Origin of the sequence: Paraburkholderia sp. BCC1885 (assembly GCF_900996235.1) — a bacterium.
In the GTDB taxonomy this organism is placed as follows: Bacteria; Pseudomonadota; Gammaproteobacteria; order Burkholderiales; family Burkholderiaceae; genus Paraburkholderia.
Genome location: NZ_CAAJGM010000011.1, coordinates 1 through 225,568, shown reverse-complemented (window position 1 = coordinate 225,568; position 225,568 = coordinate 1). Strand labels below are relative to the sequence as shown.

The following is a 225,568-nucleotide window of genomic DNA, read 5'->3' as shown; positions in this document are numbered from 1 at the left end:
CAAGGCTCTCGATCTGCCGGGCGCTTTGCGGCCGCGCTGCTTTCCACTGTTTCCCGAGGAACAGCAGGTCATCAATCGCAAAGGACGTGTAGTGGGTGATCTCGATCGGTTTGTCCATGTCCGGCTTTCCACGGCTGCCGCATATGTCTGACGATATGATAGTTCTGAACCGGGAGTCGTGCGCAGGCGGGCGTTTGCCGTTACCCGGATGCCGAACTTGCAGCCTGATCATGGATCGTCAGAATGTCGGTTGGGTTCGGTGCGAACGTCAGCCAATGAGTTCACAAGCAGCCCTTGCGGTATCGGGACGGGGACTCGGGACGAATAGCCGACGGATGTGAAGCGAGGCTCGGTGAGGTTCTGTCGGCGATCATTTGTTGCTACAGTACCGATTTCTGGCGCGTGTCGGCTTGCCGGCCCGAACGGCCAGCCACGGTGTGACCGTGACGGGCCAGCCGACATGTCTGTTCGGCCGGCTCCTGCCGCGGGAATACCGCCCAGTTCTTGCTGCCCTGAATTCATGGTTCGTACGCACCGCCTCGCCACAAAAGCACGCAGAAAGCCGCTCACAAAGGACATGCTGTTACCCCTGCCGGTGGCCAGGGTCCGGGCAATGGCGCTTGAGAATCATCTCGCCCTGGCTACCCTGCGTAGTGGCCACGGCGGTGCCCAGCAGATGCTCTGCCTGTTGAAGGTGGTGTATCTCGCATATTTTCTCCGTGGTAGGGGATCACAGGGCGGCGAGATCGAGCTGTTCCGTGCAGCCGAAACAGCGCTACAGCAGAGCATCAGCTGTGCGGAGAACGGCAGGGAGTGGGCACTGCCCGATGTTGGCCAGAAGGCGCTGGAGTCGATCCTTGCGATCCATGACCAGCAACTCGGGACGGTGGCGGCATATGTGTATGAGGCGGCCTGGGAGCGGCTTCAGCGCTTCGTGCAGAGCGACGCGAGATCGCCGATACAGGCTGCCGCGACCGGTCAGCCTGCATCGGGAGAAATCGGATAGCGCGGTCCCCGGTCGATGTTCCTGGCCTATGCGGCATCGGATGAATTGCGCGTTCTGTGCATCCGCTGGGCATTGGCGTGTACCGCTTGAAGAGGCGGACGAGTTCCTTTATAACGACGGTTGTAGTCTGGACGTGGTCGTGAAGTGCAACAACGAATGAAGGAGAACAGTGATGAACAAGCAGGAATTGATTGAGGCGGTAGCTACCTCGACGGGCGCGAGCAAGTCCAAGGCTGGCGAGACGATTGACGCATTGATCGACACGATTAGCGGCGCGGTCGCAGACGGCGCGGATGTGCAACTGATCGGGTTTGGCTCATTTACGCAAGGCAAACGTGCCGCACGCGTCGGACGTAACCCGCGAACGGGGGAGGAGATTCGTATCCCAGCCGCGAAGACGGTGAAGTTTACGGCCGGTAAAGCATTCAAGGACGCGGTGAACGGTCACCGGAAGTGACGACAATAAAGGGGCGCCGCGGGTTAAACGAACTTCGAACATATTTCACAGATACGTGCGCCTGCGGACAGAAGCCAGGATGTGCGATTGGCGCTTGGGCCATGCATCAGCCTCTGATCCTCGGAATGACCGGGCGACGCGAGTGCCGCAAGTGTCAATCCGTTCTTTGAGCGACCGACCTTTGGGCGACAGCAGGGATAATTCCACACGCATCAAGACCTGGATCCCTGCTATGCGCCTCTATCACCTGACCGCCCAGAAATGGGCCGAAAAGATACGACGCGAACGCAGTTTTAACCTGTCGACGCTCGACGAGCTGATCGACCCGTTCGAGCTTTTCGGCGCGCCCATCGGAGAGAGGCGAGCCGGGCAACTCTTCAAGATCGCCCATGAACACTGGACCAGGACGTACCCCGGACGTGTAATTGCGTCACTGGCTATTGTGCATCCTATATCCGTGCGGGACGACTGGTGCCGGTTCTACTGCAGCATATGAGTTCGCAAATCGGTTTGCACCTTTACTACGGAAACAGGACAGATCAGCCCAAGCGGGTGCGAGCATTTCTGGATCTAGCCTTGGCTCGCCTGCATGACTGCAACGACTATGTCCTCGCTGACAAAGAGCTCGCGCGGTTTAAGTCACGACCCAAGCGGTCCAGCCGCGCGGGATAGTGGACTGAGCCCGCTCAAGCATATCGCACCCATTAACCGTGCGACCGAACCAGGTCGCGAAGCGGGTATTCGCCTGGCATCGTACGCTCACGCTTCGGCCGGAATCTGATCGGCGGTGCTGGCATCGTCAAGTGACTTTGCTTTCTTGTCGACGTCCGCCGACGAAGTCGGCCCACGCCTGCATCATCGGCCGGCGCAGGTTGAGGTCAGTGCGATGGTAGGCGGCCTCGGTATCGTCCTCAACCGCATGCGCCAGCGCACGCTCAGCGAGGTCACGTGAGTAGCCATACTCGCTCGCCCAGTCGCGGAAAGAGGAACGGAAGCCATGCGCCGTTGCGACCCGCCCAGGTGCATCGCTGACCGCCTTGGCCCGGCGCAAAAGAGCCGTCAGCGTCATGTCACTGAGCATCTTCGTGCGGGGCGAAGGGAAAACAAGGTCGGCGTGTCGCCGGTTCTCATGTTGCTGCTTCACGATGGCTGCCGCGATCGGACAACTGTTGGAGTCGGGTTGCCTTCCTATGCGTTTGGAGAAGTGAAGCATAGCGACACAAGCGACTTGCTGCGAACAATTAACCGCTCACGCCCTGAAGATAGTCGCCCCAATCCTGCATCATTTTCCGTCGTTCAGGAAATAACTCAGCTTTGTTATAAGCTCGGCTCGTCCGGTTCTTCTCGACGTGGGCTAACTGACGTTCAACCGCCAATGGAGCAAACCCCTGTTCGTGCGCCCATGTGCTAAACGTACCGCGTGTGCCATGCGCCCTAAATAGCCGTTCGTTGTTAAATCCGGCACGAATGAGCGCCGCATTGATTGTGGTCGCCGCCATCGGACGAGATCGGTCTCTCATGTTCGGGAAAAGATAGTCGTCTGCGGCTTTGGTACCTCTTATTTTTTGAATTCGTTCCAGAACCTGAACTGCCTGAGTGCTCAGTGGCACGATATGCGGACGCCCCATTTTCATGCGCTCAATTGGAATGACCCATGTCGCAGTTTGGAGGTCAATTTCCTTCCACGTCGCGCCTCGCAGCTCTGCAGTCCGCACCGAAGTTAGCAAGAGTAGGCGCATGGCCAGTTGTGTGAGTGGTGTCCCCACGACGGTAAAGGCATCCAGCACGCGTTTCAGTTCGTCGGTCTCCAGCGCACGATTGTGACGCGTAGCTGGAAGCGTCAGCACATCCGAGACCTTCAGAGCCGCAACCGGATTATTATCGGCCCGCCCGCTGATAATTGCCCGTCTGAAAATTGCATCAAGGTGCTGACGCAGACGTACTGCAATGTGCGGTGCACCCCCGGCCTTGCGTTCGCCACCTGAAAGGGTTTTGCGCTTGGCAATCGATTGCAGAAGATCGTAGACGTGGGCCACCTTGATCTCGCGTGCGGGCATCTTCCCGAGTGGCGAATCTTTCACGTAGCGTGAGAGAAAGCGTATGGCCTGCCCGCAGTAGTACTCGCTCCACCTGTCGCGGTTGTCTTCGATCCAGTCCTCGCAGACGGACCAAAAGGTGTTCTTGTTGTGTGCGATCGTCTGCAGTTGCAACTGCTGCTCATAGGCCTTGGGGTGGATACCGGACGCCACCAGCTTGGCCGCTTCGTTGCGACGTTGGCGGGCGTCGTTTATCGACAGATCTGGGAATCGCCCGAGTGTATAGCTGCAATCCTTGCCATCCAGCCGGTAGTCAAATTTCCATGCCTTCGAACCCGAGACCGACACCCGCAGGTACATGGAATCGCGGTCACGGAGCTTATAGGGCTTGGCCTGCGGTTTGGCGTTCAGCAGTAGTAGGTAAGTCAGCTTCATGGAGTTCTCCTGGACGGATAACTACCATGAATTTTACCCGCAATTTACCCGCAAAGAGGCGGGAAGCAGTGGGACCGCTCGGGATCAAGCGGGATAGATCCCCATAAACTGGGCTTGCAACCGGAGCGAACGCGTAGAGCCTCAGCCATTCGCTGTAACCCTTTACCAGAAAGCCTCCGGAGCGTTCAATATATTGCTGACGGGAGCTCTGATAGACGTCCCGCAGTGCAAACCAGGGAACATGAGGCAAGTCATGGTGGACCAAATGGTAGTTGTTGTTCAGAAACAGCAGACGCCAGAACCACGCCGCTTCATTCAGCACAGTGCGATGCTCGACGGTCTCGGCCACCCGATGCTCCTGAAACGACCGCACCGAACTCAACGACAGCGCGCCATAGCCCACGCCCAGCACGAACAGCCACGCCGGAATCCCGCAAGCCGACTGCAGCCACCACGCGAGCGCGGCCACCGATGCCACATGCGCGAGCCACAGCGGCACGTGACGCCATTCGCCGCGCCCCACCTTGCGGGCGGCCTCGATGCCGGTGGCGGCAATCGCGAAAGCAGGACCGACCAGCAGGCGTCCCGCGAAGGTATTGCGCAGCGTCAGCAACCCACGCGTGGCCGCGCCGGCACGATGCCATGTATTTAGGGTAACGAAGTAACTTTCGGGATCATGTTCGGGACGGGTCAGATGGACGTCCTCGTGATGCCGCAAATGCGAATCGCGGTAGATGCCGTAGGGGAACCATACGGCGAGCGGCGCGAAGCCCAGCAGGCCGTTGATGAGACGCGAACGGGTCGGATGCCCATGCAGCAGTTCATGCTGCAAGGACATGTACCACGCGCCCAGCAAGGCGAGCAGCGCGGTGGAGAGCGGTAGTCCGAGACTGCGCGCATGCATGGCGACGCCGAACCATCCGCCGTAGATCGTGACGATCAGTATCCATGTCGGCCACTCCGTGCGCCAGGTCCAGCTCGCGGCGAGGCGGGCCAGGGCTTTGCGTTGCGTGTCGTCGAGATAGATCGCCATCGGCAGTACGGGTGGTGCCCAAGGATACGGAAAGCGTCAGACGACGCGTTAAAACCGATCCTACTGGCCACCTTGCCCGCGACGAACCATTTTGTTGCGCAAAGCATCTGTGAAAAAGCGCTTAGGGCCTGCCGGCGGGCGAAGGCGGCGCGAGCGCTGCGCAATAGCCGCTACGGTTGCGGTGCGGCCGCCAGCCTGCATTTGTGATCCAGCAGGCCTTCCGCGGTGCCGCTCCCTTTGTCGATGTCGAGGCCGCTGTTGAGCACGAGCCAGCCGTCTTCGTCGGTGGGGCCGGCGCCGGTCACGAGGATGGTCTGCGTCGCCATGGCTTGCGAATCCGGATGGTCGCGGGCGACGATCCGGAACGGATCGTTGTCCTGCGTGAGGCTGGTGACGCGCATGACCCGGTAACGCGAACCGTCGAGCGTCTGCCAGCGCCATTGACCCGGCTCATCGTGACGATCGGCGGCGAGCGCGTCGATGATGTCCGTGCGCATGCAGTCCATATGAATATGCAACTGCTGCTGGGAGCGGCGAAATTCCGAATTGATTTCCAGTCCGAACTGATTGGCGGCGAGCGGCTGTTTGATCGGCGCTTCGACCACCTTGCGCGAATTCCAGCCGTCCTGCCAGTAGTCCGGCGCGCTGGCGTCAAGGATGATCGGGCTTTCGATGCCGGTGATGCGCTCGGTTGGAATCAGCAGATGCTGCGTGCGTCCGAAGATGTCTTTGAGGATCGCATAGTGGCCGTTCAGATCGACGCTGACGCATTGACCGGGCCGGCCGCTGGCTTGCGCCTCGGGCACGCATTGCCCGCCGACGATTTTCCATAGCGCGTCCGGATCGGCGGCGGCGATTTGCGCGCAGCTGCTGGTGAGCAGCGCGACGGCGACGAAGGTTGCAATGCGTCCCACGGTGAAGTCCTTAAAACGCCGCAACGCATGGCCGGCCTGAGCGGGCGCAACCGCGGGTGCCGCTTTCTGCGCGCGCATTAAAGCGTGGGTGCCGGCAACGCGCCGAGCACCTTCTCAAATGCCACGCCAATGGCGAGCAGACGGCGGTCGCTGCCGAGCGGGCCGTCGAGTTCGAGTCCTACCGGCAAGCCCTCGGCCGTCAGGCCGGCCGGCAGAGAGAGGCCCGGAATGCCGGCGTTGCTGGCTGGGTCGGTGTTGTGTAGATAGGCGTCCATTTCATCGATAGGTGCGCCGCCGTTGATCGACACCGCCGAGGAACCGGCCAGGTCGTCGATCGGCACGGCCGCGAGACGGGTGGTGGGGAACAGCAGCGCGTCGAGCTGCTGCGCGGCGAAGGTTTGCGCATATAACTGCTGCAGCTGCGGCCGCCATACGGTCAGCGCGCTTTGATACTGCTGGGCAAGCGGGTCCTCGATGATCGCATCGAAGATCCGGCGCACGTCTGGGCTGGCGATGCGCGCGGCAATCTCCGCCAGCGTCTTGACCGGTGCATCGTTGGCCACCAGCCATGCCGGTATGTCCTCATATGCCTCGTGGATCGCCACGGCCGAGGCCACCTTGCGGTTCAGGTCGAGCAACTCGTCCATCTCGACCTGTACGAAGGTCACGCCGGCGGCTTCCAGTTGCGTCAATGCCGCGCGCACGACGTCTTCCAGCGCGTCGTCGAGGCCTTCCCATAGCTGAGCGGGCAGGCCGATGCGCAAGCTATTCAGCGTTACTGCGGTCAATGGTCCGGCGCCTGTCACGACGCCGTCGAGCAGGGCAATATCGGTGACATTGCGCGCTATTGGACCGACGGTGTCGCGCGTATGGCTGATCGGCACCACGGCGTGCGGATCGTGGTAGCGCCGTTCGGCGCCGCCATCGCCCACTGACGGTCGAAAGCCCGTCGTGCCCGTCAGGGCGGCCGGAATGCGGGCGGAGCCGCCGGTGTCGGTGCCGAGCCCGGCCGGCACGATGCGCGCGGCAACCGCGACCGCCGTGCCGCCCGACGAGCCGCCCGGAATCAGCCCGGGGTCGTAGGGATTACGCACCGGTCCGGCGTGTGCCGCGAGGTTGGTGCTGGTGATGCCGAAGGCCAGTTCGTGCATGTTGGCCTTGCCGAGCACGATGGCGCCGGCGTCCAGCAGGCGCTGCACCGTGGGCGCGTTTTCGCGCGGCACGAAGCCCTCCAGCGCGGGCGTGCCCGCCGAAGTCATGAGTCCCTGCGTATTGATGTTGTCTTTGACGACGATCGGCAGGCCGGCCAGCGGCAATGCCGCGCGCTCGGCGGGCGTCAAGGCGTCGAGCCGTTGCGCGGCGGCGAGCGCGCCTTCCATGTTGAGCACGGTGAGCGCGTTGAGCGTCGATAGCGCGGCGGCGCGGGCGAGCAGGGTGGCGATGTACTCCGTGGCTGTCAGCCGGCCGCTCTGGATGGCAACCACGGCTTCGGTTGCGGTGAGGGCCAACTGTTCGTCGACGGTCCATGTCATGCGTAAGATCTCCTCGTGGGCCCGCTCGGGGTTGCGCGTCCAGACAAAACCGCAAGCATACCGCTGCCTGGGCTTCCCAGAACCGCTCTTCACGTATGAGATCGTCGCAGATGCGTGTGACAGATACGAACGGCAAATGCGTATGACACGCGCGTAACGGGCGCATGCAGTAGACGCATGTAAGCCGCGCGTGACAGGGCGGAACGTGCCGCCTATTCTGTCACAGCCGCTTAAAGCGCGTCGTCAGCTCCGCAGCATGCCTTTATTGGTGACTGTCGACCCACATGCGTCCCCAGCGGAACGCGTACGCCACCGCGTGTTCTTCGTCGAAGAAGTAGTCGAGCGCGTCGAATGAGTAGGCACGCCCGTGGTCCGCCGTGGTTTTCCCGATGGTCAGATTCGCGGCGAACAGCCCGTTGGGCAATTGCTGCGCGTCGGGGGCAACCTCGTAACCTTTGTATTGGATAGCTTGTCGATCATATTCATGGCGATGGTTCTGCCCGCATGCGTTGCAAAGGAATCTTTACGCATAGTGCCGACCGGATGGTGGGCGGGCAGGAACTAGCGTAGGCCGGGCGGCCTCACGCGTGAACCAATCATTCGTCGCAAGCAAATCACGCCGGACCTGGAACGGTCTTCGTGAATTCGACTGAGGCGGCCCCGGATGCGTTGCTATCACTATCCGGCGTGCCGTTCAGTCTGTCTGTGGGGTGGGCCACGCACAGCGCCGCTGCAGGTCCGTAAGCGGCGTCGTGCGTTTAACGGGGCGCGTAAGTGAGCCGGTAAGTGAGCCGCTTAATTGGCCACTTATATGGCCAATTAACTGGCCAATTAGCTGGCGAGCGTCAGGACCTTGGCCTTGCGGGTTTCGGCGGCCGTGCCGGGATGCGCCGGCGCGTGCTGCGCGCTGAACGCGAGGGCGAACTGGGCGGCCTGCTGGCCGACAGTGGCGAGCTGATCGACCACTTTCGGGTCGGAGCAGCTATCGACGGTCTCGAAGCGAGTTTCGAGAGTGTTGATGCCGGCGCCGAACGGCGTGGGCCAGCCGCGCAATGCGTGGACGATCGAGCGCAGTGAAGTGAGCACCGAACCGGCGGCCTGCCAGCCATAAGCCGTGACGATGCAGCCGACCGCGCGGCCATCGAGGTAAGGACGCTCGTCGGCACGCAGTTCTTCCAGTGTATCGAGGGCGTTTTTCACCAGACCCGACACGCCGCCGTGATAACCGGGCGTGGCGATGATCAGCGCGTCGGCCTGGCGCACGGCTTCGATCAGCTCCAACTGCGCGTCGGTGCGTTGCGGATCTTCAGGTGCGTAATGCGGCAGGCTATGCAGAAAGGTGCCGCCGAACAGACGGGTGCGGGCGCCGGCCGCTTCCGCGCCGCGCAAGGCAAAACCGAGCGCGCGCTCGGTCGACGACGCCGCGCGTGTCGTGCCGCCAATGCCGATAACGAGCGGGCGGCGATTTTGATCGAAACTGGTCAACGAAATGCTCCTTCGGTAGCGGCAGTCGCGGCTTCGCACGGGCTGCGCGCAAGCCTGCCAACTAAACTTGACGTAAACCGCCATCTTAGTGACCGATGGTAGCAGCGCGAAGCGACTTTTCGTTCTAACGATATACGTCGAGAGGGTTATCCATCCATGCTCAGCATGAAATGCACCTGAAGCGGGCATGGATAAGCAAAGCGCAAAGAGTTGGTTGGAGACGTCGATGGTCGGCGGCTATGATCGGCTCGTCTCCTCCATGACTACTCCTTGACATGGGACTCGGCCCCGCTATCGCAAGATGACGGGGCTTTTTTTTCGGGCTTGCTGGAGTCCGGGCTTGGGGACCGTGTTTGTGGGTGTTTGTGCTTGCGTGCCACCTGCGGGGATTCACGCGCTTATGGCTTGTCGAACCTCGGCCATGGCGTCGGCCGGTCGCTTTGCGCGAAGCGTGCGAGACGCTTGTGCACCTCGCGCATTGCGCTGACGGGAGCCAGCCGTAACTGGTCGTCGTGCAACGTCAGGAGTTGTTCCAGCACGGGCACGTCGGTGTCGTCCAGCCGCCAGACGTCCTCGGCGCTCGCGCGGGCTGCGCTGCACTCGAGCGCCTGTTCGGCCTGCGCAAAGAGTGCTGCGTCGGCCGCGCCGAAACCCGCTTCCCGCAGATACCAGGCCACGTACAGAATATGAATCAGCTCGCTTAGCAGATGGCCGTTTCCCGAACCCGCGCGCAACGCCTCCAGGGCAAGATGACCGCGCAGCGAGCGGGCGCGGATCGATTCGGCCGCAAGCGGCAGCAGCATGGCTCGCGCTGCCGATTTTGCGCCCGAACTTCGCCTCGCCGGATGTTTCCTCGTATTCATTTTGGGTGAAACTCGTCAAGCCTGCCGGATTTTGAGCCGCGATTTTATCCGCACGCACCCTTTAGACGATTTGATTTTTCTATTTTTAAAACAAACAGGCTAATAATCCCAGGTTTCAGGGATATTAAAGCCGGAAAGATGCGTAATGGATGGATGTGCCGGTGTCGGTTTGTCGATGCGCGGCGAACAGCGTGTGACTCCAGGCGGAGCGGGCGTTTGAGACCATGCCGGTTAATCGCGCTACGTGCATCGAATTTTTGGAGGCCGGATTTTGTGAATTTTTTTCGGATTTGCATTTTTTAATGCGAAATATGTTCCGTTGGGCTATCCCGCCGAAATATCTGTCACGCAATTTGCATTGAAATTAAACGGTACGAAGATTCAGTTAAACGCCATTACCCTGCATTCAGGCGGGTGCGCGGCCCCTCGCTGCAAGTCCGGATTTCTCCATCCGCTTCGACGCGTTGTCACATCCATCTGCTACATGGAAGGGGACAACCCGTGTAGGAGAGCCATGTGAGCACCCGAGTCCCCGATCTGCGCCCCGCGTTTGCAGCGAAGCATCTGTTCGAGAGTTGTTTCGTGGACCTCGGCAGCCACTCTGCCGACAAGGCGCTCATCGCATTGACGGACGCCGTGCATGCCGAGCAGCGCGATATGAACGCTTACGACTGGATCACTCAGGCGCTGCCCGGCGCCACGCTCAAGCCGGCGCTGGCCTTCGGTACTGTCGGCGAGTTGTACCGCTCTTATACGCGACCCGCCGAATTGGGCCGGCTCAAGGAGATCTGGCGGTCCTGAGAAGCGGGTGCCGCGGCCGCGGCGCGGCGCCGGGTCAGCGGCTCGATTTCGACAGCCGGTGGCCGAGCCCGAGATTAGTGGCGATCTGCCACGTGTAGACGCGTGAGTATTGGACGCCGAAGCGCGAGCCGATCAATTCGCGCAAGCGCGCATTGGTCCATGCGTCGCTGGGAAAGCCGTGCGCCTGGGCGGAGCCGCGCAAGGCGGCGGCGATCCATTCGAGCGCGGCGGCGTCGAGCGCCGATGAACGGCCGCCGACGCTCATTTTCTTCAGCGCGTCGAGGCCGCCTTCGTCGAGGACGGCCTTGTAGCGTTTCACCGTGGCCGTGGACAGGTGCAGCGCCTTGGCGACCGCGCCCACCGATGAGCCGGCCAGCAGCATTTGCGCCGCGTTCATGCGCCGCGTGACAGTCGGAAGCTCTTCGGTTCGGGAGCGCATGAGATTGACCGTCCATTCAAGTCCGGGGCCGACGGCGCGAACGCCGCTCGCATCTGCAATCATTCCTCTCCGGGACGCGGATCCCGCACTTCAAGTCTCTTCTGTGCCGGACCTGTTCCGGGCGTCACCCTGCCGGGGCCGTAGAACCGGGCGGGGCCACCCTGACATCATTAGTAATAAATGATTTTTTATTGGCTGTGTGCGATAGGACAAAAATAAAAGCGTTTTCGATTTTTTTCGTTTTATATGACGTGAAGCACCTCGCGTTATACCAGCTATCCGATTGAAACAATCTGCCGCATCGTTACGGATTTTGACGTCCCGGTATTGTTGCTTGATGTTCCTTAAAACGTTTGCTAGCATCCAGTTACAACTTTACCGTCTGAAGATTTTTCCGGAGATTTGCTTCGCACACTGGCCCGGTGCGCCAGTTGAGGCTCTCCGAGGACTTCGTATGGCCGATCCACAGCGAGCTTTTCTCGTTTAGTGCTTAAATGGCATCGCGCTATTCAACCCGTTTTTCTGTTTCCTGTTTTGCAGCATTCTGCCGGTGTTTATCCCCTGAGTAAAATGGGGTTGTTTTCCGCATAAATCTATTCTTACTGATGGGAAGCCGGCTGGATACAAAATCCGTCGATTTTTGAAACGATAAAGCCGTTAATGACAGTTGGTGCAACGTTTCAGTGATTTAGGAGAGCATAGTGAACCTGTTCAATTCACGTCGGGACGGTCGGGACGGCGCCAGCGCCTTGCGGGTCAGGCGCCTCGTCCTGCTGGGCTCCGCGCTGACCGCCATGGCCGGCGTGCCAGTTGCCCTGGCTCAGGCGCCGGCGTCGGGGAGCGATGAAGCGGCGCAGCCGCAAGGCGAGATGCAACCCCAGGCCGTCGACGCCCTGAACAAGGTCGGCGCCTATCTGCGCAGCCTGAAGAGTTTCCGGATCGTGGCGGACAGCGTCACGGACGCCGTGCTCACCACGGGGCAGAACGTCGGCTTTCTGCATCGCACGGAAATGTCGGTGCAGCGGCCGGACAAGGTGCGGGTCGTGATCACGGGTAGCCGCGCGCCGAAGGGTCTCGTCTACGACGGTCACACGTTCGTGCTGTTCAACGACACCGCTCACTACTACAGCAAGGTGCCGGCGCCGCCCACCATCCGCCAGCTGGTGGCGGACGCCGACGAGAAATACGGGGTTCAGTTTCCGCTCGTCGACCTGTTTTATTGGGGCGAGCAGTCGGACGACGAAAAGGCGCTGACCAGCGCGCTGTTTATCGGGCTCGACAAGGTCGGCGGCAAGTGGTGCAACCACTATGCGTATCAGCAGCCGGGGCTCGACTGGGAACTGTGGGTCCAGACCGGCTCGCGGCCGTTGCCGTGCCGGTTCGTCGTCACGGACACAACCCAGCCATCGCGGCCGCAACACGCTGTCAACTATGAGTGGACGCTGAATCCGACCTTCGAGGCCGGCACCTTTACGTTCCATCCAGGCCCGGGCGCGCGGCAGATTCCGCTGCGTCCGGCCGCGGCTACGGCGGACGACGATCAACAGGGAGACGCGCAATGAAACCACTGACGCGACTGACCGCTATTGCGCTCGCCCTGACGTTTTCGGCGACATCGGCTACCAGCTTTGCCTTTGGGATTCGTGGCGGGGCCCGCACGAGTATCCACGGCGGCGGTGGGGGATTCCACGGCGGAGGAGGCGGAGGCTTCCAGGGCGGGGGCGGGGGCGGAGGCGGCTTCCACGGTGGCGGAGGTGGCGGCGGCGGGTTTCAGGGAGGCGGAGGCGGGGGGCATGGCGGCGGCAATGTCGGCGGGGCACCCGGCGGCGGTCAGTCCCACGGCGGTGGTGGACAGTCCTCGCACGGCGGCGGCCAGCCGTCTAACGGAGGCGGTGGAGGCGGCGGGTCGAACTCGCACGGCGGCAGTAACGGCGGCGGCCAGAATTCACACGGCGGCGGCAACAATGTCGGCAGCAGCGAACACCACGATAACGGTGGCAGCAGCGAACACCACGATAACGGTGGCGGCAGCGACCATCACGACAGCGGTGGCAGCGACCATCACGACAGCGGCGGCAGTGATCACCACGACGATGGCCATCACGACGACGGTCACGATCATCACGACGACGATCATCATCACGATGATGACCACCATCACCACGATGACGGCTGGTATGTCGATCCTGTCGCGGTCGGCGTGGCGGTGGGCGTGACGACGGCAGTCGTGGTGGGGACAACCGTCGCAGCCCTGCCGCCGAGCTGCACGAGCGTCATGGTTGCCGGTGTGGTGTACCAGCAGTGCGGCCCGAACTGGTATCAGCCGCAATACGTGGGGGCGACGGTGCAATATGTGGTCGTCAGTCCTCCAAGGTAATTGATGACTTGGAACCGGCGTGCGATGCCGCAAGAGGTTTCCCACGCCGGTCTCCTGTGCTGGTCTTTCAAGCCGGCAGAGGGACGTGGCATAGCAAAGCTGGTAAGCGTTAGACAGGTGCAGGAAAGCAGCGCGTCCAGTCGGTCCTGGGGGCGCGCGGTAGCGGCGTCTGCCCGCACTCGCAGTTATGCAAGGACTGACATGGACATTGAACTCGAGGCGCGGATTGCCCAGTTGCTTCTGCGGGCAGCGCGGCGCAGGAAGCTCGTCACGTATGGCAGCTTCCACACGATCTTTCCACCGGATATGCCTTTGAACCGGCGCTATCTGGCGTTGGAAAAGGCGACGTCCTCCATTTGCGACCTGCGGCTCGCGGATTACGGCGCCCTCCTGTGTACCGACTCCGGTTTGCCCGGACCGGATTTCTACGTGCGCTTCAGGCGCGTGCATGCCGAGCGCTACTACGCGGTGTTGGGCGCAGACCGTACCCGCAAGCTCAAGCTCGTAGAAAAGCAGCGTTTTGCTCGCGAGGCGCGTGAAGAGGTGTACCGGCACGCGCGCGCCGCTACGGCAGAGGCATCCGCGGCCGCGTCGCCGGATACGTCTTCAGATGCGTCCAGGCCGGCGGAAACGGTCGCGGGACGGATGCCGGCGCAGCCGGTTTGCAATGTCCTGCTGCTGGGTGCGGCGCTGGTCGCCGGCGAGTTGCTCGGTGCGCCGGCCGCCGAGGCCCAGGAATTCTCGCTATTCGGCGGCGCCGCCAGGGCGAGCAATACTGACACCTATACATGGGCCTTCAATTACCAGGAAGGCCTCGGACAGTATTTCGCAGCGAGCTTCTCGTGGCTGAACGAAGGCCATGTGCCCGACCATCATCGCGACGGCCAGCTGCTTCAGCTATGGGGCCGCGTTCCGCTTGGCAATCCTAAGTTTATTCTGCAGGCGGGTATCGGCCCTTACCGCTATTTCGACACCACCACTGCCGATCAGGGCGGTAGCTATTCGGATACGCACGGTTGGGGCGTCGTCTATAGCGTGCGTGCCGCGTATTACGCGTCGAGCCGCTGGATCGCGCAGTTGCAGCTCAATCGTGTGCACGTGCAGCGCGGCCCGGATGCGACCAGCGTCATGTTCGGCGTGGGCTATCAGCTCGACGCGCCGGACAGCCCCGGTCCGCGTGACTGGGCGTCCAGCAGCACGGCCAACGTGACGAACAACGAAGTGGCCGCGTATCTGGGCAAGACCATCGTCAATTCGACCAGCTCGCCGTCGGCATTGGGCGGCGCCCTTGAATACCGGCGCGGGCTGGCCCGCTATCTCGACGTCACGCTCGGTTATCTGCATGAAGGCAGCAGCAAACTGGCGCGCCGCGACGGCATCACCAGCCAGTTGTGGGCCACCCGCGCGTTCCTGAACGACAAGGTCACGCTTGCCGTGGGCGCGGGTCTGTACTACGCGATCAACGAAAACGAGAATAGCGAGTCGCCGGGACCGGGGGCGGGCAAGGTCTCCGGTCTCGTGACGATTGCGGGCTCGTACCGTCTTACCCAGCACTGGGATGCGCGGCTCGAATGGAACCGCGTGGTGACGCGTTATGACCGCGATACCGACGTGATATTCGCCGGCGCGGGCTACCGGTTCTGACGCAACGCGACGGAGCGGGCAGAGTCTCGCAGGCGCGGCGAAGGTCTTGCGCAAGGAGGTCGACGATGGGCATGACAGCTTCGGTTCGCCCGGCCGGTCACGGCATCGCCGGACTGTGCCTTGCGGCATGCTGTGCCTGTTGTGCATGCATGGCGCAGGCCTACCAGGATCCCGGCGCGCTCGCTGACCGGATTCAGTCGGCCGGCCGGGGCGCGCATCTCGGGCGCGAACTGTGCGGCTTTAAGCCCGCCACGGTCGCCGATTATAAGGAGCGGCTCAGGCGCTCCCTGTCAGCCCCGCCAGAATTCGACACGCAATGGGACTATGGCTGGAAACGCGCGGAGCCGATCCTGCTGCAGTATCAGTCGTTGCGGGCAGGCGATCCGCAGGACTACGAATCACGCGTGCGGCTCGTCTGCGCAACGCTGCACGGTCTCGCCAGACGTTTGCCCAAGCCCGCTACCAGGGACGCTCAACCGTCGCAATAGGTGCAGCGGCGGATGTGTCGCCGGACAGTGCATCCAGTGCCTCGATATCCACCGTGATACGCAGCGCGAGACGCCGCGCGTCCTGCTGACGGGCGCGCTGCAAGGCATCGTCGAGAAGCGGCCGGACTGCGTGCGCCGGTTCGCCATTGGCGAGTTGCACCATCGCGGACAGGCGCAGCAGTTCCGGCACATACCAGAGTTCGCCGGTGCGTTCGCTGCGCCGCACCGCGCCGAGCAGCGTCGCCGCCAATGATGCAGTCAGTTCCAGTTCGTCGCGCAGCGCGATGCGCGGCAACAGCGTGGCGATGAATGCGACGTCCAGCAGATAGATGTCGTCGCGGGCGATGCGTCTAAGCGCGCTGCCGACCACGCGCTTCGCGGCCTGCTGATCGCCGCGGCGCGCGTCGAGCCACAGGCGGAAATCGAGCCCGGCGCGCAGCCAGCGCCGCACGCCCGCCACCCGCGCTCGCGTGACCAATGCCGCCGCGCACGATTCGGCCAGCACGATATCGTCATCGAGCGTCGCCAACGCACAGGCGAGGCCGAGCGCGATACAGCAGGCGACAGGCTCGCTTTCGTCAATGGGGTCACGAAACGCGCTGCGCAGCGGCGCCGCCACGTTGGGCTCGCCGGCCAGCCACTGGGTGACGGCCAGCACCGCGCGCGCGACCAGATGCAAAGACAGGCCGTAACCCGTTGCCATTGCGTTGGCTTCGTGGCAGGCGTCCTCGTCGAACGGCTCGGCGGCTGCGTCGCCGGCCAGTCCGACCACCGGCGCAAGGAGGCGGATCGCCGCGTCGTACTCGCCCGCATAGGCCCGCATGACCCCTTCGATACGCCGTGCGTTAACGCTGACCGCCGGCCATTGCGTGGCCGTGGCGATTTCACTGAAGGCCTGGCTCAGTTCGCGGCAGCGCGCCACCTCGCCGGCTTCCAGCGCGCCCATCGCGAGACTGAACAGCGCGCGCAAGCGGTAGGGCGTGTCGGCGCAGATATTCGCCAGTTCATACGTGCGCTGCCAGCTTGCGACGATCTCTTCCGCCTCGCCATGGCGCATCGTCAGGGCACGCGCGAGCACTGCGCGCAGACGCATCTCGTCGCGGATGCGCCGCATCGACGCGGTATCCACGCGCTCCAGCGCGGCACGGGCCCAGCCCACGTATTCGTCGACGAGCGAAAGCGTGACCCACACGGGCGCGGTATTGTCGAGCAGGTCCGCGCACAGTTCGACCTTGTCGGCGAAGACCGCCCATTCGAGTGCGGCGCGCAAGGCATCGATGTCGTGGCGGCTGTGCAACGCGCCGCCCGTCAGACCTGCACCGAAGCGCCGCTCCATGTCGCGCGCCACGAAATGCGCGTGATGGGCCGCTGCGTCGGTGCTCTCGCGGGTTCGTTCGAGCGCGTCCAGCGCGAAGCGGCGCACGGCTTGCGGCAGACGCAGGCGCAAGGCCCCGTCGCAATCCACCTCGTTGATGAGGCCGGCATCCACCAGTGCGCGCAACTGGTTTTCGAGCGCATCCGCCTCGCGCGGACCTGATTCGTAGTCCGTATCAAATGCACCTAGCACGGCGAGTGCGGCCTGCTGGGTAAACGCGTTGGCGAATACGCCGAGGCGGCGCAAGGTGATGCGCGTGGCGCTGTCGAGCGCTGCATACGAAAGCTCGATCATGGCTTGCACCATTACCGCACGCGGCAGCACGATGCGGCGTGCGCCGGTGCGGCGCGTCATCACGGCGTCGAGTTCCGCGGCGAAGGCAGCCAGCGCCGTTTCAACCGGCGCTCCGGCGCGCACTTGTGCGGCGACCGTCGCGGCGGCGAGTTCTACTGCGTAGGGCACCCCGTCGATGCGCCGGCACAGCAGCGACGCGGCCGCGAGCGTCGCTGGTGCGAAGTCTTGCGGGTCGAGTGCGGCCGTGCCGCAGCCGCCGGTTTTCAGACCATGACCGAGCCGCGTGAGCAGCAGATGCAGCGCGTCGTAATCGAGCATCGACTCCGCTTGCGGCGCGCCGTGGAGCGGCTCGGGCGGCACGCGCAAGGGCGCCACGGCGACGGTCGATTCGCCCGCAATGAAGAGCGGGGTCTCACAGGTGGCGACCACGTGCAGGCCGCGTGTCGCGGCAACGAGGGCTTCGATGGTCGCGCCCGCGGCTTCGCTCAGGTGGTCGCAATGATCGACGATCAGCAGCATGCGCCGTGCGCCGATCAGCGCGGCGAGGCGGGCCGGCTCCGCGAGTCCTTCGGCCTCGGCGGGACGCGCGTTCGGTTCCTGACCGACCGCGGCGGCGATGGCGTTGACGACCCGGTCGGGCTGCGCCAGCGACGCCAGCGCGGCGCATACCGCGCCGTCCGGGAAGTGCGAGGCGAGGCGCGTGGCGGCCTCGGTGGCGAGCCGCGTCTTACCGATGCCAGAGGCGCCGGTCAGCGTGACGATGCGGCGGGTCGGCACCAGCGCGAGCAGTTCGGACAGTTCCGCATGACGCCCGACGAACGGCGATGGGTCGATCGAATGCGAGCGCAGCGACGCCACGGCGCTGGTGGGTACGGGGGCGGGCGGCGGCGACGGCGCGAGTTCGGCGCCGGGCCGCGCCCCGCGCAAAAAGGTGGAGCGCACCGTGCCGAACGGCGGCGGCGACGCCACGCCGATTGCGGGGCCAAACGCGGCGGCTGCAGGTAACGCGACCGTGGCGCCGCTCGAAGCGCCTGCTGGCAGGAACGATGTGGCGAGCGACGCCGCAATGCTGCTGGCGCCGGCCGTACCCGCATCGAGCCCTGTATCGGGCGATTCGACGAGGCGAATCTCGCCCGCGAAGCGGTAGCCGCGTCCCGGCACGGTGACGATGAGGTCGCGCTCGTCGCTCAATGCCCGACGAATCGCCGAGATTTGCGCCTGCACCGTGTTGGCATCGATATTCGCGCCGGGCCAGACAATCTCGCGCAACTCCGCCGTCGACAGCACGCGGCCGCGCGCGTCGAGCAGAGCGGCCAGCACGGCAAAAGGGCGCGTGGCCAGTTCGATGACGGCGCCGTCGGCGATCAGAAGGCCGACCTCGCGCGCGAGCCAGAAGCGCGAGAAAGCGATCATCTGTCCCGTTAGCCGCGGTAACGACATCGAGGCATCTCCGGCGTAGTTGTTGTGTGGTCGGTCATCCGGCGGGGATCGCTGCCGGGGAAGCATCGTGACGCGCCGGGCTGCGGCTTTCGTCAGACCTATGCATTATCGCCTGAGAGCTGAACAATTGCTTGAGTCTGGAACACTTCTTCATCCATCGGGATTGCAGGGCGTTTGCTGCGCTGCGGCGTTTATGCGTCTTCGAGGCTCCATTCCAGCGTGCCGCGCAACCACGCTACTCCTTCATTGGGCGGCTCCGGCAAAGCGGGGACAGGACGCGTGCGTGCGTACAGGTAGCTGTTATCGGCAATCAGGTTGCGGTTGGGACGCGGTTCGTGATTCCTCAGGAGTGCTTCCTGAACGAAACCGAGCCGCTCCATGCTGCTGTGCGCGGCGCCGTCGACCGCGCAGCACGCGAACAGCCGGTACACGCCCGGCTGTTCGATTAGCCAGTCGAGCAGATCCTGCAGCGCCAGAATGCCCGCGCGCCGCCGCCGTGCTCCGCCGAGTCTGCTGATAATGACGCCCACTTCGATGCGTGGCAGCGCCGGTTTCAGTTCGATCAGCGCGGTGAGGCGGCCGGTCTGCCTGCATTCGAGCGCGTAGCGGATCAACGTGCCGTCCTGCCAGCCGCGCAGCGCTTCGTCGATGAACAGGGCAGTCTGCTCGACGCTGCGATGGCGCGGCACCGGCAAGTCGCGCATCGTGCCGGCGTCGCCGAGCATCTGGTCGAACAGGGCGGGCGCATCGGCTGGCGTGAGTGGGCGCAGCAGCAGAGACGGCGTTTCCATTGTTTCGAGCGGGACGAAGCGCATGATCGGATCCGGTGAATGAGGCTGCTCCGTAGTGTGCCGGCAAGCCGCGTCGGGCAGACGGCGCGGTGCGAAACGGCGAGCGCGGGGGCGAAGCGCGCGTGCGGGCCTGTCCCTTCGAGGGCGGCTTCGCGTCGGGTGACGCGGTTTCGCGCCGGGCGGCGTGTGCATGCGGACGCAGCAGTATGGTCGGAGAGGATGCGAGTCATATTGTTCCTGCGCCCGCGCTGCTTTCATCGCGACTGGGCGCGGTGCAACCCGTAGTTTCAACCCGCAGTTCCATCAGGAGCCAGCACCATGACGAAAACTCCGTCGATCGGCGGTCACAGCAGCCTCGCGCCACTTGCGGATGCCGTCACGCCGTCTTCTACGCCGGTGGGCGGCGGCAAGGCTGCTGAAACCGGTGCACAGGCCGGTCCGCAAGGGGGCGCCGTGCTGAACGGCCTGAATGCGCTGAAAACTGGCGGCAAGTCTTCGGGTGGCGGTGCGCGTGCGTCGTTCGCGGCAAAACCTTCCACCACCGAACGCGGCGGCACGCCATACGTGCCCGGTGGGCCTGGCTCGAAGACCAGCGTGAGCGGGCGCGTCAGCAACCTGCTGCACGATGCATCGGCGCGGCTCGGGAATATGGGCGGCGGACGACTTGGCGGGCTGCTGCAGAATGCTTCGGCGGTGTCGAGTAATGTCGGGGGGCTCGCGCAGGCGGGGGCTGGGCTCGTCTCGGCGGGGATGAGCGTGGTCGGTTCGATCATGCAGATCGAGCAAGCGGAGGCCAGTGAGATCGCCAAGATTGCCGAAACGGGCGCACAGAATGTAGAAAACGCCGCGAAGGGCTGATGGGAAGCCAGGGGCTTTAAGCCGTTTCGGAAGCCCTTTTAGCGATTTAGGCCCTTGCCTGGCCGCTCAATCCTGCCTGGGCCCATTTAACCGTTCAAGCCCGCAACCAGAAGAACTCGCCCGAGGCGACGCCTTCGAACATTTCGTCGTTCGATTCCACGATGTTTTGCCGCCAGTAGCGGCCATGTTCGGCGTAGTGCGCGAGCAGATCGGCAAGCGCCTCGCCGTTCAGGTCGTCGGAGAACGGCAGACGCAGCACTAGAACGACGCCGCCCGAGTCGGTGTCGAGTCCCAGTTGCGCCTGGTCTTGTGCATAGATCAGCAGATTGGCTTCGAGCATCAGCCGAAATACCGCGAGCGTGCGCCCGGCTGTCACCGTGCCGAAGTGGAAATTGGCGTACATCGCGTCGATGTCGCGCTCGAAGTAATCGAGCCGCACGTCGAAGCCTTCGACTTCGATCGAGCGCGTGCGCAGGACGTGGTCGGCGTCGCCGAGACCGACGGTCGCGCACAGATCGGCGATCAGCTGGGTATAGCGCTCACTGCTCATGCCTGAACCTCGATAACGCAGCGAAAGACGGCCGATGCACGCACGGGACATGCACCGGCCGCGTCGACGGCGCACCGCCCCACGCGCAAACGCGCAGCGATGCGCCTGCCGGGCTAAGGCCGCTTAGCTGCCTTGCGCGGCGCTCTTGACGTTGCTGGCACCGCTCTTGGCGATATCGGAGACCGATGCGTACATGCTCTGCTCGACCTGCATCTGAGCAGACATTTCGGTCATCTGGTCCATCTCGCTGGTGAGACCTTGCATCATCGAGCCTGCGCTTCCTACGGACATGAGAACCTCCAGTGGGTGTGGAACGAAAAGTGGCCTACATCGAGACCTGCTGCCGTGCCGGCCGTTGTGGCCGCATACCGGCACAGCTAGCGCGTTGACCGGGCGCGGCCGCCATCATGACCGCCGCGCGCCGGCAGGGGGCTCCCGTCAAGCGAGTGCGGCGCCCTGTTTTTCCTGAAGCCGCGCCAGCACGCGCGACGCAGCCAGAAAGCCGCGATACAGCTTCGCCAGATTGTTGCGATCGAGGTCGCTCGCGCCTTGCGTCTCGCTGATCTGCTGGGCGGTCTTGTCGAGCGCGTGACGGATGGCTTCGATGCGCGGCGCGCCGGCCGGGTCGGCGAGCCTCTTCGGCAAGTCGTTGAAGTCGCTGCTATAGGGTTCGAGTTGCTCGTACATATCGATCTCCTGGGTTTCCTGAGTGAGAATCAGCCTGCCGGGCCGTGTTGCCTCGCGGACGACGGCGCGGCGGCTGCCGGCAGGGTGGCGGGGTCGGGCAGCGGCACGCCTGCGTCGGCGCTGCGGCTGACGGTGTCGTTGTCGGTGCTGGAGGTGGCGTTCACGTTGGCTGCCGTGGCCGTGCTGGCGGCGCTGGCGGCATTTGCAGCGTTTGCCGCAGCCGCGTCGCTATCCGAGGCGCCTGCGGGTGGATCGACCGCGTAGATGTGCTTGACGCCGTCGGGCGTTTCGGCATATTTGACGTCGTCCGATGAAATCATTTCGGAGTACGACGCTTCGGCGGGAGCATCCACGGCGCCGGCGGTTTCGGACGCCTGCACCACGATGCCCCGGACATTGGCGTCCAGGTCCGCGCGCACCCGCGCGAGCGCGGCATCGAGACTGGCGCGGCTGCTGACCTTGCCGGTCACCGCGAAGGTGCCGCCGCCCTGATATTCCACGTGTGCGCCCGCAATCCCCAGCGAATCCTCGATGCTGCGCGCATCGTTTTGCGCGACATCGTAATTGCGCGAGATGCCGTTCTCCGCAATGCGTTCGAGCAGGGTGCGCACGGCCTCGTCGTCGGCGGCGGTGGCCACCATGCCGGTTACCACCACGGTGCTACCTAGCGCATGCGCATGCAGGCCGCTCACGTGCGCGGCGGCGAGCGCTTCGCTGACACGCTCCGCGCGCTCGTCGGCGTTGTGCGGCAGCGCTGCGCGGCTCATCTGCGTGGTGGTCAGCAGCGATACGGCGACGATCACGATCCCAAGCGCGAAGCAGGCCACCACGGCGCCGACATAGCGGTGTCGCTTTTTGCGCTCGGCCGCGAAGCGCGCTTCGGCGGGGCGTGTAAGCAGCGTGGAAAGCAGATCGAGATCCGAGGGCCATGCTGCATCGTCGGCGCCGATGCACAGGATGGTGTCGTCGAACTGCATGGGCACGAAATCGACCAGCAGGATGACTTCTTCCTGCGTGACGGGAAGATTCGGCGAGCTGTTGGCCAGCGCGGCGTCGGTGTTTGCCGCTTGCGGCGCGCTTGCGTGATCGGGCGCGAGGCGCTGCGCACTCACCACGCCGCTGGCGTCGACGTGCAGCAGCGTATCCGCGCCACGCCAGTCGGCGAGGCGGATGTCGGCATCGTCGTCCGCGCCGATGCGATGCGTCCCCGGCGTGAGCTGCAGTTGCGCTCCCGCGTGGACGCCCGTCAGTATCCGCAGCAGTTTCATCGTGCTCGCACAGGGTCGGTGAGAAGGGATCCGGTGGCGGCGCCGCACGGCGCTCCAGCCTTGCCGGCTCGATCGACCCTAATGTAGGCGTTTGAAAGCGGATGTTCGCGCGGGGATGCGAAGGCGGCGCGTCGGATGCGAAGCGCTGGGGGAGGCGGCGGCTTGTGCCTCGATGCCGCGTGACGTCTCGATGGCCCGGCACGATGACGCTATGAATTAGCGTATCGATTTCGCGTATCCGCTTCTTTATCCATCCAGTCCCGACGCTTCAAAAATCTCGCGCAGCCATTGCGCGAATACTCTGACCCGCGACGAAAGCTGACGGTTTTGCGGATACAGCACGGATACGGGCATCGGCGGCGGTGGCAGATCGGCGAGCACGATCTTCAGCGTGCCCGCCGACAACTCGCCCGCCACCCGATAACGCGGCACCTGCACCATGCCGAGCCCGGCCACGGCAGCGCCCGTGTAAAGATCCGCGCCGCTCACCGACACCACCGATGGAAGCTGCATCTCGACCACTTCGCCATCGACCGTGAATTCCAGCGGCAATGCCCGTCCCGAGGCGCTGGAGATGTAGTTCACCGCCTGATGGCCTTCGAGTGCCTGCAGCGTCGCCGGTTCACCGAAGCGCGCGAGGTAAGTGGGACTCGCCACGGTCACCTGGGCCATGGTCGCGACGCGCCGCCCCACCATCGACGAATCCTGCAGCGTCCCCGCCCGCAACACGCAATCGACGCCCTCGCGCACGAGGTCGACCAGACGGTCGTCCTCGCCGATATGCAACTCGATGCCGGGATATTGCGCGACGAACTCGGGCAAGGCGGGCACGACAAAGTTTTTCGCCAGCGTCCCCTGCACGTTCGCGCGCAGCAATCCCTTCGGCGCGACGTCGCGGAACGAGCCCTCCGCTTCTTCCAGATCGGCCACGAGGCGCACGCAACGTCGATAAAACGCCTCGCCGTCATGCGTCAGACGCACCGTGCGCGTGGTGCGTTCGAGCAGGCGCGTGCCGAGCCGCTCCTCCATGCGCTGCATCAGGTTGGTGACGGTGGCGCGCGGAATCTGCAGGTCGTCGGAGGCGCGCGTAAAGCTGCCGCGCTCGGCGATCCGGATAAACACCTGCATTTCCTGAAATCGGTCCATACGGGGCTCGTGCGGTCTATTGTTAATGTGAATGGAATGATGATACCAGCCGGCTCGTAATTATCTTTGCAATCGAATGGTCGAAGATACGTTTATCCATTCAGTAACTTGAATCACTCACGGCAAGGAGCACATCATGACCATTACCCAAAACAGCCAGGTTGCCATCGTGACGGGCGCATCGCGCGGGATTGGCGCTGAAGTGGCGCGCCGGCTCGCCCGCGGTGGATTCGCGGTTGCCATCAATTACGCGTCGAGTTCGAAGGAAGCCGACGCGCTGGCCGTCGAACTCTCGGCGCAAGGGACCAAGGCGATTGCCGTCAAGGCCAACGTGGCCGACGCCGGCGAAGTCCGCGCGATGTTCGGGACCGTCGAACAGCAACTCGGCAAGATCGACGTGCTGGTGAACAATGCCGGCGTGCTGAAAGCGCTGCCGCTCGCCGAAACCTCCGACGCGCTGTACGACCAGACTTTCGACATCAACGTGCGCGGCACTTTCAACACACTGCGCGAAGCCGCGGCGCGCATGAACGAGGGCGGGCGCATCGTCAATTTTTCGAGCACGACGCTCGCGCTGAATATGCCGGGCTACGCGATCTACAACGCGACCAAGGCGGCGGTCGAAGCCTTCACCCGCGTCTTCGCGAAAGAATTGCGCGGCCGCCGCATCACAGTGAACGCGGTTGCGCCCGGCCCGGTCGCGACCTCGCTGTTCCTCGACGGCAAAACTGAAGAGCAGATCAAGACCTTCGCGAATATGCCGCCGTTGCAACGCCTGGGCGAGCCCGAGGACATTGCCGCCGTGGTCTCGTTCCTCGCTGGAACCGACGCCGGCTGGGTCAACGGCCAGATTCTGCGTGCGAATGGCGGCCTCGCCTGAGGCTAGAGGTGCGCGGGCGGCACGCGTTGCGTCGCGGTCTATTTGTCGGGACTCGCGGATCGCAGTGGAAAAATGCACATGGCGGCGATCAGGCCGATCGCGCCGCCGAGCAGCGTCTCCCACGCGCGCGCCGCCAGCAGGGGGATCGAATGCACGCCGCTTGCCGCCAGCGTGACGATCAGCGTGAAAGCGAACGCGCCGCAGGCGATGTCGTAGCGCTCCGGCAACGCCATTGCGTAGATGACCATGGCGATGGCGGCCGCCGCCCAAATCAGCAGCGGCGCATGTTCAGCGACGGGCAGGCAGGCCAGGCCGAGCGGAACGCCGATCAAGGTGCCGATAATCCGGCGCCGCACGCGCTGTATCGTGCCGGTTGCCGAACCGGCGACGACATACGTGCACGCGGTAATCGCCCATGCGGATTCTTCGAGGCTGATCAGCCTGTTTAGCAGACAGATCGCCAACGCGCCGATGGCCGCCTGCAAGCCCATGAAGAACTGCGGCGAGCATCCGCCCGGCAAGGGATTCGGTAAAGGCGCGAGCGCCGCCGCGATGACGGGCCGCTCCGCAGGCCCGCTCAGCATGCGCGGCACGACCGACGCCAGTGCGGCGATCAAGGTGGCGACGGCAATCGCCCATAGATCGGTGGCGGTTAAATGCGTGCCGTATGCGAGTAACTCGCCGATGTAGATTTGCGATCCGACGCCGGCGCCAAGCACACCGAAACGTTTGAGGTAGCCCACCAGAAATGCGCCGATCACCAGCGCCAGTTCGGAGGCGCCTCGACCCATGAGTTGCAACGGATTCGATAGCAGTACGAACAGAATCGCGCCTAAAGCGGCAGCGCCGCTCAGCAGGATCAGATCGCGGCTCGATTCGGCGCGGGTTGTTTTGCCTTCGGAGACGCTGGCCCATAACGCGAAGCTGCCGGCGAGGTAGCCCAGCGAGACGCTGCCAGGCACGCTGTGGGCGATGTCCTGCAGCGTCCCAAGGGCGGCTGCGATGCCGTAAGCGGTGACGAGCCGCAGGCCTTTGATGCGACGGTGGGTACCAGGGTCGACACGATCGAGCCAGCCGCTGGCGGCAGCGGCCGGCTGCAACAGGCCGTGCGGCGGCGTTGTGCCTGGATCGGCGGGACGTTGTGGGCGGCTGTCCATGGTGGCGTCCATGAAGGGTTCCGGGGAACACGTGAACGGCAATGCCAATGGAAATGGCAATGCGGGAATTATCCACGCAGTCTGCGGGCGACGAGACGATTCTATGGGAGGAGGCCAATGACAATCGTAACCGCCATCCGCGCCCCATGCCGACAGGTTAATCGAAAGCGGCGGATTAGATCCCGCATTGCCGCTTCAAACTTCGTCGCGCTCATACGTCGCCACAAGATAATCCATCAGCACTCTCACTCGCTTCGGCACCCGCCGGCCGGCCGGATAAACCAGGTGAATCGGCACTCGTGCGGGCTGCAGTTCCGGCAACAGCACCTGTACCTCGCCCGAGCGGATCTCTGCCGCGAGCAGCCAGAACGGCGCCTGCGCGATACCGAGCCCGCACAACACCGCTGCACGCACGTGCTCCGCGTCACCCGTCATCAGCGAGCCGTGCGGAACATAGGAAACCGTCTCCCGCCCGGTTCTAAGCGACCACGGATAACGCTCGCGGCCTTTCGCAAACACGATGCAGCTATGCCGGTCCAGATCGGCAAGGCGCTGCGGCGCGCCTTTTGTGGCGAGATATTCAGGACTCGCCACCAGCACGAAATCCGTCTCGGACAACTTCTTCGCCGTAAGCGACGAATCGACCAGCCGTCCGTGCCGGATCGCCAGATCGACGCCGTCGCCCACCAGGTCGACCTGCCGCTCCGAGACCGACAACTCGATCGCGACCTCGGGATACTGTCGAAAGAACTCGGGCAGTAGCGGCGTAATGCAAAGCCGGCCGTGCGCGGGCGCGGTATTGATCCTGACCACGCCGCGTGGCGACTGCTGGCGCGCTCCCACGGAAGATTCGAGGGCGTCGACGTCGTCCACGAGCTGCTTGGCCGACTCGTAAAAGGTTTGTCCCGCCTCGGTGATCACCACCTGCCGCGAGGTGCGCAAAACGAGTTGCGCGCCGAGATGCCTCTCCAGCGCGCCGATCTGCTTGCTGACGGCGGGCTGCCCGATGCCTTCCTCGCGTCCCACCGCAGAAAAGCTGCCGCATTCGACGAGGCGTACAAACAGGCGAATCGCATCCAGTCGGTCCATATCACGTACCTGCATCAATTCCGAAGTGGAATGGATGGTATGTCGTAAAGCAGCGTTTCGACAATAGATGAATTTGCTTATGTTATGGGCTGTGCCATCCACTACACCCTGGAAAAAGGATCTGAGCGATGAAAGCGATTTGCGTCACACCCTCCCGCGAACTGGAAGTGCGCGATATTCCCATGCCGGCCGAAGCCGCGCCGGGCCATGTGCTGATCGACATGGAGGCCTCGGCGATCAACCATGGCGACAAGACGTTCCTGAGAATGCCGAACGCAGCCGGCAATCCGTTTGCCCTTGGCCAGCATGACGTGTGGGGCGCGTCGGGCGCGGGACGGGTGGTGGCGGTGGGCGCGGGTGTCTCGGCGCACTATGCGGGTAAGCAGGTGGCGGTCTACCGTTCCTTGAGCAGAAGCCCGCAGAGTATCGGGCTGTGGTGCGAGCGGGCTCAGGTGCCTTATACGGCATGCCTGATATTGCCGGACCAGGTGCATGCTAAGGACTACTGCGGTTCACTAGTCAACGTCATGACGGCCTATGCTTTTCTTGAAGAGATCGGCGAAGCCGGCCACCGGGGCGTGATCATCACGGCAGGGAATTCGGCGACCGGATATGCAATGGCCGCGCTCGCGCGCAGCCGTAAGCTGCCGGCGATTTTTATCGTGCGCACCGATGCCGCGCGCGAGTCGCTCATCAGATCAGGGGCGCAGTACGTGCTCGTATCGACCCGCGAAGGCTTTACCGACGCGCTCGGCAAGTTGTCCGCGGAGCTGGGTACGACTGCGGTCTTCGACGGCGTCGGCGGCGATCTGGCCGGGAAAATAGCCCCTTGCCTGCCGATGAATTCGACGCTCTACTTCTACGGTTTTCTCGACGGCGCCACGCCGGTCGCCATTCCGACCGTGCTCTTCATGATGAAGAATCTGATCATGCGGCGTTTCAGCAATTTCGAAAGCAGGACGGTGAAGGAGCCCGCGAAGCTCGTCGCGGCGTTGACCGCGCTCGAAAGTCTGATCGACGATCCGCTGTTCACGACGAAAATCGGCAAGACGTTCAGTTACGATCAGATCGACCAGGCCATGGCTTATGAGTCGCGCGAGGGAGCCAAGGCAGTCCTGGTTGCGTAGGGAATGGCATGCGGCGTCTTCCGCCACCGCCTTCGCTTCTTGATAGACTTGCGACCTTGGAAAAATCGCGGGGAAACGGGTGAGCCTCGAGGAATACTACAGGCGGCTGGACCTGCCGGAAACGGCATCGCAAGCGGACGTCAAACGTGCTTACCGGCGTCTGCGGGCGAAATACCATCCGGACCGCAACAAGGGCCGTGAGGTTAGCGTCGAACCGGTTTTCAAGCGCATTCAGGAAGCCTTCGAAATCCTGACCGGCAAGCGCAAAGCGCCGCTGGTCACGGCGTCCGCTTCAACTGCGGGCAGCGAGCGCTATCCGGACACCGCCGCGCGCGAGCCGCGCAGCGGTCCGCCGATGCGCGGCGCCAACTGCCTCGTCGAACTTTTCGTGCCGCTCGAAGCCGCCATTCACGGCGGGGAGGTCGAGGTGAGTTACGCGGTGAACGGGCCGTGCCGGCAATGCCAGCAGCGCGGTTCGGAGTGCGCGCCATGCTACGGGAGCGGCCAGTCGGTGTCGGGCAGGCGTTGCAGCGCCTGTGGCGGAACCGGCCGGCCGCCGGCCACGGATCAATGCTCCATGTGTCGCGGCAGCGGAATCGGCACGTATCGTAAGTCGGAAGCCGTCAAGGTGCCAGCAGGGGCATGGGACGGGCAGCGGCTGGTTGTCGAAGGCGGCGGCCATCCCGGTGCGAATGGCGGCCCCTGGGGCGACGCGATTTTTTCAGTGGTGATTGTGTGCGGCGCGGACTTTCATCGCGACGGGTTGAATCTCGCCTGCGAGATTCAAGTCGATTTCGTGACGGCGACGCTCGGCGGCAGTATCGAAGTGCCGATTTTGGGGCAGCCGTTGCAGATCGCGATTGCGCCGAACGCCCACGCGGGCAGCACGATCCGTCTTCCCAAGCGCGGTCTCGCGGATCGCAACGGCATGCGCGGCGACCTCACATTGCAACTGGTGCTGACGATGCCGGCGGCGGCCTCCTATCTGAGCGACGACGAACGGCAACGCCTGCGCGAGATGTTTGCCGACGCCGAGCGTCGCGCCATGCACGTTGCCGCACCACGTTAGCGCGACAGCGCCGCGCGCTTTACGTCCTGCGACCCGCTTTCTTTTTCTGGTCGTAAATCAGTGCGCCGGTTTCGACCGGAATGAACGGCGCCTGAAAATGGTTGATCAGAAAGTCGATAAAGGCCCGCGCGCGGGCGGTCTGGTTGCGCTGGCTGGGGTAGTAGACGAACAGATCCGCCGACGGCAGCACGATATTCGGCAAAACCAGTTTGAGCCGGCCGCTTTGCACGTATTTCGCCAGATCCCACTCCGAGCGGATCAGGATGCCGTGGCCATCGAGCGCCCAGCGCAGCACGATGTCGCCATCGTTGCTGGACAGCGCGCCTTTCACCTTCAGCGCTTCGGCGTGATCGCCTTGCATATAACGCCACACGCCATAGGCATCGTCGTTTTGACGGTGGATGATGCAGCGGTGCCGCACCAGATCTTCCACGCGCTCCGGCGTGCCGAAGCGTTCCAGATACTTCGGCGAGGCGCACAGAAAGCGCCGGTTGCTCATGATGCGTCGCGCGCTCAGCCGGCTGTCGGGCAGCGTGCCGAAGCGGATCGCCATGTCGAAGGCTTCTTCGACCAGATCGATGGGACGGTCGGTCACTTCGAACTGGATCTCCACGTTGGGAAAGCGCTTGGCGAATTCGGATACGAGCGGCGCGATGGTCGTGCGCCCAAAGCCGAGGGTCGCGTTGACGCGCAGCAGGCCGTGCGGATCGGAGCGGGCGCCGGAGATTTCGTCTTCCATTTGCCGCACCTGGCCGACGATCTGCGTCGCATAGCGCAGATAGGTCTCGCCTTCCGGCGTCAGACTGACACTGCGGGTAGTGCGATTGACGAGGCGCGCCCCCAGTTTTTGTTCGATCAACCCGAGCCGCCGGGTAGTGGCCGGCGGCGTGAGATCGAGCGCGCGCGCCGCGCCGGACAGGCTTTTGAGCCGGGCGAGCAGGATGAAGAATTCGAAGTCCGAGGTCGAGTCGCTGGACACTTCAGTTATTCACTAAAAGTAAAAGATGAAATGAATATAAGTGAATTCTAACCGCCCGGTTCGCCGATAAGCTAGTTTCCTTTGCAGCCGGACGCCGGCATGCACGCACGGCGTGCTCCATGCGCCCCGCGTGCCGTGCGTGCATTATCAGGTACTCAATAGTCAGGAGACGCCGTCATGAGAATCGTTGAAATCCGCGAACAGACCGTTCCGATCAGCTCGCCCATCCGCAATGCCTATATCGACTTCAGCAAGATGACGCTGAGTCTCGTCGCCGTGGTGACGGACGTGATTCGCGACGGCAAGCCGGTGGTCGGTTATGGCTTCAATTCGAACGGCCGTTATGGCCAGGGCAAGCTGATGCGCGAGCGCTTCATTCCGCGCATTCTCGAAGCTGACCCCGCCACCCTCGTCAACGGTGCAGGCGACAACCTCGATCCGCACAAGATCTGGGCCACCATGTTCACCAACGAAAAGCCGGGCGGCCACGGCGAGCGGTCGGTGGCGATCGGCACCATCGACATGGCGATCTGGGACGCCGTGGCGAAGATCGAAGGCAAGCCGCTGTTCCAGTTGCTGGCCGACCGTTACGGCAATGGCCAGCCGGACCGCAAGATTTTCGTCTATGCGGCGGGCGGTTATTACTATCCGGGCCAGGACCACGGCAAGCTGAAAGACGAAATGCGCAGCTATATCGACCGCGGTTATACGGTCGTGAAGAAGAAGATTGGCGGCGCTTCGCTCGACGAAGATCTGCGCCGCATCGATTCGATTCTGAGCGTGCTGGGCGACGGACAGAAGCTCGCTGTCGACGCCAACGGCCGCTTCGATCTCGACACCGCTATTCAATACGCCAAGGCTTTGTCGCAATACGATCTGTTCTGGTATGAAGAGCCGGGCGACCCGCTCGACTTCGAATTGCAGGCCACCCTGCGCAACTATTACGACAAGCCGATGGCGACCGGCGAAGACCTGTTCTCGATGCAGGACGCGCGCAACCTGATCCGTTACGGCGGCATGCGTGCGGACCGCGACTGGTTGCAGTTCGATTGCGCCTTAAGCTATGGCCTTGTCGAATATCTGCGCACGCTCGAGATGCTGCATCAGCATGGCTGGTCGGCAAGCCGCTGCATTCCGCATGGCGGCCACCAGATGTCGCTGAATATCGCGGCAGGGTTGGGTCTCGGCGGCAACGAGTCCTATCCGGACCTGTTCCAGCCGTATGGCGGCTTCCCGGATGGCGTGAAGGTGGAAAACGGTTTCATCACGATGCCCGATCTGCCCGGCATCGGCTTTGAAGGTAAGGCCGACCTTTACGCCGAGATGAAAAAGCTCTCGGCGTAAGCGGTGAAAGCGCGCAGGTGCTTTCAAACGCCACGGCGAACTGACATAAGCCAGGCGTAGTGTTCATAACAATAGATGAAAGCAATGCAGGCGAAACAGGAACGGGCTCGCCACGGCGGCCCGGCCTGATTTTCATTAGAAGATGCCACGCATAGGAGACAGTCATGCGGGTTTCAAGGATCGGAAAAACACTTTCCAGGCTTTATGTCCAGGTGTTGATCGGCATTGTGGCCGGTGTGTTCGTCGGGCATTTTTATCCTGACGTCGGCTCCCAACTCAAGCCGCTCGGCGACCTGTTCATCAAACTGATCCGGATGCTGCTGGCGCCGATCATCTTCGCCTCCGTCGTGGTGGGCATCGCCCGCATGAGCGATCTGCATGAGGCGGGGCGGGTGGGCGTCAAGGCAATCGTTTACTTCGAAATTGCTTCGTCGATTGCGCTCGCGGTAGGCCTCGTCATCGTCGACGTAATCCGGCCGGGCAGCGGCATGAACATCGACGCCGCGCATATCGACAGTTCAGGCATCGCCTCGTACACGCACGCGGCGCAGCAGCACGGCATGCTCGATTTCTTTATGAGCATCGTGCCCAACAGCATTGTCGGCGCGTTCGCGAATGGCGACATGCTGCCCATCATCTTCTTTTCGGTGCTGCTCGCGGTGGCGTTTGCCAAGCTGGGGCCGCGCACCGCGCCGTTCGTCGATATGCTGGACATGCTGCTGCAAGGCATGTTCGGCGTCGTGCGAATCGTCATGTATGTCGCGCCCATCGGCGCGTTCGGCGGCATGGCCTTCACCATCGCAAGGTACGGCATCGGCACGCTGGCATCGTTCGGACAACTGATGTTGTGTCTTTACCTGACGTCGGTGTTCTTCGTGGTGGTGGTGCTGGGTCTCGTGATGCGCATGAGCGGGCTGTCGCTGTGGAAGTATCTCCGCTATATCAAGGACGAAATCTTCATTACGCTCGGTACGGCGTCGACCGAAGCCGTGCTGCCGCAGATGCTGATCAAGATGGAAAAGCTCGGCTGCTCGCGGCCGGTGGTGGGGATGGTGCTGCCTACGGGCTATACCTTCAACGCCGACGGCACCGCGATCTATCTGACCATGGCTTCGATGTTCGTGGCGCAGGCGCTGAATATCCCGCTGACGATCTGGGATCAGCTGCTGCTGCTCGGCGTGATGCTGCTGACCTCCAAAGGGTCGGCGGGCGTGGCGGGAGCGGGATTTGTGGCGCTGGCCGCGACCTTGTCTTCCATGCACAAGATTCCCGTGTCCGGCCTCGTGCTACTGCTGGGCGTGGACCGCTTTCTCAACGAGGCGCGTGCCGTGACGAACCTGATTGGCAATGGCGTGGCGACCATCGTGGTGGCGCGTTGGGAAGGCGCGCTCGATATGAATCAGGCCCGCGCGATGCTCGACCGCAACTCCGATACGAGCCTCGATACGTTGCAAGCCATCGACGACACGCCAACCGGGCGGACCGCCGCAACCGATACACTGGCGACACCGCATACGCATTGATCAGCATGCCTGACGGTGTAACAAAACGGACATGACACACATCATGTCCGTTTTTTTCGGGCTCGCCTGGTTTCTTAGTTCGAATTCGAGCCCAGCAGGATCATGCTGTGGAGCCTGGAAAGCGCCTGCTGCCAGCCGCCGCTGTTTTGCTCGGCTTCGTCATCGGCCAGGAAAGGTTTCAGCAAGCTAAGCAGATCTTGCGAGCTGGACGTATTGTCCGGCGTGGTGGTATTCGACATCAGCACACCCCGCACGTATTCGGAAACCGTGGTGGTTTTGCTCGACGACTGGCTGAGCGACGCGCTCAGCAGTTTGCCTTCTTCCGTGGCGAGGCTGACCGTGCTGCTTTCTGCATCGTCGACCTGGTCGTAGTCGTAGGTCTGCGACGACGTCGCCGGGGTGAGATCCACCGGGCCGCCCGAGAGCGACGTGTGGAACGAGGCCTTCAGTAGCGATTGCTGGGTTTGCGTGATCGAGCCTGCCTCCGCATCGCCCTGCAGTTGCGTGCTTTGCGAAACCTGGTAGGAGAAGCTGTCCGTTTGATCCGGCAGTAACGGATTGGACGACACGGTGGTGTCGGTAATCGAGGCGGTGAAATCGGGCAGGCCCGTCAGCATGGACTGGTCTGCCTGGGCGAGCCACGGCGCGTATGCCGTACCCGGAAGCTGTTGGGTCGACGCACCATCGGTGCTGTTCAGTTGCGTGAACGCGTCCTTGAACAGCGACATCAATGCGGTGTTGCCGTGGCCCTCGGCGTCGGCGCTATCGAACTGCTTCAGATAGCTGGCGACGGCCTGATTCTGTTGCGCGGTCGAACCGAGGATGGCGGAATCGCTGCCCGTATCCAGCGAGAGGTTGATCGTGCCGGCCGAGTCCGTCAGGTTCACGCTTTTCGTCTTGCTGTTGAGCGCGACGTTAGCCGAGATATTGTTCGATCCTTCGCCCGTCACACTGACCTGCAGATTCACCGACGACAACACCGACGGATCGTACTGCATCAAACCGCTCAGATTGAGCGACGGCGGCGTGCCGCTCAGACCGTCGATAGCCTGCTGGAAGCCGGTGGCGAGCTTGGCGAGCGCGCTGCGTTCGGTGCCGCTCAGGCTGCCGCTGCTGTTCACGCTCACCGACAGCGTGCCGTCTTCGCTGTCCAGCTCGATATCCACGCTCTTGCCGCTCGCCGTCTGCACGGTCAGCTTGATTTCGCCTTGCGCCCCTTGCGCGCCGAGTCCGTTTGCGGGCATGCCGCCAGGCGTCGTGGCCGATACCGACTGCGAGAAATTGCTGCCGGTGGTGTTAAAGCGATCGAGCAGGGCGCTTCCGAGACCGTAGAACTGCCCGGACATGGTGCCGGACATATAGTCGCCCGCCATCACCTGAGAGACCGCGTCGGTGTTACTGCCGGCCCAGCTGATGACAGGCGCCGCGCCCGCTAATGTGCCTTCCGGCGTGTAGACGAGCGGCGCTTCGCCGAGCGGCGACGGAATCGTGACAATGGTCGAGCCGATGACGGCATCGGCCGAGGTGGCGGCGCTCGCAGCCAGGCTGTTCGCCGTGCTCGCCGAAGGCGTCAGCGCTGAAAGAAGACCTGCGTTCAATGACGATATGGTGGTCATGGTGCGGTGCGTTTATTTTTTCGGTGGTCGATGCGGTCGTCTGGCGGACGGGCGGCCTATCAGCCGGTATATCGTCAGGAAACTGAAAATCTTTAGGCTTGAAGCGATCTTTGCCGGGACACGCCAGGCGGAGCAGACGCGGGGCCGCTATTTAGGCCGCGGAATGTGGGACGTGGATGCAACGGGAGGCGGTAAGGTAAAGTAGCCGGATAAAACCAGCAGAGCCAATAAACCGGGGGCATCGTGTTGCCAGACTTTTGCAGAAAAGCGCTTCTTTATGCGTGTGTCCTGTTCGCAGGCTGTGCCTCGCCTTTAAGCGCGGTCCATGCGCAATCCGCCACGCAATTCCATAACGAGCAGGAGGCGCGGCAGCATTGCCCGAAAGACACCGTCGTATGGGTCAATACCAAAACCGGCGTGTATCACTTCAAAGGCCAGCGTTGGTATGCCAATACGAACGAGGGCGCCTATGAATGCCGTAAAGAGGCAGATGGCGAAGGGGATCGCGCGACACGCAATGGGCAATAGGCGTATAAGCTACGCGCCGTTGCGCATGCCGCGAAGACGCGGGTTATGCCCGTAGACTGCTCACGACAAGACGAAAACATTCAAAATGCATGACTTCCCCGACAATCTGGGTCTCACGACGGATCTATTGCTGCACATGGAAACGGGCGTGGTCGAATCGCGCGATGACTATATCGTCGTTCGCACGCCCGACGCCCCCGACTACTTTTTCGGTAATGTGCTCGTGCTGCAACAGCGCCCCGCGCAAAGCGATCTGAAGCGGCTTGAGCGCGATTTTGCGCGGCTAATCGGCACGCCGCCGCGAATCGCGCATCGGACCTTTACCTGGCCGGAAGCGGCGGACAGCGTAATTGACCTCGACGCTTTCGTCGAACGAGGCTATGGCGCAACGGTGTACCGTGTGCTGACGGCTCACCCCGACGAGATATCGGCGGTTGCGACCAACCCCCTGGTCGAAGTGCGTCCCTTTTCCACGCAGCAGGATTGGGACACCTGGTCCCAGATGCAACTCGCGGATATGTCAAATCCGCAGGACCCCACCTCGCAGCGCTACATGGCCTATCAGCAAACGGCTCACCGTCAGTTGATCGACCGTGGCCTGGGAAACTGGTGGGGCGCTTTCATCGGCGGCGAACAGGTGGGAAGTCTTGGCCTGTTCTTTCTTGATGGCATTGGGCGCTTTCAGTCGGTGGTGACTGCGCAGACGCATCGAAACCAGAAGGTCTGCAGGACTCTGGTGAGCGAAGTGATCAAACTGAACGCGCGGCGTTCGGACCGGCTCGTCATGGTGGCAGATGAAACCTATCACGCCGGTGCGATATACGAGGCGTTAGGATTCCGGCGGCAAGGACGCTTTGCGAGCTTATGTTATGAGCCGCGCACCTCAGCGGCGAGCTGATTGCGGTCCGAGCGATTTTTGCCAGGTATCGCGGACGAACGGCGTGCGCGGTGAGCATCATGAAATTCCGCAACGGCAAGGTGGTGCGCGAGACGCAGTATTTTGCGGATCCCTTTGAGGCGCCGGACTGGCGCGGCGAGTGGGTGCAAATGATCGCGTGACCGCAACGCCTGCTACTTCCCCGCAGCCAGCTTGTCTTGCGTGCGTGTCTCGAAGTCGGCCGCATCATGCCGTTCATGCAATTGATCCGACAGTTCGCCAAAGACGCGGTTCACCTTGCGGCCACGCTTCACCGCCGGCCGTTCGCCGATCAGATTGGCCCAGCGCTGCACGTGCTGATACTCCTGAACGGACAAAAATTCCGCCGACTCGTACAGCCAGCCCTTGACGAGGCCGCCGTACCACGGCCAGATGGCCATATCGGCAATCGTGTATTCGCTGCCGGCAATGTATTCGTTGGCGGCGAGCTGCTTGTCGAGGACGTCGAGCTGGCGTTTGACTTCCATCGCAAAGCGGTTGATCGCATATTCGATTTTGCTCGGCGCATACGCATAAAAATGGCCGAAGCCGCCGCCGAGATAGGGGGCGCTGCCCATCTGCCAGAACAGCCATGAGAGGCATTCGGCGCGCGCGCTCGCCTCGGTAGGCAAAAAGGCGCCGAATTTCTCGGCAAGGTATTGCAGAATCGCGCCGGACTCGAACACGCGGATCGGCTTGGGTCCGCTGCGGTCGAGCAAAGCGGGAATCTTGGAGTTCGGATTCACGCCCACGAAGCCGCTGCCGAACTGCTCGCCATCGCCGATCCGGATCAGCCACGCGTCGTATTCCGCGCCGCTGTGGCCGAGCGCCAGCAATTCTTCGAGCATCACCGTGACTTTTACGCCGTTGGGCGTGGCGAGCGAATAGAGTTGCAGTGGATGCGCGCCGACCGGCAATTCCTTGTCGTGCGTCGCGCCAGAAATGGGGCGGTTGATGTTGGCGAACCGGCCGCCGCTCTCCTTGTCCCAGGTCCAGACCTTCGGCGGCAGGTAATCGTCAGTGCTCATGCTTCACGCTCCTTGCGTCCTTGCATCGTGAGAATAGGTGGTTCGATGCGAGAGTAACAAATTGACGAAGAACGTGCAGGGCAGAGGTCTGGGCGAGCCGTTAGCCGAGGTGAGGCTCGAAGCCATAAAGCCGCTCCGGATTGGCCACGAAGATGGCCTGTCGCAGCGCCTCGTCGTCGACCCATGTGTCGAACTGGTCGACGAGGTCGGTGTCGTCGGGCATCGGCACGGCAATCGAGGGATGCGGCCAGTCGGTCCCCCACACGAGCTGGTGCGGATTTGCTTCGATCAGGGCATCGATGAACGGCCGCGTGTCTTCGTAAGGCGTGTGTGCAAGAGCAGTGCTGCGATAGGTGCCGGACAGCTTCACCCACGCGAGGCCTTCGCGCACCAGCGCGAGCAGATTCTGAAAGCCCGCATCGGCCGGTCCTTTTTGTGCCGGCACATGACCGAGGTGGTCGAATACCACCGGCACGCGCAAACGTTCGACGAGGCGCGGCAGGGCGTCGATGGTCGAGACGTCCGCGAGAAACTGCAAATGCCAGCCGAATTCGCGGATGCGCTGCGCGAGCGCGTCGGCGGTTTCCATTGCGAGCCCGGCGCCGAACAGCAGATTCAGGCGCACGCCGCGCGCACCGAGACGATGGTATTCGGCGAGTTCGGCCGCGGTGACGGTGGGTTCGACCACCAGCACCGCGCGCATCGGCAGACGGCTATCGGCGACGGCCTGCAGGCTGCGGCGATTATCCATGCCGTAGGGGCTCGGCTGAATGATGACCGCGCGGCCAATGCCGAAGGTCTCGGCAAGCTGTTCATAGTCGGCCAGCGTGGCGTCAGGCGGCGTATAGCTGCGGCCCGGCGCATACGGCCATTCGCTGGCCGGTCCGAACACATGAAAATGACAATCGACCGCACCGGCCGGCAGGAGGCGCCTGGGCGTGCGTGAGAGCGGCCGCGCCGGGTCGCACACGGGGATGGTCACCGGGGTGGTCACGATCGAAACCTCCATTCCATTGCGCCGGGAAAAACCGGCATTGGTGATGCGCCGCCGCCAGCACGGCGCCCATTCAATCATCTGCCGGAGCGCTTACGGATTTGCCGTTACCGATACCTTCGTCAGCTTGAATAGATCCGCCGGTGCCTGGCAGTGCTGACAGTTAACACCCGGCACATCGGGCGCTTCCTTGACGACATTGGCCGGCAGCGGCTGGATGGTCGCGCCCGGCGTCGGCGTGCCATGCAGCGCCGAATTCAGCGACAACTCAGGCGTCAGAACCGGATCGAACACTTCGGTATTGAACGAATCGGGCACCTTGGTCGACGGGAAGGCGTTGCAGCCGTTCACAAAGGTATCGCCGGTACACACCTTGACCTTGGCGGCCGGAACCCACGGCAACGGATACTCGATGTTGTGCACGGTCACCTTGCGTTTGCCGGTCAGCTCTTCCATCATCAGCTTGAACGCGTAGCCGGACACATTGATCGGGTCTCCTGAAGAAATTCCATCGAGCCCGCGCTGCCGCAGATCCGCGTTGGCGAGCGCGAGGCGAAAGCCGTTGGTGTTCTCGCCCGTCACCGGAACGAGTTTCTTCTGGCCGCTCGCGAGCATCGCCGCGACGATGCCGTCCTCGCCGTTTTCGCCGAAGATCGCATCGACGTCCGGGTGAGCGGCGAGCGCCTTGGCGGTTTCCTGCTGCGTGGTCTGGCTGTTCCACATGCCATAGTACTCGGCGACGATCTTGATGTTCGGATACTTCTTGAACACGCTCATCGCGCCATCGTAGTTCATCTTGTCGACGGAATTGCCCGCCACGCCACGGTCGATGAACACGTTGCCTTTGCCATTCAGCTTGTTGGCGATCCATTGCGCGGTGTTCGGCGCGAAACCCGCCGTGATGTAGCTGACCGTGCGCGCACAAGGCTCGGTTACCGTGCCGCTATACGTGTAGACCAGCACGTGCTTTTCGCACGCCTCGTGAATCGCGCGATTCAGGCCGGTGGCGGAGATCGGAAACGTGATGATCGCGTCGGCGCCCGCCGAGACCATGCTCTGATACGCCGCCGCCTGCGCCTGCACGTCGGTGCCGGAGATGACCGTTTTCAGATCGACGAGCCTGTCATACGGCGGCGTGGCGGCGAGCGCCTTGATCAGATTCGAGGTTTCGGTCTGGTAGCCGTTGCCGCTGTAACTCATGCTCAGATAGACCTTGAATTTCTTCGGCGGCGTCTGGGCCTGGGCCGGCACGGTCGAGCCGGCCAGCATGGCAAGGGTGGCGAGCGCATAGGCGCAGCGCTGGAAGGTTTTGCGGAACATCGTGTTTCCTCCGTATGGCGTCCGGGTGGTCCGGTCTCTAAGGTTGTTTTCTGCTGCTGGAACTACTGCGCCTGATGAGAAGCGCGAGGTCGTCGCGCAACAGCACCAGGGCCACAAAAATCACGGCGCCGCAAATGATCGTGCGCCAGCCTTCCGCGATGCCGAGCGAGGAGACGATGGTCGACAGCGTGGTCAGCAAAATGGCGCCGGCCGCCGCGCCGAGATAAATGCCGCGGCCGCCGACGATCGAAGTGCCGCCGATCACCACCGCCGCCACCGACGGCAACAGGTAGCTCTGCCCCAGCGTCAGCGTCACGCCACGCACATATCCGAGCATGAGGATGCCGGCGAGGCCCGCGCTCGCGCCGCTGATCGCATAGGTGGCAATCGTCAGGCGATGCACGGGGAGACCCGCCACGAAGGCCGCGGTCGGATTGGTGCCGAGCGCATAGACCTTGCGGCCGAAGCTCGTGCGCATCTGCAGGAAACAGCAGGCGGCGGTGCCCAGCGCCATCAGATACAAAACCGGCACGCCGAGCGGTGTGCCGGCGAACAGCGCGGAGAGCGCCGCGGAGGGCTGGCCGGAGGGCGTACCCTGGGTAAAGCCGAGCGTGACGCCATACAGGATCACGCCCATCGCCAGCGTCATGATGAACGGCGGAATCTTGACGAGGCTCACGCCGATGCCGCTGCATGCGCCGAGCGCGGCCGTTATCGCGAGAATCGCCGGCACGCCCCACACGACGTTCGAATCCGGGCCGCCGATCCACTTGAAGGCGAGCACGCCGCCGAGCGTCATCATCGACGCGACGCTCAGGTCGAGGCCGCCGAGCAGAATCACCATCTGCTGGCCGAAGGCGACCACCATCAGGAAGCTGGAGATCACGAGGATCGCCTTCATCTGCGCGAGGCTGCCGAAGTTGGGACCGAGCACGCGCGAGGCGGCGATCAGCGCGAACGAAATTACAAACAGGGCAATCGCGGTGCGGATGTCGCGGTCGAGCCGGGCAAACAGGCCGTGTGCGGCGTCGCCGCTACGCGTATCGGCGGGGCGGCCGTTGGTCAAGGGTGCCTGAGTCATGCGTGGGCCTCCCCGCGGTTGCTGATGCGGGCGAAGAACACCGCGACGACGACCGCCGCGATCATGACGACGCCCTGAAAAATGCCGGTGTAAAACGACGACACGCCGGTGGAAAACAACACCTTTTGCAGCAGCGTCAGCGTCAGTGCGCCGAGCATCGATCCGGCCACGCCGCCACGGCCGCCCGCAAACGAGGTTCCGCCGAGCGCGATCGCCGCGAACACCAGCAGCAGGTAGGGCTCGCCCGCGTTGGGCGTGCCGGTCGAAGTGAGGGCGGTCAGCATGAAGCCGGCGAGGCCGTAGCAGACCCCGGCCAGAATGTAGGCCAGCAGCTTCACGCGTTGCACCGGCACGCCGGCCAGCACGGCGGCGGTTTCATCGGCGCCGGTGGCGTAGACGCCCACGCCCCAGTCGGTGCGCCGCAGCGCGCGCCACAGCGCATACACGCAGCCGGCAATCACCAGCGCAACCGGCACGAGCTTGCCGATGCGATCGGTCATCGTATAGGTCATGAAATCGGAGACGTTGCCGCCGGGCGCGTCGAGAATCAGCAGCGTGACGCCCGAGCAGACGATCATGGTGGCGAGCGTGAGGGCGATCGACTGCAGCTTCCAGTACGCGACCAGATAGCCGTTGATGGCGCCGACCAGCGCACCGGCGGCCACCGCGATCGCCGCGCCTTCGAGGGCACCCCACGGACCGTCGCCGCCATGCACGGCAACCAGCACATTGGTCAGCGAGACGACGCCTGCCACCGAGAGGTCGAAGCCGCGCGTCAGCACGACCAGCGTGCCGCCGGCCGCGGCCAGCGCGAGCGGCAGACTGTTGTTGAGAATGTCGGTGATGACGCCGGCACTGAGCGCGTCGGCCTGGGTCGCGGCGAAGATCACCGTGAGCACGACGAGGATCGCCACGATGATGGTAGTGCCGTCACCGAGCACGCGCCGATACCACGCGTCGGGGCGTAGCGGGGTGGCAGGGGTGGTGGATTCGGAAGTGGGAACGATCGTGTTCATGAATGCTCAGGCTCCATGTCCTGCGGCGAGGGCGACGAGTCGCGGCTCGGAGAGATCCGGGCCGGACGCTTCGCCCGCCACGAGTCCCTGATAGATCACCACGCAGCGGTCCACCAGATGAATCAGTTCGGCGAGTTCGGTGGAATAGACCAGCGCCGCGCCGCCTTGCGCGACGAAATCGCGGATCACGTCGTAGATCACCGCTTTGGTGCCGACATCGACGCCGCGCGTGGGATCGAACAGCACGAGGTGCCGTGCGCCCGACATCAGCACGCGGCCGATCAGGGCCTTTTGCTGGTTGCCGCCGGACAGCGCGCCGATTTTCAGCTTCAGATAACGGCTTGCAAGGTCGACCCGGCCGGCTTGCTGATCGACCGCCGCTTTCTCGCGCGCTCCGTTGACGACACCGAAGCGGCCCAGCCGGTTGAGGATGGGCAGCGTCATGTTGCTATCGGTACGCAGGCCGAGAAATACGCCTTCGGTCTTGCGCTCTTCGGGAACGAAGCCGATGCCGGCTCGCGCGGCATCAGCCGGGTTCGAGAGCTTGACGGTCTTGCCGTCGATGCGGATTTGCCCGCCGCGCGCCGGCGTGATTCCCGCCAGCATGCGGAACAGGTCGCGCTGGCCCTGGCCTTCGAGCGCGGCGACACCGACGATTTCGCCCTTGCCGACGCTCAGCGTGATATCGGCCACGGTGCCGCCCGACAGGCTGGTCACACCGAACGCTTCGGCCCGCACCTGTTTCGGTGTACTACGCGATGTCTGGGTATCGCGCGCGGCCGAGCCGACCATCATCTTGAAGATGCCCGCATCGGCGATGCCGGCAAGCGACACCGTCTCGATGCTTTCGCCGTTGCGCAGCACCGTGCCGCGGCGGCACAGGCGGCGCACTTCCGAGAGCCGGTGCGAGATATACAGCACGCCGGTGCCGGCGGCGGTGATGCGTTCGAGAATATCGAATAGCCAGGTGGGATCGGAGAGCGCAGCGGTCGGTTCGTCCAGCACCAGCAGGCGCGGATGCCGTGCGACGGCGCGCATGATTTCGATGCGCTGCTTTTCCGCCAGCGACAGCGAACGCACGTACACACCCGGATGAATATGCCCGAGGCCGTATTCCGCGAGCATGGCGGCGGCGCGCGCTTCGCTTTGCGCCACGGATACGAGCCCGGCTTTGCCCTTCGCCTGACGCGGCAACATCAGGTTTTCGGCGACGCTGAGGTTGGGCAGCAGGCTCAGTTCCTGAAACGCGGTCGACACACCGGCGGCGCGCGCGGCCATCGGATCGGCCGGCGCATAGGCGCGGCCATCGAGCGTGAGGGTGCCGGTGTCGGGCGAGACGATGCCCGAGAGCACCTTGACGATGGTCGATTTGCCCGCGCCGTTCTCGCCGAGCAGCGCGTGGATCTCGCCGGGTTCGATATCGAACGAGACGCGCCGCACCGCGACCGTCGCGCCATACGATTTGGCGATGCCCTGGATGTCGAGGATTTTCGGCGCGCCCGCGCGGGACGCCGCCGCAGACGTGGCGAGGGCGTCAGCCATTGTAGACACCGCCATCGATGCCGAACGACTGCGCGGTCACGTAGGCCGATTCGTCGGAGGCGAGATAGACGAATAGCGGCGCGATTTCGACGGCGCTTGCCTGGCGGCCGAGCGGCACGAGCGCGGCAATCTTTTGCTGCTGGGCGTCGGCGCCGCCCATGAAGTCGATGGCGGGCTGGTTGAAGGCGGTGTCCACCCAGCCGGGGCAGATCGCATTCACTCGGATATTGTCCGGCGCGAGTTCGAGCGCGAGCGCAGTGGTGAAAGCGACGACCGCGCCCTTGGACGCCGAATACGCCACCAGACCCGGACCACCGCGCTTGCCCGCCAGCGACGACATATTGATGATCGACCCTTTGCCCGAGCGCTTCAGATGCGGGATAGCGTGCTTCGCCCCGAAGAAATGAGCGCGCGCGTTGACCGCGAACAGCGCGTCCCAGCTTGCCTGATCGAATTCGCTGATGGCGCCGGAGCGCTGCAAGCCGGCATTCTGCGCGAGGGCGTCGAGGCCGCCCAACCATTCGGAGCCCTGAGCAATCAGGTTGGCGACGCTCGCTTCGCTGGTCACGTCCACCTGCACGAAATGCGCCGCATCGCCGAGTTCGGCGGCCACCGCGCGCCCCGCGTCCTCGGCGATGTCGCCGATCACGACGCGTGCGCCTTGCGCGACGAAGCTGCGCGCCGCTTCCTTGCCGATATTGCCGATAGCGCCTGTAATGATGATGCGTTTTCCGGAGAGACGGCCTGCCATGAGGGACTCCTGAATAAATGAGGTTACTGGTCGCGCGAACACGCGAGCAGGAAGCGTTCGAGCGCGGGATTGCAGATGTCGGGCCGCTCCATGGTGGGCATGTGCGCCGCGTCGGATACCGTCAGCAATTCTGCGCCGGGAATCGAGTGGGCGATGTGTTCGAGCATGGGCAGCGGCGTCGAGGTATCCGCCGCGCCGGCGACCACCAGCGTCGGAACCTTGATCTGACTGAGCACCGGCGCCAGTTCCATGTCGCGGATCGCGGCGGCGCTGCCGGCATAACCGTCGAGCGAGGTGCCGAGCACCATGGCGCGCATTTGCGCCATCAGTGCCGGTTGCTCGCGTTTGAAATCGGGGGTGACCCAGCGGTCGACGGTTGCTTCGACGAGCGGCGCGACGCCGCGCGCGCGGGCTTCGTTGACGCGCGCATCCCACGAGGCTTTCGGCGCCGTGCTGGTAGTCGCGCACAGGGTGAGGCTGGCGAGCCGCTCGCCGTGCCAGGCGCCCAGTTGCTGGCCGATCATGCCGCCGAGCGACAGACCGACGTAATGCGCGCGGTCGATGCCGAGGCTATCCATGAGCGCGAGAACGTCGTGTGCCAGCAGCGCGAGCGAGTAGTCGCCGGGAGTAGCGCTGCTGCAGCCATGGCCGCGAATGTCGTAGCACAGCACGTTAAAGGAGCGCGCCAGCACGTCGAGCTGCGGCGCCCACATCGACAGGTCGGCGGCGAGCCCATGGCTCAGGATCACCGTCGGCGCGCCGGGGTTGCCGGTCAGCGTGTAGCGGGTCTGGATGCCGTTGATGTCGGCCCGTCGATTCATGTCTCCACATTCCTTTTTTGTGTTCTTCAGATCGTTTTCCGGCGATCCGGAGCCGATGGAGACCGAGTTTCGATTTTGGCGACAATTTTGTCAACCATATTGGCGTCAAGGTAAACGCCAATACTGTGGCCACTTTCGGCCGGTAAAATGCGTCACATACGATGGGGCGTCCGGCCGGTTTTTGCGCGCGTCCAGGCCGCTCGCGTGGAGCGGTCAGCCGTTCCAGAAAAACTTATAGGGAAACAGGTTTGGTCACGAAAACCGACGCTCAGGCGGCGCAACTGATCGACAGCATCAAGTCGGACATCATCATTGGCCGGTTGCGGCCGCATCAGCGGCTTGTCGAAGAGGAAATCAGCGGCCAATTCGGCGTGTCCCGCCATGTGTCGCGGGCGGCGCTCGTGCATCTGGAGCGGATGGGGCTCGTCACGCGGCGGCCCAATCGCGGTGTGATCGTGCGGGATTTTTCGCTGCAGCAGGTCGAGCAGATCTACGAGGTGAGGATGATCCTGCAGCGCGAGGCGGCAAGCCGCGTGCCGATGCCGGCCAAACCTGCCGATCTGGCGCAGATCGAGGCGATCCATGCGGAGTATTGCCGCGAGCTCGACGCCGGCAACCTGTTGCAGGTGAACGTGCTGAACGACGCTTTCCATCGGCGCATCTGGGCGATGTGTCCGAATCAGTATCTGGCCGAGACGATCGAAAAGCTGTGGGTCGAAACCACCGGCATCCGCTGGTACGGAGTGGGCGATCCGCATTTGCTGTCGCATTCGCGTGAGCATCACGCCACCATGATCGAGCAGTTGAGAGAGGGCGACCGCGCCGGCTTCGTCGCGCTCGCCGTCGACCATATCCTGCCGCCGCTGGATGCATTCCGGCGCGCGCATCGCGCCAGCACCCACTTCGGCATGGCGCCATCAGCGGAGCGCGAAGCCTCATGAAGCCGACCTACGAGATCCTGGTTCAAGGCAACAATCTGCGCCTGAAACACGATTTTCTCGGTATCGCCAACGTCACGCTGATTCGCGGCCAGGACGGCCTGATGCTGTTCGACACCGGTGGCTACATCTCGCGGCTCGGTTTGCTGAAGGCGCTGCGCGATCGCGGCATCGCCCCGGCCGACATCAAGACGGTGTTTCTGTCGCATCTGCATTTCGACCACGCGCATAACGTCGATCTGTTCGCGCATGCGCGCTTCGTGGTGAGCGAGCGCGAGTGGGAATACGCGGCGCATCCGCATCCTGACGATCTGCTGCTGCCGTGGGGCATTCGCGAGCAACTGTCGAAGTCGCAAATCGAATTCATCAGCGGCGAAGGGCAGCTCGATCATGGCGTTCACTTTTTCCCGGCGCCTGGCCATACGCCGGGCTGTTATGGGCTCGAACTGGAAACGGCGGACCGTGGCCGCGTGATCATTGCGGGCGATGCGATCAAGTACGCCAAGGAAGCCATCCTGAAGCGCTGCGACATGGCGTTCGACGAAGTCGATACCGGCACGCGCACCATTCGGCGCATCCTCGAGCGGGCTGACCGCATCGTGCCGGGGCATTTCCCGGAACTGATCAGGCAGCCGGACGGCAGCTTTGTCTGGGAAGACGCCGCGCCGTTCGAGTTGCTGATCCGATAATGCTTCGTAGTGCTATGTGGTTGCGCGCCGTGGGTCGTCTGCGTGCAGCCGGATAAGCAGTGAGTTAGAATCCGCCATGTTTTCCTCTGGAGTGGTGGGGCTCGTGAGCGGACAGCGGGATCAACGCCCCGTCTGCTGCGGATAGTGGTTTCGTTCACGAGGTGAGGCAAATCGGTCGGACCAATTTGTGGAAGTACCGGCATGGGATTTCACAGTCTTTCGTCTGGCGTGCTCGATAGAACCATTCGGCAGCTCGAAGAGAAGGTACTCGAGGGCAGTTGGGGACAATCGGCGCGCCTTCCCGCGGAGCGCACGCTCGCTGAAACGCTGGGCGTGTCGCGTTCCACTGTGCGCGAGGCGATTCAGCGCCTCGTCAGCAAGGGCATGCTCGAAACCAAGCGCGGCAGTGGGGTCTACGTCGTGCAGAAACAGACGGCGCGGCTGAGCGCACCATGGCTGCAACTGGTCGCGGAAAATCCGCCGCTCAGGCTGGAAACGCTGGAATTCCGCCTGGTTTTCGAATGCGCGGCTGCGCGCTTTGCCGCACAGCGTGCCGCGCCGGAAGAATTGCACCGGCTTGAATCGATTCTTGTGAAGATGCGCGACGCGGTCGCCGCGCATGACGTCGACGCGGAAGCCATCGTGGACGGCGAGTTTCACACGGCGCTGACCGCTGCGTCGCATAACCGCATGCTCGATCAGTTCTACGCCAGCGTGATTACGATGCTGCGCGAGCATATCGCCGCAAATACCTTCGATGCGACGCTCAACAATTCAAACGCCGCCATTCAGTCGATCATGCGTTTGAATCAGCACGAGTCGATCTTTTTTGCCGTGCGGGACCGCAACCCGGATGCCGCGCAGCAGGCCATGCACGCGCATATCGCGTTTGTCGGCAAGCAGTTCGAGCCGGGTTTTCATCAATAACGTATTGCGGTTGACGACGCACGCCACGGTTGCTCGTAATGAGCCGCGCGCTTTCATGGCGTCATGGGCCGCAGCAGGGTTTTCTCGAAGTCGAGCGCTTCCTGCATCAGCCACGCTTCGAACGCGATCAGTTGCGGCGAGCTGGAGCTGACCTGCGAACACGCCAGGTAGTACGCGCCGGGCGTCGGCACCTGCAGATCGAACGGCGCCACCAGCCGCCCGCTGCATAAGTCGTCTTCGATCAATGCCCGCACACCCATTACGACGCCGAGATTGTCGATGGCCCCCTGATAGGCCAGCGCGGCATTATCGAAATTGATGCTGGCCGCGCCTTCCAGTTCGGTGATGCCGGCTTCGATCAGCCAGCGCGACCAATCCATCGGCCGATGGCGCGACGCCAGAAGCGTGTAATTCACGAGATCCTGCGGCGTATGCAAAGGCGCACTCTGTCTAAGGAGCGCCGGACTGCACACGGGCATCAGCACTTCGCCGAGCAGACGGCGTTGCGCGGTATCGTCAGGCGGAAACGGGTGCGAGTGAACCGAGAGGTCGATGTCTTCCTGGCGAAAGTTGGCCGGTTCGTGCGAGGTGAAAATCTGTATTTCAATCTTCGGATGAAGCGCCTGGAAGCGCGTCAAACGCGGCACTAGCCAGCGCATCGCAAAGGTGGGCGGCAGCTTGAGACGCAGCACCGAGCCGTCCGCTTCATTGCGTGCTTCGCGCGTCGCGTAATCGATCTGGTCGAATACGCTGCTCAGCGCCCGCACATACGCCTCGCCTTTACGCGTCAACTCAATGCCGCGATGCGTGCGCAGAAACAGTTTGACGCCCAGCCAGTCCTCCAGCAACGACACGTGACGGCTGACAGCGCCTTGGGTCACGAGCAGTTCTTTCGCGGCGCCCGTGAAGCTCAGATAGCGCGCGGACGCTTCGAAGGCGCGCAAGGCGTTTAGCGGAGGAAGTTTTCGTCGCATGGATTTTCATGAGATTTTCTCATGCCCCCCATGATATATCGATCATTGAAAAGGCCCTAGAACTGCCTATCATCGATTCACTCGACATCGAGAACTCGCGCCGCGACAGACGGCGCTGACCGACGGAGACATCGAAGTGAACCCATCGAACCGGGCACCCCGAACACTGCTCGATAAAATCTGGCAGACCCATCACGTTCTCACACGCGAAGACGGTCAAAGCCTGCTTTACGTGGACAGTCACTTTCTGCAGGACGGCTCCGCGCCCGCTTTCGAAATGCTGCGCCAGCGCGGCCTGAAGGCCCATGCGCCGCAACGCGGTTTTGCCACGCCGGACCACTACGTGCCCACTGCCAATCGCGATCTCGCCAGCATCGCCGATCCGGAAAAGCGCGCCATGGCCGACGCCCTGCGCGAAGACAGCAAGAGCCTCGGCATCACTTTCTTTGGTCTCGACGATGTGCGCCAGGGCATCGTCCATGTGGTCGGTCCTGAACAGGGCATGAGTCGGCCGGGCATGCTGATCGTATGTGGCGACAGCCATACATCGACGCATGGCGCGCTAGGCGCGCTAGCGTTCGGCATCGGCGCCACCGAAGTCGCGCACGTGCTGGCGACGCAAACCCTCTGGCAGCGCAAGCCCAAGGCCTTGCGCATCGTGCTCGAAGGCCGCTTGCCGGCCGGCGTGAGCGCGAAAGACGTGATTCTCGCCATCATCGCCCGCATCGGCGCGGGCGGCGCGACGGGACATGTGATCGAATACAGCGGACCGGGGATCGCCAGCCTGTCGATGGAAGGACGTCTGACGGTCTGCAACATGTCTATCGAAGCGGGCGGACGCGCCGGCATGATCGCGCCTGACGACACCACCTTCAACTATCTCGCGGGCAGGCCGTTCGCGCCGGCCGGCGCAGAATGGGACCGTGAGGTGACGCGCTGGCGCTCGCTGGCCTCGGACCCGGGCGCGTCGTTCGACAAGGAAGTCTCGCTCGACGTCGGCAGTCTCCGGCCGATGGTCACCTGGGGCAACAGCCCCGAGGATGCGCTGCCCATCGACGCGCGCGTGCCGGACCCTGCTGCGGCGCCGAACGGCGAACGGCGCGTCGCGATGCAGCGCAGCATGGATTACATGGGGCTGACGCCGGGCATGCCGCTCGACGGTCTGAAGATCGACCGGGCGTTTATCGGTTCCTGCACCAATGGCCGTATCGAGGACCTCAAGGCGGCCGCTGCGGTGGTCAAGGGCCGCAAGGTCGCGCAATCGGTCGAGGCGTGGGTGGTGCCGGGCTCCGGGCTCGTCAAACAGGAAGCGGAGGCGCTGGGCCTCGATCGCATCTTCAGGGACGCAGGTTTTCAGTGGCGCGAAGCGGGCTGCTCGATGTGCCTCGGCACCAACGGCGATACGGTGGCGCCGGGGCAGCGCAGCGCGTCCACGACCAATCGCAACTTTGTGGGCCGCCAGGGCCCCGGCTCGCGGACCCATCTGATGAGCCCCGTCATGGTCGCGGCCGCCGCGCTGAGCGGACACCTCGTCGACGTCCGGCCCATGCTCGCGGAGGGCATCTGATGGAACCATTCGTTCATCTGGACGCAGTGGCGCTGCCGATTTCGCAGGCCAACTTCGACACGGATCAGATTCTGCCCGCACGCTATCTGCAGAAGCCCCGTTCCGATAATTTCGGCAATTATCTGTTTCGCGATTTACGGTATCGCGCGGACGGTTCGCTCAACGAATCATTTGCACTGAACGCAGCGGCGTATCGTGATGCGCGCATCGTGGTGGCGAAAGAGAACTTCGCTTGCGGTTCGTCGCGCGAGCATGCGGTGTGGGCGCTGTACGACTACGGCGTTCGCGTCGTGATCGCGCCGAGTGTTGGCGATATCTTTGCGTCGAACGCGGCGAAGAACGGCTTGCTGGTGGTATTGCTGCCGGCCAGCCACGTCACGGAAATGATCGGCAAGATCGAGGCGCAACCAGGCTTGCACGTCAGTGTCGAACTCGCCGCGCAGACGGTTGCCACGCCTGATGGCGTCAAGCACGGGTTCGATATCGACACCTACCAGAAGCGCTGCCTGATGGAGGGTCTCGACGAACTCGGCTACACCTTGACTCAACTGGACCGGATCGAAGCATTCGAGCGCAGTTACGCGTATTGAAAGCCGGTGCGATATTCATCCCTTATAAAGGACAGGAAATGAAAGTTGCCGTGCTCGCTGGCGATGGAATTGGCAAGGAAGTCACCGCCGAAGCGCTCAAGGTGTTGCAGGCAGTCGTGCCTAAGAGTGCCGAACTGGAAGTCAGTCACGCGCCGATCGGCGGAGCGGGCGTGGCCGCCGCAGGCGACCCGCTGCCGGCGGCGACGCTCGAACTGGCGCGCAAGTCCGACGCGATTCTGTTCGGCGCGGCGGGCGAGCCGGGCGACGAGAAGATCCCCTTCGACATGCGTCCCGGTGCGAGCCTGCTGCGTCTGCGCAAGGCGCTGGGCCTGTTTGCGAATTTCCGCCCGGCGTTCCTGTTTCCCGAACTGGCCGATGCGTCGAGCCTGAAGCGCGAAATCGTCGACGGACTGGACATCGTGATTCTGCGCGAATTGACCGGCGACCTGTATTTCGGCGAGCCGCGCGGCATTACGATCGAGGGCGGCGAGCGCGTCGGCATCAACACGATGCGCTACACGGAAAGCGAAGTGCGGCGCATCGCCCATGCGGCGTTTCGCGCCGCACGGCAGCGCAATCGCAAGGTGTGTTCGGTCGACAAGGCCAACGTGCTCGAAACCATGCAACTGTGGCGCGAAGTCGTGACCGAAGTCGGCACGGCGTACCCGGACGTCGAACTGACCCACGCATTCGTCGACGCTGCCGCGATGATGCTGATGCGCAACCCGCGCCAGTTCGACGTGATCGTGACGGGCAACGTGTTCGGCGACATCCTGTCCGACGCGGCGGCCATGTTGACCGGCTCGATCGGCATGCTGCCGTCGGCGTCGCTCGGCAGCGACCGTTTGGGGCTGTACGAGCCCGTGCACGGCACCGCGCCCGATATCGCCGGCAAAGACATCGCCAATCCGCTGGCGGCGATCCTGTCGGTTGAAATGATGATGCGCCTGTCGTTCGATCTGCCGGAGGCGGCCACGCGGATTCGTCGCGCGGTCAGCAAGGTGCTGGCCGAGGGCTACCGTACCGCGGACATCTATCAGCCGGGTACGAAGAAAGTCGGCACGCGTGAAATGGGTGAGGCCGTGCTTGCCGCACTCGGCTAAGCGGCGAAGGTTGGCGATAAGCAGTGAGTGTGAGTGATAGTAAGCGGCGCCGCACGCCCGGTTCGCGCCGGGCATCAAACGGGCCGAAAAAATAATCACGGTGGCGATGGCATGCCGCACGGAGACGACGATGACTGAAATCTACGCGGATACGACCTTCGTCGTGGCCGACTCGTATGCAGGGCAAGTCGCGGCGCGCCTCGACAGGTTGCCGTTTACGCGCACCCTGTGGCGGCTGGTGTTCCTGATCTCGCTGGGCGGCGTGTTCGAACTGTACGACCTGTTCATGACGGCGTATATCGCGCCGGGGCTCGTGCGCAGCGGGCTGTTCTCCAATAATTCGGTGGGCTTCTTCGGTATCAGCGGTGTAGGGTTCTTCGTCTTCTGCACGTTCGCGGGCATGTGGCTGGGCTGCATGGTGTTCGGCTCGATTGCGGACCGCCTCGGACGCCGCTCCATGTTCACCTTTTCGCTGATCTGGTATTCGCTCGCCACGGCCATCATGGCGTGCCAGACGAGTGCGGCGGGGGTCGACCTGTGCCGCTTCATCGCGGCAATCGGCGTGGGGCTCGAACAGGTCACCATCGATACCTTTCTCACTGAACTCGTGCCGCCGCAAGGCCGCGGCAAGGCGTTCGCGTTTTATCAGTTCATCGAATTCCTGATCGTGCCGGTAGTGGCCCTGCTTGGCTGGCTGCTGGTGCCGGCGAGCCCTTTCGGTATCGACGGCTGGCGCTGGGTGGCGATGATCGCCGCAGTCGGCGCGGTAGCGGCGTGGTGCTTGCGGCTGGGGTTGCCCGAGAGTCCACGCTGGCTTTCGCTGCACGGCAAGGAAGGCGAGGCCGAGCGGATCATGCGCGATCTCGAAGCTAAAATTGCGCGCGACGTGGGCGTTGCCGCGCTGCCGCCAGCGGCGCCTGCGGAAGCGGTGATCGGAGATGGCAAGTTCTCCGAACTGTTCAGGGCGCCGTATGGAAAGCGCACGCTAGTTCTGTCCGTTTTTAATCTGACCCAGACGATCGCCTTCTACGGTTTCGGCGCATGGGTGCCGACGCTGCTGATTTCGAAGGGCATCCACGTCACCACCAGCCTTCAGTACGCTTTTATCATCGCGCTGGCGAATCCGGTCGGACCGCTGCTCGGCATCTGGATTGCGGACAAGATGGAGCGCAAATGGCAGATCGTCTCGGCGGGAGTGGGCATCGGCATCTTCATGATGTTTTTTGCCCGACAGACGAGTCCAGCGCTCATTATCTTCTTCGGTGTGCTGGTCACGCTGTTCAATAACTGGATTTCGTTTGTCTTCCACGGTTTTCAGGCGGAACAGTATCCCACCCGGATTCGCGCGCGGGCGATCGGCTTTGTCTATTCGTGGAGCCGCGTGAGCGCCGCGCTCGCGGGTCTCCTGATCGGCTTCTTTCTGCATGAGGGCGGCACGGCTGGGGTGGCGCTGTTTATCGGCGCGGCCATGCTCGTGATGATCGTGGCGGTGGGCGTGTTCAGTCCGCGCACGCTTAACCGCAGCCTGGAAGAGCTTTCGCAGTGAGCTTCACCACGCGGCCCGAAGGAGGCAGCACCATGACGGCAGCATTACGCAGCGTCGATGCCGAACGCAAGCCGCTCAACGCGCGGGAGGCGCTGCGTTTCGAGGGCGTCACCTGTACGTTCGCCAGCAACGAAGGACGAGGGCGCACCTATACCGCGGTGAGCGAAGTGAACCTCGGGGTGCGCGACGGCGAATTCCTCTCCGTGGTCGGACCCACCGGCTGCGGAAAGTCGACGCTACTCAATGTGGCGGCGGGTTTGATCCGACCTTCGTCGGGCGTACTAAGCGTATTCGGTGAGCCGCTCAGGCAAGGTCTCAACAAGGACGCGGCTTATCTGTTTCAGGTGGACGCGCTCATGCCCTGGAAAAGCGCCGAAGACAACATCGCGGCGGGACTGCTGTTCCACGGCCAGCCGAAGGCCGACGCCATTGCCACCGCGCGCGAGTGGCTGCACCGCGTGGGCCTCGACGGACACGGCGACAAATATCCCCACCAGATGTCGGGCGGCATGCGCAAGCGCGCCGGCCTTGCGCAGGCGCTGGCGCTCGATCCACGCATCCTCCTGATGGATGAGCCGTTTAGCGCGCTCGACATCCAGACGCGCCATCTGATGGAAGACGAATTGCTGCGGCTGTGGTCGACGGACCGCAAGTCCGTCGTATTCGTCACCCACGATCTCGAAGAGGCGATTTCGTTGTCGGACCGCGTGGTGGTGATGTCAGCGGGACCGGCCACCAGACCGGTTGCCGAATTCGACATAGATCTGCAGCGTCCGCGCGAGGTCGCCGAAATCCGCATGACACAACGATTCCTGCAGCTTCACGCGCAGATCTGGCAGGTACTCAGGGCGGAGGTTTCGAAAAGCTATGCACGCAACCCTTCTTGATCCACGTAACAGGCTGGTGGTGCTGGTCACGCGTCTGCTGTTGCTCGGTGGCTTTGTGTTCGTCTGGTGGCTGCTGACGAGCCGCGGCTGGATTTCGCCGTTTTTCTTCGGTGACCCGGCTGGCGTGGCGCGCAAGCTGATTAGCTGGTTCGTCACCGGCTCGATCTATGCGCATCTTTATACGACGCTTATCGAAACCATTCTGGCCTTTTTGATCGGTACGGTGCTAGGGCTCGCCTGCGGTCTGTGGCTCGCGCTAAGCCCGTTTCTCGCAATCGTCACCGATCCGTTCATCAAGGCTTTGAATTCGATGCCGAGGTTGATCTTCGCGCCGATCTTCGCCTTGTGGTTTGGGCTTGGCATCTGGTCGAAGGTGGCGCTCGGCGTCACGCTGGTTTTCTTCGTGGTGTTTTTCAACGTCTTTCAGGGCGTGCGTGAAGTCAGCCCAGCCGTGCTGGCCAACACGCGCATGCTTGGCGCGAATTCACGGCAGTTGATGCGGCACGTCTATCTGCCATCGGCAATGAGCTGGGTCTTTTCGAGCTTGCATAACGCCGTCGGCATTGCGTTCGTGGGCAGCGTGGTGGGCGAATACCTCGGCTCCGAGAAGGGCGTGGGTTACCTGATTCTGCTGGCTGAAGGCGTGTTCGATATCGACTCGGTCATCGCCGGCATTCTTTTGCTCACGGTGTTCGCGCTAGTGCTCGATACGACCGTGTCGCTGTTCGAAGCGCATTTCATGCGCTGGCAACCGTCCGCAGGGCAGACGGTTAGCGGGCACGCTTGAGCGGATCGCGCGTTTTTCCATCCATTCACAGGAATCAATCATTGTGCAAACGAATGCTATCGAGTTGACGGGCCGGGTTGCGATCGTGACGGGCGGCGCGCAAGGAATCGGCCTGACGGTGGGGCATCGCCTGCTCGCGTCGGGTGCGAAGCTGGTGGTCTGGGACATCAACGAAGCTCAACTCGCCAAGGCAAGCGCCGAACTAGGCGCCGGCGGCAAGCGCGCCGTGCACACGGAGAAAGTGGATATCGCCGACTACGGCAGCGTCGTAGCGGCGCTCGAGGGCACGCTTCGGGCGCTCGGCCGCATCGATATCCTGATCAACAATGCGGCGATCGTGGGACCCAATGCGACGCTCGCCAATTACCCGCTCGATGACTGGCACCAGGTGATCGACGTCGACGTGAACGGCACCTTTCATTGCTGCCGCGCGGTGATTCCGGTAATGATGGGGCAAAACTACGGCCGCATCGTCAACGTGGCGTCGATTGCCGGCAAGGAGGGCAATCCGAATGCCGCCGCTTATAGCGCCGCGAAAGCGGCCGTGATCGCCATGACGAAATCGCTCGGCAAGGAAGTAGCAGGGCATGACATTGCCGTCAACTGCGTCACGCCTGCGGTCGCGCGCACGCCGGGCGCGATGGAGCAGTCGCCGGAACACATCAGTTACATGCTGGGCAAGATTCCGCGCGGCCGCTTCCTGGAACTCGACGAAGCCGCCGCCATGATTGCGTGGCTCGTCAGCGAGGAAAATTCGTTTACCACTGGCGCCGTGTTCGATCTTTCCGGGGGACGGGCGACGTATTGAGCAAGGCTGAGCGTGCGCCTGTTAACGACGTCCGCTCAAATGGAGCAATACCGCAATACGAGCCACATATCTCGCTTTGAGGAGCCGTATTCATGAAGCGTTTTCGCATAGCCTCGCTCATGTTGACGATGTCCATGATGTTCACTGCTGCCGCGAATGCGCAGAGCACGCCCGAGCAGCCGAAGCTTCATCTGGCCGCTGCGGGCGTGGGCTTTCCGTATCTACCGTTTGTGATCGCCAGCAGCCGGGGCTATTTCAAACAGCAAGGACTCGACGTGGATATCGGCGTGTACAGCGGTGGCGCGAAGGCATTGCAGGCATTGCTCGGCGGCAGTGCGGACATCGTGGTGGGCGCTTATTCGAACACCATCACGATGGCCGCGCGTGGTCAAAAGATCGTCTCCTTCGTTACGCAGGCAGTTTGCCCCGGTTTTGTCTTTGGCGTGACGAAAGCGAGCCACGACAAGATCAAGACCTATGCCGACCTGAAGGGCAAGCGGATCGGCGTGAGTTCGCCGGGCTCCAGTTTTCATATGGGCGTCAACTATCTGCTGAGCCGTGCGGGTCTCAAGCCGGATGACGTCTCGATCATCGGTGTGGGTTCGTCGTCCGGTGCGATCGCGGCGGCACGCAGCGGCCAGGTGGACGCCTTGATGACGAACGACCCGGTTGCGACCGTGCTGCAGGATAGCGGTGATTTGTTCCCGCTTGCACAGATGCGCAATGTCAAGGACACCCAGACAACGCTCGGCGGAAACTATCCCGAAGCCAGTATCTACGCGACCCGGGCATTCGTCGACAAGAACCCGAAAACGGTTCAGGCGATTGCCAACGCCATGGTAGCGGCGGAAAAGTGGATGGCGCAGGCGTCTCCGCAGCAGATCGCCGATGCCGTGCCGCCGCAATACGCGGTGGCCGACAAGGCCGTTTTTGTGAAGGCCTATTCGAACATGCATCAATGTTTATCGCAGGATGGATTGATGGCCGACGACGCGCCGAAAACCGTGCGCAACGTGCTGGCCGCTTTCGATCCCTCGGTTGCCGCGGCGAATATCGATCTGCGCGCCACCTATGACAACAGCTATGTCGAACGCGCCGACAAGCACTGATATCCGGCCGCGGCAACGGAACGGGCGAGGAAATGCGATGGAAAATTTCAATGTAATGGCGAGCGGTCTGCTGTTTCCGGAAGGGCCCGTTGCGTTAGCAGACGGCTCGGTGGCGCTGGTGGAAATACAGCGAGAAACCGTCAGCCGGGTCGCGCCCGATGGCGCGGTGTCGGTGATCGCGCAGGTCGGCGGCGGTCCGAATGGCCTCGCAATGGGACCGGACGGCGCCTTTTACATCTGCAATAACGGCGGCTTTCTGTTCCAGACCATCGCCGGCTTCAACCGCACCCGCGCGGGCATTCATCCGCATTACACCAGCGGGCGCATCGAGCGGCTCGATCCGGTCAGCGGCGAACTGAAGACGCTATACGACCGATGCGGCGATTTCCCGCTGTGCGGCCCCAACGATCTGGTCTTCGATCACACCGGCGGCTTTTATTTCACGGACTTCGGCAAGAATCGCGCACGCGACCGCGACCACGCGGGTCTTTACTACGCGCGTGCCGACGGCTCGATGATCAGGGAAGTCGCTTATCCGCTCACCACGGCGAATGGTGTGGGCCTGTCGCCGGACGATTCGGTAGTCTATGTATCGGAGACGGAAACGGGCCGCCTGTGGGCGTTCGACCTGGAAGAGCCGGGCCGCGCCAGGAAGCATCCGCATCCGTCGCCGCACGGCGGGCGGTTGGTCTGCGGCCTGCCGGGATATCAACGTTTCGACAGCCTTGCCGTGGACGCCTATGGAAATATTTGCGTCGCCACGCTCGTGACGGGATGTATTACCGTCATCACGCCGGGCGGCGACGTCCTGCGCCAGGTGGTGTTTCCCGATCCCATGGTGACCAATATCTGCTTCGGCGGCGCCGACCTTAAAACGGCGTACATCACCCTCTCAGGAACAGGACAACTCGTTTCAATGGATTGGCCGGAGGCGGGGCTGCGCTTGCCGTACACCTGAACCGGTTGCTCCCTCCCTGCGTCTGTTGATCCGGCTCATTTCGGTTGCGCTGCACAATTCGTATTCTTGACGGATTGTATGACAGGAGTATAAACTGATTCGTGAGTGTGTTGCCTCTGATGCGCCATGCGCAGATGCAGGCAAGCTCGCGGACACAAGACCGAACAGACGGAGACACCATCATGCCGGGCTATGCAAGCGTAGGAGCACGTCTGGACGGCCTGCCGCTATCGGGCTTCCATTGGCGGATGCTGGGCCTGATTGCCGCCGGCATGTACTTCGATTCGTTCGACATTTACATTGCCGGCGCGGTGCTGGCCGCCATGATCCACAGTGGCGAATCCACTCTCAGCCTCAACGCAGCCTTCGTCTCCGTCACCTTCATCGGCATGATGACGGGCGCATGGCTCTCAGGTGTCCTCGGCGACAGATTCGGGCGCCGCTTCTGTTATCAATTCAACCTCGGCATCTACGGCTTTGCTTCGATTGCCGCCGCATTTGCGCCGTCGATGCCGTGGCTCATCGTCTTCCGGCTCATCATGGGCATTGGCATGGGCGCGGAAATCGTGGTTGGCTACGGCACGCTCAGCGAGTTCATTCCCGCCGTTTGGCGTGGCCGCTTCGGCACGATCCTTAATCTCATCATCAATACGTCGCTGTTTCTTTCGACGTTTCTCGGCTGGCTAATCGTTCCGCAATACGGATGGCGCTGGATGTTCGCCATTGCCGGATGCGGAGCGCTGGTGGTCTGGTTCCTGCGCAAGTCGATGCCGGAATCGCCGCGCTGGCTGGAATCGCGTGGCCGCGGCGACGAAGCCGCGGGCATCGTGTCGCGTATCGAAGCCGCCTGCGGCGTGGACGCCGCCACCGTCAACGCAAACGAAGCGGCGCCGCGCCGCCTCGAAGCGAGCGAGCAGGACCATGGCCGTCTGAGCGAACTGTTCTCCCGCCAACTGCTGAGCCGCACCATTACGGGCATCACGGTATTGGTCGCGCTTTTCACCGTCAATTACGCGTTTGTGAGCTGGATACCCACGTTCCTCGTCAAGCAAGGGCATAGCGTATCGAGTTCGCTCGGTCTGACGGCCGTGATGTTCGCGGGAGGGCCGGTCGGTTCGCTGATCGCTTTTGTGCTTGCCGAGCGAATTGGGCGTAAATGGGGCATCGTTCTGTTTTCGCTAATCTGCGCGGCATTCGGCGTGGCCTATCCGTTCGCGCAATCGGCCGTGGCAATTACCGCATTGGGCTTTGCGATTACCTGCTGCATTTACGTGCTGTCGTCGTTCAGCGTGGCGACCTATGTTCCCGAGTTGTTTCCCACCCGCTTGCGGCTGCGCGGCGCGGGTCTGTCGAATACGGTCGGGCGCGCGGTCAGCATCGCGATTCCTTATGCGGTCGCCGCATCGTTCATGAAGTTTGGCATCGCGGGCGTGTTGACGCTGATCGTCGGGACGCTGCTTGCCCAGGCATTGATCGTCGGCGTCATTGGTCCGGAGACGAAACGGCGCTCGCTCGAAGCCATCGAACAGGAGACGGGCAGCGCGACGCCTCAGGAGGCGATGAAGGGCGGCACAGCCGAAGCGCTCAGATAACAGCGGACAACCGAAGCTGGCCGCAACCGTCACTGCATATTCAGTCAATACGAGGACACCCGAGACATGTCATCGCAGATCGAGAATTACCGGATTTATGCCGTCAAGTACGCACATTTCGAGCGTCGTTCAGGCGACAACTTCATTGGTGGCGATTCGCATGACGTCGCCATGCCGCTCGATTATTTCGTGTGGGCGGTAGTCGGCAAGACGCGCACGTTCATCGTCGACACGGGTTTTGACCAGACGATGGCCGACAAGCGCGGCCGCACCATCACCAATACGGTGGAACACGGTTTGCAGAAAATCGGCATCTCCGCAGCGTCTGTCAATGACGTGATCATCACCCACATGCACTACGATCACGCGGGTAACAGCACGCTCTTTCCGCGCGCTCACTATCATCTGCAGGATCGTGAGATGGCCTATTGCACCGGCCGTTGCATGTGTCATCACGCGCTGAGTCATCCGTTCGAGCCGGAAGACGTGAAGTCGATGGTAGGCCGGCTTTTCGACGGACGCGTGCGGTTTCACGAAGGTGCGTCCGAAGTCGCGCCAGGACTGAGCGTGCATTGGGTGGGCGGCCATACCAATGGCCTGCAGATCGTGCGTGTGCATACGGAGCGTGGCTGGGTCGTGCTGGCTTCGGATGCATCGCACTTCTACGCAAATATGCAGGAGCATCGGCCGTTTCCGGTGGTGTACAACGTCGGCGACATGCTGGAAGGGTACGAGACCGCGCATCGTCTTGCCGACTCGCCGAATCATGTGATCCCCGGCCACGACCCGGCGGTGCTGGCGCGCTATCCCGCGCATGATCGTGAGACCGAGGGCTGGATCGTGCGTCTCGATGCCGAGCCGCGCTAAAGGAAAATCACATGGCGCTAAAGGGAAAAAATGTGCTCGTGACCGGTTCGTCGAACGGACTGGGTCTTGCCATGGCAAAAGCACTCGCGGCTAGTGGCAGTCATATCGTGCTACATGGCCTCGAAACGGCGCAGAGCATGGAGCAAACCTGCGCCGAGCTATCCGCTTCGCACGACGTCGACGTGAATTACGTGCGCGCCGATCTGTCCACGGTGGACGGCGTCGACCGGCTCATCGACGCGGCACACGAGCGCTTGGGCGCGATCGACGTGCTGGTCAATAACGCGGTGGTGCGCCACTTTGCGGGTATCGAATCGTTTTCAATCGAGCATTGGAACAGCGCGCTCGCTGTGAATCTGACGGCAGCGTTTCGCGCGATTCAGTTGACGCTGCCCGGCATGCGCAAGCGTGGCTGGGGCCGCATCTTCAACATGACGTCGGTGTACGGCACGCGTGCGACGGCCAACCGGGTGGATTACGTCACGACCAAGACGGCTTTGCTCGGGCTCACGCGCTCGGTGGCGATCGAAACGCTCAATCAAGGCATAACCTGTAACGCGATCTGTCCGGGGTCGGTGCTGACGCCGAACATCGACGGCCGCATCAACGATCTGATGGATGCGCGTGGCCTGAGCCGCGATGACGCGGTTCATGAGTTCCTGCAGGGCAAACAGCCTACCGGCGAGCTGATAGACGCCGCACATGTCGGCGACCTGATTGTGTTCCTGTGTTCGCCCTCGGCGAGCCAGATTACCGGCGCGTTGATGCCGATCGAAGGGGGCTGGCTTGCAGGCTGACTCTTTAGCGACGCCATCCGTGCAGAGCGGCGCGATCACGCGTGAACTCGCGCGATTCGTCGCCGTGACTGAATGGTCGGATCTACCCGTTGCCGTGCGGCACGAAGCAAAGCGCGCACTGGTCAACTACTTCGCCGTGGCACTGGCGGGCTGCAACGATCCGGTGCTCGACAAAGCGGTGGCGGTGTATGGGCGCTTCAGCGCGGCGCACGATGCCGGCGTGATCGGGCGTAGCGAGCGCACGGATATGCTGAACGCGGCCGCGCTCAACGCGATGAGTGCAAACGTGTTCGACTTCGACGACACGCATATGCCCACCATCATTCATCCGACCGCGCCCGTTGCGGCTGCGCTGTTTGCATTGGCGGAAACGCAGCGGGACTCGAAAGCGATCAGCGGTGAGGCGTTATTGCTGGCCTTCGTGCTCGGCGTGGAAGTGGAGTGCCGGATCGGCAATGCGGTTTCGCCCGGACACTATCAACGCGGCTGGCATATTACGTCGACGTGTGGCGTATTTGGCGCGGCCGTGGCGGTTGCGAAGGCTTGCGGTCTGAATGAACAGCAGATTGTTTGGGCCTTGGGCAATGCATCGGCGCAAGCGGGCGGACTGGTCGAAACGCTCGGCACGATGTCGAAAAGCGTTAGCGTGGGCAATGCGGCGCGCAACGGGCTGCTGTCCGCCCTGCTTGCGAAGGACGGCTTCTCCGGTCCCGATGCGCCGCTAGAAGGCGCGCGTGGGTTTCTCAACGTGACCGCCAATGAGCCGAAGCTAAACGCGCTGACAGATGGTTTGGGCCGCGATTGGGCGCTGTTGTCGAACACGTATAAGCCTTATCCGTGCGGTGTCGTGCTTAATCCGGTTATCGACGCCTGTCTCGATCTGCGACGCGACGCTCGCTGGACGCTAGACGATATCGAACGCGTCGAACTGACCGGACATCCGTTGCTGCGCGAGCGTACTGATCGTCCAGGGGTGCGTTCGGGACGCGAATCGCAGGTGAGCGCGCAGCACGCCGTTGCGGTGACGCTGGCGCGCGGCAAGGCGGGTCTCGCGGAATTCAGCGATGCGGCGGTGGCGGAGCCGGCGCTGCGGGCATTCGCGGGCCGCCTGCATTTTATCGACGAGGCGTCGTGGCCCGTCGAATCGGCACAGGTCACGGTGGTGTTGCGTTCCGGCGAGGTCGTGTCGCGGCGCATCGAGGCCGCCCGGGGCAGCCTGGCCGCACCGTTAAAGGATGAGGAACTGGCGGCGAAATTACGCGAATTGGCGGCATACGGGGGCTCCGGCGTGGCGCCGCAACCGCTGGCCGACCGCTTAGGGCGTCTCGATAGCGAGGCGGACGCCGCCGCACCGATGTACATGGCACGCGCGTCATAAGCAGGGACGCGCGGTGCTGACGCAAACTTTCATGGGCGAGGGAAATCATGTCGAGCAGTGAGCAAAAGAATCAAACCGGATTTGTCGGTGTGGGCGTGATGGGACGTCCGATGGCGCGGCGTCTGATCGAAGCCGGCCATTCGTTGATCGTCTATGACCGCGATGAGAAGGCGGTTGCCGAGCTCGTGGCGCTGGGCGCGCACGCGGCGAAATCCGTTCGCGACGTGGCCGACCACGCACGCATCGTCTTTACGAGCCTGCCGACGCCGGCCGTATTCAGGCAGGTTGCGATAGGCGAGGGCGGTCTGATAGAAGGCAGCGCCCTGAAGATTCTGATCGACCTGTCGACCGTCGGGTCGCGCACCGAGAAGGAAGTCGCCGACGGCCTGCTGGCGAAAGGCATCGACACGGTCGATGCACCGGTGAGCGGCGGAGCAGCGGGCGCCAGCAAGGGCACGCTCGCGATCATGGCGGCAGGCAAGCCCGCAGCACTCAATGAAGTGCGCGGATTGTTCGAAGTCCTTGGCAAAGTGTTCGTCGTCGGCGAGGAGCCGGGGCAAGGGCAGTTGCTGAAGCTGCTGAACAACATGCTCTCGTCCACGGCCTTTGCGATTACATCCGAGGCCTTCGTGGCCGGCATGCGCGGCGGTCTCGACCCCGAGGTGATGATGTCGGTGATCAACGCGGGGAGCGGCAAAAACGGCGCGACGCTCGACAAGTTTCCGAAGCAGGTGCTGCCGCGCACGTTCGATTTCGGCTTTCCGATCGGCAGTGTCTGCAAGGACATCGGTCTGGCCGTCGAGGAATGCCAGGCGCTCGGTGTGCCGATGTGGGTCGGCAGCGTGGCGCGTCAAGTCTGGAATTACGCAGCAATGCAGGACGGCGCGAAGCGCGACATGACCGAGCTCGTCAAATACGTCGAACACTGGTCGTCGGGCGAAGGCCTTGCGGACTGATTCGAACGCGCCACACGAACGTTATATAAACCTGATCGGAGTACACCATGATTGTCGAAATGCGGATTTACCATTGCGCCCCCACCCGGCTGCCGGCATTGCTCGATCGCTTCACCACCACCACGCTCGGCTTCTTCGAGAAATACGGCATTCAGCAGATCGGCTTCTGGACCACGTTGATCGGCCCGAGCAATCACACGCTCACGTATATGGTGAAGTGGGAGAGTCTCGCGGAGCGCGAACAGAAGTGGAATGCGTTTCAAGCCGACGCGGAATGGATCGCCAAGCGCGCCGCAACCGAGGCGGAACGGCCGATTGTCGAACGCATCGAAAATCACTTTTTGACGCCGACGACTTTTTCGGCCCTGCAGTAAGGAATATTTGCCATGACACAACCGAAACGCATCGGCTTTATCGGACTCGGCATGATGGGCGCGCCGATGGCGCAGTGTCTCGCGACCGCCGGATTCGAACTGTATCTCGATGACGCGGATGCCGCGCGTGCCGACACGCTGGCCACGCAGATCGGCGCCCAGCGCCTGAAACCGGACCACGCTGCAACGCTCGACGTCTTGATCACCATGCTGCCCAATTCGGCGATCGTGGAAGAAGTTCTGCTCGGCGGTGGCGCGGGCGGCTGGGTAAGCCATCTGGCAAAAGGCGCGGTCGTCATCGATATGAGTTCGTCGGAGCCGGAACGTTCGCGCAAACTCGGCGAGACGCTCGCGGAGCGCGGCTACGCTTATCTGGATGCGCCGGTGTCGGGCGGGGTCAAGAAAGCACGCGAGGGCTCGCTGGCGATTCTGGTCGGCGGCGCGCAGGAGGTGCTTGAGCGTTGCAAGCCGTTGCTCGACGCCATGGGCAAGAGCGTGCTGCATATCGGCAGCGCGGGCGCGGGCCATGCTGCGAAAGCGCTAAACAACTATGTCTCGGCTGCCGGCCTCGCGGCGACCGTCGAGGCGCTGCATGTCGCCGAGCGCTTTGGGATTGAACCGGGTGTCATGACCGACGTGCTGAATGCGTCGTCGGGCCGCACCAATACGTCTGAAAACAAGGTCAAGCAATTCATGCTGAGCGGCACGTTTGCATCAGGTTTCGCGCTGCAACTGATGAACAAGGATCTGAAGATCGCGCGTGCTCTCGCGCAGGCCGTCGACTATCCGATGACGCTCGGCGTGACCTGCACCGCGATGTGGAACGACGCGGCGTCACGTTCGACAGCGGCGACGGACCACACGGAGCTGTATCGTCTGCTGCCCGGCGACGCCTCCTGAGACAAATTGATCGGAGTCCTCTATGTCACATACAGCGCAGTTCTATATTGATGGAAAATGGGTCGAACCGGCGTCCGCCAGCGGCTTCGACGTGATCGACCCGGCGACCGAAACGCCAATCGGGCGGATTGCACTCGGCGATGCGCAGGACGTGGATCGGGCCGTGGCTGCGGCGCGTCGGGCTTTTGCGACATGGTCGGTCAGCGATGCGACCGACCGCGTGGCCCTGCTCAAACGCGTGCTGCAGATTTATGAGCGCCGCTACGACGAGTTTGCCGAACTGATCCGCCGCGAAATGGGCGCGCCCATCACCTTCGCACGCAACGGCCAGGCCGCACGCGGGCCGGCGCACCTCAATGCACTGATCGACGTGCTCGAACGTTTCGATTTCGAAGAGCAGCGCGGCAGCACCCGCGTCGTGCTGGAACCGGTGGGCGTATGCGGCCTGATCACACCGTGGAACTGGCCGATCAACCAGATTGTGGTGAAGATTGCCCCGGCGCTGGCGGCCGGTTGCACGATGGTTCTCAAACCGAGCGAATACTCACCGTTGAGCGCATTGCTGTTCGCCGAGGTGCTCGACGAGGCGCAAGTGCCGCCAGGTGTATTCAACCTCGTCAACGGCGACGGCCCTGGCGTGGGCGCGGCCATCGCTTCTCATCCGGACATCGACATGGTGTCGTTTACCGGTTCGACGCGGGCCGGCGTGCTGGTTGCCGAGGCGGCGGCGCAAACGGTCAAGCGTGTCGCGCAGGAACTGGGCGGCAAGTCGGCAAACATCCTGCTCGACGACGTCGACCTGGAAGAAGCGGTGACGCGCGGCCTCGCCGCGTGCTTCACGAATAGCGGTCAGTCGTGCTCGATTCCGACTCGCATGCTGGTACCGCGTCATTTGATGAACGACGCGGCGCAAATCGCGAAGCGCGCCGCCGAAGCCTACCGTACCGGCCCGACCGACGATCCGTCGACGCAACTGGGTCCGCTCGTCAACCGCAATCAGTTCGAGCGTGTGCAGACGCTGATCCAGAAGGGCATCGACGAAGGCGCGCGGCTCGTCACAGGTGGCACGGGTCTGCCTGCAGGTGTCGAGCGCGGCTACTACGTGCGCCCCACGGTATTCGCCGACGTCACGCCGGATATGACGATCGCGCGCGAAGAAATTTTCGGACCGGTGCTATCGATCATGGCATACGACTCGGAAGAGAATGCTATCGACATCGCGAACGGCACCGAATACGGTCTCGCGGCCTATGTCCAGTCGGGCGACCTTCAGCGGGCGCGCAAAGTGGGACGCGCCCTGCGTGCCGGTGGCGTGCACCTGAATTACCCGCCGGCTGATTTTGGCGCGCCGTTCGGTGGCTATAAGCGCTCGGGCAATGGACGCGAATGGGGCGAAGCTGGCTTGCGCGAGTATCTGGAAACCAAGTCGATGGTCGGCTATGGCGCACCGTGAGGCGCGTGGTCGCCGGCCCGAGTGAGTAAAAAATTTGCGCTTTTTCATTGTCGGACAATCGGTGTGTCCGGCATTAAGATGATTTGAACCTGAAACGCAACGAACCGTAGAGGATTTCACAATGGACAACAACGAACGCTTCGACAAAGGCTTTGAGAACCGTAAGGAGGTGCTCGGCTCGGCGCACGTGGAGAAGTCGTGGGCCAACGCAGACGACTTCAACCGGCCGATGCAGAAATTTGTCACCGAATACTGCTGGGGCGATGTCTGGGGCGACCAGACGCTGTCGTTCAAGACGCGCAGCATGCTGAATCTCGGCATGTTGACGGCGATGAGCCAGCATCACGAATTGGCAGTGCATATCAAAGGCGCGCTGCGCAACGGCGTAACACGCGAAGAGATTCGCGCGGTGTTGATGCAGGCGGCAGTCTATTGCGGCGCGCCGCTGGCGCTGGCGGCATTCCGCGTGGCCACGGAGGCGATCAAGGCTTACGAGGCGGAGAACCCGGCGGCCTAAAGCGCAGGAAAAGCCTCGATCCACGAGCGTTTTGCGTGAGACCGGAATGCGTGCCAAAACACGCATTCCGGTCGACAGGAGACAAAGATGAAAACCATAACCGCTAACGACGTCATTCAGTCGGAAGCTGAGCAGTCCATAGAAACGAGAAGGCGCAACGCCATCAAAGGCGCGTTCTTCTCCGAGTTTATCGACATGTTCGATATCTACCTTCCGGTCGTCGTGTTGTCGCCGGTGCTGGGGTTCTTTCAGCCGCCGCATCTTTCGGCCGGTACGGAGACGATTCTCGCGTCGCTGGTGTTCATTACGACGCTGTTGGGGCGGCCGGTTGGCGCATTGCTGTTCGGCATGATCGCGGACCGCATCGGCCGGCGCAAGGCCTCCATCTGGTCGGTGTCGGGCTTCGGTGTGGTCACGCTGCTGATCGCGCTATTGCCGGGTTATCAAAGCATCGGCCTGACGTCGTATGTGCTGCTGGTGTTGTTGCGTTTCGTCGACGGCATCTTTCTGGGTGGCGGCTATACCGGCGCCATGCCGCTCGCCATCGAGTATTCGAAGAAGGAACAACGCGGCTTCGTCGGCGGTTTCATCATTGCGGGTTTTCCGGCGGCGTATGTGACGATCAACCTCGTCGCCATGGCCATGTTCGCGCTTTTTCCGCTCAATGGTATGAATTCGCCCTATGCCCAGTGGGGCTGGCGCGTGCCGTTCGTGCTGGGCGCCGTGCTGGCGGGCGTGCTCGCGACATATTACGTGCGCAAGGTGGCGGAGTCGGAAATCTGGAAGAGCGAAGCCGCCGACAAGGCCGCCCAGGCCGAAAAGCTGCCGCTGACCGATCTGATTCGCGGCAAAAGCGGCCGCAATCTGCTGCAGGTTCTGCTGATGATGACGGGCTTCTGGCTTACGCAGAACATCGTGACGATCTTTCTGCCTACCGGCCTGCTGGTGAAAACGCTCCATCTGTCGGGTTTCCAGATGGCGTCCACGCTGATGATCACGTATTTCGTGCTGTTTTTCAGCTATATCGGTTCGGGACTGATTGCTCAACGTATCGGACGGCGTCGTTTCTTCGCGATCGTCGGCCCGCTGATCGCGACGGTCGGTTCGGCGCTGTTGTACGTGCTGGCCAATGGTGAAGGCCTGTCCTTGACGGTCATCATCGTGCTCGTCTGCGTGCTCGCGGTATTGGTGACCTCGCCATGGGGCGTGATCATCACGTATATCAACGAGCGCTTCGTCACGGATGTACGCGCAACCGGTTTCGGCGTGGGCTTCAGTCTTTCCGTGATCATTCCGTCGTTTTACGCGTTCTATATGAACTGGCTTGGCGCCTTCATGCCGCTGCGTCTGACGGCGGTCGCGCTGCTGTGCGTGGGCGGCCTGATTGGCATGGTTGGCGCGCTGATGGGCCCGGAAACGAAAGACGTCGATTTCTAGGCTAACTGTTTGACTTGAGGAGGATGCAATTCATGAATCAGGAGCGAATCGGTTTCATCGGCCTGGGCAACATGGGTGGCCGCATGACGAGACGACTGGTCGATGCTGGCATTGCCGTGCTTGGCTTCGACACGGTGGCGGAACGAATTGCCGCGACCGGTGCGGAGCGTGCCGGTAGCGTGCGCGACGCGGTGGCGTTTGCCGACGTCGTGATGATGTCGCTGCCGGATAGCAAGGTGGTGGAGGCGGTGGTCGAAGGCGAAGATGGCGTGCTGGCCCATTGCCGCGCGGGGCAGATTGTGGTCGATCTGAGCACGGCCGCGGCCAGTTCGACTATCCGCTTGGCGAAGCGTTTTGCCGAACGCGGCGTCCATTACGTCGATGCAGGCATTTCAGGGGGCGCCGCAGCGGCCGAGAAGGGCACGCTGACGCTCATGGTAGGTGGTGAGGCCGGCGCGGTGGCTGCACTGCAATGGGCATTCAAACCGATCAGCGCCAAGGTCGCTCACATGGGCGCAAGCGGAGCAGGCCACACCACCAAACTGCTGAACAACTTCCTCAATGCGGTCAGCCTCGCGGCAAGCGCTGAGGTGATGGTCGCGGGCAAAAAAGCGGGGCTCGATCTGCACCTGTTGCTCGACGTGCTGAACAGCAGCAGCGGGGTCAACTTCGCCACGCTGAACCGCTTTCCGAAGATCGTCGACGGCGATTATCTGGAAGGCGGTCTCACGGGCAAGTTGATGACCAAGGACGTGGTGCTGTACGTGGACCGCTTGCGCGAGCTCGGTGTGACTTCGTTGAACGCGGCGGGTCCGCTTGCGAGCTTCGGTCTCGGCACGGCGTTGGGTTATGGCGATGTGATCAGCAATCGGGTCGTGGATGCGATCGGCGATGTATCGGGCGGCGTGCGGCTGTTTGATAACGTCAAGGACAACTGAAAAAGGAGAAGCAGGCATGAAGGTATTTCACGGCAGGGCGGAGGGCGCGCAGTCGGAACTGAGGGGCGAGACGTTTTCCGGCACCGTATGGGCCGATCCGGTGATGCCGGCCACCAACGGCGTCACGATCAACACCGTGTTTTTTGCTCCGCGTGGCCGGACCTACTGGCATACACACGAGCAGGGCCAGGTACTGACGGTCACGGCCGGCAAGGGCTGGATCTGCAAGGAAGGTGAAGCGCCGCAACCGATCCGCCAGGGCGACATCGTGTTTATCGGACCGAACGAGCGCCATTGGCACGGCGCGAGCGACGGCAGCTATATGGTGCATATCGCAACCTCGATCGGCAAGGCGACGTGGCAGGAAGAAGTCGCCGAGGCGGACTATCCGGCCGGTGCGTAGCGGCAGGATCAGTGGGATGGTGCGCCGTCGGGACGACCGGCGCACATACGAGTGTTTCCGTCTTCGAGAGGAAGGATGTAATGAGTTCGAGTCAGTCAGACAATACATCGCCTCAGTCGCATGACGCGCAGGCCATCAGGGACGAGTTCATACGCGTCCACGGCGCGTGGCCTCCTGCATGGGAGAGCATGCTGCGTCTCGATGCGGGCTTCGTGGCGGCCTATCTGCGGTTTTCCAGTGTGCCGCAGCGGCACAACCATCTTGGCGACAAGGTGCGCACGTTCATCGCGCTGGCTGCCGACGCCTGTGCCACGCAACTGTATGCGCCGGGTGTTGCGCATCATTTGCAGCGGGCATTGTCGTTCGGCGCGACGCGTGACGAGTTGATGGAAGTGCTTGAACTGGTCAGCACGATCGGCATTCATACAAGCAACGTGGGCGTGCCGGTGTTGCTGGAAGTTCTGGAAGAAGAGGGTTTGCGTGCAGGACCGGTGCCGCTCGACGAACGAAGGCTCGCCCTGAAGGCCGCGTTCGAGAAGAACCGCGGTTACTGGCATCCGACGTGGGAGGGTTTGCTCGAACTCGATCCCGATCTGTTCGAAGCGTATGTCGAATTTTCGTCGGTGCCGTGGAAGACCGGCGTATTGAGTCCGAAGGTTAAGGAATTCATGTACTGCGCCTTCGATGCCTCGGCCACGCATCTATACGTTCCCGGCCTGAAGCTGCATATGCGCAACGCACTGCGTTACGGGGCAACGGTAGGCGAGATTATGGAGTTGCTAGAAATAGTCAGCACCACGGGTATCCATGGCGCGGAACTCGGCGCGCCGTTGCTCGAAGCGGCCTTGCAAGACATGACGGCAAACGGGGCCGCCCAGCATGAACAGAACGTGGAGATCGGCCAGCGCTGAAGTATCATACAGTCGGACACTTTGTGTGACGGGAAGACAATCATGTCAACGGATATGGGTCTGATCAGACCGGAAACGCTACGCCACCAGGTCGAAAATGTATTGCGGCAAGCGATCATGAGCGGACGTTTTGCGCCGGGCGCCCGGCTGATCGAGCGCGAGCTATGCGAAACGCTTGGCGTGAGCCGCACGTCGGTACGCGAGGCCTTGCGCAAACTCGAAGCGGAAAAGCTGGTGCGCAGTGTGCCGCATAAAGGTCCGATTGTCGCGGTCATCTCGAAGCAGGAGGCAAGCGAGCTATACGCGCTGCGCGGCTTGCTGGAAGGCTTTGCCGCCCACGAATTCGCGCGGCTCGCGAGCGACGCCGCACTGGCGCGTTTTGGCGAGGCCGCCACGGAATTGCGCGTCGAAGCCGAGGCGCAAAACCAGGAAGGCGTACTGAAGGCCAAAACGGCGCTTTACGACGTGCTACTCGACAATTGCGGCAATGGGCTGATCAAGGAGGTGCTGACCAGCCTGTACTCGCGCGTGAATCTGCTGCGCGCCACCTCGCTGATGCATCCGGATCGTCTGCCGAGCAGCCTGGGCGAAATCGACAAGCTATGCAAAGCCTTGAAGGCGCGCGACGCGCAATCCGCCCAGCAGCTCGCGCAGCTCCATGTCGCCAACGCCGAAAAAGCCGCAATGCGCATGCTGGAAGAATCGGCGGCGGAACTTGGCCAAGCTGAGGATAGCTAACGAGTTTCGCACCCGTCACCTGATCGTATCAATACCGTCCCATACCGCCGCCCAATACTGCCCAATACTGTCGAAGCAAGGAGATTTAACGCATGCCCAGTTCAGCCGCCGTGAATATTGCCGTCCTCGACGACTATCAACGCGTCGCCTCGTCGCTCGCAGACTGGCAAAGTTTGCAGCCGCACGCCAACACGGTATTTTTTCACGACCATGCCGCTGACGTCGACGCGCTCGCGGCCCGCCTCGCGCACTACGAGGTCGTGGTGTTGATGCGCGAGCGGACCCGCTTCGACGCGAACCTGCTGGCGCGACTGCCGCGCCTGAAGCTGATTCTCACGGTGGGTATGTGGAATGCCGCCATCGATCTGCAGGCCGCGAAAGCGCGCGGCATCGTCGTATCGGGCACCACAGGCGGCGATCCTGCCGCCACGCCGGCGCTGACGTGGACACTCATACTCGGCATCACGCGCAATCTATACGGCGAGGCCGCGTCGCTGCGGAGCGGTAACTGGCAAACCGGCCTCGGCATGGACGTCAACGGTAAAACGCTGGGCGTGCTGGGGCTTGGGCGCATTGGCGAAGCGGTTGCACGTATCGGCGTCGCGTTTGGCATGCAGGTGATCGCGTGGAGTCAGAACCTGACCGAAGAGCGCGCCAACGAAGTGGGCGTGCGGCGAGTCGAGAAAGACGAACTGTTTCGCGAGGCCGATGTGCTCACGGTTCATCTGAAGCTCGGCGAGCGCACGACCGGGCTCGTCGGCGCGAGGGAGCTTGGGCTGATGAAGCCGACCGCATATCTTGTCAACACATCGCGCGGACCTATCGTCGCGGAAGATGCGCTGATCGCCGCATTGCAGGAGCGCCGTATCGGCGGCGCTGCACTGGATGTCTTCGACGTGGAGCCGCTGCCCGCGGCCCATCCGTTTCGCTTTCTGCCGAACGTGCTGGCTACGCCGCATATCGGCTACGTCACCGAAAATACCTACCGCACGGCTTATCCGCAGATCGTCGAAGATATTCACGCCTGGATGAAGGACGCGCCTATTCGTCTGCTTTAAGGAAATGGCTGCAGTGACGGCGCGCCGGGTTTATGCCCACGATACTTCGCGAATCGGGGATCGTGATATGCGTCCGTCCCCGTTGCGGATCAGGCCGCTGCGGCCGCTTCCTTGACGGTTTGCAGCCGTTCCACGGCATCGCCGTTTTCGCGGAACAGATGAACGTGACGCAGCGCGAAACCGGCATCGACCGCCTGGCCATCGGTGGTGGTCGATTCTCCCGAGCCTTTCACCTGGATCAACACGCCGCCGTCGAGGCTCACATGCAGCAGGGTCTCGCCGCCGAGATGCTCGACCACGGAGACGACGCCCGACAGCTTGCCCGGCGCATCGCTCACAGCGGTTTCCGATAGATGTTCTGGGCGAATGCCGAGCGTCAGCGCATCGCCCGCTTTCACACCATCCGCGCTGAACGGCAGCGTCAGTGGCGCGCCACCCGGCAAGCCGATCGTCAAGCCGCCCGAATCGGCACGCTGCACCGTCACTGGCAGAAAATTCATCTTCGGCGAGCCGATGAATCCCGCGACGAAGCGGTTCTTTGGTGTCCGATAGAGTTCGAGAGGCGAGCCGATCTGCTCCACCTTGCCGTTATTCAACACGACGATACGATCCGCCATGGTCATGGCCTCGGTCTGGTCGTGCGTGACATAAATCATCGTGGCATTGAGCTGCTTATGCAGTTTGATCAGTTCGAGCCGCATCTGCACGCGCAGCGCCGCGTCGAGATTGGACAAAGGTTCGTCGAACAGAAACACCTTGGGTTCGCGCACGATCGAGCGTCCGATTGCGACCCGCTGCCGCTGCCCACCGGATAACGCACGCGGTTTTCTCTCGAGCAGCTGTTCGATCTGCAGAATCTGGGCGGCGCGCTGCACGCGTTCCTTGATCTGCGCTTCCGGCAGTTTGATCATTCGCAGTCCGAATGCAATATTCTCGTAGACCGACATGTGCGGATACAGCGCATACGACTGGAACACCATCGCCACGCCACGTTGCGAGGGTTCGAGTTCAGTGACGTCTTCGTCGCCGATCAGCACCTGCCCTGAATCGCTGCGTTCGAGGCCGGCAATGGTGCGCAGCAGCGTGGATTTGCCGCAACCGGAAGGGCCGACGAAGACCATGAATTCACGATCGGTCACGGCGATGTCGATGCTCTTCAACACTTCCGTGCCGGCAAACGTCTTGCGGATCTGCTGCAATTGAACTGCGCTCATGCCTGTCTCCTACTGATGCCCGTGCCGCTACGGCATTGAGCAAAGTAACGGGTTTTTGCGCGCATTTTTGCCTTGCAATGCAGCATGTACCCTTTAACGAATTTGTTCTTGACAACCGGTTCGGGTCCAAATATACAATTGTAATTACAGAATTACAAGTGAAACGGAGTGGGTTGTTACGAGTGAATCACGAGGAGACAAACATGAAGAAGCACTACGCGCAGGCGGCGGCGTTCGCGCTGCTGGGCGTTACCGCATCGTTCTTTTCGGTGTCCAATGCGTCCGCCTGGACGTTGAAAGAGGCCGCCGCGCCGTATTCGGGTACGACCATCAACGCTATTTTTCTGGACCGGCCGGGCTATAAGGCTGCGTCGGCGTTGATTCCGCAGTTCGAGAAAGAGACCGGCATCAAGGTGCACACTGAGGTTGTCCCTTACGAGAACACCCGCGAGAAGGAGGTGCTCAATTTCGTAGGCGGCGGCGCGCAGGACATCGTGCTGGTCGACGTGGTGTGGATCGGCGAGTTCGCCAGCAACAAGTGGCTCGTTCCCATCAAGACCTTTACCGACAACCCCAAGCTGGCCGACCCCAATCTCAACCTCGGCGACTTTTTCCCGATCCTGCTCGATTCGTTCGGCACATGGGACAAAACCACTTACGGGCTGCCATTCGATAACTATTCGGGCCTGATGTTCTACAACAAATGCATGTTGAAGGACGCGGGTTTCGATCAGCCGCCGAAGACCTGGGACGAGTTGCTCAACGTCTACGCGCCCAAGCTCACCAAGCCCGACAAGAACCAGTTCGCCTTCGCGCTGCAATCGCGCCGTGGCGAAACGCAATCGGCGGATAGCTTCATGCGCATGCTGTGGCCGAACGGCGGCTCGTTGCTCGACGCCAAATTCAAGTCGAATCTGCTGTCGCCGCAATCGCAGGCCGGCCTCGAATACCGGCAAAAGCTGATGAAGTACATGCCGCCGGGAATCGTCGACTATGACCACGCAGAATCGGTGAATGCGCTCGCGCAGGGGCAGGTGGCGATGATCACCGAGTGGTCCGCGTTCTATCCGACGCTGACCGATCCGAGCAAGTCGAAGATCGGCAACTGCCTCGCCATCTCCACCGAACCTGCCGGTCCTGCCGGACTGAAGCCCGCGCTGGGTGGTTTCTCGCTGGCGGTGAATGCCAAGTCGAATGCGAAGAAACAGGCCGCGGCGTGGCTCTTCATTCAGTGGATCACTTCGCAGGCCATGGCGAAGCCATATCTGGACGCGGGCGGTGTGAGCGGGCGCATGTCGGTCTACAAGGACCCGGCCGTCCAGAGCAAGTATCCGTTTGTGAAGCCGATGGTGGAATCGTGGCAAGGCGGCGTGCCTGACTATCGGCCGCGTTTCCCGGAATGGCCGGCGGTATCTGAAGTGATCGGCGAATGGGGCAGCAAGATCATGCTCGGCCAGGTGTCGGTGAAAGACGGTGCGCAGACCATTGGCACCAAGACCGAAGAGATCCTGCGGAAAGCGGGCTATTACGACGGCAAGAAGCCCTTGCTGAAGTAACAGCGGCGCGGGCGAGGCTGCTTAGGCTGTCTCGCTCGCTGAATAGAGCATCGCGCGGAGAGATTCATGCAGAAGACCACGATAGCACCCGCCAGCGGCACAATGCGGCCGCGCCGGCCTGTGCGCTTTCGTTTCATGCCGCGTTCGCCGGCGTTCTGGTTTCTGCTGCCCGCCGTCGCGGCGCTGGCGATCATCGGCATCTACCCGTTGTTGCTGGCGCTGTATAACTCGTTTCACCTGTACAAGCTCGCGGATGTCGACGCCGGCACGCCGTTTGTGGGTTTCGACAACTACGTCGCCACGCTTTCCGATCCGTCTTTTTGGGGCGCGCTCGGCCGCACGGTCTTGTTCCTTTGCCTGACCTTGCCGATTGAAGTGGCATTGGGGCTATTCGCTGCCTTGATGTTGCATCGCACGGCGTTGCCGTGGCTGCGGGTGGCCGCGCGCGTCGGTCTCGTGATTCCAATGGCGACCACGTATGCGGTAGTCGGTTTGATAGGACGACTAATATTTAATCGTCAGTTCGGCGTGGTCAATTATCTGCTGGGCTTCTTCGGCATCGCGCCGCTCGACTGGCTGGCCGATCCCACGCTTGCCGTCGTTTCCGTGATGATCATGGATATCTGGCAATGGACGCCGTTTTGCGCGCTGATCCTGCTTGCGGGCCTCGCCATGGTGCCAAAGGAGGCGGAAGAGGCTGCCCGGCTCGAAACGCCGAAATGGAGCAAGATTCTCTGGCATCTGCAGCGTCCTTATCTGTTGCCGGGGCTCACTGCGATTCTGATTCTGCGTTCGGCGGACATGCTCAAGATGTTCGACGCCGTCTTTACCATGACGCGCGGCGGTCCCGGCACGGCGACTGAGTTCATCAGCATCTACATCCAGCGCATTGCGTTTCGCCTCTTCGATCAAGGCATGGCGTCGGCCCAAGCCGTGTTGCTACTGATCCTGACGATCGTGCTGTCGCGGCTCTATATTCGTTTTGTTTACCGGGAGGCCGTGTGAGCACCTCAATCGACACCTCCAGCCAACCGCTGCCGCTTTCGCCGCGAGCACGTCGGGCGAAGAACGCACGCCGCCGCGCCACGGTGTGGCACGCCGTCGGCCTGTTGGTCGTATTCCTGAGTTCGGTGTTTCCGTTTTACTGGATGGTGACCACCAGCCTCAAGAGCCAGGCGGACGCGCTGGCCATGCCGCCAGTCTGGCTGTTCAAGCCAACGCTTGCGCACTATATCGACGCGCTGTTCGAGCATGACGTCGCGACGAGCCTGCTGAATTCGCTGATCGTCGCCAGCAGCACGACGTTTCTCGCGATCCTGCTCGGCGCGCCCGCGGCGTATGCGCTCGCGCGTTTCGAATTTCGCGGCAAGGAAGACTTGTGGTTCTGGTTCATCTCGAACCGCATGGTGAGTCCCGTGGTGCTCGCGGTGCCGTTCTTCCTGATTGCCACCAAACTCGACCTGGTGGATACGCATATCGTGCTGATCCTGCTGTATCTGACGTTCTCGTTGCCTATCGTCGTATGGATCTGCACGGATCAGTTTCGCAACATTCCAGTCGAACTCGACGAGGCCGCGCGTCTGGATGGCGCCTCCGCCTGGCGCGTATTCTGGCGGATCAATCTGCCGCTGGCGATGCCCGGCATCGTAGTGTCGGCGATCTTCGCTTTCATTTTTTCGTGGAATGACCTGCTGTACGCGCTGGTGCTCACGCGCACGGATGCCATTACGTCTCCGGTTGCCGCAACCAGTTATATGAGCGGCTACGAGTTGCCTTGGGGAGAAATCATGGCCACAGGTACGCTGATTGTGTTGCCGATGGTGGTGTTTGCGCTGGCGGTATCGGGCCGGCTGGTCCAGGGGCTGACGATGGGCGCGGTGAAATGAAAGGTGGGGCCTGGAGCGGTGATTTACTATCCGGGTGTGCCAACCGATACCCCTCATGCTTATGAATAAAACCATGCCATCCGCCGTGACGTCGCTGCCTGAGCCCTCTGTCGACACCGAAGAGGAGTTGCAGGCGCGTGTCGCATGGCATTACTACGTCGGCAATCTGACGCAACAGGAAATTGCCCAGCTTATCGGCAGCAACCGGGTTCGCGTGAACCGCCTGCTCGCCGCCAGCCGCGAATCGGGCATGGTGCAGATCACTATCAATAGCCGTCTCACGCCGTGCGTCGCGCTGGAAGAAGCGCTGGTGCGGCGTTTCGGACTCGAGGCCGCAGTCGTGGTGCCTGCGGGCGCGGATACCGAGTCGAACATGGCGGCAATCGGCATTGGCGGCGCCAATTACCTCGCCGGGCAACTCGCCACGGGACAGACCATCGGGCTGGGTTGGGGCCGTACCATCCGCGCCGTGTTGCGTGCCTTGCCGCAACGCAGTTATGGCTCGCTCTCGGCGGTGTCGTTGCAAGGAGGCCTGTCGCATTGTCCGAGCATCAACACGTTCGATATCGTGTCCGACTTCGCGGACCAGTGTCAGGCCGACGGTTTTCTGTTCCCCGCGCCGATCTATGTGAGCAGCCAGGCGGTGCGCGACGTCCTGCTCATGGAAGATGCCGTGCGCGAAACGTATGAGCGGGCTCGCCAGTCGGATCTGGTTTTGCTGACCTGCGGGGACCTGACCGAGTCATTGGTCGTGACGTATGGCATCAACGATCCCGAGCAGGTGAAGGCATTGGAGAAGGCGGGCGCGGTGGGCGACATGCTCGGTCACTTCATGGATGCGGACGGCGAGGCGCTCGACCATCCGTTAAATCGCCGCACGGTAGCCATTTCGCTCGAAGACCTGCGCAAGATTCAGCGCGTGATTCTGGTGAGCGGCGGCGCGAAAAAATTTGCCGTGACGCGCGCGGCTTTGCGCGGACGCTATCCGTCGGTGCTGGTGACGGATGAAGAGACCGCGCGCCGTCTTTGCGAAGAACCCTGAAAATAACCATGACCGGGAGTGGAATCGCAACGACTCAACCTGATTAACGGCGCAAGCCGCACCATAGACGGCCGTTTTCAGGCCGCCCGATTTCATTCCGTTCATTCCCTGGCAGAGGGCATCAATCATGGAAGCACTGGTTCTCGAAGAAGCGCGCCGCATCAGCTTGCGCCCGTTCACGTTGCCGCAGGTCGTCGGCGCGCGCGATGTGCGCATTCGGATCAATACGGTGGGCATTTGCGGCAGCGACATTCATTACTATCAGCATGGCCGTATCGGGCCGTTTGTAGTCAATGAGCCGATGGTGCTCGGTCACGAAGCGGCAGGTACCGTCATTCAGGTCGGCGACGAAGTCACGCATCTGAAGGTGGGTGACCGTGTCTGCATGGAGCCGGGCGTACCGGACATGGAGTCGCGGGCCGCGCGTGAGGGTATGTATAACCTCGATCCGAGCGTGCGCTTTTGGGCGACGCCGCCGGTGCACGGTTGCCTTACGCCGTTCGTGGTGCATCCCGCGGCATTTACTTTCAAACTGCCCGACAACGTCAGTTTCGCGGAAGGAGCGATTGTCGAACCGTTGGCGATCGGCATGCAGGCCGCCACCAAGGCGAAGATAAAGCCGGGGGACGTAGCGGTTATTCTGGGCGCGGGAACCATTGGCATGATGTGCGCGCTGGCGGCGCTCGCGGGCGGTTGCAGCCGCGCCATCGTGTGCGACATGGTGCCGGAGAAACTCGAACTGATCGGCAACGTGCAGGGCGTGACGGCAGTGAATATCCGTGACCGGAAACCGAAGGACGTCGTTGCGGAATTGACCGACGGCTGGGGCGCGAATGTCGTATTCGAAGCCAGCGGCAACGAGAAGGCATTCGAGGGTATCGTAGATCTGTTGTGTCCCGGTGGCTGCCTCGTGCTGGTGGGGATGCCGCAAAACCCGGTGCCTATCGACATCGTCGCGGTGCAGATCAAGGAGGTGCGGTTCGAATCGGTGTTCCGCTACGCCAATATGTTTCCGCGCGCGATCCAGTTGATCGCCTCAGGCCGGCTCGATATCAAGCCGTTCATTTCCCGCACGTTCCCGTTTGCGGACGGCATTCAGGCCTTTGAGGAAGCAGCGAGCGGAAAACCGACCGACGTGAAGGTGCAGATCGTGCTGGAATAGTTCGTGGTGCGAAGGGGCGGCGGAGTGGTTATCTACGACGCCTTTTTCACCCGCTTCGGCTTTGCCGCTGCCGCCGAGGTGTTCAAGGCGATTGCCGCATGAATCAGCGCCTTGAACTTGTCTGCGTCGATTTCTTCGCCTTCGTGGATGTCGATAGCGCGCCTTACGTTCCCGTCGAGGCTCGAATTAAAGAGCTTCGATGGGTCTTTCAATGACGCGCCTTTCGCGAAGGTCAGCTTCACCACCGCCTTGTACGACTCGCCGGTGCAGATGATGCCGTCGTGTTCCCACACGGGCGTGCCGCGCCATTTCCACGTCTCGACCACTTGCGGGTCCGCCTCCTTGATCAGCTCGCGCATCCGGCTCAAGGTGGCCCCGCGCCAGTCCGCGAGGTCGGCAATGCGCTGATCGATCAGTTCGGACGCCGGCTGGGCCTCGTTCGAAGCGGACTCTTTCATGTGCTGCTCCTGAATTTCGTGCTTGCTCAGATGCCGAACTGTTTCGCGTATTCGGCGTTCAGACGCGGCCAACCGAATTTCATGGCTTCGCCGCCCACGATCCACCCGACAGGATCATTCGCCACGAACCGTTCCAGCACGTCGAGGCAGATGTGCCAGCCGGCCGCGCCCATCGCGATGAAGCCGCGATCGATGTTGTGCCACAGCGTAAGTCGCGTGCCGTCACCGAGTGGTTCGAGTTGCCAGCGCATGTCGTTCTCCCCCCAGCGGTATTCGAGCAGATACGGCGGCTCGACGCGGGTTACCTGGGTATCCGAAACTTGTGGCGTGGGTGTGCCGACTGTCGCAAGCGTGACGGGGCCGACCGCCGCGAGGCTGCGGTCGGCGTCGAACGGCGCCCACTCGCGCAGGCTCGCCGGATCGGTCAGTGCTTGCCACACTTTCTCCGGCGCATGACGCAGTTCGCGGACGATCACCAGCGTCCACTTTGCGCCGTCTTTGCGAACTTCGGCCCCGGCGGCGGCGCCTGCCATGTATTCGTCGCGCTTGCTCATCGTTTCTTGCCCTTTTTACGTGGTGCAGGATCCATCTGATCGAGATGGCGTTCGAGTGCGTCGAGGTGGACGGACCAGAACCGGCGGAACGGTTCGAGCCATGCGTCGATTTCCATGAGCGGCTCGGGTCTGATGCGGTACAGACGCCGCTGCGCATCGACGCGTGACTCCACGAAGCCGGCGTCCCGCAGAACCCGCAGATGTTTGGAAACCGACGGTTGTGACAGGCTCAACTGTTCCTCGAGATCGCCCACGGACTGCTCGGCGCAGGCCAGCAGACTCAGGATGGCACGGCGGTTCGGTTCGGCGATGATGGCAAATGTCGATTCCATGGTGTTTATATACTTCATGAGGCATATACGTGTCAAGCCGCATCCATGGCCGCAGCGCGGTACGATGCAACAGTGCCGTCGCGCGTGCTGTTGTTTGACGCATCGCCTGTTGGATGGGGCTGACCGGGAGAGTCTGGATGCGGGGCCGCATCCAGAAGCAGAAGCGGCTTTAATGCCTGGGGACGTTTTAACGGCGTCCGCTGGGAAACGCCTGGCGCGGGGTGAGACCGGCCTGAGGTGTGCTTCCTGTCGCCGCGTTCGGCGGAGCCGCCGACCCATGCGACGGAGACAGGCTTGGGCTAGCCGCGCCATCCACTGCTTGCGTGCCCGCTTCGGCAGCCAGCGCGCGGCCCACTACGCCGCAGCGCAGCGAACCTAGCGTGTCGAGTGCGCGGGCGCGCTGCCCACCGGTGTACGGCATATCCGCATGCAGCCACAGCAAGGGAAACAGCAGATTGAAGCGCTGTACGCGCTCCGGCGGCGGCAGACGCGTTACGCCTGTGCTGGCGGCGCTGGAACTACGGTCGCGCAACGATGCGAGTCCCAGCGCCGGCAAGCGGCCAAAGCGCTGTTGTGCGCCGAGCAGATCCATGGAATGCTCAAGCACGGTCGCGGAGAAATGCATGTGTGGATTGGCGGCCAACTGGTCGCGCAGACCCAGCATCGCGCCGCACCATGCATCGCGCAACGCCGTGTTGCGCGCGTCTTCCTGACCCGGCTGCGCGTATTGCGCCGCGATCGCGTCGAGATGGCCGGCGGGCAGCGGCACGACGGCGTGGTCGCGGCGCACCTTCATGGCAGGTACGGCGGATGACTCCTGTTCGTCCGCGTGATCGTCGTGCTGCTGGCCGCCACCGCCCCGTCCGCGGCCATCGCGGTTGACGCTGTGGTTGTCGGTGTGATGCACGTCGGCGTCGTCCGGGCCGTCGTCGTCGGAACCCACGCCGCCGCCACGCTGTTTCTTCGCAGCACGACGTTTGCGTGCAAGCTGGTCGGCCATTTTCCTGGCGCGCACCGAACTGATCGACGGACCGCGTTGCGCGTCCTGGCCATAGGTGAAGTTGGTCTGGCCGCGATACAGCGCGGCAAACTGCGCGCCGTTACGCGCGCCCTGGGCATTGGCGCTTTTTTGCTGGGCCTGGGCCGTATGTTGCGCGTTGGCAGCGGCCGTTTCGTTGCTGTTCGAGTGAGAGACGCGGTTCATGACAAGGACCTCGCAAGCTGCCGGCGACTCATAGGGCGAATCATAGGGCGATTCATAGGACGCTTCACAACGGCACCGCTGCCTGCAGGATTTCGTTGGCGAAATGCAGGACTGCTGCGCATGACAGCGGCGCGGCGATGACGATGGCAACCGTCACCGCAATCAGCTTCACTGCGTGCGAGAGCGTCTGATCCTGCATCGACGTGATGGCTTGCAGGAACGACACTCCCAGACCCACCACGGCCGCGACGATCACGGGCGGCAGCGAAACGGTCAGGCAGAGCAGCATGCCTTCGGTGGTGTAGCGGATCAGCGAATCGATATCCATGATGCGTTCTCGCTACTTGTAGGTCATGACGAGGCCGTGGATCAGCGTCGACCAGCCGTCCATCACCACGAACAGCAGCAGCTTGAACGGAATCGCCACGTTGGTGGGCGTAACCTGGTTCAGGCCCATCGCGAGCAGCACATTAGCGATGATCAGATCCACCACGATAAACGCGATATACAGCAGAAAGCCGATCTTGAACGCATCCGTCATCTCGGTCAGCGTGAAGGCCGGCGCGAGCACGATCAGATCATCTTCCTTCAGTTCGGCGGCTTGTTCCTTCGGCCACACCACACTGGCCGAGCGCAAAAAGAAGCGTTTTTCGCGCTCCTGCGTGTGCTTGACGAGAAAGGCGCGGAACGGCTCGCGCGCGGCGCCGAAGGCCTGGATCAACGCCTGCGACGGTTGCGAAGCGAGTTGCTGGCCTTCGAGCGATTTCGCTGCGAGCATGCCGATCGGCGCCATGACGTACACCGAAACCAGAATCGCGATGCCGTTGAGCACCATGTTCGGCGGCACCTGCTGCACGCCGAGTGCATTACGCAGCAGGCCGAGCACGACCACGATCTTGGCGTAAGAGGTCACCACCATGGCGACGAAGGGCAGCAGGCTGATGGCTACGACGACGAGCAGCAGCCCGGTAATATCACTGAACTGGACCATGCCTGTGCGCCATGCGAATGATGCGGATGCCAAGGTGCTCGCCGACTGTCACAAGCTCGCCGTAGCCGATAGTTTGTCCGTGCGCGACCAGACGTAATTGCGCGTCCGCCGCGGCCACCGGGAGTTCGACCACGTAGCCCGGCCCCAGCGCCGACAACTGCGCGAGCGGCAATGCGACCGTGTCGATTTCGAACTGCACGGGCAGTTCGAGCTCGCCGATACGGATCGGATCCTCGGGTTGATCGATGGCGAGCCCGGCGTCGGCGTTCGCCGGGTCCAGCTCTTCTGACATGTTCGGCTCCTTGACGATGACGAGCGACTGCCCGTCGAGTTCCACAGCGGCGCACAGACGCGTGAGCCCAGGGGTGCCCCACGCGGCGACGGCGCGTGGCCGTGACCGGGCGGGTGCGTCGTTCGCCGCGAACAGCGTCGCGTCGAACGACGGAAAGAGGGCGCGCAGCAACACGTCGCCGGTATCGAGTGCGTTTAGCGTTTCCACCGGCAGCGGCTTGACGCCGATGATCAGGCGGCCGGGAATGGCGAGATCGGCGTGCGGCTGCGGCGCGGCTGGGGCGTCCTGTGCGTTTGCGTCTGATTGCAGCAGCGAGTCGAGCAGGTCGTAACAGCGCGGATCGGCGCTGACGGCGAGATCGAAGCGCCGCGCCTCGTGCACGAAAGACAGCGCCACGGCAGATGCCTGGGTGTACGAATCAGAATGCAAACGATGCGCCGATTCGTCGCGCGGCTCACGCGGCACGCGGCGAGGCGCATCCTGCAGACGCCGGCGCCGCACCGACACCACGCGCGAATCCGTGAAGCCGAAGCGGGTGAGCTGCGTAAGCAGCGGTTCGAGCACGACGCCGGCTACGGCGTTGCGAAGCGCAATATCCGCGGACGTGTTCGCCACCAGCGGCGCTGCAATGGTGCCAATGGTTTGCGGGCCGCTTTGCTGCGCATCCCGATCGGGCCACGCCGCGATGGCGAGGGCCGGATAGGCCTGCAAATCGAGCGCCACGCGCAATGCGGCGCTGCCTGCGCCGCTCGGCAATGCGACCGCCAGTTCGATGACTGCTGGGTCGGCATAGGCTGCGTCGACGGCCTGCGCGTCGGTGACCTCAGCGCACAACTGCGTGAGTCCGCACAGCGCCTCTGCCCGCATTGCAAGCCGTGCGTCGCAGACGGTCCGCGTGACGCGCGCAGCCGCGCGGCTGATGACGGGTAATCGCAGCGGCGCGATGCCTGCCGGCTCGTGCGCAACCCGCTCCTGCGCATCGTTGCGCGCGGCGTCTACGGTCCTCGGTTCGGTTAGCGGATGGGCCATGCGTCAGGAATCAGTCACCAGACAGTGAGTTCGATTTCGCGGGCTTCGCCCCACGCGCGCAGCATCGTGTCGAGTTCTCTCTCAAGCAGGCTGCTATGGTCCAAGAGTAATTGGCGCGCTGCCTGATCCGGGGCGTCGAACCGAAGCTGGAGCCTGAAACGCGAAAGCGACAGATACAAGGTGGTCTGCGGCAACAACTTTTTATCGAGCGGCAACTGCACTTCCCAGTTGCCGGCGTCGGCGATTGCGCGGTCACTGCAGAACGCGCCTATTTCGCGGGCGAGCGAGCCGAGCAACTGGAGGCAGCGTTGCTGCTGCTGATAGACGGCGGAAACCACCGGCATGGCCGCGCCGGCGACGCGGGCGCGCAGTGCCAGGCGTTCGACGGAGTCGGGGGCGTCGTCAACTGTGAGGGCTGTTGCGATACTGCCTGCCTGCGGCGCCTCGCTATCCGAAGCTGGCTCGCGCTCGAATGGGCGGGGCGCTCGCGGCGCCGCAGCGTCTGCTTCGTCTTCCTGCGCATCGTCGCTATCTGCGTTCCCATGCGTGTCGGCATGGGTGTTGGTATTGCCACTCAGACGATGCAAGGCGCGCCGCCTTCCCAATAGCGACGCATAGTCGAATGCGCGGCCACGGCTGTTGCTCGCGGGTTCTGCTTCAGCGGAGGGATCGTCATAAGCATCGCCGCGACCGGGGATGATGCGGAGGTGGCGTGCATCGATATGCGTCATCGTCAACTCGCTTTCAGATCGACACGCGGCCGAGCGGTCTCAGCTCGACATGCTCGCCGAGTTCCTGATACGAATAGACCGCGAGCCAGCCGAGCCGCGCTTCGATCATGCGCCGCACATAGCGGCGAATGTCCATCGAGGTCACCAGCGCCACGCCGTCGCGCGGCGCCATGCCCACAAACGACTGGATCTTGTCGATCAGCAGTGTCGCTTCGTCCGGCGGCAGCGCGAGAAAATTGCCGGTAGGCGTCTGCTTGATCGCCTGGCGAATATGTTGTTCGACCGGCATGTCGAACAGCACGGCCGAAAGCGTGCGCTCGCCACGCGCCGCGCGATGCGCGAGAAAGCGCGAGAGGTCGCCGCGTACATACTCGGTAAGCATCAGCATGTCCTTTTCCTTAGGACCCCACGCGATCAGACTTTCCATGATGGTGCGCACATTGCGGATGGAGATCTGTTCTTCGAGCAGACGCCGCAGCACGTCCGCGATCCGCTGCGGCGGCAGCACCTTTTGGACCTCGGCGACGAGGCCGGGATAGTCGCTCGCGAGCTGGTCGAGAATCCACTGCACTTCCTGAATGCCGAGAAACAGCGGTGCGTGCCGCCGCATCAGCGCAACCGAAGCATGGGCGATCACCTGTTCCGCGCGCCATACCGGGGTTTTCGCGGGCACGGAGCGCTCTTCGAGCCAATGCGTCGGCGCGCCGCTGGCGTCGATCGGGGAGCGTTCCTCGCTCTGGGCCAGTAGAGCCGCGAGCGCATTGTTGTCCTCGCCGGAGACGCTGGCAGCCGCGGCGCCCGATTGTCCCAGCCGCGCGGCCTCCGGCAGCATGACCTTGCCGCTGGGCAGTTCAATGGCGAGCTGGGGTACGTCGTGCACGAGGATTTCGCAGGTCGCGGCCGGCAGCGCGGCGTAGCTCCACATCGTGATGCCCGGAAACGGCAGGCCGAGTTCCTCCTGCAGACGAGCCCGTTCGGTTTCAAACGACTTGTCGAGTGCGGGCATGGTAAGCCGCGCCACGAGGTCAGGCGCGATCCGCACGCCGAGCGGACAGGTGAACTGCGGCGCGCGCGCGAGGATGGCAGGCACGTCGATCTTCGAGCCCGAACGCTGCATGGCGTGCAGCGATTCGCGCTCATGATCCTGCTGCTGCGGCTTTTTGGCGTTCAGCCGATAGGCGGTAAAGGCGAGGGTGCCGGACAGCAGCACGAACAGCGCGGCCGGAAAGCCGGGTACGGCGGCGAAGCCCAGCAGCAATACCGCCGCAAAATAGAGTGCGCGCGAACTGGAGCCGAGCTGACGGCCAATCTCATCGCCGAGCGAGCTGTGTTTCGCCTGGCGCTCGTCGGCCACACGCGTGATCATGACGCCGGCCGCCACCGAGAGCAGCAGCGAGGGAATCTGCGAGACCATCGCATCGCCGACGGAGAGAATCGAAAAGCGGTTCGCCGCGTCTCCCGCGCTCATGCCGTGATAGGCAACACCCACCGCGATGCCCGCCACGATATTGATCATGGTGATGATGAGGCCCGCAACCGCGTCGCCCTTGACGAACTTCATTGCCCCGTCCATGCCGCCGTGCAACTGGCTTTCGACCGCGAGCGTCGCGCGTTTGCGGCGCGCTTCTTCGGCGGTCAACAGATTGGCGCGCAGATCGGCGTCGATACTCATCTGTTTGCCGGGCAACGCGTCGAGCGTAAAGCGCGCGCCGACTTCGGCCACCCGCTCCGAACCCTTGGCGATCACAATGAACTGCACCGTGGTGATGATCACGAATACCACGAGACCGACCACCAGATTGCCGCCCACCACCAGTTCACCGAAACTTTCGATGATATGGCCGGCCTCGGCATGCAGCAGAATCGACTTGGTCGACGCGATGTTCAGCGACAGGCGATACAGTGTGGTGAACAGCAGCAGCGAAGGGAAGGCCGAAAGCGAGACCACGTCCGGCACATACATGGTCACCATCAGCAGCGTCACGCTGATGGTGATGTTCACGCCGAGCAGAATGTCGATCAGCGCGGGCGGCAACGGCAGGATCATCAGTGAGATGATCGCGACGATCAGCGCCACGATCCCGACTTCACCGCCTGCGGGAAGTTTCAGCGTTTTGAGCATGGAGGGTATCTCACGTCGGATTACCTGGTTATACGAATCAATGAAGCAGGGGCGGCGTATCGGGCGATTGATCGAGACTGTCCTCGCGGCGCACCCCAATCGCCTCTACCCAGCGCAGGATGGCAGCAACCGTTTCGAACAGTTCCTCGGGAATCGGCTGGTCGACACCTACCTTGTACAAAGCCCGCGCCACCGGCGGATTGCCGATGATCGGCACACCGGCGTCGCGAGCGGCATGCCGCAACTGCGCGGCTTGTTCGTCCATGCCTTTGGCGATCACGCGTGGCAGGGGATGCTCGTCGGGGGCGTAGCGCACGGCGACGGCATAATGAGTGGGGTTCACCACCATCATGTTCGCCATGCCCACCTTCGACTGCGGCGGCGCCGTGGCGAGTTCGCGCGCAAGCCGGCGGCGCTCGCCCTTGATGTGCGGGTCGCCCTCCTGGTTTTTGTGTTCGCGCTTCACCTCGTCCTTGCTCATCTTCATCTTCTTGAGAAACATGAAGCTCTGGAGCTTGACGTCGGCCGCGCCGACCAGCACGAACACCGCTGCCGCCACCATGAACAGTTTGAGCAGGATCTCCCAGAACATCCGCACGAGGCCCGGTAACGGTTGGTAGAGCGAACCAACGATCAGCGGGAAGAGCCATTTGATCGACTCCCACATCACGCAAAAAATAACGGCTGCCTTGACGACCATCTTGGCGCACTCGATCAGCGTGTGCACCGAGAAAATCTTCTTGAGGCCCGCTGCCGGACTGACGGCTTTCGGGTCGGGCGTGATCGGCTTGGTGGTGATCTGGATGCCTACCTGGCCGAGCGACCCTGCGATCGCGGCCAGCGCCGCCACGCAAACGCAGGGCAAGATGGCCGAAAGTGCGACACCGCCGAGCTTGTAGAGCAGCGTATTCATGTTGGTGAGCGAATGGTCGCTGTCGATGAAAGCCATCGCCGTGTTCACCACGGCGCGCATCGCATCGCTAAAGCGGCTTGCACCGCCTATCAGCAGGACCACCACGGCCATCATCGAGATCGAGTCGGTCAGGTCGCTGCTGCGCGAAACCTGGCCTTCCTTGCGGGCATCCTTGAGCTTTTTGTCGGTGGGTTCTTCGGTCTTTTCGTCGCTCATGCGTCGGCTCGGCTGGAAAGGGCGGCAAGGGGCGTGGAAAACTGCTCGCCCGACGATAGCGCTCGCGCCCTTGACGCATCGGCCCTGAAGCGAAGCTGTCGCACGCCTCGCGAAGCCCGCGCGGCCTGTGCGGCCTATGCGACCCGAGCGGCTCGTGCGCGACCAGAAGCGGCGTTGTTGCGCGCGCGCCATGCCACGCCTGGTACGCGCCGCTCCGGCTTCGCTTGCGGCGCGTTCGCTTCGCATCGCGGCGCTTGTGCCGCCGCGGCAGTTGCTATGTTTGACGCATTCCTCATGACCGGCCGCGCATGGCGTGGCCGCTTTCAACGTCTCTGCCAGGAGTGAGTCGCCATGACCGCCAGCACGCCGGAATACATGAATTGCAGCCCCAATGTGATCGGCGGGCTGATCGAAACTGTTTCGACCGCCTTGCTCAGCAATTTTCCGAAAGTCTCCGCCGACCCTTACGACATCGAACTGGTGCTCGACGCGTTGCGTGTGCTGCGTCCCCGCGTGACCGAGATCGACACGCTCGACGGCATTCTGCATATGGTGCGCGGCCATTGGGACGACGCCATTCACGTGCTGCGTCAGGTGGGCGAGAACGCGCCGCGCTTCGGCTATGCGAAGGCGCTGCTGGCGTTCTGCCTGTCCGCGAAGGGCCATCCGGACTGGAAGCAGTGCGCGACCGAAGCCATGGAGATCAACCCGAGCCGCGATACCCAGGCGCTGGTGCGGGCACTCGAAGCACGCGAGGATCTGCTCAAGGCGATGCGTGTGAAGCGCAACGGCGGCCAGTTCGTGACGCCGGCCTCGTGCGAAGCGCTCGCCGAATTCAATGCGGAAAGCGAAAGCGCCGAAGCGGCTCCCGCAGTGGCGCACGCGCCGGCACCGGTGGCCGCGGCTATTCCGCACGCGTCGTTTCTGCGCGCCTGAGGCGCTGCAGGTCTTTTCACCCGCCACGGAGCCGCATATGACTGTCAACGTCAACGCGTCGGCATTACAGGCCTCGCTCGATCAGCTCTCGCAGGGCGCCGCCGCGCCTGGTGCGCAAACGTCCACGCAGTTGGCCGACAAATTCCAGTCGCTGATGCAAAAGGCGCCGATGAGCGCGCCCGCTGCGCCGCAGGATGACGGCACGGCGGTCGCCTCGAAGCTGGTTGCTTCGCAGGACGCGGAATTGCAGCAGACCGTCAACGATGCGCTCGATCTCGCGCAGCGCGCGCCGACGCTGACCATGAACGAAATGAGCGCCGGCACGATCCGCATGACGCTCGAACTCGCCAGCACGCAGCTCGATCTGGAAGCGAAGATGGGCGTGGTCGATTCGTCGAAGTCGGCCATCGAAACACTGATGAAAAACCAGTAAGGTTACCTAACGACTGTCGTAACAGGCATCTTATGGATGTCTGTCATGTGGGGAATCACGAGGCTTAACCATGTCAGACCGAACGCCGAATCGCCGCCGCAGCGCGCCTTTGCTGTGCGTGCTCGCGCTATGCGTGCTGCTCGCCGGCTGCAAGAAAGAGCTATACGGCAACCTCTCCGAGCAGGATGTGAACGAGATGGTGGTGGCATTGCTGGAACGCGGCGTCGACGCTTCGAAGGACACGTCGGACGCCGGCAAAACCTGGTCTCTCGACGTGGACGACGGGCAATTGGTGCGCGCGATGGAAGTGCTGCGCGCGCGCGGCCTGCCTAAAAACAAGTTCGACGACCTGGGCGATCTGTTCAAGAAGGACGGCCTCGTCTCGACACCGACCGAAGAACGCGTGCGGTTCATCTACGGCATGTCGCAGGAGCTTTCGTCGACGTTGTCGAAGATCGACGGGGTTTTGGTGGCGCGCGTACAGATCGTACTGCCGAATAACGATCCGCTGGCTCAGACCATCAAACCCTCATCCGCTGCGGTTTTTATCAAGTATCGTCCGGATTCGGATATCGGCGCGCTCGTGCCGCAGATCAAAACGCTGGTCATGCATAGCGTGGAAGGGCTCACCTACGACGAGGTGAGCGTAACCGCGGTCGCCGCTGACCCAGTCGAGTTGTCGCAATTGCCGCAGTCGAATGGTTTGCCCGGCTGGCTGATTGGTGTGTTGGCCGGCGCGACGGTGCTGGTCGCAACCGCGCTACTCGTGCTGGCGAAACGTGGCGTGCTGGCTGGCCAGGCACAAAGTGGCGCGGCAGGCCCAGCAAGTGGCGATACAGGAACCGGCCGGCTCGGCGGGCTGCTCGCGCGCCTGCGTCGTTTGCGGCCGGCTGGCTGATCTCGTATGCACTGCCGATGAACGCCCCCGTCGATTTGCCATTTATGCGAGCTGCCGCGGCGCTTGAGGCTTATCGCAGCAACCTGGCGCAAGCCGCACTGTGGTCCGATTCTTCGTGGAGCGCAGTTCTGCTTGGAGCCGACGACACCCAGCTTGTGAGTTGGCATACGGCGCTGCAACAGGCGAGTGCGGCCGCGCTGGAAAACTGCTCGCGAGCGCTGGCTCATGCCGCCGGGGTGCGCACGCCGGGGCTTGATACCTTGACGCAAGCCGCCCTGTGCGGTGCTCCGGCGGCAACCGGGTCATCCATGGCAAGCACTGCGGCCCCGGCTGCACTGCAACCCAACGCCGCGCTGCTCGACGTATTACCTGCGCGGATTGGCCTGCGTGTGCTGCGTATGCGCGCGCTATCGTTCCGGCGCGCCGAGGTGCGGCATCTGATCGACCGGCGCAGCCGCGCGCAGTTGTCCGAATGGGCGGGCGTCGGCATCGACCGTCTGACTCAGGATGCGCACCTCGCCGATGCTCCCGACACAACCCGCCTTGCCGCGCGCGCCGCGATGCCGCCGCTTGCCACATTGGATGCCGCCGCGCTCGCCATCGAAGGCTGCACGCTATTGCTGCGCGACCTCGCAACCGCTGGACACAGCGGTTCGCGCATACCGTTTCCGCTGCTCAGGCTTGCCTTGCCGCGGGTACTGCCAACGCCACCGTGGCTCGCTGCCGTACCGGCGCAGATCGACGCGCTGGGCACGGCGCGGCTTTTCGTGCGCCTGTCTGAATTGCTACCGGAGTGGGCATGGCTATTTGGTTGAAAAGCGCCCGTTCGGCGCCAGGCGAGATTGACGCCAATGGACTCGTGGCGCGCGTCGGCGCGGCGAGCGATGTGATTCCACGCGAGACCTTCGGCACGCTGGTTTCTATCGACGCGGCTTATAAGGAACTCGCGGCGGAACGCGATTGGTTGCTGGCGTCCGCGCGCGAGGAAGCAGCAGAGATCGTCGCTGCGGGCCATGCACAGGCGGGACAGATTATCGAAGAGGCCCAGCGCGAATACGATACCGCTGCGGAACAGGGCTATCGCGATGGCTGTGACCGCGCGCTGGCCGACTGGATGGAGCGCCTCGCCGACGTCGCGGACGCGCAGAGCCAGTTGCAGATCCGCATGCGTGAGCGGCTGGCGGGGATCGTCGCGTCGGCGGTCGAACAGATCGTGCGGGTCGAGTCGCATGAGGCTTTGTTCGAACGGGCGCTGGCGACGGTGGACCGCATCGTCGATGGCGCAACGTATCTGCGGGTAGCCGTCCACCCCGCCGATTACGATGAGGCCAAGGCCACCTTCGACCGGCTCGCGGCACGCTGGCACGAACTGGGACGGCCCATCCCGCTTTCGGTGGTGGCCGACAAGCGCCTCGGCCCAGGAAGCTGCGTGTGCGAGTCGGATTTCGGCACGGTGGACGCGAGCCTCGATACGCAGCTTCGCGCAATGAGCAGTGCCGTGTCGCGCGCATTGAAACGGTCGGTGGAAGAAGCGGAGGCCGAGGAAGCGATGCGCGCCGAGGACGAAGCCGATGACAACGAGACCGCTGCCGGCGACGAAGGTGACGCATCGCATACCGGCCACTCTCAATCCGCCACCGAAGGGGCCGCATGAGCACACCCTGGCTGACCCGCACGATCGATTTCGAGCGCCTGACCGACGCAATCGAACGCGAGATTCTTGCCGTGCCTGGCGTGGCGCGTACCGGCAAGGTCCTCGAAGTGATCGGCACGCTGATCAAGGTGGCGGGCCTCGACGTGTCGCTTGGCGAACTATGCGAACTGCGCGCGCCGAACGGCACGCTTCTTCAGCATGCCGAAGTAATCGGCTTTACCCGCGACGTGGCGCTACTTTCGCCGTTTTCGCGGCTGGAGAACATTTCGCGCTCCACCCAGGTGATCGGTCTGGGCCGGCCGCTTTCGGTCAAGGTGGGCGACATGCTGCTCGGCCGCGTGATCGACAGTCTTGGCGAACCGGTGGATGGCGGCCCGCCCATCGAGTCCGACACGCTGCGGCCCATCTTCGCCTCGCCGCCGGATCCAATGAGCCGCCGCATGATCGACGCACCGTTCGCCACCGGCGTCCGTGTGGTGGACGCCATGATGACGCTCGCAGAAGGGCAGCGGATGGGCATTTTCGCCCCTGCGGGCGTCGGCAAGAGTACCTTGCTCGGCATGTTCGCGCGCGGCGCATCGTGCGACGTCAACGTGATTGCGCTGATTGGCGAGCGTGGCCGTGAAGTGCGCGAATTCGTCGAACTGATTCTTGGCCCCGAGGGGATGGCGCGTTCGGTGGTGGTGTGCGCAACCTCGGACCGCTCATCCACGGAGCGCGCCAAGGCCGCCTATGTGGCGACCGCGATTGCCGAGTACTTCCGCGACCGCGGCCAGCGCGTGCTGCTGATGATGGACTCGTTGACGCGTTTCGCGCGGGCCGGCCGTGAGATCGGGCTGGCAGCGGGCGAGCCGCCGGCGCGGCGCGGCTTTCCGCCGTCCATCTTTGCCGAGTTGCCGCGTCTGCTCGAACGCGCCGGCATGGGGGCGACCGGTTCGATCACCGCGTTATACACGGTGCTGGCGGAAGACGACAGCGGCAGCGACCCGATTGCCGAGGAAGTGCGCGGGATTCTGGATGGCCACATGATCCTTTCGCGTGAAATAGCGGCTAAAAACCAGTATCCCGCCATCGATGTGCTGGGGAGTCTGTCGCGCGTCATGTCGCAAGTGGTGCCGCAACAATATGTCCAGGCCGCCGCGCGGATTCGCGAACTGATGGCGAAGCATCGCGAGGTGGAAATGCTGCTGCAGATCGGCGAGTATCAGCCCGGCACCAACGCGCTCGCCGATGAAGCCATCGCCAAGCTCGATTCGATCAAGGCGTTTCTCTCGCAGCGCACCACGGATTACGCGGCCCCGGCCGACACTGAAGCGCAGTTGTACGCATTGAGCGGGCTCGGCGGATGACGGCCAGGGGAGCAAGCGGCTCGCGTGACCGCCGGATCATCGCGCTCGACCGCTCGTGCACGCGGCGCCGCCGTCTCGACGAGACATTGCGCGCGACGCTCAATGCACAGCGCAACACGCATGCGTCGCTTGAAGCCGCTCACGACGCCAAGGCCGCCCAACTCGAACACGAGGCGGGCATCGTGCGCTTTTATCAGCATCGTATGGACGCGATGATGACCGGGAGCGAGGCCTTCTCGCTCGAAGAGCTGAACGGCTGCCGGCGCTATCTGGAGATCGTCGCCGAACGCCTGCGCGCACTCGAAGGCGAACTGGCGCACGCCGAAGCCGCGGTGCAGAACAGCTCGGCAATGCTCGTGAAAATCCAGCGCGATATCGCGCTGAACCAGGGGCGTATCGATCTGTGCGGCGAGCGTATCCAGCAGATCCGCCGCAAGTGCGACGAAGCCGCGGAAAACACCAGCGACGAAGAGGCCGAAGAAACCGCGCTGGCACGCCGCTTCCAGCAGCAGAGGGCACGCGCGTGAACGATATCTTTTCGGCGCTGCCGCAGCTTGGCCAGTTGCTGGTCGGCTATATCACGTTGATCGGGGTCTGCTCGCTGCGTCTCTTTATCGTGATGTTCATTTTCCCGCCTACCGCCGACGGTTTGCTGCAAGGCGTGGTGCGCAATGCGATCGTGCTGCTGTTTAGTTCCTATGTGGCGTATGGACAACCGGCTTCGTTTATCGAATCGCTGCATGGCGTCGCGCTGCTTGAAATCGGCCTGCGCGAAGGGATGATCGGTCTCGTGATCGGTTTTGCCGCTTCCATCGTGTTCTGGGTGGCCGAAAGCGCCGGCACCTATATCGACGATCTGACCGGCTATAACAACGTGCAGATCACCAACCCGACCCGTCAGGAGCAATCCACGCCCACCGCGACGCTGCTTGGCCAGGTCGCCACCGTCGCGTTCTGGGCGCTGGGCGGCATGACGTTTCTGCTCGGCACGCTCTACGAATCGTATAGCTGGTGGCCGATCACCTCGGCGGGGCCGAACGTGACGAACATGATCGAGTCGTTCGTGCTGCAGCAGACCGATACGCTGATGCAGACCGTCGCCAAGATCGCGGCACCGATGATGCTGATTCTGTTGCTGATCGATTTTGCCTTCGGCTTCGCGTCGAAGTCGGCTTCGAAACTCGATCTGATGACCTTGAGCCAGCCGGTCAAAGGCGCGGTGACCGTGCTGATGCTGGCGCTCTTCGTGGGTATCTTCGTGGACCAGGTCCGCGAACAGGTGACCGTCGCCGGTCTGGCCGCGCAATTTCGCACACTCACGCATGCCGCGACCAAACCTTGAGTTTTGCTTGAGAAAGTGAGGCCTCAAGCCACGCGCAAGGGCTGTGGAGGCCGAACACTCAACACTTCTCAAATGCGCGGAAAATGTCAGATTTATTGAAAGTTTGCGCCTCGCGTTTGACTACATTTGACTCCATCCGATGACGTGCGCTTCCAGTGCACGACGCGGTCCGCAATCAGAGGAGTCGAATCATGTTCTCGATGCTGTACTTCCCCGTTGTCGCCGCTCTCGCTACACCCACACCTAACGCCGGGCCGGCGCTTTCCAGCCGCTATCTGGATGCATTGCTCAACGGCAAGCTCAATGCCGCGCGCCAGCAGATCAGCCGCTGGGCCGAAGAGGCCGGCCACGCCGAGCACGCACCCTATGGCCTGCAATTGCACGCCGACATGCAGTTGATGCTCGGCATCGAAGTGGAAGCTGAAGAAAACTATCGACGTTCGCAAAAGCTGATTCGTTCGTCGAAGCACGCCATTCGTATTGCCTCGTGCCGCAACGCTGCGTGGCAGGCCTTTTTCCGTCATCGGCTCGGCACTGCGCTAGCGTGTTTCTCGCGCGTCGCCGATGAGCCGGAGATCGAACCGGCGCGGGCGGCGGAAGCGCACTTCGGCATGGTCTGCGTGTTGCAGGAACTCGGCCGCACCGGCGAGGCGAACGACGCGCTCGAAAGTCTGGCTGAACTGGTGGAGCGTGATATCGAAGACCATCAGGATCATTGGCACGATGTGCTGGCTACTTTGCGCTTCGATCTCGCCGTGCAGAGCGAAGTACGCAGCGCCAGCGCGTTGGGCGATCATGTGTATTGGCAGTCGGCCTTGTCGAGCGACCGCGTGTTGCGCGCGCCGCATGCCGTCGGCACGACGGTCGACAGCCTGCGCGAAGCCGTGCTTGGTGTGCGTACACCGCTGCTGCGCGGCCGTATCGATTATCTGAAGCGGCTGCGTCTCGCGGCCTGTGCGGACCGCGATGCGATCGGCGGCCTGCATGATTATCTGAATTGGGCGCGCGAACAGGGCCTGCTCGACTATCAGCGCACGCTGCGTCTGGAGATCGCGCTCGCCACGCTGGCAGGCGCCGCGCCGCATCTCGCGCATGCGGTGCTCGAACCGCTGCATCAGGTGGGCCGTAACGGCACCACCGGCCACCGCCATCTCGAGTATCTGTACTGCACGGCCAAGACGCGCCAGGCGCAGGGCCGCGCGCAGGAATCGCTGCAACTGTATAGCCGCTATGCATTGGTGGCCATGCAGTGCCTGCGCGAGGACTCGCACGCGCGTGCGCCGTCGCTCAATCGCGCGGGCAAACCATCGCCGCAACTCGACGATGTCAGCGCCCGGCTGCCCGCCAAGTATCGCCGCGCCTATGGCTATGTGCTCGACAATCTCGACCGGCGCGATCTCTCGGTGCGCGAAGTGGCGGCGGAAATCGGTGTGACGGAGCGGGCGCTGCAAAGCGCGTTTAAAAACTTCCTCGGACTTTCGCCCACCGAACTGATTCGCCGGCAGCGCATGGAACGGATTCGCGCGGAGCTGACCGAAAACTCCTATGCCAGCGAGCGCGGCGTGCTGAGCGCAGCGAGCAAGTGGGGCGTGCAAAACCGCTCGACGCTGGTAAACGGCTACCGCAAGCAGTTTCATGAAGCGCCCTCCGAGACGCTCGAACGATAAGACCTCGCAGCATGGCGGCGTGCTACGCGCCGCCATGCGCGCGCCGCCATTTTATTCACCTCTACCCACACGACTCCATGAAATCGAAGAGGCTATTTTGCGCCGCGTGGCTCGCGGCGTCGCTCGCACTCGCCGCAGCCGCACCGGCTCACGCGGCGCCGGTGCGCTGGCGCAGTTCGACGGTGCATATCGCCGTCGAGGGTAAAGATCTGAAGGACGTGTTGCGCGATTTCACGGCGAGCCAGGGTGTGGCCGCTTCGATCGCGGGCAACGTGCAGGGCTCGGTGACGGGGCATTTCGATACCTCGCCGCAGCGTTTTCTCGACACGTTGGCGGCGACTTTCGGCTTCGTCTGGTTTTATGACGGCAGTGTGCTGACCATCACCAGCGCGAACGACATCACCCATCAGGTGATCAAGCTCGATCATGCTTCGCCTGCGGATCTGCGCGCCGCGCTGCAAACCATGAGCATCGACGATACGCGTTTTCCGATTTCCTATGACGAGGCGGCCGGCACGGCGCTCGTCAACGGACCGCCGCAGTATGTGCAACTCGTGATGGAAGTGGCGCAACGGCTGGACGATCACGCCAACCGGCGCGGTGGCTCGATCATTCGCGTTTTCAAGCTGAAAAATGCGTGGGCGGCGGATCATAAGGTGCGCATCGACGACAATACGATCACGGTGCCGGGTGTTGCCACGGTGCTGTCGAATATGTATCACGCGAAGCAGGAGCAGGGTGGCGGGGGTGGCAGCGGCGACAGCAGCTATGCGCAGAACTCCGTCGCGCCCAACATGCAGCGCCTGCAGCCGATGAACGACGTCAACGGCAATAGCTCGGGCGGTGGCTTGCAGACCTTGTTGCCGCCGCTGCCGGCCAACATGCCGCAGGGTCAAGGGCAGGATACGTCGCTGGGCGGGCTGGTGGGCAACTCGGCCGCGCCGAACTTCGGCAGCGGCGGCAACGTGGGTTACGGCAGCGTGCCGGGCCGTTCGCAGGGCAGCGTGGGTGCAAGCGGTGGCGGCGATCTGAGCTTGCCGATCATGCAGGCCGACCCGACCACCAACTCGGTGCTGATCCGCGACACACCCGAGCGAATTGATCAGTATGCCTCATTGATCGACAAACTCGATACCCGGCCGAAGCTGATCGAGATCGAGGCGCATATCATCGAGATCGACGATGACCTGCTGTCGCAGATCGGTGTCGACTGGCGTGCGCACAACAGTCATATCGATGCGCAAACCGGCGACGGCACCACGGCGCAGAACAGTTTTGCGAACGGCCAGGTCAACCCGTCGTTCGGCACCACGACGCTGGCGGACGGCACGACGGTGGTGGAATCGACACCGGTGGGTGGCTCGCTGACCGCGGTGCTCGGTGGCGCCGGGCGTTATCTGATGGCGCGCATCAACGCGTCGCAGAGCAACACGAAGGCGAAGATCGACGCCTCGCCGAAAGTCGCGACACTCGATAACGTCGAAGCGGTCATGGACAACAAGACGAAATTCTTCGTGCGCGTATCAGGCTACACGTCAGCGGATCTGTATAGCGTATCGACCGGCGTTTCGCTGCGCGTCCTGCCGATGGTGGTGTCCGATAACGGCCAGACCCGCATCAAGCTCAACGTGCATATCGAAGACGGCGAGATGACGGGGCAGCAGGTGGACAGCATTCCGGTTATCACAACCAGCGAAATCAATACTCAGGCTTTTGTCGGCGAAGGCGAGAGTCTGCTGATTGCCGGCTATAGCAAGGACAGCAATTCGAATGGCGTGACCAGCGTGCCCCTGCTGTCGAAGATTCCGCTGCTCGGTGCGCTGTTTCGCGACAATAACGATAGCCACTCGCATACGGAGACTATCTTTCTGTTGACGCCGCGCGTGCTGAGTTTGTAACGAGCGTGTGACGGGTTGGTGATGAAAGGTCAGGGCGCCTCGCGGGGCGCTCTATCTGCGTTGCGGGAGGCAGGCGCAGGCAAGCGCATCGGAGATGGAGTAAAGCGGCAGCGCCGCACCTGACCAGGACGAAGCAATCGCCCATGGCGTGCTGGCGCGAACTGACCGCGTCCTGTCTGCCACCTCGTTCGAAGCAAGCGGCGCGTCTGCGTTGCCGGCCGGTTGCGTTTGCGCGTTGACGTCCGCATCGCCATCCGTGCTATCGCCGGACAGTTCGATACGATAGCCATGCGCATAGCGCGTGCGTAGATGCACACCGGCCGCGCCGTTCAGATCCAGCTTCTTGCGTAGCTTGTAGATATGCTGTTCGAGCGTGCGGCCGACGATATCTTCAGTGCTCCCCCAGATTGCCGCAGCCATCTGTTTGCGGCTCACGTATTCGCCGGCGCGCGAAAAAAGCAGCCAGGCAATCGCAAACTCGCGCACGGTCATGCGCACGCTGCGCTCGTTGATCTGCACGACACTAGCGCGCCGGTCGAGGCGATAGCCGCCGAAGCGCAGAATATCGTCCGCATGCGCCGGCGTGACTGACTGGATGCGGCGCAATGCAAGGCGGGTCCGCGCGGCCAGTTCGCCGGGATTGAGTGGCGCCAGCACGATATCGTCAGCGCCTGCATTGAACGCGCGTTCGATGCTGTCGCGATCCGCGAACTCGCCGACAAAGATCAGCGCGGCGCGCCGGTCGTCGTAACAGGCGCGATGCGCGAGCACGGCACGAGTCGATTCGATGCCATTCGATGCATCGATAAAAATCGCGTCGTAATCGTCGCGGGAAATCGCCCGCGATAATGCGGTGTCATCGCGAAAGCGCCGATATTCAATAGCGTCGTCGCTGAATGCGCTGAGATTATCGAGGTCGTTAAAGCACTGGCAAATCCGATTGAACAGATTGCCGTTGGTGGTCAACACGGCGAATTTCAATTTGTTCTCCGGAGGCGATGCTAAAGGCGCCCTACGCCGCGGGCAGTACAGGTGGGCGTAGGGGCCGCTTGCTGCAACGGGCCGGCAGATCGGCCGGTTGCAGGGCGCAGGAGGAGAGCGGTGATGCGTTACTTGACCTGTTCGACCTGGCCGCGAATTTCGCCGCCGGGATTCTTCGCGGTATGCACGTTGAAATACCAGTTGCCGGCGAGCAGGTCGCTTTCCTGTGCGGCGGTGAGCGTGGCCTGACCTTCGATCGGGCTCGCCAGTTTGTCCATCGGAATCGGAATTACGACGCCTGCGTTCTTGCCGACGGGCGCGGGACCATGAAAATGCGCCATGCTGGCCGGGCCGGTGAGGTCCGCATAGGTGACCTTCCACTGCAGCACTTTCGACGACGTGTCGTAGGTGCCGCTCAGTTGGCCGTGGCCATTGCTGGCTTTCGGCGGGACTTCGGAGGACGCGAGCAGGTCGGCTTTCAGGTTGAGCGTGTCGGCAATCGCGAGCGCGGGCGCCGCGAGGCTCAGCGACAGCACCATAGCCGTGAGCATTCGATTCATTTTCATAGACGTCTCGTGGAATGGAGAGAGGATAACCGGCGCCGCCCGCGATGCCCGCGATACCTTGAGCGATGCGTGACGGTGCTGGTTACTCTATTGAACGCCTGCTGTTGGCGGCTTATTCCCTGACGTGACGGTCTTTTTTGGGGCGTGCGCGGTGGCTAGCGACGCTGTCGCGAACCATTGCGCAGCAAGGCGGCGGGGATGGAGAGCGACGCGTAGGCGCTGTTATCGCTGCCGGAGTAGAGGGTCGTGTCGGTCGCGGTGACGTTTGCCACGAGGTTCGCGGAACCCGGCGCTCCAAGGCTCCAGAATGCCGCGTATTGCCCCCACGGCTGCGCGGTGCGGGCCGCTTCGCTGTCGTGGGGATGGACGTCGAGGGCGCGGCAGGCGCGGGCCGCGAGCGGCTCGTCTGCGTGGGCGGCTTCGCTGAGCGCCGCCTCGACCGCCTGCAAGGCTGCGACGGCCAGCGGTTCGGCGCGCTGCGTCGCCGGATCGCGCAAGGTACGGGCGTCGAGCGCGAGCTCCGTTTCGCTTTCCACTGTCGAATCGCACAGCTCCACGCGGTAGCCGTGCGCATACATGGTGCGCAGTTGCACGCCGGAACTGCCGTTCAGGCCCAGCTTCTTGCGCAGCTTGTAGATATGCTGTTCGAGGGTGCGGCCGACGATATCCTCGGTGCTGCTCCAGATCGCACCGGCAATCTGGCGGCGGCTCACATATTCGCCGGCGCGCGAGAACAGCAGCCACGCAATCGCAAACTCGCGCACCGTTAGGCGCACGATGCGCTCGTTGACCAGCACGACGCCGGCGCGTCGATCGAGCTTATAAGGTCCAAGCGCGGCGGAGTCTTCGGTAGGCGCTGCCGGGGTCGACTGGAAGCGCCGCAACGCCAGCAGTGTGCGCACGGCCAGTTCGCTACGGTCGACCGGCGACAGCACGACATCGTCGGCGCCGGCCTCGAAAGCCCGCTCGATGCTGTCGCGATCGGCAAACGAGCCCACCACGATCAGGGGCGCGCGCCGGTCGCCATAGCAGGCGCGGCGGGCGAATACGGCGCGGGTCGAATCGATGCCGGTGGCTGCATCGACCAGAATCGCGTGATAGTCCTCGCGATAAATGGCTCGCGAGAGCGCCACGTCGTCATGAAAACGGCAGCACTCGATGGTGTCGTCGCCAAAGCTCTGGCATATCAGATTGAACAGATTGCTGTTGGTGGTCATCACGGCGAATTTCAACATGCCCTCCAGGACGGATACCAACGGTTGTGCTCCGAATGCCGAACTGCAAATGCCGAACTGCACGACCCGAAAATTAAGACCCATAAAATATCAGGGCTGTAACGAATTGTTTCCCCTGGACGGATCACGGTTTACAGGTAAACATTTTCGATGAGCATTGATTGATTTGTTACGACGAATAACCGCGCAGATGCCGGGAAGATGCCGTAAGTTACGACGTCAAGCGGCGATCCGGTATCAATTGCCTGATTACGTCAGGGGTGCGGTAAAAGTGGCGGATATGCCCGCCAACGTCAGGCGATGTATAGGTTCGCGCCACCTTTCAATGCCGCAAGGCAGATTCAGCTTTGTTGAGAATCCACTAAACAGAATGCGGGGCATGGCTTCGCATCTGCATGAGCTTTGTTGAATCTATGCGCGAGAGGCGTCTTTAAACTCGGATACGAACTAACCGCCTGATTTATTGCAGGCGAATTACTCGCGATTAATTTTTTTTCGCGTCCGACGATCCTGTTTCGAGCTGCCCATGTCCTTCCTGTTGAATGCGTGGTATGTCGCCGCTTTTGCGCACGAGGTGCGCGTCGATGCGCCGTTAGCGCGCACGCTGCTTGGGCGGCCTGTGGTGTTGTATCGCGATGCGTCGCAGCGCGCGATCGTACTCGATGACCGCTGTGCGCATCGCTTTGCGCCGCTGTCGAAAGGCCGTATTGTCGATGGCGCGCTCGAATGTCCCTATCATGGCCTGCGTTTTGGCGAGTCCGGGCAGTGCGTACACAATCCGCATGGCGACGGCCGTGTGCCGAGCGGCGCGAAGGTGCGTACCTACCCGGCTATCGAACGCCATGGCGCAGTGTGGTTCTGGGCGGGCGATCCGCAACGCGCCGATGCGTCGTTATTGCCGTCGTTTCCGTTTGTGGATCCCGCAACTACTTATATGCATGACGGGTATCTGCTCACGCGCGCCCACTATCAGTTGAGCGCGGACAATCTGCTCGATCTGAGCCATTTCCAGTTTCTGCATCCCGATACGCTCGGCAGCGAAGCGATTGCACGTGGCGAAGTGCAGTCGGGCAGTCTCGGCGATACGGTATGGGTGCGGCGGGTTGCACACGACGAAGTTTTGCCGCCGTTCGTCGCCGACGGTTTCGGCATTCCGCCCGGCATGCGGGTGGATCGCTGGATGGATGTGCGCTGGACGCCGCCCGGCTTGCTGTCGATCATGGTCGGCGTCACCCCGGCGGGCATGCCGCGCGAGGCGGGTTTGATCGCGCCGTCGGCGCATTGGCTTACCCCGGAAACAGACAGGACTACGCACTATTTTTTCGCCTTCGGCTTGCCCAGGGAGATGGGGGAGAGAGGCCGCGAACTCGTGCGCTATGCGGTCGACGGACTGATGAAGCCGTTCGAGCAGGAAGATCTGCCGATGCTCGAAGCGCAGCAGCGCAACCTGGGCGATAGCGACTTTTGGGCGCTGCAACCTGCATTATTGCCGCTCGATGCCGGGGCGATTCGCGCGCGCCGGGTGATGGAACGGTTGATTGCCGAGGAGCGTGCAGCTAACGCGGCGCAGGAACCGGTTGGTGATAGTTCAGCGCGTGGGGAGGCGGTGACCGGGACGGTGTCGGTCGATTCGCTGCGCCGTTCTTCTTGCGAGGCGGCATAGTGGCAGCCGTTCTGGAGGAACCGGTCGCGGCAAGCTCGCTAAACGCGGTGTGGGTGGAGTGCATCGCCGGTGCGCTGAGCGCAGCAGGTGTGCGCCATGCCGTGCTGTGTCCTGGCGGACGCGCGAGCGCCATGTGCATTGCTTTCGATGCCCATGCGCAGATCTCCGTCGAACTGGTCAGCACCGACGAGCGCAGCGGCGCCTTCGCGGCACTCGGCATGGCGAAAGCGACAGGCACGCCGGTGGCGATTGTCACGACTTCCGGCTCGGCCGTGGCGAACGTGCTGCCTGCCTTGATCGAAGCCGATGCATGCGACATTCCGCTGCTCGTCTTGACCTGCGACCGTCCTCGTTCGCTGCGCGGCGCGGGCTTCGGACAGATGGCCGATCACCTCGGCGCGACGCGGGCCTTCGTGAGGGCTCAGGCGGATCTTCAGGACCCCTTCGATTCGACGGCGGCGTTCGAGGCGGCGCATGAGGCGTTAAACAACGCTTTAGCGGCGATGCGCGGTGAGTGTTCTGAAGATGCGATCTACGCGTCGCGCATTGACGAGCATCCCTCGCCGATGCGAGCCGCGCCAGGGCCCGTGCATGTGAATGTGCCGCTTGCGGGTGTTTACGACGCCACGGAAACTCATCCGGTTTCTGGGGATACGGTGCTGGCGGCGCGTGAACTGCGCCGTGTCGTGACGCCTATGGCGGCGGCAGCGAGGCGCGAAAGCGAGGCGACGCCGACAGCGATGGTCAAGCGCGTCGTGGCGCGTGTGCGCAGCCGGCGCTCAATCGACGCGGGACTGGACGGGCTTATCGTCATCGGGCCGGAGCCTGGCGTGTCGCGTCAGGCGATATTCGCTTTCGCGGCGGCAACAGGGTTCCCTGTGCTGGCGGATGCAGGCAGCGGCCTGCGCGCCGGACCCGCGGCGCTTGAGCCGGCACAGGCCGCGCGAGGCGCGCCGGGCGCGCTGATCATCAATGCGTTCGACGTGCTCGGCGGCGGCGCGCGCATGGCCGATGCGCGACCGGACCTGATCGTGCGGTTTGGCCTCGCGCCAGTGCTGCCCCTGCTGCACACGTATCTGGAAGCGTTGGCGGACGTGCCTGCAATCAAGGTTGCGCCGCATCACGTGGCGCATGATTATCTACATCAGGCGCTCGACCCGCGCGACGTGCTGGTTGCGCCGTCGGCGCTCGAACTGGACGAGATGGCGCATGCGTTGAAGGCTGCCGTGTCCGCGCAGAATGCGCCGCGTGAGGCGGTTTCGTTTGCATGGCGCGATCGCTGGGCTAGTGTCGCCAGCTATGGCGCACGCGAACGGCGCGCTTGCGTGACGCGGCTCGGCTGGGGCGAGGTGGCGGCGGCGCATCAGATATTTGCAGCGACGGGCTTTGGATTCGTGCATATCGGCAATTCCATGTCGATGCGGCACGCGGATATCGGCTATGACGTGCGCAGCGAAGCGCAGGATGTCTATGTCAATCGCGGCGTGAGCGGTATCGACGGCACGCTTTCTACCTTTATCGGCGAGGCGCTCATGCGGCGCGATGCCGGATTGCTGGTGCTCGGCGATCAGGCATGGATTCACGATCTGTCCGCGCTGGCGAGTGCGCAGCGTGTGACGACGCCCGCTTGCGTATGCGTAATCGACAACGGCGGCGGGGCGATTTTCGACTTCTTGCCAATTGCTCAGGAGCCCTCGTATGTACGGACAATTCGTAATCCTTACCGTATCGAAGTGGGTGCGCTGGCGCAAGGTTTCGGATTGACGCATCGGCGTGTCGAAAGCCGTGAGGCATTGAAAGCGGCGCTTGAAGCGGCACGCGTTCATGCCGGCGTGACGATCGTCGAAATCGCGGTCGACGCTTTTTCTGGCGCGCAGCAGATGCAGTGGCTCACGCAAGCATTGGGAGCCCGCTGATGTGGGATCTGGCCGAAGATCACGACCCGCTGCGCCGTTCGCTCGCTGCCTTGCAACGCTACGCCAGCGCGCCAGCGCCGGATGAAGTCTTTCTCGACGACATGCAGCAGCGCATCGATGCCGCGCGGCGAGCGAAAGCGAGGGGAGCGACTGTCGCTCCAACCTCATCGCGTCCGCGCATTCTCCTGCTTGGTTATAGCGGCGCGGGCAACACCGGCGCCGATCTGCGCACCATCGAAACCATTGCGCAACTCAAGCGCCTGCTCGCGCCGCACGAACCCGAGATCACCTTGTTCGCACTGGGCGATTGTTTCGATCATCCTGTGCTGGCGAGCACACCCAGGCTCGAGCCCGCGTTGCCCTACCTGCCGGATGCACTCGACGCCGCGATTCGCGATGCCGATCTCGTCCTCAACGTGGAAGGCTCGACCTATACGTCGAAGTTTTCCGATTCGCTCGCGGGTATCCTGATCGGCGGTATCGCGCTGGCCGACGCGCATGGACGGCCCGCCATCGCATATGGTGTCGATAGCGGGGCGATGAGCCCGGCGCTGACGCGCTTCGTCACGCGTAACGCGGCGCGCGGCCAGGTGATCTGCCGCAACGAGGCCGCTCGAGCGCAGCTCGCGCCCTTGGGCGTGCAGACCCAGCCTGGCGCGGACACTGCATGGACCTGGCGTGCGCCGCGCAGCGCCCGCGCGGCAGCACGCGACGCACGCGGTGAACGTGTGGCCGCACTGTGTCCTAACAATCCGTTCTGGTGGCCGGTCGTGGCGGATGCAGCGCACGCGCGCCTGCTCGACGCGCAGCGTGAGGCGTCGCCGCTGCGTTATGGTCCGTTGCATTTTCACAGTTGGGATACCGCGAGAGCCGCGGCCTACGAGGCTTATCTGGCGCGTTTCGCAGAGATTGCCACAGGGCTGCGGCAAAAGGGCTATACGCCGGTGCTAGTGGGCATGGAGCAGCTCGACCGCGCCGCGTGTGACGATCTGGCCGCGCGTCTGCCGTTCGAGGTCGACATCGTGGCGCGAGGCGCGGCGAGCCTTGACGAGGTAGCGGCCACCGTCGCGCTGGCGTCGTGTGTGGTGACGACGCGTTATCACGCGGTGGTGCTGGCGATGTCGCATGGCGTGCCGGTGTTCGGTCTGTCGATGGACCCGCGAATCGATCGCCTGCTGGTCGAGGTGGGATGCGCGCAATGGAGTGCTGCCTGCGATGCAGCGGATGGCTCGCAAGTGGCGCTGCAACGACTCCACACGCTGGACGAGCCACGCGTTCGTAATGAGCTTAGGATAGCTTACGAGCGCTATGCGGAGGCTCAGCGCTCGCGTTTCGAGGACATGGGCCGTCGGGTATTGGCGGCGTTAGGGCGCTGAGCCTGCGCTCACCACGCCAACGTCGCTTCCTGCTGTTTTGCGCGATGGCGCGCGTGCGACACAGCGTCGTCGGCAAACACCGGCATGACCTTCTCTGCAAACCTGCGCATCGACGTCATGACCTGATCGTGCGGCAGCGCGCCGAACCAGAAGCTGGCGCTAAAGTAGTCGCAGCCTAGCCCGCTTTGGATGCGTCGCAACTGATGGATGCACTCGTCGACCGTGCCGACCACCAGAAAGTCTTCCCGCAGCGCCTGTTGCGATGGCTCGTCAGGAAACGGCTGGGCCGGCACCACGCCATCGACGACATCGCCCATATCGTGCCGCAGGCGCAGCGTCGCGCGACCGTTCCAGCGCGCCTGTTCGACCGCCTCACTCGCCTCGGCCTCGCTTTGCGCGACATATACCGGACGCTGCGTGCCGATTCGCACGCGGGCAAGCGTCTGCGCCAGATCCGGATACTGATGCCGCACGTTGGTCAGTCTGGAAATCGGTTCGAGCACGCCGGTGAAAAGATTTGCGCCGCGCTGCACCGCTTTTTCGACCGATGCACGGCGGCTCGAATTGACCACTAGCCAAAGCGGCATCGCGGCCTGATGCGGCTGTGGTACCAGCGCCGTGCGTGGAATCCTGAAGTGCTCGCCGCTGTATGAAAACACCGGTTCGCGCAGTGCATGCATGAGCACGTCGATGGCTTCATCGTCGCGAGCGGGTGTCTCGCCTTTGACGAGTTGAAACCGTTCGTATTGATATGCCTGGTAGCCGCTGCCGAGGCCAATTTCCACTCGCCCGCCGCTCAGTACATCGAGTGTGGCAAGTTCTTCGGCCACCACCAGGGGATGATGCAGCGGCACCGGGATGATCGCAGGCCCCAGCCGCAGATGCCGCGTGCGCGCCGCAATGTGCGACAACAGCATGAGCGGCCGCGATGAATGCGAGTAGTTGGTGAAGTGATGTTCCGCGAGCCACAGATGGCTGTAGCCGAGCCGGTCGGCGGTTTCGGCCATGTCGAGCGCGCGGCGGTATGACTCGGCGGCGGGCCGCGGCTCGGGCGCGGGCATGGTCAGGAACAGGCCGAATTGCATCGGTGGCATCGTCGTCTCCTGTGGGGCGGTCAGTTGAGGCCTGAGCTGGGCTTGCTCAGAGCCGTCGATGAGGCAATGGGCGCCACGCCCTTGGCGCGATAGAACATATAGGTGGCGCCATACGGCACTAACAGCCGCGAACCTTCGAGTTCGCAGCCCGCTTGCGGCGGCAAGCCGCCCGAGGTGTCGATGCGCTGAATCGAACTGACGTTCGAGAAGCGTCCCGTACCCGGGCGCGGCCCGGCGTCGTAGCTGGCCGTATAGCGCGCCCATGTCAGCACATTGGCGCCGACCTGGCTTTCGGCGGTCGTCGTGGCCTTCACGTAGCTGCCGTCATACGAGAGGAAATAGTGTCCGGGCGCGACCGTGCCGACGCTTTCGCCGCTGGCATCCACGAGCGTCGCTTCGGAGCCGAAGGGCGCCCATAGCAACTGGGTAGGATCGCTACGCAGACCTGACGATGTGGGACTGGCTACGGCTCGCGCGACGCTGGGCGCGCCGGGTGCACCGGGCGCGAGCGGTGTTCTGCGGCAGATATAGGTTTCGTCGCCGTGTGTGGTCATGACTTCCTGCAACACCTCGTCCTGGCTCGCACGCAGCGGCACAGGCAGCGCCTCGTTGGCGGTCGGCGGTGGCTTGGGCGGCGTGGCGCAACCGCCCAGTGTCAACAGGCCGGCGATACCCAGCAGGGCGGCGAACTCGCAAAGCAATCGGGCGGAAGGTGGCGGTAGACCTTTCATCGGGGTATCGGGAGTCGTGAAAACAGCCACGGGAAATGGACGATGTTGCAATCACACCCGATCTGCGGCGAACCATATAGGCCCAACACGAAAGGCTGCATGAGAAAACGCACGGACAGCCTGCGGTTCGCTTGCGCATGCCTTGGTTCGCGGATCGGTCAGCGGGTTTAGTTTTGCAGTCGATACTGGGCATAGCCGCATCGGCGGCATGGCACAGCTCGATACGACTCGATACGACTCGATACGACGCAGCGTGCCACTCCCTCACAATGGCCTCGCGGCTCGGCAATCGGCGATGGAATCGAACCAGACCTATTCTGCACCCCTAATCGAAGACGAGCGGCGCGATCCAGCCATAAAATTGGGCGGCGCCGATCTCTCTTCGATGTGGCTCGCCTTGATCCGCCAATACATTCGCGGCGAACCGGACGGCGGCTTATCCGCTTGCAGCCAGACGGCGGGCGCCGCGCTCATCACCGCCGAAGACTGTGCGGCCCGTCTGGCCGATGCGGACCGCGTGTTCGCCGAATGGCTGACGCCGTCGGGACGCAGCGCCGCGCAAGTCGCGGGTGTCGGGCCTGCACGCATTGCTGCGGCGCTCAATCATATGCACCACGAGTCGCGCTGTCTGACGATGTGCGACGACGTGTTGCTCGACAACGTCGTGGCTTTGGCGCGCGAGGTGATCGAGCGACGTGTGCCGGGCGACTTCATCGAAGCAGGTGCGTGGCGCGGCGGCATGACCATTCTCATGCGCGCCGCCTTGACGGCCTTCGGCGATATGAATCGCACGGTGTGGGTCGCCGATTCGTTTGCCGGCTTGCCCGCGCCGAATCCGGCCAGCGACTTGCGCGATGCTATCTGGCATCACCTGATGCGCGCGGTGGGGCTGCTGCAAAGCGATCTCGATGCCGTGCGGAGCGCCTTTGCGCGGGCGGGTTTACTCGACCGCCGCGTGCGTTTCCTGGCGGGCTGGTTTGCGGATACGCTGCCGGATGCGCCGATCGAACGGCTCGCGTTGATGCGTCTCGACGGCGATTGGTACGACTCGACGCGCGATGCGCTGCACGCGCTGTATCCGCGCCTGTCGCCGGGCGGTTTCGTGATCGTCGACGATTATGGTTTGCCGACGGGATGCGCGCGGGCCGTTGACGAATACCGTGTGCAACACGGCATCGACGCGCCGCTCGTGTGGGTCAACCAGCAGGCCGTGTACTGGCGGAAACCGTCGTGAGCGAGGCTGCATGGGATCTGCTGGCCGCGCGGCTAGCCGAGCATTACGTGGCGCCGCCGCGAACTGCCGCGCTCGACCTGATCGTCAGCGACGCTGCTGGGGCGTGCCGTCGCTTCACGCTAGGGCGCACGCTCGAAATGAGCGCGCTGCCGCCGGTGGCCGGACAGGCCGCGGCTCGTATCACGCTCAGCACCGCCGTGTTAGCCGCCATGCTCGCCGATCCATCCGGCTTCGATATCCGCAGCGCCGCGATGCTGGCGATGGGCGGCGTGCGAATCGAAGGTGCAACGCAACTCGCCGCGTATTGGCTGCAATTGCTCAAGCGTCCGTCCAGCGAGGGGCGCGCAGCGCTCTATCGGGCGCGCAAACGCGCACCGGGTGCCTTGAGCACGGTGCCGGAGCTAGACGCGCAACGGCATGACGCACATTCGCTGGACGCCTTCGTTGCCGCCGCGCTCGATAGCAGCGTGCCGTTGCATCTGCGCGGCGTTTTGAGTTGGCCCGAGACCGCATGGACGCTCGCCGACTGGCGCGAGCGCGAGGCTGCCACCGTGTTGCGCATGAATTCCGCCGACGGCCATCCGCAGTACACCGGCGAATTTATCCTCGCCCTGGAACGGGCCGAAGCCGCCGAAGCCGCCGAAGCCACCGCGTCTGCCTATACCGAAGGCTGCCTGCTGCCCGCCAGTTGGGAAGCGCGCTTCACGATGCCGGTCTTGCCGGCCGCGATGTTCGGCGCGGCGCAACTCTGGTTCGGCCGCCGCCGCGAGCACGCGCTGGTGACGCGGCTGCATTGCGATCTGGCGAATTCGTTTCTGGCCCAGGTGCATGGCCGCAAACGCGTCCGTCTCTTCAGCCCGTCGCAGGATGAAGCCGTCTATGCACTCGACGCCTTCAATACCTTCCGACCCTGCCGCGTCGATGCCGACGCGCCGGATCTCGCGCGCTTTCCGCGTTTCGCCGAAGCGCGCGGCGTGGATGTCGTACTGGAGCCAGGCGATCTGCTGGTGATCCCCACCGGCTGGTTCCATTGCGTATGGGCGCTCGATCACGTGCTGTCGATCAGCCGCTTTGTCAGCGACGAAAATGCTGCGGCGCTTGCTGCGCATTCAGGCCCGGAGCTTCGGCGGGCTGGCCTTCAGTTAATGAATCCGGTTAAGCTCACGACTGTCTCGATCGACGCCCCGAGCTGCGTGACCGAAAGGTGACGGCCGCAGTTCGCGTCGACGATACAACAGGGCGGCCGACCGCCTGGCTGAGACGGCGTGCTGCAATGACACGCGCGGGGTCGAGTCCAGTCTATCTTCATGCAAAGGATTGAATGAACGAGTCACGCACCCGCGGCGCTTTGGCGCGCCGGTTAATCTTTCGCCCGGCGGCCGCGCTGGCTGTTCTGACTTCGCTGACCGGCATAACGTGCTCTGCGACGGCCTACGCCCAGGCACCCGCATCGATGGCGACTATCTGCGCCTCGCGCGCAAATAACGCCAGGCTGATCGCGCAAGACCGCGACGCCGGGATCAGCAAAGAACAGGAGAGGCGTAAAACGCAGGCGGTGGTCGCGGCGCTCTCGCCCGAGCGCCAGGCCTACGCGCTGGCGGAGACGTCGTCGTTTATCGACGGGTTGTATGGCCGTTATGCGAAGCTGCCGCCCCAACAGGTGTACACGAAGTATCTGGCGTATTGCGAAGGGCAGGCTTCGGGCGGCGGCGCGGCGAGAACGCCTTAAGCGGGCAGGGCGATCCGGTTCGAGCCGATCGCTTTGAGCCGATCGATTCGCGGAAAGAAAGGAAGCGGCCGTGCGTGCGGTATCACTCAGGCACACGCGCGGCTTGTCGTCTTAGATCAAACGCCGGATCAGTCAGCCGCGAGCATCGCCATATTCGCGACACCCGCATCGCCGTACAGCGCCTGCACGTTGTTGTCCGAGATATGTTTGGCGAGCGCGGATAGATCGGTTCCTTCCGGCTTGCCGATCAGCGCGTAGCTCAGATCGGCATGCCGCCATGTCACGACGTTCATGCTGTCGATACGCTGTTCGGCCAGCGCGGCGTCCGGCTTCGCTTCTTTCATCACGCACAGCGCAATCGGGCCGCCTTGCTGCGGCAAATAGACGATCTGCACCAGCGGCTGGTCGTTAAAGCGCAGGCGTTGCACGCGCTTGAAGGTCAGCCCCGACGCGCTCAGATCGGGAATGCGCAGATTCAGGCCGTCCTGATGCTGGATGGCGTCGACGGTCTGCGTCGTGACGTCGGCATTGACGGGTACCTGCGCCACGGTTTCGCGCGAATAAAGCTGCTGATAGCCCGCCGCGGCCGCGACCCAGCTTGCGGCGTCGGGGTTCGCCGCCGCGAGGGTGGCGGGCGTGGCGGGTACGGTATTGGTGCCTGCTACGCCCGGCAAAAAGCGCGTGCCGACGCCGTAGCAGAACACCCCGGCCACGAACGCCACCGCGAGCCATTGCGGCGCGATGCGCAAGCGGGAGCGGACCGGAGCCGACGGCGGCGTGAAGGCGGTGCGCTCGATACTGGCGTCGTTGGCGCCCGGCTCGGCCGTGCGCTGCGCGTGGGCGCGCGTCATCGCCGCGACGGCTTGAGTCAGGCTGTCGGGCACGGGCGGCAATTTTTGCTGCGCGAAGGCTTCCGCGTAGGGCAAGCGCGCCGTTTGCAACTGGGCGACGAATTCGGCGGCATCGGGCGACACGGCGATCTCCTTTTCGACCTCCTGGCATTCCTCGGTGGACAACTCACCATCCACGTATGCCATCAGCAGAATAGTGTCCATTTTCATGAGACCGGGTCCTTACTGGCAACTGCTACTTTTGTTCTTTGACCGTCGTGCACGCCGAACAGCGCGCCGATGGTCTGACGGGCGCGCGACAGGCGGCTCATGACGGTGCCGATCGGCACGTCCAGCACTTCGGCGGCTTCGACATAGCTAAGCCCTTCGACGGCCACCAGCAGCATCACCATGCGCTGCCCTTCCGGCAGACGGCCGACGGCGCTGACGATCTGATTGTTGATGGCGTTTTCCTCGGGCGTGCGCATGGCCGGATCGGGCACGGTTTCAAGCATATCGTCGTCCCAGTCCGCGCTCGTGCGGTTGCGCCGGGTGCGGGCGCGCAACTCGTTGATCCACGTGGAATGCACGATGGCAAACATCCAGCTCAATGCCGACGTGCCGGGCTGCAACTGATGCTCGCGTTCGAGCGCGCGCAGGCAGGCGCGTTGCACCAGATCTTCGGCGTCGTGCCGGTCGCCCGAAATGCGCAAGGCGAACGCCCACAATCGCGGCAGCATGGCCGGGAGCAGGCTGGGTAAATCCGAACCGGTCATCGACATGGTTCCTTGCTGGGTGTCCGGTATCTCGGGGGCGTCACCCGCAGCGCGGCTGGCAACGAAGCGCGCGGCCCGCTGGGCGGTGACCCGGGTGTCTGGGCCGGTCATGGCCGGCCCGGAAGTTGCGCCGCATTGCTGCATGCGCGCGCCAAAGCGATTGGCAGGATTTTAACGGCAAACCGCCGCTCGCGCTCAGGCTTGCTTCGCGGACCAATGGCCGGCGCGGCGGCAACCCGCGAAAACCCCGACGCATGCGGATGTCCCGCAGCACGGCGAAGCGGTTAAAGTCGAAGCGGCGTGCCGCATCCCGAGGTGCAGCGGGTTGCCGGCCGGCAGTGTCTGACGACCGCATCGCTTGATGATGAACCTGCCGCGTCGTCAGAAAGGCCTGCCATGCAGTTGGCTCCCGATGACGATTGCGTGATTCACGAGGAGGGGGACGGGTGACGCATCGAGTTCTTTCCCTGCGGCGGCGCTGGCGCAAAGCCTGGCGCAAGTGCGGGGCGGCGGTGACGCAGGCAGTCGGCGGCCATCCGTTTCTCGCCGGTATTGCCGGGACCGCAGTGGCGGTGGCCATGGCGAGCCTGACCTTTCTGACCCTCTACGACGGCCGGGCCGACGCGCTGCAGCACGCGCACGAGACTTCGGAGAACCTGGTGTCGCTGATCTCCAGCGACCTCGAACGCAACGTCGAGATCTATGACCTGTCGCTGCAGTCGATGGTCGACGGCGCGCAAAACCCGGCCACCTGGCACCTGCCTGCCGGCTTGCGGCAAGCCGTTCTGTTCGACCGTGCGACAAGCGCGGCCTTCCTCGGCGGCGCCTATGTGCTGGACAGCGCCGGCCGGGTGCGGGCGTCGCAGAACGGCGAACTCAATCCCGCGGTGCAGCTCGACGACCGCGATTACTTCCTCGCGCAACAGCGCTGCCCCGCGGTCGGCCTATACGTATCGCATCCGTTTCGTTCGCGGCTGCGCGGCGGCAATCTCTCGATTGGCCTGACCCGGCGCATCAATACGCCGGACGGCGCGTTCGCGGGCGTCGCGCTGCTCGCGATCCGCATCGAATATTTTCAGCGGCTGCTCGACAAGATCAGCGTCGGCAAGGCGGGCTCGGTCTTTATCGTGCTGGACGACGGCACCTTGCTGGCCCGCAAGCCGTTCTCGCAGAGCGCGATCGGCACCACCATCGCGAGGTCGCCGACCTTCATGGCGATGGCGGCGCACGACGAGGGGTCGTATGTGGCGAAGTCGGCCGTCGACGGCGTGCCGCGCATCTTCACCTATGCACACGTGCCGTCCACGCCGTGGATCGCGGTGGTGGCGCCGGCCGTCAGCGACGTGTTCGCCGAATGGCGCCGCCGCAGCCTGATTGCGGGCGGTCTGACGCTGGCTCTGGGCGCGGTGTTCGTGGTGGTGGCGTGGCTGCTGGCCTTCACGTTGCAGGACAAGGTGGCGGCCCAGGCGGAACTGGTGCGGCTGGCGGCGACCGACCCGCTCACGGGCCTGAGCAACCGGCGCGTTCTGGACAGCCGGCTCGACGAGGAGTGGCTGCGCGCGCGGCGCAATGGCAGCCCGCTGTCGGTGCTGTTCGTCGACGTCGATCACTTCAAGGGTTTCAACGATACCTATGGCCACGCCGCCGGCGACGAAGTGCTGACCGCGGTGGCCGAGTGCATCGACTCGGTGGTCAGGCGGGCGGTGGATCTGGTCGCGCGCTACGGCGGCGAGGAGTTTGCCGTGGTATTGCCCGAGACGCCGGCGGAAGGGGCGGCGGCGGTGGCCGAGAAAATCCGCCGCAAGGTGCAGGGCATGAAGCTGTCCTTTGGGGCGAGCGAGCATGGCACGGTGACGGTGAGCGTCGGCTGCGCGACCTGTCTGCCGGCGCAGGGCGGCAGCGCCTCGGGCTTGATGGCGGCGGCGGATGCCCAGCTTTATGCGGCGAAGTCAGCGGGCCGGAATCGGGTGAAGTCGGCCGCGTCGGTGTATTGAGCTTATTGAGGCGGTTGAGCCTGTCGAATGTGCGCTTATGCGTCGCTCGATCCACTTTTGTTATCGCACCTTCCAATACTCGAATTGTTCAGGTATCAGCCGCGCCGTATATTGGCTGGCACCAACACAACCATTACCGGGACGCGGCGCCAAGCCCAGTCACGGAAGCGAGACAGGCAATGAACCGAATCGATCTGGAGGGACGTACCGTCGCCATTACTGGCGGGGCGCGCGGAATTGGTTACGCAGTGGCGCAACGCGCCCTGAACTCGGGCGCTTCGGTCGCCCTCTGGGATGTCGACGCGGCGCGCCTCGAGCGCAGCCAGAGAGAGTTGGCCGAGCTGGGCAAGGTGTCGTCGGTGGCGGTCGAACTGACCGATGAAGGCTCGGTGGCCAACGCCGTCACGCAGACCCTCGCCGCCCACGGCAGCATCGACGTGCTGATCAACTGCGCCGGCATCACCGGCGGCAACGGCACGACGTGGGAACTGGAGCCGGACGTGTGGCGCCGCGTGATCGACGTCAATCTGATCGGCCCTTACCTGACTTGCCGCGCTGTCGTGCCGCAGATGCTCAAGCAGGGCTACGGACGGATCGTCAATATCGCCTCGGTGGCCGGTAAGGAAGGCAACCCGAACGCATCGCACTACAGCGCGTCGAAGGCCGGCCTGATCGGTCTCACCAAATCGCTCGGCAAAGAACTCGCCACCAAAAACATTCTCGTCAACGCCGTGACGCCCGCGGCGGCCAAGACCGAAATCTTCGATTCGATGTCGCAGCAGCATATCGACTACATGCTTTCGAAGATCCCCATGAACCGCTTCCTGTTGCCCGAAGAGGCGGCCTCGCTGATCCTGTGGCTGTCGTCGGAAGATTGCGCGTTCAGCACGGCTTCCGTGTTCGACCTGTCCGGCGGGCGCGCCACGTATTGACGCCGCCGCGTCGCTGTACGAAAGGCCGCCGGCAGGCACGCCGACGGCCGACCGAGCCCGCTGAGACGGGCCGGTGAACCGGTCGCGCGTTGGACGATGGACGCAATGCACGCCAGCGTCATGCCCGCGCAAGCCGGAACCGGCCACAGGCCGTGGGACCCGGGTCGATGCTCAAGCAACGGCCCGGGTCGATCCAGGAGACACCATGAATCCAGATGCGCCCGCTTCCATCGAGGCGATCAACAGCAAGGTGATGCGGCGGCTCTTGCCGTTCCTGTTGCTGATGTACGTGCTGGCCTTTCTCGATCGCGCCAATATCGGCTTTGCGCAAAAGGCGCTGCAGCACGATACCGGTTTGTCGAACGCCGCGTTTGCCTTCGGCGCGGGCGTGTTTTTCATCGGCTATGCATTGTTCGAAGTGCCAAGCAATCTGCTGCTGCATCGGGTCGGCGCGCGGCTGTGGATGTGCCGCATCATGGTGACGTGGGGGCTGGTGTCGGCGTGCATGTGTTTTGCTCACACGCCCACGGCGTTTTACGCGTTGCGCTTTCTGCTCGGCGTCGCGGAAGCGGGGTTCTTTCCGGGCGTGATCTATTACCTCACTCACTGGTTTGCGCAATCGGCGCGCGCGCGTGCGGTCGGCGTGTTCTATTTCGGCGCGCCGCTCGCGTTTATCTTCGGCAGCCCGCTCTCGGGGCTGTTGCTCGAGTTGCATGGCGCCGCTGGGCTCGCCGGCTGGCAGTGGCTGTTCCTGATCGAAGGCGGCATGGCGGCGGCGGTCGGCGTGTGGGCGTTCTGGTATCTGGACAACCGTCCCGAAGACGCCCGCTGGCTCGACGCGGCGCAACGCGCCACCCTGCGCGCGGCACTCGACGCCAACGAGCGCGACGCCTCCGCGCACGGTCCGCGCAATGTCCTCGCGGCCCTGCTCGATCGCCGCGTGCTGGCGTTATCGGGCATCTATCTGCTGATCCAGATGAGCGTGTACGGCGTGATCTTTTATTTGCCGCAACAGGTGGCCGCTTTGCTGGGCGCGGCCGTGGGCTTGCGCGTCGGACTCGTGGCCGCGCTGCCGTGGCTGTGCGCGCTCGTCGTCACGTGGATCGTGCCGCGCCGCGCGGACCTGACCGGCGGACACCGCCGGTGGGCGGTCGCGCTGCTGGTGCTCGCGGGTCTTGGGATTGGCGTTTCCGGCCTGTCGCATAGTCCGTTGCTCGGGCTCGCGGCGCTGTGTTGCGCGGCAAGCGGTTTTATCGCCGCACAGCCGTTGTTCTGGACGTTTCCCACTCGCTATCTGACGGGCGCGGCGGCGGCGGGCGGCATTGCGCTGATCAACTCGCTCGGCGGCCTGGGTGGTTTTATTGCACCGTCGCTGCGCACCGCGGCGGAACACACTTTCGCTTCGACCTCGGCCGGCCTGCTGGTGCTCGGCGCGGCGAGCCTGCTGGCCGCCTTGCTGATCGGCACGCTGTTTCGTCACGAGCGCGGCGTCGCCACCGAATCTCTTTCTCCAGTCGTTCACCACTGATTGACCGCGCCCGCTGAGCATCGACGGCCGCGCTTTACTGCACCAGAAACGGAGCCTTCCTTATGGCCATGCCTACCATCAAGCACGTGCGTGCCTTTATTGTCCGTGGCGGCGGCGCGGATTATCACGACCAGCCGGACGGTCACTGGATCGACGATCACATTTCCACGCCGATGGCGCGCTACCCCGAATACCGGCAAAGCCGCCAGTCGTTCGGCATCAACGTGCTGGGCACGCTGGTGGTCGAGATCGAAGCGAGCGACGGCACGGTCGGCTTCGCGGTGACGACCGGCGGCGAGATCGGGGCGTTTATCGTCGAGAAGCATCTGGCGCGTTTTCTCGAAGGCCAGCTTGTCACCGACATCGAGAAAATGTGGGATCAGATGTACTTTTCCACGCTTTACTATGGCCGCAAGGGCGTGGTGCTGAATACGATTTCAGGCGTCGATCTCGCCCTATGGGATCTGCTCGGCAAAATTCGCGAGGAGCCGGTGTATCAACTGCTGGGCGGCCCGGTGCGCGACGAACTGGTGTTCTACGCCACCGGCGCGCGCCCCGATCTCGCCAAACAGATGGGTTTCATCGGCGGCAAGCTGCCTTTGCAACACGGGCCGGCTGAAGGCGAAGAGGGGCTCAAGAAAAACATCGAGCGTCTCGCGGATATGCGCAGCCGCGTCGGCGACGACTTCTGGCTGATGTACGACTGCTGGATGAGCCTCGCCGTGCCGTATGCGACCCGACTCGCGCAAGCCGCGCACGAGTACGGCCTGAAATGGATCGAGGAAGCCCTGCCGCCGGACGACTACTGGGGTTACGCCGAACTGCGCCGCAACGTGCCGCGCGGCATGATGGTCTCTACGGGCGAACACGAGGCGACGCGCTGGGGCTTTCGCATGCTGCTGGAGATGAACTGCTGCGATCTGATCCAGCCGGACGTGGGCTGGTGCGGCGGCATCACCGAGCTGATCAAGATTTCCGCGCTGGCCGATGCGCATAACGTGATGGTGGTGCCGCACGGTTCGTCGGTGTACAGCTATCACTTTGTCGTCACGCGTCACAACTCGCCGTTCGCCGAGTTTCTGATGATGGCGCCGAAGGCCGACGAAGTGGTGCCGATGTTCACGCCGCTGCTGCTCGACGAACCGGTGCCCGTCAACGGCCGCATGAAGGTGCCGGACACGCCGGGTTTCGGTGTGCGGTTGAATCCGGAATGCGCGCTGGTGCGGCCGTATCCGCGGTGAACCGCATGCACTGAATTGCATTGAAGGGTGTGGCGTCTCAATCGATCAAGGAGAAACAAGTGCTGCTCAAGGACAAGGTCGTGATCGTGACAGGCGGATCGCGTGGCATCGGCCGCGCCATCGCGGTGGCCTGCGCGCGCGATGGCGCCGATGTGGCGATCAACTACTGGGGCGATAACGACGCATCGTATGGACGCCGTTCCGCCGTCGACGAAGTGCTGGCGGAAATCGAAGGCCTCGGCCGGCGTGCGATTGCCGTGGAAGGCAACGTCGCGGCGCGCGAGACCGGCGCCGAGCTGGTCAGGCGCACCGTCGAGGCGTTCGGCAAGGTGGATGTGCTGGCGAGCAACGCGGGCATCTGTCCGTTCCACGCGTTTCTCGACATGCCGCCCGAGGTGCTGGAAACGACCGTGGCGGTGAACCTGAACGGCGCGTTTTTCGTGACTCAGGCCGCGGCGCAGCAGATGAAAGCGCAGGGCACAGGCGGGGCGATCGTCGCCACCAGTTCGATTAGCGCGCTGGTGGGCGGCGGCATGCAAACGCATTACACGCCCACCAAGGCGGGCGTGCATTCGCTGATGCAGTCGTGCGCGGTGGCGCTGGGGCCATATGGAATCCGTTGCAATTCGGTGATGCCCGGCACCATCGCGACGGATCTGAACGCCGAAGACCTTGCCGACGAAGCCAAGAAAGCCTACTTCGAAAAGCGCATTCCGCTCGGACGGCTGGGGCGTCCCGAAGATGTCGCGGATTGCGTGGTGTTTCTCGCTTCCGACCGGGCCCGCTATGTGACGGGCGCGGCCTTGCTGGTGGACGGCGGTTTGTTCGTCAACCTGCAGTGAACGCGCGCGGCCCGGTGAGCGGCTTCGCGAAAAGCTCAGTGAGCGGGCAGCGGCACGGCGTCGCCGCTGGTGGCGGCATGCGGCTGCTGGGCCGTGGCGTCGCGCGCGAGCTGCAGCGAGACGCTGCGCAGCAGGTCGATGAAATGCAGCGCCGGCTCGGCAAGCGGCTCTTCCTTGCGGGTGAGAATGCCGAAGCCCGCAAGGCTCTTGCCAATTTCGACGGGCAGCGCCACCAGCAGCTTGCCGCGCACATGGTCGCGCACCACGGATTCGGGCAGCATCGCCACGGCATCGTAGTTTTCGAGCAGTTGCAGGGTCGCGAAAATCGACGCGCATTCGGTCAGGTTGACCGGCGTAGCCAGTCCCGCACGGGCCAGTTCTTCTTCGAACAGCACGCGCGCCGGACTGGTGAGCGGTTGCGCCACCCACGGCCAGTCGATCAGTTCGCGCAACGTGATGGCCGCGCGCGGCGCCAGCGGGTGCGCCGCGCGCACCACCAGCAGCAAGGTCTCGCGCGCGAGCGGTTCGAAGCTGAAATCGTTGTGTTGCAGCGGATTGGTGAGCCGGCCCAGTGCAAGATCCACTTCGCGGCGGTGCAGCAACTGGACCACCTGGTCGCTGGTTTCGCCGAGAATGCGCACGTTCAGGAGCGGCCGCTCGGTCTTCAGCGTGGCGACCGCCATGGCCAGCAAATCGGGCGCGGCGCCCATGATGGCGCCCACCGTCAACTGGCCGTGGCCGCCTTTGCGTTTGACGTCGAGGTCCTCGGCGAAACGGGTCAGTTCCGCCAGCGCGCGCCGCGCATAGGCGAGGGTGACGACGCCAAGCGGCGTGGGCGTCATGCCGCGCGCATTGCGCTCGAACAGCAGGAAGCCGAAGGCCTCTTCGATATCTCCCAGCATGCGGGACGCGCTCGGTTGCGCGACGTTGACGGCGTCGGCGGCCTGATGGAGATTGCGGGCGTCGTCGAGCGCGACCAGCAGCGCCAGATGCTTGAATTTGAGCCGGTTGACGAGTGCGACGGTAGCGGCGTTCGGGCTCATGGGACAGAGGGAGTGGGCGATGCGGGTTGGCGATGGGTGCAGATGCAGCAGGGGCTGTGCGATCCGGTTTCTGGATCGACCAATCCCAACAACGGATTGAGAGGCTATCGATCGAGGAATTATAGTCCGATCAGACGCTTCGCCCAGAAAGCGCCCCGACATATGAATCATCAGGATTGGAGACAGGCCGCAATGGAGACAATCGCTTTCCGGATGGTGCTCAACCCCGGCATGCGCGACGAATACGAGCGCCGGCATCGGCAGATCTGGCCCGAGCTGGTTGATGCCCTGCATCAAGCCGGCGTGCGCGATTACCGCATCTTCTTCGATGCCGGCTCCGATCATCTCTTTGCCATCCTGACGCGAACTCGCGACCATCAAATGGATCTTCTGCCCGAACTCGACATCATGCGCAAATGGTGGGATCACATGGCCGACATCATGCAGACCGAGCCGGATCACACGCCCTTGCAGCAGGAACTGGAACCGGTGTTTCATTTGCAGGCGCCGCAGCCGGATTAAGCGGCGCGCAAGATCGCCCGGCTTGTTTGTGGTTGACTGTGATCGATTGAGGCTGAAGCAAGGAGACACGCCCCATGCAAGTTATCGACCCGCACATTCATCTGTGGGATCTGAAGACACATCACTACCCGTGGCTCGCGAATCCGGGCGTGTCGTTCGTCGGTGACGCGCGCGATCTGAAGCACGACTATCTGATTGGCGATCTGCTGCGCGAAGCCGGCCCAATCGAAGTGCTGAAAGTGGTGCACGTGGAGGCGAATCACGATCCGGCCGATCCGGTCGAGGAAACCCGCTGGCTGCAGCAGGTGGCGGGCGAGGCGGATTCGCGCGGCATGCCGAACGGTATCGTCGCGGCGGCTGATCTGTCCGCCGCCAACGCGCCGCAGGTGCTCGAAGCCCATGCGGCGTTTGCGAACATGCGGGGCATTCGCCAGATTTTGAATGTGCATGAGAACAGGCTGTACGACTACATCGGGCGCCATCTGATGCATGAGCCCGTGTGGCGCGAGCATTTCGCGCTGCTGCGCCGCTATGACTTCTCGTTCGATCTGCAACTGTATCCGTCGCAGATGGAAGATGCCGTGGCGCTGGCCCGCGCCCATGCCGATACGCAGTTCATCGTCAATCATGCAGGCATGTTCGTGGACCGCAATAGCGTGGCGGGTTATCGCGCGTGGCGTGACGGCATGCGGCAACTGGCGGTTTGCGCGAACGTGGCGGTGAAACTCAGCGGTTTCGCGATGTTCGATCATAAATGGACGGTCGAAAGTCTGCGTCCGTATGTGCTGGAAACGATCGATGCCTTCGGCGTCGAGCGCGCGATGTTTGCCTCGAATTTTCCGGTGGATCGTCAATTCGGGTCCTACGAAGATCTTTGGCAGGCCTATGCTTCGATTGTCGCGGATGCGAGCCACGCTGAGAAAGACGCGCTGTTTCGCCGCAACGCGGAGCGCATCTACCGCATCTGAAGCACGAAACATAGCGGGACAGCATCCCCGATGAAACGCGGCGCGCACGCGACGCCGCATGATGGAGGAGACAGGTAGTGCAGGAACAGACAACCGCTGCGCCCCGGCTTGAACTGCGGCATGCGAGCAAATCGTTCGGCCGGGTCCGCGCGTTATCCGATGGCGATCTCACGCTGTTTCCCGGCGAAGTGCATGCTTTGCTCGGCGAGAATGGCGCGGGCAAATCGACGCTGGTGAAGATTCTCGCCGGCGTGCATCAGCCCGATACCGGCGAGATTCTGGTCGACGGCGCGGCGCGTCGCTTTACGACGCCCGCCGAGGCACGCGACGCCGGCCTTGCGGTGATCTACCAGGAACCCACGCTGTTCTTCGATCTCTCGATTGCCGAGAACATTTTCATGGGACGGCAGCCGGTGGATCGCGTCGGGCGCATTCAGTACGACGCGATGCGCCGCGAAGTGGATGGCCTGCTGGCGTCGCTGGGCGTCGACCTGAAAGCGGATCAACTCGTGCGTGGTCTCTCCATTGCCGACCAGCAGGTGATCGAAATTGCCAAGGCGCTTTCGTTGAATGCGAATGTGCTGATCATGGACGAGCCGACTGCCGCGCTTTCGTTGGCCGAAGTGGAACGGCTCTTTGCCATCGTGCGCAAACTGCGCGAGCGCGACGTGGCCATTCTGTTTATTACCCACCGCCTCGACGAAGTATTTGCGCTGACGCAGCACGTCACCATCATGCGCGACGGCGCGAAGGTATTCGATGCACCCACCGCGGATCTCACCACGGCGGCGATTGTGGCGAAGATGGTCGGGCGCGATCTGGAGAGCTTCTATCCGAAGGCGGATGTGACGCCGGGCGAGGTGCGTCTCTCGGTGCGTGGACTGACCCGGCTTGGCGTCTTCAAGGACATTTCGTTCGACGTGCGCGCGGGCGAGATCGTCGCGCTCGCGGGTCTGGTGGGCGCCGGACGCAGCGAAGTGGCGCGGGCTATCTTCGGCATCGATCCGCTCGATGCGGGCGAAGTGCGGATTGCCGGCAAGCCGCTCGCCACCGGACGTCCAGCGGCGGCGGTGCGGGCGGGCCTCGCGCTGGTGCCGGAAGACCGCCGCCAGCAGGGCCTGGCGCTTGAACTGAGCATCGCACGCAATGCCTCGATGACGGTGCTTGGGCGTCTCGTCAAACACGGCCTCATCTCCAGCCGCAGCGAAACGCAACTCGCGGCGCAATGGGGCACGCGGCTGCGTCTGAAAGCGGGCGACGCCAACGCGCCGGTCGGCACACTGTCGGGCGGCAATCAGCAGAAAGTGGTGCTCGGCAAATGGCTCGCCACCGACCCGAAAGTGCTGATCATCGACGAACCCACGCGCGGTATCGACGTCGGCGCCAAGGCCGAGGTGTATGGCGCGCTGGCGGAACTGGTCACGAACGGCATGGCCGTGCTGATGATTTCGAGCGAGCTGCCGGAAGTGCTCGGCATGGCCGACCGCGTGCTGGTGATGCACGAAGGACGTATCAGCGCCGAGATTTCGCGCGCCGACGCGAACGAAGAACGGATCATGGGCGCCGCGCTCGGCCAGCCCGTGAACCCATTAGGGCATGCCGCATGATGCGCCAATCACATACTCATCCCCATCCGGCGCCGGTGCGGCCGCCCGCATCTGGAAGCGCCCACGTGAAATCCGGCGGCCTCGTCACGACCCTTGCGAAGAGCCGCGAGACCACGCTGTTTATTGTGCTGATCCTGTTGATCGTCGGTACGGGTCTGGCGAAACCTCAATTCCTGAACTTGCAGAATCTGCGTGACGTGCTGCTGAATGTGTCGATCATCAGCTTGCTGACCGCCGGCATGACGGTGGTGATCCTGATGCGGCATATCGACCTGTCGGTGGGCTCGACGGTGGGCATTAGCGCGTATGCGGTGGGCAGTCTGTACGTGGCGTTTCCGCATATGCCGGTCATCGTGGCGCTGCTGGCGGGGCTGGCGATCGGCCTGGTGGCGGGTGGCATCAACGCGCTGCTGGTGGCGGTGGGACGGGTGCCTTCGCTGGTCGCCACCTTGTCGACGCTGTATATTTTTCGCGGTGCGGACTATGCCTGGGTGCATGGCGGACAGATCAACGCCACCAGCCTGCCGGATGCCTATTCGCGGCTGGCGACGGGCGTGTTTCTCGGCGTGCCGACGCTCGCGCTGATTGCGATTGCGGTGCTGATCGGCTTGTCGGTGTATCTGAAGCAGTTTCGCGCGGGACGTGAGCACTATGCAATCGGCTCGAATCCGGAGGCCGCGCGCCTTGCGGGCGTGAATGTCGAGCGCCGCGTGATGTCGGGCTTTCTGTTGTCCGGCGCAATTGCGGGCTTTGCGGGCGCGCTGTGGCTGGCGCGCTTCGGCACCGTCGATGCGAGCACGGCGAAGGGCATCGAACTGCAGGTGGTGGCCGCGGCGGTGGTCGGCAGTGTGGCGATTACCGGCGGCGTGGGCACGATTCTCGGCGCGACGCTGGGCGCGCTGGTGCTTGCCGTGATCAGTATCGCGCTGGTCGTGCTGCGCGTGTCGCCGTTCTGGGAGCAGGCCATTCAGGGTGCGCTGATCGTTGCTGCGATTGCCGCCGATACCTTGCTGGCCCGTTCCGTCGCCAAACGCATGATGAGGAAACGCGATCATGGCTAAACCCGATTCCGCGCTGTTGACCCGCAAACGCGAGACGCCGCTGCGCTGGGAAATTCTGCTGGTGCTTGTGCTGGTGTTGTCGCTGACGCTGGGCCGCGTGCTCTCGCCGGTGTTTCTGACCGGCGCGAATATCAGCAACGTCCTTGCCGATCTGACCGAGATCGCGCTGATGGCCTTGCCGATGACGCTGATTATCGTCGCCGCTGAAATCGATCTGTCGGTGGCGTCGGTGCTCGGGGCGTCGAGCGCCTTGATGGGCGTGCTCTGGCATATGGGTTTGCCGATGCCTGTCGTGATCGTGCTGGTGCTGATTGTCGGCGCGTTGGCCGGGTTGCTGAACGGCCTCGTGATCGTCAAGCTGAATCTGCCTTCGCTCGCGGTGACCATCGGCACGCTGGCGCTGTTTCGCGGCCTCGCGTATGTGCTGCTCGGCGATCAGGCCGTGGCGGATTTTCCGGCGGCCTATACGGCCTTTGGCATGAACAATCTCGGCCCGAGCTTCATTCCGCTGCCGTTTGTGATCGTGATTGTCGGCGCCGTGGTGTTTACGGTGCTGCTGCAGGCCACCGCGTTTGGCCGCAGCCTCTATGCGATCGGCGCCAACCCGACGGCGGCCACCTTCTCAGGTATCGAAGTGGCGAAGATCCGTCTGCGTCTGTTTGTCTTGTCGGGCGTGATGAGCGCGCTGGCTGGGGTGGTCTACACGCTGCGCTTTACCAGCGCGCGCGGCGACAACGGCGAAGGTTTCGAACTTTCGGTGATCGCGGCGGTGCTGTTCGGTGGCGTGAGTATTTTCGGTGGACGTGGCTCGATGGTCGGCGTGTTGCTGTCGCTGCTGATCATCGGCGTGCTGAAAAATGCGCTGACACTCGATGACGTGTCGAGCGAAACGCTGACCATCGTCACCGGCGTGCTGCTGCTCGCGTCCGTGCTGATTCCGAATCTGGTGGCCCGCTGGCGCGCCATGCGCGACCGGCGGTTCATTGCCAGGTCTGCTGCTTCGTAAGCCCGTAACCGCAGCCATGCTCGTAGCCGTGCGGAGTCCGTGCGGTGTGCCGTTCCTGATATCAACAACCCGGACGCATCAACGTCCGACTATTCAGCCAGGAGACACTTCATGTTCAAACCCCTACGTCAGGCCGGCGCGGTCGCGCTCTGCGCGGCCCTTTTAGGCATCAGCTGCGCGGCAGGTGCAGCCGATATCAAAAGCGGCCTGAAAATCGCCTTCATCCCCAAGCAGATCAACAACCCGTATGAGGTGATTGCCGATAACGGCGGCATGTCCGCGATCAAGGAATTTGGCGGCGTCGGCAAGGTGGTAGGCCCGTCGGATGCGGGCGCGTCGTCGCAGGTGCAATACATCAACACGTTGATCACGCAGCGTCAGGACGCCATTGTGATTGCCGCTAACGACGCGAACGCGGTGGTGCCGTACCTGAAAAAAGCCATGTCGCAGGGCATCAAGGTGGTGACTTTCGACTCGGACACGGCGCCCGACGGACGGCAACTGTTCGTCAACCAGGCCAACGCGGAAGGCATTGGCCGCGGCCAGGTGCAACTGGTTGCGAAGCTGATGGGCGGCGAGGGCGAGTTTGCGATTCTTTCGGCCACGCCGAACGCCACCAACCAGAACACCTGGATCAAGTGGATGCAGGAGGAACTGAAGAAGCCGGAATACTCGAAGATCAAGCTGGTGAAGATCGCCTACGGTAACGACGACGACCAGAAGTCGTTTGTCGAAACCCAGGGTTTGTTGCAGGCGTATCCGAATCTGAAGGCGATCGTCGCGCCGACCACGGTGGGTATTGCCGCCGCCGCGCGCTATATCTCGACCTCGTCGAGCAAAGGCAAGGTGGACGTGACGGGTCTCGGCACACCGAACCAGATGCGCGCGTTCGTCAAGAACGGCACGGTTAAGGCGTTCCAGTTGTGGGATCCGAACCAGCTCGGCTATCTGGCCGCTTATGCTGCGGCGGCCCTGTCGTCGGGTACGATCACCGGCAAGGAAGGCGAGTCGTTCGACGCGGGTAAGCTCGGCAAGCGCACCATCGGACCGCAGGGGGAAATTATTCTTGGACCGCCGACCACGTTCGATTCGAGCAATATCGACAACTTCAATTTCTAGGCGCAAACGCTTTCAGTCGCGCAGGAAAATAGACGCCGCGCAGAGACGCCCTTCGGGGCGTTTTTGTTTTTTAGCGTGCGCCGGGTGTTCTATGCGCGCCCGCTGTTTTCGGCGCTTTTTCTTGTGCTTTTTCCCGTCCGGGAACCGGTTTCAGCGGTGCGGAATGCAGGCAAGTTGTATGGCAAAAGTCTGTTACGGGTAAACGCCTAACCGTCAGTTGGTGAGCGCATAATCAATAAAAATACGTCTATTAAAGCTAAAGTCTAACAACGCCGCGTTATGCGATTCGCGTTGCGGATCCGTCAATTCAATGTTGCTTGACAACTATTCGCCCGCTTGATTATCTTGGCGTCCATGGTGCGATCCTGCATGAACGTCCGTCTGCGGACCCGATTCATCAAGGCAATCAAAGGCGACTCTCGCTCTGGCAACGATCCACGCCGGGCACACGCCGCGCATCATAAGACATGGCACGCCAGCACACGGCGGCACACTGGAGGAGCAAATGGGCAAGGTAAGAGGCATGCGTTGGTGGATGATCGGACTCGTGACGTCGGGGCTGATCGTCAACTACATAGCGCGCAATTCGCTGGCGGTCGCCGCTCCGGAAATGAACCGGCTGCTGAGCATTTCGACCGCGCAGTACTCGTATATCGTTGCGTCCTTCCAGGCCGCTTACATGGTGATGCAGCCGATTGCCGGCTACATCCTCGACGTGGCCGGCACCAAGATCGGCTTCGCGCTGTTCGCGATCGCATGGTCGGGCGCCTGCATGCTGCACGGCACGGCCAATGGCTGGATTTCGCTGGCGGTCTTTCGCGGCATGCTGGGCATCACCGAAGCCGCGGGCATTCCCTCGGGCCTGAAGGCCACCTCCGAATGGTTTCCCGCTAAGGAGCGTTCGATTGCAACTGGCTGGTTCAATATCGGCTCGTCGATCGGCGCCGTGATCGCGCCGCCGCTGGTGGTCTGGTGGGTGCTGCACGGCAACTGGCGCATGGCCTTCGTGTCGATTGGCGTGCTCGGATTGGTGTGGAGCATGCTGTGGCTGCTGCTCTATCGCGCGCCGAAAGATCAGCCGCGTCTCTCCGATAGCGAGCGCGACTACATCCTCGCCGGCCAGGAAGCGCAATACAAGACGGATACCACGGCACGGCCGTCGTGGCGCGCCATCATCAAGCGCCGTGCTTTCTGGGGCATTGCGATTCCGCGTTTTCTGGCCGAACCGGCGTGGCAGACCTTCAATTTCTGGATTCCGCTCTATATGGTGAGCGTGCGCCATATGAACCTGAAGGAAATCGCCATGTTCGCGTGGCTACCGTTCCTCGCAGCGGATATTGGCTGCGTGCTCGGCGGTTATCTCGCGCCGTGGTATCAGAAGCACTTCAAAACTTCGCTGATCACGTCGCGCAAGCTGGTGGTGGTCACCGGTTCGCTGTGCATGATCGGACCGGCCTGTATCGGCCTCGCCACCAGCCCGTATATGGCGATTGCGCTGTTCTGCATCGGCGGCTTTGCGCACCAGACGTTATCGGGCGCGCTCTATACTCTGGCTTCGGACGTGTTCGGCAAGAACGATGTCGCTACCGCAACCGGCCTTACCGGCATGGCGGGTTATGCCGGCGCGACGCTGTTTTCGCTGGCAGTGGGCGTGGTGGTGGCGCTGGTCGGTTACGATCCGTTATTTGTGGCGCTGGCCTGTTTCGATCTGGTAGGCGCGCTGGTGGTGTGGTTCGTGTTGAAGGAACCGGGTGAACCGCAGCAGCGCGCCGCCGACGCCGTCCCGCACGTCGCCGACGCGGCGCGGGCCTGAAGCGGGGCAGTCGCCGCCTTGAAGACAGTGTCGGTAACAGGAATGGAGACGCAGCAAGGATGAGTACACAGCAGGAATCGAAAGCCAAGCCGTTTCGCCGGCTTTTGCTGACCGGCGCGGCCGGCAATCTGGGCCGGCAGTTGCGCGGCGCGCTGGCGCAATGGGCCGACGTGGTGCGTCTGTCGGATATCACGCCGCTGGGCGAAGCGGCGGCGCATGAAGAGCACGTGGTGCTGGATCTCGCGGACCGCGCGGGCGTGGATGCGCTGCTCGAAGGCGTCGATGCCGTGGTTCACCTGGGCGGCATTTCCGTCGATGCACCGTTCGACGATCTGCTCGAAGCGAATATTCGTGGTGTCTACAACCTGTACGCAGCGGCGCAGAAGCACGGTGTGAAGCGCGTGCTGTTTGCGAGTTCCAATCACGCAATCGGCTTTCATCCGACCACCACCGTGATCGATGCCGACGCGCCTTTGCGTCCCGACAGTCTGTACGGCGTGACCAAATGTTTCGGCGAATCGTTGTCGCGCTATTACTTTGACCGCTTCGGTCTGGAGACGGTCTGCATGCGGATCGGCTCTTCGTTCGAAGTGCCAAAGAATCCGCGCATGCTGGTGACGTATCTGAGCTATCGCGACTTTATCGAGCTGGTGCGCTGCTCGCTGTTCACCAACCGCGTGGGGCATGCCATCGTGTATGGCGTGTCGAACAATCGGGTGGCCTGGTGGGACAACACCAAGGCGGCGTTTCTCGGCTATCGCCCGCAGGACAGTTCGGCGCAGTTCGACGATCTGTTCCCGGTCCAGGCGCCGACCGACGAGTTCGACGATCCGGCGCAGCGCTTTCAGGGCGGCGCGTTCGTAGTGGCGTTGCCGCAGTCCTGAAGCACGGCGGGTGAGAGCGGATGGCTGCCTGTTATAAGCAAGCCACCATCCGCCTTCATGCACGTGAGTCGTTCAGGCGACCAGCGCTTCCTCGCTGTAAAACGGGTAATCCGTGTAGCCGATTTCGGTGCCGCCAAAGAAGGTCGGCCGGTCGTAGGGGTTCAGCGGCAGCCTGTTACGCAGACGTTCCGGCAAATCCGGATTGGCGATAAAGTCGCGGCCAAAGGCGACAAGGTCCGCATCGCCGGCTTCGATGATGGCTTCTGCCGTCTCGCCCTTGAAACCGCCCGCCGCGATAATCGTCCCCTTGTAGTGCTTGCGGATCAGTTGCGCGGCGAGCGGATTCTGGTCCTTGCTCTCGTCGTCGACATTACCCAGCACGCGCGGCTCGATCAGATGCAGGTAAGCGAGATCGAGCTTCCCCAGTTCCTCGGCCACGTAGGTGAAGAGGCCGACCGGATCGCTGTCCGACATATCGCCCCACGAACCGCTCGGGCCAAGACGCACGGCCACTTTGTCGCTGCCCCACACGGAGATCACCGCGCGCGTCGTTTCCAGCAGGAAACGGGCACGGTTTTCAAACGAGCCGCCATAGATATCCGTGCGCGTGTTGCTGCCGTCCTGCAGGAACTGATCAAACAGATAACCGTTGGCCGCGTGCAGTTCCACGCCATCGAAGCCGGCGGCCACGCCGCGTTCGGCGGCGCGCCGGAAGCTCTCCACGAGCCCGGCAATCTCTTCGATTTCCAGGGCGCGATTCGGGGTGTTGGGTACCCAGCCTGACTTCGTATAAGCGACGCCACCGTGCGGAATCGCCGACGGGCCGACCGGTTGACTGCCCGCCGGTTGCACTTCCGAATTCGATTGACGGCCGGCGTGATAAAGCTGCAAAAAGATCTTGCCGCCCTTGGCGTGCACGGCGTCCGTCACGAGACACCAGCCGGCAATCTGGCTGTCGTCGAACAGACCCGGCGCGCCGAGGTAGCCGTTGCCGTTGGCGGCGGCGATCGTCGCTTCGCCGATCAGCAGCGCGCCCTGAGAAGTTCGTTGTGCATAATATTCGGCCATCAACGGGCCGGGCTTCGCGCCATCTTCGGCGCGCATGCGCGTGAGCGGCGCAAGCACGACGCGGTGGGCAAATTCATAAGGACCGACTTTGACGCTGGTAAAGAGCCTGGACATGATTTCCTCTGCTTCGAGATTGACTTGAGATTCGGGCTGGCGCGTGGACCTTCCGCCAGGCTGCACGTTTGGGCTGTGCCTGATAGCGCGGAAAGTCCGTTGCCTTGACGATCACTCTATAGCGGTCTCGCAGAGGGAAAAACAGGCTCACGTTCCGAACATTGCGGACATGGGCGTCACAAATGCAGCGGCTCCGCGCCGCGCGAAGCGCGCCGGATGACCTGCGGCGTTTGTCCGAAGGCGCGCAGGAAGGCGCGCCGCATGCGTTCGCGGTCACCGAAACCGGTGTCACGCGCCACGATTTCAATTGGATGCGGCCCCGATTCAAGCATCAGGCGCGCCGCCTCGATGCGCAGATGCTCAATCGCCTTCGCAGGCGATTGCCCGGTCTCGGCCCGGAACGCACGGCTGAATTGCCGCGGACTCAAATGCACCGCGCCGGCGAGCTGCACGACCGAGAGGTCGGTATGAAGATTCTGCTTCGCATAGGCGAGCGCCATCTGGATGCGGTCGGAGCGCGGCTCCGGTTCGAGCAGCGCGGAAAACTGCGTCTGACCGCCCGCGCGCCGGTGATAGACGACCAGCTTGCGCGCCACCAGCCGCGCGATTTCCGCGCCGGCATCTTTTTCGACCAGCGCGAGCGCAAGATCGATGCAGGCCGTCATTCCCGCTGAAGTCCAGACCGCGCCGTCGATGATAAAGATGCGGTCCTCCTCCAGTTTCACCGCCGGAAATTCGCGACGCAGACGCGCGGCGAAATACCAGTGGGTCGTGGCGCGCCGGCCGTCGAGCAGGCCCGCCTGGGCGAGATTGAAGGCGCCGGTGCAGGTGGAGCCGATGCGCCGCGAGGTCCGCGCCGCGCGCTGCAGAAAGGCGATCAGGCCGGCACTGGGCTCGACCACATCGTTATCGCCGACTACCAGCACGGTGTCGAAATGGCTGTCGTCGAAAGCCTGGGTTTCGACCGAAAAGCCGGCCGAGGTCTGCACCGGGCCGCCATGCTCGGAGAGCAGGACGAACTCGTAAAGGGGCTGGCCGGCCGCCATGTTGGTGAATTCAAAGACGGACGTAATGCCCAGGTTGATCACCTGAAAGCCCCGGTACAGCACGATTCCGATTCGTAACATGGTGATGTCCTCGCGGTTCCTTGACGGCGGTTTTGGGGGGCGCCGCAGCGGATGTCCCAAAAAGTAGTTTATATGGCATTTGAGACATCGCATTATGAGCTTAATCTCCGTTTCATGCAGACCGGCTGAGGTCGGCAAACCATGAAACCCAGGAGAAATTCAATGAACGATACGACACACAAGGGCACGGCCCTCATCACCGGTGCTTCCTCCGGAATCGGCGCGGTTTATGCGGATCGGCTGGCCCGTCGCGGCTATGACCTGATTCTGGTGGCGCGCAACCGCGAACGCCTCGACCAGCTGGCCAATCGTCTGACGACGGCGACCGGCCGCTCGATCGAAGTGGTCGCGGCGGATCTGGGCAACAAGGCCGACGTGCGGCGCATCGAAGAGATTCTGCGCACCGATTCGAGCATCACGATGCTGGTGAACAATGCGGGCGTCGGCGGTGCGGGTCCGCTGCTGGTCTCCAACGTGGACGCCATGGAAGCGATGATCGAGCTGAACGTCACCGCGCTCACGCGGCTGACCTATGCGATTGCCCCGGCGTTCGTCCAGCGTGGAGCCGGCACGATCATCAATATCGCGTCGATCGTCGCGGTGGCGCCGGAGATCCTCAATGGCGTGTACGGCGGCACGAAGGCTTTCGTGCTGGCGCTCAGCCAGTCGCTCAAGCATGAACTGGCGGACAAGGGCGTGCGCGTGCACGCGGTGCTGCCCGGCGCGATCCGTACCGAGTTCTGGGACATCGCCGGGATGCCGGTCGAAAACCTGCCGCAGGGCATGGTGATGGGCGTCGACGATCTGGTCGATGCGGCACTCGCCGGCCTGGATCAGGGCGAGTTCGCGACGGTGCCTTCGCTGCCGGAGGCGGATGACTGGAACACGTTTGAGTCGGCGCGCCTCGCGTTGCAGCCGAATCTGTCGCGCAGCGAGCCGGCCGCACGTTACGGAGTGCGTAGCGTCGCCTGAGATGAGTGACGCACCGGCTGGCTGCGCGCCTGGCTACTTACCGCAATGCTTCCAGTTGCGCGAACTCCTGGTCGCTCAGGCTGATTTCCGCGGCGGCGACGTTTTCGCGTAGATGGATGCGTTTGGACGTGCCCGGGATCGGCAAGATCACCGGGCTGCGCTTGAGCAGCCACGCGAGGGCGATCTGTCCCGCGCTGACGCCACGGTCAGCGGCGATCTTTTGCAGCGGCGAGCCTTGCTGCGTCAGACTGCCGGCCGCGAGCGGATACCACGGAATGAAGCCGATGCCATGCTTTTCGCAATACTCCAGCACGTCTTCGCTGCCGCGATCGGTCAGGTTGTAGCGGTTCTGCACCGTCGCCACCTTGAAGTATTTCGAGGCGGCTTCGATGTCGTCGACCGAAACTTCGCTTAGGCCCGCAAAGCGAATCAGGCCTTCGTTTTGCATCGAACGGACCGCGTCGAACTGTTCGTCGCGCGGCACGTTCGGATCCACGCGATGCAGTTGCCACAGCGCAATCTGCTCGACGCCGAGGTTTTGCAGGCTCTTTTGCAGCCGCTGCCGTAGATAATCCGGATTGCCGTCCGGATTCCAGCGGTCGGGTCCGGGACGGCGCAGCCCCGCTTTTGTCGCGATCAGCAGGTCCTTGTAGGGATGCAGGGCCTCGCGGATCAACTGCTCGGACACATCCGGACCATAAGAGTCCGCCGTGTCGATGAAATTCACGCCGAGTTCGGGCAGGCTCTGCAAGGTGCGCAGCGCCTCGGACGGATCGTCCGGCGGCCCCCAGATGCCAGGGCCGGTAATACGCATCGCGCCATAGCCCAGCCGATGAATCTCGACTTCGCCGCCGAGTTTGAAGGTGCCCGACGCTTTCGCCGACGGATTCGCCAGATCGCTCATTTGTCGCCTCCTTGTGATGGATGGTGTGAGTCTAGGTGATTTCCGGGCAACGCATGTAGCGGGGTGGCCTGAAGACAGTTGTCGCGCTCGCTGAACAATGCGGCTGCGGCGACTGACAAGCTCTCGCGGACACCGCCGTGTGCGCCCCGGGACGGTGGCGCGCCCCGGCTCGACTCAACTCAACTCAGCGCGCCGCACCGTCTCGCGGCGCAGCGCCGGAAGCGGGAAACAAATGCTGACCCATAAAGTCGACGAAGACGCGAATCCTCGGCGACAGATGCCGTCCCGACGGCCAGAGCGCGCGGAACACGCCCGGATTGCCCGGCAACTGCGGCAGCACATGCACGAGAACGCCGCGCCGCAATTGTTCGCGCACGGTGAAGTCGGGCACGCAGGCAAGGCCTAAGCCCTGTTCCGCCATCGAAATCAGCGGTTCGATATTGCTGACCACCGCCGCGTGCGAGAGATCGATATTCAGCGTCTCGCCATTGCGTTCGAGCGGCCAGGGGCGCAGCTTGCCGGTCGACGGGAAACGGTGCTGCAGGCAGGCGTGGTTCGCCAGATCTTCTGGCGTGTCCGGCATGCCGCGCTCGGCGAGGTAAGCCGGCGCGGCGACGATGATGTGCGTGAAATGGCCCAGCGCGCGGGTGATCAGTTGCGAATCGCCGACTTCGCCGGTACGCATGGCGACGTCGAAGCCTTCTTCGATGACATCCACGAGACGGTCGCTGAAGTCGAGATCCAGTGTGATCTCCGGGTAGGCTTTCATGAATGCGCCCAGTACCGGCATCAGCAGCATCCCGACCAGCGGCAGGCTGACCCGCAGGCGCCCGCGCGGCGTGGAAGTCGCCAGCGCGAGCTCGGTTTCGGCCGCTTCGATTTCTTCGATGATGCGCGAGCAGCGCTTGAGGAATTGCGCGCCTTCCGGCGTGAGCGTGATGCTGCGGGTGCTGCGATGGAACAGGCGCACGCCCAGGCGCGTTTCCAGCCGGGAAATGGCCTTGCCGACCGCCGAGGCGGAGATGCCCATTTGCCGGCCGGCGGCAGTGAAGCTGCGGGTTTCAGCGGAGCGGACAAACACGTTCAGCGAGCCTACTCGGTCCATCGCCGAGGCGCCGCTCGCGCCGTCGTCGCGGTCATGGCTGGCGGCGCGTTCGCCACGTTCGGCGCGCGCGGCGCGCTCGGGGCCGGAGGCGGGCGCACCGGCCGTGGCCGCAGGCTTTTGACGATCGCTCATGGCGCTCGCATGGCCGGCACCTAGCGGAGGATCTTCGTGAACAGCAAATGCTTGAAGCGCACCACCGGTTGCTGGCTGCGCTGCGCCTTGGCAAGCAGGATCGAGCCCTGCAGGGAGGCGACGATAAAGCCCGCCACGTCGTTGCAATCGAAATCGGCCGGCAGTTCGCCCGCTTTGACCGCCGCCGCGAGGCAGTATTCGAAGCTCTGTTGCAGCTCCGCGAAAATCGCCACCAGACGCTCGCGGATCAACTCGCTATGGTCGCTGGCTTCGAGCGCGAAGTTGCCGAGCAGGCACCCGTTGCGTGACTGATTCTGACAGATGCGCGAAATGCTCCAGTCGACGTAGTCGCCAAGCCGTTTGAGCGGCGCGAGCGCGTCGTTGCGCAGCGTGTTGCGCACCACCTCCTGGCTATTGGCGAAATAGATCTCGAGAATCTCGAGGCCAAATGCTTCCTTCGACGCAAAGTGGTTGGTGAACGAGCCTTGCGGCACCCCCGCCGCGTGAACGATGTCGCGCACGCTGGCACCCGCAAAGCCGCGTTCGTGGACGACTTTGAGGCCTTCGGTGAGGATTTTTCCGCGGTGAGAGGGTCTAGGCATAGTGAGTAAATTGTACGGTCGTCCATATTGGCGAGTCAACGCGGGCAATCCCGCCATGGGCGTGCGTTTGGCCGTCTGGCATGGAAATCAGCGGCTTGACGATACTATGGAAATCCTTGACATCATAGCTTGATTACATTTTAATACGGACAGTCGTATTGGTTTGCGTAAAAAATACGCATTTCAACCATGCAGGCCAGCTTCGATGCCGGTCTTGCGCACGCCGCCGGTGTCGTCGGGCGGGGCAAATCTGAAAAGCTCAAAGGGATCGGGATATGGACCGTCTGCAAGCAATGAAAGTATTCACGCGTGTGGTGGACACCAACAGCTTTTCGCGCGCCGCGGACACGCTCGATCTGCCGCGCGCGTCGGTGACGACGATCATCCAGAATCTCGAGGCGCATCTGAAGGTGCGGCTGCTGCAGCGCACGACACGGCGTCTGAGTCTGACAGCGGATGGCGCTGCTTACTACGAGCGCTGCGTGCGCATTCTGGCGGACATCGAAGAGACCGAAAGCTCCTTGTCCCACGCGCAGCGCGCGCCACGCGGCAAGTTGCGGGTCGACATGCCGAGCGCGCTAGGCAAGCTGGTGCTGATGCCGAAGATCGACGAGTTTCACGAGCGTTACCCGGACATCGAACTGATGGTCGGCTTCGGCGACAAGCCCGTCGACCTGATCCAGGAGGGCGTGGATTGCGTGATCCGGATCGGCACCTTGCAGGATTCGAGTCTGGTGGCGCGCCGCATTGGCGTGTTCCAGCGCGTGACGGTGGCGAGCCCCGTGTATCTGGAGCAGCACGGCACGCCCGAGACAATCGACGATCTGCAGAACCACGTCGCGGTCAACTATTTCCTCGGCCGCACCGGGCGCGTGATGGATCTGACCTTTGGCGTCGGCGACGAGACCGTCGAGGTCAAGATGCGCGGCAATATCGCCGTCAACGATGCCGAAGCCTACGTCGCTAGCGGCCTGAAAGGTGTGGGTCTGATGCAGGCGCCGCGTTTCATGGCGTTGCCGCATCTGCGCTCCGGCGAGCTGGTCGAAGTGCTGTCGCAATGGAAGCCATCGCCGCTGCCGATTTCCGCTGTGTATCCGCATAACCGCCATCTGTCGCCCACGGTGCGGGTGTTCGTCGATTGGGTGGCTGAGCTGTTCGGCCGCTGCCCGCTGTTCTCCGGTCAGGAAGACGCCGAACTGCGCTGCCTGCCGACCACCGTGCCGGAGCAGGCCGCGCCCGCCGTCCGGCGCAGCGCGCCGGCGCCGGCCGCTGCAGCGGCGGATAGGGTAGAACTGGCCGTCTAAACCGCCGCGAGCGCCGCGGATACGGATTGTTTAGCGCTCAGAGATTGTGTTTCGGCATTACAGGTCTTTATCTGGCTCTCATTGGGCACCACAATAGGTGCTATCAAAACAATGGGGACGGCGCGAGCGCGTTCGACGGTAGACATGGTGTCGAAGCTGGATCTGGGACTTTGTATCGAGGATGTCCGCATTAGCGGACACGCGCAGCCCATCACGCTGCGCAGCTATCGACCCGCCTCGAGGGGCGGCATTCTTCCCGTGGTGCTGTATTTCCATGGCGGCGGATTTACCGATGGCACGCTCGACGACGCAGATCTTGCAGCGCGTCATATTGCTCGCGGCATGCCGGCGTGGGTGGTGTCGGTGGGCTATTCGCTGGCGCCGCAGTTTCCGTTTCCTGCCGCGCCGGAGGACGGTTACCGCGCCTTGCAATGGGCCGTCTGCCAGGCGCGCGGGCAACGCGCCGATCCGCGTCTTGTGGGCATTGCCGGCCATGACGCCGGCGGCAACCTCGCCACCTGCGTTTCGGCCATCGCGCGCGACCGCCGGGAAGTGACAATCTCCGCGCAGGCCTTGTTGGCGCCGCTGCTCGATCCGAGCATGACGCGCGTCGTCGATCACGAGAAAGCCCCGCCATCCCCCGACCTCAACCAGTGCGCGCGCTGCTATCGCGAATATCTGCCGAACGCCGCGCAACGGGTGCATCCCTACGCGGCGCCGCTGGATTCGTGGCGGCTGGCGGGCTTGCCGCCCGGGCTGATTGCCAGTGCCCAGCACGATTCGCTGCACGTCGAGGCCGAGAATTACGCGGCCGCGCTGACTCGCGCAGGCGTGCTCACCGAAGTGCGACGCTACGCCAATACCTCGCGCGACGGCCTGGCGATCCATGCCGAGGCGCTGGCGGATCTCGTCACATTCCTGCAGACGCATTTACACGCGCCGCTCGCCGCAACCACGGGCTTGCCGCCGGACTGATGCCGGCGATCTATCCGTCGGTGCGATCGTAAAATCACCGGTTTCGAATTTTGCGTGGGACGGCGCCGCACGATTGTCGAGTCCGCTACGATTGCGTCTTTATCCGGCCGACAGTCCAGCGCCGGGTCCATCACGAGGTGTCCTATGGATTATCTGGAGAGTCTGCGGGTCTTTCGCGCAGTCGTCGAGGCGCGCAGCTTTACGCGCGCCGCCGATATGCTCGGCCTGACTACGCCGATCGTGTCGCGCTCCATTTCCGGGCTCGAGCGCCGTCTCGGCAGCCGCCTGTTTAACCGGACCACACGCCAGGTTTCGCTCACCGAAGCGGCGGAACATTTCTACGAAGGCTGCGCGCGGATACTCGACGACCTGGAGGCGCTCGAAGCCGACGCGTCCTCGCACACCCGCGAACCGAGCGGCGTGCTGCGCCTCGTCGCGCACACAACCGCCACCGTCAACCGGCTGGTGCCGTTGATCTCGAGCTTCAGGCACAAGCATCCCAAAGTGAGCCTCGACGTGACGCTGACCGAGCGGCCGGTGGATCTGGTCGCGGATGGTTACGACCTGGGCCTCATCCTGCCGTTCATGCTGAGTACCGATACCGTCGTGACGCGTCTGCTCGAACGCATGCCGTTCGCGATCGTCGCGGCGCCGGAGTATCTGCGGCGGTATGGGCAACCCGCGCATCCATCCGAACTCGTTCACCATACGTTCGTGGTGCTGTCGCCCGCGTTTCGCAAGCCGCAACTGACGTTCCGGCTCGGCGCGGAGGAACTCATCGTGCCGCTCAGCTACGACATTGCTTCGAACAATGCCGTGTTCAACCGTGAGATGGTGCGGGGCGGATTCGGCATCGGCGTGCTGCCGGCCGCGCTCGCGCAGGACGAACTCGCCGGCGGCCGTCTGGTGAGCCTGTTCGACGAATACGAATTGGTGGATGCAACAATTGAAATGCGGCTCGCCTACAACACCCGCACGCTGATGCCGGCAAAGGTGAAGGCCTTTGTCGAGCACGCGGCCGAATTCTTCGCCGAGGTGACGGCTTTGCAGGCGTCATCGGAAATGAAGGCCCGGCAGTAGTCCAGTCTGGGGATCGCTCGGCTCAAGGCCTGATGAAAGGTCTCTTCACCGGCGCTGGCAAGCCTTCGCCAGCCTGTGAACACACTCTCCCGCGCGACTCTTGTCGCCGCGACAACAATCAGATGTACCCGCGAGATTGATCCAGACGGATCGCATCTCTAATCTGTGCGCATGCACACCAACTCACCCGAAAACGACGATTGCTTCGCGATTCGTCAGGCGGCCCGGCACATTTCGCAGTTGTACGAGCGGCATTTGTCCGAAGCGGCGTTGACGCCGACGCAATTCAGCATTCTCGCGGCGCTGCGAGGCGCCGCGCCGCGGACGATGCTCGAACTGGCGCAGGCGATGGTGATGGACCGGACCACCCTGGTACGCGGGCTCAGGCCTTTGTTGCACAACGGTTTGATCGCCGATGAGCCGGACGGGCGGGGCAAGCGGCGGCGTCGGCTGGCGTTGACGCAAGCCGGCGAGGCGAAGCTCGCTCAAGCCACGACGTATTGGCGTGCCGCGCAAAACGAGTTTGAACGCAAGTTTGGACCGCAACAGGCCGCGACGCTTCGCTGCGAACTGTTCCGTCTGACGCGCGAGGTGTCCAAAGTTTAAGAAATATCAGGCCGCTGGCCCACGCAGCAAGCGCATTTTTCCATTCGATTTAGTGCATATACACAGGTGAAAATCATGTCGAGTCCTGTTACTCCCGTTTCTGAAATTTCCGGGCCGTCAGCCGAGGCCGTTGCCGCGACCAAAGGCAGGCATATTCCGTGGATGCGCCTCGCTTACGGCGCAGTGGCGCTGGTGCTGGCTGCCGCCGCGGGCTATTGGTTCTTCGTTCTGCGCTTCGAGCAGTCCACCGACGACGCCTATGTCGGCGGCAACGTGACGGTGATGGCGCCCAAGGTCAACGGCTTTATCACCGACATCCTGGTGCAGGACAACCAGCACGTTGCGGCAAACCAGGTGCTGATCCGGCTCGATGCACGCGACTACGACGCGAAGCTCGCGCAAGCCACCGCCGAGGTGGACAGCGCCCGCGCTGCGGTAACGGAGTTGCAGGCGCAACAGGTTTTGCAGGCCGCGGTGATCAACCAGCATCAGGCGGAAGTGCGGGCCTCGTCGGCGGAATTGACGCGCAGCGCGCAGGACCAGGCGCGCTACCGCGAGCTGGTCAAGGACGAAGCGGTTTCGAACCAGATTGTCGAGCGTGCCGACGCCGATTTCTCCAAGGCGCAAGCAGCGGTGCAAAGCAGCGGCGCCGCAGTGCTTGCCGCGCAACGTCAGCTGGATGTGCTCGGCGCGCAGATCGCCGATGCGCAGGCTCGTGTCAATACGGCGCTCGCCGCACAACGTGTGGCACAACTGAACGTTGAATACACAACCATTCGCTCGCCGGTCGACGGTTATATCGGCAACCGGACAGCGCGCGTCGGCATGCTCGCCAATATCGGCGCGCCGCTGCTGACAGTGGTGCCGTCCACGGACCTGTGGGTGGACGCGAACTTCAAGGAAGATCAACTGAAGAAGATGCAGATCGGCGACAAGGCCGACGTCGCACTCGATGCCTCGAGCCTGCCCTTGCACGGTTATGTCGAAAGCCTCGCGCCGGCCACAGGCGCCACCTTCAGCGTGCTGCCGCCCGAAAACGCGACCGGCAACTTCACCAAGATCGTGCAGCGCGTGCCGGTGCGGATTCGTCTGGATGTGCCGCGCGGCATGGAAAGTGTGCTGCGCCCGGGCCTGTCGGCGACCGTCGAAGTGCATCTCGCCGACGGCTCGCACGCCGCCGCCGGCCGCTAAGCGAACCGGGCCGACATCATGACCAACACTGATTCGCTCGATCCGGCATCCCAGCCCATGCGGCAACGCGTGTTTGCATTCGCACTGATGTGCCTGGGATTTTTCATGGCAACCCTGGATATCCAGATCGTCGCTTCTTCACTGCGGGACATCGGCGGGGGACTGTCCGCGAGTCAGGATGAGTTGTCGTGGGTGCAGACGGCCTACCTGATTGCGGAAATCCTCGTGATTCCGATGTCCGGCTGGTTATCCAAAGTGTTTTCGACGCGCTGGCTGTTCGTAGCCTCCGCGGTGGGATTCACCATCACCAGCATGCTGTGCGGCATTGCCTGGGACATTAACTCGATCATCCTGTTTCGCGGTTTGCAGGGCGCAATGGGCGCCGCGATGATCCCAACGGTATTCACCACGGCCTTTGTGCTGTTTCCCGGCAAGCAGCGACTGGTTGCGTCTACAACCATCGGCGCACTGGCTTCGCTTGCGCCGGCGATCGGCCCGGTGATCGGTGGCTGGATTACGGATCAGTGGTCCTGGCACTGGTTGTTCTATCTGAACCTGGTGCCGGGTGTCGTCGTGGCGGCGCTGGTGCCTAAATACGTGAATATCGACAAGCCCGATCTCTCTCTGCTGAAAAAAGGCGATTACCTGGGAATCCTCTTGATGAGCGGCTTTCTCGGTTGTCTCGAGTATGTGCTGGAAGAAGGGCCGCGCAAGAACTGGTTCGGCGATCACATTATCGTCGCCTGTACGTGGATTTCGGCGATCTGTGGCTTTCTTTTCATCGTGCATGCGTTGACGACCGATGAACCCATCGTGGATCTGCGTGCTTTGGTGGTGCGTAATTTCGGCATCGGCAGCTTGCTGTCCTTTATCACGGGCATTGGCATTTTTGTGGCGGTGTTTCTGACGCCGGAATTTCTCGGTCAGGTGCGCGGCTTCAGTTCGCTGCAGATCGGCATTGCGTTGCTTTCGGTTGGCGTGTTCCAGTTGATCGCGCTGGGTGTCTACGCAATGGTGGCGCGCTTTGTCGATATGCGGCTGTTACTGCTGTTCGGCCTCATCTGTTTCGGGCTCGGTTGTTATATGTATGTGCCGGTGACGCATGACTGGGGCTGGCAGCAACTGCTGTTGCCGCAAGCCTTGCGCGGCATCGGCCAGCAGTTCGCCGTGCCGCCGATCGTCACCATGGCATTGGGCTCGCTGCCGCAGTCACGGCTGAAATCGGCCAGCGGACTGTTTAACCTGATGCGCAATCTGGGCGGGGCCATCGGCATTGCGGTGAGCGCCACCATGCTCAATGACCGTCTGAACTTCCATTATCTGCGGCTTAACGAAAGCGTCACCGTGGGCCGTCCCGAAGTGGAGTCGGTGCTGACGGAGCAGAGCGCGCATTGGTCCTCGGTAGCGGGCGACGTGCTCAACACGACGCAATCCGGGCTCGCCAACCTGCACGCGCTGGTGCTGCGTGAAGCCCTGGTGCTGACGTACTCGGACACCTTCTATGTGCTGTCGCTGTGTTTCATCGTCGCGATAGCGAGTGTGTTGTTTTCCAAACCTTTCTCTAACGGTGCGCCGCCGCCGGACGCACATTGAGGCCAATCATGAAAAAGCTCATTGTAGAAATTCTGGCTTGTCTGTCGGTGGCCGCCTGTGCGGTCCAGCCGGCCACGCATGCCGATCTGCCCGCCACGGTCAAGACCGTCGCGCCGCTCGACTGGAGTGTCGAGGCGCCCAGGGATGCAGTGGATGCGAAGACCTGGTGGTCGCAATTCGGCGATCCGGTGCTCGATCAATTGGTAGATACGGTGCTAACGGGTAATCTCGACTTGCAGGCAGCCGCGGAACGCGTCAGACAGGCGCAGGCCATCACCACTCAAAAGCACGCAGTGCTGCTGCCGGAACTCGATGCGACGGCTACCGCCGCCGATACCCGCATCAACACGCCGCCGCCGCTCGGCTATGTGCGCGAGGGCGGTGCGGGCCTCGCGCTGAACTGGTCGCCTGACGTGTTCGGCGGCGAGCGGCTCGACCTGCTGGCGGCGCAGGCGCAACAGGTCGGCACGCAGCACGCCGAGGACGCGCTGCGCCTCGCGCTTGCAGCCAATACCGCTTCGGCCTATGTCGACCTGCGCTGGGCCCAGCAGGAATTGCAGATTCTGCAGGACAACCAGGTAATCCGTCAGCATGCCTTGCGATTGACGCAGGAGCGTCTGAAATACGGCCTGTCGACGCAGCTCGACGTGGCCCGCGCGCAGAATCAACTGGACGAACTGCAGGCACGTATTCCGCGCGCACAATCGACCATCGAGCATGAGCTCAGCCTGATTGCGGTCTATTCGGGCCGCACGCCGGAAGCGGTGGACAAGCTGGTGCTGGCGACGCCCGGCCCGATTCCCAACCCGGAAGGCGCGGCGCCCACTACTTTGCCATCCGAAGCATTGCTGCGCCGCCCCGACGTGCTGGTGGCCTATGCAACCGTCGAACAGCGCGCTGCCGAAGTGGGCGTTTCGCGAGCGGAACGCTATCCGAAGTTCAATCTGAACCTGAGCGATGGCTTGCTGGCGGCTTCATATGTCGGCCTGCCGACCTTGACCGACAATCTGTTCAGCGCGGCATTGAACGCCACCAGCCCAATTTTCAATGCCGGGCGTATCACGGCGGATATTCAGCAGAGCGAAAGCAAAATGCGTGAATCGCAACTGAATTTGCAGCAGACGATGCTGCAGGCGTTAAGAGAAGTCGAAGACACTCGCAGCGATCTGGTCAGCACGACCGCATCGACGCAAAAGCTCACCGATGCATTGGGCGCCTCCGACCAGTCGCTCAAGCTGGCCAACCAGTTATACAAAGGGGGCGCAACCGATTTCCTCGATGTGTTGTCGGCGCAGCAAACCTATCTGCAGGACTCCGATTCGCTGAATCAGGCTAGACGCGAGCACGCACTGGCTGCGGTGGCGCTGTACCGCTCGCTGGGGGGCGGCTGGAGCGAGGTTGCCGGGCCGGCACTCGCTTCGAATGGCCGGCCGACGGGCGGCTGAATGCTTTGCGCTTTGCCAGCCGATGAATTAGATTGACTAAGGGTCTACCGGTCGCGCGCGGCAAGAGTTTGAAATAGGCTGGGCGTGCCGGCGAATCTATTGGTCACACAATACTGCATGAATAGACCGCCACCACCTTGCATCGAGAGGAGAACAACATGAGGACAGTCGGAATCTTGAGCGCGTTATGTCTGACGGTAGCGGTCGCCCTGCCGGTGGCCGCTTATGCGCAGGCCAGCGACGCGATGGCCGGAATGGACAACGGCTCGACGGCAAGCGGCAAGAAAGCCGCTTCCAGATCTGACCGGGCGCTCGCGCGATCAGTGCGCCGTGCTTTGACGAAGACGCCAGGCTTCAACGTGTCGAACGTGTTCGTGCGGGCGCGCAGTGGTGCGGTGACCTTGTCCGGCAGCGTGGATTCCGGCGACCAGATCAGCCAGGCCGAGCAGGTTGCGCATACCGTGCCGGGGGTGACGTCGGTTTCGAACAAGCTCACCTTGTTCCATGGCGGCAACGGCTAAATGAAATGTAGCGATTTGCGATGACGACTGGGACATCGCCGGGGCGTCTTCGGCGGTGTCCCTCCCGCACTCAGGCGCGGATCTCGAACCCCGCCGCATATTCCTGCGGATCGCTGCCGTCCCACCCGCGTCCGTCGATCAACACCTGCCTGATGGTCTCCGGCGGAATCGCAATGCCGATACCTTGCGCCGCCTCTCGATACAACTGCGTCTGATTGATCGCGCTGGCGATTGCACGATAGTCGTCGCGCCGCGCGATCATGCCCCAGCGCTCGTATTGCGTCAGAAACCACACACCATCCGTGATGCGCGGATAGTTGACTGCGCCGTCTTCGAAGAAACGCACAGGTAAGCGCTTCGACTCCGCCGGTACGCTGTCACGCGTCAGGCGCTGCGCAATCAACGCTTCGTCGATACCGATAAATTCCGGCCGCACCAGCCAGCGCGCAATTTCGTTGCGATGCCCTGGCCCATCCAGCCAGCGGCAGGCTTCGAGCAGGGTCTGCACCAACGCGCGCGCCGTGCTGGGATGGCGGTCCACGAAATCGCGCCGGCAGGCCAGCACTTTCTCCGGATGATCGGGCCAGATTTCACTGCTATAGGCAATCGTGCGGCCCACGCCGCGCGCTTCTGCGGCGGCATTCCACGGCTCGCCCACGCACAGTCCGTCCAGCCGGTCCTCCGCGAGCGCGGCCACCATCTGCGGCGGCGGAATCACCACGCTTTCGATTTCGCGCAACGGGTGCACGCCTTGCGAAGCGAGCCAGTAGTACAGCCACATCGCATGCGTGCCGGTCGGGAAGGTCTGCGCGAACACAGGCTTGCGGCCGAGCGTCGCCAGCGCCCGCGGCAATGAATGCTGTTGCGCCAGTGCGTCGGCGAGACGGTTCGATAGCGTGATGGCCTGGCCGTTGCGGTTGAGCACCATCAGTACGGCCATGTCCGTTTGCGGGCCGCCGAGCCCAAGCTGCACACCATACGGGATGCCGTAGAGCGCGTGCGTGGCATCCAGTTCGCCAGCCAGCAGCTTGTCGCGCAGCGCGGCCCATGACGGTTCGCGCGAGAGTTCGAGGGTCAGTCCATGGGCGTGGCCGAACTCCAGCAGCTTCGCCGCGACGAGCGGCGCCGCGTCGGCGAGCGAGACGAAACCCAGTCGCAGATGGGTCTTTTCGAGCCGCATGGGCGTGGAAGGTTGGGTGACAGGAGCAGGTTGGTTCATGAGCCACGCTTCATTTAGGCAAGTCCGCAGCCGTGACGATCTGGCGCGCGATCTCGGCGAGCTTGACGCCCTGGTTCATCGCCCGCTTGCGCAGGCTTGCATAAGCGGCATGTTCGGCCAGATTTTGCTGATCCATCAGCAGACGTTTGGCGCGATCGATCAGCTTGCGCTCGGCCAGTTCGTTTTCCACTTCGGCGAGACGCTCGCGCAACTGGCTTTCCTGCGCGAAACGGGCGAGCGCCACTTCGAGGATCGGCGCGAGCTTCTCCGAGGCCAGCCCTTCGACGAGGTAGGCCGTCACGCCTGCGCCGACAGCATCGCGGATCAGTTGCTGGTTGGCGTCGTTGCTGAACATCAGCACGGGGCGCGGCGCGGTCGCTTTCATGACCGCCAGTTGTTCGAGCGTGTCGCGCGAGGGCGATTCGGTGTCGATGATGATCACGTCCGGCCGCTCGCTTTCGACCCGCCGGTGCAGCGCCTGCGATGTCGCCGTGCCGGCCAGCATGTCATAGCCGAGCCGCGCGAGGGCATCGCGCAGATCGCCAATCGGCTTGTCGGTGTCGGTTACGAGGAGTACGCGCAGCATGGTTTGAATCGGGTCAGCGGCATGCTGTGGTGCCGCGAAGAAGGAAGGCAGTTGCGCCCGGGGCTGCGGTTCATGCGGGAATGTGAAGCGACGCCGGTTTACGTCATTACGAAAGACCGTGCAGATCAAGCAAGCTACATGCCATCAGGGCAAACGCGGTGCCGGGCGGGCCTGCAAGAGCTTGAGATCGGCGTCGGCACGCAACGGCAAGCGGTGGCATGCACGGCAGCGGTGCGCGATCACGAGTGCGCGCACTGAACTGGCGCGGCCTGGTCACCCAAGCCCACCCAGCCCCACCGAGGCCACCCGGGGTAACCCCTATATTCACCCGCACACGCGAAGGACCACAATCCGTTTCATCAAATTATAGAACGACGTTCTATCAGATAGAACAGCGAGTAAGACTCAAAAAGGCACGTTATGGTTTCTCTTCCGCTTTCCGGCATTCGCGTGCTGGACCTGTCCAATGTTTTGTCCGGACCGTTTTGCACCTATCAGCTTGCGCTGCTCGGCGCCGACGTCCTGAAGGTCGAGAACCCCGCTGGCGGCGACCTCGCCCGGCGGCTGGGCGCGGATCCGCAAGCCTCGGCGCGCAATATGGGCGCGTCGTTCGTGGCTGTGAATGCAGGTAAGGAGTCGCTGACGCTCAATCTCAAACACGAGGCCGGCAAAGAAATCCTGCGCAAACTGGTGGCCGGCGCGGACGTGCTGGTCGAGAACTTCCGCCCCGGCGTGATGGACCGTCTCGGCGTGGGCGCGCAGTCGTTGCTCGAAGTGAACCCGCGGCTGGTCTACTGCGCCATTTCCGGCTTCGGCAACGATGGGCCGCTCGCGCATCGTCCGGCGTATGACCAGATCATCCAGGGCATGTCGGGCGCGATGAGCGTCACGGGCGACGCCGAAAGCGCGCCGCTGCGCGTCGGCTATCCGGTCGCGGATACGGTGGGCGGCATGAACGCGGCGCTGGCGATCTGCGCCGCGGTGCTCGCCGCACAACGTACCGGCGAGGGCAGGATCATCGACGTTTCGATGCTGGAGGCGACGCTTTCCAGCATGGGCTGGGTGGTATCGAACTATCTGAATGCCGGCGTGACGCCCACGCCGATGGGCAACGAAAATTTTACGGCGGCGCCGTCCGGCACTTTTGTGTGCGGCGAAGGCATGCTCAATATCGCCGCCAATGAGACCAGGCAGTTTGTTGCGTTGTGCGAACTGATTGGCCGACCCGATCTGCCGCAAGATCCGCGTTTTAGCGAGCGCAATACGCGCAAGCGTTACCGCGCGGAATTGAAGCGCGAGATCGAAGCCGCTCTCGCAGCCGATAGCGCCGGCAACTGGGAGCCGCGTATGACCGCGGCGGGTGTGCCGGCCGGGCTTGTCCTCAGCGTGCCGGATGCCATCAATCAGCCGCAACTCACCGGCCGCGGTTTCGTCCACCAATTGCCGGACGGCGACACCGTGCAGCGGGTGACACGCGCAGGCTTTCGCTTTGTCGATGCCCAAGGCGAAGCGGCGAGCGGGGCGCCCGCCTCGCGCGCTCCGCATCTGTCCGAACACACCGAAGCGCATTTGCAGCGTCTGGGCTACGACGCCGCCGCAATCGCGCGCTTGAGAGAAGACGGCGCGATCTGACGCCGCATCAAAGGAGGCCCGCTTGGAGGAGACCATGAGACCCGCATCGAATACCGTGACGCGCGCAGGCTTCGCGAACACAATCGAATCAGCTACCGATCAGGAGTCCCAGGCACGCGGCATTGTCGCGCGGCTGGATCGTTTGCCTGCCACGCGGCATATCTGGAAGATCGTATTTTTGCTGTCGCTCGGCGGCTGCTTCGAGTTCTACGATCTGTTTATGACCGGCTATATCGCGCCGGGGCTGACGGCGAGCGGTCTGTTCGTCAAAACGTCGACCTCGATCTTTGCGATGAACAGTATCGCGGCCTTCGTCGCGGCGACGTTTCTGGGCCTCTTCATCGGCACCATGGCGCTCGGCTTTCTCGCCGATCTGTACGGTCGCCGCCGTATCTTCGTGGTGGCGTTGCTGGCTTATACGCTGGCGAGCATTCTGATGGTGTTTCAGCAAAGCGCGCTCGGTGTGAACGTGTTTCGCCTGCTGGCCGGGATCGGGCTAGGCGTCGAAATGGTCACCATCAATACCTACGTCGCTGAACTGATGCCGAAGGATTTGCGCGGCCGCGCCTTCGCCATCACGCAGATCGTGCCGTATTGTGCGGTGCCGGTGGTGGCGCTGATGTCGTGGTGGCTGGTGCCGCAACAGCCGTTCGGTCTCGATGGCTGGCGCTGGGTCGTGCTGGCGAGCGCGGCCGGTGCGGCGCTCGTGTGGGTCATCCGGCTCGGCATTCCCGAAAGCCCGCGCTGGCTTGTGACGCGGGGCCGCCTCGACGAAGCGGCGCGCATTACCCTGCAGATCGAGCGCGTCGTCGAACGGCAGTACGGACAGCCGTTGCCGCAACCGATGCCGCACACGCATCGCGCGCCCACCGTCGAGCGGCGCTTTCGCGACATCCTGAAGCCACCGTATCTGAAGCGCACGATCATGATGTCGGTCTATAACGCGGTCTCGGTGATCGGCTTTTACGGCTTCAGCAACTGGATTCCGTCGCTGCTCACGAGCAAGGGCATCAACCTGGTTCATAGCCTGCAGTATTCGTTTTTGATGTCGATTGCGCTGCCGTTGGGACCTACCCTGTTCTTCGCCTTCGCCGACAAGATCGAACGCAAGTGGAGCCTCGTGGGCGCGTCGGGCGCGATTGCGGTGTTCGGTCTCGCCTTTGCGCATCAGACCGGATCGTTCGGCCTGATCGTATTCGGCTTCTGCATGAACCTCGCGCTGACGATCATGACGTATTCATTCCAGACCTATCAGTCGGAACTGTATCCGACCGAGATCCGCGCGCGAGCAATTGGCTTTGTCTACTCCTGGAGCCGACTGAGCGCGATTTTCTCGGGCTTTCTGGTCGCGTTCTTTCTGCGCGATTTCGGCGCGAACGGCGTGTTCGTCATGATCAGCAGTTGCATGGTGTTTGTGATGCTGCTGATCGGCATCATGGGACCGGCCACCAAAGGTCTCGCCCTCGAAGATATCAACCGTTGAAACGACTGCCATGAACAACACTCCCATGGATGCCGCCGCGCTCGCCGCCGATTACTGGAGCACGTCGATCATCGACATTCATCCGGGCTCGATCCAGGTGCGCGGTTATCCGATCCAGGAACTGATCGGCGCGATCAGTTTTCCGCAGATGATCTGGCTCATGCTGCGCGGCGAATTGCCGAACGCGGGCGAGGCGCGTCTGCTGGAAGCGGCGCTGGTGGCGTCGGTCGATCATGGTCCGCACGCGCCTTCCATCGCGATTTCGCGCATGGCGGTGAGTTGCGGCTTGCCGTTGAACGGCGCGATGGCCTCGGCGCTCAATACGCTCGACGACGTGCACGGCGGAGCGGGGCAGCAGAGCGTCGAACTGTTTCATATCATCGAACGCGCGCATGCCGCAGGCGCTTCGCTTGAGGAAGCGGTCGAGTCCGCCATTGATGCGTTTATCGCCACGCACGGCAAATATCTGCCGGGCTTCGGACACCGCTTCCATCCGGTGGATCCGCGTGCCGGCCGCCTGCTGGCGATGGTCGATGAAGCCGCCGCCCAGGGCGTGGTCTCCGGCCGCTATGCCGCCATCGCACGCGCTATCGAAGCCTTGCTCAAGGGCCGCAAATCGAAGCCGATTCCAATGAATATCGACGGCGCAACCGCCGTGATCTACGCCGAACTCGGCTTCGCGCCTGAACTGGCGCGCGGCGTATTTTGCCTGTCACGCGCGGTCGGCATTCTGTCGCATGCATGGGAGCAGCGCGGACGCGGCGAGCGCAACAAAGGCCCCATGCCGCGCCAGATGGCGTATCGCTACACGGGCCATGCCACGCGTCACGTCGAAAATAAGGATGACGAACAATGAACTGGTATCCGGCGCCGCCCGTCATCGGGACCGCGGTGTACACCAGCATGCCTGAGACGCTGCGCCGTCACCGGGTGACGGAGTGGTCGCGCGCCAACAAGGGCGGGGCGGTGGTGGATTCGTTTATCGAAGGTCCGTGCTTTGACCAGCAAGGCAATCTGTATGTCGTCGACATTCCGCACGGACGGATCATGCGGATTTCGCCGGCGCTCGAATGGAGCGTCGCGGCCGAATACGACGGCGAGCCGAATGGCCTGGCCTGGCATCCGGACGGCCGCCTGCTGATTGCGGACTACAAGAACGGCATTCTGGCGCTCGATCCCGCGAGCGGCGCTGTCACGCCACTGTTGGCGCGCCGTAACAGCGAGCGTTTCAAAGGGCCGAACGATCTGATCGTCGCGAGCAACGGCGATCTCTACTTTACCGATCAGGGCCAGACGGGCCTGCACGATCCCACCGGCCGCGTCTACCGATTGCGCCCGGACGGCCGGCTGGATTGCCTGATCTCGAATGGCCCCAGCCCGAACGGCCTCGTGCTGAGTCCCGACGAAAAAGTGCTGTTCGTGGCGATGACGCGCGACAACTCGGTGTGGCGTCTGCCGCTGCTGGCGGACGGCAGCACCAGCAAGGTGGGCCGCTTCGCGCAGTTCTATGGCGTGAGCGGGCCGGACGGCCTGACGATGGACCGCGACGGCAACCTGTTTGTCGCGCATGCCTCGCTCGGCGCGGTGTTCGTGCTCAATCCGCACGGCGAGGGCATCGCCAAAATCGAATCGTGCGCCGGCCGCACGATCACCAACGTGACCTTCGGCGGCGCGCATGGCAGCAGCCTGTTCATCACGGATTCGAGCAGCGGCTCGGTCCTGACGACGCAATGGAATACCGCCGGTCTCGGCAGGTAAAATGGCGTCCTGCGCCGCTCCCATACTGCCAATGGCCCCTTCCCGTTCTTCCGCCGACTCCGCATCCTCTGACCCGGCACACGCCACCGACGCCGGCCGCACCGCCCCGGCGCCATCCGGCGCGCCTGACGGCGTGGCCGCGCTCGATCGCGCCTTTGCTATCCTGTTTGCGTTTCGCCCAGAGGACAAAGGCGTGTCGCTCGCCGAACTGGCCGCCCGCACCGGGCTCTACAAAAGCACGATCCTGCGGTTGATCGCGTCGCTCGCGCATCACCGCATGCTGCTGCGCTCGGACGACGGCCTCTATTACGTCGGTCCGGCCACGCTGCAACTTGGCGCGCTGTATCAGCGCAGTCTGCAACTCGGCGACGTCGTGCTGCCGCTGATGCGGCGCCTGCGCGATGCCAGCGGTGAAAGCGTGTCGTTTTACGTGCGGCAGAAGAACTTGCGGGTCTGCCTGCATCGGGTCGATTCCACCCACACGATCCGCGACCACGTGCGCGAAGGCGACGTCCTGCCAATGGACAAAGGCTCGGGCGGGCGCGTGTTGAGCGCGTTTGGAGGCGGGCGGGGGGAATGGTGCGAGCGGATCCGCCACGACGGGTATTACATGTCGGTGGGGGAGCGCGATGCGGAGACAGCGGGAATTTCGACGCCGGTGTTTTCGGCGGCACAGCCGCTTGCCGGCACGTTCACGCTGGCTGGGCCGCGTTCGCGTGTCGACGAAGCACTGATGCTGCGTATGCGCCGGATGATGCTGGAGACCGCCATTGAAGCCAGCGAGCAGCTCGGCGGCGATGCGGCCCCGCTGCGCGCCGCTCTGGCTTTGCTCAAGCCGGAGCAGGCGCGCGAAAAGCTGCGCTAGCGGGTAGCGACCGTCAAGGCGCGGCGTCGACCCAGGCCGCCGTCAAGGCGACGGCCAGCGCGCCGACACCTCACTGACGCTTAACGACGACGGAACTGCGTATTGCGGGCGCCGCCGCCACCGGAGGCGCGTTCGTCCTTGTGACGGAAGTTGATCCGTCCTTTGGTCAGGTCATAGACCGACAGTTCCAGCGTCACGCGGTCGCCCGCGAGAATACGGATGTGATTCTTGCGCATGCGTCCGGACGCGTAAGCGCCAACCACGACGCCGTTGTCGAGCGTCACGCGGTAACGGCTATCCGGAAGTACTTCGTCGACGATACCGTCAAGTTCAAGCAGTTCTTCTTTCGCCATGCATAACTCCTGGTCGATGGGGTAAGGGGGCTTTGCTCAACGGCAAAGCTTGTGAGGCGGTAGCGCGGGCGGCCGGACGGCGCACCCGCGGACAAAGGAGAGGCGCAGCGCGCACAGCGCGCCTTGCAAAGACGGGATGACCGATCAAAGATCGGCGACCGACTGGCCGTCTACGCGGCCGTCGATCAACTGTTCGGCGTGCGCCATGCACGCGATGCGGGCTTTGCCCGTGCCTTCGAACGGCCACAGATACGGCAGGCGGAACACCCGGCCATCGGCAGCGGGATTGGCGCCGACGCGGCAGATGCGCACCGAGGCGTCGTAGCCTGCGTCCGGATTGCGGCTGGTCGTGCCGTCGGCGGGGCGGCGCGGATACACGAGGGGATGGATTTCGTAGCCCTTGTAGGTCTTGACAACTGAATTCATTAAGTCCTTGTCCTGTAATACGTGGCTGGCGTGTCACGCGTGTTACGCGCGGCACAACAGGCCCGGCAGCGCAGCACCTTGGGGCGCGCCGCCATGGAAAAAGAGTGGCACAGGCCCGGTGGCAAGGGGCTTGAGCGCAGCCGCGCGAAATCGCGGGGTCGATGGAGAAGAAAACGCGCTAACGTCGCGCAGACATCAGGCGCTGGAAAAACTGCACAACTCGCGACGGCGAATGCGTGTTGCGCATTGCCGGAATCGCCGACAGGCGGCGGTCGAACAGTCGGGGGTGGTGCGGAGATGCTAAATGCTGCTGCTGATACTGCAGATGCGGCGGAATACAGCTATTTCAATATGATGCACTAAATGGGCCAGGTTGGATAGCAAAAACTGCCGGACGAGCGGCGGCGGGCGGGAAAATGCCGTGGAAAAGCGCGCCGCTGGCCGTGGTGGCTGCGGCGAACGCCTTATGGGGCGGGGCGCCAGCGTGAAACTGGCGATTTTTCTGAAATTGCGGTGGCGTTAGCGGGTTGTTTCCGCGATGCGTTTCTTCAGTTCACGGGAGGCGGCGAGCGGAATGCGCGCGTCGTCCCAGACTGCGAGCCATTCGACTTCCTTCGAGGTGAAAATCTGGCCGTGATTGCGCAGCGTGTACTGCAGGGAATCGATGATGTGATTGCGGATGATTTCGGGCGTGCCTTCGTCGTCCAGCACGGCACGAAGCGCTTCGAGCGTGGCCATCTGTTGCTCCGTGAAATAGGTCGCTCTTTTATCGCATGACAAATTCCGCTCGCCAAGCGGACAAAAATGCAGACGTCGTGGTCCGCCCACCACGTGTGTCTGGGAGCGCTCGCGTTGGCGGCGCGGCTCGCGTAGGATGCGCGTTTTTCCCGCGCTGTATTTTATCAACCGTGATTACGAGGTCCGGCACCGTGCGCTATCAGCACTACAAAGGCGGCATTTACGAACTGATTTGCGAGGCGGCTCTGGAATCCGATCCGGCCGTCACGATGATTGTCTACCGGGCCGCAAATGGTACGATCTGGACCCGTCCGGCCTCGGTATTTTTCGAACTGGTCGATCACGAAGGCGGCAAGGTGCCGCGCTTCGCGCCTATCAACTGATCCGTTACGCCGCGCGTAGGCGGCGAGCGGGATCTCAGATCTCATGAGGAAATCAGCATGCGCCTGTTGCTTGCCATCATCCTGCCGTGGTTCCAGTTCTTCACGATCGGCCGTCCGTTTGCGGGAATCATCTGCCTGATTTTGCAGATCACGCTGATCGGCTGGATTCCGGCGGCAATCTGGTCGGTGTATGCGCTGAGCCAGTACACGACGGATCGGAAGATCGAGCGTGCGCTCGGCGGGCGACGCTAACGGCCGCTTGCGCGTGGGCTGATGCTGCGGCGTGGCAGTCGTGGCAGTCGTGGCTCCGCCGTTCGGGTGAGGGCGGCAAAGCGGTATGGGGCGGGGGAATCCGGCGAGGCACGCGGTTTGCTAAGTCAGGGCTACCCGATGTCAATAACGAGAAAGACCATGCGCCCAGATCACACCACTGCTGACTATGCCCAGTCCCTCGAGGCCCTCCCGGCTGCGTCGCCGGATACGGGCGGCGACGACTCGCTAACCGGTCGCACTCCGCTCGCCCGGATGACGTTTTGTTTTGCCTGGCTTTTCGGCCTCGAACCATTTTTGGCTGGCGGTACTACGACGCAATCGCGCTCGGGTGCGGATCGCTCGCTTTGAGTTTGACCGTTTGCAAAAACGGCTGATCTGGCGGGCAGGTTTTACATTTTGCGTAGCAGCTGGCGGGGAAGCGGGACGTAACTGCTTTTTGCGGCGCGAAGGAATGCGCTATCCCTGACGCGACCCAAGCTCCGCTGCATCGGGCACTTCGATCACCAGATCCGAGCGCGCCACCGCCACGCACGGCAGGATAAACCCTTCCGCTTTTTCTTCGCGCGAAACGCCCGGCCATTCGATGGTGTACGACACCGAGCCGCTCACCAGCCTGCATAGGCACGTCCGGCACGTTCCATTTCGGCATGAGCGCGGCAGCCGCAGATTGGCGAAGCCGGCGGCTTCGAGCACGGTGAGCGAATCGGGCGCTTCGAACGTGCGTCCGAGCGGCTCGACACGTACCGAGAAGGGTGGCTTGGTTTCAGACATGGCTTCGAACGGGAGTCAGTCCGCCACGATACCGAAACGACGCGAAATGCGCGAATGCCGTGCGCGTCAATGAGCCTGGCCGCGCCGTAGATACCGGTACACCGTATTGCGTGCGAGGCCGAGTTCGCGTGCCGCGGCGGACACATTGCCTTCATGGCGCGCAAGCGTTTGAGCGATCAGCGTGGTTTGCCAATCCTCCATGCGAGGCGCGGCCGCGTGGGCGCGAGCGAGGGTTTTGTCGACGGGTTCGCTGGCGGTTCTGTTGCCGTTGCCGCTGCTGCTGTGACGGCTGTTGTTGCTTTGCGCGGCTGGATGCGTCGTCAATGTGCAGCCGGCCTCTGTCGCCTTCCCGGGCGGCACCTCGCCAGCCGCCTCGCACTCACTCAGGAAATCCTCCGGCAGATCCTCCGTCTCGATCTGCCGCGTCCCCCCCGCCATGATGGCGGCCGTGCGCAGCACATTCGCCAGTTGCCGCAAATTGCCCGGCCAGCGGCAGCGCCGGAAATACTCGAGCACGGCGGGACTGACGCGCACCGGCATCCGTTCGCTTTCGCGCTGCCATTCCAGAATATGCGAGACCAGCGCGGCCAGATCCGTGCGCGCGCTGAGCTCGGGCAAGGTCACGGCGAGGCCGTTGATCCGGTAGTACAAATCCTCGCGGAAAGTGCCCGCCTCGATCATCTCGCGCAGGTCGCGGTGGGTCGCGCAGACGATGCGCAGATCGACCGGAATCGCCCGCGTGCTGCCGAGCGGCGTCACGATGCGTTCCTGCAGCACGCGCATGAGCCGCACCTGCTGGGCGAGCGGCATATCGCCGATCTCGTCCAGAAATAGCGTGCCGCCATCGGCCTGCACGATCTTGCCGACGCTGCCGCGCTTTTTCGCGCCGGTAAATGCCCCGTCTTCATAGCCGAACAACTCGGCTTCGATCAGCGTGTCGGGCAGCGACGCGCAGTTGAGCGCGACGAAGGGCGCCGCGCGGCGCGGCGAATCGTGATGGATGGCGCGAGCGAGCCACTCCTTGCCGGTCCCCGTTTTGCCGAGCACAAGAATCGGAATATCGCGGCCACGGACTTTTTCGACCCGGCGCAGGATGGCGGCCATCTGCGCGTCGCCGGTGTCGAGTGCGGCGAGGGTTAACGGCGACGCTGGGCGGGTGACGGGACGGACTGTCACCGCGACTCCCGCTTCACCGCTCATGCCGGCCGCCGGCAAAATCTGGCGCGGCGCGGCGAATTCGCCGCGGGCGATCACGCGCACGCCGCTCGGCAGGGTTAGCGTCACGCATTCGCCTGGCGCGCACAGCGTGTGCTGCAACAAGGCGGGAAACGCCATGCCGAAGAGCTCTTCGAATGGCCGCCGCTGTAACTCGGCGAATGGTTGTCCTAATTGGAACAGTGCGCTGCGATTGGCCGAGAGAAACGTTCCGTCGGGCGCGAATGCCGCGAGGCCTTCCACCAGCGTGCCGATGAATTCGGCGCGCGCGTGAAAATGGATGCGTACCGCATCGGCGAACTGATTGGAAAACAGATGATTCTCGATCATCTGCGCGGACATCCGCACAAGTGCCAGGGTGTGCTTATGAAAGCCGCGCGTGTCGCCGCTCACATCGAGCGCGCCGATGATGCGGCCGTATGGATCGGCGATCGGCGCGCACGAGCAGGTCAGAATGCGATTCGCATGCAGGAAATGTTCGTCGGCATGCACGACGGTCGGTTGACCCTCGACCAGCGCCGTGCCGATGGCGTTAGTGCCGCGGTCCGACTCGGCCCACGACACCCCCGGGCAAAGCGCGACGCGGTTGGCCTTTTCGATAAAGTCGCTGTCGCCGAGGCTGTGCAGGATCACGCCTTGATCGTCGGTGAGCAGCACCATGCTTTGGGTATCGACGATCTGCGCGTGAAGCGTCTCCATTACAGGCAGCGCGTGTGTGTAGAGCGAATGATTGCGCTCGACCAGCGCACGCAGCGCCGGCTCGCGCAAGGGATGGAAGTCGGGCGTTTCGGCGGCGCGCAGACCGACGTGGAGCGAGCGAGCGTGCGCTTGCGCGATTACCTCGGGCTGCCCCGCCAAAGGGCGGGCAACCATAGGCGCCATAGGGGGCGTGCCAGGGCGATGTGTCACTGCTCGTCTCCGGTTGGATTTCGACGCAGGGGGTACGTTGCCCGCCTGTTGGCATCGTGCGGCGCAGCAAGCCGCGCAGCCGAAAATTCATATTACAGGATTGAAGCGCGGATGCACGCGGGCGAGGGCTAACCCCAAGGCAGCCATGCCGGAGCCCCGGTCTGGAAGGAAAACTTGCGGTGCGCTGGAACTCGTCTAAAGTGAATCAAATCAACCGCATCATGCGTACTTGCACACTTTTATGCGGTTGCTGTAGCCCGCGCCTCGACCATAGAGGAGGCAATCAAGAACAGGCGTGCGCGGCCCCGAGCGATCCACCGTCAAACCAAGGCGACTTCCATGCAGATCATCTTCCCGAACGAAACCCCTGCGTATTCGGGGCGCGAACTTACTCTGGCGTTCCCGGCGATGGTCGACGGCGAGAGGGTGGAATGCATGATCACGGCCGAGGCGCTTGAAGACCATTACGGCGCAGCTTCGCCGCGCCTCGAAGACATGGTGGGTGCCTTCGCGGAGCATCGCAGCCGGATCGAAGCGGCGACGCGCCGTTTGCTCTCGGAGACGCGCGCACAATGTCTCGTTCTGCGCAGCGGTTACGTGCGTTTCTACGAGGCGAACTGGCGCAATTAAGCGACTACCGCTCTCGCTGAGCATTGTGCGGCTTGGCGCGGCGCCCGCCGTGCGCAGGCTCGCCACGCCTTCGCCACGTCCTTAAGGCTGTCGCTCAGATCATGCGCCGCAGCGTGCGATCCTTCAGCAGCACGTGATGGCCGATTGCGGCCAGCGCGTGCACGCCGATCACCCAATAAAACGCATTGCCGATCCATACGTGCGCGGCTTTGAGCAGCGGCCGCGCGGCCGGATCGGCGCTCACCAGCGTGAAATTCAGATTCAGCCATGCGAGCGTGACCGGATGACCGCCGGTATTGACCATCAGCATGCCGAGCAGCGGCTGCGCGAAGATAAACAGATACAGCGCGAGATGCACCAGCCGGGCGAGAAACGCCATCAAGCGGTTGACGTCGATATCGGGCGGCGCCGGCGTCCATAGGCGCCACGCCAGCCGCCCGATCGCCAGCGTCAGCACTAGCGTGCCGGCCCAGAAATGCACGCTGGTCCAGAAAGCGCGGCTATCCGTGCCTTTCGGGCCACGGATTTCAATGGCGAAATACGCCAGCGCCACCAGCACAAAAATGGCCCAATGAAAGAAGATGGCCGGCTGTGAATAGCGTTCCTGGCTGCGTTGCGAGGACATGCGGACTCCCGTGATGTGGTTGGTCTTTGTTGTAATGGTCGGATGATAACCAACGCCGTCCGGTACGGGAACTGGCCGAACGGCTAATGTTGCGCAGGCGCGCAAATAGGCATAATTCAGGTCACCGTAGCCCGCTGGTCCTGCGGGCTGCAAAGCGGCGCTTAATCCGCGCCGAGATAGAAGTAGCGGAACAGGAAAACCGCGGCGATGATCCAGACCACCAGCTTGACCTGGCGCGCCCGGCCGGTCAGCAGCTTCAGGCCCGCGTAGGAAATAAAGCCGAACGCCACGCCATTGGCGATCGAATAGGTGAACGGCATGAGCAGCGCGGTGAGGGCGGCGGGGACGACTTCGGTGGCGTCGTCCCACGGCAGGTCCACCATTTCGCGCAGCATCAGGCAGGAAACGTACAGCAGCGCCGGCGCGGTGGCGTAACCGGGCACCACGCCCGCGAGCGGCGCGAAGAACAGCGCGGCGAGGAACAGAACGGCTACGGTAATGGCGGTGACGCCGGTGCGGCCGCCCGCCTGCACGCCCGAGGCGCTTTCGATGTACGCGGTGGTCGACGAAGTGCCCAGCAGGGAGCCGGCGAGAATGGCGGTACTGTCGGCGAGCAGTGCCTTGTTCAGGCGGTGCATTTTGCCTTCCACCAGCAGCCCGGCGCGATTGGCGACACCCATCAGCGTGCCGGTCGCATCGAACAGTTCGACGAGGAAGAACACCAGGATGACGTTGAGAATGCCGGTGGAGAGGGCGCCGCGGATGTCGAGATGGAACAGCGTGGCGTCGATCGACGGCGGCGCGGAAACGATGCCGTGAAACTGGTTGCCGCCGAAGAAAAAGCTCAGCACCGTCACGCCGACGATGCCGATCAGGATCGCGCCGCGCACCTTCAGGAAATCGAGCGTGACGATCGCGAAGAAACCGATGATCGCGAGAATCACGTGCGGATCGTGCAGATTGCCGAGCGTCACGAGCGTGGCGGGATTGCCCACCACGACGCCGGCCGTCTTCAGCGAAATGATGGCGAGAAACAGCCCGATGCCGGCCGTAATGGCAATCCGGATAGATTGCGGGATGCCTTTGACGATAACCTCGCGCACCCGGAACAGCGTGACGATCATGAACAGGCACCCGGAGATGAATACCGCGCCGAGCGCCGCCTGCCAGGTGAAGCCCATGCCCTTGACCACGGTATAGGCGAAGTAGGCGTTCAGCCCCATGCCCGGCGCGCAGGCAATCGGGTAGTTCGCATACAGGCCCATGATCAGCGAGGCGAGGGCGGCGACGAGGCAGGTGGCCACGAACACGGCGTCTTTGGGAATGCCCGCGTCGCCGAGAATCGCCGGATTGACGAAGATGATGTAGGCCATCGTCAGGAAGGTGGTCAGGCCCGCGAGCAGTTCGGTGCGCAGATTGGTGCCAGCTTCGTCGAAGCCGAAGTATCGTTTGATGGAGTCCATTAGGCGAGTCTCGGGTCGTGTTTGAAGTTGTTTGTTGTGGTAATTGAAAGGTGCCGCCGCTTCTTGGGAGAGCGGGTGTTCGCAAGACGCTACGGGCGGATTGTAGTCACGATTGAAGGTGAAATAGCGGGTCGGGACGTTTGCCGTGGAGCGGATGCAACAGTCGGCCGCGGTTTGGCGGCGCGGTAGCGGCACGCATGGCGATGTCGAAGGGGCGAGATGATACCTTGCGCGGCACGCGAGATGGGGCGTCGAGGGCGGTCGGCAGAAGGAGCCTTTGCTCCATGCTGCTCACTCCGATTCCGCTGGCGGCACCAGATCGGATCGCGCGAGCCGGTAGTCGGTGGGCCGCATGCCGGTCCATTTACGAAACGCGCGGTGGAAGGCGCTCGGTTCGGCGAAACCGACCCGCGTCGCGATCTCGGCAATCGTGCGGCGGCTGTCCTGCAGTTCGGCAATGGCGATGTCGCGCCGCAGGTCGTCCTTGATCGACTGGTAGGTATAGCCCTCCTGCTTGAGATGCCGCCGCATGGTCGCTTCGGCCACGTGCAGATGCAGCGCCATGGCGTCGGCGGCGGGCCAGGCAGCCATCGGCAGCGCGCGTAGCGTCTTGCGCACCCGCGCGGCCAGCGAGCCGGGATTGCGGTACTTGACGATAAAGTTGCCGGGCGCGTCGCGCAAAAACGGCTTGATGGTCCGCGCGGTCTGGATCACCGGCAGTTCGAGGAATTCCGGCGGCAGATCCACGTAGGAGGCGGGCTGCTCAAACTGCATGTCGTCGCAGAACATCAGCCGGTATTCCTGCGCCGCAGCGGGCTCGGCGCAGCGAAAGCGCGCCGCCAGCAGGGGAATGCGCCGGCCCACCAGCCAGCACACCAGCCCATACACGAGGATGAAGTAGGTCGCATAGGCGAACATGGTCGGCTGCGGCGCGCCCTCGCGATGGCTGAAGGTGATGCGCACGCGCTCCGGCGTCGAGGTGAGGTGGGCGCTCAGATCGTCGAGCACGAGGCGCATGAAACCCAGCGCGCGCGACAGCGCCTGGCTGCCGTTGCGCGCCGTCAGCGCGCATTGCGTCATGGCGATGAAGCTGCCGGAGCGCATCGGGTGCGAGTCCTGGCCGAAGAATTCGTCGTCGAGCGCCCGCGCAATGCCGCTCCACAACGCACCGTATTGCGCCGACGACACCCGGCTTTTCGGCGCGGCCAGCACATGCGGGGCAATGCCGGCGGCTTCGACGAGCGGGCGCACGTCGAGCCCGCGCGCGCGGGCCAACGCCAGCGTCTCTTCGACGAGGCTCAGCGAGATGGTTCCTTTATCGGTTTTGGACGTCATCGAGTCAGTTGGGTTGTGTGGCTTTGGCTTTGGGCTGTCAAGACTGTCAAGGGCGGCAGGACTGCCGGGGCTGGCAAATGCGCTCAGCGGCAGGCGCTTCGGATCATACGAAACGCGCGAATCCGGGCGGCTAATCCAACCAGAAAGCCAGCCACAAAGCGGCCGCCTAGATCGGCCGCCATGGCAAATCCGCTCACGTAGAATGATCGGGCAGAGCATCGAACCTGTCCAGCGGCTTGCCTACACTCAAGCTCACATTGACGCAGAGGCGAGACCCTTTCATGGACGATTTTTACACCGACGACCAACGCATGATCCGCGACGCGGCGCGCGACTTTTCGGTCGAACGCCTTGCGCCCCACGCGGCGCAGTGGGACCGCGACGCGCACCTGCCGGACGAAGTCGTCAGGCAGATGGGCGAACTGGGCTTTTTGGGCATGATCGTGCCGTCCGAGTGGGGCGGCTCGTACACCGACTACATCGCCTATGCATTGGCCATCGAGGAAGTGGCCGCCGGCTGCGCGTCGTGTGCGACCTTGATGAGCGTGCACAACTCGGTTGGTTGCGGCCCGATCCTGAACTTCGGCACCCAGGCGCAAAAAGACGCCTACCTCGAAGATCTCGCCAGCGGACGCCGGATCGGCGCCTTTTGCCTGACCGAACCGCAGGCCGGCTCGGAAGCCCACAATCTGCGCACGCGCGCTCAGTTGCGCGACGGCAAGTGGATCGTCAACGGCAACAAGCAGTTCGTGACCAACGGCGCGCGGGCGAATCTCGCCATCGTGTTTGCCGTCACGGACCCGGACCTGGGCAAGCGCGGCATTTCGGCCTTCATCGTGCCCACCGACACGCCCGGCTTCAACGTCGGCCGGCCCGAGCACAAGATGGGCATTCGCGCTTCGGACACCTGTCCGATCGCCTTCGAGGACTGCGCCATCCCCGAAGCCAATCTGCTCGGCCAGCGCGGCGAGGGGCTGCGCATCGCCTTGTCGAATCTCGAAGGCGGCCGCATCGGTATTGCCGCGCAGGCGCTCGGGATCGCCCGGGCGGCTTTCGATGCGGCGCGTCTTTACGCCAGCGAGCGTGTGCAGTTCGGTAAGACCTTGAAGGAGCATCAAAGCGTGGCCAACATGCTGGCCGACATGACGACGCGTCTGAACGCGGCGCGCCTGCTGGTGCATCACGCGGCGCGGTTGCGCAGCGCGGGCAAGCCGTGCCTGTCGGAGGCGTCGCAGGCCAAGCTGTATGCCTCCGAGATGGCCGAGGAAGTCTGCTCGAAGGCAATCCAGATTCATGGGGGCTATGGGTATCTGGAGGACTACGGCGTGGAGCGCCATTATCGCGATGCCCGCATTACGCAGATCTACGAAGGGACCAGCGAAGTACAAAGAATGGTGATCGCGCGGCACGTTTGAGTGCAGAATAAAGCGCGAATAGAGCGCAGATGCGCCACCCCAGAGGAGACGACGATGACCGGCCCGACCGTTTCGACGCAGAACTTTCTCGCGGCGCGTGATCTGTTGCTGCGCCATCGTACAGATTACGACCGCGCGTATCGTGAATTCGCGTGGCCGGCGCTCGGCGAATTCAACTGGGCGCTCGACTATTTCGACGTCGTCGCCCAGGACAACCCCCAGCCCGCGCTGTGGATCGTCGACGATCCCACGGGCGAGGGCACGAAGTACTCCTACGCGCAGATGTCGGAGCGTTCGGCGCGGATGGCGAACTTTCTGCGCGGCATCGGTGTGGGGCGCGGCGATCGTCTGCTGCTGATGCTGCCCAACCGCGTCGAACTGTGGGACGTGATGCTGGCGGCCATGAAGCTCGGCGCTATCGTTTTGCCCGCCACCACCCAGCTTTCCGCCGACGATCTGCGCGACCGCCTGCAGATCGGCGAAGCGAAATTCGCGGTGGCCGACAGCGGTGAACTGGCGAAATTCGACGGCATCGAGTTTCCGTTGACGCGCGTCTCGGTCGGCGCGCCGCGCGACGGCTGGATCGATCTGGCCGCCGCCGGCGGGGCCTCGCCGCACTTCACGCCGGACGGCCCGACCCGCGCCACCGATCCGCTGCTGCTGTATTTCACCTCGGGCACCACGTCGAAGCCCAAGCTCGTCGAGCATACCCACCAGAGCTATCCGGTCGGCCATCTGTCGACGATGTACTGGATCGGCCTGCAACCCGGCGATATCCATTGGAACATCAGTTCGCCAGGCTGGGCCAAACATGCCTGGAGCTGCTTCTACGCGCCGTGGAACGCGCAGGCCTGCGTGTTCGTCTTCAATTACGCGCGCTTTGTGCCGAGAGAAACGCTCGACGTGCTGGTGCGCTGCCGCATCACCACTCTGTGCGCCCCGCCCACCGTCTGGCGCATGCTGGTGCAGGAGCCGTTGACGCAATATCCGGTCAAGCTGCGCGAGATCGTCGGCGCGGGCGAGCCGTTGAATCCGGAGATTATCGAGCGGGTACGGCATGCCTGGGACATTACGATCCGCGATGGTTTCGGCCAGACGGAGACCACCTGTCTCGTCGGCAATTCGCCGGGGCAGCCGGTCGTGGCGGGATCGATGGGGCGCCCCTTGCCGGGTTACCGGATCGAACTGGTCGACGCCGACGATCAGGCCGCGACGGAAGGTGAAATTGCTTTGCCGCTGACTGGGCAGCGTCCGCTCGGCCTGATGACGGGCTATGCGAACAACCCGAACGCCACTGTGCAGGCGATGCGCAACGGCTACTACCACACCTCCGATGTCGCGCTGCGCCGCGAAGATGGCTACTACGTCTATGTAGGCCGCGCCGACGACGTGTTCAAGTCGTCCGATTACCGGCTCAGCCCGTTCGAACTCGAGAGCGTGCTGATCGAACACGAAGCGATTGCCGAAGCCGCTGTGGTGCCGAGCGCCTGCGCCGTGCGTCTCGCCGTGCCCAAGGCGTTCGTGACGGTGCGGCACGGCTACGAAGCGGGTCCGGAACTGGCGCGCAGCGTATTCCAGTTTTCACGCGAGAAACTCTCGCCCTACAAACGGGTGCGGCGGCTGCAATTCAGCGAATTGCCAAAAACCATCTCCGGCAAGATCCGCCGCGTCGAACTGCGGCGCCGTGAGCTGGAGCGGGAAACGGAACCCGCACGCCTGCCTGGCGAGTATTGGGAAGAGGACTTTCCGGATCTGCTGGGCGGCACGAATACGTCGCCGCGCTGAGCCCGCAAGCGGCGCCGCGTGATGCCGAAGCACAACCGCCGCGCAACCGGCGCAATCGGCACGCGACCCGCGCGAAAACCCAGGCGAGGCTCAGGCCTCGCCGAGCGGTTCCGGACCGAGGTCCGCCGCCGCGTGTGCCGGCGCCCTGTCCGCCGCAGCCTTGACGCGGCCAACCCACAGCACGGCCACCATGGTCAGCGCCACCGCCACCCAGCCGACCGTGCCATATCCGGCAATCTGTCCGCTTGCCGTATTGGTCAGCATCAGGCCGCCGAGCCACGCGCCGCAGCCGGTGCCGAGCGCCTGCAACGCGCTGTTGGCGCTCAGAAACGCGCCGCGCCGGGCCGGCTCGGGGACGGTGGTCAGCAAGGCTTGCATCGGCACCATCCGTCCGGACATCGCCACCATAAAGAACGGGAAGAACAGTACGACCGCCACGAACGGCAGATCGGGCAGGTGGGTGACGAACAGCACCGGCAGCGTCGAGATCAGCGCGGCGATGCGGAACACCCGGTGCTTGCCGTAGCGGTCAGCCATGCGCCCGATCAGACGCGAGGTGAAGAACGTGGCGAAGCCGCCGCCCATGTACATCCACGACAGATGCGCGGGCGGCACGCCGTGGTTGAGCACCAGCATCGGCGCGATAAACGGAATCACCAGCATATGCGACACCATGATCGTGAAGGTGAGCGCAAAGGCATTCAGGTGACGCGGATTGCTGAGCAGACGCATCAGGTCGGGCAGCACCTGGCGCAACGGCGGCGGCCGGCGGTTCAGGTGCTCGGCGAGCGACGGTACGATCAGCGAGCCGCCAATCCAGATCAGCACGGACAGCACGACCAGCAGCACGAACGGCGCCGCCCAGTTAAAGCGCGCGCCGAGCATGACGCCCGCAGGCACGCCGGCAATCGCGGCCAGCGAGAACGCGGTCATGATGGTGCCGGTGGCCGCCCCGCGCCGCTGGACCGGGATCACGTCGCCGACAATCGCCATGATTACCGAGCCGAGCACGCCGCCGCTCAGGCCGGCAAACGCCCGCGCCGCGAGCAGCAGCGGATAGCTGCTGGCGAGCGCGCAACCCAGATTGGAGAGCGCGAACAGCGCGTAAATCGTCAGCAGCAGCTTGCGACGGTCGAAGCGGTCGATATAGGTCGCGGCGAACAGGCCCGAGAGCCCCGAGCACCACGAGTAGGCCGACACCGCGGTCGCGAAGGCGGCCGGCGCGATGCCGAAGCTGTGCATGATCTGCGGGCCCAGCGGCATCATGATCATGAAGTCCATGATGATGGTGAACTGCGTCAGCGCGAGCAGCCATAAGAGACGGCGCTCGTGCCGGGTGCTGATGGAATACATCGGCAAAAGTCCTTGACGGAATAAAGCCAGCCGGATGGCTGGCGGTGAATATTGGATGAGCGGCGCTTCAATCGTCGAGATTTTCGTGGACCGCGGCGGCGCCCTGTTTCCAGTAGCTTGCCGCGCGGATCCGCGATTTGTCGACTCCGCGTTCGGTGCACAGGTGATAGCGCACCGCGCGCATGGTGGCGGATTCGCCCGCGGCCCAGACATAACCGTCGCCTTCCGGCAGATAGGTGTCGCGGACCGCTTGCAGCAGCGCGTCGCCGCGATACGGCGAGTCGCTGCGGTAACACCACACGGCGTGCAATTCGGCTGCGGTATCGAACTCGATGCGCGCCGACGGATCGGCGACTTCGAGAACTGCCGCCACACGCGTGCCGGCAGGCAGCTCTTCCAGCCGACGGGCGATGGCAGGCAGCGCGGTTTCGTCGCCGATCAGCAGATGCCAGTCGAAGCCGGTTGGAATCACCAGCGAACCGCGCGGGCCGCCGATGCCCAGATACTGCCCGACCTTGGCCTGAGCAGCCCAGCCCGCGGCCGGTCCGGCCTCGTGCAGGGCGAATTCGAGATCGAGTTCGCGAGCGGCGCGGTCGTAGCGGCGCGGCGTGAAATCGCGTGCTACCGGCCGCGGCTTGTCTTCGGCGAACACCGGGCCGTTCGGGCCCGCGCTCGGCAGCGTGGGTTTGTCGGCGCCCGGCGCCGGGAAGAAAACCTTGACGTGGTCGTCGAACGAGGCCGATTCGAAATCGTGCAGATCGTCGCCGGTCAGGGTGACCCGAATCAGGTGAGGCGTCAGCGGTTCGACCCGCTTGACTTGCAGCAGACGGAATTTCAGGGAGTGACGGACGCGGGTAACCGCGAGATCGGACCTGGTCAGCATAAAAGTTCTCTCCAAATGTGTCGGGTGGCGCCCGCGATGCCGTTCACGCAGGCTCAGATATCCGTGGCGCTTTTGTCGGTGCCGCTCGCGGCGCCCGGGTTGCCTTCGATTTCGGCCGTGGCGCGCGCGAGGATCGCGGCGATGCGGCGTTGCTCGTCGGCCGGCACGTTGTCGCGGCGCAGCAGCGCGTGCTTGAGCCCGCGACGGGCTTCGATCAGCTCCGGCAGCCAGCCGCCTTCGCTCGGATCGAGCGGTTCCTCGCCGGCGAAGGCGCGGCGGACCGAGTCCATCTTGCGGGCGATGTGGGTCAGCTTGGCAAACATCAGTTCGACGCGCTCGCGGTTGTCCGCGAGATGCTGACGGCCCGGTTCGGCGAGTTCGTAGCGCTTGCGGTTGCCTTCCAGTTGGACCGTCACATAGCCGAGTTCTTCGAGGTAGGTCAGTGCCGGATAGACCATGCCGGGACTCGGGCTGTAGAAGCCGTTCGAGCGCGTTTCGAGCGCCTTGATCAGCTCGTAGCCGTGGCTCGGTTGGGCGTCCAGCAAGGCCAGCAACAGCAGTTGCAGATCGTCCGAGGTGAATTTGCGGCCGCGCGGAAAGCCCTCGCCGTCACCGCCGCCGAAGCCGCCGGGACCGCCGTAGCCACCGAAGCGGCCGCCACGGTCACCGCCGCGTTCGCCACCACGATGATGATGCCGGCCGATGACGTGCCAGAGGGCGTGCAGGGTAAAGCGGTCGGGACGGGCCGAGCCGCGCGCGGTGCCGACGGCGTGGTCCTCGAAGCCGCGGCCGGCGTGGCCGTGACGATGGCCATGAGCGCGGTCGTGGCTGCGGCCGATGGCGCTTTGGCCGTGGCCGTCGTGGCCTTCGCGGTGGTGGCTGCGGCCGATGGCGTGCCACAGTTCGTGCAGCGAGAAGCTGTCGGTGGAAAACATGAGGTCGTCGCTATCGTGGCGATGATGGGAGTGGCGTGAGTGACGCATCCGGGTGCTCCGTTATGTCTTAAGATGTGTCGTAAGATATATATAAAGATAGTTTGTCAAAGAAAAAATGAAGGGTCGGATGATGACTGGCGACTCGGAGGCACTCGCGACCTGCGGCCACGGCCTGATGCCCAATACAAGAGCTTCGACCGTTCCACGGCTGGTCCAGCGAGATATCACTGCGCGGTCTTTAGTTCGGATAACTAAGAAATAGGGTAATGGCACAATCCGGACGTCGTTAAAAAGCCAACACCCGCGACGACACAATTTTGAAATATATTGGTCGGCGAAATTATTTATGCGAGGATCAATACGCGAGAACCGTCGATGTCAAAATTATCTCGCGGGGGGGCTTTATGAATAACGATTCGCTCGTCTGGGCCGGGGTGCCGCACAATAGTGACGGCGTGGTTTTCCAGATCAGGCTTAATCGCGGACTTCAGCGGTTTCATGTACCGCGCGCGGTGCTCGAAGAGGTGTTCGAGCTGGAGCGCCGGGCAATGGACGCGCGGCAATTACAGCTTTTTTATCTGCATATGGATCGCATCCTGGTACGAGCCGGCGCAAAGCGGTCGATTGCCAGCGCGGATACGGTGCCGCTCAAGGCGAGCGATTTCTCCACCCGCAGCGACCGGGACGCAAGGCCCGGTGCCATGGGCGCGGCGATGGCCTAGCTTAAGCGGAAACTTCGCCGGCCTGAGCCGGTTTAAAGATCCTCGGCGGTGATCTGAATACGATTGCCGTTCGACGGAACCGCTTTACGGCCCGCCACTCCCAGCAGTCTCTGCCTTCCGAGCTGGAAGGCGAGGAGCAACTGTTTGGGGCTTTCATTTGCTGCGCCAAGAGATTTGCAGATCACGTCCGGCCTGAGTTCGAACGCGCAATATCCCCAGCCAAAGCCATACGCCGAAAACCACAATCCCGACTCGTTCATCACGAGCGGGGTCGTCAGATTGATATGCACCGGTGCCATACGGATCATCCTGCAGACTGTTGGTCGACGCTTTCCATTGTCCCACAACCCATTGCGATTATCCGTGACGCCGCGGTGCAACGCGGCTTGATGGAGCGCGATGGACCGCGATGAGTGACACGCGGACGCAATGCCTCCGTGTCCGCGCGCCGCCGCTCAACCGGACAAATTACAGGGTGATGTTGATCGTCGTATTGTGTTTGGAAGATGAATTCCCTTGCGAGTTCGCCGTCTGTTGCGCCTGCTGCATTTGCGGCTGTGCCTGCTGCTGTTGCTGCTGAGCCTGGATTTCCTTTTTCATCAGCTCCTTGACTTCATCCTCGACTTTCTGACGCTCCGCCGGCGTCATGTTTTGCAACTGCTGCGGCGTGATGCCGAGCTGCGCGAGGATGGAGGCTTCCATCCGTTGTTGCGGTGTTTCGTTCACGTAGTTGGTCAATTGGCCGAGCAGCGACTGGAAGGTCGGGCCAGTACCGCTGCCGCCGCCGCCGACATTCGACGGCGCGTTATTGGACGTATTGCCGGTGAGCGAGGAAACAGGATTGGATACTTGCATGACGAACGGACTCCTGGAAGGAGGGCGCTGTGTGCCCTGGGAGTCCGTAGTGTGTGGGATGCAGGCCGTTGCCAAATCCCGGAATAGGCGGAGATTTGCCCCCTATTTCGACGATGCGTTGGCGATGCGGCAGCAAAAGCAGTGGATTTGCTGGATCCGGCCATGCGCGGCCGGTCGGGCAAGTGTGTCGAATCGATGACAATCTGGCGAGCACATAGGAAAGAGTGCGGCCCGCATTGATGACATCGACCGCCAGTCCTCGAGCGCCGCACGGTCGCGGCGCCGCGAACTTTCGATTATTTAGCGGTTAACCAGCCGTTTAGGCAACGTCAGCGCGAGCACGCCCACCATCAACATGCTGATGGTGAGTGCGACCACGGCCAACACGGTCGAATGGGTCGCGTCGATGATGCCGCCAATCAGGTACGGACTGACAAACCCGGCGAGATTGCCGACCGAATTGATCACGGCGATTCCTGATGCGGCCGCAGCGCCGGTCAGCATGGCAGTCGGCAAAACCCAGAACTGCGTCATGGTGACAAGCACCGCTGCCGTTGCCACCGTCAGTGCGATCGTGGCGAGCATGGGCTGGTGCATAAATACGGCGCTTGCGATCCAGCCTAGCGCGCCTGCCATGGCCGGAATCGTGATGTGCCAACGCCGTTCGCGGCGTGCATCGGAATGGCGGCTCACTATCAGCATGGCAACCACCGCCACAGCATAGGGCAGGGCGGTAAGCAGTCCTACGCTAAGCGGATTGCTGACACCGGTGTTTTTGATCAGCGTGGGCAAATAGAATCCCACGCCATACAAGCCCATCATGTTGAAGAAATACAGCACACACATCAGCCAGACACGCGGGTTGGCGAAGCCGTCGCGCGCGCGGTGGGACTGGACACCTTTGCTGTCGTCCGCCAGATTGCGTGCGAGCAGCGCCTTTTCGTCGGCAGTGAGCCAGCGTGCCTTCTCGACGCTGTTATCCAGAAAGAGCAGCACGACAAACCCCATCACCAGCGACGGAATCGCTTCTATCAGGAAAAGCCATTGCCAGCCGGCCAGGTGGTGCGCGCCGGAAGCTGAATTCATGATCCAGCCGGATAGCGGCGCGCCCACCAATCCAGCAACGGGAATTCCAGTGATGAATAGCGCCAGCATGTTGGCACGCCTGCGTGCCGGGTACCAGTAAGTCAGATACAGGATCACGCCAGGGAACAGGCCCGCTTCAGCGAGACCCAACACAAAGCGCATCGCGTAGAACATGGCCGGAGTTTTGACGAAGATGGTCGCCGCCGAAACGATCGACCAGGTGATCATCACACGCGCAATCCAGAGTCGCGCGCCTACGCGGTGCAATAGCAAGTTGCTCGGCACCTCGAAAAGGAAGTATCCGAGAAAGAAAATTCCGGCGCCCAGCCCGTACACCGTCTCGCTGAACTTCAGATCCGCGAGCATCTGGATCTTCGCAAACCCGACGTTGACGCGGTCGAGATAGGCAACGACGTAGCACATGAACAGCAACGGCACGATACGTCGCGTCACTTTTTCGTATATCGAATCATCCGCCTCGGCCGAGGGTGCCGCATCTGACGCGAATGCCCCGTTTGTCCCCACCATGCTGTTTCCTTGAAGCGACTATTGCTATTGATCGATAGAGATGCTTCTGGCGAATTGCCGAGGCAAGCACCGCGCTGCAAACGGAGCAGGGTAGCGGCTGGCGAAGCATTGGGAAAGCCACCCGTCACGCAAAACAGTTGTGCGTAAAAGGGTTTGCCTCATTGACCGATTTACTTACCGCGATTGATTTATTTACCGCGACTGAACAATACGCTTCTTTGCGAAGCACGATCCCGGCAATTCGAGCGACCGACCTTTGGCCGCAATGCGAGACGCTCCGTCGGGCTGGAACAACACGTTTTTAGCAATTCAGAATTGCTCAGGGAAAGCATTTGCAACCGCCAGCGCGCCGACGTGGTGCGGAAACCGCCCGTCCGTGTCGGGTGCGAGCCTTCTAAGGCATCTACGTGATTTATGCCGCGCGGGTCGATCGATGGCCAGTTTTTTTAATACCTTCTTACATGAAGTCTCAGGTCTTGATAGAGTAAGTTCTCCATCCAAAAAGAAACGGCCGGAAAAACGGCTTACGGAGACGTCAATGAAGTTTGCACATTTCCTTGCATCGTCAGTTATCCTTACATTATTTTCTGGTTTGGCCGGCATGACATCCGCGTATGCCGCGGCGCCTGTCAAACTGGTCACCGAAGAAGCAATGGTGGCATCGCCGCAGCCGGGCATCCAGATATATGTCCGAAACAAGCATCCGGCCAATCAAACGCATTTTGACGCCGCCCACACGCTGGTGTTCGTCCACGGCGCCACGTATCCCGCCAGCACCGCGTTCGATCTCGAACTGGACGGCATGTCGTGGATGGATTACATGGCGCGGCGTGGCTTCGATGTCTACCTGCTCGATCTTCCCGGCTACGGCCGTTCAACGCGCCCTGCGGCCATGGACCAGCCGGCTGACGCCGGGCAGCCCGTGGAAACGACGGCCCAGGCGGTGCAGGACTACGCGGCTGTCGTCGATTGGGTGCTGGCGCGCCGCCACCTGACGAGGCTGGATGTCATGGGATGGTCGTGGGGCACGACGATTGCCGGCGGTTTCGCGGCCGCGCAACCGGACAAGGTGAACCGCCTCGTGCTTTACGCATCGGTCTGGCTCTCGCATGACACCCCGCCAACGGGCGATGCCGCCAAGCTCGGCGCGTATCGCATGGTCACTGCGGAGATGGCGAAAGAGCGCTGGTACAAAGGCGTGCCCGAGGACAAGCGCTCGGACCTGATTCCGCCCGGCTGGTTCGACAAGTGGCAGCAGGCGACGTGGGCGACGGATCCCAAAGCGGCATCGGCCAACCCGCCGGCCTTGCGCGCACCGAACGGCGTGACGCAGGACATTCGCGGCTACTACATGTCCGGTAAGGCGACCTACGATCCGGGCAAGATCACGGCGCCTACGCTCATGATTCAGGCGCAATGGGATCAGGACACGCCGCCTTACATGTCGCAGGCCTTGTTTCCGCTGCTGACCGGCACGCCGTGGAAGCAATACGATCTGATCGGCGAAGGGACGCACACGGTCATCATGGAGAAGAACCGCTTGCAATTGTTCAACGCGGTGCAAAATTTCCTTGAGGAGCCTGCGCCGCGTTAATGCGGAGATGTTGGCGTTTTCTGCCTCGACGCTCGGGCGAAGGGCTTCCTCAAGGATCAGCCGAGCGGTCGCGCAGGCATGTCTGAGGAAGTGCCTGTCGCCGTGCTGCGGTTATGTAGTCCCGGCGCAGGCCTGATTGTCGGTGTGGCGTTGCCGGTCGACGGCGGTTTTGTCGCTCACTGAGATGCAGGACGGGCAACTTCTACCGTCAAGTGAAGTATTTCGTGAACCGGCGCGAGTCTCTCGCGAATCGTATCTGCCGTAATACCCGCTTTCGTGCTGACACTTACAATGGCCGCCCGCGCTTCGGGTCCGATTTGCCAGACATGTAAATCGGCAATTTGAGCGTCTCCGTGCGATGCCAATATCTCGCATATTTCTTCGGTGACGTGCTCGTCGGTTTTGTCCAAAAGGATCGCGGCCGTGTCGCGCAGGAGGGTCCACGACCATCGGGCGATGACGATTGAACCGACAATACCCATCACCGGATCAAGCCAGACCCAGCCGAGATAACGGCCCGCAAGCAGCGCCACGATTGCCAGCACCGAGGTCAGTGCATCCGCGAGAACATGAACGTAGGCCGACCGCAGATTGTTGTCGCTTCCGTGTGAGTGGTGATCATGTCCGTGATGATGGGCATGGTGTTCATGGCCACCGTGGCTGCCAGAAAGTAGAAAGGCGCTGGCGATGTTCACGGCGAGCCCAACGGCTGCGATGATGGTTGCTTCGCCGAAGACGACCGTGGTTGGACGGAACAGTCTGAGGGCGGATTCGACAGCGATCGCTATCGACACGACGGCCAGGATGAGGGCGGAAGCGAAGCCAGCGAGTTCGCCCACCTTGCCCGTGCCAAAACTGAAGGCCCGATCGTTCGAGTGCCGCTTTGCGTAGGCATATGCCCCTGCGGCAATCCCGAGAGCACCCGCATGCGTCGCCATGTGGAAACCATCGGCGAGTAGCGCCATCGATCCCGTCAGATAGCCGGCTACGATCTCGCCAACCATCATGATGAACGTCAGCGCGACGACCGATTGGGTGCGGCGCGCGTTTTCGTCATGGGTACTACCCAGGAACGAGCCGTTGTGTTTGCAAGGCGAAGTAGAAAGACGGGTGTTCATAGCCACTATTTTGAATAGCGCCGAATAGCTTCGATCAGGGCATCCACACCTCGGCTTCGCTCATCGGCGGTCAGGTCAGGATGCGCAACGTGTTCGCGAGCGTGCGCCTCGATAATTTCGTCCATCAGCCCATTGAGGGCGCCGCGCGTGGCAGCAACGAGGTGAAGAATCTTTTCGCAGTCTGCTTCCGATTCCAATGATCGCTCGACAGCCTGGACCTGGCCGGCAATACGGCGGACCCGTTTCAACAGATCATCTTTCTGGGCTGAGAGGTGAGACATAGGGTACCCCCTATAGGTATATGGCGAATGATATCACGTATGTCGTGACCTGCCGGGCAGGATCTTGGTGATGGCGGCCTGGCGTCGGGAAGGGGTGTTCGAAGCTGTTAAAGATATGGGCAAGTCATGCTAATGGCATGGGGCGGTTGCCGGCCACAATCAGCCATTCGACAATCGCCTCAGAATCGCCGACAATCGGGATATGTCGGCGGGCACGTGGTATTGCGTGCGGCTAGAACGCGATAGCTATTTTTTGTTGTCCTCGCGCCATATTCGTTGCAGAACAGGGGATCCTAATGGATATAATCGAGCATTATCGTGCTCTTTTAAAGAACTCGGACATCGTCATAGAAACGATGGTCGGCGCGACCGGGGCAAATGAGGCGCTAATAACATCCCATAATTATCTCCTCGATTACGATTCGATAAAAATGGCTATTGCGAATCGGCCAGAAGTAGCCGTCCTCGATTCTGCAGTAAAAGAATATCAATTCGCCCTTTTTGCATTAACTTCCGGCCAATATAGGCACGCTTTCGGTGGACTCAGGCTTTTCTTCGAACTCATGCTCGCCACCGTGCAATTTTCGGCGCACGAAATCGACTATCGAATGTGGGCGAAAGATTCGAAAGATATAAACTGGAATGCGTTGAAAGATCCGCAAGGCGGCGTATTTTCGACTAATTTTATTAGGGCGTTTAATCCGGCATTTGCGGACTGTGGCAAGCAATATTTAGCGATTGCTGAGGCTGTATATCGTGAATGTTCGGAGTTTGTGCACGGAAATGCCGGCACTCATGTGATCCTTCCTGCTGACATTGTATTTCAAAAACAAGCTTTTTTTTCTTGGCATGAAAAAGCGGAAACAATGCGATTGGCGATCATTTTTGCCTTCTCCGCTCGCTACCTGAATTACGTTACTAAAGAGGCAACGGATCGAATGGAGCCGATAATTACGGATGCGCTTGGAAATTTGCCGCCGGTTCAGGCAATGTTCTCACAACCAGCGATGGGCTGATTACCATGGCAGACTTTTTCTTTCGAACCGAGGATATCCGGCCTGAAGAGGTGCTTGATTATTTCGTTGAAACCTCGAAAGACCGGCAGATCGTTGACGCGCTGAAAAATAGAAATCCCGTCGTTTTGGTAGGAAGTCGAGGCGTGGGCAAGTCATTCTTGCTTCGAGTGGCACAAAAGGAACTCATGGATGCGTTCGAAGTGGATCGTGTGTTCCCGATCTACATCAGCTTCGTCAGAAGTTCCTTGCTACAGTCGTCGGATCCGGACCAGTTCAAACATTGGATGCTCGCAAGAATTTGCTCGTCGGTGATGAGAGGCCTAGCAAAAGCTGGCCTGCTCGGCGGCATGCCCAAGACAATTGGGCTGCTTGCTGGGGGGGCCGTGACGACGTCGATTGGGCGCACGAAGATTGAGGAAATCGCTGACGCATACGAAGCTTCTTGGAAAACGCCGAAAATCGCAGTGGACGCAGACGATCTTCCTAGTATTGATGACTTCAAGGAAGCGTTAGAAGATTTGGGCGAGGAACTCAATATTTCTCGCTTTGCCCTTCTCTTCGATGAGGCCGCCCACATATTTTTGCCGGAACAACAGCGGCAGTTCTTTACGATGTTTAGAGATCTGCGTTCGCACTGCATTACTTGCAATGCTGCGGTTTATCCGGGCGTAACGACGTTCGGCGAGACTTTTCAACCGGTTCACGACGCGACGATGCTTACCATCGATCGCGACATTCTCGCCGATGACTATGTAGAAAATATGCGGGAAATCGTCCAAAAACAGGCGGATAGCAACCTTCTCGCTCAAATCGCCCAGTATGGAAAAAATTTCTCCACTCTGGCTTACGCTGCGACCGGTAATCCACGTCTGTTGCTGAAAACGATTGCTCAATGTCCAAAAGTCAATTCCCAACAAGTAAACGAGACAATTAGGGAATTTTATCGAACCGATATCTGGGCCGAACACTCGACGCTGTCCGAAAAATATCTAGGGCATAAAGCTTTAATTGATTGGGGTAGAGATTTTATTGAAACCCAAGTGCTTCCAGACATCAAGGCGAAAAATGAACAATATTTGGCTTCCGACAAAGCAACGTCCGCTTTCTTTTGGATTCATAGAGACGCGCCGGAACTGGTAAAAGAAGCTTTGCGAGTCCTTGCATACACTGGCATTGTGGTGGAGCATGCGACCGGCATCAAGGCAAGCCGGGCCGAAATCGGAAAGCGCTACGTGATTAATTTAGGCTGTCTTTTCGCGCTCGAAGTATCTCCGACAAATTCGGCGTTTGAAATTGCGAAGCAATTGACTCCGAAGAGGATGACCGAATATGGGTCGAATGTTCCATCATATAAAAAGCTGACAGATCAGGCAGCGCAAATCACAAACGACGGCATGGAGTTGGCGCTCAATGTTCAACTGAACAGGCCGGCCACAGTACTGGATTTGACGGCATGGCAGTTAGAAAAGTTAGCGGAACTTGGGCTGAAGACTGTGCGCGATGTCTTGAATGCGACGGAGGCGAAGCTTAAAGAAGCAAATTACGTTGGAGATGTGCGTGCGCGCCGAATGCGCAATGCAGCGGTTGCCGCGGTACTCGAGTATCTGTCGGGCTGATAACGAACACAGCCGCCAAACTAAATTGCGAAGGCTGCCAAGCTTCTGGCACAGGCGCGCCGTCAGATCGAACGTCTGTTTGGAGCTTGGCTGGATGACCGAAATGGGTCGCGTACTGACGGTCAATGCCCCAGGGTGATCCGGCATTTCACGCCGACCGTATGAAGCAGTGACCGGCCAACGCAGACATCCATCTGCTTGCGGTGCACGGCTGGTGTTAGGTCCATTACGGCCGTTCGTGTCCGACAGATTGCGACCTCAGCGGGATCCCAATACGCCCGCAGCCAACTGGCGATCTTCGGCCTTGCGGGGAAGTGCCAAGCCAAAATTCACAGGTCCATGTCGGCAGCCGACACTTCGAGCTACCTCGGCATGGCGTACTCTCGCACCCATCATGCCGCGCGAGCGGCCGCTCGCTGCTGCCGCAAGATCCGTACAAGATTCTGCACGGTCGGCGATTTTTCGCGCTGCCGATGAATTAGCGCGATACCCGTAGAAAGCGGTTTTCCCTTCAGCTCGTGATAAGACACGCCTTCGACCTGGATCTGCCGGATCGATGCAGGAACCACTGCCACACCGAACCCAGCCGCGACGAGGTTCGCCGCCGATGAGATCTGTGGCGATTCCATGCTGATCGAGAGAGCAAAACCGGCCTGGCGGCAGGCACCGATGATCGAGTCATGCAGATCCGGGCCGATCGGCCGTGGAAAAAGGATGAACGGATCGTCAGCAAGCTCTGCCAGATCGATGCGCCGTCGCCGGCTCAGGCGATGCTTCGCCGGTAGCACCGCCAACATGTCTTCGTCGGCCAAGGGTTCTACGATCAGATCCCTGCAATTCAGCGGCATGCGTACCAGCGCGGCATCGAGCTGGCGCTCCGCGACCTTGTCGAGCAGCGCCGAACTGTTGCTCTCCTCGCAACTGATCGACACGCGCTCATACGCATGCCGGTACTGTTGCATTGTCGTCGCGACCATCGGGTGAAACACCGTCGAACCTGCAAAACCCAGCGAAAGCCGGCCCGTCGTCCCACGTCCCGCGTTCTGTGCTTCGACGAATGCCTGTTGCGCGTCCTCGACAATGCGTCGCGCGCTCTCACGAAACAGCCGTCCTGCTTCGGTCAATTCGACGCGGCGCGGATGCCGGACGAACAGGGGAGTGCCGATTTCCCGCTCGAGCTTGAGGATCTGCTGGCTTAACGGCGGCTGGGCGATGCCCAGGTGCGTCGCGGCATCCGTGAAATGCAGATGCTCGGCCACGGCGAGGAAGTAGCGTAACTGGCGAAATTCCATATCTTTTTCGTCTCCGAAAAGTGACTTTGAGATATTGGACTAATGAGTGGCCTGATTTTAACCTTGTGTCAACCCGATGCGCTCAAAGGTCACACCTGCCCGGTCGATTGAAGCCGATGCGCGTCCCACTCAATGTTTCTTCAGGAGAATTCAATGTCAGCAACGCGTGCACCGTCGGCAGCCGTGCAGGACAGTATGGCTTCCACTTTGGTGGCGGATCTGCGCAACATCGTCGGCAAGAAGCACACGCTGACCGATGATGGCGCTACCCGCCGCTACCGTACCGGCTTCCGGTTTGGCACCGGTAAGGCGCTCGCAGTGGTCCGCCCCGGCACAATCGTCGAACAATGGAAAGTGCTGCAGGCGTGCATCGCGGCCAATGTGATCGTGATCACGCAAGCCTCGAACACGGGCCTCACCGGCGGCTCGACACCGGACGGCAACGACTATGATCGCGACATCGTGATTGTCAGCACGAGCCGCATGAAGAAGGTGTACGTGATCGACGATGGCAAGCAGGTCGTCTGTCTTCCCGGGGCGACGCTCGACCAGTTGGAGAAGACATTGAAACCCATTGGCCGTGAGCCGCATTCGGTGATCGGCTCGAGTTGTATCGGCGCGTCGGTATTCGGCGGGGTCTGCAACAACTCGGGCGGCGCGCTGGTGCAGCGCGGCCCCGCATATACGGAAATGGCGGTATTCGGGCAGGTGGATGCAGCGGGAAAACTGAATCTCGTCAATCATCTGGGAATCGAACTCGGTGACACGCCCGAGGATATCCTTGGCCGGCTCGAGCGTGGCGAGTTCACCGATGCAGATGTTCGCCACAACGCAGGTGCCGGGTCCGATCATGGCTACGCGACTCATGTTCGTGAGATCGATGCCGATACGCCGGCGCGCTTCAACGCCGATCCGCAGCGCCTCCATGAAGCGTCAGGCTCAGCCGGCAAGATAATGGTGTTTGGCGTGCGGCTCGACACGTTTCCGATTGAACAGAACGCAAAGGTGTTCTACATCGGTACGAACGTACCTGACGAACTTACCGAGATTCGCCGTCACGCGCTGCACGAGTTCAAGCATTTGCCAATCTCGGGCGAATATCTCCATCGCGACGCCTTCGACATCGCTGAGGAGTATGGCAAGGATACTTTCCTCGCGATCAACTACCTCGGCACGTCGCGATTGCCCGCGCTGTTCGGGCTAAAAAGTCGTTTCGATGCCTTGTTCGATCGCCTCGGCTTTCTTCCTTCGCATCTCTCTGATCGCGTTATGCAAGCTGCGAGCCGGCTTTTCCCGAGCCATCTGCCGCCGCGAATGAAACATTATCGTGAAAGGTACGAGCATCACCTGATGCTGAAGGTCTCGTCCGAAAGCGTAGAGGAGACACGAGCCTTCCTCTCAGGGTTCTTCGCAAACGCCACTGGCGGCTATTTCGAATGCACCGACGAAGAAGGCAGGAAAGCGTTCCTGCATCGCTTCGCTGCCGCCGGCGCAGCCGTGCGCTATCGCGCCGTGCATGCCCAGGAAGTGGAGAACATCGTCGCGCTGGATATCGCACTGCGACGCAATGACCGCGACTGGATCGAGACGCTGCCCGCCGAGATCGAAGAAAAGATCGCTATCAAGTTGTACTACGGCCACTTTCTCTGTCACGTGTTCCATCAGGATTACATCGTCAGGAAGGGCAACGACTGCCTTGAAGTCGAACACAGGATGTGGACGCTGCTGGACCGCCGTGGCGCCGAATATCCGGCGGAACATAACGTTGGCCATCTGTACCGCGCGAAGCCCGAACTCGCCGCGTTCTATCAGCGGCTCGATCCCTGCAACTGTTTCAATCCGGGGATCGGACAGACGTCGAAGTTTGCGAAGTATAGGGAAGCGGCGGTCTAGTTGTGGTCTATTGCCGGCCGATAGCGTTCCGTCCGGCCCGCTTCTGTCCTCTGGCCCCGGGGCAACGAAAATGGCGAATTGTTGCTAAGGTGTATGTACAGGCGCTGTGGTCAAGGTGCGGTCGTGGGCGGTTAAGGGATACACCTTGAGATTGGTCGCTAGTCGCCTTCGGGGGCGGGTAGCGACCGCCCGAAGCGGCGCGCACTCAATCTCCCTTCGCTTGAATGGAGATTGTTATGAAATCCGGCAATGCTGTCATTGTCCATCGTGTGCCTTGGAACAAGGGCAAACTCACTGGGCAGAAACCGCCACTAAAGCTCCGAGAAATCTGTCGCGTTGCAGCCAATTCGACGGCATTACGCGGCCGTGATGTCTGGCAGCTTCCAGCTATGGTCGAACCACGGCTGCAGCGGTCCATATAGTCGGAAAATCGTAAACCACGCCTTGCCTGGGAGCGTCTGTACCCAGTTCGTTTCGTGGCCGGCAGGCGGTGTCGGCCCGAAGTACACGTCGACAGACCCGTCCCGGTTCTTTTGCAGGTTTTTCTCGCTCGAAAGACTGGGGAACTGCTGATCCGTCTGCAGCATCGAGCGCGTCTGGGTGTCATACACGACAACCGACCAAAAGTCTTTTACCGGCACATTCGCGGGCACATGCAACACATAGCGGTTTCCGCCATCGAACGGCTTCCCCGCGGCGTCGACATTCGCCGCTGCGTATTGCGAACCGATGCCCGGCATTGCGACCGCCATCGCAGGCGTGTCGACCGTGGCGGCATAGAAGAACATCGTGCGCGCATCAAAATTGCGAGCGCCGTCGTTGAGCCATTGGTAACTACCGCCAATAAACGGTGTCGTCCAGTGTCCGTCGGGGTAGATCAGCGCAGCCGGATTGCGGTTCGCGAAATCGATCGCGCGTGCGGTCGTATTGCCCACGGCCACCGCGTCGGTCAAAATCGTCTTCACGTGGGCGTCGGGGGCGAACGGCTTGCCCTTTACCATGCCGATCGAGGCGAACAGGCCGGTCATGTCTGGGCCATACGATCCGGCGGGTTCCTCCTGCACAATCTGGTTGATCTCGTCGTAGAACTCGATGTTATTTGCGTGGACCGTATTGATTGCTTTGCCCGAAAGATCGATGAACTGCGTCGCGGGCGGATTCGCTACCTGAGCAAGAGGGTACACGCGGAGCCCGGCTTTCAGGCTCGCCACGCCTGGACGTGGGTCGCCGTTCTTCATGAATGCCCGGCCGAAAAGCAGGTTGCCGTAAGTGGAAGACCTCACGATGATGTAGCCGCTCGATGGAAGTGCGCCCGTGTAGCCCGGCGGAACAAAGAGGTACTTGCCGCCTTTACCCTTGTCCGGTCCTGCGTTGCCCATGTCGGTCACGTAGCGGAACCAGAAGTCGTCAACGACGCCGAGAATATCAGGTGGGGTCTCCACGACGACTGGCCCATCCTTCAGGTCCATCCAGTTCCAGAAGTACACAGTTTCCGTGTTCGCCGTGAGAAAGAGCGACTTCGAGTCCATCAGCGACTCGAATACTCCAACCGTGCTGCCCGTCGCACCCACACTGCGCAGGCCGGTGCGGATGGCCACCATCGAAGCGCCCGGAATGCCATTCAGGAATGCTTCCACGCCGCGCATGAAGACGAGGTTGTCGTAAACCTTGTCGGCGGTTTGCGGCGTGGGGACACCATCGAAATAGGACAGCGTGCCGATGCGCGTGTCCACGGAGGCGGGCGTGGTGATCTGCACGGGGATCGGCGTGGTCATCCTGTAGCTCGCGGGCGGCGATGCACTCGTGCACGCGGCGAGCGCGGCAAGCGCGAATACGCTCAGCGCGCGCGTATGCTTCACGGTTTCAGGCATGGATGCTCCGTTCGAATGGATGATCTTCGAGGCTAAGCGCGTCAATCAGGAAAGCGGAACGATGTCGTCCGGCTTCCAGGATTTGTCAAAAAACGGTTTGAGCGGGCCGTAGAGGCGCAGGATCGGGAACCAGCCTTTGCCCGATATCGTGCGAATCCAGTTCTTCGCGTGGCCGGTGGGTGCCTCCGGGCCAAAATAGATGTCCACTGAGCCGTCGGCGTTCACAACCGGTCCCGTGTACTGGCTCACCGTGGGGAACGGCTGGCCATTGTCGAGCATCGAGCGTGTCTGCGCGTCATACACCACGACCGACCAGAAGTTTTTCACGGGCACATTCGGCGGCAGATGCATACGATAATTCTTCGCGCCGTCGAGATACGCGCCGTTTGCGTCGCGCGGCGTCCACGCGTATTGCGAGCCCGCGCCGACGACCTGCGCGACCATCGCGGGCGACATGCCGATGGCGGCATACGCGAAGCCCGCGCGGCGGTCCGTGTTCAGGTAGCCCTGCGGATCCCACGTTGCGCTGCCGCCGATGAATAACCACTCCCAATGGCGATCCGGATAGATGAGCCGCGCCGGGTCCTTCGAAGCAAACGTGTTCTCGCGCGCGATCGCTCCGCCCAGCTTGCCCGCCTCGTCGAGCAACACGCGGCGGTCAGCGTCGGGAGCGAACGGCCTGTCGTGCTCGATGCCAATCTGCGTCAGCATGAACCGGTCGTGCGACGGGACGGCGTTCGTCGGCTCGCTCGCGATGATCGTGGCGAGGTCGTCGAAGTATTGGTAGTCGTCATCGAAGATCGTGTCGATGCGCGTGGTCGATCCGTCCACAGTGGTCGTCTTCGGCGGGTTCGACGCGTTCGCCAGCGGATAAATGCGCGCGGACTTGATGAGTGCCACGGCCCGGTCGGGCTTACCGTCGACGAGGAAGCCGCGTACACCCAACACAACGCGGTATGTGGGCGAGCGTTTGACTATGTAGCCTGGCGGCACGGTGCCGTGCCAGTCAGGTGGCAGGAAGAGGAATTTGCCGCCGCGGCCCTTGTCGTCACCGGTCGGGCCGATGCCAGCCACTTCGCCCTGCCAGAGATCGGAAGCGCCGCCCAGCAGATGTGGCGGCGCCTCTACTACGACCGGACCGTCACGCTTGAGATCGATTGCACACATCGCATAGACGGTTTCCGAATTGCCGGTGAGGAGCAGCGTGCCAGCGTTCATGAGGCTTTCCCACACCACAAGCTGGTTGGGCACAGCCTGGCCAGCGCCCGCCACGCCTTTCCAGACGCGGTACCACGAGACCGCGGGCATCTGGGCGAGATACACCTCAACGGCGCGGTTCAGCACGAGGACGTCATCGAGCTTGCGGCTGGCATCTGCGGTGGGATATCCACCCCGGAAGTCGAAGCTGCCGTAGCGGGTAGCGAGTGTGCCGGTGCCCGCCCAGCCGTGTTCGTCGACCGCGGGGGACTGGGCAAAAGCAGCGGTGCTGAAGATCGCGGAAACTGCGAGCGGAAGGAGCGCGTGCAACTGCGTACGTTTTTGCATCGTCTTGTTATCTCGGATCGCCATTGGGACGCCTGCCAGCACGCAGCCCGTCCGCCACTGCTCCGGGGCTCGCCAATGATTCCGCGCTGAAACCAGACGCCAGAAAACATACGAAACGCCCAGGCAGTATGCCCCTTGGCCCAAGGGGCCGCAAGCGCCTAAGTTTTCGTTCGCGAACTAGCAGACGAGGACCATGCGTCTTGAATCAGATCAATGCGCAACCCGGGTGGAACGCATGTTCCGCCCAGACCGCGATGCATGCGTTAGGGGGCAGTCGAAAGCTGAACACGTGGCATGAGAATCAGGATACGTGGGCCTCTGCGATGAGGAGACGTGGCGGTTGCTAGCAACTTGAACGAAAGCGTTACCGTTGTTCGAATGCTCTCTCGCGTCGACATGTGCCCGAAGAATGGGGCGACTCGCGGCCACTTTGAGACGTTCACCCCGTGCTCCTGAGTGGCCGCTCACAAGATTGCTATGGCCGGTCGAGTCCGCAGGCGCGCCCGGCTACCGGGTGCGAGGCGCTGCAAGTTCGAGCCAGGTCGATACGAAAGCAACAACGGCGCGGCGTCAGAGCGGTCGCATTGAACTCCGTGGCAACTCTCAGCGCCGTGCTAGCGCGAACGAACTACTGGATCGCGGCGGTGGCGCCGATCTTCTGCGCCAGCAACCGCTCGTAAGTGCCGAAGCTCAAGTCCACCTCGTCCTGAGAGACGGCCTTTACCGTCAACACCACCTGTTCTGGGGTGAGGCCGAGGATCGTGGCAAGGGCCGCTTCGATCGGCGCCGCGCACAAGCGGTCTTCGGCGATGGTCGTGCCAACGGCGATGTCATACGCGCCGTCCTGATCGCGAAACACGACTTCCACGAGGCGTGCCCGCGCGCTCATGTTGCTTTCAACGGCCAGCCGCGCGACCTCGGCCACGACGCGCAGCCGTTCGGCTGGAAAGCCGCGAGTCGCGTGCAGCCGGACACGGTGTTTGCCAAGCGTCACCCAGTCGGTATCGAATTCCATATTGGCTCCTTCCAGAACAATCCGCGCGGTGCAAATAAGGGCTCCCGCCGGGTGTTTCAATATATCCGACGGAATATATTGAGGCGCAGTCAATATTCGATCTACCGATATTGAAAGTCCTGGTCACGCACCTATTTTTGGGCCGCAAAGGCGACGCGCGCCGCCCATACAGCGTCTCCAGGAAGTGCGACCGCGTGCGCTTCGTCGGGGCGCGGCAGCAGGTGGACGCCTTTGATCATTTCGCATCACGGGAGATTAAATCATGAGTGACTTCTACTTTAGCAACGACCTGTTTGGGGAACTCGATCGTCTGCAACGGCAGATGTCGGCGCTGTTCGGCAACCTTCCATCGAGCATCCGCTCGAGCCGCACGGACGCATTCCCGCCTCTTAACATCGGCACCACCGACGAGTCCATCGACATCGTTGCATTCGCACCAGGCATCGACCCAGGCACGTTCGAAGTGACCGTCGACAAGGGCACTTTGACCATTGCCGGCGAGCGCAAGGCGCCCGAGTCGGCGGCGGGGAGCGAAACCCGCGCCTACGCCAAGGAGCGTTTTTTTGGCACGTTCCGGCGCGTGATCGAACTGCCGCAAAACGCTGATCCGGACAAGGTCGAAGCGGGCTATTCGAACGGTTGCCTGACCATCCGGATCGGCAAGCGCGAGGCCTCGAAGCCGCGCGCCATCACCATCCAGTGAACGAGGAGGAAGCCATGAACGACACGACTCAAATCGCGCAGCGAGATACCAGCAGTGTGGCCCGTAGTAACCAGGACAACGCCCGCCGTTTAACGCTTACACCGGCCGTCGACATCATCGAGGACAGCCACGGCATCACCCTGTGGGCCGACCTGCCCGGCGTATCGCGCGACAAGCTCGACGTGAAGGTGCACGATGGGCGGTTATATATCGAAGCGGAGGCGGTGGTGCCCACGCCCGGCGATCTGCGGCTGCACCATGCAGAGATTCGCGCGCCGCATTTCGCGCGGGCCTTCACCCTGAGCGAGGATTTCGATACGTCCAGGGTCGACGCCAATCTGCAAGGCGGCGTGCTGAAACTCTGCATCCCGCGTCGCGAAGAAGCGCGTCCGCGCCGCATTGATGTACGGGCGGATTAACGGAATGAAAGGCCGCGGCCGACACGGGTTCCAGACGTGACGCTTGATCTGTCGCTCGACGAGGGCGCCGTCGAACTTGCTGTCGGCCGGTACGATGCAGGCATCCGGCAGGAAGAGTCCATTGAGAAGGACTCGGCCACCGTCAGGCTTACGCCGCCAGTCAGAGGGGCGGTGGTCGGGTCGCCGGACTATTTCGTGCGAACGGGACGACCGCGTAAGCCGGAAGACCTGCCAATGCACGAAGGCATCCTCTATCGCTTCGTGACGTCGGGCCAGATAGCGAACCGAAGCAGTCAGCGGTTCAGCGTGCGGCCACCGTCGACGACCATTTCGGAGCCGACCGTCCACTTCGACTCGTCGGACGCGAGATAAACCACGGCCTTCGCGACCTCTTCCGGCTTGCCGAAGCGACCATACGGAATGGTTGCGACAATGTCCTTGTTGACCTGCTCGCGATACGCATCGGGAATGCCGAGCTTGTCGTAAAGCGGCGTGTCGATCGGGCCCGGGCTGACCGCGTTGACGCGGATGCCGCGCTCGATCAGTTCGCCCGACAGCGTCTTCGACAGATTCAGTAAGGCTGCCTTGGTCGCCGCGTACACCGACGAGCGCGCCGCGCCCACGTGCGCGTTGATCGAGGTGTTGAGCACAATCGACGCCGGATTCGCGAATACCGGCAGCAACGCCTGGATCAAGAAGTACGGCCCCTTGACGTTGATATCGAACGAGCGGTCAAACATCTGTTCCGTCCACCCCTCGATCGGCACCCAGACGGATATCCCCGCGTTGAGAAACGCTGCGTCGAGTCGTCCGTAGTGGTCGACGACGGCCTGCGCAAGACGCTGCTGCTCAACGACGCTCCCCGAATCTGCGCGTAACACGAGTACGTCCTTGCCAAGTTCGATCTGTGCTTTGGCGATGCGGTCGGGATCGTTGCCGGTCACGACGACGCGCGCGCCTTCGGCGAGAAACTGTTTGGCCGTTTCGAGCCCGATACCGCTGGTGCCGCCGGTGATGAGCGTGCGCTTTCCTTGCAAACGTGACATGGATGTTCTCCTTTAAGGGTGACAGTGCAAGACGGACGGAAACGCCGCCCATCTGCTGCCTCGAAGAATGAACTCATGCCGGCAGAGCGATAAGATGGTCCATTCGTATATATTTCATGCTCCAACGGCATGAATGGAGATTGAAATGGACCGTTTCCTGGTCATGAACTGCTTTGCCCGAACGGTGGAGATGGGAAGTTTTTCGGCTGCCGGACGTGACCTGGGGCTCGGTCAGCCTAACGTGAGCCGTTACGTTGCCGCGCTGGAAGAGCATCTGCAAGCCCGGTTGTTGCATCGGTCCACGCGCAGGTTGTCGCTCACGCCGGAGGGCGAGCGCTACTACGCTGAAGTCAGGCGCATTCTCGATGCTGTCAACGAGGCCGATTCTGCGGTTCGCGCTCAAGTCGCGCCGACGGGCTTGCTGCGGGTCGCTTGCCCGAGCGCGCTGGCGCACACGTTTGTTATGCCGACGATTCCTGATTTTCTCGCGCGTTATCCTGGGCTGGAACTCGATCTGCAAATCGGCGATGGGTATGTCAATCTGATCGACGAGGGTGCCGAACTCGCGATCCGCATTGGACACCTCGAAGACAGCACATTGCGTGCGCGGCGCATCGGACTCTTCGAGCGGGTCTGCGTGGCAAGCCTCAGCTATCTTGCCAAACGCGGCACGCCGCAAGTGCCCGACGACCTGAGTGAGCATGATTGCATCGTCTATACGTTGCTGTCGTCGGGCAACACATGGCACTTCCTGAATCGCCAGGAGCCGGTGTCTGGGCGGCTGCGCGTCAATTCTCCCCAAGCCGTCCAGCAGGCTGTGAGTTCGGGCATTGGCATCGCGCACGGACCGCGTTGGCTATTCGATGACGGACTAAAAAGTGGCAACCTTGTATTGCTGTTGAGCGAACATACTGCGGCGCCGGTACCGATCCAGATTCTATATGCGGCGAACCGTCTGCTCCCGAAGCGGGCCATCGCATTCATGGACTTCATTGCACATGCGTTTTCCAGCGTTCCAGCGCTTAATGTGCGTGAACGGGAACGTTCGCAGTAGCCCGGATTTTTTTGTACCGGGCATTCCAATGTCCGGTGTGCGCGGGAAGCGGTCTTGGGCGGATAGGTGTGCGAACGGCGGCTCGGGGTCGAACTCGGTCCGCGTCAAACTTCCGAGTGCGGCCAGGAAGATGCAGTCGACGTCCCGCGCAAAACCGTTGACAATCGCCTCATCGATCTGGTGATGATGACGACATCCAGGATGGTGAAACATGGTTGCGATCTTCAAGGACGAGCTTCACGAACAACTCGGGACCTGGCCGCTCGGCTACATTCCTTACGGGGGCGCCGATTACGGAGAGATCGAGGCAATCGCGCGGGCGGTTGGTGACGGAGGCGATACCGTCTTTCACGACACCTGGACAGCGGCTGCTGATCGTATGATGATTGACGGTCAACAAGCCGAAGCCAAGGGACATCTGACGAGCGCGCGCGAGAGTTTTCTGAGAGCTGCGTGCTTTTATGGAAAATCCTTTCATCCATTGTTTGGGAAACCGGTCGATCCTCGCGTTAGGGCAGGATCGCAAAAGCAGATCGCGGCGTTCGAGCGTGGACTAGCGTTGAGCGAGCCGGCTATTGCGCGACAATATATTCAGTTCGAAGGATCCTCGCTACTCGCCTATGTCATCCCTGCGCAAGGTCGCGCTGACGAAGTTAGGCCACTCCTGATCTTCAACAATGGGTACGACGGTACGATTACCGATCTTTTCTTTGCATCGGCGGTCGCCGCATCGCGGCGAGGCTACCACTCATTGATCTTTGACGGTCCCGGGCAGGGTACGAGTCTGGTTGAGCACGGCCTCACGCTCAGGCCGGACTGGGAAACGGTGATTGGGGCAGTCGTGGATTTCGCGCAAACGTTGTCGAACGTCGACCCACTCAAGATCGCGTTGTGCGGATGGAGTTTGGGCGGCTACCTGGCGCCACGTGCGGCGTCCGGCGAACATCGTCTCGCGGCGTGTGTCGCGGACCCCGCGCTGTCTTCCGTGGCGGATGGGTTTCGTGCGTATGTGATGAAGCTCGGCGCAACCCGCGATGAAGCGGCAAACCTCGGTGCGATGCCGGCGGCACTCATGGAGCGCCTGGCGCAGATTGTGGCGAACGACCGGAAACTGACCTGGAGTGTCGTGAAACGCGGCTACTGGGTAAATGGTGCCGCGACACTGCGCGAGTACCTCGCGTCTGTCGAACGCTACACGATGGATGGGCGTATCGCAGAGATCCAGTGTCCAACATTGTTTACGCTGGCCGAAAACGACATGCTTGCCGGTGGAACGCAAAATTTCTTCGATGCATTACGTTGCCCAAAGACCTTGATTCGGTTTGGCAGCAATCAGGGAGCCGGCGAGCATTGCGAGATGCGCAACCGCTCCCTGGTCAATCGGCGTGTGTTGGACTGGATGGATGAGGTTCTGGTTTAGGACTCTTGGGCGGCGAGTGTCCCTTCCCAGTCATTGAAAATGTCCGTTGTGGGCCGGTCGATATGCGTCGGTCGACGTCCGTCCCAATGTGGCCAGGAACGGCCGTTCGACTCAAACCAATAAACGACTGATTTTGAACTGGGAGCGGACATCAAGTTACGTGTCTGTGCGCGCGACGATTGCGCTTTGTATATCATCGCTTCGCATGACGAGAGATGCTCTGTCCAGGCGGGTATATAAAATGGCATAGCTTATTTTCTGCAGAGACGGGTATGCCCATCGAACGTTTGCCTTCGCGTCCCATCGAGCCGCGAACGGACACAGACATGCAGTTGCACCCTCAAACGCCTGATCGCGCTGCCGCATCGTCCGCGAGTCCCACACGACCAGCCCAATTCGACGGACTACCCTCGCGCTCCGGGACGGCAACCCGCTCGTCATTCAGTGCATCCAGGAAAGCGACCACACTACCGATGTCATCAACTGCGGCGCCAGGATCGTCCCCCTCAGTGACCCAATCGCCATCTACCAGGTTGGCAGGACCCTCGGCCATGCGGTCGAGATCACCGACCCTTGCGGCAGGGTCGTCAAATGCATTACCGAAAGCACCGACGGTGGCACCGAAAGCCAGGGGGGCCGCCGATATGGACAAAAAATTCAGAAACAGTGTAGTGGACGCGGTCCAGCAGGGCGGCTTGAGCGACTGGAAGGCTGGCGAAGGCGCGGCGAGCATTCGTGTGGAGCCTGACAACGTGCCTGCTTGGGAGCACTCGAAGTTGGACGGTGAAAGCCAGCGTACATCCACGCGCCTCGCTTCCTTCGTGCTGGGCACAAATCCCGAACTGCATAAGAAAGGGACTGAGCTGCAGGCGGTCGCGTCGAGTCAGCATGGACGTATCGTCGCTTCCATGAACAACCAGGCAGCGAACGCGAAGCTGGCGACGCGCTATCCGGACACGACAGCGCTCAAGAACGATCTCGGAAAATACATCGCCACGCAGCTGAAGACGCCGCCCGCGCAAGGTAGCTCAGCGCAGCACAATGAAAACGACCAGTTGCGTCGGGCGCAAGAGTTGTATTCGTGGCTCGACAAGAATCCGGGCGCGAAGTTTACGGTCACCGAGAACGAGGAAGCCCGGCACGCAGAAGTCAGCGTTCGCCTAACGATAGACGCTCAATATCCGGACATGAGGTCGGAGGGACGCGCGGCCGGCTCAAAGCCGCCGTGCACCGGATGTGTGCTGTGGTTTAACGAACGTGGGGAGTTGAGCGAATACCGGGACGATCAAGGGCGCGTGCCCGCCGGTCCGTTGTTCATGACGCCAAAAAGCGGGATGCGAACGCAATTCGAAGCCGCTAAAGTGAAACCCGACAAGGCCAATCGGTTGTCGAACCAGGACATCGACAAAGTGGCGCGGACCGTTCAAACGCAGGTGTCAAAAGTAGCGACTCAGATACACCCGGTGAGTAGCGGAAACATCCACAACATTCCGCGCTCTCCAACCGATGACGATCCGACCACGCCGGACTACGAACGGGCATTCGAATTCGGTAATAAACTGCCCGATTAGTTGGCAAGACGCGGATTGAAATGAAGAAACATCCGTATATTTCAATGGATCAGCAATCTACCTTTGCATTTGGAATCCAGCGCACGGCATTGGCAAGGCGATGTAATTCATTGCTTTTACGGAGGGCTTTTCGCCCCTCACTCTGACCTGCCTGATTTCTTGGGACCGGCTCAGTCTTGGATAACGGCCTCGACTGCTTCAGTTGAACAATACCGCTGCTTACAAAACGACCGCTTTGGAGCAAGGTGGTGGCATTCGCAGAAACCAGCCGTACGGCAGAAACGGGTCGAGCTGAGCCGGCTGCATAGGCAAGTCGCCTCGGGGCGACGTGCGGCTTCCGTCGTCGGCACAGTTGGCCAATCCCGGCCCTTGGCGTGCATCGTGCGGCGGACACTCGAACGTCGGCTCCGCCCCAGAAACCTGACCACCACTGCGCCTATCTCCTCGTCTGCCCTACGGCTAGCTCATGGTCTCTCTTGGCGAATAGGTATGGAAGACTTCAGGAAGAATGGGCCGCTGCCGCGCGCGCCAATCGCAATCCGATACCAAATTGCACAAGACCGTGCAATCTTCAACTGACTCCGATTCCGTATGCTGGGTGTGCTGTGACCACCGTCGCCGCATGCCAGGGCAGCGCCGGGCGAAACCGCTTGTCCATACCCTGCACACGGGTGTTCGCCTGACCGCCAGGGCCTCAGGAACGCTGCTCTCTCTTAACGTTGGAGAAACCGTATGGCCGATTACAAAATCAACATTCTCGTCATTGGTGCATTTGCCACCGCCCTGGCCGCAATTTCGGCCACACCTGCGAGTGCGCAGGAGTTCACCGAAGCACAGAAGAAAATTCAGGCCGAGCATACCGCGCTGGTGAAATCCGGCAAGGTCGAGCCCTGTTTCGGCACCGCGCTCAAAGGGCAGAACGACTGCTACGCGGGTGCAGGCACAACCTGCGCCGGCACGAGCACGACCGACTATCAGGGCAACGCCTTCAAGCTGGTCACCAAGGGAACCTGCACCACCATTTCCACGCCGAACGGACCCGGCAGCCTGACGCCCAAGGCCTGAGCCCGATCAGTGACCGATCCGCGGCCGGGCACACTTCGAGCCCGGCCCCGCAGTTCCAATTGCAACAACGGCTGGCCATGTCAGAGTCAACCCCCCTCGATGCCCCACGGAGTAATTACATAGCAGTCTTGAGAAGGCGCCGCGCAGTACGGGTGACCGGCATCGTCACCGTCCCGGTGTGGCTGGAGACAGGTTGTACGCATTCGCCGTCGGTGAGCGTGCTGGGCGCCTACTTTCCGGACTGGCTGTTCTGCATTGTCACGGGTGTTGTGCTGACCGTTGCCGTCCATCAGGTTCTCGTCCGCTTGCCTGGCAGCCGCCGCTTCGGACCTTCCGCGGTGGTGTATCCCACACTCGTTACTCTTCTGGCACTGCTTGCCTGGTTAATCTTTTTTCAGCAATGAGCTTGAGCACGGGGACACCATGACGACGCCGGCAACCAGCAAGGCATCGCCCAAAAAATACCTGGTCATCGCGTTTGTTGCGGTGACTGTGCTGCTGCTTCTGTTCGTAATCCATCTTGTCGATCGCGAGCCGCGTACCGATGACGCATACGTCTATGCCGACACAATCGATGTTGTTCCAGAGGTGAGCGGGCGCATTACCGAATTGGCCGTTCGTGACAATCAGGCGGTCAGGCAGGGCGATCTGCTGTTCCAGATCGATCCGCGTCCCTACCAGGACGCACTGGTACGCGCGAAGGCAAGTCTTGCTGCGCTCGACAAGCAGATCGCGCTGACCCAGCGTACCGTCGACGCGCAGCAATACAACGCGCAGTCCGCGCGTGCAGCCGTCGAACGCGCGCGGGCCACTGCGGCCCAGGCGGCGGATACGCTGCATCGCACCGCGCCGTTGTTATCGCAAGGGTATGTGTCGGCGCAAGAGGTTGATCTCGCCCGTACCGCGCAGCGTGCGACGCAGGCCGAGCTCGCTGCCGCCGAGTTGCAGGCGCGGCAGGCTGCGGCGGCGGTCAGCGGCGTCGATGCGCTCGTTGCGCAGCGAGCGGTGGTCGAGGCGGAGATCGCCACCGCCGAGCTGAACCTGGAATTCGCGACGGTACGTGCGCCATTCGACGGTCGGGTTGTCTCGCTCAAGACGTCGACCGGACAATTCGCGTCTGCGCTCAAGCCGGTGTTCACGCTGATCGATACGCGTCAATGGTACGTGGTCGCGAATTTTCGCGAGACCGAGTTGAAGGGTATCCGCGTCGGGACGCCGGCTACCGTCTACCTGTTGAGCGACACCGGCCAGCGCTTTCGCGGTACGGTCGATTCGATCAGTTACGGCGTACTACCGAACGAAGGCGGTATCGCGTTGCCAGGAGGCTTGCCGCACATCGAGCGCACGCTCAACTGGGTCCACGTCTCGCAGCGTTTTCCAGTCAAGATTCGCGTCGGGAGCCCGAATCCGGAGTTGTTCCGCGTCGGCACCTCCGCGGTCGCTGTCCTGTATCCCGGGCGCGGCAGCGATGCCAATCACCGTTGAGGAGCGCACATGAGTTTCGCGGACATGCTGCCGCAGACACTGCGCGATGCGGGCGCCTTCCTGCGTGTCGAACTCGCGCCGTTTCCGGGTCGTGTCAACGTCATGCTGCGCGCTTTGCTGACCAGCGCGATCGTGATCGTCACGTCGCTGGCGCTCGAGGTTCCGGAACTCCCTCTGTCGCTTCTCGTGGTGTTCTACGTCACGCAGTCGAATGTGGTGATCACGCGGCTTGTCGGCCTGATGTTCATCGTCGGGTCGACGCTTGCAATCGGCAGTTCTATCCTGCTGCTGAAGTTCACATTCGATTATCCGTTGATCCGCATTGTCGTGGCCAGCGCGCTGTTTTTCGGCAGCGTCTATCTGATGCGCGTCCTGAAGATCGGCATTGTGTTCTTCATCGTTGCGATCGTGATCATCTACGTGCAGACCTTCGTCGACCAGACCGATCAGGCCGAATTGCTGATCCGCGCTGTGCTGTGGGTGTGGGTCGCGGTGAATTATCCGATCGCGTTGACACTCGTGATCAACTCGCTGCTCTTGCCCGCGGAGCCGCAGGGCCAATTGAAAGCGGAGCTTGAGCGGCAATTGATGGCCGCGGATGCGCATCTGACGTATCTGATCGACGGCGCTCCGGTGCCCGCGCCGATCACGCTCCCCGACGTCCAGAAAGGCGCGCTGACGCTGCAAAAGCTGCTCAAATTCGCCACCATGCGCGATGCTCACTACCGCGACACGCAAGCCTGGCATCTTGCGTCGATCGCCACCGTGACGCGCCTCTATCTGGGTGCGAGGGAACTGTCGGCCAGCGTACAGCGGCCGACAGCGGTGCAGCGTTCGGTGCTCGATGAGTTACGGCTGAACTGCCGTGCGCTCGCTACCGCGCTTGGCGCTGATGAGCCTTATCGCATCGGACGCGTGGCCATATCAGGCGCAACGGCCGCTATGGATATTCCGGACACCGCGGTCGAAATGCAGCGGGCGCTCCACGCGTTAAGCGATTTCGGCAGACGCGGCGAATCGACCGGCAAGCCTTCCGCCGAAGAGCCAATGGTCGTGCAGGATGCGTGGACCAACCCGGCATACGCGCGCTTTTCGCTGAAGACGCTGCTTGCGGTGCTCGTCTCATACGTCTTCTATAACGCGACCGACTGGCAAGGTGTCCATACGATCATGCTGACCTGCCTGATCGTCGCGCTACCGAGTCTGGGCGCGTCGGCGCAACGTGCGCTTCTGCGTGTGGCCGGTGCGCTCGGAGGCAGCGCGCTTGCGCTATTCGTGATCGTGTTTGCGATCCCCCAGCTCGACAGTGTCGTCGGCCTGTTGCTGATGGCATTACCGGTCGCCGCGTTTGCTGCGTGGCTCGCAGCCGGATCGGAGCGCGTCAGCTACGCCGGTGTGCAACTGCTATTCACGTTCTCGCTGGCGGTGCTGAGCCAGTTCGGACCCACCACCAACCTCACCGACATCCGCGATCGCATGGTTGGGATTCTGCTGGGCGTCGGTGTGGCGACTGTCATCCAGTTGTCGTTCTGGCGAGAGGGCGACGGCGATGCGCTGCGCCTGAAGCTGGTATCGATGCTGCGACCTGTCTCCGCCCTGTTGCGTTTCCCTGTGAGCGGCACGGCCGAGACCGGTCAGGTGTCCTATGCGCAGCAGCAGTTGCAGGCCTGGGCCGTGCTGGGTGACTGCGAGGCGATCCTCGCGCGGGTCGCGCTCGAGCCAAACTGGCAGGAAGGGGAGGAGGCATCTCTGACGATGAAGGCACAGGCGGTCCTGGCCCAAGGCCGCGAGATCATGCTAGCCGGCGACGCGCTGCGCCAGGCGCTCGATGCGTGCGACGCGCGGGTACCCCTGGAAGTCCTCACCGCGGTACGCGTCGTCGAGGAACAGGTGGCCGCGTGCCTCGACCTCTACGCGAACGAATTGTCAGTCAACCCGCCCGTGGCTCGCAGACCGCGCCGCATCGAAGTCCCCCTAAAGCCCGACGACTCGCCCGATGCGTCGCTTTGGGCGGGCGCCCGTCGTCTGGCGGGCGAGGTGGCCGGACTGCCGGACTGGGATCTTGCGATGCCTAGCTCCGGTGTCCTGCACAGGTTGCCCGAACATGACTAGACGAAATCATCTCCACTGGCGTCCATTGCGGGGTGGCGGCATGCTGCTCGCCGGGTTCGTTTGCGTAATGGCTGGCTGCGCGGTCATCCACCACGATAGCGCGCCGTATACGACGATCGCGCCCGAAGACATTCGTCTTGCCGACGACATTCACCTCGCGCGCGATGGCTGGCCTTCTGCGAACTGGTGGACCGGCTACGGCGATGCGCAACTCGACGCGCTGGTGGACCGCGCGCTCGCCAACGCACCGACAATGGTGATCGCGCGCACTCGCGTAGCGCAGGCCAGATCGGACGTCGAACTCGTCAAGGCTGGCTCCAACCTGCAGGTTGTCGCGCTTGGGGCGATCGACCGCGAGCATGTGTCGTCGAACGGCTTTCTTGGACCGTATGCACTGAACGACCCGGCGCTAGGCTTCTCGGGCCCGTGGTACACGGAGGGGATCGTTGGGCTCGGCGCGAGCCTGAACATCGACATCTGGGGGAAGCAGCGAGCACAGGTCGCGGCCTCGCTTGGTGTGCAGAATGCACGGCTTGCCGAAACATCGGCGGTCGAACTCGAGATTTCGGCCGACGTGGCGCAGCTTTACTACGGAATCCAGACCACCTATCAGTTGATTGACCTCCTCGGACAATCACAGCAGGTTGCCGCGTTCGCGATCGATGCGCATGAGGCGCGGGCCGCGCGCGGCCTCGAGTCGCACACGTTCGTCGAAGATGCGCGAGCGAGGCAGTTAGCCGCGCAGCGGCGGATCGTCGAGGCGCGGGCGCAGGTTACGCAACTGCGCGAATCGCTGCGCGCGCTGATCGGGGCCGGCGCGGACAACCTGCCCGAGATCAAGCCTGTACCGCTGCCTGCCTCGCGCGCCGCCTTGCCGTCGACGCTGTCGTACGACCTGCTCGCGCGCCGGCCCGATCTGCAGGCGATGCGCTGGTATGTGCAGGCGTCGTTCGACCGGATCGACGCAGCGAAGGCCGCGTTTTATCCGAGCTTCGACATCAAGACGTTCTTCGGTGTCGACGCGCTGCACCTGGCCGATCTGTTCACGCATGCGAGCCAACAGTTCAATCTTATTCCCGGCGCATATCTGCCGATTTTCGATGGTGGCCGCCTGAACGCGAATCTCGGTGGTGCACGCACGGCCAGCAACCTGTTGATCGAGCAATACGACCAGGCGGTACTCGACGCGGTGCGCGACGTCGCCAGGACCGGCAGCCGTCTGCAGGACCTCGATACGGAAGCGCAGTTGCAAACGGACAAGGTTCGGGCGGTCACGTTTGCGCGCGACAGTGCCGAAACCCACTATCAGCATGGGCTTGCCGACAGACTGACCGCGATGGAGGCGCGCGAGCCAGTGATCACCGAGCAGGTCACGCTGCTCGAGATCGACGGACAGCGTCTTGGCGAGGACATTGCGTTGACGAAGGCACTCGGCGGCGGGTATCGGGCCGGCTCACCGGTCGAATTAAAGCCGCGCTGACCCCGGCGCGATGGTGGAATTCAACGCGACGGTCTCATTGTCCGAGGTCTCTTATCTGTGACACAATAGAATTATGAGATAGCTGTTGATGTCGGAAAACAGGAGTTCGGTGTGGTTACATGGGAGGCACGGATGGTCACCCGCTTCGCATCACACAGGGCCATGGGGCAATGGCCGGTCCCCGGGAATACAGGCTATCTGCGATGGAAACTGTTCTCCGGGCGGACCACGGCATTGGCGGGTTGTCCGTGAATGACATCATGGCTGAGAGCGGCCTGCATTCCTCATACCGTAACAAACTGATCTCGATCGACGAGATTCTGAACGCACGTCCCCAGCAGCCTATCGCCACGACCCGCGCGCGCGGGTGGACTGGCGTGACGGTCGACCTCCACCGCCCCTACTTAGGTTGTGCGGAAAGCTACGCGGGTCTCGACCATCACCTGGTCTGCTATTGCCCCTCGGGAAGCGCCAAACTGGTCCAGAGCCGGGCCGGCGCCGTTCATACGGGCGTCATCACGGCCGGTACCTCCTATATCATGCCCGCGGGCCACGACTCGGCGTGGGAGGGTGATTCCGGATTATCCGCACGGTTGCGCATTCCTACATCGCTTATAAATTCGGCAGCGGAGCAACTCGGTCGCCGAACAGGTCACGTGGAAATCCGCAATGTCTTCCAGGTGCGCGATTCGGTGATCGAGCGCCTCGCGCAGACGCTACTTCTGGAAATGGACCGGAAGGCGCATCCTGTCCAGACGCTGATCGTCGATGCGGTATCGACAGCGCTGGTCGCTCATATGCTGCGGAGCTACAACGCGTTCGAGGTTGTGGAGTGTACGAACGAGCGTTCGCTCGGCAAGGTTGAAATTGCGCGATTGACCGAATTTATCGAAGACAATCTCGATCGGACCATCAGCCTCGAAGACCTGGCGTCGGTAGTGAACGTCAGCCGGTTTCATTTCAGCCGTCTGTTCAAGCGCAGTATCGGTAGCACTGCTATCAGCTTCGTAGAGCAATGCCGGATTCGCCGGGCGCAGGCGCTGATTACCGACACGGATCTGCCGCTGGCGGAAATCGCATTGACGGTAGGCTTTGTCGACCAAAGCCATTTCACACGACGGTTTCATCGCCATGTCGGGTGCACGCCGGCGGTGTTCGCGCGCGAGCAGGGGCGGCGGCGCTCGGGGTTACGATCGGCGCAGTCGAACGGTCAGGGCCAGCGGTAGCTGTTTGCGCAGTTCCCCGCGCGAACCGGATCACCGCGCCGACTTCAGGATCACCGTCAGGGATCTGACGCCTTGCGCTCCATGAATCAATACCCCCTCGATATCGGCCGTTGCGGACGGTCCTGTGTGAAAACTGGCGTAACGGTGCCGGTGGAATTCCGTGCGGCGAATTCAGGTTCCGGATTTCGCTCGCTCCAGACGGTTTCTTGCTGCTGTTTGTCGCGCCCTTGCTGTTTCTCGATGGTCGGCGCATTGCGAAGGAAGGTCGATGAACTGTATCGCGTCGCCGAGTCGGTCAAGCTGACGGACGAACGGGTTCGCGATCCGGTTCGGGAGGTCGATCTGCAGGAGTCGCGGTTTAGCTTTCGCGGCTCATGAAGCTGACGGCTGGGTTTTGATGCCCAGTACGTCGAGTAGTTCGATCGCCGGAGGGGCCGCAAGCAGTTCGCCGGCATGCTTCATGAGTGCCTGTCCGATTGGACCGTCGAGGTGTGCCTTCCGGTCGGCCTCGCTGGCGAACGCGTCGAAGATGCCAAACGTGGAAGGCGTCAGGCGCAACGCGAACCAGATTGGCGTGGTCGTTTCCTGATTCGCCATATCGAGGGCTGTTGCAAGAAACGCTGCCACGGCCTCTTCTTTTCCCGGCTTCGCTTCGAGTCGTGCATAAAGTGCATATTGAATCATCTTCGTTCTCCTGGGTTTTCGTGGCGATTTCCACGATGTTCACTACGGCAAAACCGTGATGCGTCGTCAGATAGCGGTAAGGCTTGCCCTGGCGGCTCATTGATGTCGCGCGTTACGCGTGCATCATCCACCCACCGGCGGCCATTGCCGCCTGACGCAGTGCCTCCGACCACACCGGGTAAGGGTGACAGATGCGGGCAAAGTCTTCGCAGATCATGGAGGCCTCCATCGCGATGGCCACTTGCGAAATCAGATCGGCCGCTCCCGGGCCGATGAGATGGGCTCCGGCGATAAGATTAGTATGAGCGTCGATCACGAGCTTCACAAAGCCTTCCGGGTTGCTGCTGATTACGGCGCGTGCGTTGGCGGCGAGCGGACAGTAGCCGACTCTATAAGCCGTCCCGGTTGCCCGAAGGTCATCTTCGGTTTTCCCGATTACGGCGATCTCGGGATTGGTGTAAAGGACGTAGGGAATGGACGAATAGTTGACGAAGCCCGGCAAGCCGGCTATCCGTTCGGCGCAGGCTATCGCTTCTTCCTCAGCTTTGGACATCAGCATCGGGCCGGTTGCGGCGTCGCCGACCGCCCATATTCCAGGGCCATGTGCCGGTGTCGCGTGCTGAGGCAATGCGCCTTCCGGGCCGGCCTGAATGCCGACGCTCGCAAGATTCAGCCCCGCCGTTGATGGCCGGCGGCCGATGGCGACGAGCACGATGTCTGCGTCGAGCGTGCAGACTGGGTCGGACTCCGCAGTGCGCAGCCGTACCGAAACACCGTCGGAGTGCTTATCGATGCCGACCACATCGGTCGATAACCTGATGTCGATGCCCTGTCGTTTAAGCGACCGCTCCAGCGCGGTCGTGACGTCGCGGTCGAGCCAGTGGCATATGCGGTCGTGGTGCTCGACGAGAGATACGCGTGAGCCAAGGCGACGCCAGATCGAGGCGAGTTCGACGCCAACAGCACCGGCGCCGACGATCGCCAGATGCCGTGGTATCCGGTCGAGCGACAACGCGTCGGCCGAATCGAGAATTTGCGTGTGATCGAAAGCGGCAAACGGCAGCGGGACCGGTTCAGAGCCGGTAGCAATAACGATGGCTGTTCCCGAGAGCGTTTGCTGCGCGCCATTGGCTTTCCCTACGACGACCTGTCCTGCTGCGGCAAGCACCGCGTTTCCATAGATGAGCGTGACTCCCTGCTTGCGCAACAGTTTGTGAACGCCTTTCGACATTTTCTCGACGGTTGCGGCCTTATAGACCATCATCTGCGCCAGGTTGAGTGTGGGTGCGCAGTGGACGCCGAGTGCGAGGTTTTTTCCCTTGCTGGCCAGGTCATATATTTCCGAGGTGTGGAGCAACAGCCGCGACGGAATGCAGCCCGTCCGGATGCCTGTTCCGCCGACATTCGACGCACGTTCGACACAGGCGACGGACATGCCAAGCTGGCCTGCTCGAACGGCGGTGTTGTAACCGCCCGCGCCGCATCCAATGACGATGACGTCGTAATGGTTCATCAGCCTTGCGCCCTGAACGAGGGAAAGCGGCTTCGCTGCCAAACGTGATACAGGGGCCGGTTTTCTCGCCCTGTATCGTGTCTTGCCGCTATTTCGACCGGACATATTGGCGTGATAGCATCTCGGCTCGAATTTGGCCCTCCGACATGTCCACGATTTATCAAACTGCCGACAAGCCTGTCACTATCGATGAAATCCTGGGTGTCTTGTCGCATCGTCCTACCGCGACGACCCGTGAGCGTGAATGGCCAGGCGTTACGGTAGACATGTACGCGCCGCTGCCCAATGTATCCGAGAGATATCCTCCGCTCGATCATCATCTGATCTGCTATTGCCCCTCGGGTAGCGCTCGCCTCGTTCAGGGCCGGGATGGGATTGTTCACGAAAGTCTTATCTCCACAGGCGTTTCAATGCTCATGCCGGCCGGGTACGACTCGCTTTGGGAAGGGAGTGCATCGGCGACAGCGAGGTTGCGCATTCCCACCGCTCTTATCGATTCCGCTGTCGAGCAAATAGGACAACGCAGCACTTCGCAGATCGAGATCCGGAATGTGTTCGAGACGCGAGACCCCGTCATCGAGAACGTCGCGCAAGTCCTGATCGGTGAACTCGATCGCAAGCCGCACCCCACGCAAACGCTGATCGTCGATCAGATGTCCTTCGCATTGGCCGCGCATCTGCTGCGCAGTTACAACGGCTTTGACCCTGTTGTGCCACAAGCGGTGTCGGCACTGAGCAAAGTCGAGGTGGCTCGCCTGACCGAATACATCGAAGACAATCTGGACAGGCCCATAGGGCTTGCTGAACTGGCCGGCATCGTGAATGTCAGCCGTTTTCACTTTACCCGTCTGTTCAAGCGAAGCACGGGGATGACCGCGATCGGCTTTGTCGAGCAATGCCGGATTCGTCGCGCTCAATCTCTAATCCAGGAAACAGCCATTCCACTTTCCGAAATTGCACTGATAACGGGTTTTGCCGATCAAAGTCACTTTACGAGGCGTTTTCACCGTCACGTTGGGTGCACGCCTGCCGCGTTCGCGCGCCGGCACGGCCGGCGAAGTGCATTGAAGGGCGGAAGCCTCACTTAGGCGATTACTTCGCCTACCAGGTGAGCACATCGGTTTCATCGTCCCGCGTTCTCGCTTCCACCGCGCAAGCGAGAATCATGGAGTCGTTATTGGCTGGTTTGTAGCCGCGTGTCGACGGCCGGAAGACCGCGTCGCCCCGGCGAATCTGCAAGCCGCTCAATGCGCAGGTCGAACCGGAGCGCGCTGTAACCGCCTTCCAAAGTTGTTCAACGTAGCACCCGGACGTGGCGTCGCGCCAGCAGACAGCTATTGTCGAACTGGAATATTTCTCCACGACGTGGACATGGACCACCCGGCCAAGCCGAGCGTATCGCGCGCCAAAGGTGGCGAGTGCGGGATGCTTGCACCGCTTGTGCGCTTCCTCGCCAGCAGCACCGGACCGCTTTGACAACTGCATCAGCATCAGCAAGTCGAGAGTGTGCTTCCACGCATCGACGGTTTCCGGGGTGTCCATTGCCTTTCTCTGAAAAATTTCTAAAGTCAAAAAAATAAGGATAACTGATTGTCATCAGACTGAATCAATGCCTCGAAAGCGTCAGGTGCAATGTGTTGATGCTATCTTCGAAATTCTCGTGGACATAGCCAGCCGGTTATCACCCGATCTAGCGATAGCGGCCCAGCGCCCAGTGCCATGATCCCGACGGCGAGCGATGCCCAATAGAGATGGAAATTCGCCCAGCCGTCAGGGAAAACCAGTTGAATGACTCCCGTCATGATCAGGAGAGCGAGCGCCACGAATCGGGTCGCGATTCCCAGTACAAGCAAAACCGGGAGCGTAACTTCTGCTATTGCAACGACAAGTGCGACCATGTCAGGCGCGGGAAAACCGTAGGCCCCGCCGAAGATGTGAAGCTTGAACTGATTCTCGAACAGGTAGAGCGTTGCCGGCGAAATGGACAGGAAGCCGTCCCATCGGGTCAGACCGGAACGAAAGAACGGAAGCGCAAGGGCAATCCGCATCATTGGCGGGGCGAGAACCCATCCGAGCGACTGGATCCGCTCCACGACCGTGCAAATCAGCAGTGCGAAACGGCCTCTCGCCTGCGCGCTGGACTGGCTCATAGATACCCCGCAATTGGCGTGAAATCGGAATCGTCCTGTAGGGTCCATTCGACGATCGCATTGATTGCAAACAGTTCTCCAAGCGCATCGGCAAGCTGGAAGTCAGGGCTTTCGTCGAATGCGAGCATTGCCGCCCCGGCAACCGACGCCCCAGCCACGAGGCCCTGGATGAACGCTGCTGCGCCGGCGGGCACCCGGCGAACCTCGACCTCGGCGACGGGCCGTATAACGAGCGCATTCTCTCCCCCGCCAAAGATGTCGACCGCGGCAGGGACACCCCCGTCAATATTCATCTGCCATATGCACACGGCAGGAAAAGAAGAACGTATGACGCGAACCGAAGGATGCAGCGTAAAACGAACTCGCGGAAGGCTGCCCGGCTCGATCGAGGCGAGCGTGGCCGGGTCGGTCGGCGCCGCCTCCGCGGCATGATATGCCTCGACCCACGCGCGCTCGAGCCGGGCCACGTCACCCAGATATGGCACGCTCTTCGCTGGCTCAAACGATTCAATGAAGTACGGAAACGTTGCACCATAATTAAACATCGTGGGTGACTTCGGCGGTTCGAGCGCGACGTACAGACGAGCCATCCCCGCGAAAAATTCATCGCCTACGATGCGGCATGCGGCAGGAAAAGCAGCCTTCAGCGTCTCGACGAGGCCGGCGACGACATTGTTCCGGTAGACATTGAAGCGTGTCTCGCTCGGCTCGCGATCGGGGCCGACGAGGCCACGAGGGACAGGCATGTTGGGATCCAGCAGCGCCGCCGCGAAGTTCTTCTGGCTTTCCCGCAGGCAAGTGGAGCGCGCGCTCACGCTGCCGGCTCTGCCGCCCAACTGTCCGGAGAACACCGGATTTGGTCTTTGAAGTGCCATTGCGCTTTCACGACCGGTGCGGACGTTGGACGACATTCGCCCACAACTCGCGAAGACTGTCGACACCCCCGGCAGTCGAACTCCAGAGCGTCGTATCGCTAACGAGCAGGCTACCGGCGAAAGTGTCGGGTCGAGACTGCAGGAGGGCATCGAATGTTGCGTGATCGTTGGCAAACGGATGCGGTGGAGCGGTGCGATCGATTCGCTGACGGACCAGAACGTCAAGTTTCTCGATAGCCTCGCCGAGACGCTCGAGTTGCGGCAGATGAGGGTGTAGATTGAAAGTGCCGACCCTCTGAAGCAGACCTAATCGATCAAGCGCCGTATCGGCCTCAATCGGCGCGGGGGATCCGTCTGCTTCGGCCGCCGGCCTGAGTCCAAAGCGGTTCTCCACCGGCACGCCAAGACCCGCGAGCAACGAGCGTGCAAAGCCGCCGAACCGTTGCCGGGGTGGAATGGTTTTGTCGCCGTGGTGGTGGAATTCCGCAATCTGACGTTGTAGCTGCTCGTCGTCAGGGAGGTGCGCGACATCGCCAATGTCGTGATGCGGGCAGACGAACGCGAGATGGTCGGGCCGTTCGAGGAACGTCCGAAGTGCTTCGATTTCGCCGCTTTCCGCCGTTTGAACCGTCCTGAGCGAGTCGAAACTGATGACGATCAGCGTGTCGACGCCGTTGAGAAGGCGCGCATCGAGCGGCGTGAGCGTTCCGTCGTCCGTCACGCGCTCGATCTCCGTCACGCTCTGGCCCGTCAGCGCTGCTGCCAGATCGACGAAGGCGGTGAAGTTGCGCTTCATAATATGGTCGAGGAAACCCGCGACGCTCTGGTCGAATTGACGCGGGTCCGAGAATTCGTGGAATCTCGGGAACCCCATCCTGCGACTTTCGAACAGCGCCGGAAATCGATCTTCGATCACGTGGAGGGGCGCGCCGTTTTCGCCTGGCCGACTCCACGCGTAATAGACAAGGACTTTCCGCTTGATCATGTTGTCTGTACCTGTGTGAACTGATGCTGCGTGATGGTTACCTGACACTGCGTGCTTATGTGCGGGATAGCTGCAGGTTGCGTGGCTGCATGAATGAAGCTTTCAGCTTGCGCTGCTTCTGCCTGAAGCGTTGCCCAATCGGGTATGTTCGAGTCCCATTCGATCAATGTGGGTATCGGTCCCGTTCTGCGAATCGTTTGTTCGAAGAGGCCCCATACGACGTCTGAGACGTAACGGTCGTGAGTGTCGATGAGAAGAGGACGCCTTTTTTCGTCCATCTCCTGCGCGTGGCCAGCCAGATGGATCTGTTGCACGGCTGCGAGCGGGTACGCATCGATATACGAAAAAGGGTCCCACTGCTGATTGATCGAGGCGACGTACACGTTATTGACGTCCAGCAAAAGGCCGCACCCCGTTCGCTGCGCGACGGTGGCGATGAAATCGGGTTCCGTATAGGTACTTTCTTCGAACGCGAGGTAGGTAGAGGGATTTTCCAGCAGTATTTGTCGGCCGAGTACCTCTTGCACGTGGTCGATGTGCTCTACGACACGAGCCAGACTTTCCGCAGTGTAGGGAATCGGCAGCAGGTCGTTGAGAAAGCCGCAGTCATGGCTGGACCAGGCGAGATGCTCGGAAACCAGACCCGGGGCATAGCGAGAGATGAGTGCTTTCAGCCTGAGAAGATGATCCCTGTCGAGCGGACGGTCCGCACCGATCGACAGGCCGACACCATGAACCGACAAAGGATAGCTCTCGCGTATGGCCGACAGATAACGGTGCGGTGGGCCGCCCGCTCCCATATAGTTTTCAGCATGAACCTCGAAGAAACCGACGTCCGGCCGCGATTCGAGGATCGTGCGGTAATGCTCGGCCTTAAGTCCCACGCCGGCGCGTGGAGGCACGCGGCGTGGGGCATCGAGGGGTATTGACTCTGACATGGCCAGCCGTTGTTGCAATTGGAACTGCGGGGCCGGGCTCGAAGTGTGCCCGGCCGCGGATCGGTCACTGATCGGGCTCAGGCCTTGGGCGTCAGGCTGCCGGGTCCGTTCGGCGTGGAAATGGTGGTGCAGGTTCCCTTGGTGACCAGCCTGAAGGCGTTGCCCTGATAGTCGGTCGTGCTGGTGCCGGCGCAGGTGGTGCCTGCACCCGCATAGCAGTCGTTCTGCCCTTTCAATGCCGTGCCGAAACACGGCTCGACCTTGCCGGATTTCACCAGCGCGGTATGCTCGGCCTGAATTTTCTTCTGTGCTTCGGTGAACTCCTGCGCACTCGCAGGTGTGGCCGAAATTGCGGCCAGGGCGGTGGCAAATGCACCAACGACGAGAGTGTTGATTTTGTAATCGGCCATACGGTTTCTCCAACGTTAAGAGAGAGCAGCGTTCCTGAGGCCCTGGCGGTCAGGCGAATACCCGTGTGCAGGGTATGGACAAGCGGTCTCGCCCGGCGCTGCCCTGGCATGCGGCGACGGTGGTCACAGCACACCCAGCATACGGAATCGGAGTCGGTTGAAGATTGCACGGTCTTGTGCCATTTGGTATCGGATTGCGATTGACATGGCTACTCATCGTATTTCGCCAGCAGAATTTAGGGTTGGCGTTGGTTGGATGAATTCCAATTGCGGGATTGGCCGAACATGTGCTGGCGCCAGTGGGCCGCGGATGACCGTTTGTCACTTGAAAGCGGCTGTCGGCACGTTGCTAGTGCCGATGGCTGTTCAGGGTCGCGTACTGTCGGTCGATACCCCAAGGTGATCTGGCGTTTTCATGCCGGCCGCATGAGGAAGTGACCGGCCATGAGCGGTCGGTCGACACGGAGGTGTGGATCATTGACCATCCTTGCGTTTGGAGGGCCCTAGATGCGATACAGCAAGGAATTTTTCGACCTGCAAATCCGCTTTGCACAGGCGATCGTCGCTTTGACTGGTACGAGGATCGAGCAGGCATTGCTCGACTATACGAATATCTACATCCGCTTCGGGCTTGGTCGCGCCTTCGACCGGGGCCATGCGACTTGGCGGTGCTACGCAGACGGGTTGATCCACGCGGTCGACATTTGCGACTGGACGTATCGCTTCTATCTCAAGCGCATTGAAGCCGATCAGACACGGCCCCCTGTCGCAACGTTCGGTTGCTTCTCATACGTTATGCAGGATGCGCGACTCGTGCGCATTCACTTCCAAAATGCAGAGCCGAGCACGGTTTCCCCGTTGAGTATCGAACGTCTGCCTGTACGGCTTGCTGAACTCCGCTCGCTTTTCGATCACATCGGGCGCAACCAGCAAGAAGCAACACGCATTGCCGGAACTTCGTGGCTGTACAACTTAAGGGCCTATCAACGGTGCTTTCCAGACGGATACGTTTCGAGCGCCAAGATTGCGGAGTCGAGGTTTCGCCACATGCCTCTGTGGGGGCAATTTCTGGATCGTAACGGCTTCGTCAGGACTGGCATTGTCGAAGACTTCATACGGGGACTGTCGAATACAAAAAATATTCAAGACCCGGCGAGCTGCTTCCCGCTTCAAGCGCTCGCGGTCGAAGCATCAATTGAGCAGTTTTACTGTTTCTACGGGATAGAGCGGGACCGCTGGATGTCCGCTTTGTGAAAAGCGAACCACGGAAAAGGGGTCCGCTGCGGAAGTTCCTATCTACTTTGTCTAGCTCCTCGACGCAGGAGGAGCATTGCCTTGCCTCGGTAAGTAATTTCGTTTGTGATGGCGTACGAGAGCTTGTTTGCCAGAGCGAGTGATGCAACGTTCTCAGGTGGGATGAGGCACACGGTATCTCTACATTGGCCGTCCCGATCCAGCCAACTCAAACCAGCTTTCGCTGCTTCGGTTGCATACCCTTTTCCCTGTGAGTCCGGGGTAAACATCCAGCCAATCTCGTGCGCATCGTCAAACTCGGGGCCGAGTTTGCGTTTGAATTTGAAAAAACCGAGCTCGCCCGAAAATTTCCCACCATGCTTTTCCCGAACAATCCAAGGTCCGAACCACATGAGTGCCCAGTGTCCGACTATTCGGTGTAAGCGGGCCCAAACTTCCTCTTCCGTAAGTGGACGGCCGATGATTGGGCCAACCACATTCGCGTCCGACCACATCGCATGCATCTCATCGAAGTCATCGAGGGTTGGCACGGCCAGAAATAAGCGGTCGGTTTCCAGCGATGCAGAGGTATAGGCCGTGTTGTGATCGAGAATCGAAATCATGTTTGGGAGCGTGTTTGCGATTTTGCTATTTTATCGATCCAAATGTTGCGTGTGCCACGACCCCACTGCGAAAGTCCGCTTTAGAGAAAGGCGAGTGTCCCTCGCGGGTCGCACTGTCGATCGCACCGGAGGAGATTCGCGGAGCCCCTGCGATTCGCACGAGGCACCGACCGGCCAGGACGCGACCTCCCTCGGATGCGGCGTCCGGACGTTCACATGACCGTCCACAACAGCAAGCGGTCGTACGTCCCGGACGATATCATTCACCAGAGCCTCTGCCGTTCTTCCCCTCTGGACCCATTCCGTCGCCCACTCTCGGACGGCCCCCATCCCGCTCATCGTTCGGGTCGATGCCCTTCGCCAGCAGCGCGTCCATATTTTCAATCTGGCGATGCGCACCTTCGATCGAGTCAGTCGGAAACGTTCCACAGCTATAGCGCCGCTCCTTACCAGCCCACCTGCCCTCTGTGTGCGGAGAGACATAAGAAATAGACATCCGCGCAGTTGCTCGGTCGCCCAGCAGGATTCGCCGCTCAAACTCCAGACCGAACGTGTCGAGAAGGTGATTAACCCCTTTCTGATCGGCCAACCAGTCGTAAATGTCCGAATCGGAATAGAGAATCGTTCCGCGTTTTCGCTCTGCCATAAACGAAAATCTCCTTGTTACACAAGAAACTCGGATTAATCGCAAGCCGTCAGGAGGGGAATTATCCTATCGATTTACAGTTTTGTAACTTAGGTGCAACTCTATCGCGCGTACGTCTTCCAGCGCTATCGCGTCCATTGCTACACGCAAATTGTCCAGCGAGTGGCCGCTGTACCCTGAAATGCGTCACCGGATTCGCACGGCAGCGATTGCCCGCCCAGGCTCAACAGAACTCATTCGTCCCCAGCCGGAAACGAAGATTTCCTTACCACGACAGATCCGATCACGGATGTCCTGGCAGGACCTTGCCCTTATTTCGGGCCATGGGTAGCGACGCCGCTGAGCGCATAGCAGGGTTGCACGACCACCGGCGCATTTGCTATCGATACAATCGCCGCCGGCGCTCGCGCCGCTATCAACCGGCAACCGCTAGAATTGCCCCTTTAGCCCGGAATTCGCTAATGTCTTTCGCCTCGCTTGGCCTGATCGATCCCTTGCTGCGTAATTTGCAAGACCTCAATTACCAGACACCTACGCCGGTGCAGGCCAAGGCCATTCCTGCTGTGCTCAGTGGCAAGGACGTCATGGCTGCGGCACAGACCGGCACCGGCAAAACGGCCGGTTTTGCGCTGCCGCTGTTGCAGCGGTTGGTACAGCACGGCCCGGCGGTGTCCAGTAACCGCGCGCGTGTTCTGTTGCTGGTGCCCACGCGTGAGTTGGCCGAACAGGTGCTGCAAAGTTTTATCGATTACGGCAGGGGCCTCGACTTACGATTCCTGGCGGCCTACGGCGGTGTGAGTATCAACCCGCAAATGATGGCGTTGCGCAAAGGTGTGGATGTGCTCGTTGCCACGCCTGGCCGTCTGCTGGATCTCCATCGGCAGAACGCCGTGCAGTTCGATCAGGTACAAACGCTGGTGCTGGATGAGGCCGACCGCATGCTGGATCTGGGCTTCGCGCGCGAACTCGACGCCGTCTTTGCCGCGTTGCCCGTTCAGCGCCAAACCCTGTTGTTCTCCGCCACGTTTTCCGACGATATCCGCGCCATGGCGGCTGGCATTCTGCGCAGTCCGGTCAATATCAGCGTCAGCCCGCCCAACGCCACCGCCAGCAATATCAAGCAGTGGGTGGTGCCGGTGGATAAAAAGAACAAACCCGACCTCTTCATGCACCTTGTGGCCGAAAACCAATGGGAGCACGCGCTGGTGTTCGTCAAAACCCGTAATGGCGTCGATTATCTGGCCGCCATGCTGGATGATGCCGGTTATGCGGTCGACACCATCCACGGCGACAAGCCGCAACCCGCGCGCCTGCGCGCGCTGGAGCGCTTCAAGTCGGGCGAAGTCCAGATGCTGGTGGCCACCGACGTGGCCGCGCGCGGCCTGGATATCGACGACCTGCCGCTGGTGATCAATGTCGATCTGCCGATCGTGGCGCAAGATTATGTGCACCGTATTGGCCGTACCGGCCGCGCGGGCGCGAGCGGCGTGGCGGTGTCGTTGGTGTGCGCCGATGAAGCACCGCAACTGGCTGCGATTGAAGCGCTGATTCGCCAAACGCTACGCCGTGAAGAAGAGCCGGGTTTTGAAGCGGAGCACCGCGTGCCGCAAACCAGCGCGACAGGCGAAATCATCAAGAAACCCAAAAAGCCCAAGAAGCCCAAAGCGCCGAACGTTGCGCCGGGTGCCTCGCAAGTGCCCGGCAAAAAACCGCGCCCGCAAAGTGGCGAGAACAAACGCAAGCCTGCGGCGCAGCGCGCTGTGGCCGTGGGTAAAGGCGCCGGCTCGCCCAGCGGTAATCCATTCAGCGCGCAAAGGCCACGCAGCAAACCCGCCAGCAAGCCTGCCAGCCAGCCAACTGCGGGTTCACGTAAGCCGGCTGGCAAACCCGCGGGTGGCCGCGGCAAACGCCAACCCTGATCCGTGGGACGAATCGCGCCGGCGCCGGGGCAGGCTGGCGCGTTGCGGCCCGCTGGCTGGGAGCGGCCCGATCGCAAGCTCGTCCGGTGCGGCTGGACCCGTCGGCACGTTGTTTGCGTCCGCATGCAAGACCGTCACCCCGAGAAGCTATCCCTGCCGCCATGACCAAGCCCTCCCGGTCCGCCACTGCCAGACATTCCGTCGATCACCCCGAGCCCGCCGCCTTCACGCCGCGCGGCTTCGTCCAGGTTCGCGGCGCGCGCGAGCACAACCTGAAGAACGTCGACGTCGACATCCCCCGCGATGCGCTGGTGGTGTTCACCGGCGTGTCCGGTTCCGGCAAGTCGTCGCTCGCGTTCGGCACGCTGTACGCGGAAGCGCAGCGGCGCTATTTCGAGTCGGTTGCGCCCTACGCGCGGCGCCTGATCGAGCAGGTCGGCGCGCCCGACGTCGATGCGATCGAGGGCCTGCCGCCGGCGGTCGCCTTGCAGCAGCAGCGCGGCACGCCGAGCGCGCGTTCGTCGGTGGGCAGCGTGACGACGCTCTCAAGCCTCGTGCGCATGATGTATTCGCGGACGGGCAGCTATCCGCCGAAGCAGCCCATGCTGTATGCGGAGGACTTCTCGCCGAACACCGTGCAGGGCGCCTGTCCGACCTGCCACGGGCTCGGGCGCGTATATAGCGTGACCGAGCGCTCGCTGGTGCCCGACGATTCGCTGACGATCCGCGAGCGCGCAATCGCCGCATGGCCGCCCGCATGGCACGGCCAGAATCTGCGCGACATCCTCGTCACGCTCGGTTACGACGTCGACACGCCGTGGCGCGATCTGCCGAAGAAAGACCGCGACTGGATCCTGTTCACCGACGAGCAACCCACGGTGCCGGTCTACGCGGGCTTTACGCCGAAGGAAACGCGCGCCGCCCTCAAGCGCAAGGCGGAACCCAGCTATCAGGGCACCTTCACCGGCGCGCGCCGCTACGTGTTGCATACCTTCGCCAATACGCAGAGCGCGTTGATGAAGAAACGCGTGTCGCAGTTCATGATCGGCGGCGAATGTCCGTCGTGTCACGGCAAGCGTCTGAAGGCGGAGGCGCTTTCGGTGACGTTCGCCGGCATGGATGTCGGCGAACTGTCGCAACTGCCCATAGCGCGGCTGGCCGCGTTGCTCGAACCTGTCTCGCGCGGCGAGTGGCCGTCCTCCAGTGCCTCGCCTGATGGCTCGACCCTCGACAGCGATAGCCGGCGCAACGCAACCGCCAAACGTGTTGCGGCCGGCGGACAGGCCCACCAGGCCGCCCCTGATGTGCGCCGGACGCCCAACCTGTCGGATGAAAAGCGCGTGGCCGCGCAGCGGCTCGCGATCGAACTGCTCGAACGTCTGAAAACCCTGATCGATCTCGGCCTCGGCTATCTTGCGCTGGATCGCGCCACGCCGACGCTGTCCTCGGGGGAACTGCAACGGCTGCGGCTCGCCACCCAGTTGTCGTCGCAACTGTTCGGCGTGGTCTATGTGCTGGACGAGCCGTCGGCCGGCCTGCATCCGGCGGATGGCGACGCGTTGCTCGAAGCATTGCAGCGCCTGAAGGCCGCGGGCAATTCGCTGTTCGTGGTAGAGCATGACATTGGCGTGATGCAGCGCGCCGACTGGCTCGTCGACGTGGGCCCGGATGCCGGCGAGGCGGGTGGACGGGTGATCTACAGCGGACCGCCCGCTGGTCTTGCGGATGTCGAAAGCTCGCACACGCGCCGCTACCTGTTTGCACAGGACGAGCCGGAGACTCAGGCGCGCGAGGCTGCGGCCCGTGCGCGGCGCGAGCCTCGCGGCTGGCTGCGGCTCGAAGGCGTGACCCGCAATAATCTGCACCAGCTGGCGGCGGATTTTCCGCTGGGTTGTCTGACCGCGGTGACGGGCATCTCGGGATCCGGCAAGTCCAGCCTCGTGAGCCAGGCGCTGACGGAACTCGTGGCCGAGCATCTCGGCCGCGCAGCCGATCTTGCCGAGGACGACGAAGTCGACCCGCTGTTTGCGGCGCCGCCCGTCACGACCGACGGCCGGATCACCGCCGGCATGGACAGCATCAAGCGTCTCGTGCGCGTCGACCAGAAACCGATTGGCCGCACGCCCCGCTCGAATCTGGCGACCTATTGCGGCCTGTTCGACGCTGTGCGCAAGCTGTTCGCCGCGACGCCTGCGGCACGCAAGCGTCGTTACAGCGCCGGCCGGTTCTCGTTCAACGTCGCACAGGGACGCTGTCCGACGTGCGAGGGCGAGGGCTTCATAATGGTCGAGCTGCTGTTCCTTCCGAGCGTCTATGCGCCTTGCTCGACCTGTCACGGCAGCCGCTACAACCCGCAGACGCTCGAGATCCGCTGGCGCGAGCGCAACATCGCCGAGGTGCTGGCGATGACCGTGGATACCGCATGCAGCTTCTTCGCCGACGAGGCGCAGGTGATGCGCTCGCTGAGCGTGCTCCGCGATATTGGCCTCGGCTATCTGCGGCTCGGACAGCCGGCGACCGAGCTATCCGGCGGCGAGGCGCAGCGCATCAAACTCGCGACCGAACTGCAGCGCGCGCAACGCGGCGACACGCTGTACATCCTCGACGAGCCGACCACCGGTCTGCATCCCGCCGACACCGATCGTCTGATGGTGCATCTGCATGGACTCGTCGATGGGGGCAATACCGTGGTGCTGGTCGAGCACGATATGCGTGTCGCCGCGCAAAGCGACTGGATCGTCGACGTGGGTCCTGGCGCGGGAGAGGAGGGTGGCCGGATCGTCGTGAGCGGCGTGCCGGAGACCGTAGCGCGCGCCGCGCACAGTCGTACCGCGAGCTATCTGCGTCACGCGATGGCCGATTGATCCGGTGGCCACATGGCGTCGCGCTGGACCGTGAGTGGGATCGAACCTTGCTGGTGATGAGAGTCGTCGCCTGTCCATGCGTTTTGCGCCGACCCGCCCGCGACATCGCGCGGCTGCACGTTGAAATGCAATCGGGAGCTATGTGATGACCTCAATCCCTTCCTCCGAAGCCGAAACGAATCGCGCAACGCACGCCGGCGAGCCATCCTCTGCAAGCGCGGATCAGCCTGATCCGGGCAAGGATGCACCGCGTTCGCCGGGGCGCCGGTCGATGCTCAAGGCCGCGGCGGCTGGCGGGGCAGGCCTCCTGTCCACCCGCATTGCGGCGGCGCAAACCGGCACGGTGCCGTCCGGTCAGCCGGTCAACAGGGGGCACCAGCCGCAATTCGACGCCGCCGCCGACGCTACGACCGCGGACGTGATCGTCCAGACCTTGCTGGCGTGGGACGTCGATCACGTCTTCGGCATGGTGGGCGACGGCATCAATCCGATTATCGAAGCGCTGCGCGAGCAGCAGGACAAGATTCGCTTCATTGGCGTGCGGCACGAAGAAGCCGCTGCGTTCATGGCCTCCGGTTGGGCCAAGGCGACAGGGCGTCTCGGCGTCTGCCTCGCCACCACCGGCCCGGGCGCGGTGCATCTGATGAACGGCCTGTACGACGCGCATTTCGACGGCGCGCCGGTACTCGCCATTACCGGATTGACGTTTCACGATCTGCTCGGGACGCGTTTTCAGCAGAGCGTGGACACGTCCGCCTTGATGCAGGATGTCGCGCTTTACAACATGGTTGTCACAGGTCCACGCCACGCGCTTGTCGTGACCGACATTGCCTGCCGCAGTGCGTTGGGCGCTCGCGGGGTCGCCCACCTGACCGTGTCGAAGGACACCCAGGCGCTGCGTCTTGCCGACGACAAGGCGTCGATGGAGAACCACGGCTTGCGCACGTCGAGCGCGTGGAGCCGGCCCGCCCCGACGCCTTCTTCCGCCGATTTGGCGGCGGCGGCCAGTTTGATTAACGCGGGCAATCGCGTCGCTATCCTGGCCGGACAAGGCGCGCTCGGCGCCACGCCGGAACTCGAACAACTCGCCGCCCGGCTCAATGCGCCGGTCGCCAAGGCGCTGCTTGGCCGCACCGCGCTACCGGACGATTCACCGTTTTCAACGGGCGGGATTGGGCATCTGGGAACCGTGCCTTCCGAGGAAGCGATGCACCGCTGTGACACCGTGCTGATTATCGGTTCGACGATGCCATGGGTGGATTCTTACCCACGCCCTGGCGCCGCGCGCGGCGTTCAGCTGGATATCAAGGCTGAGCGGATTGGCTTGCGGTATCCGGTGGAAGTGGGGCTGGTGGGCGACACGAAGGAAACGCTGCGCGCGCTGTTGCCCTTGCTGCGCCAGAAGGACGACGCGTTTCTGCGCGAAAGCCAGGCAAGGGTCAGAGAGTGGAATGCCTTGCTCGATAGGGTGGCCGCGACTGAACGGACGCCGTTGAGGCCGCAGAGCGTGATCCGCGCCGTGAGCGATGCACTGGCTCCTGACGCGATCGTCTGTCTCGACTGCGGCGCCAACACGCATTTCTCGGCGCGTTTTCTGACTTTGCGCCGGGATCAGCAACTGATTGCTACCGGCATGCTCGCGACCATGGCGCCGGGGCTCTCGTATGCAATCGCGGCTCAATTGGCCAATCCGGGCCGTCAGGTCGTCGCGATTGTGGGCGATGGCGGCTTTGCAATGTTGATGGCCGAGCTTTCGACGGCGGTCAAAAACCAGTTGCCGGTGAAAGTCATCGTGATGCGCAACGACATGCTGGCCGAGGTCGTATTCGAGCAGCGCGAACTGGGCAATACGCCTTACGGTTGCGAACTTGGCGGGATAGATTTCGCGCAGGTCGCCGTGGCATGCGGTGCGACGGGGGCGCGCTGCACGCAGCCTCACGAGTTGAGGCCGGCGCTTGCGTCGATGCTCAACTCGCATGGACCCGCACTACTCGAAGTGCACGTCGATCCGGCTGAGCCTATAACAACTCCGGGCCAGCTCAAGGCATAGCGAAATATGAACGTGCTCCGGCCTTCGCAGACGAATCGAGTCAAGCCGTGGCGCGTCCGACCCGCGCCAATGCGAAGTTCTTTGCGCGACATATCTTGATCGTCGTTTCCCGCCGCACTCTCATGACGAATACGCGCGCGGTTTTATCGAACGGGCGCGCCGTTTCGCACAAGGGAGCGCAGCAGTTGAATTGCCGCGGCGCCGAGAAGTACGACCATCGCGGCGCCGATACTCCAGTCGACACGCGACATGGTCTCAGTCAGGTAGATGACCGGATGTGCGATGGCGGGGTGATACAGCGTTCGGCTCATCAAGTTGTCCATTTTCAGTGATCCTTATCAGATTGGTTGGGCTCTGATACGAATCATGTTCGTGATGGCGCCGTGTGAAACTCCGAATCTTGCTGCCTCTTAAATTGACCGGGTTATGGATCCTGCGGAACTAAATCGCAAGGAACGGATGGCGTTCGCCCGCGCTGGATTTACGAAGCAAGAATCGGAGTGTATGGATCGTGATGTTCTTCCATCATGGAATCGTCCGCTCACGGAGCAATGTCCTTGCAGGCACGCCGGTTGCTCGATATCGCGCATAGCGAAACGATAGATGAGCGCCAGCGCGTCTCATGACTCATCTCGTGAATCAGAGCAACCTGGGAGGGAGCGTCGCATGACAGAGCATATAGTGAATCCGCGCGGAGAAAGGCGCCGCCTGGGAGACTGGCTTCCGCGTAACGAAGAGCATTTGGTGCAATACCGTCTCGCGCTGGCCGCGAGGGCGCGCGACCGAGGTACTGCCACACTCCGCAACAGCGTGGTCCAGGAATTGGCCGCCCTGGTGAATGGTGATGCCGTTCTGAGAATGGACATGACGCGAGCCATCGCACAGTCGCATGAGGAAGGGCATATTCTGGGCTATGCATCGATCGACGAACTGATGTCGATTATCGACTACCTGATGACCTACGCGCCGCCGTTCAGCGAAACCGGCCTGATTCATTGTCCCTTGAATGCAGTGCTGGACTGGCCGATGTGCATGCCTTCAGGTTATGCGCTGTTTCGGGACCCGGCGCTTAACGCGCAGATCAAACGCGTCCTGAATTGCTGGAGCGGATTTCTGGACGGCCCGCATTCCCGTGGACACCTCGATACTTCGTCACCGGACGGCTGGTTTTCTGCAGAGGCCGATGCACGCATAGGTCTGTTGCAATTCGTTTGCGATCCGGCGAGGCCCCATTGGGGCTTTGCATCGTGGAACCAGTTTTTCACGCGCCAGTTTCGCGAAGGTATGCGTCCGGTTGACGAACCCGAAAACAGCAAGGTTATCGTCAGCGCCTGCGAGGCCGCCCCATACAATATCCAGCACGATGTGAAGCTCGACGACACGTTCTGGATCAAGTCGCAACCGTACTCGCTATGCGACATGTTCACGGCGAAACATGCCGATCTGGCGCAAGCCTTTGTTGGCGGCTCTGTTTATCAGGCCTTTCTTAGCGCGTTCAACTATCACCGCTGGCATGCACCGGTGAGCGGAATTATTCTGGATGCCTATGCAGTTGACGGAACCTATTATTCCGAGGCGGACGCGGAAGGCGAGGATCCGGGCGGTCTCAACGACTCGCAGGGTTACATCACGGCGGTAGCCGCGAGAGCCGTGGTGGTGATCGAGTCCGACGATCCGGCTATCGGCAAGGTGGGATGCGTGTTCGTCGGTATGGCGGATGTGTCGTCGTGCATGATCGATGCACTTCCCGGGCAGAGAGTCAGAAAGGGCGATGAACTGGGCTTCTTCCAGTACGGCGGTTCGACGTGCTGCCTGGTGTTCGAGCGGGACGTGATTCGCAGTTTCGTCCCGCAACCGCCGTTTGACGATAATGCAGCGCCGCTCAAGGTGAATGCGCGTATTGCGATAGCGAGGTAGCAGCAGCGCCGGCGGCGCTGGCTCCCCGGCGTGCTTGTTTTACGCGCTCACGGCAGATGGTTGCCGCCCGTGACTCCGTACACTTCACCCGTCACGAAACTAGATTCCTGCGATGCCAGCAGCACGTACACAGGCGCGAGTTCAGCGGGCTGTGCGGGTCGCTTAATCGGCACTTCGGAGCCGAATTTCTCGACTTTTTCCTGTGGTTGTCCGCCGCTCGGTTGCAACGGCGTCCAAACTGGGCCCGGTGCGACCGCATTGACGCGCACGCCCTTGCCAATCACCTGCTTTGCTAACGCGTGAGTAAAAGCGGTGATGGCGGCCTTGGTGGCGGCATAGTCGAGCAGACCGGGGCTCGGCTGATAGCTCTGGATGGACGTCGTATTGATGATCGAAGCGCCGCGCGGCAGATGCGGCAGGGCTGCCTTGCAAAGCCAGAACAGCGCGAACACGTTGGTGCGAAATGTCTCTTCGATTTGCGTGCTGCTCAGGTCGGCAATCTCTTCGACATACGTCTGCTTGCCGGCGACGTTGACGAGAATATCGATGCCGCCGAGCTTCTCGATCGAATCGTCGATCAGGCGCGTGCAAAACGTTTCCTCGGAAATGTCACCGGGCAGGGCGACTGCCTTGCATCCCGCTTGCTCGATCAATTTGACGACTTCGCGGGCATCGGCCTCTTCGCTTTCCAGATAGTTCAACGCAACGTCTGCACCCTCGCGCGCAAACGCGATGGCCACGGCTCGGCCAATGCCGCTGTCCGCGCCCGTGATCAGCGCCCGTCGTCCGGCCAGGCGCCCGAAGCCTTTGTAGCTGGACTCGCCATGATCGGGCTGTGGAATCATCTGTTTGGCCAAGCCCGGTGCGGACTGCGGCTGCCGTTCAAAATCGGGCTGCGGGTATTGCGTCGTCGGGTCTTGCATGGCGAACTGGTTTGGGCTGCTGGACATGGGGAGCTCCTTGGCTAAGCGGGAAAGACAAAGTGTGTGTTTGCGGCGGCGCAAGGGGTATGCCCGGGCGTGTAGAGACAGGATGGCTGTTGCTCAACCAGCACTGCCGTCGGGAAGGGGAGGGTGAGCGGTCGCTGCTGGCTGGCTGATATCGGGTCGGGCGCCGTGAAGCCCGGCGTCGTTCCAGATGCGCGTCGCCTGCAACTGCAGCAGTGATCCGGTCCGGCGCGCCCATTGCCCGATTTCGCCCCAGTTCGTTTTAGCGGTCACAGTTTCGGACAGGCGGATCGAGCGAGATACCGGCGCGGTACGCTAAGGCCATACGCTGAGTTGATGCGGCCCCGACAATGGAGGGTATATGGGCAATACAGTTTCCGGCATGGGCGGGTCAGCCAAAACATCTTTTACGTCGACGGCAGACCTGAACGCCTCGTCCCTGCCTGGAAAGGCGCAGGGAAAAAAGAGCTCGCTGCCAACCTCGACTGCAAGCGCGAATGCTGCATTCGACGGCCTGAAATCCTTCAAGAGCGGGACCAAGCCGGCCGCCAGCTTCAAGTCGCCTCAGGCGGCGTCGGGCAAGCTGTCATCGGACAAGATCAAGGGGTTTCAGTCGGTCATCGACAAATCGACTCAATCGCTGAAGCCCGTAACGGCAGAAAATTACCTGGCCGGTCACATCAGCGATCAACAGACAACCGGGCCGGTGGCGAGCGGTTCGCTCTTCTATCACGAGGTTCAACGCACGAATTCCGGCTCGTGCGGCATTCACGCGGCTAACGCGTATCTTGGCAAACCCGGAATGGATGCAGGAAAAGTAGCAGAAAAACTCAACGACACGTTGGGGCCAGGCGTGTTCTCCGCTAACGATATCGCCCAAGGCGGCGCCGATGGGCCGCCTCTGGCACAGGCCATGGGCGATGCGCACGAGCACAAAACAGGCAATGCAAACGAGTTGAAGGACACTTTGGCCAAGCATGAATCCTCAGTCGATCGCGTCATGATCGGCATATCGGGAAATAACGAAAATGCGCACTGGGTCGCGTTCAGAAAAGATACGGCGGGTGATTGGCATTTCATCAATTCGTACCCAGGGCAAAACAAGAGTCACTGGAACAAACTGCTTGCAGATGACCCGCAGCCGAAACTGAGCCCGACCGCTTTCATGGATAAGTTCACTGCAAATTCGTATTCGAATTACCAGATGATCATGCCGAAGGTGGAATGACCGTGGTATTTGCATGAGACCGTAGCGGGCAAAAGAGCGCGGCCTTCGCATCCATCAGGCAGACGCCATCGCCAGAATGCGCTCGGCCATCCGTACATTCGCGAAGTCGACGAGCTTGCCGTCCAGAGAGACGGCGGCAAGTCCTGCTTCCTGCGCGGCCGCGAGCGCATCGACGGTGCGTCGGGCGTCGTCGACTTCAGCCGGTGTCGGCGAGAATGCTGTCCGTGTAGGCTCGATCTGGTCCGGATGGATCACCTGCTTGCCGTCAAAACCCATTGCCGCGGCCTTCAGCGCCCACGAACGCGTCAGAACGGGATCGCGAAAAGCGCCGCACGGGCCGTCGATGGCTCGCAAGCCGAAAGCGCGCGCGGCCACCAGAATGCGCATCATCGGATACGTCCACAGGTCGAGCGGTGTGGTCGCGTAATTACCGGCGTCATTGCGCAGCGTGAGTGCGTATCCCGGATGGGTGCCGCCAATGTCGACATTGCGGGCGCCGATGGAGGCGGAAAAATCTCCGACGCCGAAATGCAGCGCAACGAGTTGATCGCTCGAGGCCGCAATAGCGTCCACGTTGACAATGCCGAGCGCGGTTTCGATGAGCGCCTCGATCTTGAGCGGCGATAACGCCGATGGACGGGCGCCAAGCAGATGCGCAACGTCGTGCACTGTCTGGACCGATTCGACTTTCGGTACGAGTAGTGCATTCAGGCGCGGGGCGTCGCGTGCGAGCGTTTCAACCTCGCCTGTGGCCACGCCATTGCTGTCTGAATTGATGCGGACCGACACCCATTTATCGCCCCAGTCCAGTTCGTTGAGCGCCTTGACCGCACTCGCGAGCGCGGCGCTTTTTTTCTCGGGCGGCACGGCGTCTTCGAGATCGATAAAGACGGCATCGGCTGGGCTCGCTGCAGCCGATTGCAGCATTTTTTCCCGGTGTCCCGGCACGGCGAGCACGGTGCGGGTTGCGCGCGGAACGTTCATGCATTGCTCCGCTGATGGACGGCGCGCTCTTCCGCGAGTTCGGCGAGAATGGCCTGCGTATGCTGGCCTACGGCGGGAACGGGACCCATAACCGGTTCGACGCCCGCGATTGTCACCGCCGGCAAAAACATGTCCTGAGCGCCGCGCTCCGTTTCGACGCTACGGGAACGATTGCGCTCGACAATCTGGGGATGCTCCAGCAGCGCATCGACATCGTTCATTTTGCCGTTTGCAATGGCCGCACGATCGAGCCGGGCGAGGACTTCGTCGCTGCTCCACGACGCGAATCGCTCCGTGATCGCGCATTCAAGTGCATCGCGATTCGCCAGCCGCAGCGAGTTGGTCACGTAGCGCGCATCGTCCGCGATCTGCGCGTCGCCGAGCACCACCGTGCAAAAGCTGCGCCATTCGCGCTCGTTCTGGATGCCGAAAAACACCGTCTTGCCGTCGCCGGTGGCGAACGGTCCGTATGGTGCGATCGTCGCGTGGCGGGCTCCGCTGCGGGGAATCGGCTCGCCGCGCCCGCGCGTGTAATACGCGGGGTAGCTCATCCATTCGGTCATCGCGTCGAACAGCGAAACTTCGAACGCCATGCCGCGCCCCGTTCGTGCCCGCTGATGCAGACCCATCAGGATGCCGTTGAGCGCATACATGCCCGTCGCGATATCGGCGATCGCCAGTCCGGATTTCGAGGGCGTTTCCGGCGTGCCGTTGATCGACAGAAAGCCGCTCTCGCATTGCACCAGCAGGTCGTAGGCTTTCTTGTTGCTATAAGGACCGCCGCTGCCGTACCCGGAGATATCGCAGGCAACGAGCCGGGGAAAGCGCTCGACGAGGGACCTCGCGTCGAGCCCCTGACGTTGTGCGGCACCTGGCGCGAGGTTCTGGATGAAGACGTCGGCGCGTTCGAGCAACTGCTCGAGCGTCTCCTGACCATGCTCCTCCTTGATATCGAGTGCGAGGCTTTCTTTCGAGCGGTTGGTCCAGACGAACTGACTCGACAGACCATCCATGGCGGTGTCGTAACCGCGTGCGAAATCGCCTGTGCCGGGACGTTCGATCTTGATGACGCGCGCGCCCCAGTCGGCGAGATGGCGGCTCGCGAGCGGCGCGGCAATGGCCTGTTCGATCGAGACGACGGTGATGTCGGATAACGGAAGCGTAGTGTCTTTCATAACGTCGATGGTCCTTGCTTGAATTCCATGATGCGTGCCTGTATCGCGGGTTACGGCACCATCCAGCCGAGCAGCGGCGTGGACTGCGCCCACACGAGCAGGCTGAGCGCGGCGATCATCAGGATGGTCCAGCTCGCGACGCGCCGGAACAGCACGCCTTCGCGGCCCATCATGCCGACCGCGACCGCGCCGACCGCCAGGTTCTGCGGCGAGATCGCCTTGCCGACCACCCCGCCGGAGGTGTTGGCGGCCGCGAGCAGGATGTCCGAGAGACCTGTGTGATGCGCGGTAGTGAGTTGCAGCATGCCGAATAGCGCGTTGGCCGACGTGTCCGAACCGGTGAGGGCGGTGGCGAACCAGCCGAGGATCGGCGATACCGGTGCAAACGCGGCACCAGCCTGCGCGGCCCAGATGCCGAGTGTGACGATCTGGCCCGAGAGATTCATGATGTAAGCGACGCCGACCACGCAGCACACGGTGAACACGGCCCAACGCAGTTCATGCAGATTCTTCAGATAAGTGCGTGTGGCGACCCGGGCGTCGAGCCCGAGAATCGGCACGGAGAAAATGCCCGCGATCAACACGATCGACCCTGCGGACAGCACCCATTCGAACTTTGCATTGACGGCCGAAACGGCTGCGCCGTGCGGATCGACGACGTGCAGTCCCGGCCATGCAAACGACGACGTCAGGGCACCCATTGCATGCCCGATGAAACCGATCTGCGTGGCCGCCACGACGACGATGACGGCAACATACGGCGCCAACGCACGAAGGATATCGGCGCGCGAGTGGCGCATGGTGGTCGGCTCTGCCGCGCCGCCTGCTGTGCTCACCTTGTCGCGGGTGCGGTCGAACGGCGGATCGCCGGCCGTCATCGGCATCGCCAGCACTGCGCCTTGCATACCTGCGCGCGGTTGTATCGAATAGCCGCCACGTGCAGCCACAGCAGTATCGGGCGCCTTCAGGTCGCCGCGCAGAAACGCCGGCGACCACACGCGCAGAAAGATGATCGAGACACCGGCACAGAAGAGCGCAGCCACAATATCGACGAGTTCGACGGGCAGCATCATCGAGCCGGCAAACTGCGCGAAGGCAAACGCCACCCCCGCGATGACCGCGAGCGGCCACACTTCTTTCAGACCGCGTCGTCCGTCGTGGATAAACACGAGCATCAGCGGAATAAACAGGGAAAGCAGCGGCGCCTGGCGTCCGACCATCACGCTGATGTCGTGCACAGGTAAGCGCGTGATTTTTGCCAGCACGGTGATAGGCAGGCCGAGCGCCCCGAACGCGACGGGACTCGTATCGGCGATCAGGCAGATGGTCGCGGACTTGAGTGGATCGACGCCGAGTGAGATGAGCAGCACCGCGCAGATCGCGACGGGCGCGCCGCCGCCCGCGAGCGCTTCGAGCAGCGCGCCGAAGCAGAACGCGATCAACACGGCTTGCACGCGCTGGTCGGCGCTTACATTGGCAAGCGCTTGCCGCAGCACGCTGGCGTGACCGCTTTCCTGCGTGAGCTTGAAGAGCCAGATGGCGTTGATGCCGATCCAGATGATCGGGAAGAAGCCGATGGCCGCCCCTTCCAACGCGCCGCTCAGAACCTGGCCGCCGGGCATGCCGTAGACGAATGCCGCCACCGCCATCGATACGGCAAGCGACGCCAGCGCCGCCCAGCGCGCAGGCAGACGCAGCAGCCCGAGCAATACGAACAAGGTAAGAAGGGGAAGGGCCGCGAAAGCGGCCGAGGCCGCAATCGAGTGGGCGACCGGGTCGAAAATCTGGGCGTACATGCGTCTCCTTCGGGCGCCTCACGGGCGTCTTTTATCGTGTCGAAGGCCACAATCTAACCGTCTGCGGGTGCGCCGTGAAATACCAATTGAGGCTACCTGGTATAGGGTGCGCCTATATGGGGTCGCCGGACGCGTTGTGTTCGGACAGCACGCCTGTCCAGATGCCGCTTGCCACCAGCTCGGCCACGAGTTGCGCGACAACCTTCTGGATGGCAACGGACGCCGCGCTCGTCGGCAGCGCATTTGGCACGCAGAGCGAGACGGTGCGAGAAATTTCAGGTTCGACGAGACGGTGGACGAGATGCTGGTCGGCGGTGTTGCCGAACGCATCCGACGAGACGATCGTGACGCCGTCCAGCTCGCGAGCGATGGCGAGCATGGTGGGGAGCGAATCGACATCGGCGACGACTTCCGGCTCGATGCCTTCGCGCGCGAAGGCGCGTTCGATCAGCAGGCGAAGTCCGTTGGCCGGGCTCGGCAGCACGAGCGGGACGCCTGCGAGGCGACGCAGCGGGACGTCGGCGCCGGCGCGAATGCCGTCGATTTCGCCGAACGCGTACAGATTTTCTTCAAATAGCGGCTGAACCGACACGCCACGCGTTTCGGCGTCGCGAAACAGAATGGCCATGTCGAGGCGCCCGTTTGCCATCAGTTCGGCGAGGTAGCCGCTCATGCCTTCGACGATATGTAGACGGATGCCGGGGAAATGGCGCCGCACGTGGCGGTATAACGGCAGCGCGAAGACGACGGCGACGCTGGTCGGCAGGCCGATGGCGACCTGGCCTGATTCCGTGCCGCTTACCTGCACGGCAAGTGGAATCTGCGCCACCTGGCGCAACACGTCACGGGCGCGCAGATAAAGCGCCCGCCCGGCTTCCGTGGGCTTTACGCCTTGATGACTGCGCAACAGCAACTGCGTTTTGAGTTCGACTTCGAGGTTCGCCACCTGTTGACTCAGCGAGGGCTGCGCAACGCAAAGCTGGTCCGCGGCTTTCGATAGGCTTCCACAGTCGACGATCGAAACGAAATACTTGAGCTGACGGATATCCATAGGCGTAGCTTATCGCATGCGGGGCGGGGGTGTGTTGCTCGGAGGGGGGGAGGTGGTGGACTTTCAGTCGAGAGTTCGTGGAGAGCTGTGCGGCTGAGGGCGGGCATGAAGCGTCATTCGCTCATCCCGTCGATCGGACGTTCAGACGTCGGCTCCACTCTACTTCCGGCCACGGGCGCTGGCCACCAAAATCCGTCAAAATCGTGACACCACCAAACCCGCCTTCGGGCGGCTTGTTTTGGGCGCGAGCTTGACCTGATCAGGAAACGGAGCGGCAAAGGGCTACCGCTTATAGGGATGTGCTCACATCCCTATCATGAACGTCCTTCCAGCGTTGAATGTTGGCCGGGATAGGTCGCCCCTAACAAGCGCCTCGCGGCGAGATTATTTAACATCGCCCACTTCGGATCGGGCATGTTCGTTATCTCAAGGTAGGCGGCATATAAATAAGGCCACGCCCCAATCTGGTATCGAAGGTCTCCTGTAATCGGAGACTGGTCCAGCAGATAGATGTACAGTTCGTCCACATCGTTTAGTTGCGCAGTCATATGGGCCAGCGACTTTGTTTCCGAGTCCGGATACCGTCCGTCATAGCTTGACTGCAGAAGCTCAATGGTCTTCTCATAGGGTGCAAGCGAGACGTGCGCGTAATGGGAGCACATGACCGTTATAAGACTCGGAAGGTTGTGTCCTTTTCCCTTCTTTGGCTTAAAGCTGGGGTCCATGAACAGGATGAACCCTTTGATTAGCTTCTCGACCGCTTGTTCTGCCATCACGAAGCCTGGGAAAAGGCCATTCAACAAGCAACACCTTGCCGCTGCATAGTCTTCGGCAGATTGCTTGAAGAAGTACCCTGCATTGCGGTCTCGGCCATGTGGATCGAAATTGCTTGCGGCCAATATCGTCACATAGCTGGGAGGGGTCGGCTCGCTCATGGTGCACCGGTGGTTGTGATCGGTGCGGACATTGTAGAGGAAGGGAAAGCCAAGGCAGGCGGTGGGAATGCCCCCGGCGGCAGACGCCTGAAAGCCGCTCGTGAAGGGTCGCAGCATCCCGCCCTGTTAGAATCGTCGGCATGAACACTGCATTGAACCGGCACAAACTCATCTTGATGCGCCGCGAGGCCGAGCGCCGGCTCGCCGATGCCGATACGCTCGCCGAAGCCGACATGCTTACCGAGGCCATCGCCGATGCCGATGCGCCTGAAGCCCGTCTTTGCAGCGTTTCCGATTCCGCCTACCTCTTACGCTTGCTCGGTCTCGAATTGCTCTTGAAGTGCGTCCACGAAGCGACGCTGCGCACCGTCTCGCGGCATGGGCACCACTACGAAGTCATATTCTCGGCGCTCCCGGTTGCCATGCAAGCACGGCTCCTGCGGCTTGCAGGCGAGCGTATCGGGCCGTCAGGGCTCGCCAGTGACGCCCTCGGAGTCCTTGCGGAATGGGGCCGGAATTTCATCGCTTTGCGCTACCCCTACGAGAAATACGAGCACCTTTCCGAGCAAGTCTACCGAGCGCTCGGCGAGCGTTGGGTTGCCGAAGGGGCGCCTCTCCAATCGGCGACGTTCCGCTACTATCCCGAAGAGCTCTTCGGCTTCGTGCACGCGTTGCGCATCGTCGCCGACGAGGTAGCGTCTGGTGCAAACGAAAGCCCCCTCGCTTAGGCTAGCTACGCGGCGCAGCGTGGTAGGGAACTGTCCGATCCATTTGGGGCATGGTAGTCTCCGGTCCGATCCAAGTGAAGGCAGTCCCTATGTTGACCTCAAGACCACCGGTCCCGGGGTCGATCTATGGCCTTCGCCATGGCCACGCAATCCGCAATGACTCGCTAGAGAATCAGCGCTCAAAACAAAAATACAGCATGCCATAGCCGCCCAGGCGGTTATGGCAATCATCAGTAAACGATGATGAAGTGCACTAGGGCTGTTGCGTGTGCCTCATGTAGCGCCCGTCTCCGGAGGCAACGTGGCGATTGGCTCGAGTTGCTCGTCTTGACTCAGGCCGAGGCTCAGACCATTTGGCAGAGATTCGATAGCAATCAGTTGCGTGCTGTCCGTCACTATCCTGTCGTCATCCAGTATCACGTACGATGGATACCATAGTGTCGCCTCTTTATCGAACTCGTATACGAGCTGCCGCGCTGGCTGCCCGCGGTCTTTAAGTCTTCCGACCATCTGAGCCGCCCTCGCCGCGGCCTCTGAAAGCTTGTCGTGCGCAGCATAGTGTTGCGCAACGTCTTTTCCCCTCAGGAGAAAAGTGACCTGACAATCGCCATAGAAACTGTGGATGTCAAGAATCGGTGCGCGACGATCCTCTAGCTTCTCGGCACAACCACGGACCCACTCGCGGATTGCGGTGTAGGTCGCTTTGCTAGCTTCGGAGGCAATTGACGTGACGAACGGGTTCCATAGAATGGCGATGTAGGGAAGACCGATCCTGATGAGTTCAGATGCGGATTCGGCAGCATTGTGCGAAAGGTGCGTGCGCTTTAGCTTGACCGGCGCCGAGCTTACAACTGTGTCCAACCACAGTGCATCAACTTCGCGCGGATCGACTGCCAGCTCAATCCGGACATCCGGCGGAAGTGCCTGAAGGTGTCGCGGCGCAATACCCTCTTCATTGATGTCCAAACCGACATCTGCGAAGCCCAGCACTTCTCCGCCCGCGTAGAACCCTAGAATCGCAACAACAAACCGATCCCCACTGATGCTCACGAACGGTTTTGCTTCAAGGATCTTCCCTTTAGGTTTTCCAGGATCGTGATTGTGTAGAACCATGTGAGGAATGGAATTGATACGACCGGCAAGGACTGCCGGGTCTGCAGCCACCAGCAGTCTTCCGTCCGGACCTCGTGCGTCTGACCAGATCACCGCAGGCTTCAGTTGCCCAAAAATGCCACCTGCGTAACGTTCGGTCGCACTCTTTATCCACTCCTTGGCTTCCGGAGTCGTCAATAGATCTGACATTCTTACCCCTGGACTTATCGTTACGTTCCTAGACTGCTTTGTCGTATCAACGATGCACAGCATATCCAGTCACGAACAGCAAGACAACTAAGATCCGCTCATGCCGATCCAGGTACCCTTGTTGGATCGAAGACAGTCAATGACCGTGTGCATGCGCGAACGGAAAGGGCCGTTGTCCCTACATAGCTGTCATTGACGCTGCGCTCGCTCCAATGACGGCTCAGGGTCGACGAACGAAACCGCTCGCGCGGTAGGGGGCTCCGACCCGGCGTACGGGGTTCGGAGAGGGCCGCTGCGCAGTTCCGTATGTTGGAGGTCGGGGCAATCCGCCTCGTTCTTCAAACGGAGCTGCATCA

At 62.4% G+C, this 225,568-nt stretch carries 214 protein-coding genes and 3 pseudogenes; 122 read left to right on the top strand and 95 right to left on the bottom strand.

The genetic code is table 11. The features are described 5' to 3' along the window. The first annotated feature begins 577 nt into the window (after window positions 1–577). The 3 genes from FQ755_RS01170 (at window position 578) to FQ755_RS01160 (ending at window position 1,959) form a co-directional block, all read left to right on the top strand. Window positions 578–1,006, top strand: a complete 429-nt coding sequence (locus FQ755_RS01170) for a hypothetical protein (RefSeq protein ID WP_186308378.1) — start codon at window positions 578–580, stop codon at window positions 1,004–1,006. A 172-nt stretch (window positions 1,007–1,178) separates the two neighbouring features. Next, window positions 1,179–1,463, top strand: coding sequence for an HU family DNA-binding protein (locus FQ755_RS01165; RefSeq protein WP_144150276.1), 285 nt, complete (start codon window positions 1,179–1,181; stop codon window positions 1,461–1,463). A 232-nt stretch (window positions 1,464–1,695) separates the two neighbouring features. Continuing rightward, a complete protein-coding gene (locus FQ755_RS01160) occupies window positions 1,696–1,959 on the top strand; it encodes a hypothetical protein (protein ID WP_144150275.1) in 264 nt (87 codons plus the stop codon). 303 nt (window positions 1,960–2,262) lie between these two features. Here FQ755_RS01160 and FQ755_RS01150 read toward each other — a convergent pair whose 3' ends face one another. The 8 genes from FQ755_RS01150 to FQ755_RS01115 form a co-directional block, all read right to left on the bottom strand. After that, window positions 2,263–2,607: a tyrosine-type recombinase/integrase gene (locus tag FQ755_RS01150; RefSeq protein WP_222105698.1), complete on the bottom strand. Its 345-nt coding sequence runs from the start codon at window positions 2,605–2,607 to the stop codon at window positions 2,263–2,265. A gap of 97 nt (window positions 2,608–2,704) precedes the next feature. Continuing rightward, on the bottom strand, window positions 2,705–3,934 hold the full coding sequence (locus FQ755_RS01145; RefSeq protein ID WP_144150273.1) for a tyrosine-type recombinase/integrase: 1,230 nt from the start codon (window positions 3,932–3,934) through the stop codon (window positions 2,705–2,707). Then, on the bottom strand, window positions 3,879–4,967 hold the full coding sequence (locus tag FQ755_RS01140) for a fatty acid desaturase (RefSeq protein ID WP_144150272.1): 1,089 nt from the start codon (window positions 4,965–4,967) through the stop codon (window positions 3,879–3,881). Before FQ755_RS01140 ends, FQ755_RS01145 begins: the two co-directional genes overlap by 56 nt. Before the next feature lie 170 nt (window positions 4,968–5,137). Further along, window positions 5,138–5,881, bottom strand: coding sequence for a CDP-diacylglycerol diphosphatase (locus tag FQ755_RS01135; protein ID WP_260858231.1), 744 nt, complete (start codon window positions 5,879–5,881; stop codon window positions 5,138–5,140). Window positions 5,882–5,958: 77 nt separating this feature from the next. Beyond that, window positions 5,959–7,413: an indoleacetamide hydrolase gene (gene iaaH, locus FQ755_RS01130; protein WP_144150270.1), complete on the bottom strand. Its 1,455-nt coding sequence runs from the start codon at window positions 7,411–7,413 to the stop codon at window positions 5,959–5,961. Between the two features lie 262 nt (window positions 7,414–7,675). After that, window positions 7,676–7,879 carry a transcriptional regulator gene (locus FQ755_RS01125; protein WP_144150269.1) on the bottom strand — a complete coding sequence of 68 codons (204 nt, stop codon included), beginning with the start codon at window positions 7,877–7,879 and terminating at the stop codon, window positions 7,676–7,678. A gap of 365 nt (window positions 7,880–8,244) precedes the next feature. After that, entirely contained in the window at window positions 8,245–8,898 is a 654-nt protein-coding gene (locus FQ755_RS01120) for an NADPH-dependent FMN reductase (protein WP_144150268.1), read from the bottom strand. Between the two features lie 398 nt (window positions 8,899–9,296). Beyond that, window positions 9,297–9,761 (bottom strand): hypothetical protein, encoded by a 465-nt coding sequence (locus tag FQ755_RS01115; RefSeq protein WP_144150267.1) that lies wholly within the window; start codon window positions 9,759–9,761, stop codon window positions 9,297–9,299. A 516-nt stretch (window positions 9,762–10,277) separates the two neighbouring features. On the opposite strand from FQ755_RS01115, the gene FQ755_RS01110 reads away from it, so the two are divergent. Further along, a complete protein-coding gene (locus tag FQ755_RS01110; protein WP_144150266.1) occupies window positions 10,278–10,562 on the top strand; it encodes a hypothetical protein in 285 nt (94 codons plus the stop codon). A 34-nt stretch (window positions 10,563–10,596) separates the two neighbouring features. Here the strand turns inward: FQ755_RS01110 and FQ755_RS01105 are convergent, their stop codons facing one another. Further along, entirely contained in the window at window positions 10,597–11,001 is a 405-nt protein-coding gene (locus FQ755_RS01105) for a helix-turn-helix domain-containing protein (RefSeq protein ID WP_144150265.1), read from the bottom strand. A 701-nt stretch (window positions 11,002–11,702) separates the two neighbouring features. Between FQ755_RS01105 and FQ755_RS01100 the strand changes: the two genes are divergently transcribed. The 4 genes from FQ755_RS01100 to FQ755_RS01080 all read left to right on the top strand — a co-directional run bounded on the left by FQ755_RS01100 (window position 11,703) and on the right by FQ755_RS01080 (window position 15,510). Next, window positions 11,703–12,563 (top strand): DUF2092 domain-containing protein, encoded by an 861-nt coding sequence (locus FQ755_RS01100; RefSeq protein ID WP_144150264.1) that lies wholly within the window; start codon window positions 11,703–11,705, stop codon window positions 12,561–12,563. Then, window positions 12,560–13,378 carry a hypothetical protein gene (locus tag FQ755_RS37915; RefSeq protein ID WP_186308377.1) on the top strand — a complete coding sequence of 273 codons (819 nt, stop codon included), beginning with the start codon at window positions 12,560–12,562 and terminating at the stop codon, window positions 13,376–13,378. Before FQ755_RS01100 ends, FQ755_RS37915 begins: the two co-directional genes overlap by 4 nt. Window positions 13,379–14,023: 645 nt before the next feature. Next, window positions 14,024–15,022, top strand: coding sequence for a porin family protein (locus FQ755_RS01085; RefSeq protein ID WP_144150298.1), 999 nt, complete (start codon window positions 14,024–14,026; stop codon window positions 15,020–15,022). 65 nt (window positions 15,023–15,087) lie between these two features. Continuing rightward, complete coding sequence (locus tag FQ755_RS01080) at window positions 15,088–15,510, top strand: hypothetical protein (RefSeq protein ID WP_144150262.1); 423 nt, start codon at window positions 15,088–15,090, stop codon at window positions 15,508–15,510. Here the strand turns inward: FQ755_RS01080 and FQ755_RS37080 are convergent. Both FQ755_RS37080 and FQ755_RS01070 read right to left on the bottom strand, forming a co-directional pair. Then, the gene (locus FQ755_RS37080; protein WP_186308376.1) at window positions 15,482–18,619 is read right to left on the bottom strand and encodes a winged helix-turn-helix domain-containing protein; all 3,138 of its coding nucleotides are present in this window, start codon (window positions 18,617–18,619) and stop codon (window positions 15,482–15,484) included. The genes FQ755_RS01080 and FQ755_RS37080 overlap by 29 nt on opposite strands. A gap of 191 nt (window positions 18,620–18,810) precedes the next feature. Then, window positions 18,811–19,434: a GNAT family N-acetyltransferase gene (locus FQ755_RS01070; protein WP_144150261.1), complete on the bottom strand. Its 624-nt coding sequence runs from the start codon at window positions 19,432–19,434 to the stop codon at window positions 18,811–18,813. Window positions 19,435–19,728: 294 nt separating this feature from the next. On the opposite strand from FQ755_RS01070, the gene FQ755_RS01065 reads away from it, so the two are divergent. Further along, window positions 19,729–20,268 (top strand): hypothetical protein, encoded by a 540-nt coding sequence (locus FQ755_RS01065; protein WP_144150260.1) that lies wholly within the window; start codon window positions 19,729–19,731, stop codon window positions 20,266–20,268. 94 nt (window positions 20,269–20,362) lie between these two features. On the opposite strand, the gene FQ755_RS01060 is transcribed toward FQ755_RS01065, so the two are convergent. The 5 genes from FQ755_RS01060 to FQ755_RS01045 all read right to left on the bottom strand — a co-directional run bounded on the left by FQ755_RS01060 (window position 20,363) and on the right by FQ755_RS01045 (window position 23,919). Beyond that, window positions 20,363–20,818, bottom strand: a complete 456-nt coding sequence (locus FQ755_RS01060; RefSeq protein WP_144150259.1) for a CesT family type III secretion system chaperone — start codon at window positions 20,816–20,818, stop codon at window positions 20,363–20,365. A gap of 123 nt (window positions 20,819–20,941) precedes the next feature. Beyond that, the gene (locus tag FQ755_RS37075) at window positions 20,942–21,109 is read right to left on the bottom strand and encodes a hypothetical protein (protein ID WP_171991560.1); all 168 of its coding nucleotides are present in this window, start codon (window positions 21,107–21,109) and stop codon (window positions 20,942–20,944) included. A 147-nt stretch (window positions 21,110–21,256) separates the two neighbouring features. Then, window positions 21,257–21,505: a type III secretion protein gene (locus FQ755_RS01055; protein ID WP_144150258.1), complete on the bottom strand. Its 249-nt coding sequence runs from the start codon at window positions 21,503–21,505 to the stop codon at window positions 21,257–21,259. A 29-nt stretch (window positions 21,506–21,534) separates the two neighbouring features. Next, complete coding sequence (locus tag FQ755_RS01050) at window positions 21,535–22,773, bottom strand: type III secretion protein (protein WP_144150257.1); 1,239 nt, start codon at window positions 22,771–22,773, stop codon at window positions 21,535–21,537. A gap of 246 nt (window positions 22,774–23,019) precedes the next feature. After that, on the bottom strand, window positions 23,020–23,919 hold the full coding sequence (locus FQ755_RS01045) for a LysR family transcriptional regulator (RefSeq protein WP_144150256.1): 900 nt from the start codon (window positions 23,917–23,919) through the stop codon (window positions 23,020–23,022). A gap of 136 nt (window positions 23,920–24,055) precedes the next feature. Between FQ755_RS01045 and FQ755_RS01040 the strand changes: the two genes are divergently transcribed. Further along, window positions 24,056–24,799 (top strand): SDR family oxidoreductase, encoded by a 744-nt coding sequence (locus FQ755_RS01040; RefSeq protein WP_144150255.1) that lies wholly within the window; start codon window positions 24,056–24,058, stop codon window positions 24,797–24,799. Between the two features lie 38 nt (window positions 24,800–24,837). Here the strand turns inward: FQ755_RS01040 and FQ755_RS01035 are convergent, their stop codons facing one another. Beyond that, window positions 24,838–25,968, bottom strand: a complete 1,131-nt coding sequence (locus FQ755_RS01035) for an FUSC family protein (protein ID WP_144150254.1) — start codon at window positions 25,966–25,968, stop codon at window positions 24,838–24,840. 183 nt (window positions 25,969–26,151) lie between these two features. Next, a complete protein-coding gene (locus FQ755_RS01030) occupies window positions 26,152–27,045 on the bottom strand; it encodes a LysR family transcriptional regulator (protein ID WP_144150253.1) in 894 nt (297 codons plus the stop codon). A gap of 128 nt (window positions 27,046–27,173) precedes the next feature. Here FQ755_RS01030 and FQ755_RS01025 point away from each other — a divergent pair, with 128 nt between their 5' ends. Together FQ755_RS01025 and FQ755_RS01020 are read left to right on the top strand one after the other, a co-directional pair. Beyond that, the gene (locus tag FQ755_RS01025) at window positions 27,174–28,172 is read left to right on the top strand and encodes an alcohol dehydrogenase catalytic domain-containing protein (RefSeq protein ID WP_144150252.1); all 999 of its coding nucleotides are present in this window, start codon (window positions 27,174–27,176) and stop codon (window positions 28,170–28,172) included. A 79-nt stretch (window positions 28,173–28,251) separates the two neighbouring features. Then, entirely contained in the window at window positions 28,252–29,241 is a 990-nt protein-coding gene (locus FQ755_RS01020; RefSeq protein WP_144150251.1) for a DnaJ C-terminal domain-containing protein, read from the top strand. Window positions 29,242–29,260: 19 nt separating this feature from the next. Here FQ755_RS01020 and FQ755_RS01015 read toward each other — a convergent pair whose 3' ends face one another. Beyond that, window positions 29,261–30,220, bottom strand: coding sequence for a LysR family transcriptional regulator (locus tag FQ755_RS01015; RefSeq protein WP_144150250.1), 960 nt, complete (start codon window positions 30,218–30,220; stop codon window positions 29,261–29,263). A 177-nt stretch (window positions 30,221–30,397) separates the two neighbouring features. On the opposite strand from FQ755_RS01015, the gene FQ755_RS01010 reads away from it, so the two are divergent. Together FQ755_RS01010 and dctA are read left to right on the top strand one after the other, a co-directional pair. Beyond that, window positions 30,398–31,564: a mandelate racemase/muconate lactonizing enzyme family protein gene (locus tag FQ755_RS01010; protein WP_144150249.1), complete on the top strand. Its 1,167-nt coding sequence runs from the start codon at window positions 30,398–30,400 to the stop codon at window positions 31,562–31,564. Window positions 31,565–31,728: 164 nt separating this feature from the next. Further along, window positions 31,729–33,087: a C4-dicarboxylate transporter DctA gene (gene dctA, locus FQ755_RS01005; protein WP_144150248.1), complete on the top strand. Its 1,359-nt coding sequence runs from the start codon at window positions 31,729–31,731 to the stop codon at window positions 33,085–33,087. A 74-nt stretch (window positions 33,088–33,161) separates the two neighbouring features. On the opposite strand, the gene FQ755_RS01000 is transcribed toward dctA, so the two are convergent. Beyond that, the gene (locus tag FQ755_RS01000) at window positions 33,162–34,703 is read right to left on the bottom strand and encodes a hypothetical protein (protein WP_260858230.1); all 1,542 of its coding nucleotides are present in this window, start codon (window positions 34,701–34,703) and stop codon (window positions 33,162–33,164) included. 243 nt (window positions 34,704–34,946) lie between these two features. Between FQ755_RS01000 and FQ755_RS00995 the strand changes: the two genes are divergently transcribed. From FQ755_RS00995 to FQ755_RS00985, 3 genes and pseudogenes are all read left to right on the top strand, one after another. Further along, window positions 34,947–35,231: a hypothetical protein gene (locus FQ755_RS00995; RefSeq protein WP_144150247.1), complete on the top strand. Its 285-nt coding sequence runs from the start codon at window positions 34,947–34,949 to the stop codon at window positions 35,229–35,231. Between the two features lie 85 nt (window positions 35,232–35,316). Beyond that, complete coding sequence (locus FQ755_RS00990; protein ID WP_144150246.1) at window positions 35,317–36,129, top strand: GNAT family N-acetyltransferase; 813 nt, start codon at window positions 35,317–35,319, stop codon at window positions 36,127–36,129. Between the two features lie 26 nt (window positions 36,130–36,155). After that, a pseudogene (locus tag FQ755_RS00985) lies at window positions 36,156–36,290 on the top strand (nuclear transport factor 2 family protein); the annotation flags it as partial. A gap of 12 nt (window positions 36,291–36,302) precedes the next feature. Here FQ755_RS00985 and yghU read toward each other — a convergent pair. The 8 genes from yghU to pcaD all read right to left on the bottom strand — a co-directional run bounded on the left by yghU (window position 36,303) and on the right by pcaD (window position 44,700). Further along, window positions 36,303–37,175: a glutathione-dependent disulfide-bond oxidoreductase gene (gene yghU / locus FQ755_RS00980; RefSeq protein WP_144150245.1), complete on the bottom strand. Its 873-nt coding sequence runs from the start codon at window positions 37,173–37,175 to the stop codon at window positions 36,303–36,305. 100 nt (window positions 37,176–37,275) lie between these two features. Next, entirely contained in the window at window positions 37,276–38,169 is an 894-nt protein-coding gene (locus FQ755_RS00975) for an amidohydrolase family protein (RefSeq protein ID WP_260858229.1), read from the bottom strand. Window positions 38,170–38,262: 93 nt separating this feature from the next. After that, window positions 38,263–39,489 carry a sugar ABC transporter substrate-binding protein gene (locus FQ755_RS00970; protein WP_144150243.1) on the bottom strand — a complete coding sequence of 409 codons (1,227 nt, stop codon included), beginning with the start codon at window positions 39,487–39,489 and terminating at the stop codon, window positions 38,263–38,265. A gap of 37 nt (window positions 39,490–39,526) precedes the next feature. Further along, window positions 39,527–40,570 carry an ABC transporter permease gene (locus tag FQ755_RS00965; protein WP_144150242.1) on the bottom strand — a complete coding sequence of 348 codons (1,044 nt, stop codon included), beginning with the start codon at window positions 40,568–40,570 and terminating at the stop codon, window positions 39,527–39,529. Next, window positions 40,567–41,586, bottom strand: a complete 1,020-nt coding sequence (locus FQ755_RS00960) for an ABC transporter permease (protein ID WP_144150241.1) — start codon at window positions 41,584–41,586, stop codon at window positions 40,567–40,569. Before FQ755_RS00960 ends, FQ755_RS00965 begins: the two co-directional genes overlap by 4 nt. A 6-nt stretch (window positions 41,587–41,592) precedes the next feature. Further along, the gene (locus FQ755_RS00955; protein WP_144150240.1) at window positions 41,593–43,128 is read right to left on the bottom strand and encodes a sugar ABC transporter ATP-binding protein; all 1,536 of its coding nucleotides are present in this window, start codon (window positions 43,126–43,128) and stop codon (window positions 41,593–41,595) included. Further along, window positions 43,121–43,879, bottom strand: a complete 759-nt coding sequence (locus FQ755_RS00950) for an SDR family NAD(P)-dependent oxidoreductase (RefSeq protein WP_144150239.1) — start codon at window positions 43,877–43,879, stop codon at window positions 43,121–43,123. Before FQ755_RS00950 ends, FQ755_RS00955 begins: the two co-directional genes overlap by 8 nt. 23 nt (window positions 43,880–43,902) lie before the next feature. Continuing rightward, window positions 43,903–44,700 carry a 3-oxoadipate enol-lactonase gene (pcaD, locus tag FQ755_RS00945; RefSeq protein WP_144150238.1) on the bottom strand — a complete coding sequence of 266 codons (798 nt, stop codon included), beginning with the start codon at window positions 44,698–44,700 and terminating at the stop codon, window positions 43,903–43,905. Window positions 44,701–44,948: 248 nt separating this feature from the next. Here pcaD and FQ755_RS00940 point away from each other — a divergent pair, with 248 nt between their 5' ends. The 3 genes from FQ755_RS00940 (at window position 44,949) to FQ755_RS00930 (ending at window position 47,254) form a co-directional block, all read left to right on the top strand. Then, entirely contained in the window at window positions 44,949–45,641 is a 693-nt protein-coding gene (locus FQ755_RS00940) for a GntR family transcriptional regulator (protein WP_144150237.1), read from the top strand. Beyond that, window positions 45,638–46,327, top strand: coding sequence for an MBL fold metallo-hydrolase (locus tag FQ755_RS00935; protein ID WP_144150236.1), 690 nt, complete (start codon window positions 45,638–45,640; stop codon window positions 46,325–46,327). The genes FQ755_RS00940 and FQ755_RS00935 overlap by 4 nt, the downstream gene beginning before the upstream one ends. A 201-nt stretch (window positions 46,328–46,528) precedes the next feature. After that, the gene (locus tag FQ755_RS00930) at window positions 46,529–47,254 is read left to right on the top strand and encodes a FadR/GntR family transcriptional regulator (RefSeq protein WP_144150235.1); all 726 of its coding nucleotides are present in this window, start codon (window positions 46,529–46,531) and stop codon (window positions 47,252–47,254) included. Between the two features lie 53 nt (window positions 47,255–47,307). On the opposite strand, the gene gcvA is transcribed toward FQ755_RS00930, so the two are convergent. After that, a complete protein-coding gene (gene gcvA / locus FQ755_RS00925) occupies window positions 47,308–48,228 on the bottom strand; it encodes a transcriptional regulator GcvA (RefSeq protein ID WP_144150234.1) in 921 nt (306 codons plus the stop codon). 130 nt (window positions 48,229–48,358) lie between these two features. On the opposite strand from gcvA, the gene leuC reads away from it, so the two are divergent. The 24 genes from leuC to FQ755_RS00805 all read left to right on the top strand — a co-directional run bounded on the left by leuC (window position 48,359) and on the right by FQ755_RS00805 (window position 71,902). Beyond that, window positions 48,359–49,795, top strand: coding sequence for a 3-isopropylmalate dehydratase large subunit (gene leuC, locus FQ755_RS00920; protein WP_409936980.1), 1,437 nt, complete (start codon window positions 48,359–48,361; stop codon window positions 49,793–49,795). Beyond that, window positions 49,795–50,385, top strand: a complete 591-nt coding sequence (leuD, locus tag FQ755_RS00915) for a 3-isopropylmalate dehydratase small subunit (RefSeq protein WP_144150232.1) — start codon at window positions 49,795–49,797, stop codon at window positions 50,383–50,385. The genes leuC and leuD overlap by 1 nt, the downstream gene beginning before the upstream one ends. 38 nt (window positions 50,386–50,423) lie before the next feature. After that, window positions 50,424–51,488, top strand: coding sequence for a 3-isopropylmalate dehydrogenase (gene leuB, locus FQ755_RS00910; protein ID WP_144150231.1), 1,065 nt, complete (start codon window positions 50,424–50,426; stop codon window positions 51,486–51,488). 130 nt (window positions 51,489–51,618) lie between these two features. Beyond that, a complete protein-coding gene (locus FQ755_RS00905; RefSeq protein WP_144150230.1) occupies window positions 51,619–53,034 on the top strand; it encodes an MFS transporter in 1,416 nt (471 codons plus the stop codon). 32 nt (window positions 53,035–53,066) lie between these two features. Further along, window positions 53,067–53,921 carry an ABC transporter ATP-binding protein gene (locus FQ755_RS00900; protein ID WP_144150229.1) on the top strand — a complete coding sequence of 285 codons (855 nt, stop codon included), beginning with the start codon at window positions 53,067–53,069 and terminating at the stop codon, window positions 53,919–53,921. After that, window positions 53,902–54,708, top strand: a complete 807-nt coding sequence (locus FQ755_RS00895) for an ABC transporter permease (RefSeq protein ID WP_144150228.1) — start codon at window positions 53,902–53,904, stop codon at window positions 54,706–54,708. Before FQ755_RS00900 ends, FQ755_RS00895 begins: the two co-directional genes overlap by 20 nt. Window positions 54,709–54,751: 43 nt before the next feature. Next, window positions 54,752–55,516, top strand: a complete 765-nt coding sequence (locus FQ755_RS00890) for an SDR family NAD(P)-dependent oxidoreductase (RefSeq protein ID WP_144150227.1) — start codon at window positions 54,752–54,754, stop codon at window positions 55,514–55,516. A 92-nt stretch (window positions 55,517–55,608) separates the two neighbouring features. After that, window positions 55,609–56,625, top strand: coding sequence for an ABC transporter substrate-binding protein (locus FQ755_RS00885; RefSeq protein ID WP_144150226.1), 1,017 nt, complete (start codon window positions 55,609–55,611; stop codon window positions 56,623–56,625). Window positions 56,626–56,662: 37 nt separating this feature from the next. Continuing rightward, window positions 56,663–57,583, top strand: coding sequence for an SMP-30/gluconolactonase/LRE family protein (locus tag FQ755_RS00880; RefSeq protein WP_144150225.1), 921 nt, complete (start codon window positions 56,663–56,665; stop codon window positions 57,581–57,583). A 182-nt stretch (window positions 57,584–57,765) separates the two neighbouring features. Continuing rightward, window positions 57,766–59,175 (top strand): MFS transporter, encoded by a 1,410-nt coding sequence (locus FQ755_RS00875; protein ID WP_144150224.1) that lies wholly within the window; start codon window positions 57,766–57,768, stop codon window positions 59,173–59,175. A gap of 66 nt (window positions 59,176–59,241) precedes the next feature. After that, on the top strand, window positions 59,242–60,042 hold the full coding sequence (locus FQ755_RS00870; protein WP_144150223.1) for an N-acyl homoserine lactonase family protein: 801 nt from the start codon (window positions 59,242–59,244) through the stop codon (window positions 60,040–60,042). Between the two features lie 11 nt (window positions 60,043–60,053). Next, a complete protein-coding gene (locus FQ755_RS00865) occupies window positions 60,054–60,839 on the top strand; it encodes an SDR family oxidoreductase (protein ID WP_144150222.1) in 786 nt (261 codons plus the stop codon). Continuing rightward, entirely contained in the window at window positions 60,829–62,217 is a 1,389-nt protein-coding gene (locus FQ755_RS00860; RefSeq protein WP_144150221.1) for an MmgE/PrpD family protein, read from the top strand. Before FQ755_RS00865 ends, FQ755_RS00860 begins: the two co-directional genes overlap by 11 nt. A 44-nt stretch (window positions 62,218–62,261) precedes the next feature. Then, window positions 62,262–63,173, top strand: a complete 912-nt coding sequence (locus tag FQ755_RS00855; protein ID WP_260858233.1) for an NAD(P)-dependent oxidoreductase — start codon at window positions 62,262–62,264, stop codon at window positions 63,171–63,173. A 47-nt stretch (window positions 63,174–63,220) separates the two neighbouring features. Beyond that, complete coding sequence (locus FQ755_RS00850; RefSeq protein ID WP_144150219.1) at window positions 63,221–63,547, top strand: NIPSNAP family protein; 327 nt, start codon at window positions 63,221–63,223, stop codon at window positions 63,545–63,547. 12 nt (window positions 63,548–63,559) lie between these two features. Then, the gene (locus FQ755_RS00845) at window positions 63,560–64,447 is read left to right on the top strand and encodes an NAD(P)-dependent oxidoreductase (protein WP_144150218.1); all 888 of its coding nucleotides are present in this window, start codon (window positions 63,560–63,562) and stop codon (window positions 64,445–64,447) included. A 22-nt stretch (window positions 64,448–64,469) separates the two neighbouring features. Beyond that, on the top strand, window positions 64,470–65,900 hold the full coding sequence (locus FQ755_RS00840) for an aldehyde dehydrogenase family protein (RefSeq protein ID WP_144150217.1): 1,431 nt from the start codon (window positions 64,470–64,472) through the stop codon (window positions 65,898–65,900). Window positions 65,901–66,021: 121 nt separating this feature from the next. Continuing rightward, the gene (locus tag FQ755_RS00835) at window positions 66,022–66,417 is read left to right on the top strand and encodes a carboxymuconolactone decarboxylase family protein (RefSeq protein ID WP_144150216.1); all 396 of its coding nucleotides are present in this window, start codon (window positions 66,022–66,024) and stop codon (window positions 66,415–66,417) included. Between the two features lie 87 nt (window positions 66,418–66,504). After that, entirely contained in the window at window positions 66,505–67,854 is a 1,350-nt protein-coding gene (locus FQ755_RS00830; RefSeq protein WP_144150215.1) for an MFS transporter, read from the top strand. Window positions 67,855–67,886: 32 nt separating this feature from the next. Then, window positions 67,887–68,792 (top strand): NAD(P)-dependent oxidoreductase, encoded by a 906-nt coding sequence (locus tag FQ755_RS00825; RefSeq protein ID WP_144150214.1) that lies wholly within the window; start codon window positions 67,887–67,889, stop codon window positions 68,790–68,792. Between the two features lie 16 nt (window positions 68,793–68,808). Then, window positions 68,809–69,195 carry a cupin domain-containing protein gene (locus tag FQ755_RS00820; RefSeq protein WP_144150213.1) on the top strand — a complete coding sequence of 129 codons (387 nt, stop codon included), beginning with the start codon at window positions 68,809–68,811 and terminating at the stop codon, window positions 69,193–69,195. An 80-nt stretch (window positions 69,196–69,275) separates the two neighbouring features. After that, entirely contained in the window at window positions 69,276–70,106 is an 831-nt protein-coding gene (locus tag FQ755_RS00815) for a carboxymuconolactone decarboxylase family protein (protein WP_144150212.1), read from the top strand. A gap of 42 nt (window positions 70,107–70,148) precedes the next feature. After that, entirely contained in the window at window positions 70,149–70,844 is a 696-nt protein-coding gene (locus FQ755_RS00810; RefSeq protein WP_144150211.1) for a GntR family transcriptional regulator, read from the top strand. 92 nt (window positions 70,845–70,936) lie between these two features. Next, window positions 70,937–71,902, top strand: coding sequence for a D-2-hydroxyacid dehydrogenase family protein (locus FQ755_RS00805; RefSeq protein WP_144150210.1), 966 nt, complete (start codon window positions 70,937–70,939; stop codon window positions 71,900–71,902). Between the two features lie 89 nt (window positions 71,903–71,991). Here the strand turns inward: FQ755_RS00805 and FQ755_RS00800 are convergent, their stop codons facing one another. Continuing rightward, window positions 71,992–73,116 (bottom strand): ABC transporter ATP-binding protein, encoded by a 1,125-nt coding sequence (locus FQ755_RS00800; RefSeq protein ID WP_144150209.1) that lies wholly within the window; start codon window positions 73,114–73,116, stop codon window positions 71,992–71,994. 203 nt (window positions 73,117–73,319) lie between these two features. On the opposite strand from FQ755_RS00800, the gene FQ755_RS00795 reads away from it, so the two are divergent. The 5 genes from FQ755_RS00795 (at window position 73,320) to FQ755_RS00775 (ending at window position 78,762) form a co-directional block, all read left to right on the top strand. Further along, a complete protein-coding gene (locus tag FQ755_RS00795) occupies window positions 73,320–74,672 on the top strand; it encodes an ABC transporter substrate-binding protein (protein ID WP_144150208.1) in 1,353 nt (450 codons plus the stop codon). A 66-nt stretch (window positions 74,673–74,738) separates the two neighbouring features. After that, a complete protein-coding gene (locus FQ755_RS00790; protein ID WP_186308375.1) occupies window positions 74,739–75,677 on the top strand; it encodes a carbohydrate ABC transporter permease in 939 nt (312 codons plus the stop codon). Then, entirely contained in the window at window positions 75,674–76,558 is an 885-nt protein-coding gene (locus tag FQ755_RS00785) for a carbohydrate ABC transporter permease (protein WP_260858226.1), read from the top strand. The genes FQ755_RS00790 and FQ755_RS00785 overlap by 4 nt, the downstream gene beginning before the upstream one ends. A gap of 55 nt (window positions 76,559–76,613) precedes the next feature. After that, window positions 76,614–77,600: a sugar-binding transcriptional regulator gene (locus FQ755_RS00780; RefSeq protein ID WP_260858225.1), complete on the top strand. Its 987-nt coding sequence runs from the start codon at window positions 76,614–76,616 to the stop codon at window positions 77,598–77,600. Between the two features lie 127 nt (window positions 77,601–77,727). Then, window positions 77,728–78,762: an NAD(P)-dependent alcohol dehydrogenase gene (locus tag FQ755_RS00775; protein WP_144150207.1), complete on the top strand. Its 1,035-nt coding sequence runs from the start codon at window positions 77,728–77,730 to the stop codon at window positions 78,760–78,762. A 32-nt stretch (window positions 78,763–78,794) separates the two neighbouring features. Here the strand turns inward: FQ755_RS00775 and FQ755_RS00770 are convergent, their stop codons facing one another. The 10 genes from FQ755_RS00770 to sctU all read right to left on the bottom strand — a co-directional run bounded on the left by FQ755_RS00770 (window position 78,795) and on the right by sctU (window position 87,604). After that, window positions 78,795–79,220 (bottom strand): DUF1801 domain-containing protein, encoded by a 426-nt coding sequence (locus tag FQ755_RS00770; RefSeq protein WP_144150206.1) that lies wholly within the window; start codon window positions 79,218–79,220, stop codon window positions 78,795–78,797. Window positions 79,221–79,246: 26 nt separating this feature from the next. Beyond that, window positions 79,247–79,774, bottom strand: coding sequence for an SRPBCC family protein (locus FQ755_RS00765; protein WP_144150205.1), 528 nt, complete (start codon window positions 79,772–79,774; stop codon window positions 79,247–79,249). Continuing rightward, complete coding sequence (locus tag FQ755_RS00760; RefSeq protein WP_144150204.1) at window positions 79,771–80,106, bottom strand: ArsR/SmtB family transcription factor; 336 nt, start codon at window positions 80,104–80,106, stop codon at window positions 79,771–79,773. The genes FQ755_RS00765 and FQ755_RS00760 overlap by 4 nt, the downstream gene beginning before the upstream one ends. A gap of 187 nt (window positions 80,107–80,293) precedes the next feature. After that, the gene (locus FQ755_RS00755) at window positions 80,294–81,310 is read right to left on the bottom strand and encodes a hypothetical protein (RefSeq protein WP_144150203.1); all 1,017 of its coding nucleotides are present in this window, start codon (window positions 81,308–81,310) and stop codon (window positions 80,294–80,296) included. Window positions 81,311–81,374: 64 nt separating this feature from the next. Next, on the bottom strand, window positions 81,375–81,638 hold the full coding sequence (sctS, locus tag FQ755_RS00750; protein WP_074295048.1) for a type III secretion system export apparatus subunit SctS: 264 nt from the start codon (window positions 81,636–81,638) through the stop codon (window positions 81,375–81,377). 12 nt (window positions 81,639–81,650) lie between these two features. After that, window positions 81,651–82,301, bottom strand: a complete 651-nt coding sequence (gene sctR / locus FQ755_RS00745) for a type III secretion system export apparatus subunit SctR (protein WP_144150202.1) — start codon at window positions 82,299–82,301, stop codon at window positions 81,651–81,653. Next, a complete protein-coding gene (sctQ, locus tag FQ755_RS00740; RefSeq protein WP_144150201.1) occupies window positions 82,285–83,622 on the bottom strand; it encodes a type III secretion system cytoplasmic ring protein SctQ in 1,338 nt (445 codons plus the stop codon). The genes sctR and sctQ overlap by 17 nt, the downstream gene beginning before the upstream one ends. A gap of 14 nt (window positions 83,623–83,636) precedes the next feature. Further along, complete coding sequence (gene sctP / locus FQ755_RS00735; RefSeq protein ID WP_144150200.1) at window positions 83,637–84,353, bottom strand: type III secretion system protein SctP; 717 nt, start codon at window positions 84,351–84,353, stop codon at window positions 83,637–83,639. A gap of 13 nt (window positions 84,354–84,366) precedes the next feature. Then, complete coding sequence (gene sctV / locus FQ755_RS00730; protein WP_409936978.1) at window positions 84,367–86,400, bottom strand: type III secretion system export apparatus subunit SctV; 2,034 nt, start codon at window positions 86,398–86,400, stop codon at window positions 84,367–84,369. A 112-nt stretch (window positions 86,401–86,512) separates the two neighbouring features. Next, window positions 86,513–87,604, bottom strand: a complete 1,092-nt coding sequence (gene sctU, locus FQ755_RS00725; protein WP_144150198.1) for a type III secretion system export apparatus subunit SctU — start codon at window positions 87,602–87,604, stop codon at window positions 86,513–86,515. Between the two features lie 351 nt (window positions 87,605–87,955). Between sctU and FQ755_RS00720 the strand changes: the two genes are divergently transcribed. From FQ755_RS00720 to sctC, 10 genes are all read left to right on the top strand, one after another. Further along, window positions 87,956–88,540: an HrpB1 family type III secretion system apparatus protein gene (locus FQ755_RS00720; RefSeq protein WP_144150197.1), complete on the top strand. Its 585-nt coding sequence runs from the start codon at window positions 87,956–87,958 to the stop codon at window positions 88,538–88,540. 37 nt (window positions 88,541–88,577) lie between these two features. Next, window positions 88,578–88,973, top strand: a complete 396-nt coding sequence (locus tag FQ755_RS00715; RefSeq protein WP_144150196.1) for a type III secretion protein HrpB2 — start codon at window positions 88,578–88,580, stop codon at window positions 88,971–88,973. A 70-nt stretch (window positions 88,974–89,043) separates the two neighbouring features. Next, window positions 89,044–89,871 (top strand): type III secretion system inner membrane ring lipoprotein SctJ, encoded by an 828-nt coding sequence (gene sctJ / locus FQ755_RS00710; RefSeq protein ID WP_144150195.1) that lies wholly within the window; start codon window positions 89,044–89,046, stop codon window positions 89,869–89,871. 17 nt (window positions 89,872–89,888) lie between these two features. Beyond that, window positions 89,889–90,686 (top strand): type III secretion protein HrpB4, encoded by a 798-nt coding sequence (locus tag FQ755_RS00705; RefSeq protein WP_144150194.1) that lies wholly within the window; start codon window positions 89,889–89,891, stop codon window positions 90,684–90,686. After that, window positions 90,671–91,525 (top strand): type III secretion system stator protein SctL, encoded by an 855-nt coding sequence (gene sctL, locus FQ755_RS00700; protein ID WP_144150193.1) that lies wholly within the window; start codon window positions 90,671–90,673, stop codon window positions 91,523–91,525. Before FQ755_RS00705 ends, sctL begins: the two co-directional genes overlap by 16 nt. Further along, the gene (gene sctN, locus FQ755_RS00695; RefSeq protein WP_144150192.1) at window positions 91,522–92,874 is read left to right on the top strand and encodes a type III secretion system ATPase SctN; all 1,353 of its coding nucleotides are present in this window, start codon (window positions 91,522–91,524) and stop codon (window positions 92,872–92,874) included. The genes sctL and sctN overlap by 4 nt, the downstream gene beginning before the upstream one ends. Beyond that, window positions 92,871–93,401, top strand: coding sequence for a type III secretion protein HrpB7 (locus FQ755_RS00690; protein ID WP_144150191.1), 531 nt, complete (start codon window positions 92,871–92,873; stop codon window positions 93,399–93,401). The genes sctN and FQ755_RS00690 overlap by 4 nt, the downstream gene beginning before the upstream one ends. Beyond that, entirely contained in the window at window positions 93,398–94,216 is an 819-nt protein-coding gene (gene sctT, locus FQ755_RS00685; RefSeq protein ID WP_144150190.1) for a type III secretion system export apparatus subunit SctT, read from the top strand. Before FQ755_RS00690 ends, sctT begins: the two co-directional genes overlap by 4 nt. Before the next feature lie 191 nt (window positions 94,217–94,407). After that, entirely contained in the window at window positions 94,408–95,883 is a 1,476-nt protein-coding gene (locus tag FQ755_RS00680) for a helix-turn-helix transcriptional regulator (protein ID WP_144150189.1), read from the top strand. Window positions 95,884–95,960: 77 nt separating this feature from the next. After that, window positions 95,961–97,781, top strand: coding sequence for a type III secretion system outer membrane ring subunit SctC (gene sctC / locus FQ755_RS00675; RefSeq protein WP_144150188.1), 1,821 nt, complete (start codon window positions 95,961–95,963; stop codon window positions 97,779–97,781). Window positions 97,782–97,832: 51 nt separating this feature from the next. Here sctC and FQ755_RS00670 read toward each other — a convergent pair whose 3' ends face one another. From FQ755_RS00670 to FQ755_RS00660, 3 genes are all read right to left on the bottom strand, one after another. After that, complete coding sequence (locus tag FQ755_RS00670; protein WP_260858224.1) at window positions 97,833–98,762, bottom strand: response regulator transcription factor; 930 nt, start codon at window positions 98,760–98,762, stop codon at window positions 97,833–97,835. Between the two features lie 128 nt (window positions 98,763–98,890). Further along, a complete protein-coding gene (locus FQ755_RS00665) occupies window positions 98,891–99,313 on the bottom strand; it encodes a CHRD domain-containing protein (protein WP_144150292.1) in 423 nt (140 codons plus the stop codon). A 170-nt stretch (window positions 99,314–99,483) separates the two neighbouring features. Continuing rightward, the gene (locus FQ755_RS00660) at window positions 99,484–100,563 is read right to left on the bottom strand and encodes a response regulator transcription factor (protein WP_260858222.1); all 1,080 of its coding nucleotides are present in this window, start codon (window positions 100,561–100,563) and stop codon (window positions 99,484–99,486) included. Window positions 100,564–101,089: 526 nt separating this feature from the next. Here FQ755_RS00660 and FQ755_RS00655 point away from each other — a divergent pair. From FQ755_RS00655 to FQ755_RS00645, 3 genes are read left to right on the top strand one after another with little or no spacing between them, the layout of a single operon-like run. Next, entirely contained in the window at window positions 101,090–102,226 is a 1,137-nt protein-coding gene (locus tag FQ755_RS00655) for an aromatic ring-hydroxylating dioxygenase subunit alpha (protein ID WP_144150187.1), read from the top strand. Then, a complete protein-coding gene (menD, locus tag FQ755_RS00650) occupies window positions 102,226–104,142 on the top strand; it encodes a 2-succinyl-5-enolpyruvyl-6-hydroxy-3-cyclohexene-1-carboxylic-acid synthase (protein ID WP_186308374.1) in 1,917 nt (638 codons plus the stop codon). Before FQ755_RS00655 ends, menD begins: the two co-directional genes overlap by 1 nt. Continuing rightward, the gene (locus tag FQ755_RS00645) at window positions 104,112–105,518 is read left to right on the top strand and encodes a polysaccharide pyruvyl transferase family protein (protein ID WP_144150185.1); all 1,407 of its coding nucleotides are present in this window, start codon (window positions 104,112–104,114) and stop codon (window positions 105,516–105,518) included. Before menD ends, FQ755_RS00645 begins: the two co-directional genes overlap by 31 nt. Window positions 105,519–105,526: 8 nt before the next feature. On the opposite strand, the gene FQ755_RS00640 is transcribed toward FQ755_RS00645, so the two are convergent. After that, a complete protein-coding gene (locus tag FQ755_RS00640) occupies window positions 105,527–106,612 on the bottom strand; it encodes an LLM class flavin-dependent oxidoreductase (protein ID WP_144150184.1) in 1,086 nt (361 codons plus the stop codon). Window positions 106,613–106,632: 20 nt separating this feature from the next. Further along, window positions 106,633–107,343, bottom strand: a complete 711-nt coding sequence (locus FQ755_RS00635; RefSeq protein WP_144150183.1) for a DUF3455 domain-containing protein — start codon at window positions 107,341–107,343, stop codon at window positions 106,633–106,635. Between the two features lie 208 nt (window positions 107,344–107,551). Here FQ755_RS00635 and FQ755_RS00630 point away from each other — a divergent pair, with 208 nt between their 5' ends. The 3 genes from FQ755_RS00630 to FQ755_RS00620 all read left to right on the top strand — a co-directional run bounded on the left by FQ755_RS00630 (window position 107,552) and on the right by FQ755_RS00620 (window position 110,306). Beyond that, window positions 107,552–108,577: a TylF/MycF/NovP-related O-methyltransferase gene (locus FQ755_RS00630; RefSeq protein WP_222105696.1), complete on the top strand. Its 1,026-nt coding sequence runs from the start codon at window positions 107,552–107,554 to the stop codon at window positions 108,575–108,577. After that, window positions 108,574–109,785, top strand: a complete 1,212-nt coding sequence (locus FQ755_RS00625; RefSeq protein WP_144150182.1) for a cupin-like domain-containing protein — start codon at window positions 108,574–108,576, stop codon at window positions 109,783–109,785. The genes FQ755_RS00630 and FQ755_RS00625 overlap by 4 nt, the downstream gene beginning before the upstream one ends. A gap of 113 nt (window positions 109,786–109,898) precedes the next feature. Then, window positions 109,899–110,306, top strand: a complete 408-nt coding sequence (locus tag FQ755_RS00620) for a hypothetical protein (protein ID WP_144150181.1) — start codon at window positions 109,899–109,901, stop codon at window positions 110,304–110,306. A gap of 128 nt (window positions 110,307–110,434) precedes the next feature. On the opposite strand, the gene FQ755_RS00615 is transcribed toward FQ755_RS00620, so the two are convergent. Both FQ755_RS00615 and FQ755_RS00610 read right to left on the bottom strand, forming a co-directional pair. Then, on the bottom strand, window positions 110,435–111,367 hold the full coding sequence (locus FQ755_RS00615) for an anti-sigma factor family protein (RefSeq protein ID WP_144150180.1): 933 nt from the start codon (window positions 111,365–111,367) through the stop codon (window positions 110,435–110,437). After that, complete coding sequence (locus tag FQ755_RS00610) at window positions 111,364–111,912, bottom strand: RNA polymerase sigma factor (RefSeq protein ID WP_144150289.1); 549 nt, start codon at window positions 111,910–111,912, stop codon at window positions 111,364–111,366. The genes FQ755_RS00615 and FQ755_RS00610 overlap by 4 nt, the downstream gene beginning before the upstream one ends. A gap of 446 nt (window positions 111,913–112,358) precedes the next feature. Here FQ755_RS00610 and FQ755_RS00605 point away from each other — a divergent pair, with 446 nt between their 5' ends. From FQ755_RS00605 to FQ755_RS00585, 5 genes are all read left to right on the top strand, one after another. Continuing rightward, on the top strand, window positions 112,359–113,906 hold the full coding sequence (locus FQ755_RS00605) for a diguanylate cyclase (protein ID WP_144150179.1): 1,548 nt from the start codon (window positions 112,359–112,361) through the stop codon (window positions 113,904–113,906). A gap of 179 nt (window positions 113,907–114,085) precedes the next feature. Continuing rightward, window positions 114,086–114,838: an SDR family NAD(P)-dependent oxidoreductase gene (locus tag FQ755_RS00600; protein ID WP_144150178.1), complete on the top strand. Its 753-nt coding sequence runs from the start codon at window positions 114,086–114,088 to the stop codon at window positions 114,836–114,838. Window positions 114,839–115,043: 205 nt separating this feature from the next. Next, window positions 115,044–116,366, top strand: a complete 1,323-nt coding sequence (locus tag FQ755_RS00595) for an MFS transporter (RefSeq protein WP_144150177.1) — start codon at window positions 115,044–115,046, stop codon at window positions 116,364–116,366. A gap of 62 nt (window positions 116,367–116,428) precedes the next feature. Continuing rightward, the gene (gene rhmD / locus FQ755_RS00590; RefSeq protein WP_144150176.1) at window positions 116,429–117,607 is read left to right on the top strand and encodes an L-rhamnonate dehydratase; all 1,179 of its coding nucleotides are present in this window, start codon (window positions 116,429–116,431) and stop codon (window positions 117,605–117,607) included. A 59-nt stretch (window positions 117,608–117,666) separates the two neighbouring features. Next, on the top strand, window positions 117,667–118,449 hold the full coding sequence (locus FQ755_RS00585) for an SDR family NAD(P)-dependent oxidoreductase (RefSeq protein ID WP_144150175.1): 783 nt from the start codon (window positions 117,667–117,669) through the stop codon (window positions 118,447–118,449). A 35-nt stretch (window positions 118,450–118,484) separates the two neighbouring features. Here the strand turns inward: FQ755_RS00585 and FQ755_RS00580 are convergent, their stop codons facing one another. Next, complete coding sequence (locus tag FQ755_RS00580) at window positions 118,485–119,492, bottom strand: LysR family transcriptional regulator (protein WP_144150174.1); 1,008 nt, start codon at window positions 119,490–119,492, stop codon at window positions 118,485–118,487. Between the two features lie 192 nt (window positions 119,493–119,684). On the opposite strand from FQ755_RS00580, the gene rhaM reads away from it, so the two are divergent. The 8 genes from rhaM to FQ755_RS00540 all read left to right on the top strand — a co-directional run bounded on the left by rhaM (window position 119,685) and on the right by FQ755_RS00540 (window position 128,472). Next, entirely contained in the window at window positions 119,685–120,014 is a 330-nt protein-coding gene (gene rhaM / locus FQ755_RS00575) for an L-rhamnose mutarotase (protein ID WP_144150173.1), read from the top strand. Between the two features lie 74 nt (window positions 120,015–120,088). Continuing rightward, window positions 120,089–120,982 (top strand): amidohydrolase family protein, encoded by an 894-nt coding sequence (locus FQ755_RS00570; protein ID WP_144150172.1) that lies wholly within the window; start codon window positions 120,089–120,091, stop codon window positions 120,980–120,982. Between the two features lie 77 nt (window positions 120,983–121,059). After that, entirely contained in the window at window positions 121,060–122,589 is a 1,530-nt protein-coding gene (locus FQ755_RS00565) for a sugar ABC transporter ATP-binding protein (RefSeq protein ID WP_144150171.1), read from the top strand. Next, window positions 122,586–123,650: an ABC transporter permease gene (locus FQ755_RS00560; RefSeq protein ID WP_144150170.1), complete on the top strand. Its 1,065-nt coding sequence runs from the start codon at window positions 122,586–122,588 to the stop codon at window positions 123,648–123,650. Before FQ755_RS00565 ends, FQ755_RS00560 begins: the two co-directional genes overlap by 4 nt. Then, complete coding sequence (locus FQ755_RS00555) at window positions 123,643–124,656, top strand: ABC transporter permease (protein ID WP_144150169.1); 1,014 nt, start codon at window positions 123,643–123,645, stop codon at window positions 124,654–124,656. Before FQ755_RS00560 ends, FQ755_RS00555 begins: the two co-directional genes overlap by 8 nt. A gap of 111 nt (window positions 124,657–124,767) precedes the next feature. After that, complete coding sequence (gene rhaS / locus FQ755_RS00550) at window positions 124,768–125,775, top strand: rhamnose ABC transporter substrate-binding protein (protein WP_144150168.1); 1,008 nt, start codon at window positions 124,768–124,770, stop codon at window positions 125,773–125,775. Window positions 125,776–126,280: 505 nt separating this feature from the next. Then, window positions 126,281–127,588 carry an MFS transporter gene (locus FQ755_RS00545; RefSeq protein WP_144150167.1) on the top strand — a complete coding sequence of 436 codons (1,308 nt, stop codon included), beginning with the start codon at window positions 126,281–126,283 and terminating at the stop codon, window positions 127,586–127,588. Between the two features lie 59 nt (window positions 127,589–127,647). After that, window positions 127,648–128,472, top strand: coding sequence for an NAD-dependent epimerase/dehydratase family protein (locus FQ755_RS00540; RefSeq protein ID WP_144150166.1), 825 nt, complete (start codon window positions 127,648–127,650; stop codon window positions 128,470–128,472). A gap of 72 nt (window positions 128,473–128,544) precedes the next feature. Here the strand turns inward: FQ755_RS00540 and FQ755_RS00535 are convergent, their stop codons facing one another. Together FQ755_RS00535 and FQ755_RS00530 are read right to left on the bottom strand one after the other, a co-directional pair. Beyond that, window positions 128,545–129,654, bottom strand: coding sequence for an alkene reductase (locus FQ755_RS00535; RefSeq protein WP_144150165.1), 1,110 nt, complete (start codon window positions 129,652–129,654; stop codon window positions 128,545–128,547). 176 nt (window positions 129,655–129,830) lie between these two features. Continuing rightward, a complete protein-coding gene (locus FQ755_RS00530) occupies window positions 129,831–130,781 on the bottom strand; it encodes a GlxA family transcriptional regulator (protein ID WP_144150164.1) in 951 nt (316 codons plus the stop codon). Between the two features lie 162 nt (window positions 130,782–130,943). On the opposite strand from FQ755_RS00530, the gene FQ755_RS00525 reads away from it, so the two are divergent. Then, a complete protein-coding gene (locus FQ755_RS00525; RefSeq protein ID WP_144150163.1) occupies window positions 130,944–131,753 on the top strand; it encodes an SDR family NAD(P)-dependent oxidoreductase in 810 nt (269 codons plus the stop codon). Between the two features lie 37 nt (window positions 131,754–131,790). Here the strand turns inward: FQ755_RS00525 and FQ755_RS00520 are convergent, their stop codons facing one another. The 3 genes from FQ755_RS00520 to FQ755_RS00510 all read right to left on the bottom strand — a co-directional run bounded on the left by FQ755_RS00520 (window position 131,791) and on the right by FQ755_RS00510 (window position 134,496). Then, window positions 131,791–132,657: an aldo/keto reductase gene (locus FQ755_RS00520; RefSeq protein WP_186308373.1), complete on the bottom strand. Its 867-nt coding sequence runs from the start codon at window positions 132,655–132,657 to the stop codon at window positions 131,791–131,793. A 184-nt stretch (window positions 132,658–132,841) separates the two neighbouring features. Further along, window positions 132,842–133,894, bottom strand: a complete 1,053-nt coding sequence (locus FQ755_RS00515) for a LysR family transcriptional regulator (RefSeq protein ID WP_409936959.1) — start codon at window positions 133,892–133,894, stop codon at window positions 132,842–132,844. A gap of 20 nt (window positions 133,895–133,914) precedes the next feature. After that, a complete protein-coding gene (locus tag FQ755_RS00510; protein ID WP_144150162.1) occupies window positions 133,915–134,496 on the bottom strand; it encodes a TetR/AcrR family transcriptional regulator in 582 nt (193 codons plus the stop codon). A gap of 275 nt (window positions 134,497–134,771) precedes the next feature. Here FQ755_RS00510 and FQ755_RS00505 point away from each other — a divergent pair, with 275 nt between their 5' ends. From FQ755_RS00505 to FQ755_RS00470, 8 genes are all read left to right on the top strand, one after another. Beyond that, the gene (locus FQ755_RS00505) at window positions 134,772–135,800 is read left to right on the top strand and encodes a LysR family transcriptional regulator (RefSeq protein ID WP_144150161.1); all 1,029 of its coding nucleotides are present in this window, start codon (window positions 134,772–134,774) and stop codon (window positions 135,798–135,800) included. 144 nt (window positions 135,801–135,944) lie between these two features. Next, entirely contained in the window at window positions 135,945–136,775 is an 831-nt protein-coding gene (locus FQ755_RS00500; protein ID WP_144150160.1) for an alpha/beta hydrolase, read from the top strand. A gap of 144 nt (window positions 136,776–136,919) precedes the next feature. Further along, a complete protein-coding gene (locus FQ755_RS00495) occupies window positions 136,920–137,855 on the top strand; it encodes a LysR family transcriptional regulator (protein ID WP_144150159.1) in 936 nt (311 codons plus the stop codon). A 171-nt stretch (window positions 137,856–138,026) separates the two neighbouring features. After that, window positions 138,027–138,461 carry a MarR family winged helix-turn-helix transcriptional regulator gene (locus FQ755_RS00490; protein ID WP_144150158.1) on the top strand — a complete coding sequence of 145 codons (435 nt, stop codon included), beginning with the start codon at window positions 138,027–138,029 and terminating at the stop codon, window positions 138,459–138,461. Window positions 138,462–138,536: 75 nt separating this feature from the next. Beyond that, window positions 138,537–139,652: an HlyD family secretion protein gene (locus tag FQ755_RS00485; protein WP_144150157.1), complete on the top strand. Its 1,116-nt coding sequence runs from the start codon at window positions 138,537–138,539 to the stop codon at window positions 139,650–139,652. 18 nt (window positions 139,653–139,670) lie between these two features. Further along, a complete protein-coding gene (locus FQ755_RS00480) occupies window positions 139,671–141,245 on the top strand; it encodes a DHA2 family efflux MFS transporter permease subunit (protein ID WP_144150156.1) in 1,575 nt (524 codons plus the stop codon). A gap of 8 nt (window positions 141,246–141,253) precedes the next feature. Next, window positions 141,254–142,690: an efflux transporter outer membrane subunit gene (locus FQ755_RS00475; protein WP_144150155.1), complete on the top strand. Its 1,437-nt coding sequence runs from the start codon at window positions 141,254–141,256 to the stop codon at window positions 142,688–142,690. 158 nt (window positions 142,691–142,848) lie between these two features. Next, window positions 142,849–143,211, top strand: coding sequence for a BON domain-containing protein (locus FQ755_RS00470; RefSeq protein WP_144150154.1), 363 nt, complete (start codon window positions 142,849–142,851; stop codon window positions 143,209–143,211). 70 nt (window positions 143,212–143,281) lie between these two features. Here the strand turns inward: FQ755_RS00470 and FQ755_RS00465 are convergent, their stop codons facing one another. Beyond that, window positions 143,282–144,430 (bottom strand): CmpA/NrtA family ABC transporter substrate-binding protein, encoded by a 1,149-nt coding sequence (locus FQ755_RS00465; RefSeq protein ID WP_144150153.1) that lies wholly within the window; start codon window positions 144,428–144,430, stop codon window positions 143,282–143,284. A 10-nt stretch (window positions 144,431–144,440) separates the two neighbouring features. Further along, window positions 144,441–145,016: an ANTAR domain-containing response regulator gene (locus tag FQ755_RS00460; RefSeq protein WP_144150152.1), complete on the bottom strand. Its 576-nt coding sequence runs from the start codon at window positions 145,014–145,016 to the stop codon at window positions 144,441–144,443. Window positions 145,017–145,436: 420 nt separating this feature from the next. On the opposite strand from FQ755_RS00460, the gene FQ755_RS00455 reads away from it, so the two are divergent. Genes FQ755_RS00455 through FQ755_RS00435 form a run of 5 tightly spaced genes read left to right on the top strand, consistent with a single transcriptional unit; the run spans window position 145,437 to window position 150,754 of the window. Continuing rightward, window positions 145,437–146,648, top strand: coding sequence for a CaiB/BaiF CoA transferase family protein (locus tag FQ755_RS00455; protein WP_144150151.1), 1,212 nt, complete (start codon window positions 145,437–145,439; stop codon window positions 146,646–146,648). A gap of 34 nt (window positions 146,649–146,682) precedes the next feature. Continuing rightward, window positions 146,683–148,131, top strand: a complete 1,449-nt coding sequence (locus FQ755_RS00450; protein ID WP_144150150.1) for an MFS transporter — start codon at window positions 146,683–146,685, stop codon at window positions 148,129–148,131. A gap of 10 nt (window positions 148,132–148,141) precedes the next feature. Further along, complete coding sequence (locus FQ755_RS00445; protein ID WP_144150149.1) at window positions 148,142–148,987, top strand: citryl-CoA lyase; 846 nt, start codon at window positions 148,142–148,144, stop codon at window positions 148,985–148,987. Further along, window positions 148,984–149,889, top strand: coding sequence for an SMP-30/gluconolactonase/LRE family protein (locus FQ755_RS00440; protein WP_144150148.1), 906 nt, complete (start codon window positions 148,984–148,986; stop codon window positions 149,887–149,889). The genes FQ755_RS00445 and FQ755_RS00440 overlap by 4 nt, the downstream gene beginning before the upstream one ends. Window positions 149,890–149,920: 31 nt before the next feature. Beyond that, on the top strand, window positions 149,921–150,754 hold the full coding sequence (locus tag FQ755_RS00435; RefSeq protein WP_144150147.1) for an IclR family transcriptional regulator: 834 nt from the start codon (window positions 149,921–149,923) through the stop codon (window positions 150,752–150,754). 80 nt (window positions 150,755–150,834) lie between these two features. Here FQ755_RS00435 and infA read toward each other — a convergent pair whose 3' ends face one another. The 3 genes from infA to FQ755_RS00420 form a co-directional block, all read right to left on the bottom strand. Next, the gene (infA, locus tag FQ755_RS00430; protein WP_042325066.1) at window positions 150,835–151,107 is read right to left on the bottom strand and encodes a translation initiation factor IF-1; all 273 of its coding nucleotides are present in this window, start codon (window positions 151,105–151,107) and stop codon (window positions 150,835–150,837) included. A gap of 144 nt (window positions 151,108–151,251) precedes the next feature. Further along, a complete protein-coding gene (locus FQ755_RS00425) occupies window positions 151,252–151,533 on the bottom strand; it encodes a hypothetical protein (RefSeq protein ID WP_074295140.1) in 282 nt (93 codons plus the stop codon). A gap of 519 nt (window positions 151,534–152,052) precedes the next feature. Then, window positions 152,053–152,271, bottom strand: coding sequence for a hypothetical protein (locus tag FQ755_RS00420; protein WP_144150146.1), 219 nt, complete (start codon window positions 152,269–152,271; stop codon window positions 152,053–152,055). A 191-nt stretch (window positions 152,272–152,462) separates the two neighbouring features. On the opposite strand from FQ755_RS00420, the gene FQ755_RS37910 reads away from it, so the two are divergent. Both FQ755_RS37910 and FQ755_RS00410 read left to right on the top strand, forming a co-directional pair. Next, entirely contained in the window at window positions 152,463–152,654 is a 192-nt protein-coding gene (locus FQ755_RS37910) for a DUF1653 domain-containing protein (RefSeq protein ID WP_260858232.1), read from the top strand. Between the two features lie 57 nt (window positions 152,655–152,711). Further along, the gene (locus tag FQ755_RS00410) at window positions 152,712–152,906 is read left to right on the top strand and encodes a YqaE/Pmp3 family membrane protein (RefSeq protein ID WP_144150144.1); all 195 of its coding nucleotides are present in this window, start codon (window positions 152,712–152,714) and stop codon (window positions 152,904–152,906) included. A 477-nt stretch (window positions 152,907–153,383) separates the two neighbouring features. Here FQ755_RS00410 and FQ755_RS00400 read toward each other — a convergent pair whose 3' ends face one another. Beyond that, window positions 153,384–153,698 carry a 2Fe-2S iron-sulfur cluster-binding protein gene (locus FQ755_RS00400; protein ID WP_144150142.1) on the bottom strand — a complete coding sequence of 105 codons (315 nt, stop codon included), beginning with the start codon at window positions 153,696–153,698 and terminating at the stop codon, window positions 153,384–153,386. Between the two features lie 66 nt (window positions 153,699–153,764). Next, window positions 153,765–155,822, bottom strand: a complete 2,058-nt coding sequence (locus FQ755_RS00395; RefSeq protein ID WP_409936951.1) for a sigma-54-dependent Fis family transcriptional regulator — start codon at window positions 155,820–155,822, stop codon at window positions 153,765–153,767. A gap of 339 nt (window positions 155,823–156,161) precedes the next feature. Between FQ755_RS00395 and FQ755_RS00390 the strand changes: the two genes are divergently transcribed. Further along, on the top strand, window positions 156,162–156,452 hold the full coding sequence (locus FQ755_RS00390) for a DUF1488 domain-containing protein (RefSeq protein ID WP_144150140.1): 291 nt from the start codon (window positions 156,162–156,164) through the stop codon (window positions 156,450–156,452). Window positions 156,453–156,546: 94 nt separating this feature from the next. Here the strand turns inward: FQ755_RS00390 and FQ755_RS00385 are convergent, their stop codons facing one another. From FQ755_RS00385 to FQ755_RS00375, 3 genes are all read right to left on the bottom strand, one after another. Then, entirely contained in the window at window positions 156,547–157,077 is a 531-nt protein-coding gene (locus FQ755_RS00385; protein ID WP_144150139.1) for a cytochrome b, read from the bottom strand. A 161-nt stretch (window positions 157,078–157,238) separates the two neighbouring features. Further along, complete coding sequence (locus FQ755_RS00380; protein WP_144150138.1) at window positions 157,239–158,540, bottom strand: NCS2 family permease; 1,302 nt, start codon at window positions 158,538–158,540, stop codon at window positions 157,239–157,241. 291 nt (window positions 158,541–158,831) lie between these two features. Beyond that, a complete protein-coding gene (locus FQ755_RS00375) occupies window positions 158,832–159,875 on the bottom strand; it encodes an AraC family transcriptional regulator (protein WP_144150137.1) in 1,044 nt (347 codons plus the stop codon). A gap of 281 nt (window positions 159,876–160,156) precedes the next feature. On the opposite strand from FQ755_RS00375, the gene FQ755_RS00370 reads away from it, so the two are divergent. Then, on the top strand, window positions 160,157–161,290 hold the full coding sequence (locus FQ755_RS00370) for an acyl-CoA dehydrogenase (RefSeq protein ID WP_144150136.1): 1,134 nt from the start codon (window positions 160,157–160,159) through the stop codon (window positions 161,288–161,290). 54 nt (window positions 161,291–161,344) lie between these two features. Next, the gene (locus tag FQ755_RS00365; protein WP_144150135.1) at window positions 161,345–163,075 is read left to right on the top strand and encodes an AMP-binding protein; all 1,731 of its coding nucleotides are present in this window, start codon (window positions 161,345–161,347) and stop codon (window positions 163,073–163,075) included. Window positions 163,076–163,165: 90 nt separating this feature from the next. On the opposite strand, the gene FQ755_RS00360 is transcribed toward FQ755_RS00365, so the two are convergent. From FQ755_RS00360 to FQ755_RS00350, 3 genes are all read right to left on the bottom strand, one after another. Further along, entirely contained in the window at window positions 163,166–164,428 is a 1,263-nt protein-coding gene (locus FQ755_RS00360; protein WP_144150134.1) for an MFS transporter, read from the bottom strand. A 67-nt stretch (window positions 164,429–164,495) separates the two neighbouring features. After that, window positions 164,496–165,311: a siderophore-interacting protein gene (locus tag FQ755_RS00355; RefSeq protein WP_144150133.1), complete on the bottom strand. Its 816-nt coding sequence runs from the start codon at window positions 165,309–165,311 to the stop codon at window positions 164,496–164,498. Between the two features lie 53 nt (window positions 165,312–165,364). Next, the gene (locus tag FQ755_RS00350) at window positions 165,365–166,294 is read right to left on the bottom strand and encodes a PadR family transcriptional regulator (RefSeq protein WP_409936949.1); all 930 of its coding nucleotides are present in this window, start codon (window positions 166,292–166,294) and stop codon (window positions 165,365–165,367) included. A gap of 269 nt (window positions 166,295–166,563) precedes the next feature. Here FQ755_RS00350 and FQ755_RS00345 point away from each other — a divergent pair, with 269 nt between their 5' ends. Next, the gene (locus tag FQ755_RS00345; protein ID WP_409936948.1) at window positions 166,564–166,968 is read left to right on the top strand and encodes a hypothetical protein; all 405 of its coding nucleotides are present in this window, start codon (window positions 166,564–166,566) and stop codon (window positions 166,966–166,968) included. Window positions 166,969–167,000: 32 nt separating this feature from the next. On the opposite strand, the gene FQ755_RS00340 is transcribed toward FQ755_RS00345, so the two are convergent. The 3 genes from FQ755_RS00340 to FQ755_RS00330 all read right to left on the bottom strand — a co-directional run bounded on the left by FQ755_RS00340 (window position 167,001) and on the right by FQ755_RS00330 (window position 169,437). Then, a complete protein-coding gene (locus FQ755_RS00340) occupies window positions 167,001–167,267 on the bottom strand; it encodes a hypothetical protein (RefSeq protein ID WP_144150132.1) in 267 nt (88 codons plus the stop codon). Between the two features lie 169 nt (window positions 167,268–167,436). Beyond that, window positions 167,437–167,823: a hypothetical protein gene (locus FQ755_RS00335; RefSeq protein ID WP_144150131.1), complete on the bottom strand. Its 387-nt coding sequence runs from the start codon at window positions 167,821–167,823 to the stop codon at window positions 167,437–167,439. Between the two features lie 300 nt (window positions 167,824–168,123). Beyond that, the gene (locus FQ755_RS00330) at window positions 168,124–169,437 is read right to left on the bottom strand and encodes an MFS transporter (protein WP_144150130.1); all 1,314 of its coding nucleotides are present in this window, start codon (window positions 169,435–169,437) and stop codon (window positions 168,124–168,126) included. A gap of 601 nt (window positions 169,438–170,038) precedes the next feature. On the opposite strand from FQ755_RS00330, the gene FQ755_RS00325 reads away from it, so the two are divergent. Continuing rightward, a complete protein-coding gene (locus FQ755_RS00325) occupies window positions 170,039–171,031 on the top strand; it encodes an alpha/beta hydrolase (protein WP_144150129.1) in 993 nt (330 codons plus the stop codon). 176 nt (window positions 171,032–171,207) lie between these two features. Here the strand turns inward: FQ755_RS00325 and dmeF are convergent, their stop codons facing one another. Both dmeF and FQ755_RS00310 read right to left on the bottom strand, forming a co-directional pair. Beyond that, entirely contained in the window at window positions 171,208–172,149 is a 942-nt protein-coding gene (gene dmeF / locus FQ755_RS00315; RefSeq protein ID WP_144150128.1) for a CDF family Co(II)/Ni(II) efflux transporter DmeF, read from the bottom strand. 5 nt (window positions 172,150–172,154) lie between these two features. Continuing rightward, window positions 172,155–172,430, bottom strand: coding sequence for a metal/formaldehyde-sensitive transcriptional repressor (locus tag FQ755_RS00310; protein ID WP_144150127.1), 276 nt, complete (start codon window positions 172,428–172,430; stop codon window positions 172,155–172,157). Between the two features lie 296 nt (window positions 172,431–172,726). On the opposite strand from FQ755_RS00310, the gene FQ755_RS00305 reads away from it, so the two are divergent. Then, entirely contained in the window at window positions 172,727–173,446 is a 720-nt protein-coding gene (locus FQ755_RS00305) for a hypothetical protein (protein WP_144150126.1), read from the top strand. Between the two features lie 5 nt (window positions 173,447–173,451). Beyond that, entirely contained in the window at window positions 173,452–175,062 is a 1,611-nt protein-coding gene (locus tag FQ755_RS00300; RefSeq protein ID WP_144150125.1) for a hypothetical protein, read from the top strand. Window positions 175,063–175,454: 392 nt separating this feature from the next. Here the strand turns inward: FQ755_RS00300 and FQ755_RS00295 are convergent, their stop codons facing one another. After that, window positions 175,455–176,354, bottom strand: coding sequence for a LysR family transcriptional regulator (locus FQ755_RS00295; protein ID WP_144150124.1), 900 nt, complete (start codon window positions 176,352–176,354; stop codon window positions 175,455–175,457). Between the two features lie 153 nt (window positions 176,355–176,507). Between FQ755_RS00295 and dld the strand changes: the two genes are divergently transcribed. Beyond that, window positions 176,508–178,247, top strand: coding sequence for a D-lactate dehydrogenase (gene dld / locus FQ755_RS00290; RefSeq protein ID WP_144150123.1), 1,740 nt, complete (start codon window positions 176,508–176,510; stop codon window positions 178,245–178,247). Between the two features lie 236 nt (window positions 178,248–178,483). Beyond that, window positions 178,484–178,576 (top strand): annotated as a pseudogene (locus FQ755_RS37905) (integrase); the annotation flags it as partial. A gap of 27 nt (window positions 178,577–178,603) precedes the next feature. Here FQ755_RS37905 and FQ755_RS00280 read toward each other — a convergent pair. From FQ755_RS00280 to FQ755_RS00270, 3 genes are all read right to left on the bottom strand, one after another. Beyond that, window positions 178,604–180,118 carry a DUF1254 domain-containing protein gene (locus FQ755_RS00280; RefSeq protein WP_144150122.1) on the bottom strand — a complete coding sequence of 505 codons (1,515 nt, stop codon included), beginning with the start codon at window positions 180,116–180,118 and terminating at the stop codon, window positions 178,604–178,606. Window positions 180,119–180,163: 45 nt separating this feature from the next. Continuing rightward, the gene (locus FQ755_RS00275) at window positions 180,164–181,663 is read right to left on the bottom strand and encodes a DUF1254 domain-containing protein (RefSeq protein ID WP_144150121.1); all 1,500 of its coding nucleotides are present in this window, start codon (window positions 181,661–181,663) and stop codon (window positions 180,164–180,166) included. Between the two features lie 628 nt (window positions 181,664–182,291). Next, the gene (locus tag FQ755_RS00270; RefSeq protein ID WP_144150120.1) at window positions 182,292–182,678 is read right to left on the bottom strand and encodes a hypothetical protein; all 387 of its coding nucleotides are present in this window, start codon (window positions 182,676–182,678) and stop codon (window positions 182,292–182,294) included. 262 nt (window positions 182,679–182,940) lie between these two features. Between FQ755_RS00270 and FQ755_RS00265 the strand changes: the two genes are divergently transcribed. Together FQ755_RS00265 and FQ755_RS00260 are read left to right on the top strand one after the other, a co-directional pair. Further along, window positions 182,941–183,381 (top strand): Hsp20/alpha crystallin family protein, encoded by a 441-nt coding sequence (locus FQ755_RS00265; RefSeq protein ID WP_144150119.1) that lies wholly within the window; start codon window positions 182,941–182,943, stop codon window positions 183,379–183,381. Between the two features lie 14 nt (window positions 183,382–183,395). Beyond that, on the top strand, window positions 183,396–183,800 hold the full coding sequence (locus FQ755_RS00260; protein ID WP_144150118.1) for an Hsp20/alpha crystallin family protein: 405 nt from the start codon (window positions 183,396–183,398) through the stop codon (window positions 183,798–183,800). 293 nt (window positions 183,801–184,093) lie between these two features. Here FQ755_RS00260 and FQ755_RS00255 read toward each other — a convergent pair whose 3' ends face one another. Beyond that, complete coding sequence (locus FQ755_RS00255) at window positions 184,094–184,846, bottom strand: SDR family oxidoreductase (RefSeq protein ID WP_144150117.1); 753 nt, start codon at window positions 184,844–184,846, stop codon at window positions 184,094–184,096. Window positions 184,847–184,991: 145 nt separating this feature from the next. Here FQ755_RS00255 and FQ755_RS00250 point away from each other — a divergent pair, with 145 nt between their 5' ends. The 9 genes from FQ755_RS00250 (at window position 184,992) to FQ755_RS00210 (ending at window position 196,259) form a co-directional block, all read left to right on the top strand. Further along, window positions 184,992–185,900: a LysR family transcriptional regulator gene (locus FQ755_RS00250; RefSeq protein ID WP_144150116.1), complete on the top strand. Its 909-nt coding sequence runs from the start codon at window positions 184,992–184,994 to the stop codon at window positions 185,898–185,900. A gap of 211 nt (window positions 185,901–186,111) precedes the next feature. Beyond that, on the top strand, window positions 186,112–187,320 hold the full coding sequence (locus FQ755_RS00245) for an alpha/beta hydrolase family protein (protein WP_144150115.1): 1,209 nt from the start codon (window positions 186,112–186,114) through the stop codon (window positions 187,318–187,320). A gap of 644 nt (window positions 187,321–187,964) precedes the next feature. Beyond that, window positions 187,965–188,891 (top strand): hypothetical protein, encoded by a 927-nt coding sequence (locus FQ755_RS00240; protein ID WP_144150114.1) that lies wholly within the window; start codon window positions 187,965–187,967, stop codon window positions 188,889–188,891. Between the two features lie 732 nt (window positions 188,892–189,623). Then, window positions 189,624–189,956 (top strand): DUF2282 domain-containing protein, encoded by a 333-nt coding sequence (locus FQ755_RS00235; RefSeq protein WP_144150113.1) that lies wholly within the window; start codon window positions 189,624–189,626, stop codon window positions 189,954–189,956. 152 nt (window positions 189,957–190,108) lie between these two features. After that, entirely contained in the window at window positions 190,109–190,360 is a 252-nt protein-coding gene (locus tag FQ755_RS00230; RefSeq protein WP_260858217.1) for a YtcA family lipoprotein, read from the top strand. 19 nt (window positions 190,361–190,379) lie between these two features. Beyond that, entirely contained in the window at window positions 190,380–191,441 is a 1,062-nt protein-coding gene (gene mdtN, locus FQ755_RS00225) for a multidrug transporter subunit MdtN (RefSeq protein WP_144150112.1), read from the top strand. Between the two features lie 9 nt (window positions 191,442–191,450). After that, entirely contained in the window at window positions 191,451–193,553 is a 2,103-nt protein-coding gene (locus tag FQ755_RS00220) for an FUSC family protein (protein ID WP_144150111.1), read from the top strand. Next, window positions 193,546–195,033, top strand: coding sequence for an MdtP family multidrug efflux transporter outer membrane subunit (locus FQ755_RS00215; RefSeq protein WP_409936947.1), 1,488 nt, complete (start codon window positions 193,546–193,548; stop codon window positions 195,031–195,033). The genes FQ755_RS00220 and FQ755_RS00215 overlap by 8 nt, the downstream gene beginning before the upstream one ends. A 119-nt stretch (window positions 195,034–195,152) precedes the next feature. After that, window positions 195,153–196,259, top strand: coding sequence for a helix-turn-helix domain-containing protein (locus tag FQ755_RS00210; RefSeq protein WP_260858216.1), 1,107 nt, complete (start codon window positions 195,153–195,155; stop codon window positions 196,257–196,259). Between the two features lie 30 nt (window positions 196,260–196,289). On the opposite strand, the pseudogene FQ755_RS38580 reads toward FQ755_RS00210, so the two are convergent. From FQ755_RS38580 to lpdA, 3 genes and pseudogenes are all read right to left on the bottom strand, one after another. Beyond that, a pseudogene (locus FQ755_RS38580) lies at window positions 196,290–196,427 on the bottom strand (LUD domain-containing protein); the annotation flags it as partial. 204 nt (window positions 196,428–196,631) lie between these two features. Continuing rightward, window positions 196,632–196,943 carry a putative quinol monooxygenase gene (locus tag FQ755_RS00200; RefSeq protein ID WP_144150110.1) on the bottom strand — a complete coding sequence of 104 codons (312 nt, stop codon included), beginning with the start codon at window positions 196,941–196,943 and terminating at the stop codon, window positions 196,632–196,634. Window positions 196,944–197,055: 112 nt separating this feature from the next. Continuing rightward, window positions 197,056–198,456, bottom strand: coding sequence for a dihydrolipoyl dehydrogenase (gene lpdA / locus FQ755_RS00195; RefSeq protein ID WP_144150109.1), 1,401 nt, complete (start codon window positions 198,454–198,456; stop codon window positions 197,056–197,058). 146 nt (window positions 198,457–198,602) lie between these two features. Between lpdA and FQ755_RS00190 the strand changes: the two genes are divergently transcribed. Continuing rightward, window positions 198,603–199,544: a helix-turn-helix domain-containing protein gene (locus FQ755_RS00190; protein ID WP_144150108.1), complete on the top strand. Its 942-nt coding sequence runs from the start codon at window positions 198,603–198,605 to the stop codon at window positions 199,542–199,544. A 13-nt stretch (window positions 199,545–199,557) separates the two neighbouring features. Here the strand turns inward: FQ755_RS00190 and FQ755_RS00185 are convergent, their stop codons facing one another. From FQ755_RS00185 to FQ755_RS00160, 6 genes are all read right to left on the bottom strand, one after another. Further along, window positions 199,558–199,998, bottom strand: coding sequence for a DUF3331 domain-containing protein (locus FQ755_RS00185; RefSeq protein WP_260858215.1), 441 nt, complete (start codon window positions 199,996–199,998; stop codon window positions 199,558–199,560). A 101-nt stretch (window positions 199,999–200,099) separates the two neighbouring features. Then, window positions 200,100–200,606, bottom strand: a complete 507-nt coding sequence (locus FQ755_RS00180; RefSeq protein WP_144150107.1) for a DoxX family protein — start codon at window positions 200,604–200,606, stop codon at window positions 200,100–200,102. Next, complete coding sequence (locus FQ755_RS00175; RefSeq protein ID WP_144150106.1) at window positions 200,603–201,517, bottom strand: DNA-binding domain-containing protein; 915 nt, start codon at window positions 201,515–201,517, stop codon at window positions 200,603–200,605. The genes FQ755_RS00180 and FQ755_RS00175 overlap by 4 nt, the downstream gene beginning before the upstream one ends. Then, window positions 201,489–202,466, bottom strand: coding sequence for a hypothetical protein (locus tag FQ755_RS00170; protein WP_144150105.1), 978 nt, complete (start codon window positions 202,464–202,466; stop codon window positions 201,489–201,491). Before FQ755_RS00170 ends, FQ755_RS00175 begins: the two co-directional genes overlap by 29 nt. After that, window positions 202,463–203,404: a DUF692 domain-containing protein gene (locus FQ755_RS00165; RefSeq protein ID WP_144150280.1), complete on the bottom strand. Its 942-nt coding sequence runs from the start codon at window positions 203,402–203,404 to the stop codon at window positions 202,463–202,465. The genes FQ755_RS00170 and FQ755_RS00165 overlap by 4 nt, the downstream gene beginning before the upstream one ends. 77 nt (window positions 203,405–203,481) lie before the next feature. Next, window positions 203,482–203,814, bottom strand: a complete 333-nt coding sequence (locus tag FQ755_RS00160) for a DUF2282 domain-containing protein (protein ID WP_144150104.1) — start codon at window positions 203,812–203,814, stop codon at window positions 203,482–203,484. A 507-nt stretch (window positions 203,815–204,321) separates the two neighbouring features. Between FQ755_RS00160 and FQ755_RS00155 the strand changes: the two genes are divergently transcribed. Further along, complete coding sequence (locus FQ755_RS00155; protein ID WP_144150103.1) at window positions 204,322–205,068, top strand: hypothetical protein; 747 nt, start codon at window positions 204,322–204,324, stop codon at window positions 205,066–205,068. Window positions 205,069–205,106: 38 nt separating this feature from the next. On the opposite strand, the gene FQ755_RS00150 is transcribed toward FQ755_RS00155, so the two are convergent. Both FQ755_RS00150 and FQ755_RS00145 read right to left on the bottom strand, forming a co-directional pair. Beyond that, entirely contained in the window at window positions 205,107–205,670 is a 564-nt protein-coding gene (locus FQ755_RS00150) for a GNAT family N-acetyltransferase (RefSeq protein WP_144150102.1), read from the bottom strand. A gap of 259 nt (window positions 205,671–205,929) precedes the next feature. After that, complete coding sequence (locus FQ755_RS00145) at window positions 205,930–206,316, bottom strand: integrase arm-type DNA-binding domain-containing protein (protein WP_144150101.1); 387 nt, start codon at window positions 206,314–206,316, stop codon at window positions 205,930–205,932. Window positions 206,317–206,777: 461 nt separating this feature from the next. On the opposite strand from FQ755_RS00145, the gene FQ755_RS00140 reads away from it, so the two are divergent. From FQ755_RS00140 to FQ755_RS00130, 3 genes are all read left to right on the top strand, one after another. Continuing rightward, window positions 206,778–208,235 carry a DEAD/DEAH box helicase gene (locus tag FQ755_RS00140; protein ID WP_144150279.1) on the top strand — a complete coding sequence of 486 codons (1,458 nt, stop codon included), beginning with the start codon at window positions 206,778–206,780 and terminating at the stop codon, window positions 208,233–208,235. A gap of 161 nt (window positions 208,236–208,396) precedes the next feature. Further along, on the top strand, window positions 208,397–211,099 hold the full coding sequence (locus tag FQ755_RS00135; RefSeq protein ID WP_144150100.1) for an excinuclease ABC subunit UvrA: 2,703 nt from the start codon (window positions 208,397–208,399) through the stop codon (window positions 211,097–211,099). Window positions 211,100–211,244: 145 nt separating this feature from the next. After that, window positions 211,245–213,149: a thiamine pyrophosphate-binding protein gene (locus tag FQ755_RS00130; protein ID WP_222105695.1), complete on the top strand. Its 1,905-nt coding sequence runs from the start codon at window positions 211,245–211,247 to the stop codon at window positions 213,147–213,149. A 143-nt stretch (window positions 213,150–213,292) separates the two neighbouring features. Here the strand turns inward: FQ755_RS00130 and FQ755_RS00125 are convergent, their stop codons facing one another. Beyond that, on the bottom strand, window positions 213,293–213,460 hold the full coding sequence (locus tag FQ755_RS00125) for a hypothetical protein (RefSeq protein WP_186308371.1): 168 nt from the start codon (window positions 213,458–213,460) through the stop codon (window positions 213,293–213,295). Between the two features lie 355 nt (window positions 213,461–213,815). Between FQ755_RS00125 and FQ755_RS00120 the strand changes: the two genes are divergently transcribed. After that, on the top strand, window positions 213,816–215,066 hold the full coding sequence (locus tag FQ755_RS00120; RefSeq protein WP_144150277.1) for a phosphatidylserine decarboxylase family protein: 1,251 nt from the start codon (window positions 213,816–213,818) through the stop codon (window positions 215,064–215,066). Window positions 215,067–215,113: 47 nt separating this feature from the next. Here FQ755_RS00120 and FQ755_RS00115 read toward each other — a convergent pair whose 3' ends face one another. Further along, window positions 215,114–216,016 carry an SDR family oxidoreductase gene (locus FQ755_RS00115; RefSeq protein ID WP_144150098.1) on the bottom strand — a complete coding sequence of 301 codons (903 nt, stop codon included), beginning with the start codon at window positions 216,014–216,016 and terminating at the stop codon, window positions 215,114–215,116. A 358-nt stretch (window positions 216,017–216,374) separates the two neighbouring features. Here FQ755_RS00115 and FQ755_RS00110 point away from each other — a divergent pair, with 358 nt between their 5' ends. Continuing rightward, the gene (locus FQ755_RS00110) at window positions 216,375–217,241 is read left to right on the top strand and encodes a hypothetical protein (protein WP_144150097.1); all 867 of its coding nucleotides are present in this window, start codon (window positions 216,375–216,377) and stop codon (window positions 217,239–217,241) included. A 54-nt stretch (window positions 217,242–217,295) separates the two neighbouring features. Here the strand turns inward: FQ755_RS00110 and FQ755_RS00105 are convergent, their stop codons facing one another. From FQ755_RS00105 to FQ755_RS00085, 5 genes are all read right to left on the bottom strand, one after another. Further along, window positions 217,296–218,225, bottom strand: a complete 930-nt coding sequence (locus FQ755_RS00105) for an HpcH/HpaI aldolase/citrate lyase family protein (protein WP_144150096.1) — start codon at window positions 218,223–218,225, stop codon at window positions 217,296–217,298. Then, a complete protein-coding gene (locus tag FQ755_RS00100; protein ID WP_144150095.1) occupies window positions 218,222–219,400 on the bottom strand; it encodes a CaiB/BaiF CoA transferase family protein in 1,179 nt (392 codons plus the stop codon). The genes FQ755_RS00105 and FQ755_RS00100 overlap by 4 nt, the downstream gene beginning before the upstream one ends. Window positions 219,401–219,450: 50 nt before the next feature. Next, complete coding sequence (locus FQ755_RS00095) at window positions 219,451–221,196, bottom strand: L-lactate permease (RefSeq protein ID WP_144150094.1); 1,746 nt, start codon at window positions 221,194–221,196, stop codon at window positions 219,451–219,453. 112 nt (window positions 221,197–221,308) lie between these two features. Next, window positions 221,309–222,247: a LysR substrate-binding domain-containing protein gene (locus FQ755_RS00090; protein ID WP_144150093.1), complete on the bottom strand. Its 939-nt coding sequence runs from the start codon at window positions 222,245–222,247 to the stop codon at window positions 221,309–221,311. Window positions 222,248–222,561: 314 nt separating this feature from the next. Further along, entirely contained in the window at window positions 222,562–223,299 is a 738-nt protein-coding gene (locus FQ755_RS00085) for a hypothetical protein (RefSeq protein WP_144150092.1), read from the bottom strand. 23 nt (window positions 223,300–223,322) lie between these two features. On the opposite strand from FQ755_RS00085, the gene FQ755_RS00080 reads away from it, so the two are divergent. Then, window positions 223,323–223,910, top strand: coding sequence for a hypothetical protein (locus tag FQ755_RS00080; RefSeq protein WP_144150091.1), 588 nt, complete (start codon window positions 223,323–223,325; stop codon window positions 223,908–223,910). A 273-nt stretch (window positions 223,911–224,183) separates the two neighbouring features. Here the strand turns inward: FQ755_RS00080 and FQ755_RS00075 are convergent, their stop codons facing one another. Further along, the gene (locus tag FQ755_RS00075) at window positions 224,184–225,212 is read right to left on the bottom strand and encodes a hypothetical protein (protein WP_144150090.1); all 1,029 of its coding nucleotides are present in this window, start codon (window positions 225,210–225,212) and stop codon (window positions 224,184–224,186) included. Window positions 225,213–225,568 lie beyond the last annotated feature (356 nt).

Excerpts from the sequence above, each read along its gene's own strand:
- sctP (WP_144150200.1), bottom strand. The coding sequence starts at position 84,353 with ATGACGCATATCGATGCACGCCACCTCCGCATCATCCCCGGTCGCGGC.
- FQ755_RS00790 (WP_186308375.1), top strand. The coding sequence starts at position 74,739 with ATGCAGAAGACCACGATAGCACCCGCCAGCGGCACAATGCGGCCGCGC.
- FQ755_RS01025 (WP_144150252.1), top strand. The coding sequence starts at position 27,174 with ATGAAAGCGATTTGCGTCACACCCTCCCGCGAACTGGAAGTGCGCGAT.
- FQ755_RS00375 (WP_144150137.1), bottom strand. The coding sequence starts at position 159,875 with ATGACGTCCAAAACCGATAAAGGAACCATCTCGCTGAGCCTCGTCGAA.
- FQ755_RS00880 (WP_144150225.1), top strand. The coding sequence starts at position 56,663 with ATGGAAAATTTCAATGTAATGGCGAGCGGTCTGCTGTTTCCGGAAGGG.
- FQ755_RS00455 (WP_144150151.1), top strand. The coding sequence starts at position 145,437 with ATGGTTTCTCTTCCGCTTTCCGGCATTCGCGTGCTGGACCTGTCCAAT.
- FQ755_RS00635 (WP_144150183.1), bottom strand. The coding sequence starts at position 107,343 with ATGAAAGGTCTACCGCCACCTTCCGCCCGATTGCTTTGCGAGTTCGCC.
- sctL (WP_144150193.1), top strand. The coding sequence starts at position 90,671 with ATGGCTATTTGGTTGAAAAGCGCCCGTTCGGCGCCAGGCGAGATTGAC.
- FQ755_RS00165 (WP_144150280.1), bottom strand. The coding sequence starts at position 203,404 with ATGTCAGAGTCAATACCCCTCGATGCCCCACGCCGCGTGCCTCCACGC.
- FQ755_RS01070 (WP_144150261.1), bottom strand. The coding sequence starts at position 19,434 with ATGCGCTTCGTCCCGCTCGAAACAATGGAAACGCCGTCTCTGCTGCTG.
- rhmD (WP_144150176.1), top strand. The coding sequence starts at position 116,429 with ATGGCCATGCCTACCATCAAGCACGTGCGTGCCTTTATTGTCCGTGGC.
- FQ755_RS00160 (WP_144150104.1), bottom strand. The coding sequence starts at position 203,814 with ATGGCCGATTACAAAATCAACACTCTCGTCGTTGGTGCATTTGCCACC.
- FQ755_RS00235 (WP_144150113.1), top strand. The coding sequence starts at position 189,624 with ATGGCCGATTACAAAATCAACATTCTCGTCATTGGTGCATTTGCCACC.
- iaaH (WP_144150270.1), bottom strand. The coding sequence starts at position 7,413 with ATGACATGGACCGTCGACGAACAGTTGGCCCTCACCGCAACCGAAGCC.
- FQ755_RS00900 (WP_144150229.1), top strand. The coding sequence starts at position 53,067 with ATGACGGCAGCATTACGCAGCGTCGATGCCGAACGCAAGCCGCTCAAC.
- FQ755_RS00110 (WP_144150097.1), top strand. The coding sequence starts at position 216,375 with ATGGGCAATACAGTTTCCGGCATGGGCGGGTCAGCCAAAACATCTTTT.
- FQ755_RS00490 (WP_144150158.1), top strand. The coding sequence starts at position 138,027 with ATGCACACCAACTCACCCGAAAACGACGATTGCTTCGCGATTCGTCAG.
- FQ755_RS00520 (WP_186308373.1), bottom strand. The coding sequence starts at position 132,657 with ATGAGCGATCTGGCGAATCCGTCGGCGAAAGCGTCGGGCACCTTCAAA.
- FQ755_RS00305 (WP_144150126.1), top strand. The coding sequence starts at position 172,727 with ATGGATATAATCGAGCATTATCGTGCTCTTTTAAAGAACTCGGACATC.
- FQ755_RS00185 (WP_260858215.1), bottom strand. The coding sequence starts at position 199,998 with ATGGACACCCCGGAAACCGTCGATGCGTGGAAGCACACTCTCGACTTG.
- FQ755_RS00715 (WP_144150196.1), top strand. The coding sequence starts at position 88,578 with ATGACTGTCAACGTCAACGCGTCGGCATTACAGGCCTCGCTCGATCAG.
- FQ755_RS00390 (WP_144150140.1), top strand. The coding sequence starts at position 156,162 with ATGCAGATCATCTTCCCGAACGAAACCCCTGCGTATTCGGGGCGCGAA.
- FQ755_RS00150 (WP_144150102.1), bottom strand. The coding sequence starts at position 205,670 with ATGATTTCGATTCTCGATCACAACACGGCCTATACCTCTGCATCGCTG.
- FQ755_RS00875 (WP_144150224.1), top strand. The coding sequence starts at position 57,766 with ATGCCGGGCTATGCAAGCGTAGGAGCACGTCTGGACGGCCTGCCGCTA.
- FQ755_RS00300 (WP_144150125.1), top strand. The coding sequence starts at position 173,452 with ATGGCAGACTTTTTCTTTCGAACCGAGGATATCCGGCCTGAAGAGGTG.
- FQ755_RS00105 (WP_144150096.1), bottom strand. The coding sequence starts at position 218,225 with ATGAACGTTCCGCGCGCAACCCGCACCGTGCTCGCCGTGCCGGGACAC.
- FQ755_RS00630 (WP_222105696.1), top strand. The coding sequence starts at position 107,552 with ATGGCACAGCTCGATACGACTCGATACGACTCGATACGACGCAGCGTG.
- FQ755_RS00895 (WP_144150228.1), top strand. The coding sequence starts at position 53,902 with ATGCACGCAACCCTTCTTGATCCACGTAACAGGCTGGTGGTGCTGGTC.
- FQ755_RS00655 (WP_144150187.1), top strand. The coding sequence starts at position 101,090 with ATGTCCTTCCTGTTGAATGCGTGGTATGTCGCCGCTTTTGCGCACGAG.
- FQ755_RS00970 (WP_144150243.1), bottom strand. The coding sequence starts at position 39,489 with ATGTTCCGCAAAACCTTCCAGCGCTGCGCCTATGCGCTCGCCACCCTT.
- FQ755_RS00245 (WP_144150115.1), top strand. The coding sequence starts at position 186,112 with ATGGTTGCGATCTTCAAGGACGAGCTTCACGAACAACTCGGGACCTGG.
- FQ755_RS00500 (WP_144150160.1), top strand. The coding sequence starts at position 135,945 with ATGGTGTCGAAGCTGGATCTGGGACTTTGTATCGAGGATGTCCGCATT.
- dld (WP_144150123.1), top strand. The coding sequence starts at position 176,508 with ATGTCAGCAACGCGTGCACCGTCGGCAGCCGTGCAGGACAGTATGGCT.
- FQ755_RS00810 (WP_144150211.1), top strand. The coding sequence starts at position 70,149 with ATGTCAACGGATATGGGTCTGATCAGACCGGAAACGCTACGCCACCAG.
- FQ755_RS00100 (WP_144150095.1), bottom strand. The coding sequence starts at position 219,400 with ATGAAAGACACTACGCTTCCGTTATCCGACATCACCGTCGTCTCGATC.
- FQ755_RS00950 (WP_144150239.1), bottom strand. The coding sequence starts at position 43,879 with ATGGCAGGCCGTCTCTCCGGAAAACGCATCATCATTACAGGCGCTATC.
- FQ755_RS00535 (WP_144150165.1), bottom strand. The coding sequence starts at position 129,654 with ATGTCCAGGCTCTTTACCAGCGTCAAAGTCGGTCCTTATGAATTTGCC.
- FQ755_RS00530 (WP_144150164.1), bottom strand. The coding sequence starts at position 130,781 with ATGTTACGAATCGGAATCGTGCTGTACCGGGGCTTTCAGGTGATCAAC.
- sctS (WP_074295048.1), bottom strand. The coding sequence starts at position 81,638 with ATGGATATCGATTCGCTGATCCGCTACACCACCGAAGGCATGCTGCTC.
- FQ755_RS37075 (WP_171991560.1), bottom strand. The coding sequence starts at position 21,109 with ATGTCCGTAGGAAGCGCAGGCTCGATGATGCAAGGTCTCACCAGCGAG.
- sctC (WP_144150188.1), top strand. The coding sequence starts at position 95,961 with ATGAAATCGAAGAGGCTATTTTGCGCCGCGTGGCTCGCGGCGTCGCTC.
- FQ755_RS00240 (WP_144150114.1), top strand. The coding sequence starts at position 187,965 with ATGGACAAAAAATTCAGAAACAGTGTAGTGGACGCGGTCCAGCAGGGC.
- FQ755_RS00720 (WP_144150197.1), top strand. The coding sequence starts at position 87,956 with ATGACCGCCAGCACGCCGGAATACATGAATTGCAGCCCCAATGTGATC.
- FQ755_RS01030 (WP_144150253.1), bottom strand. The coding sequence starts at position 27,045 with ATGGACCGACTGGATGCGATTCGCCTGTTTGTACGCCTCGTCGAATGC.
- FQ755_RS00935 (WP_144150236.1), top strand. The coding sequence starts at position 45,638 with ATGAAGCCGACCTACGAGATCCTGGTTCAAGGCAACAATCTGCGCCTG.
- FQ755_RS00175 (WP_144150106.1), bottom strand. The coding sequence starts at position 201,517 with ATGTCGTCCAACGTCCGCACCGGTCGTGAAAGCGCAATGGCACTTCAA.
- FQ755_RS00805 (WP_144150210.1), top strand. The coding sequence starts at position 70,937 with ATGCCCAGTTCAGCCGCCGTGAATATTGCCGTCCTCGACGACTATCAA.
- rhaS (WP_144150168.1), top strand. The coding sequence starts at position 124,768 with ATGTTCAAACCCCTACGTCAGGCCGGCGCGGTCGCGCTCTGCGCGGCC.
- FQ755_RS00125 (WP_186308371.1), bottom strand. The coding sequence starts at position 213,460 with ATGAGCCGAACGCTGTATCACCCCGCCATCGCACATCCGGTCATCTAC.
- FQ755_RS00930 (WP_144150235.1), top strand. The coding sequence starts at position 46,529 with ATGGGATTTCACAGTCTTTCGTCTGGCGTGCTCGATAGAACCATTCGG.
- FQ755_RS00260 (WP_144150118.1), top strand. The coding sequence starts at position 183,396 with ATGAACGACACGACTCAAATCGCGCAGCGAGATACCAGCAGTGTGGCC.
- FQ755_RS00765 (WP_144150205.1), bottom strand. The coding sequence starts at position 79,774 with ATGAGCAAGCGCGACGAATACATGGCAGGCGCCGCCGCCGGGGCCGAA.
- FQ755_RS01115 (WP_144150267.1), bottom strand. The coding sequence starts at position 9,761 with ATGAATACGAGGAAACATCCGGCGAGGCGAAGTTCGGGCGCAAAATCG.
- leuD (WP_144150232.1), top strand. The coding sequence starts at position 49,795 with ATGGAACCATTCGTTCATCTGGACGCAGTGGCGCTGCCGATTTCGCAG.
- pcaD (WP_144150238.1), bottom strand. The coding sequence starts at position 44,700 with ATGAATCGACGGGCCGACATCAACGGCATCCAGACCCGCTACACGCTG.
- FQ755_RS00180 (WP_144150107.1), bottom strand. The coding sequence starts at position 200,606 with ATGAGCCAGTCCAGCGCGCAGGCGAGAGGCCGTTTCGCACTGCTGATT.
- FQ755_RS00330 (WP_144150130.1), bottom strand. The coding sequence starts at position 169,437 with ATGGTGGGGACAAACGGGGCATTCGCGTCAGATGCGGCACCCTCGGCC.
- dmeF (WP_144150128.1), bottom strand. The coding sequence starts at position 172,149 with ATGAACACCCGTCTTTCTACTTCGCCTTGCAAACACAACGGCTCGTTC.
- mdtN (WP_144150112.1), top strand. The coding sequence starts at position 190,380 with ATGACGACGCCGGCAACCAGCAAGGCATCGCCCAAAAAATACCTGGTC.
- FQ755_RS00885 (WP_144150226.1), top strand. The coding sequence starts at position 55,609 with ATGAAGCGTTTTCGCATAGCCTCGCTCATGTTGACGATGTCCATGATG.
- FQ755_RS00410 (WP_144150144.1), top strand. The coding sequence starts at position 152,712 with ATGCGCCTGTTGCTTGCCATCATCCTGCCGTGGTTCCAGTTCTTCACG.
- FQ755_RS00170 (WP_144150105.1), bottom strand. The coding sequence starts at position 202,466 with ATGATCAAGCGGAAAGTCCTTGTCTATTACGCGTGGAGTCGGCCAGGC.
- FQ755_RS00265 (WP_144150119.1), top strand. The coding sequence starts at position 182,941 with ATGAGTGACTTCTACTTTAGCAACGACCTGTTTGGGGAACTCGATCGT.
- FQ755_RS01055 (WP_144150258.1), bottom strand. The coding sequence starts at position 21,505 with ATGTACGAGCAACTCGAACCCTATAGCAGCGACTTCAACGACTTGCCG.
- FQ755_RS01140 (WP_144150272.1), bottom strand. The coding sequence starts at position 4,967 with ATGGCGATCTATCTCGACGACACGCAACGCAAAGCCCTGGCCCGCCTC.
- FQ755_RS01010 (WP_144150249.1), top strand. The coding sequence starts at position 30,398 with ATGAGAATCGTTGAAATCCGCGAACAGACCGTTCCGATCAGCTCGCCC.
- FQ755_RS00620 (WP_144150181.1), top strand. The coding sequence starts at position 109,899 with ATGAACGAGTCACGCACCCGCGGCGCTTTGGCGCGCCGGTTAATCTTT.
- FQ755_RS00385 (WP_144150139.1), bottom strand. The coding sequence starts at position 157,077 with ATGTCCTCGCAACGCAGCCAGGAACGCTATTCACAGCCGGCCATCTTC.
- FQ755_RS01060 (WP_144150259.1), bottom strand. The coding sequence starts at position 20,818 with ATGAGCAGTGAGCGCTATACCCAGCTGATCGCCGATCTGTGCGCGACC.
- FQ755_RS00840 (WP_144150217.1), top strand. The coding sequence starts at position 64,470 with ATGTCACATACAGCGCAGTTCTATATTGATGGAAAATGGGTCGAACCG.
- FQ755_RS00990 (WP_144150246.1), top strand. The coding sequence starts at position 35,317 with ATGCATGACTTCCCCGACAATCTGGGTCTCACGACGGATCTATTGCTG.
- FQ755_RS00485 (WP_144150157.1), top strand. The coding sequence starts at position 138,537 with ATGTCGAGTCCTGTTACTCCCGTTTCTGAAATTTCCGGGCCGTCAGCC.
- FQ755_RS00770 (WP_144150206.1), bottom strand. The coding sequence starts at position 79,220 with ATGAAAGAGTCCGCTTCGAACGAGGCCCAGCCGGCGTCCGAACTGATC.
- dctA (WP_144150248.1), top strand. The coding sequence starts at position 31,729 with ATGCGGGTTTCAAGGATCGGAAAAACACTTTCCAGGCTTTATGTCCAG.
- FQ755_RS01145 (WP_144150273.1), bottom strand. The coding sequence starts at position 3,934 with ATGAAGCTGACTTACCTACTACTGCTGAACGCCAAACCGCAGGCCAAG.
- FQ755_RS00335 (WP_144150131.1), bottom strand. The coding sequence starts at position 167,823 with ATGCAAGTATCCAATCCTGTTTCCTCGCTCACCGGCAATACGTCCAAT.
- FQ755_RS00080 (WP_144150091.1), top strand. The coding sequence starts at position 223,323 with ATGAACACTGCATTGAACCGGCACAAACTCATCTTGATGCGCCGCGAG.
- FQ755_RS00850 (WP_144150219.1), top strand. The coding sequence starts at position 63,221 with ATGATTGTCGAAATGCGGATTTACCATTGCGCCCCCACCCGGCTGCCG.
- FQ755_RS00955 (WP_144150240.1), bottom strand. The coding sequence starts at position 43,128 with ATGGCTGACGCCCTCGCCACGTCTGCGGCGGCGTCCCGCGCGGGCGCG.
- FQ755_RS00440 (WP_144150148.1), top strand. The coding sequence starts at position 148,984 with ATGAACTGGTATCCGGCGCCGCCCGTCATCGGGACCGCGGTGTACACC.
- FQ755_RS00090 (WP_144150093.1), bottom strand. The coding sequence starts at position 222,247 with ATGGATATCCGTCAGCTCAAGTATTTCGTTTCGATCGTCGACTGTGGA.
- FQ755_RS00570 (WP_144150172.1), top strand. The coding sequence starts at position 120,089 with ATGCAAGTTATCGACCCGCACATTCATCTGTGGGATCTGAAGACACAT.
- FQ755_RS00200 (WP_144150110.1), bottom strand. The coding sequence starts at position 196,943 with ATGATTCAATATGCACTTTATGCACGACTCGAAGCGAAGCCGGGAAAA.
- FQ755_RS00475 (WP_144150155.1), top strand. The coding sequence starts at position 141,254 with ATGAAAAAGCTCATTGTAGAAATTCTGGCTTGTCTGTCGGTGGCCGCC.
- infA (WP_042325066.1), bottom strand. The coding sequence starts at position 151,107 with ATGGCGAAAGAAGAACTGCTTGAACTTGACGGTATCGTCGACGAAGTA.
- FQ755_RS00830 (WP_144150215.1), top strand. The coding sequence starts at position 66,505 with ATGAAAACCATAACCGCTAACGACGTCATTCAGTCGGAAGCTGAGCAG.
- FQ755_RS00580 (WP_144150174.1), bottom strand. The coding sequence starts at position 119,492 with ATGAGCCCGAACGCCGCTACCGTCGCACTCGTCAACCGGCTCAAATTC.
- FQ755_RS00615 (WP_144150180.1), bottom strand. The coding sequence starts at position 111,367 with ATGAAAATGGACACTATTCTGCTGATGGCATACGTGGATGGTGAGTTG.
- FQ755_RS00275 (WP_144150121.1), bottom strand. The coding sequence starts at position 181,663 with ATGCAAAAACGTACGCAGTTGCACGCGCTCCTTCCGCTCGCAGTTTCC.
- FQ755_RS00515 (WP_409936959.1), bottom strand. The coding sequence starts at position 133,894 with ATGAGCGATCGTCAAAAGCCTGCGGCCACGGCCGGTGCGCCCGCCTCC.
- FQ755_RS00140 (WP_144150279.1), top strand. The coding sequence starts at position 206,778 with ATGTCTTTCGCCTCGCTTGGCCTGATCGATCCCTTGCTGCGTAATTTG.
- FQ755_RS00820 (WP_144150213.1), top strand. The coding sequence starts at position 68,809 with ATGAAGGTATTTCACGGCAGGGCGGAGGGCGCGCAGTCGGAACTGAGG.
- FQ755_RS00505 (WP_144150161.1), top strand. The coding sequence starts at position 134,772 with ATGGACCGTCTGCAAGCAATGAAAGTATTCACGCGTGTGGTGGACACC.
- FQ755_RS01050 (WP_144150257.1), bottom strand. The coding sequence starts at position 22,773 with ATGAAACTGCTGCGGATACTGACGGGCGTCCACGCGGGAGCGCAACTG.
- FQ755_RS00370 (WP_144150136.1), top strand. The coding sequence starts at position 160,157 with ATGGACGATTTTTACACCGACGACCAACGCATGATCCGCGACGCGGCG.
- FQ755_RS00755 (WP_144150203.1), bottom strand. The coding sequence starts at position 81,310 with ATGAACCGCGTCTCTCACTCGAACAGCAACGAAACGGCCGCTGCCAAC.
- FQ755_RS00450 (WP_144150150.1), top strand. The coding sequence starts at position 146,683 with ATGAGACCCGCATCGAATACCGTGACGCGCGCAGGCTTCGCGAACACA.
- FQ755_RS01105 (WP_144150265.1), bottom strand. The coding sequence starts at position 11,001 with ATGCGCTCCCGAACCGAAGAGCTTCCGACTGTCACGCGGCGCATGAAC.
- FQ755_RS01035 (WP_144150254.1), bottom strand. The coding sequence starts at position 25,968 with ATGGACGCCACCATGGACAGCCGCCCACAACGTCCCGCCGATCCAGGC.
- rhaM (WP_144150173.1), top strand. The coding sequence starts at position 119,685 with ATGGAGACAATCGCTTTCCGGATGGTGCTCAACCCCGGCATGCGCGAC.
- FQ755_RS00365 (WP_144150135.1), top strand. The coding sequence starts at position 161,345 with ATGACCGGCCCGACCGTTTCGACGCAGAACTTTCTCGCGGCGCGTGAT.
- FQ755_RS00380 (WP_144150138.1), bottom strand. The coding sequence starts at position 158,540 with ATGGACTCCATCAAACGATACTTCGGCTTCGACGAAGCTGGCACCAAT.
- FQ755_RS00705 (WP_144150194.1), top strand. The coding sequence starts at position 89,889 with ATGAACGCCCCCGTCGATTTGCCATTTATGCGAGCTGCCGCGGCGCTT.
- FQ755_RS00190 (WP_144150108.1), top strand. The coding sequence starts at position 198,603 with ATGTCCACGATTTATCAAACTGCCGACAAGCCTGTCACTATCGATGAA.
- FQ755_RS00760 (WP_144150204.1), bottom strand. The coding sequence starts at position 80,106 with ATGGAATCGACATTTGCCATCATCGCCGAACCGAACCGCCGTGCCATC.
- FQ755_RS01085 (WP_144150298.1), top strand. The coding sequence starts at position 14,024 with ATGCCGGCGCAGCCGGTTTGCAATGTCCTGCTGCTGGGTGCGGCGCTG.
- gcvA (WP_144150234.1), bottom strand. The coding sequence starts at position 48,228 with ATGCGACGAAAACTTCCTCCGCTAAACGCCTTGCGCGCCTTCGAAGCG.
- FQ755_RS00800 (WP_144150209.1), bottom strand. The coding sequence starts at position 73,116 with ATGAGCGCAGTTCAATTGCAGCAGATCCGCAAGACGTTTGCCGGCACG.
- FQ755_RS00085 (WP_144150092.1), bottom strand. The coding sequence starts at position 223,299 with ATGCTGCGACCCTTCACGAGCGGCTTTCAGGCGTCTGCCGCCGGGGGC.
- sctV (WP_409936978.1), bottom strand. The coding sequence starts at position 86,400 with ATGATCCTGCCGTTGCCGCCCGCGCTGATCGACATTCTGCTCGGCGTG.
- FQ755_RS01065 (WP_144150260.1), top strand. The coding sequence starts at position 19,729 with ATGACGAAAACTCCGTCGATCGGCGGTCACAGCAGCCTCGCGCCACTT.
- FQ755_RS00845 (WP_144150218.1), top strand. The coding sequence starts at position 63,560 with ATGACACAACCGAAACGCATCGGCTTTATCGGACTCGGCATGATGGGC.
- FQ755_RS01080 (WP_144150262.1), top strand. The coding sequence starts at position 15,088 with ATGGGCATGACAGCTTCGGTTCGCCCGGCCGGTCACGGCATCGCCGGA.
- sctU (WP_144150198.1), bottom strand. The coding sequence starts at position 87,604 with ATGAGCGACGAAAAGACCGAAGAACCCACCGACAAAAAGCTCAAGGAT.
- FQ755_RS00560 (WP_144150170.1), top strand. The coding sequence starts at position 122,586 with ATGATGCGCCAATCACATACTCATCCCCATCCGGCGCCGGTGCGGCCG.
- FQ755_RS00545 (WP_144150167.1), top strand. The coding sequence starts at position 126,281 with ATGGGCAAGGTAAGAGGCATGCGTTGGTGGATGATCGGACTCGTGACG.
- FQ755_RS00660 (WP_260858222.1), bottom strand. The coding sequence starts at position 100,563 with ATGTTGAAATTCGCCGTGATGACCACCAACAGCAATCTGTTCAATCTG.
- FQ755_RS00460 (WP_144150152.1), bottom strand. The coding sequence starts at position 145,016 with ATGCTGCGCGTACTCCTCGTAACCGACACCGACAAGCCGATTGGCGAT.
- FQ755_RS00445 (WP_144150149.1), top strand. The coding sequence starts at position 148,142 with ATGAACAACACTCCCATGGATGCCGCCGCGCTCGCCGCCGATTACTGG.
- FQ755_RS01165 (WP_144150276.1), top strand. The coding sequence starts at position 1,179 with ATGAACAAGCAGGAATTGATTGAGGCGGTAGCTACCTCGACGGGCGCG.
- FQ755_RS00465 (WP_144150153.1), bottom strand. The coding sequence starts at position 144,430 with ATGAACCAACCTGCTCCTGTCACCCAACCTTCCACGCCCATGCGGCTC.
- FQ755_RS00130 (WP_222105695.1), top strand. The coding sequence starts at position 211,245 with ATGACCTCAATCCCTTCCTCCGAAGCCGAAACGAATCGCGCAACGCAC.
- FQ755_RS00310 (WP_144150127.1), bottom strand. The coding sequence starts at position 172,430 with ATGTCTCACCTCTCAGCCCAGAAAGATGATCTGTTGAAACGGGTCCGC.
- FQ755_RS00775 (WP_144150207.1), top strand. The coding sequence starts at position 77,728 with ATGGAAGCACTGGTTCTCGAAGAAGCGCGCCGCATCAGCTTGCGCCCG.
- FQ755_RS00680 (WP_144150189.1), top strand. The coding sequence starts at position 94,408 with ATGTTCTCGATGCTGTACTTCCCCGTTGTCGCCGCTCTCGCTACACCC.
- FQ755_RS00555 (WP_144150169.1), top strand. The coding sequence starts at position 123,643 with ATGGCTAAACCCGATTCCGCGCTGTTGACCCGCAAACGCGAGACGCCG.
- FQ755_RS00825 (WP_144150214.1), top strand. The coding sequence starts at position 67,887 with ATGAATCAGGAGCGAATCGGTTTCATCGGCCTGGGCAACATGGGTGGC.
- FQ755_RS00340 (WP_144150132.1), bottom strand. The coding sequence starts at position 167,267 with ATGGCACCGGTGCATATCAATCTGACGACCCCGCTCGTGATGAACGAG.
- FQ755_RS00155 (WP_144150103.1), top strand. The coding sequence starts at position 204,322 with ATGCGATACAGCAAGGAATTTTTCGACCTGCAAATCCGCTTTGCACAG.
- FQ755_RS00135 (WP_144150100.1), top strand. The coding sequence starts at position 208,397 with ATGACCAAGCCCTCCCGGTCCGCCACTGCCAGACATTCCGTCGATCAC.
- FQ755_RS00965 (WP_144150242.1), bottom strand. The coding sequence starts at position 40,570 with ATGACTCAGGCACCCTTGACCAACGGCCGCCCCGCCGATACGCGTAGC.
- FQ755_RS00600 (WP_144150178.1), top strand. The coding sequence starts at position 114,086 with ATGAACCGAATCGATCTGGAGGGACGTACCGTCGCCATTACTGGCGGG.
- FQ755_RS00495 (WP_144150159.1), top strand. The coding sequence starts at position 136,920 with ATGGATTATCTGGAGAGTCTGCGGGTCTTTCGCGCAGTCGTCGAGGCG.
- FQ755_RS00510 (WP_144150162.1), bottom strand. The coding sequence starts at position 134,496 with ATGCCTAGACCCTCTCACCGCGGAAAAATCCTCACCGAAGGCCTCAAA.
- FQ755_RS01160 (WP_144150275.1), top strand. The coding sequence starts at position 1,696 with ATGCGCCTCTATCACCTGACCGCCCAGAAATGGGCCGAAAAGATACGA.
- FQ755_RS00350 (WP_409936949.1), bottom strand. The coding sequence starts at position 166,294 with ATGCGTCACTCACGCCACTCCCATCATCGCCACGATAGCGACGACCTC.
- FQ755_RS01000 (WP_260858230.1), bottom strand. The coding sequence starts at position 34,703 with ATGACCACCATATCGTCATTGAACGCAGGTCTTCTTTCAGCGCTGACG.
- lpdA (WP_144150109.1), bottom strand. The coding sequence starts at position 198,456 with ATGAACCATTACGACGTCATCGTCATTGGATGCGGCGCGGGCGGTTAC.
- FQ755_RS00210 (WP_260858216.1), top strand. The coding sequence starts at position 195,153 with ATGGGAGGCACGGATGGTCACCCGCTTCGCATCACACAGGGCCATGGG.
- FQ755_RS01045 (WP_144150256.1), bottom strand. The coding sequence starts at position 23,919 with ATGGACCGATTTCAGGAAATGCAGGTGTTTATCCGGATCGCCGAGCGC.
- sctQ (WP_144150201.1), bottom strand. The coding sequence starts at position 83,622 with ATGGCCCATCCGCTAACCGAACCGAGGACCGTAGACGCCGCGCGCAAC.
- FQ755_RS00960 (WP_144150241.1), bottom strand. The coding sequence starts at position 41,586 with ATGAACACGATCGTTCCCACTTCCGAATCCACCACCCCTGCCACCCCG.
- FQ755_RS37915 (WP_186308377.1), top strand. The coding sequence starts at position 12,560 with ATGAAACCACTGACGCGACTGACCGCTATTGCGCTCGCCCTGACGTTT.
- FQ755_RS00540 (WP_144150166.1), top strand. The coding sequence starts at position 127,648 with ATGAGTACACAGCAGGAATCGAAAGCCAAGCCGTTTCGCCGGCTTTTG.
- FQ755_RS00120 (WP_144150277.1), top strand. The coding sequence starts at position 213,816 with ATGACAGAGCATATAGTGAATCCGCGCGGAGAAAGGCGCCGCCTGGGA.
- FQ755_RS00525 (WP_144150163.1), top strand. The coding sequence starts at position 130,944 with ATGAACGATACGACACACAAGGGCACGGCCCTCATCACCGGTGCTTCC.
- FQ755_RS00255 (WP_144150117.1), bottom strand. The coding sequence starts at position 184,846 with ATGTCACGTTTGCAAGGAAAGCGCACGCTCATCACCGGCGGCACCAGC.
- FQ755_RS00865 (WP_144150222.1), top strand. The coding sequence starts at position 60,054 with ATGGCGCTAAAGGGAAAAAATGTGCTCGTGACCGGTTCGTCGAACGGA.
- FQ755_RS00665 (WP_144150292.1), bottom strand. The coding sequence starts at position 99,313 with ATGCTCACGGCTATGGTGCTGTCGCTGAGCCTCGCGGCGCCCGCGCTC.
- FQ755_RS00795 (WP_144150208.1), top strand. The coding sequence starts at position 73,320 with ATGAAGAAGCACTACGCGCAGGCGGCGGCGTTCGCGCTGCTGGGCGTT.
- sctN (WP_144150192.1), top strand. The coding sequence starts at position 91,522 with ATGAGCACACCCTGGCTGACCCGCACGATCGATTTCGAGCGCCTGACC.
- FQ755_RS00610 (WP_144150289.1), bottom strand. The coding sequence starts at position 111,912 with ATGACCGGTTCGGATTTACCCAGCCTGCTCCCGGCCATGCTGCCGCGA.
- FQ755_RS00220 (WP_144150111.1), top strand. The coding sequence starts at position 191,451 with ATGAGTTTCGCGGACATGCTGCCGCAGACACTGCGCGATGCGGGCGCC.
- yghU (WP_144150245.1), bottom strand. The coding sequence starts at position 37,175 with ATGAGCACTGACGATTACCTGCCGCCGAAGGTCTGGACCTGGGACAAG.
- FQ755_RS00435 (WP_144150147.1), top strand. The coding sequence starts at position 149,921 with ATGGCCCCTTCCCGTTCTTCCGCCGACTCCGCATCCTCTGACCCGGCA.
- FQ755_RS00095 (WP_144150094.1), bottom strand. The coding sequence starts at position 221,196 with ATGTACGCCCAGATTTTCGACCCGGTCGCCCACTCGATTGCGGCCTCG.
- FQ755_RS00280 (WP_144150122.1), bottom strand. The coding sequence starts at position 180,118 with ATGCCTGAAACCGTGAAGCATACGCGCGCGCTGAGCGTATTCGCGCTT.
- FQ755_RS00355 (WP_144150133.1), bottom strand. The coding sequence starts at position 165,311 with ATGCTGACCAGGTCCGATCTCGCGGTTACCCGCGTCCGTCACTCCCTG.
- FQ755_RS37080 (WP_186308376.1), bottom strand. The coding sequence starts at position 18,619 with ATGTCGTTACCGCGGCTAACGGGACAGATGATCGCTTTCTCGCGCTTC.
- FQ755_RS00815 (WP_144150212.1), top strand. The coding sequence starts at position 69,276 with ATGAGTTCGAGTCAGTCAGACAATACATCGCCTCAGTCGCATGACGCG.
- FQ755_RS00215 (WP_409936947.1), top strand. The coding sequence starts at position 193,546 with ATGACTAGACGAAATCATCTCCACTGGCGTCCATTGCGGGGTGGCGGC.
- FQ755_RS00690 (WP_144150191.1), top strand. The coding sequence starts at position 92,871 with ATGACGGCCAGGGGAGCAAGCGGCTCGCGTGACCGCCGGATCATCGCG.
- FQ755_RS00400 (WP_144150142.1), bottom strand. The coding sequence starts at position 153,698 with ATGTCTGAAACCAAGCCACCCTTCTCGGTACGTGTCGAGCCGCTCGGA.
- FQ755_RS01170 (WP_186308378.1), top strand. The coding sequence starts at position 578 with ATGCTGTTACCCCTGCCGGTGGCCAGGGTCCGGGCAATGGCGCTTGAG.
- FQ755_RS00115 (WP_144150098.1), bottom strand. The coding sequence starts at position 216,016 with ATGTCCAGCAGCCCAAACCAGTTCGCCATGCAAGACCCGACGACGCAA.
- FQ755_RS00145 (WP_144150101.1), bottom strand. The coding sequence starts at position 206,316 with ATGGCAGAGCGAAAACGCGGAACGATTCTCTATTCCGATTCGGACATT.
- sctR (WP_144150202.1), bottom strand. The coding sequence starts at position 82,301 with ATGGTCCAGTTCAGTGATATTACCGGGCTGCTGCTCGTCGTCGTAGCC.
- sctJ (WP_144150195.1), top strand. The coding sequence starts at position 89,044 with ATGTCAGACCGAACGCCGAATCGCCGCCGCAGCGCGCCTTTGCTGTGC.
- FQ755_RS00295 (WP_144150124.1), bottom strand. The coding sequence starts at position 176,354 with ATGGAATTTCGCCAGTTACGCTACTTCCTCGCCGTGGCCGAGCATCTG.
- FQ755_RS00360 (WP_144150134.1), bottom strand. The coding sequence starts at position 164,428 with ATGTATTCCATCAGCACCCGGCACGAGCGCCGTCTCTTATGGCTGCTC.
- FQ755_RS01040 (WP_144150255.1), top strand. The coding sequence starts at position 24,056 with ATGACCATTACCCAAAACAGCCAGGTTGCCATCGTGACGGGCGCATCG.
- leuB (WP_144150231.1), top strand. The coding sequence starts at position 50,424 with ATGAAAGTTGCCGTGCTCGCTGGCGATGGAATTGGCAAGGAAGTCACC.
- FQ755_RS00075 (WP_144150090.1), bottom strand. The coding sequence starts at position 225,212 with ATGTCAGATCTATTGACGACTCCGGAAGCCAAGGAGTGGATAAAGAGT.
- FQ755_RS00780 (WP_260858225.1), top strand. The coding sequence starts at position 76,614 with ATGCTTATGAATAAAACCATGCCATCCGCCGTGACGTCGCTGCCTGAG.
- FQ755_RS00325 (WP_144150129.1), top strand. The coding sequence starts at position 170,039 with ATGACATCCGCGTATGCCGCGGCGCCTGTCAAACTGGTCACCGAAGAA.
- FQ755_RS00835 (WP_144150216.1), top strand. The coding sequence starts at position 66,022 with ATGGACAACAACGAACGCTTCGACAAAGGCTTTGAGAACCGTAAGGAG.
- FQ755_RS00470 (WP_144150154.1), top strand. The coding sequence starts at position 142,849 with ATGAGGACAGTCGGAATCTTGAGCGCGTTATGTCTGACGGTAGCGGTC.
- FQ755_RS00480 (WP_144150156.1), top strand. The coding sequence starts at position 139,671 with ATGACCAACACTGATTCGCTCGATCCGGCATCCCAGCCCATGCGGCAA.
- FQ755_RS00420 (WP_144150146.1), bottom strand. The coding sequence starts at position 152,271 with ATGGCCACGCTCGAAGCGCTTCGTGCCGTGCTGGACGACGAAGGCACG.
- FQ755_RS00905 (WP_144150230.1), top strand. The coding sequence starts at position 51,619 with ATGACTGAAATCTACGCGGATACGACCTTCGTCGTGGCCGACTCGTAT.
- FQ755_RS00870 (WP_144150223.1), top strand. The coding sequence starts at position 59,242 with ATGTCATCGCAGATCGAGAATTACCGGATTTATGCCGTCAAGTACGCA.
- FQ755_RS00640 (WP_144150184.1), bottom strand. The coding sequence starts at position 106,612 with ATGCCACCGATGCAATTCGGCCTGTTCCTGACCATGCCCGCGCCCGAG.
- FQ755_RS00270 (WP_144150120.1), bottom strand. The coding sequence starts at position 182,678 with ATGGAATTCGATACCGACTGGGTGACGCTTGGCAAACACCGTGTCCGG.
- FQ755_RS00425 (WP_074295140.1), bottom strand. The coding sequence starts at position 151,533 with ATGAATTCAGTTGTCAAGACCTACAAGGGCTACGAAATCCATCCCCTC.
- FQ755_RS00250 (WP_144150116.1), top strand. The coding sequence starts at position 184,992 with ATGGACCGTTTCCTGGTCATGAACTGCTTTGCCCGAACGGTGGAGATG.
- FQ755_RS00595 (WP_144150177.1), top strand. The coding sequence starts at position 115,044 with ATGAATCCAGATGCGCCCGCTTCCATCGAGGCGATCAACAGCAAGGTG.